Origin of the sequence: Vogesella urethralis, assembly GCF_007644045.2 — a bacterium.
In the GTDB taxonomy this organism is placed as follows: Bacteria; Pseudomonadota; Gammaproteobacteria; order Burkholderiales; family Chromobacteriaceae; genus Vogesella; species Vogesella urethralis.
Map to the genome: position 1 here is coordinate 1 of NZ_VMDW02000051.1, position 174,307 is coordinate 174,307.

A 174,307-nucleotide genomic window follows, 5' to 3' on the forward strand; every position below is an offset into this window, starting at 1 on the left:
TTACTGGCGGAGAAATCCGGTAAATTAGCCTTGGACTCTAAAGCGTAGTGCTACTGAGATTGGGGGGACGTCGCTAGGACGACACAAAGGTGATCTATTGGTATTTGAGGGAAATTTCAGGCACTTGATCTTTGTGCCCACCCTGTGCCCAGAGGGCACAAAACGCGCCGAAATCCCAAAGGTCACGACAAAACAGCGTGCCCATTCAGCCCAAAGGTCAAAAAAACCTCATCTGGGATGTGCTGTGGGCACGGCTTAGGCACAGAAATGGGCACAGAAGCCGGTCTGTGCCCAAAAGAGAGGAGGGAAAACGCAAAACCCCTGATCCAATTTCTCAATTGAATCAGGGGTTTGTATTTGGTTGCGGGAGCAGGATTCGAACCTACGACCTTCGGGTTATGAGCCCGACGAGCTACCAGACTGCTCCATCCCGCGTCTGATGAAGTGAATAATATACAGTATCTATAGCAGTGTCAAGCTTAATTTACTGTAATTATCAAATTACTTTACGCCACCCATGCCTGCACCAGCATGGTGCTAGCAAATGAAAAAGCCAATCTTTTGATTGGCTTTTTCGAAAACTTGGTTGCGGGAGCAGGATTCGAACCTACGACCTTCGGGTTATGAGCCCGACGAGCTACCAGACTGCTCCATCCCGCGACAGAGAGGACGAACTATACATTCACCAAGCTGCCGCGTCAAGCATTTATTGAATTACGCTGCCGTCTGCACATACGCATTGGCCGGATAGATAACACTCTCCACTCCAGCCGGGGTGCGCATGGTGACTTCGTAGCGACGGCCAACGGCACGGACATTCACGACTTCAAAGCGCAGCACTTCGCCGCTATCGGTTGTTTCCAGGATGCTATGACCTGGCTCTAGTTGGTTGATCCGCATGATTTTCCTTTCATTTGTCATTCTTGTTATCAATATCCATTTGATAAAGCGCTACTAGCGCTCAACACCATACCGCGTGTTACCGGTACTGACCATACGTAGGACTACGCAGTTCCCGGCGCCAGACTGACCCAGCCAGCTTAACGGCAGTGTGTGAACAAGGCATGACAGCCACCACCACCTTCAGCACGAACTCGAAATCATTAATTTTTTTAAAAATGCAGATTTTTTATCTTATTTACTTATATTGATAAAAAACAAAAAATTCACTTCACATCACCAAGGCATAAACAATAAAATACAGAAGCAAGTTAATGATTTAAATGGTTATTTTAAAATACACCATGACTCATTCAAGGAAACACATATGAATAAACTGTTAGCCATAGGCGCGCTACTGTTCGCTACCACCACAGCCAACGCTGCGCTGCTCAACCCCAGCTTCGAAAATGATTTCGAAGACTGGAGCGTCGGAAGCGAAGCCAGCAAGATCTACAGCAATAGCGATCGCTTTTTCGGCATTGCTGCCCAAGAAGGGCAGAAGTATGCCGTACTGCAAGGCGGTGATTTGCTGACCCGCATCCAGAACCTGGAGCTGGGTTCGTTGCTGTCTTTCAACTTCATTGTGACCGATGCATCCGGCAATCCGACCAATAGCGAAGTGCAACTGTTCGTGAACGGCGACAGCAAGAAGGTTGAAATCTCCAGCAACAGCCTGAGCTGGCAGCGTTTCAGCTGGGCGCCGTCGGGCAATGAAGACGACGCCAACCTGGAAATCCGCCTGAGCCTGCTGGACAGCAGCAAACGCCTGCTGATTGACGGCGTAGCAGTTGCGCCGGTGCCGGAACCGGAAACCTACGCCCTGATGGGTATGGGCCTGCTGGGTCTGCTGATGTCGCGTCGCCGTAAACAGCAAGGCTGAAACAGGAGAATAACCATATGAAACTCATACTCAGCAGCCTGGCGCTTGCCGCCCTCACCCTGCCAGCCCAAGCCGCGCTGGTGAATGGTGATTTCAGCCAGGGTAAAAAAACCTACAGCACGCCGTACGATTTCAGCATCAGCACCGACAATGCCGGACTGGGCGCTCGCCCTAACGTTGCCAGCAACGATGCATTTGGCGTGCTGACTGCCGGCACAGCCAAGGCAACCAGCAAGTGGACAACAAGCAATGGCATTTTTACCGGCTCGCTTCTTGGCAAAACCATCAATCTGGCCGCCAACGAGCAGCTCAGCTTTGACTGGGCAATCAAACGTGATCACTTGTATTCGCCGTTTGTTGCCCTGCTGCTGGACAACAAGAAAAACGTTTTGCTGAACCTGAGTGATCTCTTCTGGGATAACAACGGTAGCAGCCAGTGGCAAACCGCCACATGGGCTCCGGGTAAAGCCTACGCCGGCTCGGTCACCTTCCTGGTAGCTCAAGACCGAAGCTATCCCAACCAGACCCGCCTGCTGCTGGATAATCTGCAAGTGGCACCGGTACCGGAGCCGGAAACCTATGCCCTGATGGGGATCGGCCTCTTGGCTGCCTGGGCGCGCCGCCGCAAACAGAAACAGCAAAGCACAGCGCCGGAAGCGATCGCTTCTTGATAAAAATGGCCACTTTATTAAAAGTGGCCATTTTTTTATTTTTAATACCAAATAAATCAGTAATTGGCATAAACGTTGGCTACCTCTTTCATGAACGGGTTGCCCTCGCTTTTATCAAGGCAATACGTCACCACTCCGTCTACCAGGCCGGTTTGCACCAGCTGATTCAATTCGCGTAATTTGCTACCCAGTGCCGAAGGCGTCGCCGTCAAACTGGTGCGCTTCTGGAATTCAAATTTTTCAGCAGGTAACATCACTAGCGTGGGCAAATTGAAGCGCCCAGTACCGCGCCGCGCGGCCAACCACTGGGCGTTGTAACGATTACTCTTTTCAAATTGCCAGTTACTCAGTGCACTACTGCCACCGGGGTAGGCCACCAAACCGGGGGTACTCAAGCCGGACAGGATGACGCTAACACCCAGATTGCGGTTGAGTTTGGCGTCCCATAAGCCGATCGCCAGCTTGATGTACTGTTTGCCGGCCACGCGGCTGGCCAGGTCGATGCTGACCTGCTGCTTGTCGTAGCGCGCAACATCCTCCTGCCAGATGGTCTGGCCATCCAGTTGCACCACCAGGTACTTTTCACCTTCGCGAAAGTAGTGGTAATCGTCGGCAAACTGGAATTGCAGGCTGGCCTGCGCCGGCGTTTTGACCGCAAAGCGCTGTACCGCGAACGCGCCATCGCCTGCCGGATAGTCCACACCGTAACGCGAGGCCAGCTGCAGTCGCTCCGGCAACACGTAGTTGTCTTTCAGGAACGGCACCATGTCGCGCACAGATTGGGCGTTAGGCGGATACGCCGCCACCACACCGTCTACCTTCGGCCCCAGCGTATCCATCAGGCTTTCGTTTACCTCGCTGACATACACCAGCGGGTAAAAACGCAGCGCCGGATTAATGCTCTTGCCTGCCTGCTGCATGCGGTTGATGTAATCAGCGGTAAAGCGGCCCGGAATCATGTTCTCGACAAAGTCGTCGATCACGTAGCCTTTCAGGTTGCTGTGCTGCAGTGACAGACGAGCGATTTCGGCAGCCCACTGTACGTAATCGGTACGGTAGGGCTCGGAATACAGCTTGAAGGTGCTACTGCCTGCCGGCGTTTCCGAATGCGGTACCAGATAGACCCAGACATCAATACCGGCAGCCTTGGCCTTCGGCAAAAAGTAGCGCAGATCGCTCCAGTCGTACTGGCTATGCCACACCAGCCACATATAGGTATTGGCCTTCATCTGCTGCAGCTGGGTGGTCAGTTTATCGACGTCCACGTGCCCCGCCAGACGCGGCACAGCGGCAAAGTCAGCCAGCACCGGCGGCTGGCCGCCCGCCAGGGCAAAGGACGACAAGCCCGCCATCAAACCGGCGGCCAACCATCGTGTCAGCAGTTTCATCGCGCACGCTCCTCGAAAATGTAATGCCGCAAATGCCCGATCAGCGTGTCCGGCGTATCAGGCTGGAACACGGCCGCTTGTGTCGAGTGCCGGGCCTGCTCCAGCATGCTGTGCAACTGGGCCTCATCCCAGGCAACTTGCACGCCGGCTTTCTGCATCATCCACTTGGCGGTGGCCAGCTGGTGATCGTTGCGCGTCTCGCGCAGGCTGCCGTGGCGCGGGAAGATGATCAGCGGCTTGCGCGCGCTAGCGGCCGACAGGATAGAGCCGATACCGGCGTGCGCCACCAGCAAGCTGGCCTGTTGCAAGGCCTGCTCGAAAGCCGCGGGGTCGAGCGATACCACGGCGCGCATATGGCGCGGCACATAGCTGCCAGAGCCGTACTGGCACAGGATGTCCAGCCCGGGGTGGCCGGCAGCCCATTCGTCCACGGTGCGCACAAAGCGGTCAAACCCGATCTGGGAACCAACGGTCACGAAAATCACATTACTGCTCCCATGTAGTGCGGCCCCTGCGGGCGCGCCAGGTGCGGCCACTGCGTCAGCCACAGGTCGGCATGGCGTCGCGCCTTCAGGCCCGATAGCGACAGCTCGTCCACATTGGCAATGCTATCCAGCCAGATGGTACGCGCCCCCAGCAGCCTGCCCAGGCGCAGCGCAAAATAGCCCGGTGCGGCACCGGTGGTAATGATGACGTCCGGCCGCAGACGAAGCAGCAGCCAGGCGACCTGGCATAGCAGCACCACCAGCCCCCATTTGTCCCAGCGGGTAGCATCGCGTACCGTCACATAGCGCGCACCGGGCGGTACGTCCGTCACCAGGTGGGCATGCACCGACGCCATGGTCAGCTCGCCGCCGGCCAGCGCCGGGAAAATGCGGCACAGTTCGATCCAGTGGCCGCCGCCGGAAGCAATGGCCAGAATGCGCTTGCTCATACCTTCACCTCCCGCAGCGAGATCCCGGGCTGCGCTCCAAGCGATTGATACAGCTGGCCCAGTTGCTGCATCACCTGTTGGTGCGAGTACTGTGCCACCACCCGCTGATACGCCTGCCGTGCCAAGGTCTGCCGTAGTTCGGCATCGTCCAGCAAACGGGCAATGGCTGCGGCCAACTGCTCGGGCTGCTGTGCCGGCACCAGCAAGGCATGCACGCCGTCGTCACACATATCGGGGATGCCGCCAACCGACGTCGCCACCACCGGCACACCTTGCGCCATGGCTTCCAGAATGCAGACCGGTTGTGCTTCGTAATGCGATGGCAGCACGAACACTTCGGCCTCGCGCAGTGCGCTGGCCTTGGCGTCGCCGTCGATCCAGCCCGGCATCTCGATCATGTCCGCTACGCCCTGTGCGCGGGCATGTGCCCATAGCGGTGCCTGGTCACCATCGCCGCCCAGCACTAGGCGCAGATGCGGAAAGCGCTCGCGCAGCAGCGACAGCGCCGTGATCAGCTCGTATACCCCTTTGACGTCGCGCAGACGGCCCAGAAACAGCAAGCGGCCAGCCTGTGGCTGGGCAGCCTGTGCCGGCAAGCCGATCGGATTGGGCACGATCACCGGTTTGCAAACTGGCTCCACAGTCTGCAGCAGGTCTGCCCAGCGCTGGCTCAGTACGCAAATCACGCCCATGTGCCGCAACAGATAGCGCACCAGCCAGCGCCGGCGCGGCCCGCAGCAGGTTTCATAAAAATGGACGAACTCGCCGCCGTGCAAATGGAAGATGGTGGGCACGCCAAACAGCCTGGCCAGCATCAGCAGCAGCCCCTTGCGCCAGAAACTGCCGTACACCGCACCGTGGGCATGCACCAGCGCCACGCGGCCGCGCAGCAAAAGCCCCAGCAGGCTCAGCGCCGCGCTGGCGGCCAACTTCAGCTTGTTGCCCAGCCGGTCGTGGTGAAAGGTGGCCAGATAAAGAATCGGCCACTGCTGCCACAAACCGGCAGCGTGGTATTGGTGGATGACCGCGGTCATGCCGCCTGGCGAGCGCCAGTCGGTGCCCAGCATCACAATTTGCTTATTCGTCATGATTCACAAACGGCGTTTTCAACTATCGGTCTGATCAACAGGCGTCTCATGATGCTGTTGCTGTCTGCAATTTTGCCTTCAGCCAGATGGCCGCCTGCGCCGGCGCCGCCTTCCAGGCCGGCAGTTTTTGCTGCGACAGCTGCTTGATTTGCAGCTCCTGGCTGATCAGGCGATTCAGGTGCAACCACAGCGACGCCTCGCTGACCTCGGGTGTGGGCAACACGAAATCCTCGTGCCCGAACAGGTCGCGATTGATGCCGCGCGCCTTCACGCTATAGGCAATCGACGTGCAGGGCACGCCGGTAGACATGGCGGCAATGGTGGCGTGGGTGCGCGCGCCAATGAAAAAACGGCACTGGCTGATGATGTACTTCAGCTGGGTGGCATTCATGCCGCTAGGCACGATACCTACCCTGCCGTCCTGACGGCCAATCGCTTGTATCAGGCTGGCCAGGTACACCTCGTCGTTATTGGTGGCGTTGCCATCCAGCGGCGCCACATGCGGCACCAGCAACACGCTGTACTGGGTGCTTTCCAGCACACGGCGCACAAAGGCGGCCGACTCGCGCAGCAGCACGCCCGGCTCACCCGCCTGGGCACGCACTTTTTCGATCAGCGGGCTGAGGTTCAAACCGATCACCCCCTCCCCCGCTTGTGGCCAGAAGGCCGCGGTGTCTACCGGCTGCGGCGTCATGGCAAAGGCGGAGTCGGTCACTTGGCGCACGTTATCGCTGACGCCGATACCCTTCAGATAGGCCACGGAATGGCTTTCGCGGATGGTAATCAGCGACAGTCGGCGCAAGTGGGCCGCCATCTGGCGCTCTACCGCCGGCTTGGCACTGAACGGTCCCACCGACGCCCCCCACAGCAGCACCGGCTTGCCCAGGCCCATCGCGTATTCGGCGATACCGACAAAGAAAAACAGCGACGCCAGGTCGTAGTCCAGCGAGTAGTTGTCGCCGCCGATGGACAGCACCGCATCGCACTCCGCCAGCCGCGCCGCCAGGCGGGCATCCGGTTTGAACGCAGGCCAGTTCAGCCCCAGCATGAACGGCAACCGGCGGCACAGCCGGTCCCAGTTGATGTAACTGCCCGGTACCGCCGGGCTTTCTACCCATTCCACGCCGTAGTTGGCCGCATCGGGCCACTGGCGTGCATCGCGCTCAATATCGGCAGACGGCACCAGCACGCGCACGCGGCCCAGCTGGGCGCGCAGCAGCTCCACGGTGGAGCGCACCAGCGCTTCGCAGCCACGGTTGCCAAAATTGTTTTGTCCGGTCAGGTAGATGGTTTTCATGAAAGGCAATCTCTCGGGCTAGGTTCGGGCGTTTACAACACGGTCATCACGTCGGCAAACGGGCGGCGCGGGCTTTGTGCCACGCGGAACGGCACGTCCGGCAAATGGCCAACCGCCAGGAACATGATGATGCTGTCGGTGTCGGGGATGGCGGCCGCGGCTTTCAGTGCGCGGTCCTCGTCGGGGGTGACGCTCCAGTTCAGGCAGCACACGCCCAGGCCTTGCGCGTGCAGCGCGTACACCAGCGACATGGCGTACATGCCGCCGTCTATCCAGTGCTGGTAGCGCTCGCCCACGGTGTGAAAGCACGGCAAGCGGCTACTGACGATCAGCAGCTTGTCGGCCTGGTGGCCAAAGCCGCGGTTGCCGTTCTGGAACGCCAGCAAGGCATCGATCCGGCTGCGTTCCTGCACCACGTACACGTGGCCGCTCTCGCGGTTGCACACCGACGGTGTCTTTTGTGCCATGGCCACCGCCTGCTCGATCAGGCCCATGTCCACGCGGCGCGGCGAGAACTGGCGCACGCTGAAACGCATGCGGAAAAAGGCCGCCATATCACCCGGGATAGCCGCACGGATGTCCTCGGGCGCCACCAAGCGGGTACCGCCCTCGGCCAGCACACCGGTGTGGCCGGCGCGTGCCCTCAACTGTGCAGTGCGGGTAGCCACGGCCGGCACCGGTGCGGCGTGGGCCTGGCAGAAGGCGACATACTCGTCCAGCGTATTCAACGCGGCGTGCACACAATGGTCGGCACCGTAGCGGTTCAGATAGACCGCCAGCTCCTCCAGCAGCAGGCCCACCGCATGCGCACCAAAACCCGGCCGTGGCGCCGGCAAGGCCAGCGCTTTTTCAATACGGTGGTAACTCTTGATGATGTGCGCTTGCAGTGCTGCCTGGCCGAGGCCATCCAGCAAGCCGGAATGGCGCCGGTAGCGCTGCAGGTCGCGCCGCATGGCCCCCCCCAGCGCACGGCGGTCGCGCAGTTGGCGATACTGCTGACGCAGACGCAGGTAAAACTGTTGCGGGAGCAAGCTGGCGCACCACTTGGCTGTTTGTTTCAGCATGAAAATCACCACAGTAAAAAACGGGCGGGCAGCAATTTGCCCAGAATGTCGCGCTCGCCACCGTTGAGCGGCTTCAGGCGGGTAGCCGCCGCCAGAAACAGCAGCATGCCGGCCGCACACAGCAGCAACTGGCTGGCAATGCCCGCCGGCCACAGCGGCACCACCCCACCCAGCAGCAACAGCAGCAGGCTCCCCAGCAGCAGCAGCTTGCCCAGGCCATACCAGTCGAAATGGAACGCCAGGCCATCGCGGCGCAACAGCAGCAATACAGTGCCGCACCACAGCAGCTCGGACAGGCACAGCGTCAGCACCACCCCGCTGATACCGGCCAGTTGTGCCAATAGCGGCAGCAAGGGCAAAGCAAGACAGGCGCAGAAAGTGGCACGAACATTGGCCTGCGCACGCTCGATGGTCAGCGTGACCAGGCTGAGTACCAGGTGCGCGGTCTGCAGCATCAGCAGACACAGCAGCGTGGCCAGCAGGCTGCCCATTTGCGGGTAACGGCCACCACTGAGCCAGTGGCCCAGCGTATCGCCGCATACCAGCATCAGCACCGCCGCCGGCAGCAGGCTCATCAGATTGGCCTTGAGAATGAGGTTGGCGTAACGCTGCAACTGGGCATAATCCCCGTTTTCCACGTAGCGTGACACCATCAGCGGCCGTACCCAGCCCAGCAGCAACTGCGCCGGCAAGTAGTTGCGCACCATGTCGGTCAGCGACTGGGCAAAGCCCAGCGCGGCAGTACCGGCCGCGCCCAGCAGCCGGGTAGTCAGCAGCAACAGCATATTGCTGCCGTAGATCTGGCCTACGCATTGCACCAGGTAGAACCGGCGCGACACCGCGGCAGCATCGGCGTTGTGATAGCTGGCCAACTGGTTGGCCGCAGCCGGCTGGCGGCTGCTGTGCTGCAGATAGCGCGCCAGCGCCGCCAGGCTCCAGCACAGCGATACCAGTAGCAGGCACAACTCGATCATGACCACGCTGCGCGCGCTGGCGGACAGACTGCCGTGCCACACCAGGCCGTAACCGCCCAGCCGTACCGCATTGCGTAGCAGCACACTGCCCTGGGCACTGCCCTGCATCAGCAGGCTGGCCATCACCTCGTCGCAAAAACGCAGCTGGTTACCCAACACCAGTACCCATGCTAGCCATGCCAGCTCGGCATGCAGCGTATGCAGGTGCAACACCGGCAGCAGATAGCCGGCCAGCGGCCACAGCAGCAGCACAAAACCACCGCTGTAGCCCAGGCGCCGCAGCTGCAACCGCCAGACAAACCGCGGGAAGGCCGCCGGTGCCAGCCGCAGCCGGTACTCGGTGACGTAACGCTGCGCCATGGTAGACAGGCCCAGGCCGCTGATCAGGTAAGCCATCTCGCACAAGGCTACCAGCGCCACATAGGCGGCAAACACGCTGGCATCCAGCACCCGTACCGACAGCAACAGCGCCGCGATGCCCAGCAGCGCAGCACCGACCTTGCCCAGCATGAAATGCAGCAGGCTGCGGCGCGCCTTGTGCAGCGAATAATGCCCACCGCTCATGCTGCGCCCTCCAGTTCCACCGCGGGCAAGCCGTTCGCAGCGGGCAGTCTGGGATAGCGCGCACCAAGCAGCATAGCCAGCATCAGTACATGCCAATCCAGCAGGGACAAACTGGCGTGCCGCACACTGCGCTTGCGCACCGCCAGCAAGGCCCATATCAGGACCGGCAGCAGCAAGGCGGCTGCGGCCAACCCGGCCGGCACCACCCCGCCGATGACCGCCACCGCCAGCAGCAGCATCAGCAGCCAGTAGCCCAGCATCGCCAGACCAAAGCGCATTTCGTGCACGGCGCTGGCAAACCACGGTTTGCCCCAGGCGCCGCGCAGCAGTACCCCTGCCGCCATCGCGCGGCGGCTGCGCCAGTGCCTGGCCAGCAAGGCCAGCGTGCCCAGGCTGTGGCCGGTATGGCGTGCCGCCACCATCGGCAGGCGCTGCAGGCGGTAGCCGGCACTGCGCAAACGCATGCCCAGCTCGGCCTCTTCGTAGGCTTTCAGGTTCAGGTCGGCCGCGTAGCCACCAGCTGCCGCGATGGCATCGCTACGGTACAGGCCGCCGCCATTCAGGCAACGCACGTCGCCGGCGCGGGTGGACAAGCCGTTACGCACGCGGATGCGGTCGATATCGTTGGTAATGCGGGTATCCACCACGTAACCGGCCACCCCGGCCAGCGCCGGGTCGGCCTGCAAGGCGGCCAGTGCTTGTGGCAGGTAGCCCGGCTCCAGCACCATGTCGGCATCCAGCAAGTAGACGTACGGGTAGCGGGCAAACTGGTAGCCCAGCTGCACGCCGGCGCCGCAACCGCGCTGCTGCGGGTCGGCCAGTTGCACGATGCGCACCGGAAAACGGCGGGCAATGGCCACGGTCGCGTCGGTGGAGCAGGAGTCGGCCACGATGATCTCGCCCTCGCCGCCCAGCTCGGCCAGTGCGGCGCAGGCAGCCTGCAAGGTGGAGGCGATTTTTTCTTCTTCGTTAAAGGCCTTGATCAGGATGGACATCATGGGCTTACCGCCTCCTGTTTCGGCGTAATCAGCGCCCAGCCAATCAGCAACCAGGCCAGAAAAGCCCCGCGTGGATCGGTCAGCAAGGGCGAGGTGGGCGAATTCATCAGCAGGAAGACCCAGCAAGCCAGGCCAGCGCTGGCCAGACGCAGCTGCAACGGCGAGAGCGGTTGCATGATGCGGTACACCAGGCCAGCCCCCAGCGCCAGATACGCCAGCAACATCAGCAGCGCGCAGAACCAGCCGCCTTCGGCAAACAGGTTGGGCCAGTAGGTATCCACCAGAAACAGTTCCTTGCGGAACCACCAGAAGCGGTGAAAGCCCAGGTCCTGGAACAGGGTAAGGTCGAATTTCTGCGCGCCGGCACCGCCATAGGTGCCCAGACCGGCACCGAGCGGGAAATACTGCTGCGCTGCCCGTATCCCGCCTACATACAGCTCGGCACGTTCCGACAGCTGGCCGCGCCCAAGGCCCCATTGCGCGAACAGGTCCAGTTCGGCAATACCGCCCAGCCATAACCCCCAGGCCAGCAACACGGCACCAGCCGCCGGAAACAGCCATACCAGCACGTTATGGCGGTGCTTGACCGCATACACGGCGGCAATACCCAGTACCACGCCCAGGGTTTCCTGGCGCTGGCCCGACAGCAGCAATACCAGTACCACTAACGCGGCATAACCATAGAAAAAGCGCAGACTGCGGTCGAACAGGAACCACACCGTGATCACGGCGTAGGCGGCGTAGGCAGCCAGATAGCCGGAATGCGTGAAGATGGCCCGGTTCTTGTTGAAGCTGCCACCCAGCAGCTCATTGTGCTGCCAGGCCGGAATGCCGCCGAACACCTGCAAAAAGACCGACGGTGCCGTTTGCTCCAGCAGCAGCGCCGGCAGACACAACAGCAGCAATACCAGCACCATGCGCCGCAGCGACGGCATCAAGCGGTCACGGTGCAAAAACAGGCCAGCACACAGCAGCATCAGTGGCAACTTGGCGTTGTACATCAGCTGCCAGGCAGCGGCCATGGCGTGGCTGCGCCCCAGGAAGGTGGAAAGCAGCAACAGCCCATGCGCTAGCCCGAATAGCCACAAGAAGGCGTTGACGCTGGCGTCGTGGCGGCACGTATCGCGGTTGAACAGCCACAGCACCGGAAACAGGAAGAACAGGCCGGCCTCCAGCACATAGCCTAGCGGCAGCCCCAGGCGCTCATGCACAACCCCTGCCAGCAAGAAAACGGCCAGCAAGGTATCGAATGCTGCGCGCTCCAGCGTGGCGCGACCGATCGCATGCCGGTAATACAGCATGGCTACCGCCGGCAGGGCCAGGATGCAGGCCAACAGCAGTAATAGCCCTTTGCCGTGCGCCAGCAGCCAGGCAAACGGCAAGCATGACAACAAGGTCAGCAGCAGCGGGCGCCAGCTAGCAGCCGTATCGAATGTGCTTCGCATCACAGCGCCACATCCTTGCCAAACAGTGCCGGGCGCGCGGTCGGGGCCATGGCTCGGAACAGCTCCTGCACAAAAGCCTGCTGCAAGGCGTAAGCACGGCTGCTGTCGTTATCCACGCTGGAAACGCGGAACAACAAGCCGTCCGGGATAGCACCACGCAGGCCGTAGCCGATCTGCACCAGTTTCTGCGACTCGCGCGCCGCCACCGCGTGCTCGCCGATCAGCAGCCAGTAGCTGATGGGCTCCACACGCGGGCCCATGCTGGCCACCAGCTGCCGTACCTGCAAGCCGCCCCAGCGCGTCTGCTGCGTCGGCCCCACCACAAAGCCCTGCGCCGGGTAGCAGATTTCGGGGTAGTGCACGCTGTTGCTGCCGTCACGCTGGTCGCGGCCGTAGGCTACCGCCAGCATTACGCGCTCGCCCTGCGGGTTGACATAGGTACGCGTCAAGGTCTGCGAATACACCTTTTCCAGCCTGGCGGCCAACTCCGGCGACAAGGCCACCACGTCTTGCTGCGGGTCGAGCTGCCACTGGCCGAAACGCGCCGGCACCATGTCATCCAGCTTGATCTGGCGGCTATCAGCCAGAAAGGTGCGCGGGGTCAGCTGCCAGGCGGCCAACGCTGCCAGCAGTAACAGCAGCGCGATCACAGATTGGCGTAGCAGGGTCATGCCTTGCCTCCCGCCGGCGCGTCCGGCCAGACTCGGCCCAGAAGCAAGTCAAACAGGAACATGCCGGCCAGGGCCATGCTGAACAGCAGCAGGCCGGCAAAATCATGGATAAAGCCCTGGCCGGCCGCGTCGCCGTAGTGGTAGGTCACCAGGATCAGGATCACCACCCGCACGATGTTGGCCGCAAACGCGATCGGCAGGATGGCCAACAGCAGCAACACATTGCGCAGCACGAAGTCGTGGCGCGACTGGTGCACGTACAAGGTGCCTACCGCCAGCAGGCTGAACAGCGAATTCATGCCGGAGCAGGCGTCGGCCACGAGCAACTGGTACTGCCCTACCGACAGCATGACGCCGCTGCGGGCCACCGGGTAACCCACCTGGTACAGCAGCACTTCTGCCACGTGCGACACCTGGTTTTTCAGCACGCCGGTCAAGGCGTCTACCACGCCTGCTGGCAGCGGAATCAGGAACAGCATGAACAGCAGGGCAAACCAGTGCCGGCGCAGCATTGCCACGCCGCCACTCATCAGCATCAGGCCGGCCAGCAAGGGGATGAAGCTGCCCACTTCCAGCATCAGGATGGCTTGCGAGCGCCCCAGCACGTAGGCGGCGACGGCCAGCAGCAGGCACAGGCCGCCTGCCAGCGGGCTGGCCTGGCTGGCGTGGGCGGCAGGCTGGCGCTGCTGCCAGAACAGCCAGGCCACCACCAGCAGGATCATCGGGCCGTGGCCTTGCTCCGGGGTATTCCATAGCGTGGTCGCCAGACGGTAGACCGTCGGCAACAGCCAGCTGGCGATAGCCAGTAACAGGATGGCGTGGCGAGTGACAAAGGCCAGCGGATCGAACGCCGGCGCCGGCGCGTTCACGGCAGCAGCTTGCGAGGCACGCATCGCTTAGTGCTCCATGGTCAGCACGCAGCCGAGCACCGTGGCGCCTGCCACCTGCAACTGGTCGCGCACGCTTTGCAGGCCCTTCACCGGGCTGCGGTGCTGGCGGCCCACAATCAGCGCCGCGCCGGCGCGTGCCGCTACCAGCTGGGCATCGGCAACCTGCTGCATCGGGTGGCTATCCAGCAGGATGACGTCGTAGGCCTGGGCCAGCTGGTACAGCAGCTCGCCAAAGCTTTCGCGCGATAGCAGCTCTTGCGGATTGGGCGCCGGGTTGCCGGCCGGCAGTACCGACAGGTCGCGCAGCTTGTCTACCCGCACGATGGCTTCGGTGCCGCAGCGACCGGCCAGCAAGTCGCTGAGGCCGGCACGATTGGGCAGGCCAAACAGCGTGTGCTGCTGCGGCTGGCGCAGGTTGCTGTCCACCAGCAACGTCCGTTCGCCCAGCTGCGAGAACACGATGGCCAGGTTGGCCGCAGTCAGGCTGGTGCCGGCCCCGGCTTCGTAGCCGGTCAGTACCACGCTGCGGCGGGTATCGTTCAGCCAGCGCAGCATCAGCTGGCTACGCAGGCTGCGCAAGGCTTCTACTTTGGTATCGAACGGCTGGTAGGCCGCAATCAGGCGCGGGTCCAGCCCGGCATCGCCTTCGGCCAGAAACGGGTAGGAAAACTGCTGCGCCAGCGCTTGCTGGATATCCTGCTCGGTAATGAAACCCAGCTGGATGGCGGCCTCGCCAAAACGCAGGTTCTGCTCCTTCTGCAGTTGCAGCGCCTTCTCCGCCTCCAGCGGGGTCAGCTTGCCGCTGTCCAGCAGCAACTTGCCGATATGGCCGGCAGCCGGTGCCGGCGCCGTGTGAAAGTCGTAGTTCATCAGGCTCATGACACCATCCGCTTGCGTCGTGCCCACCACCAGGGGGCAGGTTTGTCTTTCTCGGCCAGCACCGCCAGTACCGGCAGCCCCAGCAGGGTTTCGATATCGCTGCTGGCGCGTACCCGCCGGTCGAACAACTCGGCCAGCAAGGCGCTGATGACGCCCATCAGCAGGCCGACAAAGACCGCCAGCAGCATATTCACCAGCAGGCGCGGGCTGGCCGGCGCAGTCGGTTCCACCGCCGATTTCAGCATCGAGATATTGGCCTGCTCGGAGCGGCTTTCCAGCGCCGTCTGCGAGAAGCGCTGCAGCGCCTGGTCGTAGCTGCGCTGGGCGTTATCCACGTCGCGTTGCAACACATCCAGCTTGGCGCGCTGGGTTTTCAATTCCAGTACGCGCGCCTTTTGCTGCTGCAAGGCTCCTTCCAGCGCGCCCTGGCGGCTGGCCGCGTTGCCGGCGGCACTGTCCAGGCCGCCCGCGTACTGGGCCATCAGTTGCTGCAGTTGGCTGCGGGTGGCTTCCAGCTCGGCCTGCGCCTGCTGGTAGTGCGGATGATTGGGGCCGTTTTTCTGCGCCAGCTCGTTGAACTTGGCTTCTTGCGACGCCAGCTGGTTCTTCAGTTGCTGGATCAGCGGGTTGTTCAGCACGTCGGGCGCAGCCACGCCGCCACGCACGCGGGAGCGGGCGTCGGCGGTAGCGCTCTGCAGGCCCACCAGCTGGCTGGAAAGCTCGTTCAGCCGCTGCGTCTCGATATCCACTTTCTCGTCACTGGCCACGATGCCGTGCTCTTGCTGGTAGCTGGACAGCTGCTGCTGTGCCGCCTCCAGCTTGGCTTGCAGCTCTTTCAGCTGCTGCTGGAAAAACTGGTTGCTCTGGAACGCCGCCGCCGTGCGCATCTCGCCCAGCATGCGGATATAGGCTTCGGCAAAAGCGTTGGTGACGGTGGCCGAAAAGCGCGGGTCCGGCGATGTATAAGCCAGGGTGATGACGTTGCTTTCGCGGCTGGGCTGCACATCCAGCCGCGACAGCAGGCGATCGGCCAGCCAGAAGCGCATGTCGCCACGGCCACCGGTAGCGGCCAGCCAGCTATCACGCAGCGCCGGAATGGCGGTAAGCCCCAGCCCGTCGACCACTTTCAGCGCCACGCTCTGGCTTTGAATGATGTCGACCTGAGTGGCCATGAAACTGGGGGCCAGGTAGCCCTGTACCGGCGAACCGGTCACCGGGTCGACGGCTTTGACGTCTACCGCCAGTGCGGCTTCGGCCATGTACTGCTTCTGCATCAGCACCGTGGTCGCCGCCGTGGCCAGCACCACGGTGCCAAAGGCGGCAATGCCCACCCACTTGCGGGCTTTGATGATCTGGACGAATTGCGAGATATTCATGTGCGTGCGCGGCCTAGAACAGGCTCTCCTGAACGTAGATGACGTCGTTTTCCTGCAGCGTGTCGCTCAGTGCCGGCTCGATCTGGCGGATGCTGCCGTCGGGCTGGTTGCGGTGCAGTTGGAAGGCGCGATGCGAGGCACGCGGGTTGAAGCCACCCGCCACCGACACCGCCTGCATCACGGTCATGCCGGGTTCCAGACGGTAGCTGCCGGGGCGGTTGACTTCGCCGTAGACGTAGAATTGCTGCATGCGCGGGATGTAGATGATGTCCCCGCCCTGGATGCGCAGCTGGCGGTCGGCGTCGCTGCCGGCCATCAGCTTGCTGATGAAGTATTCGTCACGACGGTCGCCGCGCAGCACGATCACCTTGTCGCCACCGCTGCTGTTGACGCCACCGGCGATCGCCAGCACGTCGATCAGGTTGGCCATGCTGTCCAGCGCGTAACGGCCAGGCTTGTAGACCTCGCCCACCACCGACACACGCACGCTGCGGTACTGGGTCACCAGCACGTTGACGTTGGCCTGTTTCAGGAAACCGCCGCCCTGCAGGGCTCGGGCGATCAGCGCTTCGGACTCGGTATACGACAGGCCCTGCAAGCGCAGCTTGCCTACCAGCGGAAAGGTGATGTCGCCATCCTTGTTAAGCTGGATTTCGGTGTTCAGATCGGCGTGGTCGTACACGCTGATCTTCACCACGTCGCCCGGCCCCAGCCGGTATTCGCCGGCATTGTCGGCCGCGTGCAGCAGCGGGGCCAGCAACATGGTGGCCAGTATCAGCAGACGGCGCATCATTTCAGGCCCTCGACAACAGATTCGGTACTCAATGCCGGCTTGGCCGCTGCCGGCGTGGCAGGGTTGGCCGCAGCCGGTGCCACTGGTGCCGCCGGCGTGTCAGGTTGGCTTACAGCAGGCTGGTGACGGGCGACGTACTCGATGTTGGCCGCTTTGCGCAGGGCAGCCAGCTTGTTCTGGGCGGTGCGCTCCAGGTCTTGCCGTTGCAGGTACTGCTTGATCTGGGCGTCGGCGTCGGTACGCGATACCGGCATGGTTTCGCTCTCGCGCAACAGCATCAGTACCAGTTGCTTGCCTTCCGGCACCGCCAGTACGTCACCCGGCTTCACATCGGTCATGCGCTCCAGCAGCGGCATCGGCAGCTGCTCGGCAGCCAGACGGACGCTGCGCTGCTGGTAGCGAATGCCCGCCTCTTGCATGACGGCCTGCATTTCGGCCACCGTCTTGATCTTGTCCAGCTTGGCCCGTACGCCGGCAGTCACCGCATCGGCGCTCACCTGGAAAGCCTCGAAACCGAAAATCTTGCGCTCGGCAAACAGCGCCGGGTGCTCGCGGTAGAACTGGTCCATGGCGGCAGAAGAAGGCGTGGTGTTGACCGCCAGCACTTTCTCGGCAGCGGCCTGGGCCAGAATCTGGCGGCGGGCTGCTTCCAGTGCTTGCAGCACATTGGGCTCGCGGTCCAGCTTCTGGCTGACGGCCTGCTGCACCAGCACTTCCTGGTCAACCAGCTGTTCCAGCAGCTTTTGCCGGGTGGCCTCGTCCACCTTGCCGCCTGGCTGGCTGCGGGCCAGATAGTTCAGCTGGTGCACGGTGATTTCAGTGTCGTTCACGCGGGCCAAAACCTGGCTGGGCGCAGGTTTTTCTGCAGCTTTGTCGGCGCAGCCCCCTAACAGCGTCAGGGACAAGGCGAGCGCCAGCATGGAGCGGTTTGCTTGCAACATGGGAAGGATCCGTCGATTCAGTAAGCGGTCTTGGGAGGAAGCACGACCATCAGGGCCGTCTTGATAATGATTTTCAGATCGAGCCAGATCGACCAGTTACGCAGGTAATCGAGGTCGTAACTGATGCGGTTTGCCATCTTGTCCAGCGTGTCGGTCTCGCCGCGGTAGCCATTGACCTGCGCCCAACCGGTAATGCCGGGGCGTACCTTGTGGCGCACCATGTAGCCCTTGATCAGCTTGCGGTACTGCTCGTTGTGCGCGTTGGCGTGCGGGCGAGGGCCGACGATACTCATCTTGCCTTCCAGCACATTGATGAACTGCGGCAGCTCGTCCAGCGAGGTCTTGCGCAGGAAAGCGCCAATCGGGGTAAGGCGCTGATCGTTGCGGGTGGCTTGTACCACTTTGTCGCCGTCTTCCATCACCGTCATCGAACGGAATTTGTAGACCAGCACGCTCTCGCCGTTCATGCCATAACGGCGCTGTTTGAAAAATACCGGCCCCTTGCTGGTGGCTTTGACAGCAATGGCCACCCCAAGCAACAGCGGCCAGATCAGCAATAGGATGCCGGCGGCCATCACCATGTCCGACAGGCGCTTCACCACGGCATTCATGCCGGTAAACGGGCTTTCGCAAATGGCCACCACCGGAATGCCCTGCACGTGATCGAAGCGGGCCTGGATCAGGTCGAAGGTGAACAGATCCGGCACAAAGTAGATCGAGGCGGTAGAGTCTTTCAGCTCGTCCAGCAGCTCCATCACCCGCTGTTGTGAGGTCATCGGCAATGAGACATAAATGTTATGGATGCCGTGCTCGCGGGCGTAGGCCGGCAAATCGCGCACACTGCCCAGCAAGGTGTCATCCTCGCGCAAGGCCAACCGGTCGACGTGGCGGTCGTCAAAGAAGCCCAGAAAGTCGTACGGTTGCAAGCTGCTCTGGCGCAAGGCCTTGGCCAGCATGTGCCCTGGATGGTTGGCCCCCACCACCACGGTGCGTAACGGCTTGCGCGCCGCCACCAGCACGCGCATCAGCAGCAAGCGGCACAGACCGTGCATCAGTAACAGCAGGGCCGGTGTCAGCCACATCCAGGTATGGATCAACGGCTGGTAGTAATAATCGCCCAACACGGTGGCGTAGCCGAGCAGGCCCAGGCTGCCGGCAATCAGGCCCCAGCCCAGGGCAAAGCGGCCCAGCCCCTGGAAACGACGCTTGTCGCCAGGCACGAACAGATAAGCGCCTTCCAGCAGCAAGGCAGACAACAGGAAAACCAAGGTGCAGAACACCAGGGCAAAGCCGTCCAGCGCAATGTCGAAATAGCTGCACAAACCAAGATACGTCGCCACCACCACCACCGGGTCGAGCAGCATCTTGAACAGGCTGACCAGCGGCAAGGCCGACGCCAGCTCGCCATAACGATCGTTCAGCCGCGACAGATGCGGCAAGTCCAGGTCGATGTCGGCCTGGCTGGCGTGTTCGGCGGCCCGCTGGCCGTGACTGGAGATACGTTCCATAACTCAATGCTCAACGACGACGGGAATGATGCTTCAGCAACACACCGAGCAGGCCCATTGCCATCAGGCCCCACGCCGCAGGCTCGGGCACGGCAGGCGCCACCGGGTTCACCGCGCTGCTTGCAGACAAACCACCCGCACTGACACCAGATACCAAGGCCAGGGGTGCTACCAGGCTGGTCGAGGCCAGCGAACGCACATTGGCCTGGTCCGATACCAGCGGCAGCAGGGCCGTCGCCTGTGGCTCGATGCGGATACCCTCGTACAACTCGCCGTTGTCCATATTGGCCGGGCCCAGCATCGGGTAAACCGGGCCGCTCAGACGGGTATCGGGCACCTGGCTGGCAGCGCTACGGGTGTTAGCATCCAGCAAAGCGGCATGGGCGGTGGTGCACATCAGGCATGCCAATGACAGCATGACGAGTCGTACCGGGTTCATGTGTGATTCCTTCAATGCTAGTAATCGATCTGGACATTCAGGCCCAGCATGTCGGCGTCGTATGCCAGGCTAGACAACGGCGAGCGCCGGCGCTGCTTCTGGGCATAACCTTCCAGTTGCAAGGCACGGTGCCACTGGTGGGTCAGCCCCACGTACCACAGCTCGGTGCGCGGATTGCCGGGCGGCTCGTTGCGCACCTTCTCCTCGGACCATCGCGCAGTGGCCAACAGCTTTTCACCCAGTGTCCAGCGCCAAGTCAGCTCCCAACGGTCAAGCTGGCCGGCATTCAAGGCCTGGCCAGGGTCTCTGTCCTCTCGCGCCAGGGTAAAACCCAGCTGCGAATGCGCCGACGCCTGCCAGCTGATGTTGGCGCTGGCGTTGTCCAAGCTGCGGCAAGCCGCCCCCTGGCGCGGGCAACGCTGGTAGTGGCTGCCGCCCAGTGCCAGCGTGGTCTTGCTGCTGGCCGGCCAGTTCATCTGCCAGCGAATACCGCGCTGTGTCTCGTCGCGGCTGACGCTGCCCGGGGTACGGTTGTCCTGCCGGTAATCCAGCGTCTTGCCAAAAAACTTTGCCAGTACCGAGCTGCCACGCGGGGTGCGATAGCGCACCCCCGCCTCTAGCAGCCGCTGGTCGTAATCCAGCGCGCTCTGCACGCTATGTCGCTCCTGCGACAGCTCGGCTGCCATCAGGCCCGACCATGCACTGAGCGGCTGCCAGTTCAGGTCCAGCCGCTGCCCGCTGCCGGTAATGAAGTCTGGCCGGCTGCTGGCGTTGTCCTTGAAATCGCCCATGCGCTTGCGGTGACTGAGCGCCAGGTTGCCGCCGAGCGCATTGCCCCATTGCAGGCCCCAAGCCAGTGCCCCTTCGTAGCGCTGGTGATCCAGCTCATCGAGGCGCCGGTAATCGGTTTGCGTCAACTGTGCGTCCAGCGTCAGTTGCTGGCGGCTGAACTGCTGCTGCAGGCGCGCCCCCAGTTGGTACTGCACGCTGCTATCACTGACCACAGGCTTACGCCCGAGCAGCGGTGAGGCCGGGCTGCGGTAGACATTGCTGTCACTAACCACGCCACTGCGCAGGTTCAGCTTCAGCAGATCGTTTTCGTCCGACGCAGCCTGCGCCTGGCAAGCCACTGCCAAAGTGCATGCCAGCAGCGTTTTTTTGCGGTGGTCAGGCGACATGCCGACACTCCTCCTGACCTGTAAGGTTCCGTTCAATCTGACGTGACAAATTAATATATCATAATTTCAATAGCATTAAGCCTTTAAAAACGATGCATTAATCATTCAGCACTAAATCATTATTTCTTATTAAACTGCGATGCCAATAAAATTACTCCAACGTCATTAGCACTGATCAAAGACAAGAAACGGCCACAAAACAGATTGAAATTGCTTGAAAACAGGAAAATAAGAGGAAATAGACTGCTGCATCGCAGCATTGTGACAAACTGGATACATCGCACTGCAATTGCGTACAAAAAAACCCGGTCAATTATAAACAGACTGTTTAATTTAAATAATTAAGAATTGTCCGACAAAAAGACAATATGTCATTAGGTGCACGCATGGAAAATGAACAGATTTCACCCTGTCAAACGTCAGCAGCAGGGCTCGATGATGCAAAAACGACACGACTACATCCGGTTTCATGGCATGGGCACAGTGCCCCCTTGGCGCCAGATAGCGGCACGGCAACCCAAATGGCAGGCAACGCCCACAGCCGGGCCACCTGACAAGCGTGAACAAGCGAAAGCGGACGGTGTTGAAAACGCGTGCCGCAGTCTGCAGCACGCCGACGCGCCACCATGAAAAACCCCGTTTGCCAGGCAAACGGGGTAGCAGATAGCAACAAACCCAGCTTGAGATACAAGCTGGGTTTGCGATGTGAAACAAGCAGGTTGTTGGCTCAGGCGCCGTTCCGGCGTGACCGGCACAGGCAGGCCACCGCCGGCAAACCGCAGACGGGCGGCAGCCCGGCTTAGCCTACGCGCATGCCCGGTTGTGCGCCGTCGTCAGCGTCCAGCAGGAACAGGCCGCTGCTGTCGTCATTGCCGGAGGCGCAGACGATCATGCCTTGCGATACGCCAAAGCGCATCTTGCGTTCGGCCAGGTTGGCTACCACGATCACTTTGCGGCCAACCAGCTTTTCCGGCTCCTGATAGGCGGAACGGATGCCGGAGAAGATGTTGCGCTGTTCAAAGCCCAGGTCGACGGTGAACTGCAGCAGCTTGTCGGAGCCTTCCACGAAGTTGCAGGCCAGTACCTTGCCTACGCGCAGGTCCAGCTTGGCAAAGTCGTCGATCTTGATGGTGTCGGCCAGCGGCTCGTAGTTGGCCGCAGCGGCCGGTGCTTGTGCTTCCATGGTCTGTTTGTTCGCTTCGATGAGTTTGTCCACCAGCACCGGGTCGACGCGTTGCATCAGGTGCTGGTACGGCTTGATGGTGTGACCCAGCAGCGGCTGCTGGGCGTCGGTCCACTGCAGCGGTGCCACGTCGAGGAAGGCCTCCACGTCTTGCGCTACTTTCGGCAGTACCGGCTTCAGGTAGATGGTGAGCAGGCGGAAGGCGTTGATCAGCACGGTGCACACTTCGTGCAGGCGCGCTTCCTGCCCTTCCTGCTTGGCCAGCTCCCACGGTTTGTTGGCATCCACGTAGGCGTTCACCACGTCGGCAATGCCCATGATCTCGCGCAGCGCCTTGGCGTACTCGCGCGCTTCGAAAGCAGCGGCGATGTTGTCGGCCTCGGCGGCGATATTGCCCAGCAGGCGGGTTTCATCCTGCACGCTGTCGGCCAGCTTGCCGCCAAAGCGCTTGGTAATGAAGCCAGCGGCGCGGCTGGCGATGTTGACGTACTTGCCCACCACGTCCGAGTTCACGCGGGCCACGAAGTCACCCAGGTTCAGGTCGATGTCTTCGATACGGCTGTTGAGCTTGCCGGCGATGTAGTAACGCATCCATTCCGGGTTCAGGCCGCATTCCAGGTAGCTCTTGGCGGTGATGAAGGTGCCGCGCGACTTGGACATCTTCTGGCCGTCCACGGTGAGGAAGCCGTGGGCGAAGACGCCGGTGGGCGCACGCATGCCGGAGAACTTCAGCGTGGCGGGCCAGAACAGCGCGTGGAAGTACAGGATGTCCTTGCCGATGAAGTGGTACATCTCGGTGTCGGTGTCCGGCTTGAACCAGGCGTCGAAGTCCAGGTTCAGCTGTGCGCACAGCTTCTTGAAGCTAGCCATGTAGCCGATCGGCGCATCCAGCCACACGTAGAAGTACTTGCCCGGCGCGTCGGGAATCTCGAAGCCGAAGTACGGGGCGTCACGGCTGATGTCCCAGTCCTGCAGGCCGCCGCCGATCCACTCGTTCATCTTGTTCAGCGATTCCGGCTGCAGGTGCGGCTGTACCACGCCGTCGGCGCGGGTAGTGTTGCCGCTGGTCCAGTCGCGCAGGAAGTCGGCGCACTCGCCCAGGCGGAAGAAGTAGTGCTCGGAGGTTTTCAGCACCGGCGTGGCGCCGGACACCGCCGAGTACGGGTTCTTCAGTTCGGTGGGGTTATAGGTAGCGCCGCACACTTCACAGTTGTCGCCGTACTGGTCTTTGGCGCTGCATTTCGGGCATTCGCCCTTCACGAAGCGGTCCGGCAGGAACATCTGCTTTTCCGGGTCGAACAGCTGCTCGATGGTACGCGAGGTAATCTTGTTGTCGGCACGCAGCGCGCGGTACATCTGCTGCGCCAGTTCCTTGTTTTCCGGGCTGTTGGTGCTGTAGTAGCTGTCGTGGCCGATCAGGAAGCCCTGCGAATCGGCCACGTGCAGCGCTTCCACTTCGGCAATCAGCTGCTCGGGGGTAATGCCGCGCTTCTCGGCTGCCAGCATGATGGGCGCGCCGTGGGTGTCATCGGCGCACACGTAGTAGCACTCGTGGCCGCGCATCTTCTGGAAGCGCACCCAGATGTCGGTTTGGATCTGTTCGAGCATGTGGCCAAGGTGCAGCCCCGCGTTGGCGTAAGGCAGTGCACTGGTCACCAGAATCTTGCGTTTGGTCATGGAGAAGCGTCCGGTGAAAGGATTCGGTAAACCGTCGATTATAACGACAAAGGTTGGCCGCGACAGTCATCGCGGCCAACCTTCTGTATTTGTGCCACCTGGGGTGGCAGGCTGGCCGATCAGGCCGACTGCGGCAGCAGGTCCGGGTCGTCGCGTTCGGCCATCGCCACTGCCACTTGCGGGCGCGCCAGCCACACGAACACCAGCGCGGTCAGCACCGACAGCAGGGCAAAACCGGTCATGCTGCCGGCGATGTAGGCCCAGCGGAACAGCTCGATGCCGATACCGTAACCGGCCATGCACAACATGCTCATGCCGGCAGACACCACACCCTTGGGCAGGCTGCTGCTCATCAGCGCAAAACGGTACAGCACGCCGAAAGACATGCCCTCGCCTACCGCCATCAGGGTCATGCCCAGCACCAGAAACACGTGCTGTTGCTGACCGTACAGCACGCCAGCCAGCATCAGCACCAGGCCGCCCACCACCGGCCACATGCCCAGCAGCACCGAGCGGCCCAGCGGCCACGCCTCGGCACGGGCCGCCAGCAGCAGGTTGCCAGCCACCAGGCCACCGAATACCGGCAGCTGCCACAGGCCGTAGGCCAGCGTGCTCATGCCCAGGTCTTCCACCAGCAGTACTGGCGACAGCGCAATCCAGCCCATCAGCGGCAGCGCCAGCAGCGGGATGCACAGCACCGACAGCACAAAGCGGCGGTCACGCAGCAGCTGCAGGTAGTCGCCGCCCATGCTGGACAGCGGGCGCGGGTTGGCCGCAGGGCGTACGGTTTCCGGCATTTTCCACCACAGGCCCAGCAGCGCCAGCAGCGCGCAGGCGGCAATGAACAGGAAGCAGCTGCGCCACGGCGCCACTTCCACCAGCGCGGCGCCGGCCAGCGGGCCCACCATCGGCGCGATCAGCGCCACGTTGGCCATCAGCGCGGTAACGCGCACCGCTGTTTTCTCGGCGTAGGCTTCCTGTACCGCGGCGTAGCCGACGGCGTTGATGAAGCACAGGCCCATGCCCTGCAGCACGCGCAGCGCCATATAGGCTTCGATGCTGCTCACCAGATAGGTGGCCAGGCAGCTCACGATAAAGAACACCACCCCGCCCAGCAGCACCGGACGGCGGCCGTAACGGTCGGACAGCGGGCCGGTCAGCCACGACAGCGCGGCACCGCCCAGCAAGAAAAAGGTCATCGACAGCGGCACCCAGCCGGCGTCCACACCGAACTCGCGGGTAACCTGCAGCATGGCAGGCTGCGCCATGTCGTTGGCGATGTAGACGGCAAATTCGAACAGCACCAGGGCCAGCGGAAACAGCAAGGTGGCAAACGACAGGCGGGAAATCTTGTTATTGGCAGACAAAAGAACACCTCAAAAACCATGGCAGGGCCAAAAGCCACCCCGCCACACGGGAAAAAAGGGTAGGGATTCTACGCGAAATCAGCCACTTAGACCAGCCCCGCCCGCCACGGGCCGCAGGCATGGGCGACAGCGGGTGCTTTGGGCTATCATTTGCCACGATAAATGCCGGCTGCCGGCCTGCCATCACACGCAGCGCGCAGTGCAGCCTGCACGACCGCCGCCCCTCCCGCGACGCGGCAATCCCGATTAAAATAGTCGGAAATACCCTACCCAGGCACACGATATGTTTTCCCGACTTGGCAAACTGTTTGGCGGCACCGCCAGCGACACCCCACGGACAAGCAATATGGCACATAGCGACGCAGACATCCTGGCCGCCCTTGGCAGCCTGATCGACCCGGACACCGGCAAGCCCTACCGCAAGGGCCTGAGCCTGACCTGCAACGACAGCAGCCGGCTGGCGCTTAGCGTCACCCTGCCCTACCCGGCGCAAAGCCGTTTTGCCGAACTACGCACGCTGTTTACCGACGCGCTGGCACCGTTTGCCGACGGCCGCACGGTAGAAGTGACCGTCAGCAGCCAGATCACCAGCCACACCGCCCAGCGCGGCGTGCCGCTGCTGCCCGGCGTGAAAAACGTGATTGCGGTGTCGTCCGGCAAGGGCGGCGTCGGCAAATCCACCACCGCGGCCAACCTGGCACTGGCGCTGGCGGCCGAAGGTGCCCGTGTCGGCATTCTGGACGCCGATATCTACGGCCCGTCGCAACCGCTGATGATGGGCCTGCAAGGCCAGAAGCCCGAGGTGGTGGACGGCAAGCTGAAGCCGCTACTGGGGCACGGCCTGCAAACCATGTCCATCGGCTACCTGGTAGACGACGACCAGGCCATGGTGTGGCGCGGCCCGATGGTAAGTCAGGCGCTGCAGCAGCTGCTGAACGACACGCTGTGGGACAACCTGGACTACCTGGTGATCGACATGCCGCCGGGCACCGGTGACGTGCAGCTGACGCTGTCGCAGAAGGTGCCGGTGACCGGCGCCATCGTGGTGACTACCCCGCAGGACATCGCGCTGATCGACGCCAAGAAAGGCCTGAAGATGTTCGAGAAGGTGGGCGTGCCCATCCTCGGCATCGTGGAAAACATGGCCATGCACGTGTGCAGCCAGTGCGGCCACGAAGAGCACATCTTCGGCCACGGCGGCGCCGACAAGATGAGCGCCCAGTATGGCGTGGACGTGCTGGGCTCGCTGCCGCTGGACCTGGCCATCCGCCTGTCTACCGACGAAGGCAAACCCACCGTGGTGGCCGAGCCGGACGGCAAACTGGCCGCCCGCTACCAGCAGATTGCCCGCCGCGTGGCGGTCAAAGTAGGCGAGAAAGCGCGCGACTTCTCCAGCAAAATGCCCAAGATCGTGGTGCAGAACAACTAGGACGCCCCATGATCGGCATGTTCGATTCCGGCCTTGGCGGCCTGTCGGTCTGGCGCCAGCTGCGCCACGCCCTGCCACAACAGGACGTGGTGTACCTGGCCGACCAGGGCTACTGCCCGTACGGTGAACGCAGCCAGGCGGAGATCATCGCCCGCGCCGAAGCCATCACCGCCTGGTTGCTGCAGCAAGGCGCCCAGCTGCTGCTGATTGCCTGCAATACCGCCACCAGTGCCGCCGCGCGCCATCTGCGCGAGCGCTACCCGCAGCTGCCCATCGTCGGCATGGAGCCGGCCATCAAGCCGGCCGTGCTGGCCAGCCAGAGCGGCCGCGTCGGCGTGCTGGCCACCCACGCCACCCTACAGGGCGACAAGTTCCGCCAGCTGGTGGCGCAGTTTGCCGGCGACACGCTGGTGGTGCCGCAGGCCGGCAAGGGCTTTGTCGAGTTAGTGGAAGCAGGCGAACTGGACAGCGAGCGCAGCCGTGCCGTGGTGAGCCGCGCCCTCGCCCCGCTGCTGGAGCACAGCGTGGACCACGTGGTGCTGGGCTGTACCCACTACCCATTTCTGGCGCCGCTGATGCGCCAGCTGCTGCCGGCGCACATCGACCTGATCGACCCCACCGACGCGGTGATCCGCCAGACGCTGCGCCTGATGCAGCAGCACGGCATTGCCACCGAAGACGGCGATAGCGCCCGCTACCGTTTTGTCAGCACCGGCCAGCCCCCCAGCATGGCGCACTTCCTGCAGCACACGCTGGGTACCAACGCCGGCGTCGAGTACATCGACCTGCCCGGCTGACCCCGCACCGCCTGCCCTGCCTTTCCAAACCCGGCCCGTGCCGGGTTTGTCGTCTCTGCTCGCTACGCCGCCCTGGCAAGCACCATGTCATGCAATAAAACTGACCAAAATAAAACTAAGGTTTCGTCGCCCGCCTCCGATAAACCTCACATGGAGCAGCACACAGCAAGGCTGTGCTAGCTGGACTCCACACCAGGCAGGAGGAACACGCCATGGGTAATCTGAACTGGATCACCGCACTGCGGGAACAAGACACTTACCACCAGGCCGCCGCCATGCTCAAAGCAATCGAAGAACATAAACAGGCTATTGCCCGACTGGAAAACAGCCTGGCGACGCTGGGCGACATCGCCGATCTGGCAAGAGTGGATCGCATGGCCGTCCGGTTACAGGTACAAGAGCGCCTATCAAAAGCGACCTAGACCAGAGCGGTACAACCGCCACACCATAGCCTGATACCGCAAGGTGCCAAGCTAAACGGCCAACCCTGGCAACAGGGTTGGCCGCTCTCTTTTGTACTACCCTCGCGCGCAGTCAGCGCGGGTAGCTCAGCAAGGCCAGATGCAGCACATTGAACCCCGTGTGCAGCAGCAGCGGCCAATACAGCCAGCGGCCGGCGGCGTAAGCCAGCGCGTAGCCCAGGCCGGCCAGCGCTGCCACCAGCACCCACAGCCCGCCACCACCAGCGTGTACCAGGCCGAACAGCAGCGCCGACGCCAGGCAACGCTGCCACAGCGGCCGCGCCGCCAGCACCGCAAACACGCCCTGGCGGAACAGCGCCTCTTCCGGCAGCGATACCAGCAACAGGTTGGCCGCCAGCCACGGCAGCCACCACGCCGGCCATTTCGGCTGCCACGCCAGCAAGCCACTGCCCAGCGCCAGCCACAGCGCCGCCAGCAGTGCCAGCCCCGCCACAGCCCACAAGCGCGGGCGGGCAACGGCAGTCCCCCACTGCGGCATCGGCAGGCACAGCAGCAGCCACAGGCCGGCCAGGCCTTTGTCCCAGTGCCAGTACACCGTGTACGGCTGGCTAGCGCCGGGCAACACGCCTTGCCACCACGCGTGCGGCACAAAGCCGGGCCAGCGGTGCAACGCCAACACCAGCATCAGCAGCACGGCCAGCGCCCACAGCACAGGCTGGCGCGGCCAACGGTGCAGCGCAGCGCCCAGCCCCACAAGCAGCGCGATGGCGGCCAGCGCCGGCAGCTGCAGCACGCCGGCCAACAAGCCTGCCACGCTGGCAGCTACCCCCAGCCCCATTGCCAGCCGTCGACGGGTAAACAGTGCCGCCAACAAGGCCAGCAGCAACAGCGCGTAGGCGCCAAGCACGGAGAAATCAGGCAGCGTCATCACATCGTCTATAGAAATCGACACAGGCCGGCAGTCTACGTGACGCCAGCCCGCGACAAAAGACAGCGGCCAACCCCATCGCCAGGGTTGGCCGCTATCAACAGCCTGCGCGCTTAGGCAGCAGCGGCAGCCAGCGCCTGGCTCACGTCGGCCAGGATGTCGTCCACGTGCTCGATACCGATAGACAGGCGGATCAGTTCCGGCTTCACGCCGGCCTTCAGCTGTTCTTGCGGCGACAGCTGACGGTGGGTGGTGGACGCCGGGTGGCAGGCCAGGCTCTTGGCGTCGCCGATGTTCACCAGACGCGTTACCAGCTGCAGCGCGTCGATAAAGCGGCCGCCCGCTTCAACCCCGCCCTTGATGCCGAACGACAGGATGCCCGACGCGCGGCCGCCCATGTATTTGTCCACCAGCGGGCGGCTGGGGTGGCCTTCCAGCGCGGCGTACTCTACCCATTCCACCGCCGGGTGTTGCTGCAGGAACTGGGCCACTTTCAGCGTGTTGTCGCAGATACGGTCCAGGCGCAGTGCCAGCGTTTCGATACCCAGCAGGATCTGATGCGCGTTGAACGGCGAGATGGCCGCGCCCATATTGCGCAGCGGCACCACGCGGGCACGGGCGATGTAGGCAGCGGCGCCCAGCACCTCGACGTAATTGACGCCGTGGTAGCTGACGTCCGGCGTGTTCAGGCGCACGAAGCGTTCTTTGTGCTCGCCCCACGGGAATTTGCCACTATCGACGATGATGCCGCCGATGCTGGTGCCGTGGCCGCCCAGGTATTTGGTGAGGCTATGTACCACGATGTCGGCGCCGTGCTCGAACGGGCGGCACAGGTAAGGCGACGGTACGGTGTTGTCCACGATCAGCGGCAGGCCGTGCTTGTGCGCCTCGTCGGCAAAGGCACCAAAGTCCACCACATTGCCCAGCGGGTTGCCGATGGATTCGCAGAACACCGCCTTGGTGTTGGCGTCCACGTTGGCCGCAATGTCCTGCGGGCGCGCCGGGTCGATAAAGCGTACGGTAATGCCCAGCTGCGGGAAGGTGTGGGCAAACAGGTTATAGGTGCCGCCGTACAGCGTGCTGGTAGCGATGATGTTATCCCCGGCCTCGGCGATGGTCTGGATGGCGTAGCTGATGGCCGCCATGCCCGACGCTACCGCCAGCGCACCAATACCGCCTTCCAGCGCCGCCACGCGCTTTTCCAGCACGTCGGTGGTGGGGTTCATGATGCGGGTGTAGATATTGCCCTGCACCTTCAGGTCGAACAGGTCGGCACCGTGCTGGGTGCTGTCGAAGGCGTAGCTAGTGGTCTGGTACAGCGGTACCGCTACCGCTTTGGTGGTCGGGTCGGGGCTATAGCCGCCGTGTACTGCGAGCGTTTCCAGTTTCATCTTTGTAGATCCCTAAGGCTTGTTATCGCCGGCCGCGTCATGGCTGGCCGCAAGCGCTACCTTATCGTCATGCGGCATGAAGATAAAGCAGGATTTCTGCAATGTTTTGCAGAAATAGCGCCACTCACAGGCTGCCAAGGCAGTACGCAGCGCCTATGCTTCAATAAAACAAGACTGCGGGGACGCCATGCTGCCATCACGCTTTCTGCTGGCCCGTACCATCAGCCGACAAATGCTGTGGCTGCAAAGCCTGCTGCTGGCACTGCTGCTCGGGGCCATGGCCTTTCTGCACTACTACAACGACGAACAGACCAAGTTGCTGGCCGAGGAAAGCCGCAAGCACTCGCGCGAACAGCAGTAACTGGGCGACGCGCTGTCACGACTGGGCGACCTGCACAACCGCATGATCTTGCTGGTGGAAGAGCAGGAAGCAGAAGAGCTGTCACCAGATGACATCCAGCGGCGCAAGCGTAGCCTGCAACAAGCACTGAACCTGCTGACCCGTGATGCCGTGTTGCTGGGGGAACAAAGCCAGCACAGCCCGGCCTTGGCCGCCCAGATCCGCGATATCCAGACCGACCTGATGCGCTATCACACCCAGGCCAGCACCTTGCTCCAACTGCTGCCCAGCCAGGGCGAGGCGGCCGAGGCGCAAGCGCTGCAGATTACCCGGCAAGTCACCAACAGCATGGAAAAACTGCGGGCGCTGGTACGGCAGCAGCGCCAGATGGCCGTGGCCCACTATGAAGACAACCTCGCCACCACCCTGCGTACCGGCCACCAGTTGCAAGGCATCATGCTGCTGGTACTGCTGCTGGGCCTGGCGCTGATAGGCTGGCGCATGCACCGCATCGGCAGCCAGCTACAACAGACCGAGGCGCTGTTACTCTCCTTGGGTGAAGGGCGCAGCGACGCCATCATCCCGCGTGGCGATGCGCTATTCCAGCCGGTATTCGACGCGCTGCAACGCTTCCGCCAGTTACTGCTGAGCCAGCAACAGCAGTTGGCCGAGCGGCAGGCCCAGCAACAGCAGCTGGAACAGATGGTGGCCGAGCGCACCGCCCACTTGCAGCAGGCCAACCGCCAGCTGGAAGACGAAATCCGTCAGCGCCAGCAGGCCGAAAAGCGCCGTCGTCTGTACGAAATGGTGTTCGAACACACCGAAGACGCGGTCATCATCACCACGCCGGATACCCACATCGTGGCGGCCAACCCGGCCTACCAGCTGATGACCGGCATGACGCTGGACGAGCTGTGCGGTAAACGGCCGCCCATCGCCCGCTCCGGCCATCACGACCGCCAGTTCTACCAGCAACTGTGGCAGGAGCTGGCCATTGCCGGGCGCTGGCAGGGCGAAATCATCAACCGCCACGCCGACGGCAGCCTGATCCACGCGCTGCTCACCATCAACGCCGCCACCGAGCCGGACGGCAGCATTACCCACTATGTCGGCATCCTGTCCGATATTACCCAGCTCAAGCTGGCCGAAAACCAGCTGCGCCGGCTGGCCTACTACGACCCGCTGACCGCCCTGCCCAACCGCGTGCTGCTGAAAGACCGCCTGGCACACGAGATCGACATCGCACGCGAGGAAAAGCGCAGCTTCGCCACGCTGCTGCTGGACCTGGACCGTTTCAAGTACGTCAACGATACCCTCGGCCATAAAGCCGGCGACGAGCTGCTGATGGACGTGGCCGAGCGCCTGCGCGGCACGGTACGGCTGGAAGACACGGTGGCAAGGCTGTCCGGCGACGAGTTCTGCATCATCATCCGCGACTGCAGCCCGGTTCAGGTTGCACGCATCGCCAAAGCCATTGTCGAGGTGCTGAACCTGCCGTTCCGGCTGGAAGCCCGCGATGCGGAAGTGGGTGCCAGCATCGGCATTGCCATGTTCCCCGACGACGGCGAAAGCAGCGAGCACCTGATGAAGAATGCCGACGCCGCCATGTACCAGGCCAAGGCGCTGGGGCGCAACCGCTACTGTTTCTTCGAGCCGGCCATCGAAGCGCGGCTGCGCAGCGAGATGGAACTGTTCACCGCGCTGCGCCAGGCCATCGAGAACGAGCAGTTCCAGCTGCATTACCAGCCCATCGTGCCTCTGTCCGATGCACTGGGCAGCTACGGCGAGGCACTGCTGCGCTGGCCCGGCGGCGGCAGCCAGGCCTCGCCAGGCCTGTTTATCCCGTTTGCCGAGCAGCACGGCCTGATCGAAGACATCGGCCACTTCGTGCTGCACGCCGCCTGCCGCTTTGTGGCACGCAGCATCGAGCAGGGGCAGCCGCAAAGCATCAGCATCAACCTGTCGGCACGGCAGCTGGCGATGAGCGACCTGCCCGACATGCTGAGCCAGGCGGTCATGCAACACGGCATTCCGGCAGCTGCCATCGAACTGGAGCTGACCGAGTCGTCGCTGATCCAGAACCTGACGGCCATCTCGCACACCCTCACCCGCTTGCGCCAGGCCGGCTTCCGCCTGGCCATCGACGACTTCGGCGCCGGCTACTCGTCGCTGAACTATCTGGTGGAGTTGCCGGTAGACAAGGTGAAGATCGACCAGCGTTTCATCTGGAGCCTGTTCAACAGCCCGCGCAACCAGGCGGTGGTGAAGGCCATCCTGTCGCTGGCGCGCAGCATCGGCATCCAGACCGTGGCCGAGGGGGTGGAAACCGCCGAACAGCTGGCCTTCCTGCAAGCCCACGGCTGCCACTACGTGCAGGGCTACTATCTGGCGCGGCCGATGAACGAGCAGGACTATCTGGTGTTCCAGGCGCTGGCACAAAACAAAAGCCCCGCGTAAGCGTAATGCCAGTCAGTTAACGCTGACTGGCGTTTTTTTGGTTAGGGATTTGTTGCGTTGAAGTACGCTAGTGTGTCCGCGATGCGGACGATGATTAGATGCCGGTTCCGCCCGTGACCGAGCGAGGCAAGCGCAGCGTCGCGAGGGAATAAGACGGGAAAGGGGGCGGATTGCCGCCCCCTTTTCATTCCCCCGCAACCCGGGGCTGCTCGAAACCCCGGTCAAAATGGCACGCCCCAGGCGCCGCCGAACTCGCCCCTCGCTAACGGCTCGGGGCTCAAACAAATCGGCGTCTTGCGCGTGCGAATCTTCGATTCGCTCAGCACAACCCTGGGGCGAACCATTTTGCCCGGCTCGCGCCAACGGGATGGGGCGCGTCACTCACGTACTGCTACGTGAAAACCAAGCACATTCGCTTAACTGACTGGCATTACCGCCTAAGCGGGGCTTGTTGAAAACAAGGCAGACTCAGTCCGCGTCGGGGTTGGCCGCCGGCGCCGGTGCCACCACCAGCACCTTGTCGACACGGGTACGGTCCATGTCCACCACTTCGAAGCTGAAGCCGTTCCACACCACCTTGTCGGCCGCACTGGGCACCCGGCCCAGCATGAACATCACAAAGCCGCCCAGCGTCTGGAAGTTGCCAGACTCTTCACCCTCGATGCTTTCCAGCTCGAAGTGCTCCTTGAAGTCTTCCAGCGACATCATGCCGTCCACCAGCCAGCTACCGTCTTCGCGCTGTACGATCTCGTCGTCGCCATCGCCGGCTTCGGTCGGCAAGTCACCGACAATGGCCTCCATCACGTCGTTGATGGTGACCAGGCCTTCGATCTCGCCGTATTCGTCCACCACCAGCGCGGTATGGTTACGCGTGCGCTTGAACTGCTCCAGCAGCTGCATCGGGCTGATGGCTTCCGGCACGTACAGCGGCGGGCGCACCGACTCGGTAAGCTTGACCGATTTATCCTCCAGCAAGCGGTGCAGCAGATCTTTGGCCTGCACGATGCCCAATACGTTCTCGAAACCGCCCTTCACCACCGGGTAGCGGGTAAACACGCTGCCACGCACGATCTTCAGGTTGTCCTCCAGCGGGTCGTCCACGTCCAGCGCAATGATGTCCTTGCGCGGCGTCATGATGGAGACCACCTTTTTTTCGTCCAGGCTGAAGATGTTTTCCACCAGCTCCTGCTCGGCGCGATCAAAAATGCCTTCGTCGGCCCCCTGCTCCATCAGCACCTTGATTTCCTCTTCGGTGATGGAGGGGTCATTGTTCTTGCGCACACCCAGCACGCGCAGCACGGCTTCGGTAGACAGGCTCAGCATGCGCACCATCGGCGAGGTTACCCGTGCCAGCAGCAGCATCGGGCGCGCCAGGATGGACGCCAGCAATTCGGGGTTCTGCATGCCGATACGCTTGGGCACCAGCTCGCCGATGATCAGCGAGAAGTAGGTAATCAGCACCACGGTCACGGTGAGCGAAATCGGACGGGCAAACTCGGCCAGCAGCGGATAGGCCTCCAGATACACCTTCAGGCGATCGGCAATGGCCGCCTCACCGAAAGCACCGGACAGAATGCCGATCAGCGTAATGCCGATCTGGATGGTAGAGAGAAAGCGGGTAGGTTCGTCGGCCAGCTTGAGAGCGGCAGCCGCGCCGCGGTTGCCTTCGTCGGCCCACTGCAGCAAGCGCACCTTGCGGGAAGAAACGATGGCGATTTCGGTCATGGCAAAGATGCCGTTGAGCAAAAACAGGACAACCAATATGAGCACGTCCATTGGACAGGATAAACCCCGTGTAAAGAAGACTCTGCCATTCTACATGGCAATGGCGATTTCGCCACTGTTGCCGGCCTGCCACGCCATGCCAAAAGAATGGTGTTTGATTGCTGGCGCGCCCAATCAGAATAGCTATAAATAGCTTTAGGGGTTAAACCGGCTCGATTACCAAGGATTTACCATGCAAAAACTCTCTCTGCGCCTGCACCTGATGTTGATGGTCGGCATTGCCATCCTGTTTTGCGTGGGGCTGGGTGCGAGCGGGCTGCTGGGGTCGCGCAGCATTGCCGGCGAAGTAGGCGATCTGTTGAACACGCAGAAGATGATCCGGCAGCAAACCGAAGCCGACATGATGCACGACGCGGTACGTTCCGACGTGCTGTCCGCGCTCTACCGCGACAAGCTGGGCGAGAAAGACAAAATGTCAGCCATTGCCAAAGACCTGGCCGAACACGCCAAGCACTTTCGCGAACTGATGGCCGACAACGCCCGCCGCGCCGACAAGCCCGAGTTGCAACAGCTGTACCAGCAAGTGATTCCGATGGTGGAACGCTACCTGGGCTCTGCCGACGTGATCGTCAGCCATATTGCCAGCCAGCCCGATAAGGCGCTGGCCACCCTGCCCGCCTTCGAGCAGGACTTCGAGTCGCTGGAAGGCGGCATGGAAAAAGTCACCGATGCCATCGAGCAATCGTCGCAAAGCGCCCAGGACACGGTAGATAGCGGCATCTCCCGGCAATCGGTGATCAGCAGCGTGCTGGCGTTGGCCGCAGCCCTGATCCTGATTGCCTACGCCGGCCTGCTGAGCCGATTGCTGGTGCGCCCGCTACAGCAACTGACCCACACCGCCAACCAGGTCATCAAGACCGGCAACCTCAGCCTGCGGGTAGACGACAACGCGGGGCTGGAGCTGGCGCAGTCCATTCGTGCTTTTAACGCCATGCTGGCTTCTCAACAAAAACTGGTGGCAAAGCTGCAGGAGGTCGCCGGGGCACTGGAACACACCAGCGGTAGCATCGCCGGCCTCACCGGCCGTGTCCGTAGCGATGCCGAAACGCAGAGCAGCTCGGCCGAGCAGATTAGCGCCGCCATCAAACAGATGAGCAATAGTGTGGCGACTGTCAGCGAAGGCACGCATACCGCGCTGGCCAGCACCCGGACTGCCGGCGAGCAGGCACGCAGCAGTGGCCAGACGGTGGCGCAGGCAACCGGTGCCATTGTGGCGGCGACCCAGGCCGTGCAGCACGTATCGGGCGTCATCCATTCGCTGGAAAGCAGCGCCATGCAGATCAGCAAGGTGGTAGAGGCGATCAGCGGCATTGCCGAGCAGACCAACCTGCTGGCGCTGAACGCGGCTATCGAGGCCGCCCGCGCGGGCGAAAGCGGCCGTGGTTTTGCCGTGGTAGCCGACGAGGTGCGCAACCTGGCGGTACGTACCAGTACCGCCACCGCCGAAATCCAGACCATGGTGTCCGGCATCCAGGCCTCGGCACAACACGCCGTTAGCGCCATGGAAGACGGTATCCGCCAGGTGGTGCAAGGTTCCGAGCAAGCACAGATGGCCGGCAGCGCCATCGAACTGATCGAAGACCGCACCCGCGCCAGCGTCACCACCATGGACCAGATCCACCGCGAGCTGCAGGAGCAAGCCAGCGCCAGCCACAACATTGCCGGCAACGCCGACCAGGTATCGGCCATGGCACGGCATACGCTGGACAGCGCCCGCGAGGTAGAAACCGAAACCCGCCGCCTGCAACAACTGGCGCAGAACCTGAACCAGACGCTGGCTGCGTTCAACGGCTAGCCACCTCCCCCAGCCCCATGAAAAAACCCCGCCGGCTTGCGCTGGCGGGGTTTTGCTTTGCCTGCGGCCAACCTGGCGGGTTGGCCGCATGGGCAGGGCTTACTCGTAGTTGTCGATGGACGGGCAGCTGCACACCAGGTTGCGGTCGCCGTATACGTCGTCGATACGGTTCACGCTCGGCCAGAACTTGTTGTCCAGCACGTACGGCAGCGGGAAGAATGCCTGCTCGCGGCTGTACGGACGGGTCCACTCGCCGGCAATGTCGGCCTTGCTGTGCGGTGCGTTGCACAGCGGGTTGTTGTCCTTCGGCCACACACCGTTCTGTACCGCGTCGATTTCCTGGCGGATGGCCACCATGGCAGCGATGAAGCGGTCCAGCTCGGCCTTGGACTCGGACTCGGTCGGCTCGATCATCAGCGTGCCGGCTACCGGGAAGCTCATGGTCGGCGCGTGGAAGCCGAAGTCCATCAGGCGCTTGGCCACGTCCACTTCGGTGACGCCGGAAGCGGCTTTCAGCGGGCGCAGGTCGATGATGCACTCGTGCGCCACACGGCCGTTCTTGCCGGTGTACAGCACCGGGTAGTGGGCCGCCAGCTTGTCCTTCAGGTAGTTGGCGTTCAGCAGGGCCAGTTCGGTGGCGCGCTTCATGCCTTCGGCACCCATCATGCGGATGTACATGTAGGAGATCGGCAGGATGGACGCCGAACCGAACGGCGCAGCGGATACCGCGCTCTGGCCGGCCACGGCACCCGGTACTTCGGCTACCACGTGGTTGGCCATGAACGGCGCCAGGTGCGCTTTCATGCCGATGGGGCCCATGCCCGGGCCGCCGCCACCGTGCGGAATGCAGAAGGTTTTGTGCAGGTTCATGTGCAGCACGTCGGCGCCGATATCGGCCGGACGGGTCAGGCCCACCTGCGCGTTCATGTTGGCACCGTCCATGTACACCTGGCCGCCGTTGGCGTGGATCAGTTCGCAGATTTCCTTGATGGATTCTTCGAACACGCCGTGGGTGGACGGGTAGGTAATCATCAGCGCGCCTAGGTTGGCCGCATGCTGTTCGGCCTTGGCCTGCATGTCGGCCATGTCCACGTTGCCGTTGTCGTCGGTTTTCACCACCACCACCTGCATGCCCAGCATCTGTGCGGTAGCGGGGTTGGTACCGTGTGCCGATTGCGGGATCAGGCAGATGGTGCGATGCGCGTCGCCACGGCTGGCGTGGTAGCGGCGGATGGCCAGCAGGCCGGCGTATTCGCCTTGTGCGCCGGAGTTCGGCTGCATCGAGATGGCGTCAAAGCCGGTGATAGCCATCAGCTGCTGCTGCAGGCCTTCGATCATTTCCAGGTAGCCGGCAGCCTGTTCGCGCGGGGCGAACGGGTGCATGTTGGCAAACTCGGGCCAGGTCACCGGGATCATTTCGCTGGTGGCGTTCAGCTTCATGGTGCAGCTGCCCAGGCTGATCATGCTGTGGTTCATCGCCAGGTCGCGGTTTTCCAGCTTCTTCAGGTAGCGCAGCATTTCGTGCTCGCTGTGGTGCTGGTTGAACACCGGGTGGCTGAGAATGGCGGATTCGCGCTTCAGGCTGGCCGGAATGGCGTCGGCAGCCGCGGCGTCCAGCGCGGCGATGTCGGCAGCCTTGCCGGTGAACACTTCGATCAGCTTGGCCAGATCGGCTTCGGTGGCGGCTTCGTGGAAGGCCACGCCCAGCACGCCATTGCCGGCGTCACGCACGTTGATGCCGGCAGCCAGCGCGGCGGCGTATACGTTGGCCGCACGGGCGCCCAGCTCGACCTGTACGGTGTCGTAGAACTGCTCGAACTTCAGCTTGCCGCCCGCCGCTTTCACCGCGTGGGCGAAAATGGCCGCCAGGCGATGGATGCGCTGCGCAATGCGCTGTACGCCCACCGGGCCGTGGTACACGGCGTACATGCCGGCCATATTGGCCAGCAGTACCTGGCTGGTACAAATGTTGGAGTTGGCTTTTTCGCGGCGGATGTGCTGCTCGCGGGTCTGCAGCGCCATGCGCAGCGCGGTCTTGCCCTTCGCATCCACCGATACGCCGATGATGCGGCCCGGGGCCGAGCGCTTCATGTCGTCGCGGAAGGCAAAGTAGGCAGCGTGCGGGCCACCGAAGCCCATCGGTACGCCAAAGCGCTGGGTGTTACCCACCGCCACGTCGGCGCCCATTTCGGCCGGCGATTTCAGCGCCACCAGCGCCATCACGTCAGCAGCCACGATGGCCACGCCACCCTTGGCCTTGACGGCAGCGATGTACGGGGTCAGGTCCAGCAGGTCGCCGGCTTCGCCCGGGTACTGGAACAGCGCGCCGAAGTAGTCGCCGTTGCCGGCTTCTTCCGGATGGCCCAGCACCAGCTCGAAACCGAAGTATTCGGCGCGGGTTTTCAGCACGTCCAGCGTTTGCGGCAGCACGCGGCTGTCTACAAAGAAGCGGTCGCCTTTTACCTTGGAAGCGCGACGCGCCAGCGCCATGCCTTCGGCGGCGGCGGTGGCTTCGTCCAGCAGCGAGGCGTTGGCGATGTCCAGACCGGTCAGGTCGATCACCATCTGCTGGTAGTTCAGCAGCGCTTCCAGGCGGCCCTGGGCGATTTCAGCCTGGTACGGGGTGTAAGCGGTGTACCAGCCCGGGTTTTCCAGCACGTTGCGCAGGATGACACCGGGGGTGATCACCGGGTAGTAACCCAGGCCGATGAACGATTTGTTTACCACGTTCTTGCTGGCCACGGCTTTCAGGTCGGCCAGTGCGTCCACTTCACGCTGCGCAGCCGGCAGGTCGAGGGCGCGGTTGAAACGGATACCGGCCGGCACGGTTTGTGCCACCAGGTCTTCCAGCGAGCTGGCGCCGATCTCGGCCAGCATCTGCTGTTGTTCGGTATCGCACGGGCCGATGTGGCGGGCGATGAATTCTTGGTGATGGAAGAGTTGCGAGAGAGACATGTCTGCGATTCCGTCTAATCGATTAGCCACGAACGGCTTACTGCTTGGCCACGAAAACCACAAAAGACACAAAATGATCCAGGCAAGGTCATGGCTTGCCTAGTACACGTCAACAATGGAAGCGTTCGTATTGTTTCGTGGGTTTCGTGGCAAAAATTCGCGGCAAAAAAAAGCCCCGCCATCTTGCGATGGCAGGGCCGTTTCATCAGGCGCCGATTTCGGCTGCGTAGGCAGCGGCGTCCAGCAGGCCGTCCAGATCAGCGGCGTTGGCCGGCTTGATCTTGAAGAACCAGCCCGCGGCGTACGGTTCGCTGTTGGCCAGCTCCGGGTTGGCTTCCAGCTCGGCGTTCACTTCCAGGATTTCGCCTGCGATCGGGGCGTATACGTCGGAAGCGGCTTTCACCGACTCCACCACGCCAGCTTGCTCTTCGGCAGCCAGGTTGGCGCCCACAGCCGGCAGCTCGACGAACACGATGTCGCCCAGCAGCTCTTGCGCGTGTTCGGTAATGCCGACGGTTACGGAACCGTCAGCTTCCAGACGCAGCCATTCGTGGCTGGATACGTATTTCAGGTCGGCAGGAATGTTGCTCATCGTTTCTCTCCAGAAAAATAGACTTGGATGGTGTACCGGGACCGGCTCTTGCTCGCCCCGTCGTTATACACCAGCTTATTCAAAAACTTTCTTGCCGTTACGCACGAACGGCATTTTCACCACACGCACGTCGGTCAGCGTGCCGCGCAGGTCTACCTGGGCGGTAGCGCCGGTGGCCGCCGGCACACGGGCGATGGCGATGGAATGCTTGAGGGTCGGCGAGAAGGTGCCGCTGGTGATGATGCCTTCACCGATACCGTCTACCACGACTTTCTGGCCTTCGCGCAGTACGCCGCGGCCTTCCAGTACCAGGCCCACCTGCTTCATGGCCACGCCGGCGGCTTTTTGCGCTTCCAGCGCGCTGCGGCCGATGAAGTCGCGGCCTTCGGTCCAGGCGATGGTCCAGCCCATGCCGGCTTCCAGCGGGGAGACGGTCTCGTCCATGTCGTGGCCGTACAGGTTCATGCCGGCTTCCAGACGCAGCGTGTCGCGGGCGCCCAGGCCGATAGGCGCTACGCCGGCGTCTTTCAGCTGGTTGAAGAAGGTGATGGCTTCGGCGGCCGGGATCATGATTTCCAGGCCGTCTTCACCGGTGTAACCGGTGCGAGCAAAGAACCATTCGCCGGACGGCAGGCCCTGGAATACCTTGAGGGCGCGGATGCTCTCGGCCAGCGCCGGCTTCATGCTGCACACCTTGTCGATGGCGGTGGGGCCTTGCACGGCCAGCATGGCCAGGTCGCGGCGCACTTGCAGCTTCACGTCAAAACCGGCGGCTTGCTTGTCCATCCAGGCCAGGTCTTTTTCGGTGGTGCCGGCGTTAACGACCATCCGGAAACCAAAAGCGGTGAGGTATACGATCAGATCGTCTACCACACCGCCTTGTTCGTTCAGCATGCCGGAATACAGCGCCTTGCCCTCGAAACCCAGCTTGGCCACGTCATTGGCAATCAGCTTTTGCAGCCAGGCCTTGGCGTCGCTACCGGTGATGTCCACCACGGTCATGTGCGACACGTCGAACATGCCGGCGTCGCTACGCACGATCTCGTGCTCTTTCAGCTGCGAGCCGTAATGGATGGGCATGTCCCAACCGGCAAAATCGACCATTTTCGCGCCGGACGCGAGATGGGCTTCGTATAGGGGGGTACGTTGCGGGGCTGTCATGGCAGGTCCTTGTACGAGCGTGAGTTTCCTCTGTTTCTCACACCCCTCTGTCCCTGCACCTGAGATTTTCCGGCATTGCGCCGTTAGCCCCTTCGGTGGGCGCATCCTGTGCGCCGCTCTCCAGATTCTGCGGGGAAAACCCCGATTCTTGCAGTCCTTTTGCCTGAGCGATTGCGGGTGCACTTGCGCCTTCGGCGGCGGTTTTGCCCGGCGGGCAAACCGCTCTCTCCTGCGGAATGCGCGCATTATCGTTGCCGGTAGCCGCGTTGGCAAGCGGGATTTGGCGGCACTGTGGCAGCAAATCGTGTGGCGTTGAACAGATGAGCAGCAAGCACAAATCCATTATGCTTTATAGCTATCGCATGTCTTGCACTGGCAGCCCCACCGCCGCTTAGGCCGCGCCCATCCGTAGCCATCGCGCTTACAAAACCCACACATGCCGGACAAATCCGCCCCGCAAGATAGTGATGGTCTCGTGCCAAGCAACTGTTTTATCGCACCATTGTGCCATCATGCTGCCAGCCCGCTGCCGATACGGGCGTGACGGCTCGGACAAAGACAGGAGAACACCATGCCGTCATTATCGATGGACGACATTCTTGCCAACCTGGAAAGCTATGGCGAGCAAGCCGCACGCCTGGCCGGACAGGATCAGCTGTACTACGCGCTGCTGCTGCAGGACACGCTGCAGCAAGTGACGGCCCACCTGCCCCCGCTGGAAAAATCGCTGGTGATGCGGGCTGCCGTGCAGACGCTGGGCAATGCAGCCGACACCAGCCAAGCCGAACACGCGGATAGCGCGTCACCGTGCCTGCTGCACAGCGAACACGAGCTGATCCCGCTCCAGCTGGACTGACCAGCAGCAAGGTTGGCCGCAAAAAACCAGGCCCGGCGTACGGTGTACGCCGGGCCTGGCTGCCTATTGGCCGCGCCGCGTTTAGCCTTTGACCAGCCGCTCGCGCAGTTGCCACAGGTAGATCGGCAGGCCGGCCAGCAGCAGCAGCACGCCCCACATCACCACCTCGGCACCAGACCCGTAGATGGTCCACATGGCAAAGATGAAGCCGCCAAACGAGAACGCCAGCGGCGCGTACCAGTCGCGACGGCTGAACTGGCGATGGCGCTTCAGCATCACCGCCAGCAGAGCCATGGCACAGAAGGCGTACGGCAGCAGCGTGGTGGCGGTGGCCAGCAAAATCACGAACTCGAAAATCTGCACGCCGCTATCGCCGCCCGCGTATTTGCTGGCCAGCAGGATGGTCACCAGCACGGTAGACAGCACCAGGCCGACGATGGGTACGCCGGCACGATTCTCACGCGTGAAAAAACGCGGGAACAAATGGTCGCGCGCAGCGGCTGCCGGGATATGGCCCTGCATCAGGCACCAGCCATTCAGCGCACCGAAACACGACACCACCGCCCCCAGGCCTACCGCGTAGTAGGCCCAGTCGCCCCACAGCTGGCGGGCAGCATCGGCAAACGGCGCGCTGGATGCAGCTAGCTGGCTGGCCGGCATCAGCCCCTGCAGTGCAATGGTGCTGAGGATGTACAGGCCGGCGGCAATCAGGGTACCCAGCACAGTGGCGCGCGGAATGGTGCGCTGCGGCTGGTCCACATCGCCAGCGGGTACCGATGCCGACTCCAGCCCCAGAAACGCCCACAGCGTCAGCGCCATGGTGGCGGGGATGGCCTCGCCCAGCGGCTTGTGCTGCGGGTTGAACTGCACGAAGTCGGGGTTCAGGTACAGCAGGCCGGCGATGGTAACGCCGCCCAGCGGCAGCAGCTTGATCAGCGTGGTCACGATCGCCACACGACCGGAGCTTTGCGGGCCGCGGCTGTTGATCCAGGTCACCAGCCAGATCAGGCCGATGGCGGTGGCACCCGCGGCCAGGTTGCTCTGGTTCAGTACCGGAAAGAACACCCCCAGGTAGCTGACACCGGCCACGGTCAGCGCGGCGTTGCCGGCCCACAGCGCAATCCAGTAGCCCCAGGCGATCAGAAAGCCGGCGAAATCGCCGAAACCTTCATGGATGTAAGCGTACGGCCCCCCGGCCTTGTGCGGCAGCAGGGTGGCCAGCTTGGCAAATACCAGCGCCAGGCAGATGGCGCCCAGCGAGGTGATGGTCCAGCCGATCAGCGACGAGGCGCCGTACTGCGCCAGCGAGGCCGGCAGCAGGAACACGCCGGAGCCGATCATATTGCCCACCACCAGGGCGGTACACATCCAGAAACCGAGCTTGCCCGGTGCGGCCTTAGTCATGGCGCGCTCCTTTCAGCTCAGGGGAAACCGGCAAAGCGACAAGGCACGCCCACTGCGTGCGGTAAAACGGGTATGGCATGGAAAATCCTGATTGTTCTCGGGTTTTTGCTGATGTCCTGACACCCGCCCCTGTCCCGGAGCGTGGTGTAACGCGCTGCATGGCCTGCAGCCGCGCCATAAAACAAACAGGGCCCCGACGCCGAGGCCCTGCTGCTTTGCACAAAATTATAGCGTTGTTTGGCTATGCCAGGACGATAGGCCCGGCCGGCACCCTGCCCAGCTGCCAGTTTTGTCGCGCCCACTGCCAGATCTCGTCGCGTGTCTGTACGTCTGCCGGCACCGGGTGGCCCAGCCAGGCCAGCGCCTGACGCAACTGCAGCGCCACGTTGGCCGCATCGATGGCCGGCGCCAGCGTCTGCTTGGACAGCTTCTCGCCGGCGGCATTGGTCAGCACCGGCAGATGGCAATGCGTTACCGGCGCGCCGCCCAGGCATTGCCGCAGCCATAGCTGACGCGGCGTGGACACCAGCAGGTCGGCACCGCGTACGATATCGGTCATGCCCTGCGCGATGTCGTCCACCACCACCGCCAGCTGGTAGGCCCAGAAACCATCCGCCCGCAGCAGCACCACGTCCCCAATATCGTGCTGCAGTTGCTGCGCGTAGCGGCCTTGCAGACGGTCGTCGAACGCCAGCTCGGCGTCGGGCACGCGCAGTCGCCACGCCCGCGCCTCGCGCCCGGCGACCACCCCGTGACGGCACGTACCGGGGTAGACCATGCCGTCAGGGCCGCGCAGGCCGGCGGCGGCGATTTCCTTGCGGGTGCAGGCGCAGCCGTAGGCGTGCCCTTGCGCAATCAGCTGCGCCAGCGCGGCACGGTACAGCTCGTGGCGATCGTGCTGCCACGCCAGCTCGCCTTGCCACTCGAAGCCGAAGGCGTCCAGCGTGCGCAGGATGGCATCGGCGGCACCCGCCATTTCGCGAGGCGGATCGAGGTCTTCGATGCGCAGCCACCACTCGCCACCGTGTACCCAGGCTTCCAGATAGCTGCCGATGGCGGTACTGAGCGAGCCAGCGTGCAGCAGGCCGGTTGGGCTAGGCGCGAAACGGCCACGGTAAGGGCGCGGTACCACGGGAACAATCGAGGCTGACATGGCGGAGAAAGACGACAACAATGAAGAAGAAACCAGCACGCCCGGAGGGCTGTACGATGACGCACGTTGTAACCGAAGCCTGCATCAAATGCAAATACACCGATTGCGTGTCGGTGTGCCCGGTGGACTGCTTTCACGAGGGGCCCAACTTTCTGGCCATCGACCCCGACGAGTGCATCGACTGCACGCTGTGCATTGCCGAGTGCCCGATTGACGCCATCACCACCGATAGCGACCTGCCGGCCGATCAGGCCCACATGCTGGCACTGAACGCCGAACTGGCGGCGCAGTGGCCGGTAATCACCACCCAGAAGACACCGCTGCCGGACCACGAACACTGGGCCGCGCAAAGCGGCAAACTGCCGCTACTGGAGCGCTAGACGCAAAAGAGGTTGGCTGCGGCCAACCTTTCAGGCTGCAGATAAGCTACCCGCCAAGGCTTTACGGCACCGGCACCACCGGGCAGCACCCCATCCGTTTTTGAATCCGCCCTCCCGTTTACAAAACAAAGCCTGTTTGCAGTGCAAACAGGCTTTGTGATCATCAACAGCTTGGCCGCGGCCAACCTTTTATCCGGCATACCAGGCTGGCACCCCTAAATGAACAGGTCGATATCGCCGCCGTGCTTCTGCTCGGTATCGCGGTCGATACGGCGACGGTAGCTTTCTTCTTCCTGCACCAGCGTCTGCTGCGGGTTGATCTTCTTCACCATCACCTTGCCGCTATCGGTAAAGAAGTAAATCTTGCGGGCAATGTCCAGGCCCAGGTCTTCCGCCACGATGGGGATGTTTTCCTGCGCCAGGAAGGCACGCACGAAACCGGCGTTGCGCTGGCCGATGTTCACAGTGGTCATGCCGGCAATGACGTTGCCGCCGCCGAATACCTTGGCTTCCAGGGTGCTACGGTTAGCACCCAGCTTCAGCATGTCGTTGATCAGCAATTCCATCGCATGGGTACCGAAACGGGCCGGCATCAGGCGGTCGCTGTTACTGCTGCCCTGGTCTGGCAGCATGAAGTGGTTCATGCCGGCGATGCCGGTCTTGCGGTCACGCAGGCAAGCCGAGACACAGGAGCCGAGTACGGTCACCAGCAACAAGCCGTCCTCCGAAGCCTGGTACTCCCCCGGCAGCAGTTTGGCGGCCGCACGGTTGAAATGTTTGTCGAAATAGCGGTGTTTGGCGGTACCAGGGCTTGTCATACGCCACCCTCCCTGCTGCTCTTGCCGGCCAGATATGCCAGCACGCGCTCGGCCATCTGGTTCAATGCCACCACTTCGTGCACGGCACCAATGTCGTAGGCCGCACGCGGCATGCCGTATACCACGCAGCTAGCCTGGTCCTGGCCAAAGTTATAGGCACCGGCTTCGCGCATGCGCAGCATGCCGGCAGCGCCATCCTTGCCCATGCCGGTGAGGATCACACCGACCGCACGTTTGCCCAGTAGGTTGGCCGCAGAGTCGAACAGCACGTCTACAGACGGGCGGTGACGGTTGACCGGCTCGTTCTGGTCGAGCGCGGTTTCCAAGCCGCCTGCCGCACGGCGGCGCAGGCTGAGGTGGGAATGGCCGGGCGCAATGTAAACGTGGCCGGCTTGCACCGGCTGGCCATCGGTAGCCTCACAGACGGTCATCGCACAACACTGGTCCAGACGACGGGCAAACGACAGTGTGAAGTTTTCCGGCATGTGCTGCACCACCAGCACCGGTGGTGCATCGGCCGGCAGGCTAGACAGAAACTCGCGCAGCGCCTCGGTGCCACCAGTGGAGGCCCCTACCACGATAATGCTGTCGCGACGCAACAGGCTGAGCGTGGCTGCACGGGTAACCGGCGGCGCCGGCTCGGCACTGTCACGCAGGATGAAGCGCGACGGCAAGCGCACACGCGCTTCGGCTGCCACGCGGATCTTGTCGCAGATCATCTCGGCGTAATCGAGCATGCCACGGCTGATATCCAGCTGCGGCTTGGCAATGCAATCCACCGCGCCAAGCTCCAGTGCGCGTAGCGCGGTATCGGAGCCGGCGGCGGTAAGCGACGAGATCATCAGCACCGGGGTTGGCCGCAGGCTCATCAGCCGGCGCAGGAACTCCAGCCCGTCCATGCGCGGCATTTCCACGTCCAGCGTTACCACATCGGGGTTGGTTTCACGGATGCGCTCGCGCGCGGCCATCGGGTCCGGCGCAAAGGCCACCACCTCCATGTCCGGCTGCTCGTTGATGATCTTGCCGAGCAGTTCGCGTATCAGTGCGGAATCGTCTACCACTACTACTCGTATCTTGCGGCCCTGAATCATGGTGCTTTTCCGTTCGCCAGGCGGTAGGCAGTCTTGCCGCATGGCGTGAAGGTCTCGGTGATGTGCTGGATGTTTTCGGAATGCCCAAGCAGCAGCAAGCCGTGCGGCTTCAGGTACTGGGCGAAGTGTTCCAGAATACCGGCCTGGGTTGGTTTATCGAAATAAATCAGCACATTGCGGCAGAAAATCACGTCGAACTGGCCGATCGCCGGCCAGCTGCGATCGACCAGGTTGATCTGGCGGAACTCCAGGTGCCGCATCAGACCGGACTTGATCTTGACCATGCCTTCGTTGGCACCCTTGCCGCGCAGGAAAAACTGCTTGAGCTGGCTGTCGCTGAGTTTGGCAATGCGCTCCAGCGCATAGACGCCACTGGCCGCTTTCTGCAACACATGGGTGTCGATGTCCGATGCGATGATCTGGTAAGGCGCAGCACGCAGCACCGGGTCCAGCGTCATGGCGATGGAGTACGGTTCCTCGCCGGTTGACGAGGCCGAACTCCACACCCGGTACGGCTCGCCGCTGACGGCGTGGCGCTGCGCGTGCTGGCGCAGCATGTCGAAATGGTGGGCTTCGCGAAAAAACGAGGTGAGGTTGGTGGTAAGCGCATTGATGAAGTGCTCCCACTCGTGCGCCCCCTCTTCCGAACGCAGCATGGCCAGGTAGTCGGAAAAACGGCGCACACCCAAGCGCCGGACATGCTTGGCCAGCCGGGCGTACGCCATGTGGTTCTTGACTGCAGTCAGGGCGATACCGGTTTTGTCGTACAACAGCTCGCGGACAATGCGGAAATCTTCATCGGTGAAATGAAGATCCCGCTCGAAGATGCTGTCCTGATCGGATGCGGTGCTCAGAATTCCTCCCACTCGCCTTCATCGCTGGCTGCCGGGCGCACCGGGTGCTGGCTCATTGCCGGCAGAGTACGGCGCTGTGCCGCATCGGCTTGCGGTAGCGGCCGGGCTGCTGGCTGCGGCTTGCGCTCGCTGCGCGCGGCCGACTTGGCGGCGTAACCATCCACCTTGAAGATGGCCACGGCATCACGCAGGTTGGAGGCCTGCTCTTCCAGCGACTCGGCTGCTGCTGCGGCTTCTTCCACCAGCGCCGCGTTCTTCTGGGTGTTTTCGTCCATCTGGCTAACCGCCAGGTTCACCTGCTCGATACCCGAGCTCTGCTCGATCGACGCTGCCGAGATCTCGCTCATGATGTCGGTCACACGACGGATGGACGACACGATTTCTTCCATGGTACGGCCCGCTTCGTCTACCAAACGGGTACCGGATTCCACTTTCTCGACCGAGTCGCCAATCAGGGCCTTGATCTCCTTGGCGGCAGCGGCAGAACGCTGTGCCAGGTTGCGCACTTCGCTGGCCACCACGGCAAAGCCGCGGCCTTGCTCGCCTGCTCGTGCCGCTTCCACCGCCGCGTTCAACGCCAGGATATTGGTCTGGAACGCAATGCCATCGATCACGCTGATGATGTCAACGATCTTGGTGGCACTCTCGTTGATCTCGTTCATGGTGGACACCACGCGGCCCACCACCTCGCCACCGCGGGAGGCGATATCGGATGCCCCCACCGCCAGGCTATTGGCCTTGCGCGAGTTCTCGGCGTTCTGCTTCACCGTGCTGGTGATTTCCTCCATGCTGGACGCGGTTTCTTCCAGACTGGCGGCCTGTTGCTCGGTGCGGCTGGACAGGTTGACGTTACCGGCCGAGATTTCCTGCGCCGCCGTATTGATGGCGTCGGTGGCTTCCTTGATGTTGCTGACAATCTCTTTCAGGCGAGACACGGTGAGGTTGGTGTCGTCACGCAGTTGGCCGAACATGCCTTCGTATTCGGCTTCGATGGTGCGGGTCAGGTCGCCTGCCGCCAGGCCGGACAGCACCTGGGCGATATCGCTCAGGCCGCGGCTGGAAACGTCCAGCAGCTGGTTGACCTGGCCAGACAGGGTGGCAAAGAAGCCGGTCTTGCCTTCCATCGGAATGCGCTGACTGAAGTCGCCACTGGCTGCGGCCCCCACCACTTCGGACACCTCTTTCTCGACACGCACTTCTTCGGTACGGTCAGCCCACTCCACCACGGAGCCGATGCGTTCGCCACTGTCGCTGAATACCGGGTTGGCCACCAAGCGGAAGGTGCGACCACCCACAGTGATCTGGCTGCTGTGCGTGGTTTGCAGCGCTGCCAGCAAGTCGCGCTGGTGCGCCGGGTTGCGGTGGAAGCCGTCCATGCTGCCACCCAGCAGCTTGCGGGTGTCGAAATTGGGCAGCACACGCTTGATATCGGCTTCGGCCGCTTGCAGCATTTCCTGCACGCTGCGGTTCATGTAGATGATGGTACGGTTGTTGTCGGCGATCATCACGTTGGACGACACGTTGTCCAGCGCTTTGCGGATACGGGTGTTTTCTTCCAGCAGGCGTTGTTCTTCGATGCGGCGTTCTTTGTCCAAGCCTTGCTGGCGAAGTTGCTCGGTAATGTCCTGCCACTCGACGATGGTGCCGATCGGCTTGCCGCTGGCACTGTGCATCGGCGTGGCGATCAGGATAAAGGTACGGCCGCCAACGCCGATTTGTGCCTGGTGCGAACCGCGCAGACCGGCCAGCAGGTTACGCTGGTGCTCCGGACGCTTGTGGAAACCATCGATGTTGCTGCCGATCACGCCACGTGCCGAGAAAGACGGCAGCTCCTTGCGGATATCGGCTTCTGCGGTAGACAGCATGTTCAGTACCGCCGCATTGGCGTACACCACGGTACCGCTGGCATCGGCAATCATCACGTTGGCCGCAGCAGTATCCAGCGCGTTACGCACGCGGATGTTTTCCAGCGCCTTGTCTGCAGCCTGCTTGATGTAATAGAACAGGCTGCTGCTATCACCTTCCTTCACGTCCAGCGTGCTGGTCACTTCACCCTGGGCCAGTTCCTTCATCAACTGAGTAGCGTCAGACGGCTCGCCACCGATCACGCGGAACAGCGAACGTCCGATCAGGTAGGCTGCCAGCAAGCCGATTACCAGCGAAGCCAGCAAGAAACCCTGCGTCACCATCAGCGACGATTTGGCTTCGGTTTGCAACTCCTTGCCATGCGACATGGCGTTGCCTTCTTCGAACACCACCAGTTTATCAGTTGCGGCCAGGTAAGCCTTCTGACTGTCACGAACATGGGAGAACAGGAAGGCCTTGGCTTCTGCCGTCTGGCCAGCACGGAACAGAGTGATGAACTGGCGCAGCTTGGCGCGGTAATCCTGATCGGCCTTCATCAGCGCGCTTTGCATGGCAACCGACTCATCTTCCGGCGCATGCTTTTCCAGAACCTTGAAAGCAATATCGATATTGCCCAGTTGCTCATCGATTTCAGCCAGCTGCTGCTCGGCCAGCTTGGGATCATCCGTCAGCAACGCGGTACGGACTCCGCGTGCGGTGGCATTCAGGTTGTCTACCACCTTGTTGACCGCCGCGGCACGCGGCATGTGGTTTTCGGTGATTTCCCAGCCGCTTTCGATGATGGTGTTCAGGCGGGTGACGGCCAGGATGGAGGAGGCCGCAATCAGGGTAAGGAGCACGCCGAACCCGAGTATCAGTAGCTGTTTGACTTTCATGCTTGTCCCCTGTGTTAAACGTTGGCCGCAACCGTGGCATCCATCAGCGCCATCTCGTCACTGCTCATCAGCTTCTCGATGTCCACCATGATGATCATGCGCTCGCCGACCACCCCCAGGCCCTGGATGTAATTGGTATTCATCACCGAGCCGAACTCCGGCGCCGGGCGGATATCGTCACCGGCCAGTTCGATCACGTCAGACACCCCGTCCACCACCATGCCAACCGTACGGTTGAGCACGTTCAGGATGATGACAACGGTGAAGTCATTATAAATGACGTTGCCAACATCGAACTTGATTCGCATATCGACGATGGGCACGATGTGACCGCGCAGGTTGATCACCCCCTTGATGAAGTCTGGCGACTTGGCAAGCCGGGTGACGGCGTCGTAGCCGCGTATCTCCTGCACTTTCAGGATGTCGATACCGTACTCTTCATTACCCAGCGCGAATACCAGGTATTCGCGCCTTGCCTTGTCGGCATCTCCGTTATTGCTAGCGTCCATGAGCGACACCTTATCTTTGTCTTTTCAATGCGAATGCGCCGCCTAGGCGGTCAGCACTTCGCCGAGGGTTTTCTGCAGATTGGCACGCACAATAGCGGCCACATCCAGGATAAGCGCCACGCGGCCATCGCCCATGATGGTGGCACCGGACAAACCTTCCACCTTGCGGTAGTTGGCCTCCAGGTTTTTCACCACGAACTGCTGTTGGCCCAGCAGCTCGTCTACCATCAGCGCCACCTTCTGGCCACCAGACTCCACAATGATCAGGATGGCTTTGTCCGGCTGCGCCAGCAGCGGCTCGATGGCAAAAAACTCGGCCACGCCGATGATGGGCAGGTACTCGCCGCGTACGCTGACAACCTGGCCACGGCCGGCGATGGTTTTCACTTCGCCGGGCTTGGGCTGCAGCGATTCCAGGATGTAATTGAGCGGCAGTACATAGGTTTCGTCGGCGATCTTGATCGACATGCCGTCCATGATGGCCAGCGTCAGCGGCAAGCGGATGGTCATGGTGGTACCGATATCGACCATGCTGCTGATGTCGATACGCCCGCCCATGGCCACGATATTCTTGCGCACCACGTCCATGCCCACGCCACGGCCGGACACGTCGGTCACTTCGGCGGCGGTAGAGAAGCCAGGCTCGAAGATCAGTGCCCACACTTCGCTGTCGCTCATGCTGTCGGTCACCGGCAGGCCGCTTTCGCGCGCCTTGGACAGGATTTTGTCGCGACGCAGGCCGGCACCATCGTCCGTCACTTCGATGACAATGCTGCCGCCTTCGTGGAAGGCACGCAGCGTCAAGAGGCCGGTTTCTTTCTTGCCTTTGGCCCGGCGCACAACCGGCGCTTCGATGCCGTGGTCCAGGCTATTGCGTACCAGGTGGGTCAGCGGGTCGGACAACTTCTCGATGAAGCCTTTGTCGAGCTCGGTGTTTTCACCCACCATTTTCAGCTCGACTTGCTTGTCCAGTTTGCCGGCCAAGTCGCGCACCACCCGCGGGAAGCGGTTGAACACGAAGGCGATAGGCATCATGCGGATCGACATCACCGCCTCTTGCAACTCGCGCGAGTTACGCTGTAGCAACGAGATGCTGTTCAACAGGTTCTCGTGCTCTACCGAGTCGAGCCCGGTGCCGTACTGCATCAGCATGGACTGGGTAATCACCAGTTCGCCGACCAGGTTCAGCAGCAAGTCGACCTTGTCGGTGCTGACACGGATGGAGTTTTCACCACTATTGGCGGCAGCCGGCGCCACCGCAGTGGTTCGCGGTTCGTGACGCGTAACCTCGCGTGCAGGCACGGCGACGGCGGGGATCGGACTGGGCACAGGGTTGGCCGCCACGGCAACCGGTTCGAACAGGCCGAAACCGTCCTCTTCAAACGCAATGCCATTGCTAGTGACGGGATTGCTTGCCGGCAAAGGGGCAAACAATCCGAAGCCGTCTTCTTCGAAAGCAATGTCGGCGCTGCCTTGGCTGGCGGGTAGCGGCGCAAACAGGCCAAAGCCATCTTCTTCAAAGGCCACGTCCTGAGTGAGTGCCGGCGTCGAGGGAGGCAGGGCAAAAAAGCCGACGCCATCGTCCTCGATGGTCACATCTTCGATGACACGGAAGGATTCGGGTGCCAGCAGGAACGCCAGCATCTCGATCACCTCGTCACAGGCAGCCTGGGTAGCCAGCAAAGCCAGACCGGGCTGCGGCGGATCGATCGTGGCATCCAGCGGCTGCACATGTTGCAAACTACCCAGTGCAGACAGACGCGCCCAGATATCCGCCTCTTCCAGCGGCAGCGGCGGGTAAAGCTCGATATGCAACCGTGCCGCTTGAACTGCAGCCTGCTTGGCTGGTTCGGCAGCAGCAACAGCACCTCCGGGCACGGACAGTTGTTCCAGCGTCTGCTTCAGCGACTCGATACGCGTCTGATCCACCGGTACATCGCCGCGGTGGAACGCCAGCATGTCTTTCAGCAAGTCGCCAGACAGCAAGGAAGCGTCGACGATCTGCCGGCTTAACGGCAATTCGCCCTTGCGGACTTTGTCGAGCAGGTTTTCCAGTACGTGCGTGAGGTCTGCCAGATCGGTAAAACCGAACGTGGCGGCGCCCCCCTTGATAGAGTGGGCGGCACGGAAGATGGCATTGAGGTCTTCGGATTCTGGCTGGTTGACGTCGATCGCCAGCAGAAGCGACTCCATATTGACTAAGTGTTCCGCAGTCTCATCAAAGAACACCTGATGGAACTGCGACATGTCAAAAGTCATGGACGCCCCCTAGGTAGATGGTTCTGATGAATTAACCAACGAGACGGCGTACCACATCCACCAGTTTTTGCGGATCGAAAGGTTTGACCAGCCAGCCGGTGGCACCGGCTGCCCGCCCCTGCGCTTTCATCTGATCGCTGGATTCGGTGGTCAGCATCAGGATGGGCACGGTGGCGTAATTGGGCAGTCGACGCAGTGAGCGGATCAGCGTCAGGCCATCCATACCCGGCATGTTCTGGTCGGTCAGCACCAGATCAACCTGCACTGCTTGCGCCTTGGACAGACCGGCATTGCCATCGGATGCTTCCACCACCTCGTAGCCCGCACTTTTCAGGGTAAAGGCCACCATCTGGCGAATAGAGGCGGAGTCGTCCACCGTTAGAATTCTTTTAGCCATAGACTCAGCAATCCATGAAATTAGGTATGTTCACAATTTAAACGAAAACAACGTGCAGGCTACCAGCTTTTTATACCATATAGCCAATGCATAGCGGTTTATCCAGCCCGGTTTCGACACTGACAGCAGCAGCACGACGCAACGATCATCGCCTCGAGCCCCGATCAGCGGTTAGCGAATGGTGAACAGCTTGGTAAAGCAGGCAATTTCCAGCACCTGACGCACGGTATCCTTGCAGTTGATCAGCGCCAGTTCCTTGCCGGCTGCGCCAGCGCGCTCTTTCAACAGCAGCAGCATGCCCAGTGCCGAACTGTCCAGATACGGTACTTGTTCGAAGTTCACATCGATATTGCTCACTTCGGCGTTTTCCAGCAGCTCCTGACTGGCGGCACGGAAGTCCTTGTGCACATTGAAATCGAACTGACCAATCAGCAGGATGGTCCCGGTCTTGCCTTCTACCTTCACGATCGGCTTCATACATTCCCCATTCAGCTAGTCTGTGCCACGGGCACCAGCGGCAGCACCAGTTCGAAAACGGTGCCGCGTTCGTCCCGCATATAGTTTATACAGCCCTTCATATCCTCAGCCACGCGTTTGACAATGGCAAGGCCAAGCCCGGTGCCGGTAGCGCGCGTGGTGAAGAAGGGATCAAAGATTTGCGATTCTACCTGCTCGGGCACGCCTTTGCCCTGATCAATTACCCGGATGACGTAAAAATCTCCACTGATCATTGACTGCAGCGTAACAGCAGTACCACGCGGCGCGTGTTCGCAAGCATTTTCCAGCAAATTGACCAACGCTCCCTGCAATTCGGCGCGGCGTCCTTGCACCCATCCCACAGCAGTTACCTCGGCCTGCCACTGCAAGGACTTGTCCGCCAGTTGCGGCTGCACCACGGCCTCCAGCTCGGTCAGCAGCGGTGACACCTCGAACACTTCACTACTGCCATCGGCAGGGCCGATGCGGACAAAGCGCAACATGTCCTGCACCAACGCTTCCAGCGCCTGGAGTCGGTTGACCACCTTGCCAGCAAAACGGGTACGCCCGTCCGCAGGCAAATCGTCTCGCTGCAGGTTGGCCGCATACAACAGTGCGGTGGCCAACGGCGTGCGGATCTGGTGCGCCAGCGACGCCGCCATCCGGCCCATCACCGCCAAGCGCTCCTGCTGCGCCAACTGCTGATGCAAATGATGCAGTTTGCTGACATCCACCAGCATCAAGAAAGAGCCGGCATCGGGCAGCGGACACGCCAGCACGGTGAAGAACTGACCGCCTTGCTTGCCCGCATAAACGCCATCGCTGCCACTGTCGTGAAAGTGATCAGCCAGGCACCAGTCATCGCCCGGCCGCAGGCTGGGTAGCCATGCCTGAACGGCCTCGTTCAGGGCAACGATACGGCCTTGCTCATCCAGCTCCACCACACCAGCGGGCATCACTTGCAGCAGGGTAGACAGCTTGGCAGCCAATTGCTCGTTGGCGGCCGACTTGGCCACCAGCTCGTCATTGGCCACTTGCAGTTTGACGTTCAGTTCGGCCACCTGGGCCTCTAGCAACTGATAGGCCTGAATCAGGTTGTCCGTCACACTATTGAAGTGTTCCAGCGCGCTGCGCAGCTGGCGTTCATCCGCATTCATTCTTAAAACCTCGTTCAGTTGCGACACATCATTTGTAAAACATGGTTGAACAGTATGATAATAGACGTAAGACAGCCGCGACATACTGACCAGCCACAAGGCCAAGTAAACTTGCCCTAGCCTTTTTCCGCGGAAATAGTATGAATAGTATTGTCAGTGACCACGTTGAACGACAGCCAACCTCCGGAGGTTTCCGTGTCTGAACTACTCAAAAAAATTGATGCCCGCACCAAGCTGGCCGGCACTAACAAACTGGAGATCCTGCTTTTCTCCCTGGGCGTTGACCAGCGTACCGGCAGGAAAGAGACTTTTGGCATCAATGTCTTCAAGGTGCGGGAAGTGATGCGTACGCCGGAAATCACGTCGGCGCCCGAAATGCCAGCATCGGTTGAAGGCATGGTCAGCCTGCGTGGCAGCCTGGTGCCGGTGATCGACCTAGCCAAGTACGCCGGCATCATTTCCGACAAGCGCCCCGAAATCATGATCGTGACCGAATACAACGGCCACACCCAGGGTTTTCTGGTGGAAGCGGTCGACACTATTCTGCGCCTCGACTGGGCCGCAATGCGTGTGCCGCCGGACATGATCACCAACCGCATGGGCGGCTTGGTCACTGCCGTCACCGAGCTGGACGCAGGCACTCTGGTGATGATGATGGACGTGGAAAAAGTACTGGCAGAAACCGCCATGTACGGTGACGAACACCAATTCGTCAACATCGAGCCGCTGAAAGAAGAGCGCATGGTCTACTTTGCTGACGACTCGGCCGTGGCCCGCAAGCAGATCGAGCGCACTTTCCAGGCCATGCAGGTCAAGTACGCCTACGCCATCAACGGCATGCGTGCTTGGGACGATCTGCAACGCATGGCCAGCCAGGCCGACCTGGCCGGCCGCAAGCTGAGCGATATCGTGCATCTGGTGCTGACCGACGTGGAAATGCCGGAGATGGATGGCTACATGCTGACCAAGATGATCAAATCCGACCCGCGCTTTGCCGGCATCCCGGTGCTGATGCATTCCTCGTTGTCCGGCCAGTCCAACCAGAAACTGGGCGAGTCGGTAGGGGTAGATGCTTATGTATCCAAATTCGAACCGCAGAAGCTCTCGATGAAAATTCGCGAGATGCTGAAAATCTGAGCTACCCGATAATCTCTGGAATAAAAAGGAATAGCCATGGCAGCATCTGACGCATCCCTTCTGGCCAGCGTAGACGCCCGCACCAAACTGGCGGGCTCGAACAAGATGGAAATCCTGCTGTTCTCGCTGGGGACGCGCGAGACCTTCGGCATCAACGTTTTCAAGGTCCGCGAAGTATCGCAGACCCCGTTCATCACCCGCACGCCCAATATGCCGTTTGGTGTAGAAGGCGTCCTGTCGCTGCGCGGCAACATCATTCCGGTGATTTCGCTGGCCAAATTCATCGGCTGCGAAACCGAAACCACCACCTACGGCACCATGATCGTGACCGAGTTCAACAAGAGCACACAGGCCTTCCTGGTGGACTCGGTTGACCGCATCATCCGCGTAGACTGGGACAAGGTACGTGCACCGGAAAACGTGATGAGCACCACCCAGCAGACGCTGATCACCGCCGTCACCGAACTGGAAGACGGCAAGCTGGTATCCATCCTCGACGTAGAACAGATTCTTGCCAGCGTAGTGGGCGAAACCCGTGTGCCGGATATCCCTTCGGCACAGCTGGAGCAAGACCAGTACGTGTTCTTCGTGGACGACTCGGTGGTCGCCCGTAAGGAAATCAGCAGCGTGCTGGACAAGATGGGCCTCAAATACCATCAGGCCAACAATGGCAAGGAAGCTTGGGACAAACTGCAGGTGCTGGCCAACCGCAACTGGTCGGAAAATGAAAACCTGCACGATACCCTGAAGCTGATTCTGGTGGATGCCGAAATGCCGGAAATGGATGGTTACGTGCTGACCAAGCTGATCAAGTCCGATCACCGCTTCAACGGCATCCCGGTCATCATGCACTCTTCGCTGTCGTCCAATGCCAACCGTGCCATGGGTACCAGTGTCGGGGTTGACGCCTATGTGGCGAAATTTGACCCCGCCATCCTTGCAGATACTTTAATTCCGTTCCTGCAACGCTAAAATAGCGGGTTAAACACCAAAATATTCGGTCAGGACAAAGCCAATGGCAGATAAAAACCTCCGTTTCCTCGTCGTGGATGACTTCTCCACCATGAGACGCATCGTGCGCAACCTGTTGAAAGAACTGGGCTTCACCAACGTGGATGAAGCCGAAGACGGACAGGTCGCCCTGCACAAGCTGAAAACCCAGCACTTCGACTTCATCGTTTCCGATTGGAACATGCCCAACATGACCGGCATCGAGTTGCTGCGCGCAGTACGTGCTGACGCCCAGTTGAAGCACATGCCCTTCCTGATGATTACCGCTGAAGCCAAGCGTGAAAACATCATCGAAGCCGCAACTGCCGGTGCCAGTGGCTACATCGTGAAGCCGTTTACCGCCGCGACGCTGGAAGAAAAGATGAACAAGATCTTCCAGAACCTGAACAAATAACATCGATATATCGCGAACATTGAGCGGTTGAGGAGGAGTAATCGTGTCTGATCACCTTCTTGAAAGTGGCGACTCTCCAGAACTGGAAGCACTTTTTGACAGCATTGCAGCAACCCAGCAACAAGCCGCACCGGCAGCTAGCCAGCCCGTAGCGACAGCAGCAGCCCCGGTAGAAATGACCCAAGAACAGGTCATGGGCATGTATGCACAGATAGGCCAGATGACACGCAAGCTCCATGACACCCTGCGCGAGCTGGGCTACGACAAATCCCTGGAACGCGTGGCCGATGCCATTCCGGATGCCAAGGACCGCCTCAGCTACATTGCCACTCTGACGGCAAACGCGGCGGAGCGGGTGCTGAATGCCACGGATATCGCCAAGCCGATCCAGGACGATCTGCAAGCCCGTGCCGACCAGTTGAACCAGCGCTGGGAATTACTGTTTGCCAACAAGCTCAGTACCGAAGAATTCAAGCAACTGGCGCAAGACACCCGCGCTTACCTGAGCTTGGTGCCGAAGCAAACCGATGCCACCAGCAACCAGCTACTGGAAATCGTGATGGCACAGGACTTCCAGGATCTGACCGGCCAGGTCATCAAGAAAGTCATGGACATGGTCAAGACGCTGGAGTCGGAGCTGCTGACCGTGCTGATCGAGTACCTGCCGGCAGACCGCAAGATGGACATCAACACCGAACTGCTGAATGGTCCGGTGGTGAACCCGGATGGCCGCACCGACGTGGTAACCAGCCAGCAGCAAGTGGACGATCTGCTCGACAGCCTGGGTTTCTAAGCTGTCAACCAAGAACAAGCATCAAGTCGACATACAAAGGAAGCAAAAATGAGCGACTTCGCCGGAATGGAAGAACTTCTTCAGGATTTCTTACTAGAGTCGACCGAGCTACTGTCCGATGTGGATAACAAGCTGGTAGAGCTTGAGAAGCGGCCAAATGACAGGGCTCTGCTCAATGACATCTTCCGCGGTTTCCACACCATCAAAGGTGGGGCAGGCTTCCTCAATGTCGCGCCGATGGTCACCATCTGCCATCGCACTGAGAACTTGTTCGACAAGCTGCGCAACTCGGAACTGGCGCTGACATCCGAGCTGATGGATGTGATCCTGGACGCGACCGGTGCCGTACGTGACATGTTCACAACCCTGTCCCAGGGCCTGCCGCCACCGAACCCGGATCCTGCCATGCTGGCCGCACTGGATGCAGCGCTGGCAGGCAATCTGGCAGCCGTCAAAGCCGCCGTGGCGCCAGCGCCGGTTGCCGCTCCTGCTCCTGTTGCAGCCCCTGCAACCCCGGCAAGCAACGAGCCGGATTGGGCCGCGCTGCAGCAGGCCGTGACTGGCAGCGAGCCGGTTACAGCACCTGCACCAGTAGCAGTTGCCGCGCAGCCTGTTGCTGCCGCCCCGGACATGCAAGCCGCCGCTACCACTTTCGTGGAGGCCCAAGCCATGCCAGAACCCGTTACTGCAGTTGCCGTTGCGCCCACCACCATGCCGGCAGCCGCCAGCAAACCGGCCAACAAGCCGGCGCCGTCTACCGGTGGCCCGATTTCTGGTCAGGAAAACACCATCCGCATCGACACGGTGCGCCTGGATCAGGTGCTCAACCTGTCCGGTGAAATCGGCCTCACCAAAAACCGCCTGACTACCCTGCGTACCGAAATCCTGCAGGGGAATATGGAAACCAATACCCTGCGTTCGCTGGACGAAGCCATCAGCCAACTGGATTTGCTGGTCAGCGATTTGCAGAACGCGGTGATGAAAACCCGCATGCAGCCGATCGGCCGCCTGTTCCAGAAATACCCGCGCTTGGCGCGTGACCTGGCCCGCCAACTGGGCAAGGAAGTGGAACTGGTCATTACCGGTGAGGAAACAGAACTCGACAAGACCATGATCGAGGATCTGAACGACCCGCTGGTGCACTTGGTGCGCAACGCAGTCGATCACGGTGTCGAGTCGCCGGAAGAGCGCATTGCCATCGGCAAGAAACCGCAGTCGCTGATCGAGCTCACTGCCGAGCAGGTTGGCGACCACATCGTCATCGAAATTACCGATGACGGCAAAGGCATGAACCCGGAGGTGCTGCGCCGCAAAGCCATTGCCAAGGGGTTGATCGACGCCGAAACCGCCAACTCGCTGGACGAGAAGCAGTGCCTGCAGCTGATTTTCCTGCCGGGTTTCTCCACCAAAGACCAGATCTCCAGCGTTTCCGGCCGCGGCGTGGGTATGGACGTGGTCCGTACCAACATCCAGAAGCTCAACGGTCGTATCGATATCAACTCGGTACAGGGCGAAGGCACCCGCATCAGCATCTCGCTACCGCTGACGCTGGCCATCCTGCCGGTACTGGTGGTGCGTGCCTGCAACCAGCCGTTTGCTGTCCCGCTGGCCATGGTGCGCGAGATCATTCCGATCGACACCAGTGCCATCCAGGAAGTCTCCGGCCGTCCCACCATCGTGGTACGCGACGAGATCCTGCCGCTGAAAACCCTGTCCGGTTTGCTGAACTGGGCACCGACCCAAAAGCCGAATTTCGGCGTGCTGATGCAATCGGCAGAGCGCTCCTTCATTCTGGCCGTGGATTCCTTCGTTGGCCGCGACGACGTGGTAATCAAGCCGCTACAGAACATCCGTCCCAAAGGCGTAGCCGGTGCCACCCTGTCGGGCGATGGTTCGGTCGTGCTGGTGCTGGACATGGAAGACCTGCTGGCAGGGCAAATGGACGCGACTACCGGTGGCAGTACCATGCTGAGAAACGCCGACAACTACTCTTACTAAGCCAACAACATGTCGACATCCGCCTTTCTGGGACGTCAGCCTGTCTTGAACAGAAATCAGCAGCTCATAGGTTATGAGCTGCTTTTTCGTCGTGCAGACGACGCGGCGACCGCTACCCCCCACGCCCCCCTCGAAGCTGACACCCAGGTGCTGGTCAACGCCCTCAACAATATGGGCACCAACTGGCTGATCGGCAGCAAGCTGGCCTTCATCAATGTGGGTGAAGCCATGCTGACCAGCGATTTTCTTGAGCTGCTGCCACCGCGCCGCGTAGTGCTGGACCTCGCGGCCAACATCCAGCCCACCAATGAAGTGGTGTCGCGAGTACGCTACCTGCGTTCGCTGGGCTTCGGCATTTCGCTGGACGATTTTTCTTTTGATGCACCGTCAGCTGCTCTGCTGGAACTGGCCAACTACGTAAAGCTGGACGTCCAGAGCATGACGCCGGCTCAGTTCCAGAGCCAGGCGGCGCGTCTGCGCAGCTACCCGGTAATCCGTATCGGAGAGCGCATCGAGTCTTACCAGCACTATAACCAGTGCCGTGACCTGGGGCTGGATGGCTACCAGGGCTATTACTTTGCCAAGCCGGAAACGCTGTCTGCCAAGGTCATCCATCCGTCGTTCAGCAATACGCTGAAGCTGCTGAACCTGCTGCGCGCCGATGCACCGATCAAGGACATCGAAACCGTGCTCAAGTCCGACGTTGCGCTGTCGTTCAAGCTACTGCGCTACGTCAACTCTGCCGCCGCCGGGCTCAATACCACCATCAGCTCGTTCAGCCATGCCGTCACGGTATTGGGCTACCAGAAGCTGTACCGCTGGCTGACCCTGCTGCTGGTGACCAGCAATGAAAACCAGCACCTGGCGCCAGCCCTGCAGAAAACCGCCGTCACCCGTGCCCGGCTGATGGAAACCCTGGCCCAAGCCAGTGGTTTCAGCGGTGATCATTGCGACAACGCCTTTATTGCCGGCATGTTCTCGCTGCTGGACGTCATCTTCGACATGCCGATGCAGACCATTCTGGAACACATCAGCTTGCCGGCAGAAATCCACGAAGTGCTCTCGCAGCACACCGGCGGCCTGAGTCAGGTATATCATCTCGCCCTCGCACTGGAGGCCGGCGACCCCGCGCTGCCGCATCTGGCGCAAAAGCTGGCGCTGGACCCGGACCAGCTGAACCTGATTCACACCGCTGCCCTCGCTTGGGCAGAAGAACTCGGACTCTGATTTACCCTGATGAATTTACTTGCCATTGACTGTTCCAACCACAATCTGTCGCTTGCCCTGCTGTGCGGCCAACAACTGCGCACGCTGCACCAGCAGGTTCGCCAGGGGCATTCCGACCACGCACTGGCAGGCATCCAGCAGTTACTGGCCGAACAGCAACTCGCGCTGCCGCAACTGGACGCCATCCTGTACGGAAAAGGGCCGGGCGCCTTTACCGGCCTGCGCATTGCCGCCGGCATTGCGCTGGGGCTGGCCACGGCGGCCAACCTGCCACTGGTAGGTATCGGCACGTTGGACGCCGTGGCCTGTGCACTGCCCGGTGGCAACGGCATGGCCGTCATCGATGCCCGCATGGGCGAAGTGTACGCAGCACGCTACCAGGACGGCGCGCAGCAGGGCGACATCAGCGTTGGCCATGCCGACGCACTGCCTCTGACAGGCATTGACAGTCTGGCTGGCGACATCACCGCGCTGTTTGAAGGCAAAGGCCTGCAACTGTTTGCCACCGAACCACAGGCGGCCGACTATATCCGCCTGTACCAGGCTCACCCGGCACGCTACCCGCACAGCCATAGTGCCGATCTACTGTATGTGCGCAACAAGATCGCCCTGACGGCGGCAGAACAGCGCGAGCAGAAACGTGGATAACGTCCTGCTGGCCTGCCACGACGATGCCGACCGCATCGCAGCGGCGGAAGCCGAAACCACGCCGCACGCGTGGAGCCGCATCATGTACGCCAGCTCGCTGGGCAGCAGCCACGACCGGGTCTGGCTATGCCAGGACGGCCAACAGATACAAGGCGCTGCCGTGCTGATGCAGGTGCTGGATGAGGCCCACCTGCAAAACTTCTTCATCCACTCTACCTGTCAGGGCCAGGGGCTGGGTTCGCAACTGTTGCAGCACGTGATGCAACAAGCCCGGCAGCAGGGGGCCAGCCAGATGTACCTGGAAGTCCGCAGCAGCAACCAGATCGCACTGTCCCTGTATGAAAAGCACGGTTTCGCACACTATGCACAACGCAAGGCCTACTACCGTAACCCGGATGGTCAGCGCGAGGATGCCGTCCTGATGAAGGTATCGCTATGAACCGCCGCGCCTTCGTGCTGCACGAAATGGGGCATAGCCCGCTGTGGTTGCGCCGTGGGCATACCCTGGCACCTACCGATAGCGTACGCGACAGCACGCCTGCTCCGGCGGCCCCTTCTGTTATCGAAACCGCAGCAGAAGCCCCCAGCGCAATCAACATCACTAGCGCTGCGACGGCCAGCCCTGCCCCTACCATGCCACCACCAGCGTTGCTCGAGCCGGCGGCGCCCACCAGTGGCGCTGACAGCCCTGCCTTGCCCGCCCACGGGGACTGGCAGGCACTGCAACGCTGCGTGGCAGATTGCCAGCGCTGCGCGCTGGCGGCGACCCGCCAGCAAGTGGTAGTTGGCCGCGGCAGCACCCAGGCGCGTGTGCTGATCGTCGGCGAAGCCCCGGGCGAGCAAGAGGACAAACAAGGGCTGCCGTTTGTCGGCAAAGCCGGCCAGTTGCTGGAAAACATGTTGGCCGCCGCCGGTATCGACAGCCAGCAAGACGTCTATATCTGTAACGTCATCAAGTGCCGGCCACCGGGTAACCGCAACCCTGCCCCTGACGAAATCGCCCACTGCCACGACTATCTGCGCTGGCAAATCGATAGCCTGCAACCAGAGATGATCGTCGCGCTGGGCCGCTTTGCCGCCCATACTCTACTGCAGACCCAAGCGCCCATCAGCAGCCTGCGCCGCCAGGTGCACCAGGCCTACGGCAAACCGTTACTGGTTACCTTCCACCCGGCCTATCTGCTACGCAGTCCGGCCGAGAAAGCCAAAGCCTGGCAGGACTGGAGCCACGTCGCACGCCTGCTACCCGCCCGCTGACATCCACCCGTTTGCACGGGCACATGCGATACCAGCGTGGCATGCGCTAGTATGGATACATTCCCTTGGCTGCCAGGATAGTGATCATGCAGAAAAAAACTTTCTATCTGCTCGTTCTGATGGAAGTGCTGCTGATCGTCACCCTGGCCATCCTGGCCGTACTACTGCTACTCCCCCTGCTGCAAACCGCGATGGCGGGCAATACATTGTTGTTGGCCGCTGGCATCGCCTGCCTGCTGGCTTGCCCTGCCTTGCTATGGAGGGTAGCCGGCCGGCTGCGGCGCGAAACAGACCGCAATACGCTGCTGCAAACACCTCAGCTGCGCGCTATCAGTTTGGGCGTATTACTGATCGGGCTGCTGCTGACAGCCGCTGGTACCCGTGAGCTGGACAAACGCATCACCCGGGAAGCGGCCGCCCGCTACGATAAACTGCATGAACGGCTGATCGCCGAAGTCTTGCGTCGCTTCACCTTGCCCGAATACGGGCTTCGCGGTGCGGCAGACGCCATTGCCGCCAGCGATGGCACCCTACTGCAAGCCACGCGCTTCCGCCGTTACTTCCAGGAGATGGACCTGAAAATCGCGTTTCCCGGGGTACGCGGTTTTGGCTTTATCGATGTCGTACCGGAAACGGCACTGGCCGCTTATGCCAGCCAGCAACAGCAACAGTCACCGCGCTTCGTGCTGCGCGACCTTGGGCCGGGCCCCATGCACTACATCATCCGGTACATCGAGCCGCACATCGAGAACCGTGAAGCCTGGGGCCTGGACCTGGCGGCCAACCCGATTGCCAGCGCCACGTTGCAACAAGCGCTGCACCGCGGCAGCTCCACCATGAGCGGCGTGCTGACTTTCCAGCGCCAGGGCCGCGAGCATGCCGGCTACCTGATGGTCTTGCCCGTATTTCGCCACGGCAGCCCAGTGCTGCCAGCGCAGCGGCCCGCAGCACTACTGGGCTATATGTACTGCCCGGTCACGCTTGATGAGCTGATGCAAGGCATTGCCGAAGCTACCGAGCAGCAACTCGACTTCGAGCTGTACGACAGCCCCATCCCCACCCCAGGCAGCCTGGTATTCGATGAAGATGGCCATATCGCGTCAGCCCGGCAGCAGCAACGCAGCTTTACCCGAGAGCAGCGCCTGACCATCGGCGGCCGTACCCTTACCTTGCGCAGCAGCAGCAGTGCATTGTTCGAGGCCAGCGTGCAGCGCACGTCAGTCTGGGTGGTCGGGACCATGGGGCTGATGATGAGCCTGCTGGCTGCACTGTCGAGTTGGCTGTTACTGCGCAACCAGCAACGGGCCGAGCAACTGGCGGCCAGCATGACGCGGGATCTGGCCTTGCTGGCCAAGGTGGCACGTCACACCACCAACGCCATCATCATCACCGACAAAGACCGCCGCATCAGCTGGGTAAATGAAGGTTTTTCCCGCCTCACCGGCTATACGCTGGACGAAGTTCGTGGCGCCTCGCCCGGCCAGATACTGCAGACCGGCAGCACCGACCCGCAAACCGTGCGCCGCATCCGCACCGCGCTGGCCGCCTTGCAGCCATTTCGCGGCAATATCCTGAACCGCAGCAAGAGCGGGCGCGAGTACTGGGTAGCCATGGAAATCCAGCCGTTGCTGGACGAACAGCAGCAACTGGAAGGCTATATGGCGATCGAAAGCGATATCAGCCTGCAGGTTGCCATCGAAGCCGATTTGCACAGCGCCCTGCTGGAGGCGCGCACCATCCGCGACATCATCCAGCAGCATTTCATTGTCTCGATTGCCGACCCGGAAGGCCGCATCACCAGCATCAATCAGGCCTTCGCCGACGTGAGCGGCTATAGCCAGCAAGAGCTGCTGGGCAAAAACCACCGCCTGCTGAATGCCGGCGTGCACGATACCGAATTCTGGCGCCAGATGTGGCACACGCTGGGCAGCGGCCAGGCGTGGCGCGGCGAAGTCTGCAACCGGCGCAAGGATGGCAGCCTGTACTGGGTGGACAGCATCATCGTGCCGTTCATGAATACGCATGGCGAGATCGAGCGCTACGTCTCGATACGACGCGACATTACGGCCAGCAAGAAGCACGAAGCCACGCTGCAGGAAGCCAAGCTGCAGGCGGAACAGGCCAACCAGGCCAAAAGCCGCTTTCTGGCCAATATGAGCCATGAAATCCGCACGCCGATGAACGCCATTCTCGGCCTGCTGCAGTTACTGCAGCACACCGGCCTGGCGCCAGAACAGCAAGACTATGCCGACAAAACCGAAGCTGCCGCCCGTTCACTGCTGGGCCTGCTGAACGACATTCTGGATTTTTCCAAGGTAGAAGCCGGCAAGATGACGCTGGACCAGCAGCCGTTCAGCCTGGAAGCGCTCATGCGCAACCTGTCGGTCATCCTGTCGGCTACCAGCCTGAACCGGCCGCTGGAAATCGTCTTCGATATGGCACCCGACCTGCCAGACCGGCTGCTGGGCGATGCCATGCGCCTGCAACAGGTACTGACCAATCTGGCCAGCAACGCCATCAAGTTCACCGAACAGGGCGAAGTGGTGGTCAGCATCCGGAAACTGGCACAAGACGGCCAGCAACTGACACTGGCGTTCAGCGTTCGCGATACCGGTATCGGCATCAGCCGCGAGCTGCACGACAAGCTGTTCCACAGTTTCAGTCAGGCCGAATCCTCTACCACGCGGCGTTTTGGCGGCACTGGTCTGGGGTTGGCCATCAGCCAGCGCATCGTGCAGCTGATGGGCAGCAAGATCGAACTGGAAAGCCAGCCCGGCCAAGGCAGCTGTTTCAGTTTTACCCTGACGCTGCCGATTGTCGAGAGTGTCGCCGCCAGCCCGCAGACGCCGGCCCTGCACGTGCTGGTCATCGACGACAATGCCATTGCCCGCGAAGCAATGCAGCACATGGCACATGCCCAGGGCTGGCAAAGCAAAGTACTGGACAGTGGAGAAGCCGTACGACAACTGCTGCAGCAGATGCAAGGCCAGCCTTTGCCCTACCAACTGGCGCTGGTGGATTGGCAAATGCCTGATATGGATGGCTGGGCGACCTGCCGGCTACTGAAAGCCTACGCACCGGCGCTGGCCATCATCATGGTCACGGCGCACAGTCACGACATGCTGGCCTCGCGGCCGGAAGCCGATCGCCAGTTGCTGGACGGTTTCCTGGTCAAGCCGCTCACCGCCCAGATGCTGCAGGAAACCGCTGTCAGACTGATGGAAAAACAAGCCAGCGCTGCCGCAGCGGTACCGCGCGAAACGGCCACGCAGCCCGCCCCGGCGGCCACCCTGCCGCTGGCCGGCTTGCGCCTGTTGCTGGTAGAGGACAATGCGACCAATCGTTTGGTCGCCAAAGGCTTACTCAGCAAGGAAGGCGCCAGCATCGACGTGGCCGAGAACGGCGCCCTGGCGGTAGAAGCAGTACGAAGAATGAACCCGCGTTACGACGCGGTACTGATGGACCTGCAAATGCCGGTGATGGACGGGCTTAGCGCCACGCAAGCCATCCGCGACACCCTGGGCGAACATACGCTACCCATCATTGCGATGACCGCCAACGCCATGGCGGCCGATCGTGACAGCTGCCTGGCCGCCGGCATGAACGACCATATCGGGAAACCGTTTGCCATTGCCGAGCTGCGCGACATGCTGCTGCGCCATATCCACGCCGTTCAGGCTGGCAGATAGGGCCTGGCAATGACGGTAAACGTCTGCCACGCTTGGTCACAGGCTTGGCAGGCCGGCTCAAGCTGCTGCGGATCGCTTACCGCGTCGCGCGCCAGCATTTCCAGTTCCCGCGCGGCCTGAGACAAACGCATCGCCCCCAGTACCGCGGCGGCACTTTTCAGCGAATGCGCAGCCCGCCGGGCCTCGGCATAGCGGGCTGCGGCCAACTGTTGATGGTATTCGGCCATCAATGAGGGCGCCTCGTCCCAGAAAGCCTGCAATGCCTCCTGGTACAAAGCCTCCATGCCCGCCATATTGGCCAGCGCGGTCGGGTAATCCAGATCGGGCAAGCTCATCATGGCACCCTAGAAAAGTTCGATATCGTTGCCATCCGTTTTGGCAGCCGGGCTGCTGGTCGCGGATTGTTTGACTTGCCCCAGTTGGGCTTCGATACGGGCCACCTCATCCGCCATTGCCTGCCCTTTCCCTGCCGCCAGCGTCAAATCACCGGCCAGCTGCTGCAGTTGCTTCAGCTGCTGCAGATGATGCCCGGCATGGCCCAGCATCTGACAGATACGGTCCTGAAACTGCAGCGATGTAATGGCCACATTGGTACTGCGCTCTACCTCGCTGGCAATCTGGTTCAGCTGGTTGACGGCCATTTCCATGCCGTGGCTCAGTTCATTGATCTGCCCCATGGTGTGTTGCACGCGCATCTTGGCTTCCAGCACATAGCTCATATCGTGCGATGCCAGCGCAGCAATACTGCCGTGCGCCTTGTCTACCATGTTTTCCACCATGTGCATGGTCTGACTGATCTGTTCATTGAAAGAATGGGTGCGCAACGACAAGGCACGCACTTCATCGGCCACCACGGCAAAGCCCCGGCCGGCTTCGCCGGCACGCGCCGCTTCAATGGCGGCATTCAGCGCCAGCATATTGGTTTGCTTGGAAATGGCGTCGATGTCGGACAGAAAGGTATGTACGCTGTGGATCTTCTGGCCGATTTCGGTCATGTGGTTGACCTGCTCGATACTGACCTGGCTGGTGCGCAGCGTGTTATCCACGAAGATTTCCATGGTCTGGTTGGCGTCATGGGCAAACCGCTCAAAACTGGCATGGCTGTCTTCTTCGGCCGTAATGCCGGTACCGATCATGCGGATGGCGATATCCTGCTGTTGTTTGGCCTGGGTGGTGATGCTGCCAAAGCTGTCGATCAGGCCGGCAATGGCGTCCTGCAATACCCGGTTAGCCAAATCCAGCTGGGCCTGCAATTGCTGTCCTTCCTGCTGCATGGCTTGCTGCAATTGCTGTTGCAACGGGCGCACGGCATCCTCTGTAGAAGGCTTGGGCTGTCGTAGCGCACTGGGAGCAGACGGCGCCCGACCGCGCAAAAACACCACCGCCAACAAGGCTACGTTCAGCAGCAAGGTCAGGACGGCAGCGGTCCAGCTCTGCATCGCCATCATGGCCAGCACGCCATGCCACACCAGCAGCAAACCCGACAGCAGGATCAAGCCCTGTACACCCCTGTTGTCACCCATAATGTCCTCTATAAATGGTCTGGCGACCGGTTGCGCCACGCGGTGCGTATTAGACCATAGCCATGCGCCTTATTGCAGCCCGGTGCAGGCAAGCCAGACCGCAGCAACAGCATTGGCACAGGCCGCTTCAAATGCATACAATTACCATAATGCATGCACGTGCCACCTGCCAGCCAGAAACCCCAACCTGCTAAAGGCCCCTCATGTCCGTTACCTATCATTTCCGGGAGCAGGAAGCCACCATCCTGGTTCACGGTCATTTCAACTTTGCCCAGCATGCAGCGTTCCGGGATGCCAGCAAGGCAGTATTGTCACTACCGGACATCAAATCCATCGAAATCAACCTGATGGACGCCGACTATCTGGACAGTTCTGCATTGGGCATGCTGCTGGTGCTGCGCGAGCAAGCCGGCGATCGCGGCATCAACCGCATCCTGATCAGTAACAGCAAGCCGGGGATCCGGCAGATTTTTGCCGTCGCACGCTTTGAAAAATTCTTCGACATCGACTGAAAGCCCCCCAATGCGAATCCTGAACGTGCTGGTAGTGGATGACAGCACCGTCAACCGGCTGATCGTCAGCCGCCTGATCAGCGCACTGGGTCACAACGTGATGACGGCCGAGGATGGCGTACAGGCACTGGCCTGCTGCGAACAGACCCCGCCGGACCTGATCCTGATGGACGTGATCATGCCGCGCATGGATGGCCTGGAGGCCACCCGGCTGATCCGCGAGCGCTTCGACAAGCAATGGATCCCCATCATCTTCCTGACCGGTAAGGTAGAGCAGGAAGACATGCTGGCCGGCCTGGAAGCCGGCGGCGACGACTACCTGACCAAGCCGGTAGACATCAAGCTGCTGACGGCCAAGATCCGCGTGATGTCGCGCATTGCCGACATGCAGCACCGCATCAGCCAGGATGCGCAACGGCTGGAAAGCTATTACCACGCCAACGAAATGGAACAGCAGCTGGCAGAGCACGTGCTGCATAACCTGTACGGCGATCGCAGCCAGACCGGCATCGAACAATGGATCCTGCCGGCGGTACAGTTCAGCGGCGACATCGTTACCGCCGCGCGCTCGCCAACCGATACCCTGCACATCATGCTGGCCGACAGTACCGGCCACGGCCTGTCGGCCGCCATCTCCTGCCTGCCGGCCGCCACGGTGTTCTACGCCATGACGCAGAAGGGCTTTGCCATCAACGCCATCGCCCGCGAGATCAACAAGAAACTGAAGCAGCACCTGCCGGTTGGCCGCTTTGTCGCGGCCACGCTGGCCGCCATCAACCCGCAGGAAAAAACCGTTACCGTCTGGAATGGCGGCATTCCGTTTGCCGCCTTCGTCGGCGAGGATGGCCGCATCGAAAAGCAGTTCCACTCCCGTAACCCGCCGCTGGGCATCCTGCGCAATGCCGACTTCGACGCCGGCGTCGAGGTCTACCGCTGGACCGCCCCCGGCCGGCTGATGATCTGCTCCGACGGGCTGACCGAAGCGCGCAGCGTGCAAAACGAGATCCTGCCGCCGGAACAGTTGGCCGCACAGCTGAACCAGCGTCACGACCAAGCGGTGCTGGCGCAGCTACGCGAACAGGTGATGGCGCACCTGGCCGGCACCGAAAACGCCGACGACATCTCGCTGGTGCTGGTGCCCTGTGCCGGCAGTTTCGGCAGCCCGCAACCGGCCGCCGCGCCACCGTCGTTTACCCAACTGAGCAACTGGCAGCTGCAACTGGATTTCGGCCCCAAGGAGCTGCGCGAAGAGCTGGGCATGGCCACCCTGCTGGGCTGGCTCAACCAGATCGGCCTCAGTGACACCCAGCTCAGCGACATGCTGCTGATCGTGACAGAGCTGTACAACAACGCCCTGGATCACGGCGTCCTGGCGCTGGACTCCAGCGAAAAGCACTCCAGCAACGGCTTTGCCAGCTACCTGCTGAACCGGGCTGGCCGGCTGTTCAATCTGGAGCAAGGCTGGATCCACGTGGCGATGGCGCACGTCACCGAGGACGGGCGGCCGCTGCTACGCCTGACCATCCGCGACAGCGGCCACGGTTTCGACCACACCCGCTACGCCCAGCACGAGCCGGACGAGCTGGCCATGCACGGGCGCGGCATCGCCCTGGTACGCCGGCTGTGCGAACGCATGCACTACCTGGACGACGGCAGCGGCGTCGAAGTGGAGTACGTGCTGCGCTAACACGGCCAGCGCTTTGTAGCGCGCAGCCACCGGCTGTTATGATGCCCGCCCCTGCCCTTGCCTCCGCCGTCATGCCCTATACCCTGTCCCACCCCGGCCACGCCGAACTGGAAATCAAGAAAAGCCGCTTTCTGGCCTGTGTCGAGCCGATGGCCGACCGCCAGGCGGCGCAGGCGCGGGTTGCGGCGCTGAAGGCCGCCCACCCGGCGGCAGCGCACGTCTGCTGGGCGCTGCTGGCTGGCGGGCACTCGGCGGCCAACGATGACGGCGAACCGTCCGGCACCGCCGGGCGGCCCATGCTGGACGTACTGCGACACCAGCAGCTGGACGGCGTACTGGCCACCGTGGTGCGCTACTACGGCGGCGTGAAGCTGGGCGCTGGCGGGTTGGTGCGCGCCTATACCGACGCTGTGGCACGGGCGCTGGACGGGGTGGCGCGCGAAGAAAAAGTGGCGCGGCAACAGCTGGCCTGCCAGGTGCCTTACGCGCAGGAAGGCCTGTTGCGCCGCCTGTTGCAACAACACGGCGCCGAGCTGCTGCTCGTCAGCCATCACGACGCGGTCACCCTGCAATTCAGCCTGCCGGCCAGCCAGGCCAGCACGCTGCAAACCCTGCTGGGCGAGGCCTGCCACGGCCAGCTGAGCTGGCTGGACGAGCCCGCATCCGGGGCCGGATAAAGAAAAACCCGGCTGCATCGGCAAGCCGGGTGAGTCGGCGATCCCGCCTTGTTACCGGACGGGCGCAACAAACGCTGCCGAGACGGCAGCAGGAGGCAAAACGCAACACATCCGGGTCAAGGGATGCTGCAGCGATTGTGCGCCCCGCCACCGGCAACGCCTATTGGGGAAACACCTAGGCGTCCTGCCTGTCCAGCCGCGCTGCAGCTGGCGGCCATCGCCCGCTCCAGCGCGGGCAGCATGCGCCATGCTGCGGCCAACCCTAGCGCGCCTTCTGCTGGCGGTAGGCCACCACGGTCTGTACCAGGTCGGCGATCGAGCGCACGCCCATCTTGTCCATCATCTTGCCGCGATGTGCCTCCACCGTTTTGATGCTGATGCCCAGCTCGTCGGCGATGATCTTGTTCATCTTGCCTTCGATCACCCGCTCCAGTACCTCGCGTTCGCGGGTGGTCAGCGTGGCCAGCCGCGTCTCGCACTGGTTGGCTTCCTGCACGCTCTGCGCCTGGTTGGCCGCCGCAGCCAGCGCGCTGTCCACCGCCGCCAGCAGCGCTTCCTGGTTGAACGGTTTTTCCAGAAAGTCGTGCGCACCGCGTTTCACCGCCTGCACCGCCATCGGCACGTCGCCGTGGCCGGTAATGAAGATCACCGGCCAGGTGTTGCCGCGCGCCTGCAGCTCTTCGTACAGCTCCAGCCCGCTCATGCCCGGCATGCGGATATCCAGGATCAGGCAGCCGCTGCCTGCCGTGGGCTGGTAGCGGGTGAGGAAACCTTCGGCGCTGTCGTGGCAGGCCACCTGGTAGTCGTGGCTTTCCAGCAGCCACAGCAGGGAGTCGCGAAAGGCCTCGTCGTCATCGACCAGGTGGATGCAAATGTTCTTGGCTGCAGTCATGGCTCAAACACCGGCAATGTAAAACGGAAAATGGTACCACCCAACGGGTGATCCTCCACTGAGAGTTGACCCTGATGGAACTCGATGATGGAGCGACAGATATTGAGGCCCATGCCCATGCCGTCGCTTTTGGTGGTAAAGAAAGCGTCGAACAGCTGCGACTTCAGCGCGTCCGGCACGCCATGGCCGCGGTCGACAATGGCCACCTCCACCCGCTTGCTGTGCTGGCGCTGCACGCTCACTTCCAGCTCGCGCTCGGCCTGCGGCAGCTGCTGCATCGCTTCCATGCCGTTCTTGATCAGGTTGAGCAGCACCTGCTCGATCAAAATGGGGTCGACATGCACCGGCGGCAGCGTGGCCGCCAGGTGTACGTTGATGGTGCTGCCCAGCCGCCGCGCCTCGATCTCGGCGATGGCCAACGCCGCATCGATGATGTCGCCGATGTCGGCCTCCTTGCGCACCGGCTCGCTCTGCTTCACGAACTCGCGCACGCGGCGCACGATCTTGCCGGCGCGCTCGGCCTGGGCGGTGATCTTTTCCATCACCGGAATCAGTGACGCTGGCGTCGCCTTGCCTTGGCGCAGGCGCTCCACGCAGCCGGCCTGGTAGTTGGCGATGGCGGAGAGCGGCTGGTTCAGTTCGTGCGCCAGCGTGGACGCCATCTCGCCCATGGTGATCAGCCGCGACGTGGCTTGCAGCTTCTGCAGCTGCTCCTGGTAACGCTGTTCGGCGTCACGCTGCTCGGTGATGTCGGTCAGGATCAGCATCTGCACGCGCTGGCCGTCCACCCAGCGTACCGGGCGGCTGCGCAGCAGGAACCAGCGACCAGGATCGTCCAGCCACAACTCCTGGTCGGTATTGGCGTGCTGCAGCATCTGGCGCAGGCGTAGATCGCAATACTCGACGCCGTCGTCTTCGCTGGCGGCGGCCAACCATTGTCGGTAGCGCTGGTTGCAGAACAGCAGCTGCTGGGTTTCCGGCCGCACCACGGCCACCGCCGCGTCCAGGCCTTCGATTACCGCGATGAAGCGCTCGTTGGCCGCTTCCAGCGCCTGCTGCGCCTCGCGCTTTTCGGTCATGTCGGTCAGCGCGGCCATCCAGCCGGTATGCACGCCATCGGCGTCGATCAGCGGCGAAATCAGCATCTGGCCGTAGAATTTTTCGCCATTCTTGCGCTGCATCACCGATTCGAACAGCTGCTGGCTATTGGCGCCCGACAGTGTGCGCCGTAGCGCGTCGTAGTTGAGCGGCGCCACGTCGGGCGACCAGTACGGGTAAGGCGGGCGCAGGCCGATCAGCTCGTCTTCGCCAAAGCCGGTAATGCGGCAGAACGCCGGGTTGACGTAGCTGATGCGGCCGTCCAGATCGATGGCGCGAATGCCCACCACCAGCGAGTCTTCCATCGCCTTGCGGAACATGTATTCGTGGCGCAAGGCCTGCTCGGCCAGTTTCTCGGCGGTGATGTCACGGCCGGACAGGTACAGCACGCCGGCGTCCGGCAGCGGGCTGATGGCCCAGGCCAGCGACAGCACGCTGCCGTCGCGGTTGATCATGCGCGTTTCCACGTAGCGGTCCACGCTGCCGGCGTCCAGCAACTGGCGCAGCATGTGGCGGGTATCTTCGCGCTGTTGCGGGTCGAGGTAGTTCAGGAACGAGGTGCCCTGCAGCTGCTCGGCGCTGTAACCCAGCCCCTGTACAAACGCCGGGTTCATGTGCAGCAGCGTGGTGTCTTCGCGCATCACCCCCAGCCATTCGCGCGACAGTTTGTAAACACGGTCGCGTTCGCGTTCGGCTTCGATACGGCGGCGGATATGGCGCGACAGGCTGAACAGCGACAGCAAGGTCAGCACCGACAAGCCGGTGATCAGCCCCAGCTGGATCAGCCGGTTTTTGTTGACGTCACCCCGCACCGGGTGCGCTTCCAGCACCAGCGAGGTGCCGCCAAAGTGAATGCTCTGCCTCACGCCCAGCGAAGGCTGGCTCTGTGCATTGCGCGCCAGCACTTGCTGGCCGGACTGCAGCGCCAGCTGATATTTTTCGGCAAACCACGACGGCGGCACCCGCCGGACGAAGGCGCCGGCCTGGTAGATGCCGATCACCATGCCGCGGAACTGGGTATCCCGGTACACCGGCACCATCAGGTCGAAACGCCACTCCCCGCCATCGCTAAGGTAGGGATCGCTAAAGCGAGCATGGCCGTCATTGCGCGCGGCGAGATAGGCGTTGATGCGCACGCCGGACAAGCCGGCACCGGCGGCGAGGCCAGACTCCTCATAAGGCGCGATCCAGCGCACGGTGTAGCTGGCGTCGGCCCATACCACGGCCGCCATTTCCGGGGTATTGCCCATAAACTGCGAAGCTTGTACCAGGAAGTCGTCTTCGTTCATGTCCTGGCGACCGATGTCGCGGGCCATCTGCGCCAGCTCGGCCTGGTGGCCGTCCAGCCGCAGGCGCATAGTCTGCTCCGCCCACAAGGTGTCCTTGGCCAGGTCGGTGCGCTGTTGTTCGTTCTCGCGGGCATCCAGCGTCCACAGCATCACGGCCATGGTGAGGAAGAACAGCACGATGGTGCTATTGGGCATCAGCCGGTAAACACGGCTACGCCGCAACGAGGTGTAAAAGCGCGAGGTACGCATGGGCATGGCAGGTTGGCCGCAGCAGGCAATGGAATGCGATAATAAGCGCCCCCCTGTTTTCACGCCATCAGGAGCCACCCGTGCGTCGTGTGATTAGCCTTTGCCTGTTGTTGCTGGCCAGCGCCCACGCTGCCGAGCCGATTCGTGTCGGGCTGTCCGGCCCGTTCAGCGGCGGCTCTTCGCCAATGGGGCTGTCGATGCGCAACGGTATCCGGCTGGCGGTAGAAGACATCAACGCCAAAGGCGGCTTGCTGGGGCGGCCAATACAGCTGGTAGAACGCGACGACCGCGGCCGGCCCGAGCTGGGCCTGCGCATCGCCAGCGAGCTCATCGACAAGCAGCGCGTGGTGGCGACTGTCGGTTTTGCCAATAGCGGCGTGGCACTGGCGTCGCAAATCCGCTACCAGCAGGCACGCATTCCGGCGATGACGGCGGTGGCGACGGCGCACATCATTACCCAGCAGTTCGCACCGCCGCGGCATGCGGCCAACTATGTGTTCCGCGTCGCCGCGTCCGATAGCCTGCAGGCACCACTGATCGTGCGCGAAGCCAAGCGCCGCGGCTTCAGCCGGGTCGCGGTGCTAAGTGACAGCAGCAATTACGGGCGGCTGGGGCAGCAAGACTTGCTGAAAGCGCTGGCCAGCGAGGGGCTGAAAGCGGTCAGCGCCGACCAGTTCAACAACGGCGAACTGGACATGAGCGTGTATCTGGAAAAAGCCCGCGCCGCCGGCGCCCAGTGCGTACTGACCTACACCATCGGCCCGGAGCTGGCGCAGATCGCCAACACGCTGGCGCAGATGGAATGGCGGGTACCCATCATCGGCAGCTGGACGCTATCGATGTCCAACTTCATCGATAACGCCGGCCCCAACGCGGTAGGGGCGCGCATGGTGCAAACCTTCATCCAGGACGGTAATACGCCGGCGCGCTTGCAGTTCATCAACCGCTATCTGCACGCCAATGGCGGCCTGCGCATCCCGTCGCCACCGTCGGCGGCACAAGGCTACGACAGCATGCTGCTGCTGGCGGCCGCCATCCGCCAGGCCGGCAGCACCGACGGCCCGGCCATCCGCCAGGCGCTGGAAAACCTGAAGCAACCCGTAGCCGGCCTGATTACCACCTATCGCAAGCCGTTCTCGGCCACCGACCACGAAGCCATCGAGCTGGACGTGCCGGTGATCGGCGAGGTACGGCAGCAACAGGTGATGTACGCCTACCCGCAAGACCGCCAGCGTCAGCCCTGAGCGCAACACAAACAAAAACACCCTGCTTGCAGGCAAGCAGGGTGTATGGGCAGAACGACAGGGTTGGCCGCAGGATCAGCGGCGTTCCTGCGTCAGCAGGTAGGCCTCCAGCGCGTGGCCGGCAGACAGGATGTGGAAGCGCAGGAACTCGGCCGCTTCGTCGGCAGCGCCCTTGCGGCACAAATCCAGCAGTTTGCTATGCTCTTCGTGCGCCCGCTCCATGGTGCGGGTAAACAGGATCTGCATACGGGTGTAGCGGTCGGTCTTGTTATGCAGCTGCTCGATCAGCGCCAGCGTGTTGGGGCGTTTGGCGGCACGGTACAGTGCCAGGTGGAAGCGCGAATTCAACTCGCCCCAGTGGCGGATGTCGTTGGTGGCCAGCGCCTGCTCGAATTCGCGCAGCGTGGCATCGGCGGCGTCGTGATCCGCCGCCACCTGACAGGGAATGGCCGCACGCAGCAGTTCGCTTTCCAGCATGGCGCGGATTTCCAGCAGCTCCAGCACGTCGTCCAGCGACAGCTTGGACACCAGCGCGCCCTTGTGGTCGATGATCTGGATCAGGCCTTCGGCTTCCAGCTGGCGCAGCGCCTCGCGCACCGGCACGCGGCTGACACCGTATTCGTTGGACAGCGCTTCCTGACGCAGTTGCTGACCGTCGGCAAACTCGCCCGAAAGAATGCGCTGGCGCAAGGATTCGGTCACGGCACTGGTGAGGGTTTGTCGTTTGATGGGCTGCATTGTGGTCATGGTCAGGTTCTGGCTATCGGATACATGCAAATGTATTCGATTATACGGTGAATTACGCTTGCGACAAGCTATTACAGATTCGGGACACCCGTTTAGCAGAAATGCATAGCAAAGCGTAACAAACACGCACTTAAGCGCCAGAATTTGCCCATCCGCACCGCCGGTAGCGGCGCAGCAGCGGCAATGAAAAAGCCCTGCTTGCATGGCAAGCAGGGCTTGATCTGGGGTGGATGATGGGGCTCGAACCCACGACAACAGGAATCACAATCCTGGACTCTACCAACTGAGCTACATCCACCACTGAAATACTGCGTACTGCACCCACATTGCGACTGGCGCGCCCGACAGGAATCGAACCCGTAACCCCCGGCTTAGAAGGCCGGTGCTCTATCCGGTTGAGCTACGGACGCTCTATCGGTGTGGTTGTGGTCGGGGCGGTGGGATTCGAACTCACGACCCTCTGCTCCCAAAGCAGATGCGCTACCAGGCTGCGCTACGCCCCGACGACAGGAGGCGAACTATACAGCCCACCCCACCCCCTGTCAACAGCAATTGCCAAAAATCTGCATGGTTTTTTGCTGCGGCCGGGCTACCCGCAAAAACGACAGCGGGAACGCCTGCGTCATAGCCCTGCTGCACTGCAAAAAGAAAGCGGCTCAAACCCTTGAAACCATTGAGCAAGCACCCTAAAAAATGAGAAAATCCCGCCTTCGTTTCTCTATTACCTTAATGGTGGACTGCAGCATGGCGGCACAACTCATCGACGGCAAGGCCGTTGCCGAAACCCTGATCAACCGCGTACGCGAAGGCGTTGACGCCCGTCTGGCAGCCGGCAAGCGCGCGCCGGCCCTGGCGGTGATTCTGGTAGGCGACGACCCGGCATCCGGCATCTACGTCAACAACAAGAAGCGCTCGTGTGAAAAAGCCGGTGTGCGCTCGCTGTCGTACGAACTGCCGGGCAGCACCAGCCAGGAAGAACTGCTGGCCATCATCGACCAGCTGAACGCCGACGATAGCGTGGACGGCATTCTGGTGCAGCTGCCGCTGCCGAAGCAGATCGACCCGCAACTGGTGATCGAACGCATCAACCCCAAAAAGGACGTGGACGGCTTCCACCCCTACAATATGGGCCGCCTGGCCATCAAGATGCCGCAACTGCGCCCGTGCACCCCGCGCGGCGTGATGACGCTGCTGGAAGAGTACGGTATCGACCCGAAAGGCAAGAACGTGGTGATCGTCGGCGCCTCCAACATCGTTGGCCGCCCGCAAGCCCTGGAAATGCTGCTGGCCCGCGCCACCGTTACCGTGTGCCATAGCGCCACTGCCGATCTGGCCGGTGAGGTTGGCCGCGCCGACATCGTGGTTGCCGCCGTCGGCATCCCCAACTTCGTGAAAGCCGCTTGGCTGAAACCGGGTGCCGTAGTGATCGACGTGGGTATCAACCGTCTGGATAGCGGCAAGATCTGCGGCGACGTCGAATTCGACGCTGCCCGCGAAGTGGCCAGCTACATCACCCCGGTACCGGGCGGCGTCGGTCCGATGACCATTGCCACCCTGTTGCAGAACACGCTGGATTCGGCCAATCTCAACGCCTGACGCAGACACCCCAAGCCGCACGCCGCCGTCTGTCGTTACAGCCGGCGGCGTTTTTCATCTGCCCCCAACAAAACCTACAGACAAAGAGTCAAACCATGAGTAACCGTCATTCTGCCACCCTGCTGATCAGCTGCCCGGACAGCCACGGCCTGGTGGCAGCCATTGCCAACTTCCTGCTGACCTATAACGCCAACATCCTGCACGCCGACCAGCACCAGGACCCGGTGGAAAACCTGTTCCTGATGCGCGTGCAATGGGACCTGAACGGCTTTAGCCTGCCGATGGACAGCTTCGACGCGGCCTTTGCCCCGATCGCCGAAAAGCACAATATGCAGTGGCAGGTGTCGCTGTCGGTACGCAAGCCGCGCATGGCGATTTTTGTCTCCAAGTACGAACACTGCCTGGTCGACCTGCTGCACCGCCACAGCATTGGCGAGCTGGACTGCGACATCCCGCTGATCATCTCCAACCACGACGACTGCCGCCGCCTGGCAGAATTCCACGGCATCCCGTTCCATGTGATCAACGTCACCAAGGAAAACAAGGCCGAAGCCGAAGCGCAGCAGTGGGCCCTGTTGGAAGCCGCCGATGTCGACCTGATCGTGCTGGCGCGTTACATGCAGGTGCTGTCGCAGAAATTTGTCGAGCGCTACCCGCATCGCGTCATCAACATCCACCACAGCTTCCTGCCGGCTTTCGACGGCGCCAAACCTTACCACCGCGCCTTTGCCCGCGGCGTGAAGCTGATCGGTGCCACCAGCCACTACGTCACCGAAATCCTGGACGACGGCCCGATCATCGAGCAGGAAGTAACGCGCATTTCGCACCGTGACGACGTGGACGACCTGATCCAGAAAGGTCGCGACCTGGAGCGCATCGTGCTGTCGCGTGCCGTGCGCTGGCACCTGGAAAACCGCATCCTGGCGTACAACAACAAGACCGTGATCTTCGACTAAGCATGAATGTGCCGCTCATCCACGACGCCATCGATCTGCTGCGCTGGCGCACCGCCCCGCTGGCGCAATACCAGTACCCGCTGTCTCACCTGCTGATCGCCTACGCCGCGCTCGGCATCATGAGTGCAGCCACGGCGCACGCCAGCGGCGCCACCGGCGACCCGCTGCAGCTGTCGTTTTTCTTTGCGCTGTACGTGATGATGGAAACGTCGCTTTACGCCACCTTCATGCGCTGGTGGCTGCGCCGTGGCGGCACAGTAGTCGCCATGCCGCTGCTCGGCCTGGTGACGGCGGCCAACCTGATCAAGCTGCTGGAGCCGCTGACCAGCTGGCTGCCGGACGACGTGGGCCAGGGCATGGCGATGGTACTCAGTGCGCTGGGGCTGATCATCGTGCTGCGTGCACTGTCGCGCACCACCGGCGCCAGCCTGCTGCGCACGCTGACCGGCACCTTGCTGTTTGCGCCGGTGGCGCTGCTGTTGATGTTCAGCCTGCTGAACGTGGCCACCAGCATGGGGGTAGCGGTGTTTCCGCCAGAGGTGATGCAGCAGATCAGCCAAGTTGGCTAGGCGCTAGCGCTGCCAACAGGCCTGCGGCCAACTCATGACAAAGCCTGCTGGCAATGCAAGCAGGCTTTGTGTCCATGGCGGCAGCCGCCATCCTGGCCAGCAAGGGCTCAGGGTTCTTCCTGCGGCGCGGCCGCCAGGGTGGTACGCAAGCTGCGCTGCACCGCGTCGGCCGCCAGTGCGCTTTGCCACATGGCGTGAAACGCCCCATCGCGGTACAGCGCGAACGCCGGCAGCTGGAACAGCTCGAAACGGCTGGCCAGAGCCTGGGCTTGTGCCACGTCGGCGTACCACAACTGCACGCTGCCCTCGTCCAGCCACTGTGGCAGCATGGCCTGCCAGCCACGGCACGCACCGCAATGCGGCTGGCCAAACATCACCAGGCTGATACCGCGCGTGGCGGCCAGGCGGGCGTCAAAATCGAACTCGTCCAGCGTTTGCCAGGCCGGCATCAATCCACCTTGGCGATATAGCGTGCCAGCTGCAGGAAGGCACGCACCGCGTCGCTCTTGGGCCCGGTTTCGCCGCGCAGCTTGGCATAGCGCCGCAGGATGGCGCGCGACTCGATATGAATGTCCATCGTGCTGTCCGGCGAATCCACCACCGTCAGGCGTGCACCGCCCTCTTGCAGCCGGGCCTGGCCCTGGGCAATACACAGGTAAACCTTGTGCGCATTGTGTTGGGTAACGTGGTCAAACAGGTACAGCATGGAATTGATGCGCAAACCGGTGTATTCACGAATGTGGCGCAGCAAGGCTTGCGATCGCAGCTCGCCGCGCTGGGATACCCCGCCCGGCAGGGTAAAACGGCCACTGGCCGGCGCCGTCATCAAGACACCATCCGGCAGCTCGATGATGGCCGTCGCGCGGCGCGGCAAGCTGGGAGACAGCCTGGCGTCAACGCGCGGTTCTCTAGTAAAACTCATAAAATTCAGTACCACCCAAAAATAGAAACAACTCAAATACTTGGCCGCGATTGTAAACACTGCCGGCAAGCAGCGGCAAATGCCATCCTAATGAAATAGCAGGCAGTCTTGGCTTTTGCCCGCCATTGGGTACAATCGCCTCCCCCTGCCGCCCTTGCATCCAGAAAGAACTGCGCATGACCCAGCCCAGCACTTCCCTCCCCCGCATCGCCGTTATCGGTGGCGGCCCGGCCGGCCTGATGGCCGCCGAAACGCTGCTGCAAGCCGGCGTGACGGTAGACGTCTTCGACGCCATGCCGTCGCCCGGGCGCAAGTTCCTGCTGGCCGGCGTCGGCGGCATGAACATTACCCATAGCGAAGCGCAGGACGCGTTCTATCGTCGCTATGGCCCGCGCCAGGCCGCGCTGGCGCCGATGCTGGATGCGTTCAACGCCGACGCGCTGCGTGCCTGGGTACACGGGCTGGGCATCGAGACCTTTGTTGGCAGCTCGGGTAAGGTGTTTCCGCGCGAGATGAAAGCCGCTCCGCTACTGCGTGCCTGGCTGGCACGCTTGCGCGAAGCCGGCATGCAGCTGCACGTCCGCCATCGCTGGCAAGGCTGGCAAGCCGACGGCAGCCTGCGCTTTGTCACACCGGACGGGGAAGCCTGCTGGCAGGGCGATGCCGTCATCCTGGCTCTGGGCGGTGGCAGCTGGGCCAAGCTCGGCTCCGACGGCCGCTGGGTGCCGCTGCTAGCCGAACGCGGCGTGGACATTGCCCCGCTACAGGCGGCCAACTGCGGCTTCGAACGGCCGTGGAGCGAACACTTTGCCACCAAGTTTGCCGGCGCTGCGCTAAAAGGCGTCACGCTGTCGTTCGTGGACGCCTGCGGCCAACCTTGCAGCCGCCGCGGCGAATTCGTGCTGACGGCCAGCGGCGTGGAAGGCAACCTGATCTATGCCTTCAGCGCCGCCATCCGCGACGCCATCGCGCGCGACGGCCAGGCCACGGTCTGGCTGGACCTGCTGCCCGACCGCAGCCCGGAACGCCTGCTGGCCGAGCTGCAACGCGGCCGGGGTGCCGCCTCGCTGGCCAACCACCTGCGCAAGCAATGCGGACTGGACGGCGCCAAAGCCGGCCTGCTGCGCGAGTTGCTGGACAAGGACAGCTTTACCGACATGGCCACGCTGGCCAAGGCCATCAAGGCGCTGCCATTGACCCTGTACACGGCGCGCCCGCTGGACGAAGCGATCAGCACCGCCGGCGGTGTACGATTCGAGGCGTTGGACGAATACGGCATGCTGCGTGCCGTACCGGGCACGTTCTGCGCGGGTGAAATGCTGGACTGGGAGGCGCCGACCGGTGGTTACCTGCTGACAGCTTGCTTCGCCAGCGGCAAGGCGGCAGCCCACGGCGCACTGCACTGGTTGGCCACAACCACCTGCCACAGCCGCAAATGAACGACCATCACATCAGTCGCTGATGGCGAGAATGCGCTCAAGCGGGGTGTCGTACTGGGCGCGATAGAACTGATCCAACAGGCCTTTCTGGCGCCAGGCCTGCGCTTCGTTGTCCAGCGCTTGGACCAAAGCCGGCAAGCCGGGCCGCACGGCAACCGGCTGTGGCATGGCCGCGGCTGCCGGGTGCAAGGCACGCATCTGGCGCCGGCTCTGTAACGGAAGGGTTTGATGCACAAAGCGCTCGTCGTCAAACACCACGTCGACCTTGCCTCTTACCAGCAAGGTAAACACGGCCTCGGCATCAAACGCAGTCAACCGTTGCCAACCCCGCTTCAGCACCAGGCGATCAGGGTAGCGATAAAACTGGCCCCACCCCACGCGTTGGCCGTCAAACTGACGCAGATCACGAAAAGACTGGTGCGGAGAATGATAGGGCACAAAGGCACTGAGCACCCAGAACACCATGGGCTCGCGGGTAAACAGCCAGCCTTCCAGTTGCTCGCGATTCGGCGTAAAGGCTAGCGCATCGACAGTACCCAATGCGGCCAACTTGCGACAGGCATGCAGGGACAAAAACTGGTATTGCGGCTGCATGCCGAGCTGGCCGGCTGCACGGCTAATCCATTCGGCACCCATGCCGGCGACGTCGCCATCCGCATCCCGGTACAAAAATGGCGGCCAAGACTCAGCGCACACCTTCAGTTGCCCCGCCAATGCCATGCCTGCCCACAACACGGCCAACAAGCCGTGTTTTCGGTACCGGTTTGCGTTCTCCTGCACGAGCCTCTCCTGTGCCAACATCATGCTGCCTTTGCGGACAGTCTGCATGAAGCGTCGGGGCAGCGGCAAGCTATCAATGACATGACATGGCAAATGCCGGCCAGCTGGCATGAGGTCGCCACAGTCGCACGGGTATCAGTCTTTGCCAGGCCGGAGTGCCAGACGGATCGGCACCCGTTTGTCCAATGCCAATTCAGCCAACGCCGCACCGTAATGCTGCCGGAACAAACGCTGGCGTAAGCCGCTTTGCTCGGCCAATTGCAAGGCATGCTGTAACCGGGCCCGCAATTCAGGCTTGGCTGTGGGCAGATAGAAATAAAAATCTTGCGGATAGACCAGCACCACGCCGGGTGCGGCTACCAGCCCGGCATGGTGCGGCTGCTCCAACCCCACCTCGATACTGCCGCGCGGAAAATAATGCATGCCACGATTGCCATTGGCCACCAGACGATACAAGTCGGCAATCGGCAAGCGCTGCTGAATGGCCGGCAAGCCATTCTGCTGCCAGATGCCGGCATCCGCCCAGCCGTGCCCCATGGCCGCAACCTTGCCACTGCGTTTCAGGTCGGCCAGGGTTCGCAGACGCGCATAACTTGCCGCCTCGCCCGGAGGCACCATCAGGATACGCCAGCCTATCATGCCGTCTGTCAGGCCCTGATCCACACGCAAGAAGCGCTGATCCCTGCTGGCGGTACGCAAGAACCAGTGCACATCCAGCTGCCCTTGCGCCAGCAACAACTCGACGCGTGCATTAGGCATGTCGGGCGCTTCTTTCAAGTGTACTGTCGTTCCGGCTTGTGCCATTGCCGCCACCAGCAGCTGATGAAAATACGCCTGCGTCTGGCTGGCACGCGCCATCACCCGCAACGTCAGCTCTTCTGCTTGTGCCGGCAAGGACAACACCAGCATCCACACTACTCTGCTCCACCGCATCGGCTACCCCCTACTATGTACTAGCAATATAGCGTGCTCAAGCTGAGCGAGGGTGCACATCTGCCACCCATCAACGGCAAAGCCCCCGTACCTTGCAATACGGGGGCTTCGTTCACTATTTCACCGCCTTAGTCTTGCCGCACAAACAGCGAACTGGGGTCAAAACCGACGCGGATGGCACCCCAGTGGCGACCACCGATCATCACTGGCAATGCAATCTCGGACAGGATTTCGCCGGTATCACGCATATAGGTTTGCAACAGGAACGGGTGCTTGTTGCGCGCCGACTTCAGGCCGGTGGGATCGTTGAAAATGCGCTTATCGCGGCTGTTGACCAGGTCCTGCTGCGGGTCGCCGCTGACGGGTTTCGAGTAAAAGCTGTTGTGGGTAGGCGCATAGCCATTATTGTCCACCAGCAGGCAGAAACGGCCGCCTTGTACCTGCTGTACCACGCGGTCGTACACCGCTTGCAGCTGCTTTTCCAGCCGGGTGTCGTAACTGGTGTGGTACTTGGCGGGCGAGGTGCCGGCAATGGGCTGATAGCGCTGGTCGAAGATGTCACAGCCCTGCTGCTGTGCCGCCTCCAGCACGCGGGTCAGTTCATCGCAGGCGTGGCGGGCATGCGCGATGGTTTCATCGAATACCCCTTCGCCCAGAATGAAGCGCGCCACCAGCTCTTGCACCTCTTCGGCTGCACGCGACAGTTTCACCGAATCTTCTTCCGACTGCTTCAGGCTGACCGATACCGTTTCGCTCAGGCCGCTGATCTCGCCCACGTTGGCCGCAATCTGCTGGTTGGAACTGGCAAACTCGTTCATGGTGCTGGCAATCTGCGCCATACGGCTGGCGGTATTCTCGAAGTCGCCCATCATGCGGCCGAAGTGGTGCGAAGAACGATCCACCACCTCGCGGGCCTGCATGGTGTCGCGGGTGATCACCGAGGTTTCGTCCTTGGTGTTCTGCACCAGGCTCAGCATGCCGTCGATATTGCCGCTGATTTCATCGGTCGCCACCTTCACGCGTTCGGCCAGCTTGCGTACTTCATCGGCCACTACGGCAAAGCCACGGCCGGCTTCGCCAGCGCGCGCCGCCTCAATGGCCGCATTCAGCGCCAGCAGGTTGGTCTGCTCGGACACGTCCTTGATCAGGTCGGCAATGGTCTTGATGCTGGCCGAGCGGCTATTGAGCTCGTCCACGGTACCGTTGAAGGTGTTCACCCGCTGGCTGACGCCACCGATCTTGTGCGCCGCGTCCTGCAGCTCGGCGTAGGATGCCCGCGCCACCTCCAGGTTGTGCAGCGTAGTGGCCGAAATTTCCTGGGTATCGGACGACACCTGGATCACGCCCTGGGTGGAGCGCTCGCTGGCACTGCTCACCTGGCCGGCCAGCGCCGCCTGCTGGCTGGCACTGCTCACCGACTGGGTAATGTTCTTGCGGGTACGCGCCGAGTCCATCGCAATGCGCATGGTCATGGTGCGGACATTGCTGATGATCTCGCGCATCTTTTTCAGGAAGTCGTTGTACGACAACGAAAGATCACGGATTTCATCGTAAGTGATGGTGGGAATCTCGCGCGACAGATCACCCTCGCCAGCGCCGATCTCGCGGAAGATATTGATGATCATCTGTAGCGGCCGCACGATGAGGTAACGCAGGTACCACACCATAAACGCAATGAACAGCAGCGAGACCGCCCAGATCGCCAGCGACCAGTAAATGGTGCGATCCAGCAAGGCATGCACTTGGCCCAGCGTCTCGGCGTTGAGGGTTTGCGCCCCCACCAGCGAGCGGATTTCTTCCAGCGACAGGTAAACGTAAGCAATCAACACCAGCTGGAACAGACTGATAAAGAAAAAACTGCACAGCTTTTTGGTAAGGGAATTCCAGAAAGTCTTTTCAATCAGGAAGTAGGTCTTCCAGAACCAGTCCATTGCATGCTCTCCTCTTACGTTTTTATTAGGCACGCGGCGAAGGCGTATCGATACATACTATCTACAAATAACACGGCTGACTATTCAGTAGCTGTTGATAGTAATCAAGCTTTTACTGTCTGCGCCACGTCAGCCAGTATTCGTCTGGCGCAAACACTGGCAAGGATGCCGCTACGGGCTGCTGCTCTTCCAGCATAAAGTAGGGCGCGAGCAGTTGCTGCAAATTGAACAGGCTGCAACCGAACGGCGGGCCTTTGACTTGATCGCGCAAAAAGAAATAACCGGCCAGCACGCCACCACTGGGGATCAGGCTGGCCATGCGCACAGCGTAGCGGCTGGCCAACAGCGGCGGCAAGGCACACAGAAAGGCCCGCTCGTACACCCAGTGCCAAGCCCCGTCGATGGCGGGACCGAAAAAATCGGCTTCCAGGATACGGTCGGCACAAGCAGGGAACGCCTCCCTGGCACGATTGACGGCCAGCGGGCTGAAATCGAAAGCCAGCGCATCTACCCCATGCTGCCGCAACCAGGCGAGTTCGTAGGCGGTGCCACAACCAGGTATCAGTACCTTGGCCGCAGGCACGGCCGATAGCAGCATGCTGGCGTGGTCGGCAAAGCCGGATGGCAGACCGGCGCTATCCCATGGCGTCACGTTGTTCTGATAGCGGCTATCCCAGAAGTCTGCCTTGCTGCTGTCTTGCGCCATTAGATTGCACCCTGATGAAAACAGAGCCCGACCTTAGCACCATGGCTGCTTACAGTACAAACAGCAGCTGCATAAATAGGGCTTCAAACTGATAGAAAGTCGTAAAGATGCTGCGGCCAGGCATCTTGTGCCACATCCAGCAATAAATCGGCACCGCCGCAGCGTAGCGGCACCAGGCGCTGCCCCTGCTGTTGGTATGGCTGCGCCAACCACAGCTCGCGACCATCGCGCAACAAAAAGCGCGCCTGCTCGCCCATAGGGCCGGGCAGGATTTCCAGATGCCCCGGCATGGTACGCACGATGGCCATCCACACCTTGCGCACCGGCAAGCTGGCCCAACACTGCGCCTTCTGCTGCGCGCTCATCTCAGCCCAGAAGCTGATTTCGGCAAAGGTACGGGCGCAGCCCAGGCAGACGTCGTCGCCGATGGCGGTGGAACACACCCCGATGCACGGGGTATCAGGCGGACTGGTTAGCGATGACATGTAACAATAAATTCACGTTTCTTGACGAATAACGCCATATGATTGATAAATAAATTTAACTAATAGTTCACACAACACACAACTCACACCATGCAACGCGACGAAGCACTGATCTACCGCATCCTGAAGATGCTGCGCAGCCGGGCTCCCGCCAGCCTGGAAGAAACCCGCATCCTGCACCATCTGCAACCCGCCGGCCACAGCGAGCACGTACGCGAGCAGCTGGACTACCTGCTGCGTGCCGGCATGCTCAAGCGCATCGTGATCGCCAAAAACCGCCCGGCCTACCAGCTGGACTGGCCCGGCTACGACTACCTCGACGGCGCCTGAGTGCCCGCCTACCGGCAAACAACAAAGCCACCGCACGCGGTGGCTTTGTTGCCTTGACTGAGCGACCGGCAACATAGCAGAAAGCTGCCGTCGCGTCAGCCGCTTACCCCTGCGCAGGCTGGCGGGCCAACCAGGCTTGCACCGACGGGCGCTGCCACTGCCGGCGTGCGTAATCGGCCAGCCTGTCCGGCACCGCGTCACCATTATTGACCAGACGCAGCAGCATCACAGCCAGGTCAGTATCGGCAATGCACCACTCGCCGAACAGGTTGGCCGCGCCATCGGCCAGGCAGGCTTCTGCCACGCGGATCAGCTTGGCGGCCGCGCGCTGGCCAGCCTCGTCCAGCGGCGTGGACACCGGCCGCAGGAACACCACTTCGGTATTGCGCTGCTCGCGCAGCGGCATCAGATCGCTACGCAGCCAGGCCTGGACCTGGCGCGCACGCGCCCGCTGCTGCTCGTCCTGCGGATACACAGCGGCATACGCCGGCGCGGGGTAACGCGCCTCCAGGTACTCGGCAATCGCCGACGACTCCGACAGCCGGAAATCCCCGTCAACCAGCAACGGCACCCTGGCCGTCAGTGAAGCGTTGGCATAGTCGGGCAGCAGGTTGTCACCAGCGTCCAGGTCTACGCCATGGCAGGCAAAGGGCAGCCCCTTCTCGTGCAGCACCACGAATGCCGACATGGCATACGGGCTGAGAAAGCGCTGATCGACGTACAGTTGCAGGGTTTCCATGTAGCCTCCTGGCCAGATAATGGCGTTAGCAAGTCTAATAAAATGGGCTAGTTGAGAGTCTAGGGCCTGTCATATCCGCTGAAAATCGATGATTTCTCGCCATTTCCGTTAGTATCACTTACATGAATAGCCTACCTCCCCTCTCCGCACTGCGCAGCTTCGAGGCCGTCGCCCGCTTGGGTAGCGTCAGCCGTGCTGCCGATGAACTGTGCATCACCCACTCCGCGGTCAGCCAGCAGCTCAAACTGCTGGAAAGCCAGCTGGCGATCTCGCTGTTCAGCAAGGTTGGCCGCAAGCTGCAGCTGAGCGAGGCCGGGCGCACGTACGCGCTAAAAGTGCGGGTGACGCTGGCCGAGCTGGCCGACGCTACCCGCCAGCTGCAGCAACCGCTGGCGCCGCAGCAGTCGCTGGTACTGGCGGTGCTGCCGTCCTTTGCGCAGCAATGGTTGCTGCCACGGCTGCCCGCGTTCCGGCAACGCTTTCCGCATTACAGCGTTACGCTGCACGCCAGCCTGGATATCCAGCCGCTGGCCTACGGCCAGATCGATATGGGCATTCGCATGGGGCGTGGCGGCTGGCAAGGACTGCAGCAGGAAGAATTGCTGCAGGAACAGCTGGTGGTGGTGGCAGCGCCCCACTTTCTGGGTGGGCGGCTGCCGCAGAGCCCGGCGCAGATCGTGGCCAGCCCCATCGTACACACGGTGGAATCATGGCATGGCTGGTGCCAGCTGGCGCAGGTGGCCGAGCCGCCGGCCGGCTCGCTGTGGATCAACGACAGCAATTTGCTGCTGGCTGCCGTGCTGCAAGGCGAAGGCGCCGCGCTGATGCGCTACAGCCTGGTGGCCCGCTACCTGGCGGACGGCCGCCTGCGCCAGCTCAGCCCGCTGAGCGTGCCACACCCGTCGTCGCTCTGGCTGGTCTGGCCGCAGCATCCGCAGCTTAGCCGCAAGCAGGCCGACTTTCGCGACTGGCTGCACCAGGAAATGGCCGCTTACCGGCAAAGCCTGCCCGCCTGGCTGGCCCGCGTTTGAAAAGCAAAAAAGCCACCCGCGAACGGATGGCTTTTTTGTGAATTGGTGTCTTTGGTCGGGGCGAGAAGATTCGAACTTCCGACCCCCTGCACCCCATGCAGGTGCGCTACCAGGCTGCGCTACGCCCCGACTAAAGAGGTGAAAATTATAGTGCCATTATCACTCTTTGCCAAGCGAAATATCGAGCCAATCGATAATCGATTGCAGCTCGGCGCGGACCTGCTGCGCCGTCATCGGCGCCTGCTCGCCACTGGCACCCTGCAAGCGCTGGCGTGCACCTTGCAGCGTGAAACCGTCGTCGTACAGCAGGTCGCGGATGCGACGCACCAGCAGCACTTCGCCGTGCTGGTAGTAGCGGCGGTTACCGCGACGCTTCACATTGCGCAGCTCGGAGAATTCCTGCTCCCAGTAGCGCAGCACGTGCTGCTTGACGCCCGTCAGCTCGCTGACTTCACCGATGGTGAAGTAACGCTTGGCCGGAATTGCCGGCAGCTCAGCCTTGTTTGTCGGCATGATGTTGTTCAACCATTCCCTTGAGTTTCTGACTTGCATGGAAAGTTACCACGCGTCGGGCGGTGATGGGAATCTCTTCGCCGGTTTTGGGGTTACGGCCCGGGCGCTGCGGCTTGTCGCGCAGCTGGAAGTTACCGAAACCGGACAGTTTCACGCTGGTGCCGGTTTCCAGGGTGGCGCGGATCTCTTCGAAGAAAGATTCCACCATGTCCTTGGCTTCGCGTTTGTTCAGGCCCACCTTATCAAACAGCAGGTCAGCCAGTTCGGCTTTGGTCAACGTCATGACAATTCCTCACTACAACATCGTATTACAAGGGCCACCCGCCCTTGCGGGTGGCCGAAGGGGTTGATGATCAGGCGCGCAGCACGGCACCGGCGCCTTGGGCAGCAGCCAGCATGGCGGCCACCGCCTGCTCCACTTCCTCGTCCACCAGGGTGCGGTCGGCGGCTTGCAGAATGATGCGGAACGCCAGGCTCTTCTTGCCCTCGTCCACACCCTTGCCACGGTAAACGTCGAACAGCGCCAGCTCGCGTACCACTTCGCTGGCAGCAGCCTGCATCGCAGCCTGTACCGAGGCGGCTTCGACTGCCTCGTCCACCACCAGTGCCAGGTCGCGGCGTACCGGCTGGAACTTGCTGCCCGCGGCCAATTGCACGCGGCCAACCTGCTCTACCGCCTCAACCGCCAGCTCGAACAGTACCGGTGCGTTGCCCAGGCCGTAAGCCTGTACCCACTGCGGGTGCAACTCGCCCAGCACGCCCACCACCTGGCCATCCAGCAGCACCTCGGCACAACGGCCCGGGTGGAAGGCCGGATGTGCGGCTTTGCGGAAGGACGCCACGCGTGGCGCCAGCAGCGCCTCAACGTCGGCTTTGATGTCGTAGAAGTCGACGCGTTCCGCTTTGCTGCCCCACTGCTCGTCAACACGGCTACCGTGCGCCAGGCCAGCAATCACTTCCGGCTGCTGCACGCTGCCATCGGCTTGCTTGCGGAACACACGGGCGATTTCGAACACGCGCACGCGGCTGTGCTTGCGGTTGAGGTTGGCCGCCAGGGTATCGACCAGACCGCCGATCAGCGTAGAACGCATCACGCTCATCTGGCTGGCAATCGGGTTCAGCAGGCGGATGGCGTCGGCGTTGCCGGCGAAATCACGCTCCCACTTTTCTTCCACAAAGGCGTAGCTGACGATTTCCTGGAAATCGCGGCCGGCCAGCAGGCGGCGCACGTCGCTGCGCACGCGCAGGCCTTCCGGCTGCGGCAGCATGGTCTGTGCGGCCAATGGGGCCTCGGCCGGGATGTTGTCGTAGCCGTAAACGCGGGCGATTTCCTCGATCAGGTCTTCTTCGATGGCGATGTCGAAGCGGAAGCTCGGTGCGCTCACCACGAAGCCGGCGTCATTTTGCTCGAAGGCCAGGCCCAGACGGGTAAAGATGGCCGCAATCTGCTCGGCACTCAGCGCCACGCCCAGCACCTTGGCCACGCGGGCGGTACGCACCGTCACGCTGCCGCGTTGCGGCAGCTGGCCGACGGTTTCGGTCAGCGGGCCGGCTTCGCCGCCGCAGATTTCCAGCACCAGCGCGGTAGCGCGCTCGATGGCCTCTGTCTGCAGGGCAAAATCCACGCCGCGCTCGTAGCGGTAGCTGGAATCGGAGCCGAAGCCCAGGGCACGGGCTTTGCCGGCGATGGCTTCAGGCTGGAAGAAGGCGCTTTCCAGGAAGATGTCGCGGCTGGCGGTGGTCACACCACTGTCCAGGCCGCCCATGATGCCGGCGATGGCCAGCGGCTGCTGGTCGTCGGCAATCACCATCAGGTCCGGCGTCAGCGCCACTTCTTTCTCGTTCAGGCACACCAGCTTCTCGCCGTCGGCGGCCATGCGCACGGTAATGCCACCGTTGATCTTGCTCAGATCAAAGGCGTGCATCGGCTGGCCCTGCTCCAGCAGGATGTAGTTGGTGATGTCGACGATGGCGGAAATGGAGCGCAGGCCGGAACGTTCCAGACGGCGTTTCATCCAGTCCGGGGTGGCTGCGGCGGCGTTGACGTTCTTCACCACGCGGCCAACGTAACGGCCGCACGGCGCGTTATCGGCGATGGTGACGGCCAGCTTGCTGTCGGTTTGCGGCGCCACGGCGGCGATGTCCCAGGCAGCCAGCGGGCTGCCGGTCAGCGCGGCCACTTCGCGGGCAATACCGCGAATCGACAGGCAGTCGGCGCGGTTCGGGGTAATCTTCAGCGTTAACAGGCTGTCGTCCAGGCCCAGGTAGTCGCGGATATTCTGGCCCACCGGCGCGTCAGCCGGCAGCAGCATCAGGCCGTCGACGTCTTCCGGCACGCCAAGCTCCTTGCCGGAACACAGCATGCCGCCGGATTCGACGCCACGCATCTTGGTCGGTTTGATCTTGAAGTCGCCCGGCAGGATGGCGCCCGGCAGCGCGCACGGCACCTTGACGCCTACCGCGACGTTGGGTGCACCGCACACGATCTGCACCAGCTCGCCACTGCCAACGTCCACTTTGGTGACGCGCAGGCGGTCTGCGTTTTCGTGCTTGACGCATTCTTTCACTTCGGCGATTACCACACCGCTGAAAGCGGGGGCAGCCGGGGTCACTTCTTCCACTTCCAGGCCTGCCATGGTCAGCAGGTAGGACAGCTCGTCTGTGCTCAGCGACGGATTAACGCGGCTGCGCAGCCATTGTTCGGAAAATTGCATGATGAGTCTCCGTCGCGATCAGTTGAATTGTTTCAGGAAGGTCAGATCGTTCTCGAAGAACAGGCGCAGGTCGTTGACGCCGTAACGCAGCATGGCGAAGCGGTCCAGACCGATACCGAAGGCGAAGCCGATGTATTTTTCCGGATCGATGCCGACGTTGCGCAGCACGTTCGGGTGCACCATGCCGCTACCGCCTACTTCCAGCCAGCGGCCACGGTCGTCCAGCACGTCGATTTCGGCCGAGGTTTCGGTGAACGGGAAGAACGACGGACGGAAGCGCACTTGCAGGTCGTCACGCTCGAAGAAGCGGCGCAGGAAGTCGGTCAGCGTGGCCTTGAGGTCGGCAAAGCTGACGTTTTCGTCGATCCACAGGCCTTCCATCTGGTGGAACATCGGCGAGTGGGTCGCGTCGGAATCCACACGGTACACGCGGCCCGGCGCCACGATCTTGATCGGCGGCTTGTTGTCCAGCATGTAACGCACCTGGATCGGGCTGGTATGGGTACGCAGCACGTCGCCGCCTTCTACGTAGAAGGTGTCCTGCATGGCGCGGGCGGGGTGGTTTTCCGGGATATTCAGCGCCTGGAAGTTGTGGAAATCGGTTTCGATTTCCGGACCGTCGGCCACTTCAAAGCCCATGCTGGCGAACAAGCCGGTAATGCGCTCCAGCGTCAGGGTCACCGGGTGCAGGCCGGCGGGCTTGCTGCCACGGCCCGGCAGGGTGACATCCAGCGACTCGGCTGCTAGCTGTGCGGCCAACTTGGCAGCATTGAAAGCGTCGCGCACTTCGTTGTGACGGGTCTCGAACGCCTGCTTGGCGGCGTTGATGGTAGCACCGGCGCTCTTGCGCTCGTCGGGCGACAGTTTGCCCAGCTGTTTCAGAAGCTCGGTCAGCGCGCCACTCTTACCAAGGTAGCGGGCCTTGACCTGTTCCAGTTCAACGAGGTCGGCAACCGTATCGAGGGCTGCCAGGCCTTCCTTGAGAATCACGTCAACATTGCTCATGGGTCGCACCAGTATGCGGAAGAAAACTCACCGGAACGCGGTCGCTCGGGTGAATGCTCTCGTGGGCCAAATCGAAAAAAAAGGGAGGCATAAGCCTCCCTTTTTAGTGTCCTGCGATTAAGCGAGGGCGGCTTTCGCTTTCTCAACGATCAGCGCAAATGCCGGCTTGTCGAATACGGCCAGGTCAGCCAGTACCTTACGGTCGATTTCGATCAGCGCTTTCTTCAGGCCGTTCATGAATTTGCTGTACGGCAGGCCGTTTTCACGAGCTGCAGCGTTGATACGAGCAATCCACAGTTGACGGAACTGACGCTTCTTCTGACGACGGTCGCGGTAGGCGTACTGACCGGCTTTCATCACCGCCTGTTTGGCGATGCGGTAGACGTTCTTGCGACGGCCGCGGTAGCCTTTCGCCAGGGCGAGGATTTTCTTGTGACGAGCACGTGCGGTTACACCGCGTTTTACGCGTGGCATTCTTCAGGTCTCCTTAAGCGTAAGGCATCATGGCGCGAACAGAGGCCATGTTGGTAGCGTGAACCATGGTGGTACCACGCAGTTGACGTTTGCTCTTGGTGGTTTTCTTGGTCAGGATGTGACGTTTGAAAGCCATGGAGCGCTTAACGCCGCCATTGCCCAGCACTTTGAGACGCTTTTTCGCGCTCGATTTGGTTTTCATCTTCGGCATGGAAATCTCCTGCTGAATTTCGTTAGATTAGACACAGGGTGGCCAACAGGCACTTGAAACCACTGCGTCACGCTTTTGTTGCAAGCCGTTGCCGGCCTACAAAATCAACACGGCAGGCGAACCTGCCGTGTCGAAGTCGATGATTATAACCGATTATTTCTTTTTCGGGGCAATCATCATCACCATCTGGCGACCTTCCAGTTTCGGGAACTGTTCGACAGTCCCTACTTCTGCCAGATCGGCCTCGACGCGCTTGAGCAGCGCCAGACCGATATCCTGGTGCGCCATTTCACGACCGCGGAAACGCAGCGTGATCTTGGCCTTATCGCCTTCAGTCAGGAAGCGGATCAGGTTACGCAGCTTGACGTTGTAGTCGCCATCGTCGGTACCAGGACGGAATTTGATTTCCTTCACCTGGATCTGTTTCTGCTTCAGCTTGGCTTCGTGCTTCTTCTTGGACTGTTGGTACTTGAACTTGCCGTAGTCCATCAGTTTGCACACAGGCGGCTGGGCTGTCGGGGAAATTTCCACCAGATCAACTTCGCGCTCTTCGGCCATGGCCAGTGCTTCACGCACGGTCACGATACCAAGTTGTTCGCCTTCTTCACCGACCAAGCGGATTTCACGGCCGGTGATTTCACCGTTGATCCGTGGTTCACGTTCCTGAGCTATAGCAATTACTCCTAAAGAAATTCATCGTATCCGTGCATTAAGCCTGCGCCAGCGCGGCATCCAGGTGCTGGATGAACGCGTCGAGCGGCATTTGCCCTAGGTCTTCACCCCGGGCGCGCACGGCAACCAGCCCGCCTTCCATCTCTTTGTCGCCAATGACGATCTGGTACGGAAGCTTCTGCAGGCTGTGCTCGCGGATTTTATAGCCGATCTTTTCGTTTCTCAAGTCAAGATCAACGCGGTAGCCGTGTTCGCGCAACTTCTTGGCCACACTGTCGGCATATTCGGCCTGCGAGCTGGTGATGTTCATCACCACCATCTGCACCGGCGCCAGCCACAACGGGAAGGCCCCGGCGTGGTTCTCGATCAGGATGCCGATAAAGCGCTCCAGCGAGCCCAGCACCGCGCGGTGCAGCATTACCGGGCGCTTGCGGCTGTTGTCGTCGGCCACGTACTCGGCGTCCAGACGCTCCGGCAGCACGTAATCCAGCTGCAGGGTACCACACTGCCAGGAGCGACCCAGCGCGTCCTTGATGTGGTACTCGATCTTCGGGCCATAGAACGCGCCCTCGCCCGGCAGCTCTTCCCACTCGATGCCGCAGGCACGCAGCGCTTCACGCAGGCCTTCTTCGGCACGGTTCCAGGTTTCCAGCGTACCGGCGTATTTTTCCGGGCGCAGCGAGAGCTTGACCGACACATTGTCGAAACCGAAGCGCTTGTACACCGCCATGGTCAGCTCGTTGAAGGCCTTGGCTTCCGCAATGATCTGGTCTTCGGTACAGAAAATGTGGGCATCGTCTTGTACAAAGCCGCGCACGCGCATGATGCCGTGCAGCGCGCCGGACGGCTCGTTACGGTGACAGGCACCGAACTCGGCCAGGCGCATCGGCAGGTCGCGATAGGAACGCAGGCCGCTGTTGAATACTTGCACGTGGCCCGGGCAGTTCATCGGTTTCACTGCGTAGTCGCGCTTTTCCGACTCGGTAGTGAACATGCCTTCACGGTAGTTTTCCCAGTGGCCGGACTTTTCCCACATGATGCGGTCCATCACCATCGGGGTACGGATTTCCTGGTAACCGGCGGCGGCCAGGGTCTTGCGCATGTATTGCTCGATGCTCTGCCACAGCGCCCAGCCTTTCGGGTGCCAGAACACCATGCCCGGCGCTTCGTCTTGCAGGTGGAACAGGTCCAGCTGTTTGCCCAGCTTGCGGTGGTCGCGCTTTTCGGCTTCTTCCAGCATGTGCAGGTACTGTTCCAGATCTTCTTTCTTGGTCCAGGCAGTACCGTAGATACGCTGCAGCATCTCGTTGTTGCTGTCGCCACGCCAGTAAGCACCGGCCACTTTCATCAGCTTGAACACTTTCAGCTTGCCGGTGGACGGCACGTGCGGGCCGCGGCACAGGTCGGTAAAGTCGCCTTCACGGTACAGGCTCAGCACCTGATCGGCCGGGATCGACTCGATGATTTCCGCCTTGTACGCCTCGCCGATGCCCTTGAAGTAGGCCACCGCCTCGTCACGCGACAGCTCGTAACGCTCGACCGGAATATCCTTCTTGGCCAGCTCGGCCATCTTTTTCTCGATAGCGACCAGGTCTTCCGGCGTAAACGGGCGCTTGTAGGCGAAGTCGTAGTAGAAGCCGTTTTCGATTTCCGGGCCGATGGTGACCTGGGCTTCCGGGAACAGCTCTTTCACCGCGTAAGCCAGCAAGTGGGCGGTGGAGTGACGGATGATGGACAGGCCGTCAGCGTCTTTATCGGTGATGATGGCCAGGTCGGCGTTGGCCGCAATCTGGTAGGAGGTATCGACCAGTTGGCCGTCCACACGGCCAGCCAGCGCTGCACGCGCAAGACCGGTGCCGATGGACGCAGCCACTTCGTGCACCGTTACCGGCTTGTCGAAGGAACGGATGGAACCGTCGGGCAGGCGAATGTCAGGCATAGCAACTCCAGCTTTCTAAGCAATGAGGTGGACGGACGTCAAAAAATCAGACCAAAAAAAAAGTGCGGCTCGAGCCGCACTTTTCTGTTTGCAAGGAGTAACCCTTCCGTTTCGGAACAGGGTACCCGTAGGCTCGGTATTAACGCGAGGTACGGGTGGTGGTAGTTCGCTTGAACATGGGTTTACTCCCTGCTGAATACTGGTAGGCACGATCGGATTCGAACCAACGACCCCCACCATGTCAAGGTGGTGCTCTAACCAACTGAGCTACGTGCCTGTTGTCAGGAGAGCTGATATTAGCGCTTTAGCGCCGCGCTGGCAAGCAAACAGCGGGCAATCGGCGGCAGCGGGGTGTATACTGGCGGGCTGATTTTCGGAATCCGACGAACAATATCAAGCACATGCTGAAGTTTACCCTGCACAAAACCTCGGGCGGCGCGCGCCGGGGCACACTGGAACTGAACCACGGCACAGTGGAGACCCCGGTCTTCCAGCCGGTGGGCACCTATGGCTCGGTGAAGGCGATGAGCCCGCACGAGCTGCACGACATCAAGGCCCAGATCATTCTGGGCAACACTTTCCACCTGTGGCTGCGCCCGGGCCTGGAGATCATCGAGCAGTTTGGCGGCCTGCACGACTTCATCGGCTGGGACAAACCCATCCTCACCGACTCCGGCGGCTTCCAGGTATTCAGCCTGGGCGCCATGAACAAGATTTCAGAGGAAGGCGTCACCTTCCAGAGCCCGGTCAATGGCGACAAGCTGTTCCTGTCGCCGGAAAAGTCGATGGAAATCCAGAAGGTACTGAACTCGGACATCGTAATGATCTTCGACGAATGCACGCCGGGCCAGGTTGACCACGCCACTGCCGCCAAGTCGATGCGCATGAGCCTGCGCTGGGCCGAGCGTTCGCGCCGCGCCTTCGACGACCTGAAAAACCCCAACGCGCTGTTCGGCATTGTGCAGGGCAACCTGTACCGCGACCTGCGCCAGGAATCGCTGGACGGTCTGATGGACATCGGCTTTGACGGCATTGCCGTCGGCGGGCTGTCGGTGGGCGAACCCAAGCCCGAGATGTACCGCATGCTGACCGAGCTGAAAGACATGCTGCCGGCCGAGAAGCCGCACTACCTGATGGGCGTGGGTACGCCGGAAGACCTGGTACACGGCGTGGCCAACGGCATCGACATGTTCGACTGCGTGATGCCGACCCGCAACGCCCGCAACGGCTGGATCTTCACCCAGTGGGGCGACGTGAAGATCAAGAACGCGCGCTACAAGGACGACAAGAAGCCGCTGGACGAACAGTGCGACTGCTACACCTGCCGCCACTTCAGCCGCGCCTACCTGCACCACCTGCACCGCACCGGCGAAATCCTGGGCGCGCGCCTGAACACCATCCACAATCTGCACTACTACCAGGTGCTGATGCAGGAGATGCGCGACGCCATCGACGCCGACCGCTTCCCCGACTGGCAGGCCAGCTTCCACGAACGCCGCGCGCGCGGCGTGAACTGAGCGGGTTGGCCGCAGTCCCATCGCACTGCGGCCAACCTTTGGCACGGTTGGAAAGTGGGCACGCGCTGGCTACAATGCCCCACTTGACGCTTTCATCACTCACCCGACCAACAAACACCTACATAAAGGGAGACCCCGAATGTTTATCCCCCCGGCCTTCGCCAATACCGGCGCTGCAGACTTCATGCAATTCCTGCCGATGATCGTCATTTTCATCCTGTTCTGGTTCCTGCTGGTTCGCCCGCAACAGAAAAAGATGAAAGAACACCAGAAGATGCTGTCCGAAATCATCAAGGGTGACGAAGTGGTCACCCAGGGTGGCATCATCGGCCGCGTGACCAAATGCGGCGAACAGTACCTGAGCGTGGAAATCGCCAACGGCGTGGAAATCAACGTTCAGCGCGGTGCCGTGGCTGCCAAGCTGGAAAAAGGCACCATCAAGTCCCTGTAACCCCCGGGCCGCATTGGCGGCCCTTTTCCTGTCAAGCTTTCCATGAACCGCTTCCCGATCTGGAAATACCTACTGATTGCGCTGGTGCTCGTCACCGCCACAATCTATACCCTGCCCAATTTCTTTGGCGAAACCCCGGCGGTCCAGATTTCCAGCACGCGCCAGTCCACCCCGGTGGACACCGCACTGATGGCCCGCATCGAAACCACCCTGAAGCAGCAAGGCATCGCCCCGCAAGGCATTTTCCTGGACGGCAGCAGCCTGAAAGTGCGCTTCAAGGACCCGGATACCCAAATCAAGGCGCGCGATGCCATCCAGCAAGCGCTGGGTGACACCTACATCATTGCCCTGAACCTGCTGCCGGCATCGCCGGAATGGTTGACCCGCCTGCACGCCAACCCGATGTTCCTGGGCCTGGACTTGCGCGGTGGCGTGCACTTCCTGCTGGAAGTGGACATGAAGGCCGCCGTGGATAAAACCATGGAACGCTACGCCGGCGACGTGCGCCGCGAGCTGAAGGCGGCCAAGATCCGCTATGGCGCCATCAAGCGCCAGGGTGATACCACACTGGAAGTCCAGCTGCGTGACGCCGAAACGCTGAAAGCAGCGGCCGACAAGCTGGCGCGCACCCTGCCTTCGGTCACGTTCGATAGCGACGACGCCAACTACCGCCTGACGCTGAAACTGAAACCGGAAGAAATCACCCGCATCCAGGGTGACGCCGTGAAGCAGAACATCACCACCCTGCACAACCGCGTCAACGAACTGGGCGTGGCCGAACCGGTGATCCAGCAAGCCGGCCCGAGCCGTATCGTGGTGCAACTGCCTGGCGTACAGGACACCGCCAAGGCCAAGGACATCCTGGGCCGCACCGCCACCCTGCAAGTACGCATGGTGGAGGACGACCAAGGCAAAGTAGCCGAAGCACTGGCGGGCAACCCGCCGGCTGGCTACGAGCTGCTGGACGAAGTGACCTCGCGCGGCACCGGCAAGATCCTGCTGAAGAAAGACGTCGAGCTGACCGGCGACAACATCAACTCCGCCCAGCCTGGCTTTGACCAGAACGGCGGCGCTTCGGTAGACATCGGCCTGGACAGCACCGGCGCCGAGATCTTCCGTACGCTGACCGCCGAGAACATCGGCAAGCGCATGGCCATGGTACTGGTGGAGAAAAACCGCAGCGAAGTGGTGACCGCACCGGTGATTCGCAGTGAAATCGGCGGTGGTCGCGTGCAGATTTCCGGCAGCATGAACCCGGCTGAAGCCAACGACGTGGCCCTGCTGCTGCGCGCCGGCTCGCTGGCCGCGCCGATGAACATCATCGAAGAACGCACCATCGGCCCGAGCCTGGGTAAGGAAAACATCGAGAAGGGCTTCCACTCCACGCTGTGGGGCTTTGCCGCCATCGCGGTGTTCATGGCCATTTACTACGGTGTGTTCGGCGTGATCTCGGTGATTTCGCTGGCGGCCAACCTGTTCATGCTGGTGGCGCTGCTGTCGATGCTGCAAGCCACGCTGACGCTGCCGGGCATTGCCGCCATTGCGCTGACGCTGGGTATGGCCATCGACGCCAACGTGCTGATCAACGAGCGTATCCGTGAAGAGCTGCGCAACGGCGTACCGCCGCAGTCGGCCATCCAAGCCGGTTACGGCCACGCCTGGGCCACCATTCTGGACTCGAACGTCACCACCCTGATCGCCGGCCTGGCCCTGCTGATCTTCGGCTCCGGCCCGGTACGCGGCTTTGCCGTGGTGCACTGCCTGGGCATTCTGACCTCCATGTTCTCTGCCGTGCTGGTATCCCGCGCCGTGGTGAACCTGTGGTACGGCCGCCGCCGCCGCCTGACCTCGATTTCCATCGGCCAGGTATGGAAGCCGGACAACAACTAAGGATCTGACGATGGAGTTTTTCCGCATCAAACGGGATATCCCGTTCATGAGCTACGGCAAGCTCACCACCAGCATCTCGCTGATCACCTTCATCCTGGCGGTGGTGTTCCTGTTCACCAAAGGGCTGAACCTGTCGGTGGAGTTCACCGGCGGTACGGTGATGGAGGTGCAGTACCAGCAAGCGGCCAACCTGGGTGACATCCGCCACCGCGTGGAAACGCTGAAGGTGGGCGAGGTGCAGGTGCAAAGCCTGGGCACCAGCCGCGACGTGCTGATCCGCCTGCCGAACAAGGCCGGCACCAGCTCGGCCAAGCTGTCGGAACAGGTGATGGGCCTGCTGAAAGCCGGCGACGCCAGCGTGCAGCTGCGCAAGGTGGAGTTCGTCGGCCCCAGCGTCGGGGAAGAGCTGGTAACCCACGGCCTCACCGCCATCCTGCTGGTCTGCGTGGGCATCGTGATCTACCTGGCCATCCGCTTCGAATGGCGGCTGGCGCTGTCGGCCATCATTGCCAACATGCACGACGTGGTGATCATCCTGGGTTGCTTTGCCTTCTTCCAGTGGGAGTTCAGCCTCACCGTGCTGGCCGGCGTGCTGGCGGTACTGGGTTACTCGGTCAACGAATCGGTAGTGGTGTTTGACCGTATCCGCGAAAACTTCCGCCGCCCGGCCATGCGTGGCCGCAGCACTGCCGAAGTGATCGACAACGCCATTACCGCCACCATGAGCCGTACCTTCATCACCCACGGCTCCACCGAGACCATGGTGCTGTCCATGCTGCTGTTCGGCGGCCCGGCACTGCACGGCTTTGCCATGGCGCTGACCATCGGCATCGTGTTCGGCATCTACTCGTCGGTACTGGTGGCCAGCCCGCTGGCACTGGCGCTGGGTACTACCCGCGAGCACATGGTGAAAGTGGTGAAGCCGAAAGAAGAAGCGGTGGTGTAAGCCCCGCCCGTTGCCAGGGTTGGCCGCACGCGGCCAACCTTGCCAGCGCTGCATCTACCCAAACCCTGCCTCTGGCAGGGTTTGTCCTCCCCCAAACGTACGACGGTGCCTTGCAAGGCCGGGTTGTCACCAGCCCTGCCCTGCCAGCCACTGCAAAGCAAGACCATGGAACTGATTACCTTCCTGATCGATTTTATCCTGCACATCGACACCCATTTGGCCACACTCGTCGCCAACTACGGGCCGTGGATCTACTTCATCCTGTTCCTGATCGTATTCTGCGAAACCGGGCTGGTGGTCACCCCGTTCCTGCCTGGCGACTCGCTGTTGTTCGTGGCCGGTGCCCTGGCCGCCATGGGGCAGATGAACGTCCATCTGCTGGTGGCCTTGCTGATCGTCGCGGCCATTCTGGGCGACGGCGTCAATTACGCCATCGGTCGCCACATTGGCATGAAGCTGTTTGCACGCTTTCCACGACTGCTGAAACAGTCGTACCTGGACAAGACCCACGCTTTCTACGAAAAGCACGGCGGCAAAACCATCATCTTTGCCCGTTTCGTGCCCATCGTGCGTACATTTGCGCCGTTCGTGGCGGGCATTGGCCGCATGGAGTACCGCCAGTTTCTCAGCTACAACGTCATCGGCGCGCTGCTGTGGGTAATCGGCTTTACCTACGCCGGGTTTTACTTCGGCAATATGCCGTTCGTACGCAAGAACCTGGAATACCTGATTTTCGGCATCATCATCGTGTCGATGCTGCCGGCCATCATCGAAGTAATACGCCACCGCCGTGCCGCGCGCAAAATCTGACTTTTAGCCACGAAACACTCGGATAGCACGGAAAGACACCACGGGCCCGGCAAGCAACGCACGGGCACCGCCGGCCGGCTGCACCCGACACGGCTTTGCCGCTGTTTCGTGGCTTTTGCTGAACCGAAGTACTTTCCGCGCCCTTGATGGCAAAAAATGTTTTGCCTTTTCCGTTGCCAACACAGAGCTTCAGTGCATGAAACGCATCCAGAAACTGCCCGATCACCTTGTCAACCAGATCGCCGCCGGCGAGGTGGTGGAACGCCCGGCGTCGGCGCTGAAGGAAATGATGGAAAACAGCCTGGACGCCGGCGCCAGCAAGGTCACCGTTGACCTGGCGCAGGGTGGCATCAAGCTGATCCGCGTCACCGACAACGGCAACGGCATTACCGCCGACGACCTGCCGCTGGCGCTGGACCGCCACGCCACCAGCAAAATCGCCAGCCTGGACGACCTGGAAAGCGTGGCCACACTGGGCTTTCGCGGCGAGGGCCTGGCCAGCGTGGCCTCGGTATCGCGCCTGACGCTCACCAGCCGACCGCACGACGCCGAGCACGCGCACCAGATCATCGCCATCGATGGCACCCTGCACCCGGTAGAGCCAGCCGCCCACCCGGCCGGCACCAGCGTGGAAGTGGTCGACCTGTACTTCAACACGCCGGCTCGACGCAAATTCCTGAAGAGCGACAACACCGAATACGCCCACTGCGCGGCAACGTTCGAGCGCATTGCGCTGGCACACCCGCAGGTGGAGTTCACGCTGCGCCACAATGGCAAGGTGATCTGGCGCCTGCCGCAGCAAAGTGTGGCCGAGCGCGTCGGCGCGCTGCTGGGCAAAGACTTTGTCGAAGCCGCGCTACCGCTGGACACCCAGGCCGCAGGCCTGGGCCTGACCGGCTTCGTGGCCAGCCCCACGTACTCCAAGGCCAACCGCGACGCGCAGTACTTCTTTGTCAACGGCCGCTTCGTGCGTGACAAGACCGCGCAGCACGCGCTGCGCCAAGCCTACCGCGACGTATTGCACCACGAACGCCACCCGGCCTACGCGCTGTTCTTCACGCTGGACCCGGCCGGGGTAGACGTCAACGTACACCCCACCAAGATCGAAGTGCGCTTCCGCGAAAGCCAGGCGGTGCACCAGTTCCTGTTTCACAGCGTGCACCGCGCGTTGGCCGCCACCACCGCCGGCGCCAGCCCTGCGGTGCAGCTGCCCGGCCAGACCGCCGGCGACACGCAGCTCGCGCCCGCCGCACCCCAGGCAGCGCCAGCTGGCATCGCCCCCACGGCCAGCACAACGGCACCGCAACAAGCCGGTCTGTTCCCGCCGCGCAGCGCGGCCAACGTTGGCCGCACGCCGCCAGCGCAGCCGTTCCGTTACGAGCAGCAACGCATGCCACTGGAAGTGGCGCGCGAAGCCATCGGCATCTACGACAAGCAGTTTGCCGGCCTGCGTGAACAGGAGCGCAGCCAGCCGTCAGCCGTCACCCTGCCGCAAGCGCCGGCCGCCGCCAGCACGACCCAAGCCGCCAGCCCGGCGCTGCCGGAAGCCAGCGACGGCATCCCGCCACTGGGCTTTGCGCTGGCCCAACTGCACGGCGTGTACATCCTCAGCCAGTGCGAGGATGGTCTGATCGTGGTGGACATGCACGCCGCGCACGAACGCATCGTATACGAGCGCCTGAAAACCGCACTGGAAACCGACGCCATCCCGATGCAGCCCTTGCTGCTGCCGGTATCGTTTGCCGCCGACCGTTTTGAAGTGGCGACGGTAGAAGAATACGGCGACGCCATGAAAAAGTTGGGCGTCGAACTGGCCGTGCTGTCACCCACGCAGGTAGCCGTACGCGGCATGCCGGTATGGCTGAAGGAAGGTAATGCCGTCGAGCTTGCGCGGGCGGTGCTGAAAGACGTGCGCGAACACGGCCTGACCCAGGTGATGACCGAACGCCGCAACGAGCTGCTGGCCACCATGGCCTGCCATGGCGCGGTACGCGCCAACCGCCAGCTGACGCTGCCGGAAATGAACGCCCTGCTGCGTGACATGGAAGCCACCGAGCGCTCCGGGCAGTGCAACCACGGTCGCCCCACCTGGAGTCGTCTCGGCATGCGTGATCTGGATGCACTATTTATGCGCGGTCAATAAGTCCTTACCGGTCAAACAATGCAACAAAAAAGCCCGACACCAGTCGGGCTTTTTCTTCAGGTAGTCACGGCGCCGGCGTACATACCATGCCAGCCGGACACGCAGGTGGCGTGGGCTCGCTGCTGGCGGCATTGGCCGCCGCTTTCACGCCGGCAGCAGTCACATCCACCGCCGTGCCCACTACCGTCGCCCCCACAGATACTGCCGTGGACGCCACCGATACCGCCGCGCTGGCAACCGACACCGCGGCACACCCCGTCATCTGCGTGGCTGCCAGCAGCAACGCGAGCTGTTTCATGCGCATCCTGATTCTCCTGCCCTGAAAAGGCCATTGTACGGACTGACCGACCAGGCCGCCGCACAAAAAAACAAACCCCCGACGAGCGGGGGTTTTGTCTGCGGGCATGCCCCTAAGGGCGCCACCGGAAACCAGCTTATTTCAGCTTGGTTTCTTTGTACACAACATGCTTGCGAGCAACGGGATCAAATTTTTTGATCTCCATTTTTTCCGGCATGGTGCGCTTGTTTTTGGTGGTGGTGTAGAAATGACCAGTACCTGCAGTCGATTCCAGTTTGATCTTGTCGCGCATGGCTAATCCTTAAGCTTCGGTCGAGTTAATTACAGTTCGCCGCGAGCACGCAGGTCGGCCAGAACTGCATCGATGCCTACCTTGTCAATAGTACGCAGAGCAGCGTTGGAGATACGCAGACGTACCCAACGGTTTTCGCTCTCTACCCAGAACTTGCGGTACTGCAGGTTCGGCAGAAAACGACGCTTAGTTTTGTTATTGGCGTGGGACACATTGTTCCCGGTCATCGGACGCTTGCCGGTGACTTTGCAAACACGCGCCATGGTTAATCACTCCCAAAAGCCGGTAAAAGAAAGACTTATACCATATCAAAGGGCTCAAAGACAAGCACCAGCAGCGGCATCAAGCCGGCTGGCCACGTAATGTGTGGTCAGAGCCCAACCAAAGAAGGCGTGCATGATACCGCAGCTGTGCCATTCACGCAGCAAAAAACTGCAAGCACGCACCAAGGCCACCCTTGGCCCGGCGCAAGACAAAAAGACTGGTACCACAGCAGCTTAGCTGCGCATACCGCTCTCTTGCGCTTCCCTGCTCATGACGATGTGCCGTGAGCCGGCAAGTTACGCATCACTCTCTATACTGAGCCACAGGCATTGCCTGCACACTCACACTTTATCCATGATGGCAAGCCGGATTTGCCGCGTTTGCCCCATTCAAAAAAAAGTGTGTTTCGGTTAAAATCCCGGATTCTCATAGAGCCGTAATCCCATGACCAAGTACATCTTCGTAACCGGTGGTGTGGTGTCCTCCCTGGGCAAGGGCATCGCCGCCGCGTCCATCGCCGCCATTCTCGAATCCCGCGGACTCAAGGTCACCATGCTGAAGCTTGATCCGTACATCAACGTCGATCCGGGCACCATGAGCCCGTTCCAGCACGGTGAGGTGTTCGTGACCGAAGACGGCGCCGAGACTGACCTCGACCTCGGTCATTACGAGCGCTTCATCCACGCCAAGATGAAGAAGAGCAACAACTTCACCACTGGCCAGATCTACGAATCCGTGATCACCAAGGAGCGCCGTGGCGACTACCTGGGTGGCACCGTGCAGGTGATCCCGCACATTACCGACGAGATCAAGCTGAAAGTGCGCGAAGGCGCCGGTGACGTTGACGTGGCCATCGTGGAAATCGGCGGTACCGTAGGCGATATCGAGTCGCTGCCGTTCCTGGAAGCCATCCGCCAGATGCGCTCCAACCTGGGCCGCAAGAACACCCTGTTCGTGCACCTGTCCTACGTGCCGTACATCGCCACCGCTGGCGAGATCAAAACCAAGCCGACGCAGCACTCGGTAAAAGAGATGCGCGAAATCGGCATCCAGCCGGACATCCTGCTGTGCCGCATGGACCGCGAGCTGCCGGAAGACGAAAAACGCAAGATCGCCCTGTTCTGTAACGTCGAAGAAAACGCCGTCATCGGCTGCTACGACGCCGACTCCATCTACAAGGTACCGGGCATGCTGCACGCCCAGGGTATCGACGCCATCATCGCCGACCAGCTGCAGCTGGACCTGCCGGCGGCCGACCTGAGCGTGTGGAACGGCATCATCGACGCCATCGAGAACCCGGATCACACCGTGAACATCGCCATGGTGGGCAAGTACGTCGACCTGACCGAATCGTACAAGTCGCTGTCCGAAGCGCTGAAACACGCCGGCGTGCACACCCGCACCAACGTCAACATCATCTATGTCGATTCCGAAGAGATCGAGCGCGACGGCGCCGAGTCGCTGAAAGACATGGACGCCATCCTGGTACCGGGCGGCTTCGGCAAGCGCGGCGTAGAAGGCAAGATCAAGGCAGTGAAGTTTGCCCGCGAGAACAACATCCCTTACCTGGGCATCTGCCTGGGCATGCAAATCGCGCTGATCGAGTACGCTCGTGACGTGGCCGGCATGCAGGGTGCCAACTCTACCGAATTCGATCTGGAAACCGACTACCCGGTCGTGGCGCTGATCGACGAGTGGGTCAACCACGACGGCAAGATCGAAAAGCGTGACGAGAACTCGAATCTGGGCGGCACCATGCGCCTGGGCAGCCAGCAATGCGACCTGACCGAAGGTTCGCTGGCGGCACGCGTGTACGGCAACACCGTCATCACCGAGCGTCACCGTCACCGTTACGAAGTGAACAACCACTACGTACAGCGCCTGTCGGATGCCGGCCTGACCATCAGCGGCGTGTCCGCCGGTCACGAGAAACTGGTAGAAACCATCGAGCTGGCCAATCACCGCTGGTTCTTTGCCTGCCAGTTCCACCCGGAATTCACCTCCACCCCGCGTGATGGCCACCCGCTGTTCATTGCCTACGTGAAGGCAGCGCTGGCCCACCAGCAGGACAAAGCCAAGGCTTGATCAGCGTCTGACTGATTCCGCCTGTTAACGGTTGGCCGCAGCTCGTGCAGATTCCTGCAAGACTTGCGGCCAACCTCGCCTTGAAAGGACACCCCATGAAACTCGCCGGTTTTGACGTTGGCCTGGACCAACCGCTGTTCCTGATTGCAGGCCCCTGCGTGATCGAAAGCGAACAGCTGGCCCTGGATACCGCTGGTCAGCTGAAAGAAATCACCAGTGCGCTGGGCATCCCCTTCATCTACAAATCCAGTTTCGACAAGGCCAACCGCTCGTCCGGCAAGTCCTTCCGCGGCTTCGGCATGGAAGAAGGCCTGCGCATTCTGGATAAGGTACGCAGCCAGATTGGCGTACCGGTACTGACCGACGTGCACACCGAAGAACAGGTACCACACGTGGCCGCCGTGGTGGATGTGCTGCAAACGCCGGCCTTCCTGGCGCGCCAGACCGACTTCATCCGCGCCGTCGCCGTGTGCGGCAAGCCGGTCAACATCAAGAAGGGCCAGTTCATGGCGCCGGGCGACATGAAACACGTGATCGACAAAGCCCGCGAAGCCGCACTGGAAGCCGGCCTGAACCCGGACAGCTTCATGGCCTGCGAACGCGGTGCGTCGTTCGGCTACAACAACCTGGTGTCCGATATGCGCAGCCTGGCCATCATGCGCGAAACCGGTTGCCCGGTGGTGTTTGACGCCACCCACTCGGTACAGCTGCCCGGCGGCCAGGGCACCAGCTCCGGCGGCCAGCGCGAATTCGTGCCGGTACTGGCCCGCGCTGCCATTGCTACCGGCGTGGCCGGCCTGTTTATGGAAACCCACCCGGACCCGGCCTGCGCCAAGTCCGACGGACCCAATGCCTGGCCACTGGGTCGCATGAAGGAACTGCTGGCGACGCTGCAGGCGATCGACGCCCTGGTGAAGGGACAGCCCTTCGCCGAACAATCGCTGTAACAGGTTGACTCCACGGCCAGCCTGCTCCAAGGTTGGCCGCACCGTATCCCGGTTTGACTAACCTTGACACCCTGAAGGAAACACTCATGAGTGCGATCATCGACGTGATTGCCCGCGAAATCCTGGACTCGCGCGGTAACCCGACTGTTGAAGCTGATGTACTGCTGGAATCCGGCGTAATGGGCCGTGCTGCCGTACCGTCCGGTGCCTCCACCGGCGAGAAAGAAGCACTGGAACTGCGCGACGGCGACAAAGGTCGCTACCTGGGCAAGGGCGTGCTGAAGGCGGTTGAGAACATCAACACCGAAATCTGCGAAGCCATCGTCGGCCTGGACGCCTCTGACCAAGCCTTCATCGACAAGACCCTGATCGAGCTGGACGGCACTGAAACCAAAGCCCGCCTGGGCGCCAACGCCATGCTGGCCGTATCGATGGCTGTGGCCCGCGCCGCTGCCGAAGACGCCGGCCTGCCGCTGTACCGCTACTTGGGTGGCGCCGGCCCGATGGCGCTGCCGGTACCGATGATGAACGTTATCAACGGTGGTGCACACGCCAACAACACCCTGGACATCCAGGAATTCATGATCGTGCCGGTGGGCGCGGCTACCTTCCGCGAAGCCCTGCGCTGTGGCGCCGAGATCTTCCACGCGCTGAAGAAACTGTGCGACGGCAAAGGCTACGCCACCACCGTCGGTGACGAAGGCGGTTTCGCCCCGAACCTGACCAGCCACGAAGAAGCCATCAAGCTGATTCTGGAAGCCATCGACGCTGCCGGTTACGTTGCCGGCCAGGACGTGATGCTGGCCCTGGACTGCGCGTCCAGCGAGTTCTACAAAGACGGCAAGTACCACCTGACCGCCGAAGGCCTGGCGCTGACTTCCGAGCAGTTTGCCGACTACCTGGAAACCCTGGCCAACAACTACCCGATCATCTCCATCGAAGATGGCATGAGCGAACACGACTGGGCCGGCTGGAAAGTGCTGACCGACCGTCTGGGCGACCGCATCCAGCTGGTAGGTGACGACCTGTTCGTGACCAACCCGTCCATCCTGGCCAAAGGCATCGAAGGCGGCCTGGCCAACTCGCTGCTGGTAAAAGTGAACCAGATCGGCACCCTGTCCGAAACCCTGAAGGCGGTAGACCTGGCCAAGCGTTCGCGCTACACCAGCGTGATGAGCCACCGTTCCGGCGAAACCGAAGACAGCACCATCGCCGACCTGGCCGTGGCCACCAACTGCATGCAGATCAAGACCGGCTCGCTGTCGCGCTCCGACCGCATGGCCAAGTACAACCAGCTGCTGCGTATCGAAGAAGAGCTGGGTGATGCTGCCTACTACCCGGGCGGTAACGCCTTCTATCACCTGAAGAAGTAATCATGCGACGCCTGACCCTGATGCTGTTGGTGTTACTTGCCGCCTTGCAGTGGCCGCTGTGGCTGGGCAAAGGCAGCTGGCTCAGGGTCTGGCAGCTTGATAAACAGGTAGAAGAGCAGCGTGCGGCCAACCTGGTACTGGTTCGCCGCAACGCTGCCCTGGATGCCGAAGTACGTGATCTAAAGCAAGGAACGGCGGCAATAGAAGAGCGCGCCCGCAACGAACTTGGCATGATTCGCCAAGGTGAGGTATTTTTCCAGCTTCTAGATACGGCCAATGCGGGCAACAATAAGCCATAGCAGGCATTGACGCCCCCGCGGCCACTACCGATAACGATATAAATGGCAGGCTACAAAGGCTACAGGGTCTGGTCTATGACGACACACAATCCCATCGATACCGCGCGGGAAACGCTGAAACAGCTCACCATGCGCAAGCTGTTGCCCACACCGGACAACTTCGAGCGTGTGTACTGCGAGATCGCCCAGCTTCCTTCCGAAGCACGCAAGAACAAACTGGCCGAATTGCTGCTGCGCGCATTCGAAACCCTGCCAGTCGCCGAGTCTGCCTACAAAATCGCCCTGACCAAACTGCGCAAGGCGGTGGAAGACGAAAAGTGGGAGCTGGTGCCACAACTGGCGATGGACCTCACCATCCTGCACCAGCGCAGCCGCGAAATTACGCAGAACTGGGGCCAGCTGGTGCTGGACCTGATCCGCGCCTGGGAAACCCGCACCCCTGACATGGGGCAGCGCTACAAGCAGTCGGCGCTGGAACGCGTCATCGCCACCTTCGGCAACAACCCGGACGAGCTCAACGAAAAACTGGCCAACCTGTCGCGCAGCTGGCTGCAAGCCGGCAGTGCCGCGCCGGCGCCCGGCATTGAAGTAGCCGGCATCGACGAAGACACCACTGCCCCGCAGGCTGCCGCCAGCCCGCTACAGGCAACCGCGGCGGCCAACCCTGCCGCCAGCCAGTGGCAAGCGTGGCAGGAGGTGCTGCAGTACGCCCTGAAGTTCGGCATCGAACCGCGCCTGGTGCACTACCCGGAAATGATGCCGCTGTTTGACGAGGTGCAGCAGGCACTGCAGGCGGTGCGCAGCGACGACGCCATCACCGGTTTCTTTCCGGCCCTGCGCGCGTTCCTGATCCGCCTGGAGCTGGTATCGCAAGACGACAAACGCCTGGTGTCCGGCCTGTCCGGCCTGATGCAGCTGATGCTGCAAAACGTGGCCGAGCTGAACCGCTCCGACAGCTACCTGGTAGGCCAGATCGCCAGCCTGCAGCAGATCCTCTCGCAACCGAATATCTCGATCCAGCACATCTACCAGCTGGAATCCAGCCTGAAGGAAGTGATCCACAAGCAAGGCAGCCTGCGCCATTCGCTGGACGAAGCCACCAGCTCGCTGCGCGCCTTGCTGGACACCTTCATCGACAAGCTGTCGCTGATGACTGACCACACCGGCGACTTCCACCAGCGCATCAGCGGCCATAGCGAGCGCATCAAGCAATCGCAGAACGCCGGCGAACTCACCAGCATCCTGCAAGACCTGCTGGCCGACACCGCCAGCATGCAAAGCAACCTGAAGCAGTCGCACAGCGAACTGGTGGCCGCACGCCAGGACGTGCAATCGGCGCAAACCCGCATCAGCGAGCTGGAAAAAGCCCTGGAAGCCGCCAGCGCCAAGGTGAAGGAAGACCAGCTGACCGGCGCCTTCAACCGCCGCGGCCTGGAAGAACACTTCGACCGCGAAATCCACCGCGCCGAGCGCAGCGGCCAACCGCTGTCGGTAGCGCTGATCGATGTGGACAACTTCAAGCAGCTGAACGACCGCTACGGCCACCTCACCGGTGACGATGTGCTGAAGTACCTGGTAGACATGATGCACCACAGCCTGCGCACCTCGGACATCGTGGGCCGCTTCGGTGGCGAGGAATTCGTGGTGATCCTGCCCGACACCCCGGTGAACGAGGCAGTCGAGCTGGTACAGCGCCTGCAGCGCGAGCTCACCAAGAACTTCTTCCTGGCCAACCAGGACAAGCTGGTGGTGACCTTCAGTGCCGGCGTGGCGCTGTGGCACCGTGGCGAGCGCGACTGTGACGTGATCGAACGCGCCGACCGCGCCATGTACCAGGCCAAGCTGGCCGGCAAGAACCGCACGCTGTCGGCCGAAAACTGAGCGTGTGGCAGCAAACAAAAACGGGGCGTCTGCCCCGTTTTTTCATGGTGTGCGGCCAACCTTGGCTAGCCGCCCTTCTTCATCGCCTTGCCGGCTTCGGCCCGCTGCCGGCGCACCGCCTTCGGGTCGGCCAGCAAGGGGCGGTAAATCTCCACCCGGTCGCCCTCGCGCAGCGGCGTCTCCGGCTTCACCGCCTTGCTGAAGATGCCCAGCTTCAGGTTGGCCATGTCGATGTCGGCAAACTCGGCCGCCAAGCCAGACGCCTCTACCGCCTGCAACGCCGTACTGCCGGCAGGCAAGGCCAGGCGCACGATCTTTTGCCGCGCCGGCAGCGCGTAGGCCACCTCCACAGTAATGCGCTCAGTCATCGCCGTACACCCGGTCGGCTTCCTTGATGAACGCGTCCACCAGCGTGCCGGAAATATGGCCGAACACCGGGCCGATCACCGTTTCCAGAATCTTGCTGGAAAACTCGTACTGCAGGCGGAACGACACCTTGCAGCCAACGTCGCCCAGCGGCTGGAACTGCCAGCGCCCCTCCAGAAACTTGAACGGCCCGTCCACCAGCTGCATCACGATGGTGGATGGCGGCTGGTTGACGTTACGGGTGGTGAAGTGCTGCTTCACCTTCAGGTAATCGATGTGCAGGCTGGCCACCAGGGTGTCGCCCTCACGCGAGTGTTCCTCGCCTTTGGCGCACCATGGCAGGAAACGGGGATAGTGGGCGACTTCGTCCACCAGACGGAACATTTGCTCGGGCGTATGCGCCACCAGCACGTTTTTTTCGACGGTTTGCATGGTTGCTGCAGCGATGGAAAGCGGCAAGGTTATCAATGCGCAGGCGGGCGGGCAAGCCGCCACGGCAAGCTGCTGAATTTCCGGCACTTTGGCGCAGGCGGCTTATCTGCTAGAATGCGCGATTCCCTGCACACCCCGATTACACGCCGCCATGAGCATTATCGACAACCGCAAGGCCTTCCACGACTACTTCATCGAAGAGCAGCTCGAAGCCGGTCTGGTGCTGGAAGGCTGGGAGGTCAAGTCCATCCGCGCCGGCCGCGTGCAGCTGAAAGAAAGCTACGTCATCTACCGCAACGGCGCCTTCTACCTGTTCGGCTGCCACATCACGCCGCTGCAGTCGGCCTCCACCCACGTCAAGCCCGACCCGGTACGCGACCGCAAGCTGCTGCTGAAGCAAGAGCAGATCAACCGCCTGATCGGCAAGGTAGAGCGCGCCGGTTACACCATGGTGGCGCTGAACCTGCACTACAGCAAAGGCAACATCAAGGCCGACATTGGCCTGGCCAAGGGCAAGAAGCAGCACGACAAGCGTGAAAGCGAAAAAGAACGCGAATGGCAGCGCGAGAAGCAGCGCCTGATGCGCAACAAGGGTTAAGCACATGAAATCCAGCGCCTTCCTCCCCCTGGTACTCATCGTCCTCGGCGTGCTGTGGTTCCTGAAAAGCTCGGCCCTGCTGCCGGACACCACCACCCTGCTGGCGCTGATGCTGGCCGCCAGCGGCGTGGTGCTGCTGGTGGTAGACGGCCTTACCAAATCCACGCTGGTCACCGCCCCGATGCTGATGTACGCCGGCGTGGCGGTGTACCTGTTTGACGAAGACAAGCTGCGCCTCAGCCACATGCTGTCGCTGGGCATGGTACTGCTGGGCGTGCTGATGCTGATCGCACGCAGCGAACGCATCCCCGAACGCCGCCAGCGCCGTCTGCCCGACAGCGACTAAAGTAAACGTATTCCAAGCATTACTGGCTACCTGCCAGTTTTTTACCTTCAAGGACAGTCATGGACAAAATCCTCATCCTCGATTTCGGCTCCCAGGTCACCCAGCTGATCGCGCGCCGTGTACGTGAAGCGCATGTTTACTGCGAACTGCACCCGTTCGACATGCCCATAGACGAGATCCGTGCCTTCGCTCCGAAAGCCATCATCCTGTCCGGCGGCCCCAACTCGGTATACGAGTCCGACTACCAGGCCGACCCGGCCCTGTTTGAACTGGGCATCCCGGTGATGGGCATCTGCTACGGCATGCAGTTCATGGCGCAAAGCCTGGGCGGCAAAGTGGAAGCCGGCGACAAGCGCGAGTTCGGCTACGCGCAAATCCAGGCCCGCCACCACTCCAAGCTGCTGGAAGGCCTGCAAGACCACATCGACGACGCCGGCAACGGTTTCCTGGACGTGTGGATGAGCCACGGCGACAAAGTCACCGCGCTGCCGGCCGGCTTCAACGTTATCGCCGAAACGCCGTCCTGCCCGATCGCCGCCATGGCCGACGAAAGCCGCGGCTTCTACGCCGTACAGTTCCACCCGGAAGTGACCCACACCAAGCGCGGCACCGAAATGCTGCACCGCTTCGTGCTGCACATCGCCGGCGCCAAACCCAGCTGGACCATGCCCAACTACATCGAGGAAGCGGTACAAAAAATCCGCGACCAGGTAGGTGACGAAGAAGTCATCCTCGGCCTGTCCGGCGGTGTGGATTCCTCCGTTGCTGCCGCGCTGATCCACCGCGCCATCGGCGACCAGCTGACCTGCGTCTTCGTCGACCACGGCCTGCTGCGCCTGAACGAAGGCAAGATGGTGATGGAAATGTTCGCGCAGAACCTGGGCGTGAAAGTGATCCACGTCGACGCCACCGCCCAGTTCATGGGCAAGCTGGCCGGCGAAACCGACCCCGAGAAAAAGCGCAAGATCATCGGCGCCGAGTTCGTTGAAGTGTTCCAGCAGGAATCCGGCAAACTCACCAACGCCAAATGGCTGGCGCAGGGCACCATCTACCCGGACGTGATCGAGTCCGCCGGTGCCAAGACCAAGAAAGCCCACGCCATCAAGAGCCACCACAACGTGGGCGGCCTGCCGGAAGACATGAACCTGAAGCTGCTGGAGCCGCTGCGCGACCTGTTCAAGGACGAAGTACGCCAGCTGGGCGTCGCCCTGGGCCTGCCGCACAACATGGTGTACCGTCACCCGTTCCCGGGCCCGGGCCTGGGCGTGCGCATCCTGGGTGAAGTGAAAATGGACTACGCCGACCTGCTGCGCCGCGCCGACGCCATCTTCATCGAAGAACTGCGCAACACCGTGGACGAGAAAACCGGCAAAAACTGGTACGACCTCACCAGCCAGGCCTTCGCCGTGTTCCTGCCGGTGAAATCGGTAGGCGTGATGGGCGATGGCCGCACCTACGACTACGTCGTAGCCCTGCGCGCCGTCATCACCAGCGACTTCATGACCGCACACTGGGCCGAGCTGCCGTACAGCCTGCTGGGCAAAGTGTCCAACCGCATCATCAACGAAGTACGCGGCATCAACCGCGTGGTGTACGACGTGTCCGGCAAGCCGCCGGCAACCATCGAGTGGGAATAATCCCCCGGCTTGGCCGCCCTGCGGCCAACCCTGACGCCCAGGCCCGCCGCGTGCGGGCTTTTTTCATGCCCATGCTACTGCGCACACCAACCCCGCCAGCAAACAGGCTTGCCACTTGCAGTTCGACCACCCCACCACCACAAAACGCCGCGTTTAGTCGCCCCAAAGCGCAACTATACGCCAGACCCTGCCTGTCCAAGCCGGCAACGCATACGCTATCGACGCCAAACCAATCATGACGTACGATTACAAAATCGATCAGGTGCGGGGGGTACATGAGTACGCAAACCAAGAATACTACTGCCGACATTGCCAAAGGCTGGACAGCGGAACAAGGCGTGGCATTCGAGTGTGCCCGTGAATACATCGCGGAGCTGATGGCAATACAGAGCAAACTGCTGGCACGGGAGAGGGCCAAGCCAGCGCCAGATGCCGATACGATCTGCCGATTGCAGCAAGAGCAAGCCAGGCTTGCTGAAGAACGTAGCACTCTGAAAGTGCAAGACAGTATCGCTATCGACCGCATTCGCAAGGAATACGGAGCAAGGCTTAAAGCCTGGCATCAGCAGCAAGCGGAGCAGAGCTGCTAAGACCTTGGGGCGCAGCCCCAACCCCCGCCACGGCCGCGTGGACCTCGGGGAGCAGGGGGTAAACCTCCCTACTCCCCGACGTAAGCCTATTTCCGCTACGAATGCGTCAAGGGTTCGCTTCGCCCGCGCCTGTACCATTTGTACCAAGAACAACCAAGCCTACTGTTGCGCGGCCCTTGACCCCCTCTGCGCTTAATCTGCTCCTTTGCCGAGCTGCGAACGCAAAAAAGCCCACATTAGCGTGGGCTTCTACTTAGTGTGGTACACGATAGCGCGGCTCCGATTGCCGAGTTATGGGACGTACACAGTTTATATTAACACTCTAGCAGCTAAAAATCAACAGTTGAAGACCGTGATAACTATATTGCCCATATTCTTCCATACTAGAAAGTGCGCAAATGAATACCCATAAAAATACAATTGATATACCAGAATTAACAACACATCTTCGCACACTAGGCCCGATTCGGGCTATAGCAAAATATTTTCGAGCACATCAAAAATCAGAGCACTCTGACTTAATAAGAGAAATTGTAACAATACTAAATTCAGAAGATGCACCATCTATAGATCTTTACCTAGATGAAGCATTAGAAGAATTATCTGGATTTGAATTCTTTAGAATTCAGAGAATTTTATGTGAATTAATGATGGAGCTTCATGTAGATCAAGACGTCCTTCTTAATCTAACAGTAAAGCTAATTGACTTTGGTGGCAATGATTTGGCCGCAGGAAGCCCAGGTGTTTTCTTTGGAGAATGGTCTAAGCATGCCAAGAGCCGATCCCAAGAATTTTATAAAGAAGTAAGCTTAAATAACAATCTTGCCATTAGATTACTTTACAATGTATTAACAGCCAATTCCGATATCGAACAAGCAATTAGATTCTCCAAAAACTCAGATCAAGATATAAAATTTGCTGCAATGGCAGCCTTAGCATCAATAGACTTAGGTCTCCAATACGAAGAAACCCTTACAGCCCTACTATATAACACCTCTAGCGATAATGACGCAGTTGCTCTTCGATCGCTAGAATGCAGTTATGCAGCAGCCGCGAGGCGAAAAATATCGGCCCCCGAAGTTTTCGACGAAAAACTAGCGTTTCATCTTAAAAATAGAACACCAGAAGCAATCCACCTGGCATCAAAACTGCTATGCCATCACCGTCCAGGACTTTCCGATTTTGCAATTGAAATTTGCTTTGACAATATAATACATGTAAACCCATCACATACTGGAACTATATCAAATATTGATAATGCACTATATCAAATAATTAGCGAAGGAGCGTTTGAGCGAGCCTTCTGCATCATGCGTGAAATCATAGATAGTTCTCAAGGCAAAATTAGCTTTGAGAATTTTTGCAGTGCATACCATGCATTACAAAGCTCAGGAACTGAAATCTTAGGCAATGCCATAGTTTTCTGGTTACTAAATGGCGGATTATACACATGCAAATCACTAGCAAATGCAGTTTGCACAGTCGGAAATAAAAATCCATCCTTTACAGTTACAGCATCATCAATACCTTTAACACCGTCAGAACAAATATTTCTCTGCCACAGAGCAATTGGGTGGTTTTTCATGGACCCTCTAGCAGCCATACCTATTCCTCTTGCTATACTTAGACATGGCTCACCAGATGTAAAGAATGAAGTTATGGAATTAATTTTCAATCCACTACTCATGAGTTATAGTGGAAAACTAAAAGAATATATCGAAAATTATGCCAGTAGGAATAGTGAAATAAATGACTTGTTAACGGCATTGCTAAACCGTAGAGAGCAGTTCAATAATTCGTTAGAAGGTATTGACCAGCTAGTTGAGTTACACCCCAGCGAAATGCAACTTGAAATAGACAGGATTCGATGGGATGAAAAAATGAGAATAAGCATGAAGCAAAGTCGTGACAAATCAATTCTGAACGACATCTGCACAACACAATACATACTGTATGGCAGGTCATCATTAGCTTCAGTATATACAGAAACTGGGGCTGCGGATTTAAGGGAAGTAGAAATGGCAACTATTTCGATTGAGACGGAACTACCACTTTTGAACATCATAGATCCGATCTCTCTTGATCATATGCTTCGCCATTTCAGAATAAGAGATCGGGAAATGAAATGAAACTTGTAGTGATGCATTACCTGCGCTCGCTCCGCGAACGTGACGAACTTGATGCTATTTTACCCGATCTACTTACAGAGAATGGGTTCGAAGTTTTGACGCGACCCCGTCGTGGAACAAGACAGGCTGGCGTAGATGTTGCTGCTATTGGACCTAATCAGGATAACAACAATACCAAAAGTATATTTTTATTCACAATAAAGTCTGGTGACTTGACGAGAGAGCACTGGAACTCCAGTCAGCAGGCTGTGCGTCAATCTATATGTGACATTTTGGATGACTACATTCCCAACCGTATTCCTCCACAATTCATCAATATGCCAATTGTTATTTGCATATGCATGGGTGGAGAAATGCGCGAAGATATCCGTGCGCAATGGAGTGGCTTTTGTAGATCACATGAAAAAGAAAATATAAAATTTGCGGAATGGAATGGTGATCGCTTAGCAGACATGATCCTAAAAGGAATGTTGCGAGCTGAGTTAATGGATGGTAACAATAGAAGCCTTCTCCATAAAGCACTAGCAATGCTAGATCAACCTGAAATTTCCTACAGACATTTCAATCAATTAATAAAGTCAATTCTAAAAGATAATAAAAGCGAAAAAGAGCTCACCCGTCAACTACGCAAAGCTTATCTTTGCCTATGGATTTTATTCGCATGGGCTCGCGAAGCAGGGAATATTGAAACTGCATACAGGGCCTCTGAACTAGTTCTTTTACACAGCTGGCCCAACTGTGATCCGACCAGAATTAATAAAGAATCAATGAAAAATGATAGATTAAATCACTTTGAAAAAGTGGTGTTCCTTCATTTAATCATTGCCAAGCATCTTTTGATAGATAAAATTGGACCATTTGCCAAAAAGCATTACGCCTTATCAATGGCAGTAAACTCGCGAAACACAAATGACATCAACATTTCTCTGTTTGAGATACTAGGACGATTGTGCCTACATGGTTTATGGCTTAATAGCTTTAGCGAAATAAGCGACGAAGTTTTAGCAAAGAAATATGGCGAAGATGCTGACAAAGCCCTGAATATTGCTATTGAAATGATAATATCAAACCCAATTCTCGAAATGCCTATCCGAGACGATTTTGCAATTGAAATCTCCCTTCTTATGCTATTGGCAGCTTCTCGAAATAGAATCAGCAACATTGCGCAATATATTTTGTGCCTATCAGACAACTTATGCAACGGTCTGATAATGCGACAACACTATCCAACAGTAGCAACTGACTATCGTGATGTTCTTTCACACCCTAGTGAACAAAGTGATGAATACTTCAAAGAGCACACTCGTGCCAGTATTCTCTACATATTGGTATTAGCTTGGCTTAGAATGCTTGGCGATAATAAACGTGCTGAACAGTTGCGCAAGTATCTATCTGAAAATGCCCCCCACATGACACACCAAATCTGGTTGCCTGATAGTCAATCTGATACTGTTTTTTGGTATGGAGATAGATCACATGGATTTTCCGTCCCAGGGTTGCCAATAAATGAATCACTCGAAGAATCCTTCAAGCTTATCAACGAGGCAATCATAAAACATCCGCTTCACTCGCGAATAAGTGCATTTAATATCAACTTAGGTGCAGTATTCTTAACAGCATGTAGGCATTATAGAATGCCAATACCACCTCATGTTTGGATAGCATATCAAATCAGTTCGTCGGCACCCGACAACATCAAGCACACAGTTCATGACGACAATAAGGAATCACTACCCTAGTAAAAATCCACGATGAATGAGGTAAAGATTCTATCGCATGACTTAGCCAAAAGAGGACATGGTATTTTTTATGGTACAATTGACAAGGCTAAAATAAGCAATTGAAATCATTAGAATTTTTGTAGCGCAACATAATCGAGTGGGAGTAATCCCCCAGCTTGGCCGCCCTGCGGCCAACCTTTACACCCAGGCCCGCCGCGTGCGGGCTTTTTACTGTTTGCCCCATCATGACCCACACGCTTGAACAACTGCGCAGCGGCGCGCTGCACGGCATTACCCGCCTCAACTTGCGTGGTGATCTGGAACAGTTTCCGGACGAGATCTTCACGCTGGCCGACAGCCTGGAAATCCTGGACCTCAGCGATAACCAGCTCACCTCGTTGCCGGAGACGCTGCCGCGGCTAACGAAGCTGCGCGCCATTTTCTGCTCCGGCAACCCGTTTACCACGCTGCCGGCAGTGCTGGGGCAGTGCCCCAGCCTGAGCATGATCGGGTTCAAGTCCTGCCGTATCGACACCGTTCCTGCGGCGGCCTTGCCCGCCGGCTTGCGCTGGCTGATCCTCACCGACAACCGCATCCAGCAGTTACCCGATGCGCTGGGCGATTGTCACCAGCTGGAAAAGCTGATGCTGGCCGGCAACCAGCTGCACAGCCTGCCGGCCAGCCTGGCACAGTGCCGGCAGCTGGCGCTGCTGCGCATTGCGGCCAACCGCTTTGATCGTCTGCCGGACTGCCTGCTGTCGCTGCCAAAACTGGCGTGGCTGGCGTGCGCCGGCAACCCATTCAGCGAGCCGGCAATGGCCACCACGGCGGCCGCGCCGCTGGACGAGATTGACTGGGCAGCGCTACAGCTGGGCGCGGTGCTGGGCCAGGGCGCGTCCGGCATCATCCATGCGGCGCGCTTGGCGGATGGCCGCGACGTGGCGGTCAAGGTGTTCCGTGGCGATGTCACCAGCGATGGCCTGCCGGCCTGCGAGTTGGCCGCCGCACTGCACGCCGGCTCTTACCCCGGCCTGATGCCGTTGTTGGGCCGCTTGCGCGGGCACCCGGACGGCTTGGCCGGGCTGGTAATGCCACGCTTGGCAGACGGCTACCAGGCGCTGGCCGGCCCGCCCAGCCTGCAAAGCTGCAGCCGCGACGTGTACGCGCCAGGCTTTGCCGTAACACTGCCGCAACTGCTGGCCACCGCAGGCTGCGTGGCGGGTGCCATGGCGCACTTGCACCAGTGCGGCATCATGCATGGCGACCTGTACGCGCATAACACGCTGGTGCATGCCAGCCTGCCACCGCTGCTCAGCGATTTCGGCGCCGCCAGCCGCTACGCGCCCGATGGCCCGCACGCCGGCTGGCTGCAGGCGCTGGACGTGTGCGCGTTCGGCTACCTGCTGGGCGAATTGCTGGCCGCCTGCCCCCAGGCCGCCAGCAGGCCAGGGCTGACGGCGTTGGCCGACACCTGCACGCAAGCGGATAGCCACTTGCGCCCGGGCTTTGGCCAGATCGTGGCGCAGCTGTCTGCACACGGTGCGGCGCTGCAGGCTTGATACGGCGCATGGCAAGCGGTTTCCCGGCTTGCCAGTCATGCCAATACGCTATAGCGTTATAAAATTGCCCCAGCCTGTTATCAGGAGCGCGCTTGTCTGCCCAGCCTACCCCGCCACCGGCTCGCCATAGCATTGCCAAGCCATTGCAGCTGATGATTCTTGCCCTGCTGTTGCCGGTGCTGCTGATTGCCGGTGTCACGCTGTGGCTGCTGCAACACATGGAAAGCCTGCTGCTTGCCGTGCCGCTGCCGCCGGCCTTGCTGGCCGAGCTGCAGGGGGTGCTCAGCCGCGGTAGCGTGCTGTTGTGGCTGGGCTTGCTGGTGGCCATCCTGCTGGTGGTATTTGCCGCGTTCTATTACGTGGATTACCTGCTCAGTGCCCGCCTGCAGCGGCTGGCGGGGGCCATGCGCGACATGCTGCAAGGCCACGCGCCGGAACCGGTACGCGACAGCCATCAGGACGAAATTGCGGTGATGGCCGGCGCGCTGGACGCCTTCCGCGACATGATGCTGCAACTGCGCGAGAAAACCGACGACCTGCACCAGGCCAAAGAGGCCTCCGAAGCGGCCACCCGCGCCAAAAGCGACTTCTTGGCCAATATGAGCCACGAAATCCGCACCCCGCTGACCGCGGTGCTGGGCTACACCCAGCTGGCGCTGGACGAGCCGGGCTCCGAGCAGCAGCGCGACAACCTGCACAAGGTGGAAGCAGCCGCCCGCACCTTGCTGGGCGTCATCAACGATATTCTGGACTTTTCCAAGATCGAAGCCGGCAAACTGGTGCTGGAAGACGTCAGCTTTTCGCTGCAGGACACGGTGGCCAACCTGCGCAACATCATCCAGATGCAGGCTACCGAGAAAAAGCTGCTGTTCACCATCGACGTCAGCCCCGACATGCCGGCCTGGCTGCGCGGCGACCCGCTGCGCCTGAGCCAGATCCTGCTTAACCTGGCCAATAATGCGGTGAAGTTCACCCAGTACGGCCAGGTACGGCTGGCCATCCGCGGCCGGCAGCACGGGCCGGACGATTACGAACTGCACTGTGCGGTTAGCGATACCGGCATCGGCATGACACCGCAGCAGGTGGAGCGACTGTTCCAGTCGTTCAGCCAGGCCGACACCTCCACCACGCGCCGCTTTGGCGGCTCCGGGCTGGGGCTGGTGATCAGCCGCCAGCTGGTGGGGCTGATGCGCGGCCAGATCAACGTCAACAGCGTGCCGGGCGAAGGCTCCACCTTCCGCTTCAACGTGCACCTGAAACTGGGGCAAGCCCCTGCAGTCAGCCCCCTGCCGGACAGCAGCGACGCCAAGCAGCTGCAGCACAACCCGCTGCATGGGCTATACCTGTTACTGGCAGAAGACAACGAACTGCTGCAAGCGTACGAAAGCCAGCTGCTGCAATCGCTGGGCGCGCGCGTGATGGTGGTGGGCGATGGCGAGCAGGCCGTCAGCCAGGCACTGAACCCGGCGCAGCGCTTTGACGCCGTGCTGATGGACATCCAGATGCCACATCTAGACGGCCTGGAAGCCACCCGACGCATCCGCACGCAGCACGACGCCGACAGCCTGCCCGTCATTGCCATGACCGCGCATGCCATGGAAAGCGAGCGTCAGCGCTCGCTGGATGCCGGCATGAACGACCACCTGAGCAAACCGATCAACCCGGAGACCCTGGTTGCCACCTTGTTGCGCTGGGTGGTGCCACGGGCCCGGCAAGGAGCCCGGCCGATGACTGCAACCGACAGCCCCCCACTGCTACCTGCCCTGCCCGGCTTTGACCTGGCCGCAGCCCTGCAGCAACTGGGCGGCAAGGACAGCCTGCTGCACAAGCTGTTGCTGCGCATGCGCAAGGACTATCGCGATGCGGCCGAGCAGATCCAGGCCCAGCTGGACGCCGGCAACGACGCCGAGGCGATGCGGCTGGCGCACTCGCTGAAGGGGGTGGCCGCCACCCTTCACATCAGCCAGCTGCAAAAAGCCGCCGCCGCCATCGAGGCCAGCCTGGCCGCCAACGACCGTCAGGGCGCCGACCTGCTGATGCCCGCCTTGCTGCGCGCCATGGAAGAAACCAATGCCAGCCTGGCACTGCTGGACGACGGCAGCGCGGCGGCGCCCAGCGCCAGCAGCCTGCCGATGACGGCGCTGCAAGAGCTGGACCGGCTGCTGAGCGAGCGCAACATCCGCGCCAAACGGGTGTACGCCGGCATTGCCGAACAGTTGGCCGCCCACGACGCGGCGGCCAACCTGCGGCTGGCGCAGGCGCTGGAACAGCTGGACTTCATCTCCGCCCGCCACCAGCTGCTGTGCTGGCTGCAGCAAGCCGATCAGCCTGGCTGAGCACCGCGCCCCATGCAAAAGCCCCTGCCAGCAGAATGCGGCAGGGGCTTTTGCATGATCTGGCCAACGCAGACGGCTGCCAGAACGGGCCAACAGGCCTAGACGTCTTCGGTATCCAGCCAGCCTTCGCGGTTACCCACGGTATAGACCTTGTCGGCTGCGTCGATATCGCCAGCGCCCAGCACGGGGGCGGCTTCTACTTGCGGGTAGATCGGCGTGAAATCCGGTGCGGTGGCGTCGAACAGCTGCTGGAAGCTGTCAATGACGAAGTAGGTTTTCTGGAAGGTGTCGATGCGGTAGCGGGTACGCATGATGCGCTGCAGATCGAAACCCACGCGGTTGGGGCTGGCGCTATCTAGGCTGTACACCGACTCCGACTTGCTGGACACGATGCCGGCACCGTAAATGCGCATGCCCTGCGGCGTGTTGATCAGGCCGAACTCCACCGTGTACCAGTACAGGCGCGCCAGCAGCGGCAGGTAGCCCAAGCCCTTGGCCTTCATGCCGCCACGGCCGTAGGCCTGCAGGTAGTCGGCAAACACCGGGTTGGCCAACAGCGGCACGTGGCCGAACAGATCGTGGAACACGTCCGGCTCTTGCAGGTAGTCCAGCTGGTGCGGTTCGCGCAGCCACCAGGTCACCGGGAAGCGGCGGTTGGCCAGGTGCTCGAAAAACACGTCGTCGGGGATCAGGCCCGGCACCGCCACGATCTGCCAGCCGGTGGCAGCAGCCAGCTTTTCGTTCAGGCGGTTGAAATCGGGCACGCGGTCGGCGTCGATAGTCAGCAGTTCCAGGCCTTGCAGAAACTCGTCACAGACGCGGCCCGGCAGCAGCGCGCACTGGCGCTGGTACAGCGTGGCCCAGGTGCGGTGGTCGTCGTCGCTGTAGCGGTCCAGCGGCTGCGGCAGCGTGAAGTCGGCGCCGTGGCTCAGGCCGGCGTTCTTGCGCACCGTGATGTCCGGCACGGTAAAGGTGTTCATCTCCATCATTTTTCTCTTGTGTGTGCGGCAGGTGCCAGTACAACAAGTGTAGAAGCAGCAGCGTGCGCGTTGGCCGCATCATTTGCTTGCCAGCGGCTTTTTTCGCATACTTGCCGCACCAAATCGACGGAAATGCACATTATGCGCAAACTGGAGTTTGACCGCTTTGACTTCCAGATTCTGGAGGCGCTGCAGCGCGACGCACGCGCTACCCACCAGAAGCTGGCGCAGGAGGTGGCGCTGTCGGCGTCGCAGATCGGGCGCCGCATCCAGCGCCTGGAAGAGGCCGGCGTGATCCAGGGCTACCACATCAGCTTGCGCCCGGACCTGCTGAACCTGTCGGTTACCGCCTTTGCCAGCGTCAGCCTGGAGCGGCACGGCGAGGCGTCGATCCGCGAATTTGCCGCCGCCATCGCCAACCTGCCGGAAATCCTGGAGTGCTACGCGGTGGCCGGCGAGGCCGATTACTGGCTGCGCATCGTGGTGGCCGACCTGCCGTCGCTATCGCGCTTCGTGATGAACAAGCTGATGACGCTGCCGCTGGTACGCAGCGTGAAGTCCACGGTGGCGCTGGAGCCGATCAAGCACAGCCAGCGCCTGCCCTTGCAGCAGGCAATGGGCGACTAGGGTTGGCCGCAAGCCGTTGCGGCCAACCTTGCCGGCAAGCAAACCGGCTCAGCGCCGTTTCAGCGCCTGCCACGAGATCAGCACCAGCGCGCTGCCGATCAGCAGCATGCCGGCCGCTTCCGACGGCGACGGCAGCTCGCCCAGAATCAGCCACGCCATGCCCACCGCCACGGCGGGAATGGCCAGAATGCTCAGCCCGGCCATGCCGGCGCTAAGGCGCGACAGCAGCATCATCCACATCAGCCAGCCCAGGCCGCCGGCCAGCACGCCGGAAAACAGCAGCACGCCCAGCAGCGGCCAACCCCATACCGGCTCGCCGCCCGGAAACACCGGCAGCAACACCAGCAAGGGCAGCGTGCCCCACACCATCTGCCAGAAAGTCAGCGCCAGCGTGTCCACCTGGTGCTGCGCGCGTAAACGCTTGGCGATGATGGCCGAGCTGGCCCACACCAAACCGCCGGTGATGGCCAGCAGGTCGGACAGCCAGCTGCCGTGCAGGTCCCACGGTTCCAGGATGGCCAGCAGCCCGGTAAACGCCATCGCCACGCCCAGCCACTGGCTGCGCGCCAGCTTTTCGTGCAGGAACACCCGTGCCAGCAGCAGCGTCCAGAACGGCATGGTGTAACACAGTACCGACACCTTGCCGGCGCCACCGGCCACCAGCGCCAGATTGGTAAACACCACAAAGCCGGCGGTCTGGGTCAGCCCCAGCCAGAAGGTTGGCCGCCACGGCGTGGGGCGAAAGCCTTTGCCGCGCAGCTGCAGGATCACCGCCAGCGTCACGATGGCAAACACGGTACGGAACAGGCCCAGCTGGAAGGCGCTGGCGTAGGCCAGCCCCAGCTTGGTAACAACCCAGTTGGTCCCCCAGAAGAACCACAGGGCCAGCAGCATGGCAGCGCTGGTAACAGGCGAAGCAGAAGCGAACATGGCGGCAAGCAAAGAAAAAGCCGGTGCATGCACCGGCTTGGGGCAAAACGGCAGTATACCTGCTTATGCCGCCAGGTTCTTCGATACGATCTCGTACACGTCTTTCGACAAACCTTCCTTGGCCAGGATGCGCTGCAGCTCACGCGTCATCAGCGCCTGGCGTTGCGGCTCCAGCTTCTGGCGACGGTTGAACAGCGACACGATGCGGCTGGCCACCTGCGGGTTGATGGCGTCCAGCGCCAGCACCTGGTCGGCCAGGAAAGCGTAACCGGAGCCATCGGCGGCGTGGAAGTGCAGCATGTTGCGACCGAAGCTGCCCAGCAAGGCGCGCGCCTTGTTCGGGTTCTTCAGGTTGAACGCCGGGTGCTGCATGGCGGCCTTCACGTGCTCCAGCACGCCGGGCAGCTGGCTGCTGGCCACCAGGCTGAAGAACTTGTCCATCACCAGTGCGTCGCCCTGCCAGCGGCTGGCAAACGACAGGTAGCAGTTCTCGCGCTCGGCCACGTCGCGGTCGCGCAGCGCCAGCATGGCGCCCATCTGGTCGGTCATGTTGTCCGCTTCCAGGCACTGCTTTTCAGCCGCTTCCAGCGGCCAGGCGTCGCTGAGGCGGGTCAGCATCGCCAGCGCCAGGTTCTTCAGGCTGCGGCGGCCGCCGTCGGCCGGCTGGTAACTGCGGGTCTGGTTCAGGTCGTAGGCTTCGTGCCATTCGCCGCGCAGCGCCTGCGCCAGGCCGTTCAGCACGAATTCGCGCACGCTATGGATATGGCCGGGGTCGGCCGCGTCCACCATTTCCAGGATGTCGGCTTCGGACGGCAGGCTCAGCATCAGCGCCTTGAAGGCGGGGTCGGCGGCGTGGTCTTTCAGCACCGCACGCAGCGCCTCGACAAAACCGGCCGGCAGCTGCAACGCACGGCCGGCGGCCTGGTCGGCCAGCAGGCCTTTCAGCAGACGCTCGGCGTAGGCCTGGCCGGCTTCCCAGCGCGCGAAAGCATCGCTGTCGTTGGCCATCAGGAACGATAGTTCGTCGTCGCGCCAGTCGAACTGCAGGCGCACCGGCGCCGAGAAACCGCGCAGCAGCGACGGCACCGGCAGCTCGCCGATATTGACGAAGGTGAAGCTTTGCTCGGCGGCACGCACGTGCAGCACGCGGGTGCCGGCGCCGGCTTCGGCCTCGCCGGCCAGCTGCAGCGGCAGGTCCTGGCCATCGCGGCCCAGCAGGCCCACCGCCAGCGGGATGTGGTACGGCTGCTTGCCGCTCTGGCCCGGGGTGTCGGGGCAACTTTGCTTGACGTGCAGCGTGTAACTGCGCGCCACCGCGTCGTATTCGCCGCTAACCTGCAACAGCGGGGTACCGGCCTGGCTGTACCACAGTGCGAACTGTTCCAGGTCCACGCCGTTGGCGTCGGCCATCGCGGCGCGGAAGTCGTCGCAGGTGACGGCCTGGCCATCGTGGCGCTGGAAGTACAGCTTCATGCCCTTCTGGAAGCCTTCCTCTCCCAGCAGCGTGTGGTACATGCGCACCACTTCGGAACCCTTTTCGTACACCGTCATGGTGTAGAAGTTGTTCATTTCGATGTAGCTGTCGGGGCGAATGGCATGCGAAGTCGGGCCGGCGTCTTCCGGGAACTGCAGCTGGCGCAGCTTTTTCACGTCTTCGATGCGCTTCACCGGGCGGCTGTGCAGATCGGAGCTGAACTCCTGGTCGCGGAATACGGTGAGGCCTTCTTTCAGGCTGAGCTGGAACCAGTCGCGGCAGGTAACGCGGTTGCCGGTCCAGTTATGGAAGTACTCGTGGCCGATGATGGCTTCCACGCGCTCGAAGTCGGCGTCGGTGGCGGTGTCCTGACGCGCCAGTACCGCCGAGGTATTGAAGATGTTGAGGCCCTTGTTCTCCATGGCGCCCATATTGAAGTCGCCCACGGCCACGATCATGTAGATGTCGAGGTCGTACTCCAGGCCAAAGCGGGTTTCGTCCCACTGCATCGAACGCTTCACCGCGCCCATGGCGAACGCCACCTTGTCCTGGTCTGCCGCCACGGTCCAGATTTCCAGCGCCACCTGGCGGCCGCTGGCCGTGGTGTAGCTGTCTTTCTTGGCCACCAGCTTGCCGGCGACCAGCGCGAACAGGTAGGACGGCTTGCGGTACGGGTCCACCCATTTCACCCAGTGGCGCTTCTTGTCGGCCTGGCCTTCGCCCACCTTGTTGCCGTTGGACAGCAGTACCGGGTACTTCTGCTTGTCGGCGATGATGGTGGTGGTGAACTTGGCCATCACGTCCGGACGGTCCGGGTAGTAGGTAATCTTGCGGAAGCCTTCCGGCTCGCACTGGGTGTACAGGTTGCCGCTGGACGCATACAGGCCGTTGAGGCTGGTATTGGCTACCGGGTTGATCTCGGTTTCGATGTCCAGGATGAAGCTGTCCGGCACGTCGGCAATGCGCAGGCCTTCGGCGTGCTGCTGGTAGGCACCGGGCTGCAGCTGGTCACCGTCCAGCACCACCGACAGCAGCGTGGCGCTGCCGTCCAGTTCCAGCACGTTGGCCGCGGTAGAAGCCGGGTTGCGGTGAATCACCATGCGGGCGTGAACGCGGGTCTGGTTGTCGTCCACCACGTCGAAGGTGAGGTCGACCTTGTCCACCAGGTAGGCGGGCGGCAGGTAATCTTTGCGGTATTTAACCTGCGGTTGTTGTTGGCTCATGAACGGGCATCCTAAGTAGGCTTGCAAGGCGGGTCGGCCACGGCCGCCCGCTTGTTGTTATCAACGCTAAGCGTCCCTGGTTATGATTTGATCCAGCCGCCAGCGCCTGCGGGCAGGCAGAGGCGGCAGGTATCGGCCACGGTGCCCTGCAGCTTCACCTTGAAGCTGAGCAGCTCGTCGCGGCGGAAAGCATGGATTTTCACGCTGTCGCCAACCTTGTGGCGCGCCAGCGCTTTATCAAGGTCGACCGCCTTCAGGCCCTCGATGGCGACGATCACGTCACCCGCGGACAGGCCGGCAGCCTGCGCGGCGCCGCCATCCAGTACCTGGGCCAGGCGCACGCCCTGCGCATCGGCAGCGGCCTTCACGCCCAAGGTTGGCCGCGACGGGGCCGGCTGGATGCTGTCCACCACGCTGCCACTGTCGGCGGCGCTCTCCGACGGCACCATCTGCAGGCTGACACCCTGGGTGGCCAGCAGTTCAGCCAGCGGCAGGTCTTGCGTGCTGCGGATGGCTTTATCGAAGAACTTGCGCAGCTTGAGGCCGGTGGCCTGCTCGGCTACCTGTTCCCACTCGCCTTCGGCCAGGCCCTGGCCGTCGGCCAGCCACTTCTGCCACAACGCCAGCATCACGGTGTCCAGGCTCTTGGCGCCGCCGGTTTCGTGGCGGATGTGCAGGTCCAGCGCCAGCGCGGCCAGCGAGCCTTTGGTGTAGTAGCTGACAATGCTGTTGGGGCTGTTTTCGTCCTGGCGGTAGTACTTGGTCCAGGCGTCGAAGCTGGAATCAGCCAGCGTCTGCTTGGTACGGCCGTTGCCGCGCAGCACGCCGGTGATGGTTTTGGCCAGCAGGCCGAGGTAGCGCTTGTCGTCGATCAGGCCGCTGCGCACCAGGGCCAGGTCGTCGTAGTAGGAGGTAATGCCCTCGAACGCCCACAGCAGCGTGGTGTGGCCTTCGCGGTTCAGGTCGTACGGGGTGAACACCGCCGGCTTCATGCGCTTGACGTTCCAGCTGTGGAAGTACTCGTGGCTGATCAAGCCCAACAGGCGCAGGTAGCCGTCGCCGATCTCGCCGTCGGCCAGGCCGGGTGCCGGCAGGTCGTCACGGTTGGCCACCAGCGCGGTGGAGGCACGGTGCTCCAGGCCGCCGTAGATGTCGGCGCCGACAAACAGCATGAAGACGTAGCGGTCGAACGGGGCCGGTTCGCCAAAGAAGCGGATCTGCCATTCGCAGATGCGCTGGGTGTCGGCGGCCAGGCGTTTGAGGTCGGCACGGTAGCGGCCGGATACCACGAACTCGTGCGGCACGCCGCAGGCAGTAAAGCGCACGCGTTCGAACTCGCCCAGCTCCACCGGGTGGTCGATCAGCTCGTCGTAGTTGGCCGCACGGTAGCGGCCGAAGCCGGTTTTCTTGTGCGTATCGACAGCGGCCAGGCTGGTGGCCACTTGCCAGCGGTCGTAGGCCTTGCCGGCCGGCGGCTGGATGTCGACTTCGCAGGCGTCGCTTTCAAAACCGTCGGCAGCCAGGAACACGCTGGTGCCATTGTAAAAGCCGCGCTGTGCGTCTAGGTAGGCGCCGCGTACCGACAGGTCGAAGGCGTACACCTGATAGCGGATGGTCAGCTCGCCCTTTACCGGCGCCGCCTGCCAGCTGTGCTTGTCCAGTTTGCTGATGGCCACCGCTTTTTTGCCGGCAAAGGCCTCGATCTGCACGATGTGGCGCGAAAATTCGCGAATCATGTAGCTGCCCGGAATCCACGCCGGCAGGCGCAGTACCTGGCCGGCGGCCGCGGGGCGGGCCACGGTCATCTCGATATCGAACAGGTGGGCGTGCGGATCAAGCGGGACAATGCGATAACGGACAGAAGTAGACATGTTGCAGAACCGATCTGTAGCAGAAAGATGCTGGATTCTAGCACCGCCAAGCGCAGGCTGCCCCTGACCTTCCGGCTTGATCTTCATCAATAGCGTCTTGACCGATGACAATATAATCCGTAGCTGTCAAAGGGCAAAAAAGGCCGAAAATACCAATATCGACGGGGCAATGATGCAGCATGACGCCCTGCCTGACTGGTGGCTGTTGTCCGAATTGATTAGAATAGTCTGTTGAATAAGCGGGTGTAATAAGGCAGTGACAGCTAAAGGCGCCGGCAGGCTCCCCGCGGTCACGACACGCAGCCCCACGTACCCGGATTTGATGCGCTGATCTCCAAGCTGGGGACGGACGCAGGAAAATCAAGACATCACGTTTTACACGTTCTAGTTCGCAACCTTGGAGAAAACCTAAATGGATACGCAATCCACTTATAACTATAAGGTGGTGCGCCAGTTCTCGATAATGACCGTAGTCTGGGGCATTGTCGGGATGCTGGTGGGCGTCATTATTGCGGCCCAGCTGGTGTGGCCGGAGCTCAATTTTGGGCCCTGGTTCCACTACGGCCGCCTGCGCCCGCTGCACACCAACGCCGTCATCTTTGCTTTTGGTGGCTGCGCCCTGTTTGCGACGTCCTACTACGTCGTACAACGTACCTGTAACGTCCGCCTGATTTCCGACAAGCTGGCTGCGTTCACCTTCTGGGGCTGGCAACTGGTCATCGTACTGGCCGCCATCACCCTGCCGCTGGGCATTACCGCCGGTAAGGAATACGCCGAGCTGGAATGGCCGATCGACATCCTGATCACCATCATCTGGGTCGTATACGCCATCGTGTTCTTCGGCACCCTGGCCATCCGCAAGGTAAAACACATCTACGTGGCCAACTGGTTCTACGGCGCCTTCATCCTGGCCGTGGCCCTGCTGCACGTGGTGAACAGCCTGGCGATCCCGGTATCGCTGACCAAGTCCTACTCCATCTACGCCGGCGCGGTAGACGCGATGGTGCAATGGTGGTACGGCCACAACGCCGTAGGCTTCTTCCTGACCGCTGCCTTCCTGGGCATGATGTACTACTTCGTACCGAAGCAGGCTGGCCGTCCGGTTTACTCCTACCGTCTGTCCGTGGTTCACTTCTGGGCGCTGATCTTCACCTACATGTGGGCTGGTCCTCACCACCTGCACTACACCGCCCTGCCTGACTGGACCCAGTCGCTGGGTATGGCGTTCTCGCTGGTACTGCTGGCACCGAGCTGGGGCGGCATGATCAACGGCATCATGACCCTGTCCGGCGCATGGCACAAACTGCGCAACGACCCGGTACTGAAGTTCCTGGTGGTGTCCCTGTCGTTCTACGGCATGTCCACCTTCGAAGGCCCGATGATGTCCATCAAGACCGTTAACGCCCTGTCGCACTACACCGACTGGACCGTTGGCCACGTGCACTCCGGTGCTCTGGGCTGGGTTGCCTTCATCTCCATCGGTTCCATGTACTACCTGCTGCCGCGCCTGTTCGGCCGTGACAGCATGCACAGCGTGAAACTGATCGAAGCCCACTTCTGGCTGGCTACCGTTGGCGTGGTGCTGTACATCGCCTCGCTGTGGATTGCCGGTGTGATGCAAGGCCTGATGTGGCGTGCACTGAACCCGGATGGCACCCTGACCTACTCCTTCGTGGAAGCGGTTAAAGCGTCCTACCCGTATCTGTTCGTCCGCTTCCTGGGTGGTTTCCTGTTCCTGACTGGCATGCTGCTGATGGCGTACAACACCTTCCGCACCGTTGCCGCCGGCCGTCCGGTTGACGCCAAGATCCCGGCTGTCACCGCGCACGCTCACTAAGGTTGCCAAGGAAACATCATGGAAAAGATCCAGAAACTGATTGAAGAAAACGTCGCATACCTGATCGTGCTGACCCTGCTGGTTATCAGCGTGGCCGCCCTGATCGAGATCGTGCCGCTGATGTTCCAGAAGTCCACTACCCAGCCGGTAGCCGGTGTGAAGCCTTACACCGCGCTGCAGCTGACCGGTCGTGACATCTACATCCGCGAAGGCTGCTACACCTGCCATTCGCAGATGATCCGTCCGTTCCGCGCCGAAACCGAACGTTACGGCCACTACTCGGTTGCTGGTGAGTCGGTATACGACCACCCGTTCCAGTGGGGCTCCAAGCGTACCGGCCCGGACCTGGCTCGTGTAGGCGGCCGCTATTCCGACGAATGGCACCGTGTTCACCTGATCAACCCGCGTGATGTGGTACCGGAGTCCAACATGCCTGCCTTCCCGTGGCTGGCACGTAACCTGGCCGACGCAGACGGTGTTGCCGCCAAGATGACTGCCCTCACCAAGGTAGGTGTACCGTACACCGCCAAGGAAATCGCCGAGGCGAAAGCCCAGGTGGAAGGCAAGTCCGAACTGGACGCGCTGATCGCTTACCTGCAGGGCCTTGGCCTTGCGCTGAAGAACGCGCGTTAAGCCATGGACTGGACCAATCTGGGGCGCATCCTGTTCACGGTATTCTGCTTTACCGTGTTTATCGTGATTGCACTGGGTGCCTTCGGTAAAAAAGCCAAGAAGCGTTACGACGAAGCGGCCAACCTTGTTCTGGACGAGGATGATCTGCCGCCTTCCGGTAACGCTTCCAACGGAGCGAAGCAATGAGTGATTTTGTTAGTGGTTTCTGGGGCGTATATATCGCCGTGGTGGTGATTGTGGGCCTGGTAGGCTTGACCTATCTGCTGTTCTCGCAATCGAAAACCACCGTCAAGAAGGGTGAGGAAGTACAAATCACCGGTCACATCTGGGATGACGACCTGGCCGAGTACAACAACCCGCTGCCGCGCTGGTGGATGCTGATGTTCTACCTGACGCTGCTGTTTGCTGCCGTCTATCTGGTACTGTACCCGGGTCTGGGTACCTGGAAAGGCATTCGTGGCTGGACTTCCGTTGGCCAGTACAAGGAAGAAAAAGTTGCTGCCGAAGCCAAATACCAGCCGCTGTACGACAAGTACCTGAAACAGGACATCAAGGCCGTTGCTGCCGACCCGGAAGCACAGGCCATGGGCAAACGCCTGTTCCAGACCTACTGTGTGCAGTGCCACGGTTCTGATGCACGCGGCGCCAAGGGCTTCCCGAACCTGACCGACAGCGACTGGTTGTACGGTGGTGATCCGAAAACCATCCACACCACCATCGCTGCTGGCCGTATTGGCCAAATGCCAGCGTTTGGTGCCGCCTTCGGTGAAGAAAAAGTGAAGGACGTAGCCAACTACGCCATGTCGCTGTCCGGCAAGAAGCATGACGCCGAACGCGCAGCGCGCGGCAAGGAAACCTTCACTGCCGTGTGTGCAGCTTGCCACGGCCCGGACGGCAAGGGTAACCAGGCTATCGGCGCACCGAACCTGACCGATAACGTGTGGCTGTATGGTGGTACCGAAAAGACCATCATCGAAACCGTTACTAACGGCCGCAACAACCAGATGCCGGCCTGGAAAGACTTCCTCGGTGACGGCAAGGTTCACCTGCTGACCGCTTACGTTTACGGCCTGACCAACAACGCCAAAGCCCAGTAATTGATCCTGCTCAATACTGCCCGCGCAAGCGGGCAGTATCTTTTGTGCCTACATTTTATTTGTTTGTGAATTGTATTAGCATGCGGTGTGCTTCATAAAGCCCATAGAATGGTGCTGTGGGCTTTATGAAGCGTTCTAAAAGGAAAGCCAGATGAGCGACAAGCTTAAAGACATCGGGGTCAAGGTGGAAAAACCGGCCACCGAAACCGTTTCACTGTACGCCGCGCGCAAGAAAATCTACCCGCGCAGCGTGAAAGGCCTGTTCGCCAACTGGCGTATCCTGTTCGTGCTGGCCACCCAGCTGGTGTACTACGCCACGCCGTGGCTGCAATGGAACGGCCGCCAGGCGGTACTGTTCGACCTGGTAAACCGCAAGTTCTACCTGTTCGGCCTCACCATCCTGCCGCAGGATTTCGTCTACCTAGCTGCGCTGCTGATGTGCTGTGCCTTCGGCCTGTTCACCTGGACCACCATCGCCGGCCGCCTGTGGTGCGGCTACGCCTGTCCGCAAACGGTGTACACCGAGATCATGCTGTGGATCGAAGAAAAGATCGAAGGCGACCGCAACAAGCGCATCAAGCTGGACAAAGAACCGTGGAGCCTGCGCAAGCTGAGCATCAAGAGCAGCTCACACGGTGTGATGATCCTGTTCTCGCTGTGGACCGGCTTTACGCTGGTGGGCTACTTCACCCCCATCCACGACCTGATCGCCGCCATGCCCACCTTCAGCTACGGGCCATGGGAAACGTTCTGGATGTTCTTCTACGCCGGCTTCACCTACCTGCTGGCCGCCCACATGCGCGAGCAGGTGTGCATGTACATGTGCCCGTACGCCCGCTTCCAGAGCGCCATGTTCGATGAAGACACGCTGATCATCTCCTACGACGAGAAACGCGGCGAACCGCGCGGCGCACGCAAGAAAGGCCAGGAGCAAGCCAACCTGGGCGACTGCATCAACTGCGGCATCTGCGTGCAAGTGTGCCCGACCGGCATCGACATCCGTAACGGCCTGCAGTACGAGTGCATCGGCTGTGCCGCCTGTATTGATGCCTGCGACGAAGTGATGACCAAGATCGGCAGCCCGAAAGGCCTGATCCGCTACACCACCGAAGCCGCGCTGGAAGGCAAATACCCGGAAAGCGCCATTGCCTCGCGTCTGAAACGGCCACGCGTGGTGATGTACACACTGGTATTGGCCGTCATTTTCATTGCCGCCATTACCTCGCTGGCCATGCGCAAACCGTTCAAGGTGGATATCATTCGGGATCGCGCGTCGCTGGTACGCGAAACCGACGAAGGCCTGCTGGAAAACACCTACAGCCTGCGTATCATGAACGTGTCGGAACAAGCACAAACCTTCCGCATCAAAGTGGAAGGCCTTGACGGCATCAAGCTGGTCAGTGAAAAACCGACCTACCGCGTCGAGGGCATGAGTAACGAGCTGATCACTGTCCGCGCACTGGCAGCACCCGAGGTTGCCACCAAAGGCAGCCACGAGATTCACTTCACCATCGAATCCCTCGGCGACCAGATCAGCGTGGAAGAAAAATCCAGCTTTATCGGGGAATAAGGCATGCAAAACAAGACAGGGGCCGAGCGCCCCTGGTACAAGGACCGCTGGCCATGGCTGCTCATGGCTGGCCCGGCGCTGGCAGTGATTGCCGGCGTCATTACGTTCCGTATCGCAGTAGTTACCGCAGACGATATGGTGACCGACGACTACTACAAGCGCGGCAAGGACATCAACCTGGAGCTCACCCGCGACAAGGCTGCCGTCACCATGGGCATTGATGCCCAGGCCATGTTCAGCGACGATCACCAGTCAGTGCGCATCCTCACCACCAGCAAGACCCCGCTGCAAGGCGACCTGGTGTTGAGCCTGCTGCACCCTACCCGCCAGCAGGACGATCAGCGCATCGCGCTGCAACGTCAGGGTGACAACCTGTACCAGGCCCGTATCAACCCGGGTAACGCCAAACACTGGTACATCCGCCTGGAAGACAAGGCCGGCACCTGGCGCCTGCAGGGCGAATGGCGCCCGGGTGAAAGCGATATGGTGGAACTGGGCAACCCCAAACTGGAGCCGGCAGAACAATGAGCCAACTGAATCGCCGTCATCTGTTGCTGGGCCTGGCCGCCGGTTCGCTGGCCGCCTGCGCCACCCGCCCCAGCCTGGGCTACGTCAACGGCAATGCCTTCTATCTGGAACGCATCGCCTACCCGCGCGACAAGACCCTGCTGCGCGTTCGTCTGCTGGACGTCACCAGTGGCGCGCCGGCGGTACTGGCCGAGCAGACGCTGGAAAAAGTCGGCACCCCCATCGCCTTCTCGCTGTGCTACGACCAAGCGGCCGTCAAGCCCGGTCGCCAGTACGCAGTCGATGCCCGCCTGTTTGTCGATGGCGAACTGCGCATGCAGGCCGCCGAGCCGGTAGCCAACCTGGCCAACAAGCTGGACATGCGGCTGGTGATGGTCGGTCAGTAAACCTGCCCAGCCGTCGCCCAAAGGCAGCCATATGGCTGCCTTTTTCATTGCCACGGCCAGTACAAGGTTGGCCGCAAGCCGCCCTGCCAGCTTCACCCCACTCGGTACACCGCACCCAGCCGGCAGCACAGCGCTGCCAGCAAAGACAATACTGCCGCCGCCAGCATCAGCTGCGTCAGCGGCCAACTACCGGCCAGCGCCCCGGACAGCCACAACGTCAACGGCATCAGCAGCTTGAACAGCGAACCGGTAATGCCCGACACGCGGCCGATCAGCGCCAGCGGCGTGCTTTCCTGCCGGTAGCTCCACACGCAGACATTGCCGCACACCACCACAAAGCTGCTGGCCAGCATCACCAGCCCCAGCAGCCACACCTGCTGCAGCGTGGCCAGCGCCAGCATGCCCAGCCCTTCCAGCGCAAATGCCAGCATCACCACCCGGCCCAGGCCCAGCCGCTGCCGCAGCCACGTTACGCTGAAACCGGCGGCAATGCCCCCGACGCCGGCCACGCCGTACAGCACGCCCAGCTGCGCCGGGCTCAGCCCCAGGCTGTCGCGCAGGCGGAACAGCAGCAACACCTCGGCCATGCCGCTGGCACCGTTGGCCAGCACCACCGCCCACGCCAGCTGCCACAGCGGGCGGTTGGCACGCAGCGCCGCCCAGCCGGCGGCCAACTCGGTGGCAAAGTGGCGCTCGCCAGCAGCCTGCGGCGGCAAGGCCGGTACTCGCAGCAAGGCCAGCGACGACAGCACGAACAGCAGCGCCGGCAGCCACAGGCCCCACGCCAGCGAGGCAAAGGCAATCAGCAGGCCGGACAGCATCGGCCCGGTGACGGCAAACAGGTTGAACAGCGTATTCAGGTAGCTGGTGGCCGGCATCAGCAAGGCCTGCGGCACGCTGTGCTTCACCAGGCCAAAACGGCAGATGGCGGTAATGTAATTGCACAGCATCATCACGAAAGCCAGAGGATAAAAGCCCCACAGCGGCAGCCAGCCCTGAGCCAGCAAGCTACCGGCCAGCCCCAGCAGCAGCGCCATCACCAACAGGCTGCGCTGCGCCCAGCGCCGGCGGCAGACGCGGTCTACCCACACACCGATGAACAGCGCCAGCAGCAGGTTGGGCAGAAACTCCACCGCGCGCAGCTGGCTCATCGCGTTCAGCGAATGCGTCAGCTCGTACAAGATCAGCGGCAAGGCCAGCTGATAGATCTGGCTGCCCAGCGCCAGAAACAGGGTGCTGGCAAACAGCCCCACAAATACCGGCTGCTGCCACAGCCCCCCGCCCTGCCCTGCTTGTTGCATGCTGCGCTCCTGATGATCGATATGGCTGGACAGCATGCCGGCAAAAAGCGGAAGCTAAACAGGAGACAAATCTGCAAGGCGTTCCGCTTTTATGCACAAAGCCCGTCAGTACTACCAGCGCCTGTACCACGCCCGCCACGGCCAGAGCGGCCCGGCGCGGCTGGAACAGGTGGCCGAGCAGCTATGCTGCAGCCCGCGCCATGCCCGTGCCGTGCTGGCCACGCTGGCCGCGCACGGCTGGCTGCAATGGCAGGCCGGGCGCGGCCGCGGCCAACTATCGCAGCTGCAATTCCACACCCACCCGGCCACGCTGGAGGCCGACGCGCTGCAGCAACACCTGGCGCGCGGCGACATCGAAAGCGCCATGCAGCAGCTCACCCCCGCCAGCCGGCAACGGCTGGGCGAGCTGCTGCCTGCCTACCTGGGCGTGCAGCCGGGCAGCGAGCAGCGGCTGCGCATCCCGTTTTACCGGCCGCTGCACAGCCTGGACCCGGTGCAGATCAACCGCCGCACCGAGTGCCACCTGATCCGCCAGCTGTTCGATGGCCTGACCTGCTACCAACGCGACAGCGGCCGCATCGGCCCGGCGCTGGCCCACCACTGGCAGCACGACGCCAGCCTGCAGCAATGGCGCTTCGTACTGCGCCCCGGCGTGCTGTTCCACCACGGCCGCCCGCTGGAAGGCGAAGACGTACGCCAGACGCTGTACCGCCTGCGCGACGAGCCCGGCCCGTTCCAGCGCCTGTTCGCCCATGTGCAGTCGGTGCAGCTGCCCGCGCCGCGTGAAGTGCAGATCACGCTGTCGCAGCCGGACGCGCTGCTGCCGCACCGGCTGGCCGACCATTGCGCGGTGATCCTGCCGCGCGAACGTTGGCCGCAAGCCGACTTTGGCCGCCTGCCCAGCGGCACCGGCCCGTTCCGCCTCAGCATCAACAACGCCCACCGCGCCACGCTGCGCGCCTTCGAGCGTTACTGGCAGGCGCGGCCGCTGCTGGACGAAGTGGACATCTGGGTGGTGAACGACGCGGCCACCCGCGCCCGGCTGGACGTGCGGCTGGGCTACCACGGCGCTACCCCGCCGCAAGGGCAGTACACGCTACAGGCTGAGCCGGGTTGCAGCTATGTGTGCGCCAACCCGGCCACGCTGGACGCCAGCCAGCGCGCCGCCCTCGCCGCCTGGCTGCACCCGGCGCAGTGGCCGGCCGACCTGGGCGGCCAACGTGCGCTGGGCATGCTGGCGCAATGGCAGCACTGGCCGGCACCGCAGGCGGCAGCGCGCCCGGCACTGCCGCCACGCTTGCGGCTGGTCACCTACAAGCTGGCCACCCACATCGGGCTGGCCGAGCACGTGTGCGCCCGGCTGGCCGCCGCTGGCTGCCAGCTCTCGCTGCAGGTGCTGGACTTTCCCGAGTTTGCGGCCAACCACTGGCGCCACAGCGCCGACCTGATGCTGACCGGAGAGGTGCTGGGCGACGACCTCGACTACAGCTGCTACCAATGGCTGGCCGGCGCATCCGGCTTTCACCCCTGGCTTAGCGACGCCACCCGCCACGCGCTGCAAACGTGGGTTGGCCGCAGCCAGGCCGAGCCAGACAGCGCCACCCGCTGGCAACACTACGCTGCCGCCGCCAGCCTGCTGGTGCGCGAGCACGCGCTGATCCCGCTGCAGCACAGCACCATGCGGCTGGAGTTCGACCCGCAGCTGCGCGGCATTGCGCTGTCGCAATGCGGCTGGATGGACTTCCGCCAGCTGTGGTTCGACAGCGCGGTGTGAGGCCGTCAGGCGGCTGCAAGCTGGCGGCGCCGGCAAAGCACAAGGGCAAGCCTGCGGCTTGCCCTTGCTGTTATCCATGCGGCCAAGCTTTGCCGCCAGCCACCTGCACTACGCGGCAGGCGGCGCCGGCCACAGGCAATGCGGGCCGATGTCGGCCAGCGTGCGGCAGCCGGTCAGCGCCATGGTCACCTCCAGCTCTTCGTGCAGCGTGCGCAGCAAGTGGGCCACGCCCAGCGCGCCGGCCACTGCCAGCGCGTGGATAAACGGACGGCCGATCAGCACCGCGCTGGCGCCCAGCGCCAAGGCCTTGAACACGTCGCTGCCGCGGCGGATACCCCCGTCCAGTAGCAGCGGCACGCGGCCCTGCACCACGGCGGCGATAGCGGGCAGTGCGTCCAGCGCAGCCGGTACCGTGTCCAGCACCCGGCCACCGTGGTTGGACACCACCAGGCCGTCCACGCCGTGCTGCAACGCCAGTTCGGCGTCGTGCGGCGACAGGATGCCTTTCAGCACAATCGGCAAGCGGGTCTGGCTGCGCAGCCAGGCGATGTCGGCCCAGCGCGGCGCGATGGCCATCATGCCGTCGAACACCGCGCTCTGCCCGGCAGCCAGCACTGGCTGGTAAGGCGCCATGCCGGCCAGGTTCACTGCCGCCACGCCGTCGGGCAGCGCAAAGCCGGCGCGCTGCTCGGCGTTGCGTACGCCGGCCAGCGGCGCATCCACCGTCAACACCAGCGCGCGATAGCCGGCGGCTTCGGCGCGCTGCACCAGCTGCGCCACCACGGCGCGGTCGTGCTGCCAGTACAGCTGGAACCACAGCGGCGACGGTGCGGCGGCGGCAATCTCTTCCAGCGGCGTGCTGGCCAGCGTGCTCACCAGCATGCTGCTGCCCATCACGCTGGCGGCGTAGGCGGCGCTGCGCTCGGCGTCGGGGTGTACCAGTTTCTGGTAAGCCACCGGTGCCAGCAAAATCGGCATGGCCAGGTCCAGCCCCGGCAAGCGGCAACGGCTGTGGCCGCCCTGTACGTCGGCCAGTACGCGGGGGTGCAGGCGGTGGCGGGCAAAGGCCTGCAGGTTGGCCGCATGGCTCAGCTCGTCGGCGGCGGCGCTATCGATATAGGCGCGGGCGTTGGCCGACATCATGCGCTGGGCGTAGCGCTGGTAGTCGGCGGCGGACACCAGGTCGGCGGGAATATGGTCCAGATGCGGGGTCATGGCAGGGCTGCGGCGGGCAAAGCGCCACCCTACCCCAGATGGGAATAACTATCAATCACCCAATAGCGACAGCGGCAGCGGCTGGTCGGTCACGCAGTCGTACAGCAGGTCGGTGACGCGGCCAGCCGGCAGGCAGCCGTAGCGCTGCGGTGCCACGATCATCAGCAAGCCGTCGTCGGCCGGGCGCGGCAGCCAGCGCTCGTTGTCGCTGATGCTGATCGGCCCCACGCCAAAGCGGCGCAGCATGGGTAGCGAATAACTCCAGGCCTTGTACTGCCGCATGATGCGCGGAAAATGCTGGTAGCCGTAGCTGGTAATCGCCGGGTCGATACCGATACGGGCAAAGAAAGCCAGCTCGCGCTGGCGTGCTTCTTTTACTTCAGCGGCAAAACGCTGCCGGGCCTCGGCCTGACGCTGTGGCGGAAAGCGCGCCAGATAGGCGCTGCGCTGGCGGTCGGCCACGTCCATGCCGCCATGAAAGGCCAGCACCCCGTGGTAACCCAGCTCGCGCTGGCTGGCGGCGGTAAACACATAGTTGGCGCAGGCCGAATTGCAGTAGCGCGGCACGTGCACGCGCAAGCGGTGCTGCGCCACCCACTCGCCCAACGCCAGCCCCAGGTTGAAGGCGCCGCCGCTGCTGCTGATCACCAGCGTATGCGGCTTCAGCGTGGCCGCGTCGTACAGTGCGAACAGACGCTGGTTGGCGGCAGCCGACAGCTCGCCGTCGTACACCAGCGCGTCGCCCGCGTAAGACAGCGTAACGCTGGTTTGTGCCAGCGCCTGCGCGGCCAGCAATGCGGCCAACAGTGCCGTGATGATCCTGATACCCATGCCCTTGCCTCCTGCCAGCACTATACAAGCACAACAAAAACCCCGCTGCGTGCAGCGGGGTGTGGAGGCAGGCAAGCAAGGGCTTACAGCGGATGCAGGCGCGCGGTGAAGTGGCGCAGGATAGGCGGCTCGTAGTCGAAGCCCAGACCGCGGATGCTGCTAGCGCGCTGCTGGATGTCGATCAGGCAGTCGGCGATGTAGTCCATGTGGTCGTTGGTGTACACGCGGCGCGGGATGGTGAGGCGCAGCAGCTCGAACGGCGACGGTTCCTGCTCGCCGGTAGCCGGGTTGCGGCCCAGCAGCAGCGAGCCGATTTCCACGCCGCGAATGCCGCCTTCCAGGTACAGCTCGCACGCCAGCGCGTGCGCCGGGAACTGCCCGGCCGGGATGTGCGGCAGCAGCTTCTTGGCGTCCACAAACACGGCGTGGCCGCCGGTCGGTGTCTGGATCGGAATGCCGCCTGCGGCCAACCTGTCGCCCAGGTACGCTACCTGGCCGATACGGTAGGCCAGATAGCCTTCGTCCATGCCCTCTTTTAGGCCCACTGCCAGCGCGGCCATGTCGCGGCCGGCCAGGCCGCCGTAGGTGACAAAGCCCTCCATCGCCACACAACGCACCTGCACGCTGCGGAACAAGTCTTCGTCGCTCTTGAAGCAGCACAGGCCGCCGATGTTCACCAGCGCGTCCTTTTTGGCCGACATGGTGAACATGTCGCCGTGGCTGAACATCTCGTACACGATGGCCGCTACCGACATGTTGGCGTAGTCCGGGTCGCGCTGCTGGATGAACCAGGCGTTTTCGGCAAAGCGCGCCGCGTCGATGATCACCGGAATGCCGTGGCGGCGCGCCAGCGCGGCCGACTCGCGGATGCTGGCCATGCTTACCGGCTGGCCGCCAGCGCTGTTGCAGGTCACGGTGATGATCAGGCCGGCCACGTTGGCCGCGCCGTGTTCTTCGATCAGCGCCGCCAGGCGCGGCAGATTGAAGTCGCCTTTCCAGTCGTAGGCGGTGGTGGTGTCCAGCGCCTGCGGCGTCAGCACGTTGATGGCTCGGGCGCCCGCAATCTCGACGTGCGCCTTGGTGGTATCAAAGTGATAGTTGGACAAAAACACCGGCTGCTGGCTACCGCAGCGTTTCACCAGCTCGGGGAACAGGATCTGCTCGGCGCCACGGCCCTGGTGGGTGGGCAGGGTGTGGGCGTAGCCGAACACCTCTTTCACCGTGGCTTCCAGCTCGTAGAAGTTGCGGCTACCGGCGTAGGCTTCGTCGCCCATCATCACGCCGGCCCACTGGCGGTCCGACATGGCGCCGGTGCCGCTGTCGGTCAGCAGGTCGATGTACACGTCTTCACCGCGCAGCAGGAACGGGTTCCAGCCGGCGGCGGCCAGTGCCTCGCGGCGGTATTCGGGGGTGGTCTGCTTGATGGGTTCTACCATCTTGATGCGGAACGGTTCGGGGATGCGTCGTGCCATGTTGATGCTCCATGCCTGCGACCAACCTTGCTGCCGGGCACGCCGCTACCACGCCGGCCAAGGGCGTGACGGGGCGACGCGGCGGCACACTGCGGGCGCGACCATAGCGCGCAGCAACGCAGCGTGGCAGGGCCACAGGTGTCAGTAGATTGTTTAGTTTGGCTTTAAAACAGACGGACAGCCGGATAGCTGCCCAGGGGCATCAGGCGCGAGGGAAGTCGTTGGCCAGTACAACGTCGAGGTTATACCAGTTGGGCAGCAGGCTGCGGCAGGCGCTGCTTGCTGCGGGGCAAACTAGCGGTTTCATGGACGTTCTCCAGTGTGTCGGGTGGCCGCGCGGGCCACACTGCAGCCTACGCCAGCGGCCGGCTGGCAGCAAGATTTATCGATGCTTCACCGCAGCAATTCGATAGTGAAAACCACAAATCAGCTCTGGAATATTTACACTATAAGAATATGCATATCAAATAAGTTTCACCAATTTATTACAATATAACGCCATAAATGTTCATTTTGGCGCATTTTTCTATTGCATTAACGCCAAAGCATCAGCACAATCCGACGCCTTGCCAAAGTCCGCCCCGATAAAAACAGGACTGTGCACCTCACTCACTACTAGAGAAAGACCCTCATGTACCGACAACACCCTCGCGGTCTGTACTTGCTGTTCGTGACCGAAATGTGGGAACGCTTCAGCTACTACGGCATGCGCGCCATCTTCGTGCTGTTCATGGTGAAGGCGCTGATGTTCGACAAGGCCTACGCCTCCGAAATCTACGGCAGCTACACCGGCCTGGTGTACTTTGCGCCGCTGCTGGGCGGCTACATTGCCGACCGCTATTGGGGCAACCGCCGCGCCATCGTCAGCGGCGCGCTGTTGATGGCCGCCGGCCAGTTCGCCATGTTCTTTGCCGCCACGCTGTACCAGCAGCCGGCCACCGCCACCCCGCTGATGTTCGGCGGCCTGGCGCTGCTGATCGCCGGTAACGGCCTGTTCAAACCGAACATCTCGTCGATGGTGGGCCAGCTGTACCCGGCCGGCGACAAGCGCGTGGACTCCGCTTTCACCCTGTTCTACATGGGCATCAACGCCGGTGCGCTGCTGGCGCCGCTGGTGTGCGGCACGCTGGGCGATACCGGCCACCCAGCCGACTTCAAGTGGGGCTTCCTGGCCGCCGGTATCGGCATGCTGCTGTCGCTGGCGCTGTTCCTGAGCTTCCGCAACCGCTACCTGGTAACGCCGGAAGGCGCTGCCATCGGCCTGCCGCCCAAGCGTCACCATGAAAGCGGCGAGAAGATCCAGCACGCGCCGCTGACGCGCGAAGAAAAAGACCGTCTGGCGGTGATCATGCTGCTGTCGGCGTTCGTGATCTTTTTCTGGTCCGCCTTCGAGCAGGCCGGCGCCTCGCTGACCTTCTTTGCCGAAGAACAGACCAACCGCCAGCTGCTGGGCTGGACGGTGCCGGCCTCGTTCTTCCAGAGCATCAACCCGGTAGTGATCGTGGTGTGCGCGCCGCTGTTTGCCTGGCTGTGGCTGACGCTGGGCAAGAAGGGCCTGGAGCCGAACTCGCCGATGAAAATGGCCATCGGCCTGCTGCTGCTGGCCATCGGTTACCTGATCATCGCGCTGGGCGTGAACGGTCTGGAGCCGGGCGTGAAAGTAAGCATGCTGTGGCTGATCAGCCTGTACAGCATCCACACCTTCGGCGAGCTGTGCCTGTCGCCGATCGGCCTGTCGCTGGTGGTGAAGCTGTCGCCGGCACGCCTGGTATCGATGATGATGGGCGTGTGGTTCCTGTCCAGCGCACTGGCCAACAAGTTTGCCGGCGTGCTGTCCGGCCTGTACCCGGAGCCGGGCAAGCCGCTGCCGGTGTTCATGGGCTACACCGTGTCCAACCTGCACGACTTCTTCATGCTGTTCGTGCTGATGGCTGGCGGCGCCGCGCTGGTGCTGTTCCTGCTGTCGGGCAAGCTGAAGAAAATGATGCACGGCTTGGGCTAAGCATACGTGCACGGTCTGCTGCGCGTGGGCGATACGGCGTTAAAAGCGCCTTCGGCATGCTCATTTACCATGTGTAAACTGCGCTGCCTCAGTCACTTTCGCCTTGTCTCGCGCCCGCTCGCAAGAGCGTGAATACGTTCACCAGCCTGCTACATCGATAAAAAAGCCGGTTCGCGCACGCGACCGGCTTTTTTCCTGCCTGCCTCAAGGCCGGCAAGCGCTTACAGCACCGGCCACGGCAAGCCGGCCGGCGGGTTGGCCGCCAGGTAATCGGCCAGCGCTGCTTGCGGCCAACGTTCGCCCCACACCGGCGGGCACACAAAGCGGTGCGTTTCGCCGGCCAGCGTGAACGCCAGCGCGTAAGCGTGCAGGTAACCGCGGTCGGCGGCGCTGCCGCCGTATAGCGCATCGCCCAGGATGGGCGCGCCCAGCGACTTCATCGCCACCCGCAGCTGGTGGGTCTTGCCGGTGCGCGGGCGCAGCACGAACAGGCGCAGGCCGGGCGCCAGGCTGTGGCTGAAAAACTGCGTCACGGCAGGGTTGGCCGCGCTTTTGCACAGCTTCCAGGCGCCGCCACGGCCCTTGTCCATATCGCCCTTGATCAGGCCCTGCTTGCGCGCCGGCTTGGCGTCCGACAGTGCCAGGTAGTACTTTTCCACGTCGCGGCCGGCAAAGGCGGCGCCCAGCTCGGCGGCGTCCTGCTGGCTGCGCGCTACCACGATCAGGCCGCTGGTAATGCGGTCCAGCCGGTGCACCGGCCACAGCGCGTCGCCGGGCAGTGCCTCGCGCAGCAAATCCATCAAGCCGGGGGTATCGCCTTCGCGATGAAAACCTAGGCCGGGGGCCTTGTGGACGAGGTGGAAGCGGGGGTGGCTGTATACGAGCTGGAAGGCGGACATGGCGGGGTTTCTCGACTGGGACGCGCATTGTAGGCGATGCCGGCGTCGGCCCCAAGCGCCGGCTGCACCTGCAGGCCGGGCCATTCCAGCCGCAGGAAGTCGTCGTCGCGGCCGGCGACGCGGTAGCCCATTTCGGCGTAGAAGGCGCGCACCGGTTTGTCGTCGCGCAGGCAGCACAGCGTAACGCGGCCACGGCTGAGCTGGTGCAGCACCGCCAGTACCCGCCGCCCCATGCCCTGGCGCCGCCACGGCGCCAGCACCACCAGCAGGTGGATGTGCAGGCCGTACGGCCGCCGCGACAGGCTAACCAGCGCAACCTCCTGCCCGCCGTGGCGGTACCAGAACAAGGTGCCGTCGGCAAAACTCTGCTCGAAGCCCTGGCGCTGCAGCTGCGCGTCCCAGCCCTGGCAGCGGCTGAGCTTGCCCTGCATGCCGTCGCAGTACACGGCGTAGGCGCGCAGCTTGTCCGAGGCCGGCAGCGGCAGCAGCCCGTGGCTCATGACACCGTGGCCTGCTGCATGCGTTGCTCGGCTTCCAGCCGCATCTGCTTGCGGATTTCGGCTTCGCGGAAGCGCTTGCGGTGGACGTCGCTGTCCAGCGACAGCGGCGGCACCGGCACCGCCTTGCCGTCGGCCCAGGCCACCATGGTGAAGTAACAGCTATTGGTGTGGCGCACGGTGCGCTGCTGGATGTTTTCGGCTACCACCTTGATGCCCACTTCCATCGAGGTGCGGCCAACGTGGTTGACGCTGGCCAGGAAGGTGACCATCTCGCCCACGTGGATGGGCTGCTTGAACAGCACCTGGTCTACCGACAGCGTCACCACGTAACAGCCGGCGTAGCGGCTGGCGCACGCGTAGGCCACCTGGTCCAGCAGTTTCAGCAGCACGCCGCCGTGCACGTTGCCGGAGAAGTTGGCCATATCCGGCGTCATCAGCACCGACATGGTGAGTTCGCGCTGGTTAACAGAGTGTTCGCTCATTGATAGTCATTCCTGTTTCATTCTTTTTGCATGGCGGCGTAAAATCGACGCCCCCTCCCCCCTACGGCATACCGGCACCATGTCTTCCCTGTCCCGGCTTTTCCGCTACGCCAGCGCCTACCGGCGCGACGCGTGGCTGGCAACGTTGTTTTCCGCTACCAACAAGTTTTTCGACATCCTGCCCGAAGTGCTGATCGGCGTGGCCGTGGATGTGGTCGTCAGCAAGCAGGACTCGTTCCTGGCCCGGCTGGGCATTACCGACAGCTTCGAGCAGCTGCTGTGGCTGGGCGCCCTTACCGTGCTGATCTGGGCCGGCGAATCGCTGTTCGAGTACCTGTACCAGCTACGCTGGCGCAACCTGGCGCAAAACCTGCAGCACGAACTGCGGCTGGACGCCTACCGCCACGTGCAGCAGCTGCCGCTGTCGTATTTCGAGGATAAGAGCACCGGCAATCTGATGTCCATCCTCAACGACGACATCAACCAGATGGAGCGCTTCCTCAACGGCGGCGCCAACAGCATCATCCAGGTGGTGTGTTCCTCCATTATGGTGGGCGGCGTGTTCTTTTACCTGGCGCCGCAACTGGCGATGATGGCGCTGTTTCCGGTGCCGCTGATCCTGGTGGGCACCTTCTGGTTCCAGAAACGCATTGCGCCGCGCTACAGCGCGGTGCGCGAAGCGGCTGGCGTGATCAACGGCCGCCTCAACAACAACCTGCTGGGCATTGCCACCATCAAGGCGTTTACCGCCGAAACGTTCGAGGCCGAGCATATCCGCGACGCCAGCGAGCACTACCGCACCACCAACGCGCGCGCCATCCGCCTGTCGTCGGCCATCATCCCGGTGATCCGCATGGCCATCCTGGCCGGCTTCGTGGTGACGCTGGTGTACGGCGGCTGGCTGGCGCTGCACGGCGATATCGGCGTCGGCAGCTATTCGGTGCTGGTGTACCTGACGCAGCGCCTGCTGTGGCCGCTGGTGGGCCTGGCCGACATTGCCGACTTGTACCAGCGCTCGATGACCGCCATCGACCGCGTGCTGGGCGTGCTGGCCACGCCGGTCACCATCCCCTACGATGGCAAGGCGCTGCCTGCCGGCACAGTATCGGGCCAGCTGGCTTTCGAAAACCTGTCATTCGGCTACGGCGACCTCACCGTGTTGCACAATGTGTCGCTCACCATCCCTGCCGGCCGCACCGTGGCCTTTGTCGGCGCCACCGGTTCGGGCAAGAGCACGCTGATCAAGCTGCTGCTGCGTTTCTACGATGCCGGTAGCGGCAGCATCCGCCTGGACGGCCAGGATATCCGTACCCTGTCGCTGACCGACCTGCGCCGCCAAATCGGCTACGTCAGCCAGGACGTGTTCCTCACCGACGGCAGCGTGGCTGACAACATCGCCTACGGCATGGGTAAGGTTGACCGCGACGCCATCGAAGCCGCCGCGCGCGCTGCCGAGGCGCACGCGTTCATCCAGCAGCTGCCGCAGGGCTACGACACGCCGGTGGGCGAGCGCGGCCAGAAGCTGTCCGGCGGCCAGCGCCAGCGCCTGGCGCTGGCCCGCGCCATCCTGAAAGACCCGCGCATCCTGGTGCTGGACGAAGCCACCAGCGCGGTGGATAACGAAACCGAGGCCGCCATCCAGCGCTCGCTGGACGTGGTATCGCGTGGCCGCACCACGCTGGTGATTGCCCATCGGCTGTCCACCGTGCGCCACGCCGACTGCATTCACGTGATGGAGCAAGGCAGCATCATCGAATCGGGCACGCATGAGGTACTGCTGGCACAGCAGGGCAGCTACGCTGCGCTGTGGCGCCTGCAGACGGGCGAGCGCGAAAGCTGAGCACACCAGCATGAACATCAGGCCTGCCTTCATCTGCAGGCCTTTTTTTATGGTCTATGCTTATAGACAACGCAGCAAACTGTCATCGAAATGAGTATCGGCGCCCTCTCTGCGGCCAACTACGGCAGCGCTTACGCCAGCCCGGCAAAGATGATGACGGCCTGTAGTCCGGGCTGTCAGTGCAGCCGTTGCCTGGCCGCCAGCGTGACCAGCACGCCAGCGGAAGCGCCTGGCGGAACGGGCCGTGGCCAAAAGGGTGTAGCTGCATTAAGCGAGGAAGAACAGCAGCAGGTAGACAAGCTGAAAGCGCGCGACCGCGAAGTGCGCGCCCACGAGCAGGCGCATATCGCCGCTGCTGGCGGGCTCAGCGTCAGCGGCCCCAGCTACAGTTACCAGCAAGGGCCGGACGGGCAGCGTTACGCGGTGGGCGGCCACGTCAACATCGACGTCAGCCCGGGGCGTACGCCGGAAGAAACGCTACGCAAGGCGCGTGCCGTGGAGCGTGCCGCACTGGCCCCCGCTGAACCTTCCGGCCAGGACCAAGCCGTGGCCGCACAAGCCAGACAGATGGCGCTGCAGGCGCAGGCAGAACAAGCCGCCGCCCGGCAGGGGGGCAACAACATTGCAAGAACTTACCAGCCGCAAGACAGCACGGCCCCCGCCCTGCAAGGTCGCGGCATTGATACACGGGCATGACCACCATGCATCACTACCTTTACCTGTTGCACCCTACCCGGCCGGACATGCTGCGCAGCGGCCTGAGCGACCACGAAGCCGAATGCATCAGCCAGCACACCTGCTACCTGGACGACTTGTGCCTGGCCGGAAAGGTGACGCTGTTCGGTCGCACCACCACCAACGATGAACGCGTGTTCAGCATGGTGCTGGTCAATACCGGCATCGAGGATGAAGCGCGTCGCATCATGCAGGCCGACCCGGTGATAACCGGCGGCGTGATGCGCGGTGAGCTGTTTCCGTTCCGTATCAGCGGCATGCGCGGCATGAAGGTGTAAGCCCTGCCGGGCGTTTACAGCCAACGGCGGACGCGCTGGCAATACGCGGCGTAGGCGTCACCGAAACGCGCCCGCAAGGCGCGCTCTTCCGGCACGATCTGCAGCCGATCGATCCACAGCCCCCACAACAGTGGCCCGGCCAGGGCTACGGCCTGCCCCAGCCACACGCCCCAAGCCAGCAGCAGGCACAGCATGCCCAGATACATCGGGTTACGGCTGAAACGGTAAAAGCCCGACACCACCAGCTGGCTACTGCGCTGTGGCTGTAGCGGGCTGAGGGTGGTGCGCCGCCGCACAAACGCCCACACCGCGCTGCCTTCCAGCCACACCGCCAGCAGCAACAGCCCTCCGCTCACGGCCAGACTGACACCCTCCGGCAAAGACAGCGGCCACTGCGGCCAACGTCGTGCGGCCAGCGCCATGCCCCAGCCGCACAGCAAAGCCAGCAATGGCGGCGGAATGCGGCACGCCAGCCAGCGCATCATGCGGCTCTCCCTACCCGCGCCAGGCGCAGGCCGTTGAAGATCACCAGCAGGCTGGCGCCCACGTCGGCAAACACCGCCATCCACAGCGTAGCCACGCCAGCCAGCGCCAGAATGAAGAACAGTAGCTTGATGCCCAAGGCCAGCACGATATTGGCGCGCAGTACCGCCATGCTGCGGCGGGCGTGGGCAAACAGCTGCGGCAGCTTGTCGAGGCGGTCTTCCATCAGCGCCACCTGCGCGGTTTCCAGCGCGGTATCGGAACCCGCAGCACCCATGGCGATGCCCAGCTCGGCCTGCGCCAGCGCCGGCGCGTCGTTGACGCCGTCGCCCACCATCGCTACCGGCCCCTGCTGCGCCAGGCGACGGATATGTGCCAGCTTGTCATCCGGCAGCAGGCCGCCCAGCGCCTCGCCAATACCGGCTTGCGCCGCGGTGCGGCCAACCACCGCCTGCTGGTCGCCGGACAGCACCGTCAGCGCAATGCCCATCTGCTGTAACTGCGCCACTGCCGCCACCGCGTCCGGGCGCAGCGCATCGGCCACCAGCAGCAACGCCTGCGGTTCGCCATCGCGGCACAGCCACATCTCGCCGCTACCGTCGGGCACGCGTGGCAGCCATGGCGTGATATCGGCCCCCAGCCGGGCCAGCAGGCGGCGGTTACCCAGCGCCCAGCGCTGGCCCCCCACCGTGGCCTGTACGCCTTCGCCGGCAGTTTCTTGCAAGTCGGTCGCGGCCAGCAGCGGTATACCGGCGGCGGCTTGCAGCACCGCCCGCGCCAGCGGATGGGTAGAGTGCGCTTCCAGGCTGGCCGCTACCTGCAGCACGGCGTCGCGCGCCGGGCCGGAGGGCTGCAGCAGGATGTCGGCGATTACCGGCTCGCCACGGGTAAGCGTGCCGGTCTTGTCCAGCGCCAGGTAACGAATGCGAGCCGCCGCCTCCAGCGCGGCGCCACCCTTGACCAGCATGCCGCGCCGCGCCGCCGACGACAGCGCCGACACCAGCGTGACCGGGGTGGCGATCACCAGCGCGCACGGGCAGGCAATCACCAGCAGCACCAGCGCCTGGTACAGCGCCGCTTGCCACGTCATCACGCCGGCCAGTGGCAGGCCCAGTGCCAGCAGCACCGCCACGGCCACCACGATGGGGGTGTACACCGCCGCAAAACGGTCGATGAAGCGCTGGGTGGCGGCCTTGCCGGCCTGCGCGTCGCGCACGCTGCGGATGATGCGCGCCAGCACGCTGCCATCAGCCGCCGCCGTCACCTGCACCAACACCAGCCCCTGACCGTTGATGGCACCGGCAAACACGGCATCGCCCTCGCCCTTGTCCAGCGGCAGGCTCTCGCCGGTAATCGGCGCTTCGTTAAAGTCGCTGCGGCCGCTGACGATGACGCCATCCAGCGGCACGCGCTCGCCGGGGCGCACCCGTACTACGCGGCCCACTTGCAGGCTGTCGCTCGGGACGGCCTGCCACTGGCCCGCCACTTCTACCCAGGCGCTATCCGGCTTCAACGCCATCAGGCTGCGCACCGCCTCGCCGGCGCGCGCCAGCGACAGCGCCTCCAGCTTTTCCGACAGTGCAAACAGGAACAGCACCATTGCCGCCTCCGGCCACTGCTGCAGCACCATGGCGCCCAGCACGGCCAGGCTCATCAGAAAGTAGATATTGAGTGTGCGCAGCTTCAGTGCGTACCAGCCCTTGCGGGCGGTAGTGCGGCCACCGGCCAGCATCGAGGCCATGGCCAGCGCGGCGACCCACCAGGCGCCGTCGCTGGCACCGGCCAGCACGGCGCCCTCGGCGGCTGCGGCCAGCAGGCCGGCCAACCACAGTTGGCCGCGGCTTTCTAACGGCGCCGCTACCGGTGCGTCGGCCTCGTGTGCGGTCAGCAACCGTGCCGGCATGCCGGTGCTGGCCAGTGCAGCCTGCACTTCGGCCAGGCTGGCGTCGCGCTGGTGCACGGTGACCGTGCGCTCGATGTAATTGAAATCCACGCGCAGCACGCCGGTCACGTCGGCCAGCACCTTGTCTACCAGCCGCCCTTCGGTGGGGCAGTCCATGGCCGGAATGGCCAGCCGCCACGCCGTGCTGCCTGCCGGCGCATCGGCTGCTGCCGGGGCTGCCGTCAGCGTGCTGCTGCAGGCGTCGCCACTGCAGCAGGCGGCCTGGTCGTGGCTATGGCTATGGCTATGGCTATGGTCGTGGTCGTGGTCGTGGTCGTGGTCGTGGTCGTGGCGGGCAGTATGCGGCTGCGCCACGGCAACGGGGATGATCTTGCTGCCGGGTTTGGGTTGGTACAGGGCCATGCTGGTCTCCACAGAAGCGTGCTTGTCTTATTGCAAACCCTGTAGCTACTATAAGGTCAAGCCCCGAAGGAGAACGATGATGCAAATCGGCGAACTGGCAAAACGCACCGGCTGCGAAACGGAAACCATCCGCTATTACGAGCGCGAAGGCTTGCTGCCCGCGCCATCACGTAGCAGCAGCGGCTACCGCCGTTATGAACAGCCGCATCTGGAACAACTGGCCTTCATCCTGCACTGCCGCTCGCTGGGCATGCCGCTGGCCGATATCCGGCTGTTGGCCGGCTTTCACCAGCAGCCGGCCGCCGAGCCGTGCGATCGCGTCAACGCGCTGATCGACGAACAGATCCAGCGCGTGCACAGCCAGATCGAGGCCTTGCAGCGGCTGGAGCAGCAACTGCTGCAGCTGCGCGCCCGCTGCGACAGCCCGCATACACTGGCCGACTGCGGCATCCTGAAAACGCTGGACGACGCCGCCAGCGGCGAAGCCTGCGCCTGCCATAGCGACTGACCCCAGCCGCGCAGGCAAAAAAAAAGCCGGCTTGGTAGCCGGCCTAACAACGCTCGTAAGGGGAATACAGAGGATTCACCTCGTACACAATCCCCGGATGTACGAGGCACCAGTCAATCCTGAACCAGCACTAGGCTGGTGCCTATACCATCGGCGGAAACCGCCAGTGGCAGACAGCAAGTGTTCGCAACGGCGTCGGGAGGAGAATCCTTGGCCGCTTCAAGCGGAACACACCTGCTGCGTTTACGAGCCACAACACAACACAGAGAGTGATTTGGAGTATACGTAGGTTTATTACATTCTAAAAATGAATTAAAATTATCAAAACAATTCCAAACTGGAATCAAAATGGACATCAAGGCGCTGCGCTATTTTGCCGAGCTGGTTCGGCAGCAAAACTTCACCCGGGCAGCCGAAGCCCTGTTTGTCACCCAGCCCACCATCAGCAAGATGGTGAAGCAGCTGGAAGACGAGTTGGGTACCCCGCTGTTGATCCGCGAGGGCAAGAGCTTCCAGCTTACCGATGCCGGCCGCGTGGTCTATCTGCGCGGGCAAGACGTGCTGGCGGCGCAGCTGCGGCTGAAGAACGCGCTGGCCGACCTGGCGTCGCTGGCGCGCGGCGAGCTGGTGGTGGGCCTGCCGCCGATGGCGGGCGGTGCCTTCTTTGCGCCGGTGGTGGGCGCTTTCCGCGACCGCTACCCCGGCGTGGAACTGAAAATGGTGGAAGACGGCGCGCTGGCGATTGAAAGCAGCATCCGCTCCGGCAACCTGGAAATCGGCGCCGCGGTGCTGCCGGTGGACGACAACACCTTCAACAGCCTGAGCCTGGTACGCGACCGCCTGTGCCTGGTGGCACCGGCCGGCAGCCCGTGGCAAGGTTGGCCGCGCGTCACCCTGCCGGACCTGGCCGACCACCCTATCGTGTTTTATCCGGAAGATTTCTCGCTCACCATCCGCATCAGCGATGCCTTTCGCATGATGGGGAAAAGCGTCAACATCGCCGGCCGCAGCGCACACTGGGATTTTATCGTTGCCATGGTGGCCGCTAGACTGGGCATCGCCCTGCTACCGCAGGCCATTGCCGGCCAGCTGGAGCGCGACCGCTTCGACGTGGTACCGATCGACGACGAGCGCATCACCTGGCATCTGGGCCTGATCTGGAAGAAAGACAGCTACCTTTCTCATGCTGCCCGCGCCTGGATCACGCTGACCCGCGAACTGCTGCTGGATAGCCACCACGATGAGAACCCGCTTACTGCCCTTGCTGGCCAGCCTGTTACTGGTGGCGCGTTGTCTGGCTAACCCGGTCCAGATCAACTACCCGGTACTGCCGACCAAGGGTGACCCGCAACTGGCCTACATGCTGGCACTGCTACGTCTGGCCTGCGACAAGGCCGGCGAACAGTGTCAGCTCTACTCCGGCCCGGCCATGGTGCAAGGACGCGCCATCCAGGAGATGCAACGGCCGCAAGGCCAGATCGACGTGATGTGGACCATGACCAGCGCCGAACGCGAGCAGCGGCTGCTACCGGTGCGCATTCCACTGTATAAAGGCCTGATCGGTTGGCGCGTGGCGCTACTGCGCCCCGACCGTAGCGAACTGCTGGCCAAAATCGACACTGCCGCTGCATTGGCCAAATTGACTGCCGGCCAGGAACACGACTGGCCCGATACCGCCATCCTGCAGCACGCCGGTCTGCCGGTGGTGACCACCCCCGACTATGAACCGCTGTTCAGCATGCTGCTACAGCGCCGTTTCGACTACTTTCCGCGTAGTGTCATCGAGGTCATCAACGAACAGCGTACCCATGCCGATCTGGGGCTGGTTATCGACCGGCACATCCTGTTGCGCTACCCGGCTGCCTTCTATTTTTTTGTGCGCCCACAACGGCCCGAGCTGGCCCGCATGCTGACACGCGGCTTGGAAAAAGCGGTGCGTGACGGCAGCTTCGATGCGCTTTTTCAGCAGCACCATGGCCCGGCACTACGCGCACTGCGGCTGGACAAGCGCCGCATCATCGACTTGTCCAACCCGCTTTTGCCCCCGACCACCCCCTTGCAGCGCAAGGAGCTGTGGTACCGCCCCTGACATCCACAGCAGACAATAAAAAAACGCCACCGCGAACGGTGGCGTTTTGCTATCGGACGTGGCCGATGCTTAGATCATGCCTTTGCTTTTCAGCAGTTCGAACATGGTCTTGCCGATTTCAGCCGGGCTACGGGTGTAGGCGATGCCTGCACGCTCGAACGCCTTGAACTTCTCTTCGGCAGTACCTTTGCCGCCAGAGATGATGGCGCCGGCGTGGCCCATGCGTTTGCCTTTCGGAGCGGTCACACCAGCGATGTAACCTACTACCGGCTTGGTCACGTACTGCTTGGCAAATTCGGCCGCTTCTTCTTCGGCGGTACCACCGATTTCACCGATCATCACGATGGCGTCGGTATCCGGATCGTCCTGGAACAGTTTCAGGGCGTCGATGTGGCTGGTACCCGGGATCGGGTCGCCGCCGATACCGATGCAAGTGGACTGACCCAGACCCAGGGCGGTGGTTTGTGCCACAGCTTCGTAGGTCAGGGTGCCGGAGCGGGACACGATACCGATGCGGCCCGGGTTGTGAATGTGCCACGGCATGATGCCGATCTTGCACTCACCCGGGGTGATGATACCCGGGCAGTTCGGGCCGATCAGGCGGATGCCTGCTTCGTCCACGGCTTTTTTCACGTACAGCATGTCCAGGGTGGGCACGCCTTCGGTGATGCACACGATCAGCTTCACGCCGCTGTCGATGGCTTCCAGGATGGAGTCTTTGGCGAAAGCTGCCGGTACGTAGATAACCGAAGCGTCAGCCTGGGTTTCGCGTACGGCGTCTTTCATGGTGTTGAATACCGGCAGGCCCAGGTGCTCGCTGCCACCTTTGCCCGGGGTGACACCGCCAACCACCTTGGTGCCCACTTTCAGCGCCTGTTCGGCGTGGAAAGTACCGTTCTTGCCGGTGAAACCTTGCACCAGCACTTTCGTATCTTTGTTTACCAATACGCTCATTTTGAAATCCTTATGCGGTGCAGGTGATTACAGGGCGGCAACAGCAGCAACGATCTTCTCGGCTGCGTCGTTCAGGCCCTGGGCGGAGGTCAGTTTCAGACCGGATTCGTCCAGGATCTTGGCACCCAGTTCGGCGTTGTTGCCTTCCAGACGTACCACCACCGGAACGGTCACGTTCACTTCTTTCACGGCAGCGATGATCGCTTCGGCAATCATGTCGCAACGTACGATGCCGCCGAAGATGTTGATCAGCACGCCTTGTACCGAGGTATCAGCCAGGATCAGCTTGAACGCTTCGATCACGCGCTCTTTGGTTGCGCCGCCGCCCACGTCCAGGAAGTTGGCCGGTTGGCCGCCCTTCAGCTTGATGATGTCCATGGTCGCCATGGCCAGACCGGCGCCGTTTACCATGCAGCCGATGTTGCCTTCCAGGGCCACGTAGTTCAGGTCGAACTCGGAAGCTTTCACTTCACGCTCGTTCTCCTGCGACTTGTCGCGCTGGGCCAGCAGGGCCGGGTGACGGTACAGGGCGTTGGAGTCCAGGTTGATCTTGCCGTCAACGCAAGCCAGTTCGCCGTTTTCACGCAGCGCCAGCGGGTTCACTTCGAACAGGGCGAAGTCGTTTTCCACGAAGGCGTTGTAGGCACCCAGCATCAGCTTGCTGAAAGCCGCAACCTGGGAACCGGACAAGCCCAGCGCGAAAGCCGCGTCACGGGTCTGGAACGGCTGCATGCCAACCAGCGGGTCTACTTCGATCTTGATGATCTTTTCCGGGGTTTCTTCGGCAACTTTTTCGATTTCCACGCCACCTTCGGTGGACACCATGAACACCACGCGCTGGGAACCGCGGTCTACCACGGCGCCCAGGTACAGTTCGCGCTGTACCGGGTACATGTCTTCGCATACCAGCACGCTGTTTACCGGTTGGCCGGCAGCGTCGGTCTGATAGGTCACCAGGTTGGTGCCGATCAGGGTCTTGGCAACGTCAGCGGCTTCTTCGCGGCTTTTCACCACTTTCACGCCACCGGCTTTACCGCGGCCACCAGCGTGGACCTGGGCTTTAACAACGGCAAACTTGCCGCCCAGCTGATCGTAGGCAGCAGCAGCTTCTTCCGGTGTGGTGGCCAGAATGCCTTTTTGCACCGGCAGGCCGTATTTGGCCAGCAGCTCTTTCGCTTGGTATTCGTGCAGGTTCATTAACTTTCCTTTCGGGTGGATAGTTGGCTGGCCTTGCGGCCAACCTTGCTATGCCTGAGATGTCGGGATTGTACCGCCTTGACTACAGGGCGGTGCGATTATCGATATCCACAACAAGCAGGTTGCAGCGCGGCCGGCACTTTACCTTGAAAGTGCGCGGCCTGCTGCCTGTTCTTTTAGCCGTGCAGCGCGCGCTTGTCGGCGGCCAGGGCAGCTTCGTGTACCACTTCGGACAGGCTCGGGTGAGCATGGACGATGCGCGCCAGGTCTTCGCTGGCGGCTTTGAATTCCATGGATACCACGCCTTCGGTCACCAGTTCGGACACCATCGGGCCGATCATGTGCAGGCCCAGGATACGGTCGGTCTTGGCGCAAGCCAGGAGCTTGACGGTACCTTGTGCCTGACCCAGACCCAGCGCACGGCCGTTGGCCGCAAAACCGGAGGTGCCCTTCTTGTACTCGATGCCTTCTGCCTTCAGCTGCTCTTCGGTCTTGCCGACCCAGGCGATTTCCGGGCTGGTGTAGATCACCCACGGGATCACCCCGAAATCGACGTGCGGCTTCTGGCCAGCGATGCGCTCGGCCACGGCCACGCCTTCTTCCGACGCTTTGTGCGCCAGCATCGGGCCACGTACCACGTCACCGATAGCCCACACGTTCGGCAGGTTGGTGTGGCAGTGGTCGTCCACCACGATGAAGCCGCGCTCGTCCATCTGCAGGTTCACGTTGGCACCACCCAGGCCCTGGGTGTTCGGCACGCGGCCAATGGACACGATCAGCTTGTCGAACTCGGCCTTCACGGCTTCGCCGTTCAGCTCGTAGTTGACGGTCACGCCGTTGTCGCCTTTGACGATGTCGCCGATTTTCACGCCCAGTTTGATGTCCAGACCGGTGTCTTTGGTCAGGGTCTTGAACGCTTCCTTGGCAATCTGCTGGTCGGCAGCGGCCAGGAAAGTCGGCGCCGCTTCCAGGATGGTGACGTCGGCGCCCAGGCGCTTCCATACCGAACCCATTTCCAGGCCGATCACGCCGGCACCGATCACGCCCAGACGGGCCGGAACGGCAGTCAGCGCCAGCGCGCCTTCGTTGTCCAGCACGATCTGGTTGTCGGTAGCCAGGCCCGGCAGCTGACGCGGGCTGGAACCGGTGGCGATGATAACGTGGGTGGCTTCCAGGGTATCGACCACGGCGCCGTTATCGGCCACCTCGATCACCCACTTTTCGTTCTGGCGGCCTTTCAGCGTGGCCAGACCGTGGATGTTGGCCACCTTGTTCTTCTTGAACAGGAAGCTGATGCCACCGGCGTTCTTGGTGATGATGTCGTTCTTGCGCGCCAGCATTTTGGCAACGTCCATCTGCGCGCCTTCCACGCTGATGCCGTGCTTCTGGAAGTCGTGCTGCACGGCGTGGAAGTTTTCCGAAGACTGCAGCAGTGCCTTGGACGGGATGCAGCCCACGTTCAGGCAGGTACCACCCAGCGAAGGCTTGCCTTCCGGGTTCTTGGTGGCGTCTACGCAAGCGGTGTTGAAACCCAGCTGGGCGGCACGGATGGCTGCCACGTAACCGCCGGGGCCGCCACCGATCACTACTACGTCGAATTGTTGGGACATGGTGTTCTCTATCCTGTGGCAGGTTGGCCGCATGCGGTCAGCCTGCCAGTTCGTCGTGAAAGGCGGATGACAGGCTGCGCCTGCCTCCGCCTGCGGTGATTACAGATCCAGGATCAGGCGAGCCGGATCTTCGATGGCGTCCTTGATGGCCACCAGCGACAGCACGGCTTCGCGGCCGTCGATGATGCGGTGGTCGTAGGACTGGGCCAGGTACATCATCGGGCGTACCACAACCTGACCGTTTTCCACGACAGCGCGCTCTTTGGTAGCGTGCATGCCCAGAATGGCGGATTGCGGCGGGTTGATGATCGGGGTGGACATCATGGAACCGAAGGTACCGCCGTTGGAGATGGTGTAGGTACCGCCAGTCAGCTCGTCCACGGTCAGCTTGCCTTCCTGGGCGCGCTTGCCGAAGTCGGCGATCTGTTTTTCGATCTCGGCCAGGCTCAGCTGGTCGGCGTTGCGGATCACCGGTACCACCAGACCACGCGGGCTGCCTACGGCCACGCCGATGTCGAAGTAACCGTGGTAAATGATGTTGTTGCCGTCAACCGAGGCGTTCACGATCGGGTATTTCTTCAGCGCAGCTACTGCGGCTTTGACAAAGAAGCCCATGAAGCCCAGCTTCACGCCGTGCTCTTTCTCGAACTTGTCTTTGTACTTGTTGCGCAGGTCCATCAGCGGCTTCATGTTCACTTCGTTGAAAGTGGTCAGAATCGCGTTGGTTTGCTGCGACAGTACCAGACGCTCGGCCACGCGCTGGCGCAGACGGGACATCGGCACGCTCTGTTCCGGACGGCCGGAAGTCAGGGCGGCAGCGTTGATGGCCGGGGTGGACGCCAGGGCAACGCCGGCGGACGGGGCGGCAGCGGCGATCACCGGGCCGGACTGGGCCGGGGCAGCGGCCGGCTTGGCGGCAGCAACGTCTTCTTTCAGGATGCGACCGTCACGGCCGGAGCCGGCAACGTCGGCCAGGTTGACGCCGGTTTCGGCAGCCAGTTTGGCAGCGGACGGCATGGCAGCGCCGCCGGTAACGGCAGCTTGTACCGGGGCGGCAGCCGGTGCAGCGGCCGGGGCGGCAGCAGCAGCCGGGGCGCTGGCGCCAGCGGTGGCTTCGGTATCGATGTGGGCGATCAGCTGACCGGAGGTCACGGTGGCGCCGTCTTGCTCAACGATTTTCACCAGTACACCCGCTTGCGGTGCCGGCAGTTCCAGCACCACTTTGTCGGTTTCCAGGTCGATCAGGTTTTCGTCGCGGGCAACGGCCTGGCCGACTTGCTTGTGCCAGGTCATCAGGGTGGCTTCGGACACGGATTCCGGCAGCTGGGGGACTTTGACTTCGATAATGGCCATTGTTCTTCTCCGTTATGGGGCGGCGTACTGCCGCCCCGTTCTTTGTGCAGGTGTTATTTGTTGATGGCGAACGCTTCTTCGACGAAGGCTTTGAGCTGCGCAACGTGCTTGCTCATGTAGCCTACGGCCGGGGAAGCCGACGACGGACGGCCAGCAAAGTCCAGGGTCTGCTTGGCTTGCAGCAGGCCTTCCAGACGGTGGCGGATCTGGTACCAGGCGCCCTGGTTGCGCGGCTCTTCCTGCACCCACAGCAGTTCCTTCACGTGGGCAAACTGGGCCAGCTCGGCCTGCAGTTGCTCGGTCGGGAACGGGTACAGCTGTTCGATACGGATGATGGCCACGTCTTCTTCCAGACCGCGCTCTTTGCGGCCGTTCACCAGGTCGTAGTACACCTGGCCGGCGCACAGCAGCACGCGCTTCACTTTCTTCGGATCCTGGATCGAGGCATCGCCGATCACCGGACGGAAGCTGCCGTGGGTGATGGCGTCGATCGGGCTCATCGAGTCCTTGTAGCGCAGCAGGCGCTTGGACAGGAAGATCACCAGCGGCTTGCGGAACGGGCGCAGTACCTGACGACGCAGCATGTGGAACATCTGCGCGGCTTCGGACGGCATCACGATCTGCATATTGTGCTCGGCGCACAGCTGCAGCCAACGTTCCAGACGGGCGGACGAGTGCTCCGGGCCTTGGCCATCGTAGCCGTGCGGCAGGATGGTGGTCAGGCCGCACAGACGGCCCCACTTGGTTTCACCGGACGAGATGAACTGGTCGATAGCGACCTGAGCGCCGTTGGCGAAGTCGCCGAACTGGGCTTCCCAGATCACCAGCTTGTCCGGTGCCGAGCAGGCGTAGCCGTATTCGTAGGCCAGTACCGCTTCTTCGTTCAGGATGGAGTCGATCACCAGGAAGTCGCCCTGGTTGTCGCTCATGTTACGCAGCGGCACGTAAGCGCCTTGGTCCCAGCGTTCGCGGTTCTGGTCGTGTACCACGGCGTGGCGGTGCGAGAAGGTACCTCGGCCGGAGTCTTCACCAGAGATGCGCACGCCGTAACCGTTAGTCACCAGGCTGGCGTAAGCCAAGGTCTCGGCCATACCCCAGTCCAGCGCCTGCTCGCCACGGGCCATGGCCATGCGGGCTTCCATCACCTTCTTCACGGTGGGGTGCAGCTTGAAGTCGGCCGGTACGGCAGTGAACTTCTCGGCCAGACGCAGTACGTCGGCTTGCTGCAGGCTGGTATCGGTCGGGTGCGCCCAGTGGGTGCCGTGGTACTGGCTCCAGTCCAGCGCGTGTTCGCGGCGGTAGTTGGACAGTACGGTCTGCTCGACGTGTTCGCCTTTGTCCAGCGCGTCGCGGTAGGCGCGGATCAGATCATCCGACGCTTCGGCCTTCAGCACGCCTTCGGCCACCAGACGCTGCGCGTACATGGCACGCACACCGGCGTGCTTGGCGATGCGCTTGTACATCATCGGCTGGGTCAGGAACGGATCGTCGCCTTCGTTGTGGCCCAGTTTGCGGTAGCACACCAGGTCGATGACTACGTCCTTCTTGAAGGTCATGCGGTAGTCGAGTGCAGCCTGCATCACGAAGCAGACGGCTTCCGGATCATCACCGTTAACGTGGAAGATCGGTGCTTCGATCATCTTGGCCACGTCGGTACAGTAGATGGTGGAGCGCATGTCGCGGGTATCGGAGGTGGTGAAGCCGACCTGGTTGTTGATCACCAGGTGGATGGTACCGCCGGTACGGTAGCCGCGGGTCTGCGACAGGTTGAAGGTACCCTGGTTCACGCCCAGGCCGCCGAAAGCGGAGTCACCATGGATCAGCAGCGGTACGACCGATTTGCCTTCGAAGTCCTTGCGTCGTTCCTGACGGGCGCGTACCGAACCTTCCACTACCGGGTTCACGATTTCCAGGTGGGACGGGTTGAACGCCAGCGACACGTGCATCGGGCCGTGCGGGGTCGGGATGTCGGACGAGAAGCCCATGTGGTACTTCACGTCACCGGAGGCCAGCTCTTGGGCGGCCTTGCCTTCGAACTCGGCAAACAGGTCGCGCGGCAGCTTGCCCAGGGTGTTCACCAGCACGTTCAGACGGCCGCGGTGGGCCATGCCGATGATCAGTTCTTCCACGCCTTGCGCGGTGCCGTTCTGGATCAGGTGGTCCAGCGCGGCGATGGCGGATTCGCCACCTTCCAGCGAGAAACGCTTCTGGCCAACGTAACGGGTGTGCAGGTAACGCTCCAGGGTCTCGGCAGCGGTAATCTGCTTCAGGATGCGTTGTTTTTTGTCGGCGTTGTAACGCGGGGTGGACAGTTCGCCTTCAAAGCGCTGCTGTACCCAGTGTTTTTCGGCCGAAGTGGTGATGTGCATGTACTCCACGCCCACATTGCCGCCGTAGGTCTGTTTCAGACGCGACAGGATGTCGGACAGGGGGAGCTTTTGCGGGCCAACCAGCGAACCGGTGTTGAACTGTACGGCCATGTCAGCGTCGGTCAGGCCGTGCTGGGCCGGATCGAGCTCGCGCATGGTGGCTTGGTCCATGCGCTTGAGCGGGTCGAGGTTCGCCTGACGGGAACCCAGTACGCGCCAGGCAGAGATCAGCTTCAGTACGCCAACCTGCTTCTGCATGGATTCCCAGTTGGCCACATCGCTGCTGCGCTGGCCGGCAACCGGCTTCTTGGCCAGCTGGATGAACGATTCCTGGATGGGCTGGTGAGCGACATCACGCTCGGCGGCACCCGGTGTCATCGCCAGCTTGTCAAAGTACTCCCGCCATTCCCCCGGAACCGCGTTCGGATCAGCGAGATACTGTTCGTACAGTTCCTCGATGAACGGTGCATTACCACCAAACAGGTGGGAATGACTGTACATGGATTGCATCATTGGTTCGACCCTTTTGTCTGCGTTGCTGCTTTGCAAAAACCGTTTTGACAAAGAGGGAGGCACACGATGCGGGCATCGCTTGTCTCCACCTTTGACAGAACGCTCTTGGCGCTGTCTTGTTATTGTTGTGTCTACCGGTACAGCTACTGCGGGGTGCGGCAAAAAGGTTGGCCGCACGGCGGCCAACCTTGGTTCAAGCAGCGATTAGCGCTTGTCTACGTCGATGTAGTCGCGGCGCTGGGCACCGGTGTACAGCTGACGCGGACGGCCGATCTTCATGCCCGGGTCGGAAATCATTTCGGCCCAGTGCGAGATCCAGCCCACGGTACGGGCCAGCGCGAAGATCGGGGTGAACATGGATACCGGAATACCGATCGCGGACAACACGATACCGGAGTAGAAGTCCACGTTCGGGTACAGCTTGCGCTCGATGAAGTACGGGTCTTCCAGCGCGATCTTTTCCAGCGCCATGGCCAGTTTGAACTTCGGGCTGTCCTGCAGGCCCAGTTCTTTCAGCACTTCGTCGCAGGTCTCTTTCATGATGGCGGCGCGCGGGTCCATGTTCTTGTACACGCGGTGGCCGAAGCCCATCAGTTTGTGCGTCTTGTTCTTCACGCCTTCCATGAACGCCGGTACGTTGTCCACGGAGCCGATTTCGTCCAGCATCTTCAGTACGGCTTCGTTGGCGCCACCGTGGGACGGGCCCCACAGGCAGGCGATACCGGCCGCGATACACGCGAACGGGTTGGCACCGGAGGAGCCAGCCAGACGGACGGTGGAGGTGGACGCGTTCTGCTCGTGGTCAGCGTGCAGGGTGAAGATGCGGTCCAGCGCACGGGCCAGTACCGGGTTCACCTTGTACTCTTCGCACGGGGTGGAGAACATCATGTGCAGGAAGTTCTCGGCGTAGGTCAGGCCGTTTTTCGGGTACGAGAACGGCAGGCCCTTGTTGTAGCGATACGCCTGGGCAGCGATGTTCGGCAGCTTGGCGATCAGGCGGTGGGCCGAGATCTTGCGGTGTTCGGCGTTATTGATGTCCAGCGAGTCGTGGTAGAAGGCGGACAGTGCGCCTACCACACCCACCATCACGGCCATCGGGTGCGCGTCGCGGCGGAAGCCTTTGTAGAAGCTGATGATCTGGTCGTGCAGCATGTTGTGACGCATGATGCCGCGCTCGAACTCCTTGCGCTGCTCTGCGTTCGGCAGTTCGCCGTTCAGCAGCAGGTAGCACACTTCCAGGTAGTCGCTCTTCTCGGCCAGTTGCTCGATGGGGTAGCCGCGGTAGTACAGCTGGCCCAGGTCACCGTCGATGAAGGTGATCTTGGATTCGCAGCTGGCGGTTGCCAGGAAGCCCGGGTCAAAGGTGAACATGCCGGTTTTGGAGAAAGCACGGATGTCTACAACATCGGGACCCAGGGTGCCCGGCAGTACCGGGAACTCCAGATTGTCCTTGCCTTCGTTGTAGCTGAGCGTCACTTTACGATTGTTTTCCACAGCAATACTCCCAGTTCAGTTTGTGGTCGTTGTAATGTGTTTTGCTGCTTTGCGGGGGCTTACGCCTTCCGCAGTATCCCGATGATATGTGTTAGCTCGGGGTCCTCGATTTCCGCTTTGCCGTTGACGTAGTCCAGGAAATCGTTGTCCGGAAGCTCCAGACAACGCCTGTACGCCAACAGCTCGGCCTGGGTCAGCTGGTTGAACCCGTCGGCCAGAAAACGCTCCAGCACCAGGTCCAGTTCCAGCAAACCCCGGCGCGAGCGCCAGCGGATCCGCTTGATTTCAATCGGATCGATTTCGGTCATACGGCACGCTTGACCATCAGGTCTTTGATCTTGCCGATGGCCTTGGTCGGGTTCAGGCCCTTAGGACACACGTCCACGCAGTTCATGATGGTGTGGCAACGGAACAGGCGGTACGGGTCTTCCAGGTTGTCCAGACGCTCGTTGGTGGCAGTGTCGCGGGTATCCGCAATGAAGCGGTACGCCGCCAGCAGGCCGGCCGGGCCAACGAATTTGTCCGGGTTCCACCAGAACGACGGGCAGGAGGTAGAGCAGCTGGCACAGAGGATGCACTCGTACAGGCCATCCAGCTCCAGACGGTCCTGCGGCGATTGCAGGCGCTCTTTCTCCGGCGGCGGCGTGTCGTTGATGACATACGGCTTGATGGAGTGGTACTGCTTGAAGAACTGGGTCATGTCCACGATCAGGTCGCGGATGACCGGCAGACCCGGCAGCGGGCGCAGTTCGATCGGCTGTTTCAGGTCCTTGATGTCGGTCAGACAGGCCAGACCGTTCTTGCCGTTGATGTTCATGGCGTCGGAGCCACATACACCTTCACGGCAGGAACGACGGAACGACATGGAGTCGTCCTTGATCTTCAGCTTCACCAGGGCATCCAGCAGTTTGCGGTCGGTCGCGTCGATCTCGACGCTGATGTCCTGCATGTACGGCTTGGCGTCCTTGTCCGGGTTGTAGCGATAAACGCGGAATTGCACGGTTTGCGTTGTCATCTGTCAGCGTCCCTTAGTACGAGCGAGTCTTGAGCGCGATGGTCTCGACGGTCAGCGGGTTCATGTTCACCGGCTTGTACTCCAGACGGTTGCCGTCACGGTGCCACAGGGTGTGCTTGAGCCAGTTCGTATCGTCGCGGCCGTTCGGGGTTTCGGCGGTATCCGGTGCGTCATCGCGCACGTGGGCACCACGGGACTCGGTACGGGCGTTGGCGGAGATCATGGTGGACTTGGCCACTTCGATCAGGTTTTCCAGTTCCAGCGCTTCGATGCGCGCGGTGTTGAACACCTTGGACTTGTCGTGGATCTGGGTCTTCTTGACCATCTCTTCCACTTCCAGGATTTTTTCCACACCCTGGGCCAGCATGTCCTTGAAGCGGAACACGCCGCAGTGGTTCTGCATGGTGCGCTGCATGGCGTTACGAGCTTCGCTGACTTCCACGCCGCCGGTCTGGTTGTCCAGACGGGCAACACGGGCCACCGAGCGTTCCACGTCGGCGGTAGCCAGCGTCGGCAGGTCAGCCGGCTGCTGCTTGATGAAGTCGATCATCGAGTTGGCCGAGCTCTTGCCGAAGACCAGCAGGTCGAGCAGCGAGTTGGTACCCAGACGGTTGGCGCCGTGTACGGACGCGCAGGCACATTCGCCGGCAGCGTAGAAGCCGTGTACCGGTTTGCCGTCCACCACCACTTCGCCGTGGTAGTTGGTCGGAATGCCGCCCATCTGGTAGTGGCAGGTCGGTACCACCGGGATCGGGGCCACGATCGGGTCCACACCGGCAAACTTGATGGAGATCTCGCGGATGCCCGGCAGCTTGGACTTGATCACTTCCGGGTCCAGGTGCGTGATGTCCAGCAGCACGTGGTCCTTGTTCGGGCCGCAACCACGACCTTCGTTGATCTCGGTCACCATGGCGCGGGATACCACGTCGCGCGAAGCCAGGTCTTTGGCGTTCGGCGCGTAGCGTTCCATGAAGCGTTCACCGGCGCTGTTGCGCAGGATACCGCCTTCACCACGTACACCTTCGGTGATCAGTACACCGGCACCGGCCACGCCGGTGGGGTGGAACTGCCAGAATTCCATGTCTTCCAGCGGGATGCCGGCGCGCGCCGCCATGCCCAGGCCGTCACCGGTGTTGATGAAGGCGTTGGTGGAAGAAGCGTAGATACGACCGGCACCGCCAGTGGCGAACAGGGTAGCCTTGGCCTGGAATACCACGATCTCGGAGGTTTCCATTTCCATGGCAACCACGCCTTGCACATTGCCGTCAGCGTCGCGGATCAGGTCCAGTGCCATCCACTCCACGAAGAAATGGGTGTTGGCGCGCACGTTGCGCTGGTACAGCGCGTGCAGCATGGCGTGACCGGTACGGTCGGCGGCAGCACAGGCGCGACGCACCGGCTTCTCGCCAAAGTTGGACATGTGGCCACCGAACGGACGCTGGTAGATGGTGCCATCGTCGTTACGGTCGAACGGCATGCCGAAGTGTTCCAGCTCTACCACCACTTTCGGGGCTTCGCGGCACATGAATTCGATGGCGTCCTGGTCGCCCAGCCAGTCCGAACCTTTTACGGTGTCGTACATGTGCCAGTGCCAGTGATCCGGCTCGGAGTTACCCAGCGAAGCGGACACACCGCCCTGGGCTGCCACGGTGTGGGAACGTGTCGGGAAAACCTTGGACAGTACCGCGGTTTTCAGGCCGGCTTCGGACAGCTGCAGGGCAGCGCGCATACCGGCGCCACCGGCACCGACGATTACTGCGTCAAATCGACGAACGGGTACAGTCATTACAGCCCCCAAACAACCTTAAGCGAATAAATGAAACAGGAGACCAGCCACACTGCAGTGAACGAGTGCAGTGTCAGGCGCAGGCCTACCGGCTTGATGTAGTCCATCCACAGATCGCGGATGCCTACCCAGGCGTGCAAGAACAGGGCGATCAGGGTGGTCTGGGTCAGAACCTTCACCCAGGTAGCGCTGAACAGGGCCTTCCAGCCTTCGTAACCGGCCGGCATGGCCAGCAGGAACAGCACCAGCATGACGGTGTAGGCCAGCATGATCACGGCGGTAACCCGCTGCATGATCCAGTCGCGCAGGCCGTAATGAGCGCCAACGACGTTGCGGTTTACCATAGTGCAGCCCCCACGATCACGGTCAGCGACAGGCTGACTACCAGCACCAGCTTGGCGGTAGCGCGGGCAGTCTGCAGTTCCAGACCTTTATGGATATCAAGAAACAGGAAACGGATGCCGGCGACGGCGTGGTGCAGGAATGCCCACAGGAAGCCGATCAGGATCAGTTTCATCAGGGGATGGGCAACTACAGCGCGGTAGCTGTCGAAGGTTTCTGCGGAACTGAGCGAGCCGCTCAGAAGATAGATCAGGAGTGGCAGCGAGAAAAACAGTGCCACACCGCTGATTCGGTGCATGATCGAGACGATGCCAGGAACCGGCAGCCTGATCTTGCCCAGATCTAAGTGCTTAGGTCGTTGCTTCTGCATAGAGCTTCCTTGGATGTGCATGTACCAAGTGGTTATACCCGGCCTTCACCATGGTTGTGAGGGCCATCGGAACGGGAGCCAAGCCGGCACTCCCACCCATCAAAACATGCTGCACCGTTGCTGCAGGTGCAACATATCCCTGTGATTCTATCAAAACCGCGACACTCGCGGTCGGCAAAGCGTCGGACAAAAGCCATTCGCCGCCCAAATCTGGTGCAAAATCAACCGTTTTCTTGTCGAGTCAAACCGAATTTGTCGGTCAGGCACCAGCGTTCGCGCCATTCGGATGGCACGCCCTGCATATCGCAAGACAGGCGCAAATACTGCAGCACCGGCAGTTCGCCCTGCAGGCCCAGCAGCTGGATTTCTTCGCGTCCCGGCAAGATGGCGCGCCACTGTTCGGCCTCTACCCGCAGGCGGGTACCGAAATGCTGCTGCAGCATCGCCCACACCCCCGGCATCTGGCGCAGCCAGCGCGTATCCACCGCGTCGAAACGCTCTACCGGCAACAGCACATCATCCAGTGCTACCAGCTGCCCCTGCATGCGCCACAGCATGCGGATGCGGTGCATGGGCGCGCCGCGACGCACTTTCATCACTGCGGCCAACTCTTCGGACGCGTGCACGCGGGTCATGCCCAGAAACTCGCGCAGCAGCCGGTCCGGCTTTTCGGTCAGCAGCCCCGGCGACACCAGCGACATGCCGGCCCAGTCGTCCAGCGGCTCGGCTACAAACGTGCCCCTGCCCTGCTGCCGGTACAGCACGCCGTCCACCACCAGCTCGGACAACGCTTTGCGTACCGTGCCCTGGCTGACATCAAACTGGTCTGCCAGGTCCCACTCGCTGGGTAACAGTTCGTTACTGGCCCACTCGCCCTCGGCGATGCGCTCCAGGATCTGGCGTTTTACCTGCTGGTAAAGCGGCAGCCGGCTAAGCGATTTTGCGTGCATTGGTTCTTTTTAACATCAAATAAAACAAGCGTAAAGGTTAGTCTTATATAAGACACAAGACAAGACCTTGCCATGCTGCGGTGCCATATTGCCGGGGATACCCACAAAGCGGAGTTTGCGTGCTACACTCGCTGCCAGTATTGCAAAGCAGCATGCGCAAACTAGAGCATGCGCGGCGCATCACATCGCCAAGTCCAAAGGAGAGTACATCGATGAAAGCCCCCGTTCGCGTTGCCGTTACTGGTGCAGCTGGTCAGATTGGTTACAGCCTGTTGTTCCGCATTGCCAGTGGCGAAATGCTGGGTAAAGACCAGCCGGTCATCCTGCAACTGCTGGACCTGCCGCAAGCACAGACCGCAGTAAAAGGCGTGATGATGGAGCTGGAAGACTGCGCCTTCCCGCTGCTGGCCGGCATGATCGCTACCGACGACCCGGAAGTGGCTTTCAAGGATGTACAAGTTGCCCTGCTGGTTGGCGCCCGTCCGCGCAGCAAAGGCATGGAGCGTAAAGACCTGCTGACCGCCAACGCCGAGATCTTCACCGTACAAGGCGCTGCCCTGAACAAAGTGGCCGACCGCAACGTGAAAGTACTGGTAGTAGGCAACCCGGCCAACACCAACGCCTACATCGCCATGAAGTCTGCCCCGGACCTGAACCCGAACAACTTCACCGCCATGTTGCGCCTGGACCACAACCGCGCGCTGTCGCAAATTGCCGCCAAAACCGGCAAGGCCGTGGCCGACATCGAAAAACTGGCCGTATGGGGCAACCACTCCCCGACCATGTACGCCGACTACCGCTACGCCACCATCAACGGCGAATCGGTAAAAGACATGATCAACGACCACGAATGGAACCGTGACGTCTTCCTGCCGACCGTGGGCAAACGTGGCGCCGCCATCATCGAAGCGCGCGGCCTGTCGTCCGCTGCTTCCGCTGCCAACGCCGCCATCGACCACATCCGCGACTGGGTACTGGGCACCAATGGCAAGTGGGTGACCATGGGCATTCCGTCCGACGGCTCCTACGGCATTCCGAAAGACGTGATGTTCGGCTTCCCGGTAACCTGCGAAAACGGCCAGTACACCATCGTACAAGGCCTGGAAATCGACGAATTCAGCCGTGAACGCATCAACGTCACCCTAAACGAACTGGAAGAAGAGCGCGCCGGCGTGGCTCACCTGCTGGGCTAAGCCGTTGTGCTGAAAGCCAAAAGCGCACCGCAAGGTGCGCTTTTTGTCTTTGATAAAATACTGAAACACCCTGCTTAATCCTGCTCTTTTTGGAGGTCGCACCACCATGATTGAAGCCGAAGTACTCAATCAAATTCAGGCCCAGATCAACGATCTGACTACCCGCAACACTGACATCCGGGGGTATCTTTGACTACGACGGTAAAAAAGACCGTCTGGAAGAAGTAAGCCGCCTCACCGAAGACCCCGATGTCTGGAACGACCCCAAAAAAGCCCAGGACCTGGGCCGCGAGCGCAAGCAGCTGGAAGACGTGGTACTGGTGATCGAAGGCATCGCCAACACCCTGGCCGACTGCGGCGAGCTGTTTGAAATGGGCAAGGCCGAAGACGACGACGACACCATCCTGGCCGTAAAAGCCGACCTGGACAGCGTGGAAGAAAAGCTGGGCAAGCTGGAATTCCGCCGCATGTTCCACGACCCGATGGACCCGAACAACTGCTTCCTAGACATCCAGGCCGGCGCCGGCGGCACCGAGGCGCAAGACTGGGCAGGCATGCTGCTGCGCATGTACGTGCGCTTTGCCGAACGCAAGGGCTTCAAGGTGGAAATCCTGGAAGAGTCCGAAGGCGAAGTGGCCGGCATCAGCAGCGCCACCATTAAGATCGAAGGCGAATACGCCTACGGCCTGCTGCGTACCGAAGTGGGCGTACACCGCCTGGTACGCGTGTCGCCGTTCGACTCCAACGCGCGCCGCCACACCTCGTTCAGCTCCGTGTTCGTGTACCCGGAAGTGGACGACAGCTTCGAAATCACCATCAACCCGGCCGACGTGCGCACCGACACCTACCGCGCCAGCGGTGCCGGCGGTCAGCACATCAACAAGACCGACTCCGCCGTACGCCTGACCCACATCCCTACCGGCATCGTGGTGCAGTGCCAGAACGACCGCTCGCAACACCGCAACCGCGACGAAGCCTGGCAAATGCTGCGCGCCAAACTGTACGAGCGCGAGCTGAAACTGCGGAACGAAGCCAAACAGTCGCTGGAAGACAGCAAGACCGACGTGGGTTGGGGTCACCAGATCCGCTCCTACGTCTTCGACCAGTCGCGCATCAAAGACCTGCGCACCAGCTACGAAGTGGGCAACATCAAGGGCGTGATGGACGGCGACCTTGACGGCTTTATCGAAGCCAGCCTGAAACAGGGCGTGTAAGCCGCGCGCCCGGCGCAAGATACCAAAGGTTGGCCGCACGACAGGCGGCCAACCTCCAACATCAATGGAGATCCCCATGTCGGAACAAGCATCCAGCCTGTTGCAGCAGGACGAAAACCACATCATGGCCGAGCGCCGCGAAAAGCTGAAAGCCATTCGCGAAGCCGGCGTGGCCTTCCCTAACGACTTCAAGCGCGAACACCTCAGCGGTGACCTGCACGCCGCCTACAACGACAAGAGCAAGGAAGAACTGGAGCCGCTGAACATCCAGGTAGCCGTTGCCGGCCGCATGATGCTCAAGCGCGTGATGGGCAAGGCCAGCTTTGCCACCATCCAGGACGTGAAAGGCCAGATCCAGCTGTACATCAACGACCAGGGCGTAGGCGCCGACACCCACGCAGCGTTCAAGCACTGGGACATGGGCGACATCCTGTCCGCCAAAGGCACCCTGTTCAAGACCAACAAGGGCGAGCTGTCGGTGAACGTGACCGAACTGCGCCTGCTGTCCAAATCGCTGCGCCCGCTGCCGGACAAGTTCCATGGCATGACCGACCAGGAACAGAAATACCGCCAGCGCTACGTCGACCTGATCATGAGCGACGAAAGCCGCAACACCTTCATCAAGCGTTCCAAGATCGTACAGACCGTACGTGACGTGATGGTGGGCGAAGGCTACCTGGAAGTGGAAACCCCGATGATGCACCCCATCCCGGGCGGCGCCGCAGCCAAGCCGTTTGTCACCCACCACAACGCCCTGGACATGCCGCTGTACCTGCGCATCGCCCCGGAGCTGTACCTGAAACGCCTGGTGGTAGGCGGCCTGGAGCGCGTGTTCGAGATCAACCGCAACTTCCGTAACGAGGGGATGAGCACCCGCCACAACCCCGAGTTCACCATGATCGAGTTCTACGAAGCCTACAGCGACTACCAGCGCATGATGGAGATGACCGAAAACATCATCCGCCAATGTGCCATCGCCGCTACCGGCGCCACCACCGTCACCTACGGCGGCAAGGAAGTGGACCTCGGCAAACCGTTTGACCGCTTCACCATCGTGGGCGCCATCAAGCACTACAACCCGGAATACACCGACGCGCAACTGGCCGACGCCGACTGGGTGGCCGCCGAGATCAAGCGCCTGGGTGGCAAGCTGCCGCCGGCACCGGGCCTGGGCAGCCTGCAACTGGCGCTGTTCGAAGAATGCGCCGAAGGCAAGCTGTGGAACCCGACGTTCATCATCGACTACCCGGTGGAAGTATCGCCGCTGGCACGCGGCTCCGACGCCGACGCCAGCATCACCGAGCGCTTCGAGCTGTTCATCGTGGGCCGCGAACACGCCAACGGCTACTCCGAGTTGAACGACCCGGAAGACCAGGCTAACCGCTTCCTGTCCCAGGTAGCGCAGAAAGACGCCGGCGACGACGAAGCCATGCACTTCGACGCCGACTACATCCGCGCCATGGAATACGGCCTGCCCCCGACCGGCGGCTGCGGCATCGGCATCGACCGCTTGGTAATGCTGCTGACCGACGCCCCGTCCATCCGCGACGTCATCCTGTTCCCGCAGATGCGCCACGAAGCCTAAGCCTTACCGGCCAAGGCCTACTGTAGGTCAGCAGAGTTTGTGAAAAAAATCAGCACAAACTGAAAACCAATAGGTAGCAAACCAAAGCCCCAGCAGAGATGCTGGGGCTTTTTGCATTTAGCCAGCTAAATATAAATATTTACACTATCTGTCGTTGTAGAAATTTTCGCCGCGAAAATATGCATCAAATTATGCCGACGTTCACCCCATCTTGAGTAGCACGTAACTTTAGCGTCCAATCCACCATGACAAGGAGTTGGACATGAAGAA

General features: G+C 61.7%; 158 protein-coding genes, 7 tRNA genes and 2 riboswitches. Of the genes, 68 read left to right on the forward strand and 97 right to left on the reverse strand.

The features are described from left to right. Window positions 1-358: 358 nt before the first annotated feature. From FLQ03_RS02465 to FLQ03_RS02475, 3 genes are all read right to left on the reverse strand, one after another. Window positions 359-435 (reverse strand) — tRNA-Met (locus tag FLQ03_RS02465). Between the two features lie 148 nt (window positions 436-583). Next, a tRNA-Met gene (locus FLQ03_RS02470) sits at window positions 584-660 on the reverse strand. Between the two features lie 54 nt (window positions 661-714). Beyond that, window positions 715-900 (reverse strand): hypothetical protein, encoded by a 186-nt coding sequence (locus tag FLQ03_RS02475; protein ID WP_144371820.1) that lies wholly within the window; start codon window positions 898-900, stop codon window positions 715-717. A gap of 367 nt (window positions 901-1,267) precedes the next feature. On the opposite strand from FLQ03_RS02475, the gene FLQ03_RS02480 reads away from it, so the two are divergent. Further along, window positions 1,268-1,822 carry a PEP-CTERM sorting domain-containing protein gene (locus FLQ03_RS02480; RefSeq protein WP_144371821.1) on the forward strand — a complete coding sequence of 185 codons (555 nt, stop codon included), beginning with the start codon at window positions 1,268-1,270 and terminating at the stop codon, window positions 1,820-1,822. A gap of 80 nt (window positions 1,823-1,902) precedes the next feature. Further along, window positions 1,903-2,493, forward strand: a complete 591-nt coding sequence (locus FLQ03_RS02485) for a PEP-CTERM sorting domain-containing protein (protein WP_206210832.1) — start codon at window positions 1,903-1,905, stop codon at window positions 2,491-2,493. Between the two features lie 56 nt (window positions 2,494-2,549). Here FLQ03_RS02485 and FLQ03_RS02490 read toward each other — a convergent pair whose 3' ends face one another. The 20 genes from FLQ03_RS02490 to FLQ03_RS02580 form a co-directional block, all read right to left on the reverse strand. Continuing rightward, window positions 2,550-3,881 carry a hypothetical protein gene (locus FLQ03_RS02490; RefSeq protein ID WP_144371823.1) on the reverse strand — a complete coding sequence of 444 codons (1,332 nt, stop codon included), beginning with the start codon at window positions 3,879-3,881 and terminating at the stop codon, window positions 2,550-2,552. Further along, a complete protein-coding gene (locus FLQ03_RS02495) occupies window positions 3,878-4,357 on the reverse strand; it encodes a glycosyltransferase (RefSeq protein WP_170252285.1) in 480 nt (159 codons plus the stop codon). The genes FLQ03_RS02490 and FLQ03_RS02495 overlap by 4 nt, the downstream gene beginning before the upstream one ends. A gap of 5 nt (window positions 4,358-4,362) precedes the next feature. Continuing rightward, on the reverse strand, window positions 4,363-4,815 hold the full coding sequence (locus tag FLQ03_RS02500; protein WP_144371825.1) for a glycosyltransferase family protein: 453 nt from the start codon (window positions 4,813-4,815) through the stop codon (window positions 4,363-4,365). Beyond that, entirely contained in the window at window positions 4,812-5,903 is a 1,092-nt protein-coding gene (locus FLQ03_RS02505; RefSeq protein ID WP_144371826.1) for a glycosyltransferase family 4 protein, read from the reverse strand. Before FLQ03_RS02505 ends, FLQ03_RS02500 begins: the two co-directional genes overlap by 4 nt. 46 nt (window positions 5,904-5,949) lie before the next feature. Beyond that, window positions 5,950-7,200, reverse strand: coding sequence for a polysaccharide pyruvyl transferase family protein (locus FLQ03_RS02510; RefSeq protein WP_144371827.1), 1,251 nt, complete (start codon window positions 7,198-7,200; stop codon window positions 5,950-5,952). A 32-nt stretch (window positions 7,201-7,232) separates the two neighbouring features. Continuing rightward, window positions 7,233-8,264 carry a nitroreductase family protein gene (locus FLQ03_RS19235; RefSeq protein WP_206210833.1) on the reverse strand — a complete coding sequence of 344 codons (1,032 nt, stop codon included), beginning with the start codon at window positions 8,262-8,264 and terminating at the stop codon, window positions 7,233-7,235. 5 nt (window positions 8,265-8,269) lie between these two features. Beyond that, window positions 8,270-9,802 carry a hypothetical protein gene (locus FLQ03_RS02520; RefSeq protein WP_144371828.1) on the reverse strand — a complete coding sequence of 511 codons (1,533 nt, stop codon included), beginning with the start codon at window positions 9,800-9,802 and terminating at the stop codon, window positions 8,270-8,272. Then, window positions 9,799-10,800, reverse strand: coding sequence for a glycosyltransferase family 2 protein (locus tag FLQ03_RS19070; RefSeq protein WP_170252286.1), 1,002 nt, complete (start codon window positions 10,798-10,800; stop codon window positions 9,799-9,801). The genes FLQ03_RS02520 and FLQ03_RS19070 overlap by 4 nt, the downstream gene beginning before the upstream one ends. Then, window positions 10,797-12,248 carry a hypothetical protein gene (locus FLQ03_RS19075; RefSeq protein WP_170252287.1) on the reverse strand — a complete coding sequence of 484 codons (1,452 nt, stop codon included), beginning with the start codon at window positions 12,246-12,248 and terminating at the stop codon, window positions 10,797-10,799. Before FLQ03_RS19075 ends, FLQ03_RS19070 begins: the two co-directional genes overlap by 4 nt. Beyond that, entirely contained in the window at window positions 12,245-12,916 is a 672-nt protein-coding gene (gene epsI / locus FLQ03_RS02530; protein WP_144371829.1) for an exosortase-associated protein EpsI, B-type, read from the reverse strand. The genes FLQ03_RS19075 and epsI overlap by 4 nt, the downstream gene beginning before the upstream one ends. Then, window positions 12,913-13,809 carry an exosortase B gene (gene xrtB / locus FLQ03_RS02535; RefSeq protein WP_144371830.1) on the reverse strand — a complete coding sequence of 299 codons (897 nt, stop codon included), beginning with the start codon at window positions 13,807-13,809 and terminating at the stop codon, window positions 12,913-12,915. Before xrtB ends, epsI begins: the two co-directional genes overlap by 4 nt. A 3-nt stretch (window positions 13,810-13,812) precedes the next feature. Then, window positions 13,813-14,685, reverse strand: coding sequence for a chain length determinant protein tyrosine kinase EpsG (gene epsG, locus FLQ03_RS02540; protein ID WP_240802180.1), 873 nt, complete (start codon window positions 14,683-14,685; stop codon window positions 13,813-13,815). Next, a complete protein-coding gene (gene epsF / locus FLQ03_RS02545; protein WP_144371831.1) occupies window positions 14,682-16,061 on the reverse strand; it encodes a chain length determinant protein EpsF in 1,380 nt (459 codons plus the stop codon). Before epsF ends, epsG begins: the two co-directional genes overlap by 4 nt. A gap of 13 nt (window positions 16,062-16,074) precedes the next feature. After that, window positions 16,075-16,854 (reverse strand): SLBB domain-containing protein, encoded by a 780-nt coding sequence (locus tag FLQ03_RS02550; protein WP_144371832.1) that lies wholly within the window; start codon window positions 16,852-16,854, stop codon window positions 16,075-16,077. Next, window positions 16,851-17,795: an EpsD family peptidyl-prolyl cis-trans isomerase gene (locus FLQ03_RS02555; RefSeq protein ID WP_144371833.1), complete on the reverse strand. Its 945-nt coding sequence runs from the start codon at window positions 17,793-17,795 to the stop codon at window positions 16,851-16,853. The genes FLQ03_RS02550 and FLQ03_RS02555 overlap by 4 nt, the downstream gene beginning before the upstream one ends. Before the next feature lie 17 nt (window positions 17,796-17,812). Continuing rightward, entirely contained in the window at window positions 17,813-19,303 is a 1,491-nt protein-coding gene (locus FLQ03_RS02560) for an undecaprenyl-phosphate glucose phosphotransferase (RefSeq protein WP_240802181.1), read from the reverse strand. Window positions 19,304-19,313: 10 nt separating this feature from the next. Then, window positions 19,314-19,742 carry a PEP-CTERM sorting domain-containing protein gene (locus tag FLQ03_RS02565; protein WP_144371834.1) on the reverse strand — a complete coding sequence of 143 codons (429 nt, stop codon included), beginning with the start codon at window positions 19,740-19,742 and terminating at the stop codon, window positions 19,314-19,316. A gap of 17 nt (window positions 19,743-19,759) precedes the next feature. Further along, window positions 19,760-20,920, reverse strand: a complete 1,161-nt coding sequence (locus tag FLQ03_RS02570; protein WP_144371835.1) for a hypothetical protein — start codon at window positions 20,918-20,920, stop codon at window positions 19,760-19,762. A gap of 799 nt (window positions 20,921-21,719) precedes the next feature. Beyond that, window positions 21,720-23,780, reverse strand: a complete 2,061-nt coding sequence (metG, locus tag FLQ03_RS02575; RefSeq protein WP_144371836.1) for a methionine--tRNA ligase — start codon at window positions 23,778-23,780, stop codon at window positions 21,720-21,722. A gap of 119 nt (window positions 23,781-23,899) precedes the next feature. Then, window positions 23,900-25,147, reverse strand: coding sequence for an MFS transporter (locus FLQ03_RS02580; protein ID WP_144371837.1), 1,248 nt, complete (start codon window positions 25,145-25,147; stop codon window positions 23,900-23,902). A 283-nt stretch (window positions 25,148-25,430) separates the two neighbouring features. Here FLQ03_RS02580 and apbC point away from each other — a divergent pair, with 283 nt between their 5' ends. From apbC to FLQ03_RS02595, 3 genes are all read left to right on the forward strand, one after another. Further along, on the forward strand, window positions 25,431-26,576 hold the full coding sequence (apbC, locus tag FLQ03_RS02585; RefSeq protein ID WP_206210834.1) for an iron-sulfur cluster carrier protein ApbC: 1,146 nt from the start codon (window positions 25,431-25,433) through the stop codon (window positions 26,574-26,576). A gap of 8 nt (window positions 26,577-26,584) precedes the next feature. Continuing rightward, a complete protein-coding gene (gene murI, locus FLQ03_RS02590) occupies window positions 26,585-27,373 on the forward strand; it encodes a glutamate racemase (RefSeq protein WP_144371838.1) in 789 nt (262 codons plus the stop codon). 212 nt (window positions 27,374-27,585) lie between these two features. After that, window positions 27,586-27,795, forward strand: coding sequence for a hypothetical protein (locus FLQ03_RS02595; RefSeq protein WP_144371839.1), 210 nt, complete (start codon window positions 27,586-27,588; stop codon window positions 27,793-27,795). A 112-nt stretch (window positions 27,796-27,907) separates the two neighbouring features. Here FLQ03_RS02595 and FLQ03_RS02600 read toward each other — a convergent pair whose 3' ends face one another. Both FLQ03_RS02600 and FLQ03_RS02605 read right to left on the reverse strand, forming a co-directional pair. Beyond that, window positions 27,908-28,723, reverse strand: coding sequence for a CPBP family intramembrane glutamic endopeptidase (locus FLQ03_RS02600; protein ID WP_144371840.1), 816 nt, complete (start codon window positions 28,721-28,723; stop codon window positions 27,908-27,910). 113 nt (window positions 28,724-28,836) lie between these two features. Beyond that, on the reverse strand, window positions 28,837-30,114 hold the full coding sequence (locus tag FLQ03_RS02605) for an O-acetylhomoserine aminocarboxypropyltransferase/cysteine synthase family protein (protein WP_144371841.1): 1,278 nt from the start codon (window positions 30,112-30,114) through the stop codon (window positions 28,837-28,839). A gap of 187 nt (window positions 30,115-30,301) precedes the next feature. Between FLQ03_RS02605 and FLQ03_RS19080 the strand changes: the two genes are divergently transcribed. Together FLQ03_RS19080 and FLQ03_RS02610 are read left to right on the forward strand one after the other, a co-directional pair. Continuing rightward, window positions 30,302-30,475, forward strand: coding sequence for a hypothetical protein (locus FLQ03_RS19080; RefSeq protein WP_170252288.1), 174 nt, complete (start codon window positions 30,302-30,304; stop codon window positions 30,473-30,475). A gap of 42 nt (window positions 30,476-30,517) precedes the next feature. Further along, window positions 30,518-32,911 (forward strand): putative bifunctional diguanylate cyclase/phosphodiesterase, encoded by a 2,394-nt coding sequence (locus FLQ03_RS02610; protein WP_144371842.1) that lies wholly within the window; start codon window positions 30,518-30,520, stop codon window positions 32,909-32,911. A 468-nt stretch (window positions 32,912-33,379) separates the two neighbouring features. Here FLQ03_RS02610 and FLQ03_RS02615 read toward each other — a convergent pair whose 3' ends face one another. Continuing rightward, window positions 33,380-34,687, reverse strand: coding sequence for a hemolysin family protein (locus FLQ03_RS02615; protein ID WP_144371843.1), 1,308 nt, complete (start codon window positions 34,685-34,687; stop codon window positions 33,380-33,382). Window positions 34,688-34,868: 181 nt separating this feature from the next. Here FLQ03_RS02615 and FLQ03_RS02620 point away from each other — a divergent pair, with 181 nt between their 5' ends. Further along, entirely contained in the window at window positions 34,869-36,491 is a 1,623-nt protein-coding gene (locus tag FLQ03_RS02620; RefSeq protein WP_144371844.1) for a methyl-accepting chemotaxis protein, read from the forward strand. A gap of 99 nt (window positions 36,492-36,590) precedes the next feature. Here the strand turns inward: FLQ03_RS02620 and gcvP are convergent, their stop codons facing one another. The 3 genes from gcvP to gcvT form a co-directional block, all read right to left on the reverse strand. Further along, on the reverse strand, window positions 36,591-39,446 hold the full coding sequence (gcvP, locus tag FLQ03_RS02625; RefSeq protein WP_144371845.1) for an aminomethyl-transferring glycine dehydrogenase: 2,856 nt from the start codon (window positions 39,444-39,446) through the stop codon (window positions 36,591-36,593). 205 nt (window positions 39,447-39,651) lie between these two features. Beyond that, window positions 39,652-40,038, reverse strand: coding sequence for a glycine cleavage system protein GcvH (gcvH, locus tag FLQ03_RS02630; protein WP_144371846.1), 387 nt, complete (start codon window positions 40,036-40,038; stop codon window positions 39,652-39,654). A 75-nt stretch (window positions 40,039-40,113) separates the two neighbouring features. Continuing rightward, window positions 40,114-41,199 carry a glycine cleavage system aminomethyltransferase GcvT gene (gcvT, locus tag FLQ03_RS02635; RefSeq protein ID WP_144371847.1) on the reverse strand — a complete coding sequence of 362 codons (1,086 nt, stop codon included), beginning with the start codon at window positions 41,197-41,199 and terminating at the stop codon, window positions 40,114-40,116. Window positions 41,200-41,236: 37 nt separating this feature from the next. Next, window positions 41,237-41,333: riboswitch (glycine riboswitch) on the reverse strand. Window positions 41,334-41,340: 7 nt separating this feature from the next. Next, window positions 41,341-41,441: riboswitch (glycine riboswitch) on the reverse strand. A 329-nt stretch (window positions 41,442-41,770) separates the two neighbouring features. Between gcvT and FLQ03_RS02640 the strand changes: the two genes are divergently transcribed. Further along, window positions 41,771-42,055 (forward strand): hypothetical protein, encoded by a 285-nt coding sequence (locus FLQ03_RS02640; RefSeq protein ID WP_144371848.1) that lies wholly within the window; start codon window positions 41,771-41,773, stop codon window positions 42,053-42,055. Between the two features lie 81 nt (window positions 42,056-42,136). Here FLQ03_RS02640 and FLQ03_RS02645 read toward each other — a convergent pair whose 3' ends face one another. Further along, a complete protein-coding gene (locus FLQ03_RS02645) occupies window positions 42,137-43,459 on the reverse strand; it encodes an amino acid permease (RefSeq protein ID WP_144371849.1) in 1,323 nt (440 codons plus the stop codon). A 241-nt stretch (window positions 43,460-43,700) separates the two neighbouring features. Further along, the gene (gene gluQRS / locus FLQ03_RS02650) at window positions 43,701-44,591 is read right to left on the reverse strand and encodes a tRNA glutamyl-Q(34) synthetase GluQRS (protein WP_420855646.1); all 891 of its coding nucleotides are present in this window, start codon (window positions 44,589-44,591) and stop codon (window positions 43,701-43,703) included. Window positions 44,592-44,668: 77 nt separating this feature from the next. Between gluQRS and fdxA the strand changes: the two genes are divergently transcribed. Then, window positions 44,669-44,992 (forward strand): ferredoxin FdxA, encoded by a 324-nt coding sequence (gene fdxA / locus FLQ03_RS02655; RefSeq protein WP_144371851.1) that lies wholly within the window; start codon window positions 44,669-44,671, stop codon window positions 44,990-44,992. A 215-nt stretch (window positions 44,993-45,207) separates the two neighbouring features. Here fdxA and cheD read toward each other — a convergent pair whose 3' ends face one another. The 9 genes from cheD to FLQ03_RS02700 all read right to left on the reverse strand — a co-directional run bounded on the left by cheD (window position 45,208) and on the right by FLQ03_RS02700 (window position 55,394). Then, a complete protein-coding gene (cheD, locus tag FLQ03_RS02660; RefSeq protein WP_144371852.1) occupies window positions 45,208-45,810 on the reverse strand; it encodes a chemoreceptor glutamine deamidase CheD in 603 nt (200 codons plus the stop codon). After that, on the reverse strand, window positions 45,807-46,901 hold the full coding sequence (locus tag FLQ03_RS02665) for a protein-glutamate methylesterase/protein-glutamine glutaminase (protein ID WP_144371853.1): 1,095 nt from the start codon (window positions 46,899-46,901) through the stop codon (window positions 45,807-45,809). Before FLQ03_RS02665 ends, cheD begins: the two co-directional genes overlap by 4 nt. Continuing rightward, window positions 46,898-47,767, reverse strand: coding sequence for a CheR family methyltransferase (locus tag FLQ03_RS02670; RefSeq protein WP_240802183.1), 870 nt, complete (start codon window positions 47,765-47,767; stop codon window positions 46,898-46,900). The genes FLQ03_RS02665 and FLQ03_RS02670 overlap by 4 nt, the downstream gene beginning before the upstream one ends. Continuing rightward, window positions 47,752-50,496 carry a methyl-accepting chemotaxis protein gene (locus tag FLQ03_RS19530; RefSeq protein WP_144371854.1) on the reverse strand — a complete coding sequence of 915 codons (2,745 nt, stop codon included), beginning with the start codon at window positions 50,494-50,496 and terminating at the stop codon, window positions 47,752-47,754. The genes FLQ03_RS02670 and FLQ03_RS19530 overlap by 16 nt, the downstream gene beginning before the upstream one ends. Before the next feature lie 14 nt (window positions 50,497-50,510). Continuing rightward, complete coding sequence (locus FLQ03_RS02680) at window positions 50,511-51,005, reverse strand: chemotaxis protein CheW (RefSeq protein WP_144371855.1); 495 nt, start codon at window positions 51,003-51,005, stop codon at window positions 50,511-50,513. A gap of 42 nt (window positions 51,006-51,047) precedes the next feature. Then, window positions 51,048-53,264 (reverse strand): chemotaxis protein CheW, encoded by a 2,217-nt coding sequence (locus FLQ03_RS02685; protein WP_144371856.1) that lies wholly within the window; start codon window positions 53,262-53,264, stop codon window positions 51,048-51,050. A 31-nt stretch (window positions 53,265-53,295) separates the two neighbouring features. Further along, window positions 53,296-53,661 (reverse strand): response regulator, encoded by a 366-nt coding sequence (locus FLQ03_RS02690; protein WP_144371857.1) that lies wholly within the window; start codon window positions 53,659-53,661, stop codon window positions 53,296-53,298. A 171-nt stretch (window positions 53,662-53,832) separates the two neighbouring features. Further along, complete coding sequence (locus FLQ03_RS02695; protein ID WP_144371858.1) at window positions 53,833-54,138, reverse strand: STAS domain-containing protein; 306 nt, start codon at window positions 54,136-54,138, stop codon at window positions 53,833-53,835. An 11-nt stretch (window positions 54,139-54,149) separates the two neighbouring features. Beyond that, window positions 54,150-55,394: a sensor histidine kinase gene (locus FLQ03_RS02700; protein ID WP_144371859.1), complete on the reverse strand. Its 1,245-nt coding sequence runs from the start codon at window positions 55,392-55,394 to the stop codon at window positions 54,150-54,152. A 96-nt stretch (window positions 55,395-55,490) separates the two neighbouring features. Here FLQ03_RS02700 and FLQ03_RS02705 point away from each other — a divergent pair, with 96 nt between their 5' ends. From FLQ03_RS02705 to FLQ03_RS02750, 10 genes are all read left to right on the forward strand, one after another. After that, the gene (locus tag FLQ03_RS02705) at window positions 55,491-56,432 is read left to right on the forward strand and encodes a chemotaxis protein (protein ID WP_144371860.1); all 942 of its coding nucleotides are present in this window, start codon (window positions 55,491-55,493) and stop codon (window positions 56,430-56,432) included. A gap of 36 nt (window positions 56,433-56,468) precedes the next feature. Continuing rightward, window positions 56,469-57,404, forward strand: coding sequence for a chemotaxis protein (locus FLQ03_RS02710; RefSeq protein ID WP_144371861.1), 936 nt, complete (start codon window positions 56,469-56,471; stop codon window positions 57,402-57,404). A gap of 43 nt (window positions 57,405-57,447) precedes the next feature. After that, window positions 57,448-57,837 (forward strand): chemotaxis response regulator CheY, encoded by a 390-nt coding sequence (gene cheY, locus FLQ03_RS02715; protein ID WP_144371862.1) that lies wholly within the window; start codon window positions 57,448-57,450, stop codon window positions 57,835-57,837. Between the two features lie 175 nt (window positions 57,838-58,012). Further along, window positions 58,013-58,630, forward strand: coding sequence for a protein phosphatase CheZ (gene cheZ / locus FLQ03_RS02720; protein WP_276607753.1), 618 nt, complete (start codon window positions 58,013-58,015; stop codon window positions 58,628-58,630). 48 nt (window positions 58,631-58,678) lie between these two features. After that, window positions 58,679-60,628 carry a chemotaxis protein CheA gene (locus FLQ03_RS02725; RefSeq protein WP_144371864.1) on the forward strand — a complete coding sequence of 650 codons (1,950 nt, stop codon included), beginning with the start codon at window positions 58,679-58,681 and terminating at the stop codon, window positions 60,626-60,628. 9 nt (window positions 60,629-60,637) lie between these two features. Then, a complete protein-coding gene (locus tag FLQ03_RS02730; protein ID WP_144371865.1) occupies window positions 60,638-61,855 on the forward strand; it encodes an EAL and HDOD domain-containing protein in 1,218 nt (405 codons plus the stop codon). Window positions 61,856-61,864: 9 nt separating this feature from the next. After that, complete coding sequence (gene tsaB / locus FLQ03_RS02735) at window positions 61,865-62,503, forward strand: tRNA (adenosine(37)-N6)-threonylcarbamoyltransferase complex dimerization subunit type 1 TsaB (protein ID WP_144371866.1); 639 nt, start codon at window positions 61,865-61,867, stop codon at window positions 62,501-62,503. Next, window positions 62,496-62,942 carry a ribosomal protein S18-alanine N-acetyltransferase gene (gene rimI, locus FLQ03_RS02740; RefSeq protein WP_144371867.1) on the forward strand — a complete coding sequence of 149 codons (447 nt, stop codon included), beginning with the start codon at window positions 62,496-62,498 and terminating at the stop codon, window positions 62,940-62,942. The genes tsaB and rimI overlap by 8 nt, the downstream gene beginning before the upstream one ends. Further along, complete coding sequence (locus FLQ03_RS02745) at window positions 62,939-63,760, forward strand: uracil-DNA glycosylase (protein WP_144371868.1); 822 nt, start codon at window positions 62,939-62,941, stop codon at window positions 63,758-63,760. Before rimI ends, FLQ03_RS02745 begins: the two co-directional genes overlap by 4 nt. Window positions 63,761-63,846: 86 nt before the next feature. Further along, window positions 63,847-67,449: a CHASE domain-containing hybrid sensor histidine kinase/response regulator gene (locus FLQ03_RS02750; RefSeq protein WP_144371869.1), complete on the forward strand. Its 3,603-nt coding sequence runs from the start codon at window positions 63,847-63,849 to the stop codon at window positions 67,447-67,449. Here FLQ03_RS02750 and FLQ03_RS02755 read toward each other — a convergent pair. Further along, the gene (locus FLQ03_RS02755; RefSeq protein ID WP_170252289.1) at window positions 67,434-67,784 is read right to left on the reverse strand and encodes an Hpt domain-containing protein; all 351 of its coding nucleotides are present in this window, start codon (window positions 67,782-67,784) and stop codon (window positions 67,434-67,436) included. The genes FLQ03_RS02750 and FLQ03_RS02755 overlap by 16 nt on opposite strands. Before the next feature lie 9 nt (window positions 67,785-67,793). Beyond that, the gene (locus tag FLQ03_RS02760) at window positions 67,794-68,972 is read right to left on the reverse strand and encodes a methyl-accepting chemotaxis protein (RefSeq protein ID WP_144371871.1); all 1,179 of its coding nucleotides are present in this window, start codon (window positions 68,970-68,972) and stop codon (window positions 67,794-67,796) included. Between the two features lie 203 nt (window positions 68,973-69,175). Between FLQ03_RS02760 and FLQ03_RS02765 the strand changes: the two genes are divergently transcribed. The 3 genes from FLQ03_RS02765 to FLQ03_RS02775 all read left to right on the forward strand — a co-directional run bounded on the left by FLQ03_RS02765 (window position 69,176) and on the right by FLQ03_RS02775 (window position 71,848). Beyond that, entirely contained in the window at window positions 69,176-69,484 is a 309-nt protein-coding gene (locus tag FLQ03_RS02765; RefSeq protein ID WP_144371872.1) for an STAS domain-containing protein, read from the forward strand. A 10-nt stretch (window positions 69,485-69,494) separates the two neighbouring features. Continuing rightward, window positions 69,495-71,171, forward strand: coding sequence for a fused response regulator/phosphatase (locus FLQ03_RS02770; protein ID WP_144371873.1), 1,677 nt, complete (start codon window positions 69,495-69,497; stop codon window positions 71,169-71,171). 71 nt (window positions 71,172-71,242) lie between these two features. Continuing rightward, complete coding sequence (locus FLQ03_RS02775; protein ID WP_144371874.1) at window positions 71,243-71,848, forward strand: IMPACT family protein; 606 nt, start codon at window positions 71,243-71,245, stop codon at window positions 71,846-71,848. A 262-nt stretch (window positions 71,849-72,110) separates the two neighbouring features. Here FLQ03_RS02775 and FLQ03_RS02780 read toward each other — a convergent pair whose 3' ends face one another. Both FLQ03_RS02780 and FLQ03_RS02785 read right to left on the reverse strand, forming a co-directional pair. Then, window positions 72,111-72,740 (reverse strand): response regulator transcription factor, encoded by a 630-nt coding sequence (locus FLQ03_RS02780; RefSeq protein ID WP_144371875.1) that lies wholly within the window; start codon window positions 72,738-72,740, stop codon window positions 72,111-72,113. Beyond that, on the reverse strand, window positions 72,737-75,382 hold the full coding sequence (locus FLQ03_RS02785) for a PAS domain S-box protein (protein ID WP_240802185.1): 2,646 nt from the start codon (window positions 75,380-75,382) through the stop codon (window positions 72,737-72,739). Before FLQ03_RS02785 ends, FLQ03_RS02780 begins: the two co-directional genes overlap by 4 nt. Window positions 75,383-75,456: 74 nt before the next feature. Here FLQ03_RS02785 and FLQ03_RS02790 point away from each other — a divergent pair, with 74 nt between their 5' ends. Next, window positions 75,457-76,620 carry an ABC transporter substrate-binding protein gene (locus tag FLQ03_RS02790; RefSeq protein WP_206210835.1) on the forward strand — a complete coding sequence of 388 codons (1,164 nt, stop codon included), beginning with the start codon at window positions 75,457-75,459 and terminating at the stop codon, window positions 76,618-76,620. 75 nt (window positions 76,621-76,695) lie between these two features. On the opposite strand, the gene FLQ03_RS02795 is transcribed toward FLQ03_RS02790, so the two are convergent. The 4 genes from FLQ03_RS02795 to FLQ03_RS02810 all read right to left on the reverse strand — a co-directional run bounded on the left by FLQ03_RS02795 (window position 76,696) and on the right by FLQ03_RS02810 (window position 77,870). Continuing rightward, window positions 76,696-77,367: a GntR family transcriptional regulator gene (locus FLQ03_RS02795; RefSeq protein WP_144371876.1), complete on the reverse strand. Its 672-nt coding sequence runs from the start codon at window positions 77,365-77,367 to the stop codon at window positions 76,696-76,698. A 222-nt stretch (window positions 77,368-77,589) separates the two neighbouring features. After that, window positions 77,590-77,665 (reverse strand) — tRNA-His (locus FLQ03_RS02800). Between the two features lie 35 nt (window positions 77,666-77,700). Further along, window positions 77,701-77,777, reverse strand: a tRNA-Arg gene (locus FLQ03_RS02805). A 16-nt stretch (window positions 77,778-77,793) separates the two neighbouring features. After that, window positions 77,794-77,870 (reverse strand) — tRNA-Pro (locus FLQ03_RS02810). Between the two features lie 241 nt (window positions 77,871-78,111). Here FLQ03_RS02810 and folD point away from each other — a divergent pair. From folD to FLQ03_RS02825, 3 genes are all read left to right on the forward strand, one after another. After that, window positions 78,112-78,963 carry a bifunctional methylenetetrahydrofolate dehydrogenase/methenyltetrahydrofolate cyclohydrolase FolD gene (gene folD, locus FLQ03_RS02815; RefSeq protein WP_144371877.1) on the forward strand — a complete coding sequence of 284 codons (852 nt, stop codon included), beginning with the start codon at window positions 78,112-78,114 and terminating at the stop codon, window positions 78,961-78,963. Window positions 78,964-79,058: 95 nt separating this feature from the next. Beyond that, the gene (gene purU, locus FLQ03_RS02820) at window positions 79,059-79,919 is read left to right on the forward strand and encodes a formyltetrahydrofolate deformylase (RefSeq protein WP_144371878.1); all 861 of its coding nucleotides are present in this window, start codon (window positions 79,059-79,061) and stop codon (window positions 79,917-79,919) included. Between the two features lie 2 nt (window positions 79,920-79,921). Next, a complete protein-coding gene (locus FLQ03_RS02825; RefSeq protein ID WP_144371879.1) occupies window positions 79,922-80,488 on the forward strand; it encodes a hypothetical protein in 567 nt (188 codons plus the stop codon). Window positions 80,489-80,595: 107 nt separating this feature from the next. On the opposite strand, the gene FLQ03_RS02830 is transcribed toward FLQ03_RS02825, so the two are convergent. The 3 genes from FLQ03_RS02830 to FLQ03_RS02840 are packed head-to-tail and all read right to left on the reverse strand — an operon-like array spanning window position 80,596 to window position 81,588. Further along, window positions 80,596-80,937 carry a thioredoxin family protein gene (locus FLQ03_RS02830; RefSeq protein WP_144371880.1) on the reverse strand — a complete coding sequence of 114 codons (342 nt, stop codon included), beginning with the start codon at window positions 80,935-80,937 and terminating at the stop codon, window positions 80,596-80,598. Beyond that, window positions 80,937-81,410 (reverse strand): NUDIX hydrolase, encoded by a 474-nt coding sequence (locus tag FLQ03_RS02835; protein WP_206210836.1) that lies wholly within the window; start codon window positions 81,408-81,410, stop codon window positions 80,937-80,939. The genes FLQ03_RS02830 and FLQ03_RS02835 overlap by 1 nt, the downstream gene beginning before the upstream one ends. Then, entirely contained in the window at window positions 81,397-81,588 is a 192-nt protein-coding gene (locus FLQ03_RS02840) for a hypothetical protein (protein WP_144371881.1), read from the reverse strand. The genes FLQ03_RS02835 and FLQ03_RS02840 overlap by 14 nt, the downstream gene beginning before the upstream one ends. Between FLQ03_RS02840 and FLQ03_RS02845 the strand changes: the two genes are divergently transcribed. Beyond that, entirely contained in the window at window positions 81,587-82,849 is a 1,263-nt protein-coding gene (locus FLQ03_RS02845) for a TIGR03862 family flavoprotein (RefSeq protein ID WP_144371882.1), read from the forward strand. The two genes, FLQ03_RS02840 and FLQ03_RS02845, sit on opposite strands and share 2 nt — an antisense overlap. Window positions 82,850-82,861: 12 nt before the next feature. On the opposite strand, the gene FLQ03_RS02850 is transcribed toward FLQ03_RS02845, so the two are convergent. The 5 genes from FLQ03_RS02850 to FLQ03_RS02870 form a co-directional block, all read right to left on the reverse strand. Beyond that, window positions 82,862-83,629 (reverse strand): substrate-binding periplasmic protein, encoded by a 768-nt coding sequence (locus FLQ03_RS02850; RefSeq protein ID WP_170252290.1) that lies wholly within the window; start codon window positions 83,627-83,629, stop codon window positions 82,862-82,864. Between the two features lie 135 nt (window positions 83,630-83,764). Continuing rightward, a complete protein-coding gene (locus FLQ03_RS02855; protein WP_144371884.1) occupies window positions 83,765-84,328 on the reverse strand; it encodes a hypothetical protein in 564 nt (187 codons plus the stop codon). A gap of 362 nt (window positions 84,329-84,690) precedes the next feature. Then, the gene (locus FLQ03_RS02860; RefSeq protein WP_144371885.1) at window positions 84,691-86,493 is read right to left on the reverse strand and encodes a methyl-accepting chemotaxis protein; all 1,803 of its coding nucleotides are present in this window, start codon (window positions 86,491-86,493) and stop codon (window positions 84,691-84,693) included. 112 nt (window positions 86,494-86,605) lie between these two features. Beyond that, window positions 86,606-87,199, reverse strand: coding sequence for a class I SAM-dependent methyltransferase (locus FLQ03_RS02865; protein WP_144371886.1), 594 nt, complete (start codon window positions 87,197-87,199; stop codon window positions 86,606-86,608). Between the two features lie 83 nt (window positions 87,200-87,282). Continuing rightward, window positions 87,283-87,684, reverse strand: a complete 402-nt coding sequence (locus tag FLQ03_RS02870) for a DUF1289 domain-containing protein (RefSeq protein WP_144371887.1) — start codon at window positions 87,682-87,684, stop codon at window positions 87,283-87,285. A 90-nt stretch (window positions 87,685-87,774) separates the two neighbouring features. On the opposite strand from FLQ03_RS02870, the gene FLQ03_RS02875 reads away from it, so the two are divergent. Then, the gene (locus FLQ03_RS02875; protein WP_144371888.1) at window positions 87,775-88,014 is read left to right on the forward strand and encodes a hypothetical protein; all 240 of its coding nucleotides are present in this window, start codon (window positions 87,775-87,777) and stop codon (window positions 88,012-88,014) included. Window positions 88,015-88,117: 103 nt separating this feature from the next. Here FLQ03_RS02875 and yfcF read toward each other — a convergent pair whose 3' ends face one another. After that, on the reverse strand, window positions 88,118-88,753 hold the full coding sequence (yfcF, locus tag FLQ03_RS02880) for a glutathione transferase (RefSeq protein ID WP_144371889.1): 636 nt from the start codon (window positions 88,751-88,753) through the stop codon (window positions 88,118-88,120). Window positions 88,754-88,875: 122 nt separating this feature from the next. Between yfcF and FLQ03_RS02885 the strand changes: the two genes are divergently transcribed. After that, window positions 88,876-89,784, forward strand: a complete 909-nt coding sequence (locus FLQ03_RS02885) for a LysR substrate-binding domain-containing protein (RefSeq protein WP_144371890.1) — start codon at window positions 88,876-88,878, stop codon at window positions 89,782-89,784. A gap of 52 nt (window positions 89,785-89,836) precedes the next feature. Here FLQ03_RS02885 and FLQ03_RS02890 read toward each other — a convergent pair. From FLQ03_RS02890 to FLQ03_RS02935, 10 genes are all read right to left on the reverse strand, one after another. Further along, window positions 89,837-89,913: transfer RNA gene (locus FLQ03_RS02890), tRNA-Pro, on the reverse strand. Window positions 89,914-89,943: 30 nt separating this feature from the next. Continuing rightward, window positions 89,944-90,297, reverse strand: a complete 354-nt coding sequence (locus FLQ03_RS02895; RefSeq protein ID WP_144371891.1) for a MerR family transcriptional regulator — start codon at window positions 90,295-90,297, stop codon at window positions 89,944-89,946. Then, window positions 90,278-90,580, reverse strand: a complete 303-nt coding sequence (locus tag FLQ03_RS02900) for an integration host factor subunit alpha (protein ID WP_017507008.1) — start codon at window positions 90,578-90,580, stop codon at window positions 90,278-90,280. The genes FLQ03_RS02895 and FLQ03_RS02900 overlap by 20 nt, the downstream gene beginning before the upstream one ends. 70 nt (window positions 90,581-90,650) lie before the next feature. Continuing rightward, the gene (gene pheT, locus FLQ03_RS02905) at window positions 90,651-93,011 is read right to left on the reverse strand and encodes a phenylalanine--tRNA ligase subunit beta (RefSeq protein ID WP_144371892.1); all 2,361 of its coding nucleotides are present in this window, start codon (window positions 93,009-93,011) and stop codon (window positions 90,651-90,653) included. Between the two features lie 18 nt (window positions 93,012-93,029). Beyond that, window positions 93,030-94,016 (reverse strand): phenylalanine--tRNA ligase subunit alpha, encoded by a 987-nt coding sequence (gene pheS / locus FLQ03_RS02910; protein ID WP_144371893.1) that lies wholly within the window; start codon window positions 94,014-94,016, stop codon window positions 93,030-93,032. A gap of 117 nt (window positions 94,017-94,133) precedes the next feature. Then, entirely contained in the window at window positions 94,134-94,490 is a 357-nt protein-coding gene (rplT, locus tag FLQ03_RS02915; protein WP_017507005.1) for a 50S ribosomal protein L20, read from the reverse strand. A gap of 13 nt (window positions 94,491-94,503) precedes the next feature. Further along, window positions 94,504-94,701 (reverse strand): 50S ribosomal protein L35, encoded by a 198-nt coding sequence (rpmI, locus tag FLQ03_RS02920; protein WP_017507004.1) that lies wholly within the window; start codon window positions 94,699-94,701, stop codon window positions 94,504-94,506. A gap of 153 nt (window positions 94,702-94,854) precedes the next feature. Then, window positions 94,855-95,394 carry a translation initiation factor IF-3 gene (gene infC / locus FLQ03_RS02925; RefSeq protein WP_472209295.1) on the reverse strand — a complete coding sequence of 180 codons (540 nt, stop codon included), beginning with the start codon at window positions 95,392-95,394 and terminating at the stop codon, window positions 94,855-94,857. 16 nt (window positions 95,395-95,410) lie between these two features. Further along, complete coding sequence (gene thrS, locus FLQ03_RS02930; protein ID WP_144371895.1) at window positions 95,411-97,312, reverse strand: threonine--tRNA ligase; 1,902 nt, start codon at window positions 97,310-97,312, stop codon at window positions 95,411-95,413. 200 nt (window positions 97,313-97,512) lie between these two features. Beyond that, window positions 97,513-97,589, reverse strand: a tRNA-Val gene (locus tag FLQ03_RS02935). A gap of 124 nt (window positions 97,590-97,713) precedes the next feature. Here FLQ03_RS02935 and tgt point away from each other — a divergent pair. From tgt to mutL, 6 genes are all read left to right on the forward strand, one after another. Continuing rightward, window positions 97,714-98,829: a tRNA guanosine(34) transglycosylase Tgt gene (tgt, locus tag FLQ03_RS02940; protein ID WP_144371896.1), complete on the forward strand. Its 1,116-nt coding sequence runs from the start codon at window positions 97,714-97,716 to the stop codon at window positions 98,827-98,829. Between the two features lie 139 nt (window positions 98,830-98,968). After that, the gene (gene yajC / locus FLQ03_RS02945; protein WP_144371897.1) at window positions 98,969-99,280 is read left to right on the forward strand and encodes a preprotein translocase subunit YajC; all 312 of its coding nucleotides are present in this window, start codon (window positions 98,969-98,971) and stop codon (window positions 99,278-99,280) included. A gap of 42 nt (window positions 99,281-99,322) precedes the next feature. Beyond that, a complete protein-coding gene (secD, locus tag FLQ03_RS02950) occupies window positions 99,323-101,170 on the forward strand; it encodes a protein translocase subunit SecD (protein WP_144371898.1) in 1,848 nt (615 codons plus the stop codon). A gap of 10 nt (window positions 101,171-101,180) precedes the next feature. After that, entirely contained in the window at window positions 101,181-102,116 is a 936-nt protein-coding gene (secF, locus tag FLQ03_RS02955; protein WP_144371899.1) for a protein translocase subunit SecF, read from the forward strand. A 171-nt stretch (window positions 102,117-102,287) separates the two neighbouring features. Next, window positions 102,288-102,926, forward strand: a complete 639-nt coding sequence (locus FLQ03_RS02960) for a DedA family protein (protein WP_206210841.1) — start codon at window positions 102,288-102,290, stop codon at window positions 102,924-102,926. A 196-nt stretch (window positions 102,927-103,122) separates the two neighbouring features. Further along, a complete protein-coding gene (gene mutL, locus FLQ03_RS02965; protein ID WP_144371901.1) occupies window positions 103,123-105,069 on the forward strand; it encodes a DNA mismatch repair endonuclease MutL in 1,947 nt (648 codons plus the stop codon). Window positions 105,070-105,133: 64 nt separating this feature from the next. Here the strand turns inward: mutL and FLQ03_RS02970 are convergent, their stop codons facing one another. From FLQ03_RS02970 to rpmB, 3 genes are all read right to left on the reverse strand, one after another. Then, window positions 105,134-105,367 carry a hypothetical protein gene (locus FLQ03_RS02970; RefSeq protein ID WP_144371902.1) on the reverse strand — a complete coding sequence of 78 codons (234 nt, stop codon included), beginning with the start codon at window positions 105,365-105,367 and terminating at the stop codon, window positions 105,134-105,136. Between the two features lie 136 nt (window positions 105,368-105,503). Next, on the reverse strand, window positions 105,504-105,659 hold the full coding sequence (gene rpmG / locus FLQ03_RS02975; protein ID WP_144371903.1) for a 50S ribosomal protein L33: 156 nt from the start codon (window positions 105,657-105,659) through the stop codon (window positions 105,504-105,506). 29 nt (window positions 105,660-105,688) lie between these two features. Next, complete coding sequence (rpmB, locus tag FLQ03_RS02980; RefSeq protein WP_026107616.1) at window positions 105,689-105,922, reverse strand: 50S ribosomal protein L28; 234 nt, start codon at window positions 105,920-105,922, stop codon at window positions 105,689-105,691. A 445-nt stretch (window positions 105,923-106,367) separates the two neighbouring features. Here rpmB and FLQ03_RS02985 point away from each other — a divergent pair, with 445 nt between their 5' ends. The 5 genes from FLQ03_RS02985 (at window position 106,368) to FLQ03_RS03005 (ending at window position 112,508) form a co-directional block, all read left to right on the forward strand. Continuing rightward, window positions 106,368-108,008 (forward strand): CTP synthase, encoded by a 1,641-nt coding sequence (locus FLQ03_RS02985; RefSeq protein ID WP_144371904.1) that lies wholly within the window; start codon window positions 106,368-106,370, stop codon window positions 108,006-108,008. A 95-nt stretch (window positions 108,009-108,103) separates the two neighbouring features. Continuing rightward, window positions 108,104-108,955, forward strand: coding sequence for a 3-deoxy-8-phosphooctulonate synthase (gene kdsA, locus FLQ03_RS02990; protein WP_144371905.1), 852 nt, complete (start codon window positions 108,104-108,106; stop codon window positions 108,953-108,955). A gap of 86 nt (window positions 108,956-109,041) precedes the next feature. Next, window positions 109,042-110,328 carry a phosphopyruvate hydratase gene (eno, locus tag FLQ03_RS02995; RefSeq protein ID WP_144371906.1) on the forward strand — a complete coding sequence of 429 codons (1,287 nt, stop codon included), beginning with the start codon at window positions 109,042-109,044 and terminating at the stop codon, window positions 110,326-110,328. A 2-nt stretch (window positions 110,329-110,330) separates the two neighbouring features. Next, window positions 110,331-110,627, forward strand: a complete 297-nt coding sequence (gene ftsB, locus FLQ03_RS03000) for a cell division protein FtsB (RefSeq protein ID WP_144371907.1) — start codon at window positions 110,331-110,333, stop codon at window positions 110,625-110,627. A 75-nt stretch (window positions 110,628-110,702) separates the two neighbouring features. Continuing rightward, a complete protein-coding gene (locus FLQ03_RS03005) occupies window positions 110,703-112,508 on the forward strand; it encodes a GGDEF domain-containing protein (protein ID WP_144371908.1) in 1,806 nt (601 codons plus the stop codon). A 65-nt stretch (window positions 112,509-112,573) separates the two neighbouring features. Here FLQ03_RS03005 and FLQ03_RS03010 read toward each other — a convergent pair whose 3' ends face one another. Next, window positions 112,574-112,876: an RnfH family protein gene (locus FLQ03_RS03010; RefSeq protein WP_144371909.1), complete on the reverse strand. Its 303-nt coding sequence runs from the start codon at window positions 112,874-112,876 to the stop codon at window positions 112,574-112,576. Continuing rightward, entirely contained in the window at window positions 112,869-113,306 is a 438-nt protein-coding gene (locus tag FLQ03_RS03015) for a type II toxin-antitoxin system RatA family toxin (RefSeq protein WP_144371910.1), read from the reverse strand. Before FLQ03_RS03015 ends, FLQ03_RS03010 begins: the two co-directional genes overlap by 8 nt. A gap of 151 nt (window positions 113,307-113,457) precedes the next feature. Between FLQ03_RS03015 and smpB the strand changes: the two genes are divergently transcribed. The 8 genes from smpB to FLQ03_RS03055 all read left to right on the forward strand — a co-directional run bounded on the left by smpB (window position 113,458) and on the right by FLQ03_RS03055 (window position 124,222). Beyond that, on the forward strand, window positions 113,458-113,904 hold the full coding sequence (gene smpB / locus FLQ03_RS03020) for an SsrA-binding protein SmpB (protein ID WP_144371911.1): 447 nt from the start codon (window positions 113,458-113,460) through the stop codon (window positions 113,902-113,904). Window positions 113,905-113,908: 4 nt separating this feature from the next. After that, window positions 113,909-114,250, forward strand: a complete 342-nt coding sequence (locus FLQ03_RS03025) for a hypothetical protein (protein ID WP_144371912.1) — start codon at window positions 113,909-113,911, stop codon at window positions 114,248-114,250. Between the two features lie 59 nt (window positions 114,251-114,309). Further along, window positions 114,310-115,887 (forward strand): glutamine-hydrolyzing GMP synthase, encoded by a 1,578-nt coding sequence (gene guaA / locus FLQ03_RS03030; protein WP_144371913.1) that lies wholly within the window; start codon window positions 114,310-114,312, stop codon window positions 115,885-115,887. Between the two features lie 275 nt (window positions 115,888-116,162). Continuing rightward, the gene (locus FLQ03_RS03035; RefSeq protein WP_144371914.1) at window positions 116,163-116,477 is read left to right on the forward strand and encodes a hypothetical protein; all 315 of its coding nucleotides are present in this window, start codon (window positions 116,163-116,165) and stop codon (window positions 116,475-116,477) included. A gap of 398 nt (window positions 116,478-116,875) precedes the next feature. Next, window positions 116,876-118,606 carry a hypothetical protein gene (locus tag FLQ03_RS03040; RefSeq protein ID WP_144371915.1) on the forward strand — a complete coding sequence of 577 codons (1,731 nt, stop codon included), beginning with the start codon at window positions 116,876-116,878 and terminating at the stop codon, window positions 118,604-118,606. Continuing rightward, window positions 118,603-120,345, forward strand: a complete 1,743-nt coding sequence (locus FLQ03_RS03045; RefSeq protein WP_144371916.1) for a hypothetical protein — start codon at window positions 118,603-118,605, stop codon at window positions 120,343-120,345. Before FLQ03_RS03040 ends, FLQ03_RS03045 begins: the two co-directional genes overlap by 4 nt. A gap of 227 nt (window positions 120,346-120,572) precedes the next feature. Continuing rightward, complete coding sequence (locus tag FLQ03_RS03050; protein ID WP_144371917.1) at window positions 120,573-121,886, forward strand: leucine-rich repeat-containing protein kinase family protein; 1,314 nt, start codon at window positions 120,573-120,575, stop codon at window positions 121,884-121,886. Between the two features lie 92 nt (window positions 121,887-121,978). Then, entirely contained in the window at window positions 121,979-124,222 is a 2,244-nt protein-coding gene (locus tag FLQ03_RS03055) for a hybrid sensor histidine kinase/response regulator (protein ID WP_144371918.1), read from the forward strand. Between the two features lie 98 nt (window positions 124,223-124,320). On the opposite strand, the gene phhA is transcribed toward FLQ03_RS03055, so the two are convergent. Then, on the reverse strand, window positions 124,321-125,211 hold the full coding sequence (phhA, locus tag FLQ03_RS03060) for a phenylalanine 4-monooxygenase (protein ID WP_144371919.1): 891 nt from the start codon (window positions 125,209-125,211) through the stop codon (window positions 124,321-124,323). A gap of 132 nt (window positions 125,212-125,343) precedes the next feature. On the opposite strand from phhA, the gene FLQ03_RS03065 reads away from it, so the two are divergent. Next, window positions 125,344-125,829, forward strand: a complete 486-nt coding sequence (locus tag FLQ03_RS03065; protein ID WP_038296625.1) for an Lrp/AsnC family transcriptional regulator — start codon at window positions 125,344-125,346, stop codon at window positions 125,827-125,829. A 48-nt stretch (window positions 125,830-125,877) separates the two neighbouring features. Here FLQ03_RS03065 and FLQ03_RS03070 read toward each other — a convergent pair whose 3' ends face one another. The 3 genes from FLQ03_RS03070 to FLQ03_RS03080 all read right to left on the reverse strand — a co-directional run bounded on the left by FLQ03_RS03070 (window position 125,878) and on the right by FLQ03_RS03080 (window position 131,327). Then, window positions 125,878-126,759 carry a DMT family transporter gene (locus tag FLQ03_RS03070; RefSeq protein ID WP_144371920.1) on the reverse strand — a complete coding sequence of 294 codons (882 nt, stop codon included), beginning with the start codon at window positions 126,757-126,759 and terminating at the stop codon, window positions 125,878-125,880. 63 nt (window positions 126,760-126,822) lie between these two features. After that, entirely contained in the window at window positions 126,823-129,456 is a 2,634-nt protein-coding gene (gene pepN / locus FLQ03_RS03075; protein ID WP_144371921.1) for an aminopeptidase N, read from the reverse strand. 80 nt (window positions 129,457-129,536) lie between these two features. Continuing rightward, complete coding sequence (locus tag FLQ03_RS03080) at window positions 129,537-131,327, reverse strand: M61 family metallopeptidase (RefSeq protein ID WP_144371922.1); 1,791 nt, start codon at window positions 131,325-131,327, stop codon at window positions 129,537-129,539. A gap of 412 nt (window positions 131,328-131,739) precedes the next feature. Here FLQ03_RS03080 and ccoN point away from each other — a divergent pair, with 412 nt between their 5' ends. The 7 genes from ccoN (at window position 131,740) to FLQ03_RS03115 (ending at window position 137,378) form a co-directional block, all read left to right on the forward strand. Continuing rightward, on the forward strand, window positions 131,740-133,164 hold the full coding sequence (gene ccoN, locus FLQ03_RS03085; protein ID WP_144371923.1) for a cytochrome-c oxidase, cbb3-type subunit I: 1,425 nt from the start codon (window positions 131,740-131,742) through the stop codon (window positions 133,162-133,164). An 18-nt stretch (window positions 133,165-133,182) separates the two neighbouring features. Further along, the gene (ccoO, locus tag FLQ03_RS03090) at window positions 133,183-133,797 is read left to right on the forward strand and encodes a cytochrome-c oxidase, cbb3-type subunit II (RefSeq protein ID WP_144371924.1); all 615 of its coding nucleotides are present in this window, start codon (window positions 133,183-133,185) and stop codon (window positions 133,795-133,797) included. A 3-nt stretch (window positions 133,798-133,800) separates the two neighbouring features. Further along, a complete protein-coding gene (locus tag FLQ03_RS03095) occupies window positions 133,801-133,983 on the forward strand; it encodes a cbb3-type cytochrome oxidase subunit 3 (RefSeq protein WP_144371925.1) in 183 nt (60 codons plus the stop codon). Further along, window positions 133,980-134,894, forward strand: a complete 915-nt coding sequence (gene ccoP, locus FLQ03_RS03100) for a cytochrome-c oxidase, cbb3-type subunit III (protein ID WP_144371926.1) — start codon at window positions 133,980-133,982, stop codon at window positions 134,892-134,894. Before FLQ03_RS03095 ends, ccoP begins: the two co-directional genes overlap by 4 nt. 151 nt (window positions 134,895-135,045) lie before the next feature. After that, complete coding sequence (ccoG, locus tag FLQ03_RS03105; RefSeq protein ID WP_144371927.1) at window positions 135,046-136,464, forward strand: cytochrome c oxidase accessory protein CcoG; 1,419 nt, start codon at window positions 135,046-135,048, stop codon at window positions 136,462-136,464. A 3-nt stretch (window positions 136,465-136,467) separates the two neighbouring features. Continuing rightward, a complete protein-coding gene (locus FLQ03_RS03110) occupies window positions 136,468-136,992 on the forward strand; it encodes a FixH family protein (RefSeq protein WP_144371928.1) in 525 nt (174 codons plus the stop codon). Then, window positions 136,989-137,378 (forward strand): YbaY family lipoprotein, encoded by a 390-nt coding sequence (locus FLQ03_RS03115; RefSeq protein ID WP_144371929.1) that lies wholly within the window; start codon window positions 136,989-136,991, stop codon window positions 137,376-137,378. Before FLQ03_RS03110 ends, FLQ03_RS03115 begins: the two co-directional genes overlap by 4 nt. Window positions 137,379-137,470: 92 nt before the next feature. Here FLQ03_RS03115 and FLQ03_RS03120 read toward each other — a convergent pair whose 3' ends face one another. After that, window positions 137,471-138,679, reverse strand: a complete 1,209-nt coding sequence (locus FLQ03_RS03120; protein WP_144371930.1) for an MFS transporter — start codon at window positions 138,677-138,679, stop codon at window positions 137,471-137,473. A 91-nt stretch (window positions 138,680-138,770) separates the two neighbouring features. Here FLQ03_RS03120 and FLQ03_RS03125 point away from each other — a divergent pair, with 91 nt between their 5' ends. Beyond that, window positions 138,771-140,453, forward strand: a complete 1,683-nt coding sequence (locus FLQ03_RS03125) for an ABC transporter substrate-binding protein (RefSeq protein ID WP_144371932.1) — start codon at window positions 138,771-138,773, stop codon at window positions 140,451-140,453. 108 nt (window positions 140,454-140,561) lie between these two features. On the opposite strand, the gene FLQ03_RS03130 is transcribed toward FLQ03_RS03125, so the two are convergent. From FLQ03_RS03130 to FLQ03_RS03140, 3 genes are all read right to left on the reverse strand, one after another. Further along, window positions 140,562-141,668, reverse strand: coding sequence for an alpha-hydroxy acid oxidase (locus FLQ03_RS03130; protein ID WP_144371933.1), 1,107 nt, complete (start codon window positions 141,666-141,668; stop codon window positions 140,562-140,564). 51 nt (window positions 141,669-141,719) lie between these two features. Further along, on the reverse strand, window positions 141,720-142,499 hold the full coding sequence (locus FLQ03_RS03135; protein ID WP_144371935.1) for a hypothetical protein: 780 nt from the start codon (window positions 142,497-142,499) through the stop codon (window positions 141,720-141,722). An 83-nt stretch (window positions 142,500-142,582) separates the two neighbouring features. Further along, entirely contained in the window at window positions 142,583-143,971 is a 1,389-nt protein-coding gene (locus FLQ03_RS03140; protein WP_144371937.1) for a tryptophanase, read from the reverse strand. A 631-nt stretch (window positions 143,972-144,602) separates the two neighbouring features. Here FLQ03_RS03140 and FLQ03_RS03145 point away from each other — a divergent pair. Beyond that, window positions 144,603-145,973, forward strand: coding sequence for a peptide MFS transporter (locus FLQ03_RS03145; RefSeq protein ID WP_144371938.1), 1,371 nt, complete (start codon window positions 144,603-144,605; stop codon window positions 145,971-145,973). Between the two features lie 221 nt (window positions 145,974-146,194). Here the strand turns inward: FLQ03_RS03145 and FLQ03_RS03150 are convergent, their stop codons facing one another. Genes FLQ03_RS03150 through FLQ03_RS03160 form a run of 3 tightly spaced genes read right to left on the reverse strand, consistent with a single transcriptional unit; the run spans window position 146,195 to window position 147,854 of the window. Continuing rightward, complete coding sequence (locus FLQ03_RS03150) at window positions 146,195-146,872, reverse strand: TIGR01621 family pseudouridine synthase (protein ID WP_144371939.1); 678 nt, start codon at window positions 146,870-146,872, stop codon at window positions 146,195-146,197. Further along, the gene (locus tag FLQ03_RS03155) at window positions 146,806-147,372 is read right to left on the reverse strand and encodes a GNAT family N-acetyltransferase (protein ID WP_144371941.1); all 567 of its coding nucleotides are present in this window, start codon (window positions 147,370-147,372) and stop codon (window positions 146,806-146,808) included. The genes FLQ03_RS03150 and FLQ03_RS03155 overlap by 67 nt, the downstream gene beginning before the upstream one ends. Beyond that, complete coding sequence (locus FLQ03_RS03160; RefSeq protein WP_144371943.1) at window positions 147,369-147,854, reverse strand: acyl-CoA thioesterase; 486 nt, start codon at window positions 147,852-147,854, stop codon at window positions 147,369-147,371. Before FLQ03_RS03160 ends, FLQ03_RS03155 begins: the two co-directional genes overlap by 4 nt. A gap of 79 nt (window positions 147,855-147,933) precedes the next feature. Between FLQ03_RS03160 and FLQ03_RS03165 the strand changes: the two genes are divergently transcribed. The 3 genes from FLQ03_RS03165 to FLQ03_RS03175 all read left to right on the forward strand — a co-directional run bounded on the left by FLQ03_RS03165 (window position 147,934) and on the right by FLQ03_RS03175 (window position 150,707). Further along, a complete protein-coding gene (locus tag FLQ03_RS03165) occupies window positions 147,934-149,694 on the forward strand; it encodes an ABC transporter ATP-binding protein (RefSeq protein WP_144371945.1) in 1,761 nt (586 codons plus the stop codon). Window positions 149,695-149,784: 90 nt separating this feature from the next. Then, a complete protein-coding gene (locus tag FLQ03_RS03170; protein WP_144371947.1) occupies window positions 149,785-150,390 on the forward strand; it encodes a putative metalloprotease CJM1_0395 family protein in 606 nt (201 codons plus the stop codon). After that, complete coding sequence (locus FLQ03_RS03175; RefSeq protein WP_144371948.1) at window positions 150,387-150,707, forward strand: YciI family protein; 321 nt, start codon at window positions 150,387-150,389, stop codon at window positions 150,705-150,707. Before FLQ03_RS03170 ends, FLQ03_RS03175 begins: the two co-directional genes overlap by 4 nt. Before the next feature lie 14 nt (window positions 150,708-150,721). On the opposite strand, the gene FLQ03_RS03180 is transcribed toward FLQ03_RS03175, so the two are convergent. Together FLQ03_RS03180 and FLQ03_RS03185 are read right to left on the reverse strand one after the other, a co-directional pair. Continuing rightward, the gene (locus FLQ03_RS03180; protein WP_206210837.1) at window positions 150,722-151,192 is read right to left on the reverse strand and encodes a methyltransferase family protein; all 471 of its coding nucleotides are present in this window, start codon (window positions 151,190-151,192) and stop codon (window positions 150,722-150,724) included. Further along, on the reverse strand, window positions 151,189-153,495 hold the full coding sequence (locus FLQ03_RS03185) for a heavy metal translocating P-type ATPase (protein WP_144371950.1): 2,307 nt from the start codon (window positions 153,493-153,495) through the stop codon (window positions 151,189-151,191). The genes FLQ03_RS03180 and FLQ03_RS03185 overlap by 4 nt, the downstream gene beginning before the upstream one ends. A 76-nt stretch (window positions 153,496-153,571) precedes the next feature. Here FLQ03_RS03185 and cadR point away from each other — a divergent pair, with 76 nt between their 5' ends. From cadR to FLQ03_RS03200, 3 genes are all read left to right on the forward strand, one after another. Beyond that, on the forward strand, window positions 153,572-154,003 hold the full coding sequence (gene cadR, locus FLQ03_RS03190; RefSeq protein WP_240802187.1) for a Cd(II)/Pb(II)-responsive transcriptional regulator: 432 nt from the start codon (window positions 153,572-153,574) through the stop codon (window positions 154,001-154,003). A gap of 348 nt (window positions 154,004-154,351) precedes the next feature. Further along, entirely contained in the window at window positions 154,352-155,305 is a 954-nt protein-coding gene (locus tag FLQ03_RS03195; RefSeq protein WP_144371952.1) for a LysR family transcriptional regulator, read from the forward strand. Continuing rightward, window positions 155,244-156,092 (forward strand): type 2 periplasmic-binding domain-containing protein, encoded by an 849-nt coding sequence (locus tag FLQ03_RS03200; protein ID WP_144371953.1) that lies wholly within the window; start codon window positions 155,244-155,246, stop codon window positions 156,090-156,092. The genes FLQ03_RS03195 and FLQ03_RS03200 overlap by 62 nt, the downstream gene beginning before the upstream one ends. Before the next feature lie 69 nt (window positions 156,093-156,161). Here the strand turns inward: FLQ03_RS03200 and sucD are convergent, their stop codons facing one another. From sucD to FLQ03_RS03260, 12 genes are all read right to left on the reverse strand, one after another. Beyond that, complete coding sequence (gene sucD, locus FLQ03_RS03205) at window positions 156,162-157,046, reverse strand: succinate--CoA ligase subunit alpha (RefSeq protein WP_144371954.1); 885 nt, start codon at window positions 157,044-157,046, stop codon at window positions 156,162-156,164. A gap of 27 nt (window positions 157,047-157,073) precedes the next feature. After that, a complete protein-coding gene (gene sucC / locus FLQ03_RS03210) occupies window positions 157,074-158,243 on the reverse strand; it encodes an ADP-forming succinate--CoA ligase subunit beta (protein WP_144371955.1) in 1,170 nt (389 codons plus the stop codon). 176 nt (window positions 158,244-158,419) lie between these two features. Further along, on the reverse strand, window positions 158,420-159,853 hold the full coding sequence (lpdA, locus tag FLQ03_RS03215) for a dihydrolipoyl dehydrogenase (RefSeq protein WP_144371957.1): 1,434 nt from the start codon (window positions 159,851-159,853) through the stop codon (window positions 158,420-158,422). Between the two features lie 99 nt (window positions 159,854-159,952). Continuing rightward, window positions 159,953-161,206 carry a 2-oxoglutarate dehydrogenase complex dihydrolipoyllysine-residue succinyltransferase gene (gene odhB / locus FLQ03_RS03220; protein WP_144371959.1) on the reverse strand — a complete coding sequence of 418 codons (1,254 nt, stop codon included), beginning with the start codon at window positions 161,204-161,206 and terminating at the stop codon, window positions 159,953-159,955. A gap of 53 nt (window positions 161,207-161,259) precedes the next feature. Further along, on the reverse strand, window positions 161,260-164,088 hold the full coding sequence (locus FLQ03_RS03225) for a 2-oxoglutarate dehydrogenase E1 component (protein WP_144371961.1): 2,829 nt from the start codon (window positions 164,086-164,088) through the stop codon (window positions 161,260-161,262). A 204-nt stretch (window positions 164,089-164,292) separates the two neighbouring features. Next, window positions 164,293-165,582: a citrate synthase gene (gltA, locus tag FLQ03_RS03230; RefSeq protein WP_144371962.1), complete on the reverse strand. Its 1,290-nt coding sequence runs from the start codon at window positions 165,580-165,582 to the stop codon at window positions 164,293-164,295. A 59-nt stretch (window positions 165,583-165,641) separates the two neighbouring features. Then, window positions 165,642-165,890 carry an FAD assembly factor SdhE gene (locus FLQ03_RS03235; RefSeq protein ID WP_144371964.1) on the reverse strand — a complete coding sequence of 83 codons (249 nt, stop codon included), beginning with the start codon at window positions 165,888-165,890 and terminating at the stop codon, window positions 165,642-165,644. Further along, a complete protein-coding gene (locus tag FLQ03_RS03240) occupies window positions 165,887-166,597 on the reverse strand; it encodes a succinate dehydrogenase iron-sulfur subunit (protein ID WP_144371965.1) in 711 nt (236 codons plus the stop codon). The genes FLQ03_RS03235 and FLQ03_RS03240 overlap by 4 nt, the downstream gene beginning before the upstream one ends. Window positions 166,598-166,610: 13 nt before the next feature. Next, window positions 166,611-168,383: a succinate dehydrogenase flavoprotein subunit gene (gene sdhA / locus FLQ03_RS03245; RefSeq protein ID WP_144371967.1), complete on the reverse strand. Its 1,773-nt coding sequence runs from the start codon at window positions 168,381-168,383 to the stop codon at window positions 166,611-166,613. Next, complete coding sequence (gene sdhD, locus FLQ03_RS03250) at window positions 168,383-168,727, reverse strand: succinate dehydrogenase, hydrophobic membrane anchor protein (RefSeq protein ID WP_144371969.1); 345 nt, start codon at window positions 168,725-168,727, stop codon at window positions 168,383-168,385. Before sdhD ends, sdhA begins: the two co-directional genes overlap by 1 nt. Further along, a complete protein-coding gene (sdhC, locus tag FLQ03_RS03255; RefSeq protein WP_144371970.1) occupies window positions 168,721-169,095 on the reverse strand; it encodes a succinate dehydrogenase, cytochrome b556 subunit in 375 nt (124 codons plus the stop codon). The genes sdhD and sdhC overlap by 7 nt, the downstream gene beginning before the upstream one ends. Window positions 169,096-169,316: 221 nt before the next feature. Then, the gene (locus tag FLQ03_RS03260; protein WP_144371971.1) at window positions 169,317-170,045 is read right to left on the reverse strand and encodes a GntR family transcriptional regulator; all 729 of its coding nucleotides are present in this window, start codon (window positions 170,043-170,045) and stop codon (window positions 169,317-169,319) included. A 212-nt stretch (window positions 170,046-170,257) separates the two neighbouring features. Here FLQ03_RS03260 and FLQ03_RS03265 point away from each other — a divergent pair, with 212 nt between their 5' ends. From FLQ03_RS03265 to lysS, 3 genes are all read left to right on the forward strand, one after another. Next, window positions 170,258-171,238 carry a malate dehydrogenase gene (locus FLQ03_RS03265; protein ID WP_144371972.1) on the forward strand — a complete coding sequence of 327 codons (981 nt, stop codon included), beginning with the start codon at window positions 170,258-170,260 and terminating at the stop codon, window positions 171,236-171,238. 109 nt (window positions 171,239-171,347) lie between these two features. Continuing rightward, window positions 171,348-172,452, forward strand: a protein-coding gene (gene prfB, locus FLQ03_RS03270) for a peptide chain release factor 2 (RefSeq protein ID WP_144371986.1) whose coding sequence is annotated in 2 segments (ribosomal slippage) — window positions 171,348-171,428 and window positions 171,430-172,452 — 1,104 coding nt in all. Because the reading frame shifts where the segments join, the coding sequence is not laid out codon by codon here. Window positions 172,453-172,528: 76 nt separating this feature from the next. After that, window positions 172,529-174,037: a lysine--tRNA ligase gene (gene lysS / locus FLQ03_RS03275; RefSeq protein WP_144371974.1), complete on the forward strand. Its 1,509-nt coding sequence runs from the start codon at window positions 172,529-172,531 to the stop codon at window positions 174,035-174,037. Window positions 174,038-174,307: the final 270 nt, after the last annotated feature.

What these genes read in the sequence shown, in the direction of transcription:
- FLQ03_RS02475 (WP_144371820.1), bottom strand. Translation starts at nt 900, where the DNA reads ATGCGGATCAACCAACTAGAGCCAGGTCATAGCATCCTGGAAACAACC.
- FLQ03_RS02480 (WP_144371821.1), top strand. Translation starts at nt 1,268, where the DNA reads ATGAATAAACTGTTAGCCATAGGCGCGCTACTGTTCGCTACCACCACA.
- FLQ03_RS02490 (WP_144371823.1), bottom strand. Translation starts at nt 3,881, where the DNA reads ATGAAACTGCTGACACGATGGTTGGCCGCCGGTTTGATGGCGGGCTTG.
- FLQ03_RS02500 (WP_144371825.1), bottom strand. Translation starts at nt 4,815, where the DNA reads ATGAGCAAGCGCATTCTGGCCATTGCTTCCGGCGGCGGCCACTGGATC.
- FLQ03_RS02505 (WP_144371826.1), bottom strand. Translation starts at nt 5,903, where the DNA reads ATGACGAATAAGCAAATTGTGATGCTGGGCACCGACTGGCGCTCGCCA.
- FLQ03_RS02510 (WP_144371827.1), bottom strand. Translation starts at nt 7,200, where the DNA reads ATGAAAACCATCTACCTGACCGGACAAAACAATTTTGGCAACCGTGGC.
- FLQ03_RS19235 (WP_206210833.1), bottom strand. Translation starts at nt 8,264, where the DNA reads ATGCTGAAACAAACAGCCAAGTGGTGCGCCAGCTTGCTCCCGCAACAG.
- FLQ03_RS02520 (WP_144371828.1), bottom strand. Translation starts at nt 9,802, where the DNA reads ATGAGCGGTGGGCATTATTCGCTGCACAAGGCGCGCCGCAGCCTGCTG.
- FLQ03_RS19070 (WP_170252286.1), bottom strand. Translation starts at nt 10,800, where the DNA reads ATGATGTCCATCCTGATCAAGGCCTTTAACGAAGAAGAAAAAATCGCC.
- epsI (WP_144371829.1), bottom strand. Translation starts at nt 12,916, where the DNA reads ATGACCCTGCTACGCCAATCTGTGATCGCGCTGCTGTTACTGCTGGCA.
- xrtB (WP_144371830.1), bottom strand. Translation starts at nt 13,809, where the DNA reads ATGCGTGCCTCGCAAGCTGCTGCCGTGAACGCGCCGGCGCCGGCGTTC.
- epsG (WP_240802180.1), bottom strand. Translation starts at nt 14,685, where the DNA reads ATGAGCCTGATGAACTACGACTTTCACACGGCGCCGGCACCGGCTGCC.
- epsF (WP_144371831.1), bottom strand. Translation starts at nt 16,061, where the DNA reads ATGAATATCTCGCAATTCGTCCAGATCATCAAAGCCCGCAAGTGGGTG.
- FLQ03_RS02550 (WP_144371832.1), bottom strand. Translation starts at nt 16,854, where the DNA reads ATGATGCGCCGTCTGCTGATACTGGCCACCATGTTGCTGGCCCCGCTG.
- FLQ03_RS02555 (WP_144371833.1), bottom strand. Translation starts at nt 17,795, where the DNA reads ATGTTGCAAGCAAACCGCTCCATGCTGGCGCTCGCCTTGTCCCTGACG.
- FLQ03_RS02560 (WP_240802181.1), bottom strand. Translation starts at nt 19,303, where the DNA reads ATGGAACGTATCTCCAGTCACGGCCAGCGGGCCGCCGAACACGCCAGC.
- FLQ03_RS02565 (WP_144371834.1), bottom strand. Translation starts at nt 19,742, where the DNA reads ATGAACCCGGTACGACTCGTCATGCTGTCATTGGCATGCCTGATGTGC.
- FLQ03_RS02570 (WP_144371835.1), bottom strand. Translation starts at nt 20,920, where the DNA reads ATGTCGCCTGACCACCGCAAAAAAACGCTGCTGGCATGCACTTTGGCA.
- metG (WP_144371836.1), bottom strand. Translation starts at nt 23,780, where the DNA reads ATGACCAAACGCAAGATTCTGGTGACCAGTGCACTGCCTTACGCCAAC.
- apbC (WP_206210834.1), top strand. Translation starts at nt 25,431, where the DNA reads ATGTTTTCCCGACTTGGCAAACTGTTTGGCGGCACCGCCAGCGACACC.
- murI (WP_144371838.1), top strand. Translation starts at nt 26,585, where the DNA reads ATGATCGGCATGTTCGATTCCGGCCTTGGCGGCCTGTCGGTCTGGCGC.
- FLQ03_RS02595 (WP_144371839.1), top strand. Translation starts at nt 27,586, where the DNA reads ATGGGTAATCTGAACTGGATCACCGCACTGCGGGAACAAGACACTTAC.
- FLQ03_RS02600 (WP_144371840.1), bottom strand. Translation starts at nt 28,723, where the DNA reads ATGACGCTGCCTGATTTCTCCGTGCTTGGCGCCTACGCGCTGTTGCTG.
- FLQ03_RS02605 (WP_144371841.1), bottom strand. Translation starts at nt 30,114, where the DNA reads ATGAAACTGGAAACGCTCGCAGTACACGGCGGCTATAGCCCCGACCCG.
- FLQ03_RS19080 (WP_170252288.1), top strand. Translation starts at nt 30,302, where the DNA reads ATGCTGCCATCACGCTTTCTGCTGGCCCGTACCATCAGCCGACAAATG.
- FLQ03_RS02610 (WP_144371842.1), top strand. Translation starts at nt 30,518, where the DNA reads ATGATCTTGCTGGTGGAAGAGCAGGAAGCAGAAGAGCTGTCACCAGAT.
- FLQ03_RS02615 (WP_144371843.1), bottom strand. Translation starts at nt 34,687, where the DNA reads ATGGACGTGCTCATATTGGTTGTCCTGTTTTTGCTCAACGGCATCTTT.
- FLQ03_RS02620 (WP_144371844.1), top strand. Translation starts at nt 34,869, where the DNA reads ATGCAAAAACTCTCTCTGCGCCTGCACCTGATGTTGATGGTCGGCATT.
- gcvP (WP_144371845.1), bottom strand. Translation starts at nt 39,446, where the DNA reads ATGTCTCTCTCGCAACTCTTCCATCACCAAGAATTCATCGCCCGCCAC.
- gcvH (WP_144371846.1), bottom strand. Translation starts at nt 40,038, where the DNA reads ATGAGCAACATTCCTGCCGACCTGAAATACGTATCCAGCCACGAATGG.
- gcvT (WP_144371847.1), bottom strand. Translation starts at nt 41,199, where the DNA reads ATGACAGCCCCGCAACGTACCCCCCTATACGAAGCCCATCTCGCGTCC.
- FLQ03_RS02640 (WP_144371848.1), top strand. Translation starts at nt 41,771, where the DNA reads ATGCCGTCATTATCGATGGACGACATTCTTGCCAACCTGGAAAGCTAT.
- FLQ03_RS02645 (WP_144371849.1), bottom strand. Translation starts at nt 43,459, where the DNA reads ATGACTAAGGCCGCACCGGGCAAGCTCGGTTTCTGGATGTGTACCGCC.
- fdxA (WP_144371851.1), top strand. Translation starts at nt 44,669, where the DNA reads ATGACGCACGTTGTAACCGAAGCCTGCATCAAATGCAAATACACCGAT.
- cheD (WP_144371852.1), bottom strand. Translation starts at nt 45,810, where the DNA reads ATGACAAGCCCTGGTACCGCCAAACACCGCTATTTCGACAAACATTTC.
- FLQ03_RS02665 (WP_144371853.1), bottom strand. Translation starts at nt 46,901, where the DNA reads ATGATTCAGGGCCGCAAGATACGAGTAGTAGTGGTAGACGATTCCGCA.
- FLQ03_RS19530 (WP_144371854.1), bottom strand. Translation starts at nt 50,496, where the DNA reads ATGAAAGTCAAACAGCTACTGATACTCGGGTTCGGCGTGCTCCTTACC.
- FLQ03_RS02680 (WP_144371855.1), bottom strand. Translation starts at nt 51,005, where the DNA reads ATGGACGCTAGCAATAACGGAGATGCCGACAAGGCAAGGCGCGAATAC.
- FLQ03_RS02685 (WP_144371856.1), bottom strand. Translation starts at nt 53,264, where the DNA reads ATGACTTTTGACATGTCGCAGTTCCATCAGGTGTTCTTTGATGAGACT.
- FLQ03_RS02690 (WP_144371857.1), bottom strand. Translation starts at nt 53,661, where the DNA reads ATGGCTAAAAGAATTCTAACGGTGGACGACTCCGCCTCTATTCGCCAG.
- FLQ03_RS02695 (WP_144371858.1), bottom strand. Translation starts at nt 54,138, where the DNA reads ATGAAGCCGATCGTGAAGGTAGAAGGCAAGACCGGGACCATCCTGCTG.
- FLQ03_RS02710 (WP_144371861.1), top strand. Translation starts at nt 56,469, where the DNA reads ATGGCAGCATCTGACGCATCCCTTCTGGCCAGCGTAGACGCCCGCACC.
- cheY (WP_144371862.1), top strand. Translation starts at nt 57,448, where the DNA reads ATGGCAGATAAAAACCTCCGTTTCCTCGTCGTGGATGACTTCTCCACC.
- cheZ (WP_276607753.1), top strand. Translation starts at nt 58,013, where the DNA reads ATGACCCAAGAACAGGTCATGGGCATGTATGCACAGATAGGCCAGATG.
- FLQ03_RS02725 (WP_144371864.1), top strand. Translation starts at nt 58,679, where the DNA reads ATGAGCGACTTCGCCGGAATGGAAGAACTTCTTCAGGATTTCTTACTA.
- FLQ03_RS02730 (WP_144371865.1), top strand. Translation starts at nt 60,638, where the DNA reads ATGTCGACATCCGCCTTTCTGGGACGTCAGCCTGTCTTGAACAGAAAT.
- tsaB (WP_144371866.1), top strand. Translation starts at nt 61,865, where the DNA reads ATGAATTTACTTGCCATTGACTGTTCCAACCACAATCTGTCGCTTGCC.
- FLQ03_RS02745 (WP_144371868.1), top strand. Translation starts at nt 62,939, where the DNA reads ATGAACCGCCGCGCCTTCGTGCTGCACGAAATGGGGCATAGCCCGCTG.
- FLQ03_RS02750 (WP_144371869.1), top strand. Translation starts at nt 63,847, where the DNA reads ATGCAGAAAAAAACTTTCTATCTGCTCGTTCTGATGGAAGTGCTGCTG.
- FLQ03_RS02755 (WP_170252289.1), bottom strand. Translation starts at nt 67,784, where the DNA reads ATGAGCTTGCCCGATCTGGATTACCCGACCGCGCTGGCCAATATGGCG.
- FLQ03_RS02760 (WP_144371871.1), bottom strand. Translation starts at nt 68,972, where the DNA reads ATGGGTGACAACAGGGGTGTACAGGGCTTGATCCTGCTGTCGGGTTTG.
- FLQ03_RS02765 (WP_144371872.1), top strand. Translation starts at nt 69,176, where the DNA reads ATGTCCGTTACCTATCATTTCCGGGAGCAGGAAGCCACCATCCTGGTT.
- FLQ03_RS02770 (WP_144371873.1), top strand. Translation starts at nt 69,495, where the DNA reads ATGCGAATCCTGAACGTGCTGGTAGTGGATGACAGCACCGTCAACCGG.
- FLQ03_RS02775 (WP_144371874.1), top strand. Translation starts at nt 71,243, where the DNA reads ATGCCCTATACCCTGTCCCACCCCGGCCACGCCGAACTGGAAATCAAG.
- FLQ03_RS02780 (WP_144371875.1), bottom strand. Translation starts at nt 72,740, where the DNA reads ATGACTGCAGCCAAGAACATTTGCATCCACCTGGTCGATGACGACGAG.
- FLQ03_RS02785 (WP_240802185.1), bottom strand. Translation starts at nt 75,382, where the DNA reads ATGCCCATGCGTACCTCGCGCTTTTACACCTCGTTGCGGCGTAGCCGT.
- FLQ03_RS02795 (WP_144371876.1), bottom strand. Translation starts at nt 77,367, where the DNA reads ATGACCACAATGCAGCCCATCAAACGACAAACCCTCACCAGTGCCGTG.
- folD (WP_144371877.1), top strand. Translation starts at nt 78,112, where the DNA reads ATGGCGGCACAACTCATCGACGGCAAGGCCGTTGCCGAAACCCTGATC.
- purU (WP_144371878.1), top strand. Translation starts at nt 79,059, where the DNA reads ATGAGTAACCGTCATTCTGCCACCCTGCTGATCAGCTGCCCGGACAGC.
- FLQ03_RS02825 (WP_144371879.1), top strand. Translation starts at nt 79,922, where the DNA reads ATGAATGTGCCGCTCATCCACGACGCCATCGATCTGCTGCGCTGGCGC.
- FLQ03_RS02830 (WP_144371880.1), bottom strand. Translation starts at nt 80,937, where the DNA reads ATGCCGGCCTGGCAAACGCTGGACGAGTTCGATTTTGACGCCCGCCTG.
- FLQ03_RS02835 (WP_206210836.1), bottom strand. Translation starts at nt 81,410, where the DNA reads ATGAGTTTTACTAGAGAACCGCGCGTTGACGCCAGGCTGTCTCCCAGC.
- FLQ03_RS02845 (WP_144371882.1), top strand. Translation starts at nt 81,587, where the DNA reads ATGACCCAGCCCAGCACTTCCCTCCCCCGCATCGCCGTTATCGGTGGC.
- FLQ03_RS02840 (WP_144371881.1), bottom strand. Translation starts at nt 81,588, where the DNA reads ATGCGCAGTTCTTTCTGGATGCAAGGGCGGCAGGGGGAGGCGATTGTA.
- FLQ03_RS02860 (WP_144371885.1), bottom strand. Translation starts at nt 86,493, where the DNA reads ATGGACTGGTTCTGGAAGACCTACTTCCTGATTGAAAAGACTTTCTGG.
- FLQ03_RS02865 (WP_144371886.1), bottom strand. Translation starts at nt 87,199, where the DNA reads ATGGCGCAAGACAGCAGCAAGGCAGACTTCTGGGATAGCCGCTATCAG.
- FLQ03_RS02870 (WP_144371887.1), bottom strand. Translation starts at nt 87,684, where the DNA reads ATGTCATCGCTAACCAGTCCGCCTGATACCCCGTGCATCGGGGTGTGT.
- FLQ03_RS02875 (WP_144371888.1), top strand. Translation starts at nt 87,775, where the DNA reads ATGCAACGCGACGAAGCACTGATCTACCGCATCCTGAAGATGCTGCGC.
- yfcF (WP_144371889.1), bottom strand. Translation starts at nt 88,753, where the DNA reads ATGGAAACCCTGCAACTGTACGTCGATCAGCGCTTTCTCAGCCCGTAT.
- FLQ03_RS02885 (WP_144371890.1), top strand. Translation starts at nt 88,876, where the DNA reads ATGAATAGCCTACCTCCCCTCTCCGCACTGCGCAGCTTCGAGGCCGTC.
- FLQ03_RS02895 (WP_144371891.1), bottom strand. Translation starts at nt 90,297, where the DNA reads ATGCCGACAAACAAGGCTGAGCTGCCGGCAATTCCGGCCAAGCGTTAC.
- FLQ03_RS02900 (WP_017507008.1), bottom strand. Translation starts at nt 90,580, where the DNA reads ATGACGTTGACCAAAGCCGAACTGGCTGACCTGCTGTTTGATAAGGTG.
- pheT (WP_144371892.1), bottom strand. Translation starts at nt 93,011, where the DNA reads ATGCAATTTTCCGAACAATGGCTGCGCAGCCGCGTTAATCCGTCGCTG.
- pheS (WP_144371893.1), bottom strand. Translation starts at nt 94,016, where the DNA reads ATGAGCAATGTTGACGTGATTCTCAAGGAAGGCCTGGCAGCCCTCGAT.
- rplT (WP_017507005.1), bottom strand. Translation starts at nt 94,490, where the DNA reads ATGCCACGCGTAAAACGCGGTGTAACCGCACGTGCTCGTCACAAGAAA.
- rpmI (WP_017507004.1), bottom strand. Translation starts at nt 94,701, where the DNA reads ATGCCGAAGATGAAAACCAAATCGAGCGCGAAAAAGCGTCTCAAAGTG.
- thrS (WP_144371895.1), bottom strand. Translation starts at nt 97,312, where the DNA reads ATGCCTGACATTCGCCTGCCCGACGGTTCCATCCGTTCCTTCGACAAG.
- tgt (WP_144371896.1), top strand. Translation starts at nt 97,714, where the DNA reads ATGCTGAAGTTTACCCTGCACAAAACCTCGGGCGGCGCGCGCCGGGGC.
- yajC (WP_144371897.1), top strand. Translation starts at nt 98,969, where the DNA reads ATGTTTATCCCCCCGGCCTTCGCCAATACCGGCGCTGCAGACTTCATG.
- secD (WP_144371898.1), top strand. Translation starts at nt 99,323, where the DNA reads ATGAACCGCTTCCCGATCTGGAAATACCTACTGATTGCGCTGGTGCTC.
- secF (WP_144371899.1), top strand. Translation starts at nt 101,181, where the DNA reads ATGGAGTTTTTCCGCATCAAACGGGATATCCCGTTCATGAGCTACGGC.
- mutL (WP_144371901.1), top strand. Translation starts at nt 103,123, where the DNA reads ATGAAACGCATCCAGAAACTGCCCGATCACCTTGTCAACCAGATCGCC.
- FLQ03_RS02970 (WP_144371902.1), bottom strand. Translation starts at nt 105,367, where the DNA reads ATGAAACAGCTCGCGTTGCTGCTGGCAGCCACGCAGATGACGGGGTGT.
- rpmG (WP_144371903.1), bottom strand. Translation starts at nt 105,659, where the DNA reads ATGCGCGACAAGATCAAACTGGAATCGACTGCAGGTACTGGTCATTTC.
- rpmB (WP_026107616.1), bottom strand. Translation starts at nt 105,922, where the DNA reads ATGGCGCGTGTTTGCAAAGTCACCGGCAAGCGTCCGATGACCGGGAAC.
- FLQ03_RS02985 (WP_144371904.1), top strand. Translation starts at nt 106,368, where the DNA reads ATGACCAAGTACATCTTCGTAACCGGTGGTGTGGTGTCCTCCCTGGGC.
- kdsA (WP_144371905.1), top strand. Translation starts at nt 108,104, where the DNA reads ATGAAACTCGCCGGTTTTGACGTTGGCCTGGACCAACCGCTGTTCCTG.
- eno (WP_144371906.1), top strand. Translation starts at nt 109,042, where the DNA reads ATGAGTGCGATCATCGACGTGATTGCCCGCGAAATCCTGGACTCGCGC.
- ftsB (WP_144371907.1), top strand. Translation starts at nt 110,331, where the DNA reads ATGCGACGCCTGACCCTGATGCTGTTGGTGTTACTTGCCGCCTTGCAG.
- FLQ03_RS03005 (WP_144371908.1), top strand. Translation starts at nt 110,703, where the DNA reads ATGACGACACACAATCCCATCGATACCGCGCGGGAAACGCTGAAACAG.
- FLQ03_RS03010 (WP_144371909.1), bottom strand. Translation starts at nt 112,876, where the DNA reads ATGACTGAGCGCATTACTGTGGAGGTGGCCTACGCGCTGCCGGCGCGG.
- FLQ03_RS03015 (WP_144371910.1), bottom strand. Translation starts at nt 113,306, where the DNA reads ATGCAAACCGTCGAAAAAAACGTGCTGGTGGCGCATACGCCCGAGCAA.
- smpB (WP_144371911.1), top strand. Translation starts at nt 113,458, where the DNA reads ATGAGCATTATCGACAACCGCAAGGCCTTCCACGACTACTTCATCGAA.
- FLQ03_RS03025 (WP_144371912.1), top strand. Translation starts at nt 113,909, where the DNA reads ATGAAATCCAGCGCCTTCCTCCCCCTGGTACTCATCGTCCTCGGCGTG.
- guaA (WP_144371913.1), top strand. Translation starts at nt 114,310, where the DNA reads ATGGACAAAATCCTCATCCTCGATTTCGGCTCCCAGGTCACCCAGCTG.
- FLQ03_RS03035 (WP_144371914.1), top strand. Translation starts at nt 116,163, where the DNA reads ATGAGTACGCAAACCAAGAATACTACTGCCGACATTGCCAAAGGCTGG.
- FLQ03_RS03040 (WP_144371915.1), top strand. Translation starts at nt 116,876, where the DNA reads ATGAATACCCATAAAAATACAATTGATATACCAGAATTAACAACACAT.
- FLQ03_RS03045 (WP_144371916.1), top strand. Translation starts at nt 118,603, where the DNA reads ATGAAACTTGTAGTGATGCATTACCTGCGCTCGCTCCGCGAACGTGAC.
- FLQ03_RS03050 (WP_144371917.1), top strand. Translation starts at nt 120,573, where the DNA reads ATGACCCACACGCTTGAACAACTGCGCAGCGGCGCGCTGCACGGCATT.
- phhA (WP_144371919.1), bottom strand. Translation starts at nt 125,211, where the DNA reads ATGATGGAGATGAACACCTTTACCGTGCCGGACATCACGGTGCGCAAG.
- FLQ03_RS03065 (WP_038296625.1), top strand. Translation starts at nt 125,344, where the DNA reads ATGCGCAAACTGGAGTTTGACCGCTTTGACTTCCAGATTCTGGAGGCG.
- FLQ03_RS03070 (WP_144371920.1), bottom strand. Translation starts at nt 126,759, where the DNA reads ATGTTCGCTTCTGCTTCGCCTGTTACCAGCGCTGCCATGCTGCTGGCC.
- pepN (WP_144371921.1), bottom strand. Translation starts at nt 129,456, where the DNA reads ATGAGCCAACAACAACCGCAGGTTAAATACCGCAAAGATTACCTGCCG.
- FLQ03_RS03080 (WP_144371922.1), bottom strand. Translation starts at nt 131,327, where the DNA reads ATGTCTACTTCTGTCCGTTATCGCATTGTCCCGCTTGATCCGCACGCC.
- ccoN (WP_144371923.1), top strand. Translation starts at nt 131,740, where the DNA reads ATGGATACGCAATCCACTTATAACTATAAGGTGGTGCGCCAGTTCTCG.
- ccoO (WP_144371924.1), top strand. Translation starts at nt 133,183, where the DNA reads ATGGAAAAGATCCAGAAACTGATTGAAGAAAACGTCGCATACCTGATC.
- FLQ03_RS03095 (WP_144371925.1), top strand. Translation starts at nt 133,801, where the DNA reads ATGGACTGGACCAATCTGGGGCGCATCCTGTTCACGGTATTCTGCTTT.
- ccoP (WP_144371926.1), top strand. Translation starts at nt 133,980, where the DNA reads ATGAGTGATTTTGTTAGTGGTTTCTGGGGCGTATATATCGCCGTGGTG.
- ccoG (WP_144371927.1), top strand. Translation starts at nt 135,046, where the DNA reads ATGAGCGACAAGCTTAAAGACATCGGGGTCAAGGTGGAAAAACCGGCC.
- FLQ03_RS03110 (WP_144371928.1), top strand. Translation starts at nt 136,468, where the DNA reads ATGCAAAACAAGACAGGGGCCGAGCGCCCCTGGTACAAGGACCGCTGG.
- FLQ03_RS03115 (WP_144371929.1), top strand. Translation starts at nt 136,989, where the DNA reads ATGAGCCAACTGAATCGCCGTCATCTGTTGCTGGGCCTGGCCGCCGGT.
- FLQ03_RS03120 (WP_144371930.1), bottom strand. Translation starts at nt 138,679, where the DNA reads ATGCAACAAGCAGGGCAGGGCGGGGGGCTGTGGCAGCAGCCGGTATTT.
- FLQ03_RS03125 (WP_144371932.1), top strand. Translation starts at nt 138,771, where the DNA reads ATGCACAAAGCCCGTCAGTACTACCAGCGCCTGTACCACGCCCGCCAC.
- FLQ03_RS03130 (WP_144371933.1), bottom strand. Translation starts at nt 141,668, where the DNA reads ATGACCCCGCATCTGGACCATATTCCCGCCGACCTGGTGTCCGCCGCC.
- FLQ03_RS03135 (WP_144371935.1), bottom strand. Translation starts at nt 142,499, where the DNA reads ATGGGTATCAGGATCATCACGGCACTGTTGGCCGCATTGCTGGCCGCG.
- FLQ03_RS03140 (WP_144371937.1), bottom strand. Translation starts at nt 143,971, where the DNA reads ATGGCACGACGCATCCCCGAACCGTTCCGCATCAAGATGGTAGAACCC.
- FLQ03_RS03145 (WP_144371938.1), top strand. Translation starts at nt 144,603, where the DNA reads ATGTACCGACAACACCCTCGCGGTCTGTACTTGCTGTTCGTGACCGAA.
- FLQ03_RS03150 (WP_144371939.1), bottom strand. Translation starts at nt 146,872, where the DNA reads ATGTCCGCCTTCCAGCTCGTATACAGCCACCCCCGCTTCCACCTCGTC.
- FLQ03_RS03155 (WP_144371941.1), bottom strand. Translation starts at nt 147,372, where the DNA reads ATGAGCCACGGGCTGCTGCCGCTGCCGGCCTCGGACAAGCTGCGCGCC.
- FLQ03_RS03160 (WP_144371943.1), bottom strand. Translation starts at nt 147,854, where the DNA reads ATGAGCGAACACTCTGTTAACCAGCGCGAACTCACCATGTCGGTGCTG.
- FLQ03_RS03165 (WP_144371945.1), top strand. Translation starts at nt 147,934, where the DNA reads ATGTCTTCCCTGTCCCGGCTTTTCCGCTACGCCAGCGCCTACCGGCGC.
- FLQ03_RS03170 (WP_144371947.1), top strand. Translation starts at nt 149,785, where the DNA reads ATGAGTATCGGCGCCCTCTCTGCGGCCAACTACGGCAGCGCTTACGCC.
- FLQ03_RS03175 (WP_144371948.1), top strand. Translation starts at nt 150,387, where the DNA reads ATGACCACCATGCATCACTACCTTTACCTGTTGCACCCTACCCGGCCG.
- FLQ03_RS03180 (WP_206210837.1), bottom strand. Translation starts at nt 151,192, where the DNA reads ATGATGCGCTGGCTGGCGTGCCGCATTCCGCCGCCATTGCTGGCTTTG.
- FLQ03_RS03185 (WP_144371950.1), bottom strand. Translation starts at nt 153,495, where the DNA reads ATGGCCCTGTACCAACCCAAACCCGGCAGCAAGATCATCCCCGTTGCC.
- cadR (WP_240802187.1), top strand. Translation starts at nt 153,572, where the DNA reads ATGATGCAAATCGGCGAACTGGCAAAACGCACCGGCTGCGAAACGGAA.
- FLQ03_RS03195 (WP_144371952.1), top strand. Translation starts at nt 154,352, where the DNA reads ATGGACATCAAGGCGCTGCGCTATTTTGCCGAGCTGGTTCGGCAGCAA.
- FLQ03_RS03200 (WP_144371953.1), top strand. Translation starts at nt 155,244, where the DNA reads ATGAGAACCCGCTTACTGCCCTTGCTGGCCAGCCTGTTACTGGTGGCG.
- sucD (WP_144371954.1), bottom strand. Translation starts at nt 157,046, where the DNA reads ATGAGCGTATTGGTAAACAAAGATACGAAAGTGCTGGTGCAAGGTTTC.
- sucC (WP_144371955.1), bottom strand. Translation starts at nt 158,243, where the DNA reads ATGAACCTGCACGAATACCAAGCGAAAGAGCTGCTGGCCAAATACGGC.
- lpdA (WP_144371957.1), bottom strand. Translation starts at nt 159,853, where the DNA reads ATGTCCCAACAATTCGACGTAGTAGTGATCGGTGGCGGCCCCGGCGGT.
- odhB (WP_144371959.1), bottom strand. Translation starts at nt 161,206, where the DNA reads ATGGCCATTATCGAAGTCAAAGTCCCCCAGCTGCCGGAATCCGTGTCC.
- FLQ03_RS03225 (WP_144371961.1), bottom strand. Translation starts at nt 164,088, where the DNA reads ATGATGCAATCCATGTACAGTCATTCCCACCTGTTTGGTGGTAATGCA.
- FLQ03_RS03235 (WP_144371964.1), bottom strand. Translation starts at nt 165,890, where the DNA reads ATGACCGAAATCGATCCGATTGAAATCAAGCGGATCCGCTGGCGCTCG.
- FLQ03_RS03240 (WP_144371965.1), bottom strand. Translation starts at nt 166,597, where the DNA reads ATGACAACGCAAACCGTGCAATTCCGCGTTTATCGCTACAACCCGGAC.
- sdhA (WP_144371967.1), bottom strand. Translation starts at nt 168,383, where the DNA reads ATGACTGTACCCGTTCGTCGATTTGACGCAGTAATCGTCGGTGCCGGT.
- sdhD (WP_144371969.1), bottom strand. Translation starts at nt 168,727, where the DNA reads ATGGTAAACCGCAACGTCGTTGGCGCTCATTACGGCCTGCGCGACTGG.
- sdhC (WP_144371970.1), bottom strand. Translation starts at nt 169,095, where the DNA reads ATGCAGAAGCAACGACCTAAGCACTTAGATCTGGGCAAGATCAGGCTG.
- FLQ03_RS03260 (WP_144371971.1), bottom strand. Translation starts at nt 170,045, where the DNA reads ATGCACGCAAAATCGCTTAGCCGGCTGCCGCTTTACCAGCAGGTAAAA.
- FLQ03_RS03265 (WP_144371972.1), top strand. Translation starts at nt 170,258, where the DNA reads ATGAAAGCCCCCGTTCGCGTTGCCGTTACTGGTGCAGCTGGTCAGATT.
- lysS (WP_144371974.1), top strand. Translation starts at nt 172,529, where the DNA reads ATGTCGGAACAAGCATCCAGCCTGTTGCAGCAGGACGAAAACCACATC.